Origin of the sequence: Streptosporangium sp. 'caverna', from assembly GCF_003203775.1 — a bacterium.
Taxonomy (GTDB): domain Bacteria; phylum Actinomycetota; class Actinomycetes; order Streptosporangiales; family Streptosporangiaceae; genus Streptosporangium; species Streptosporangium subroseum.
On the sequence record NZ_CP029711.1, the window covers coordinates 10,464,070 to 10,694,755 of the forward strand.

Genomic DNA, 230,686 nt, shown 5'->3' on the forward strand with positions numbered 1-230,686 from the left:
TACGCCACCGTCCTCGCGTTCCTGCTGTCGTTCCTGGACCGCGAGCACCGGCTCGGCCCGCGCCGCATGGCCCAGGCCCTGTCCGCGGGCACGCTCGGAGTCCTGCCGGTCGCCGCGACCACCGCCGCCGCCGGGATCATCGTCGCGGTGGTGACCCTGACCGGACTCGGCCTGAAGGGCTCGCGGATCATCATCGATCTCGCGGGCGGCGACCTGGCCATGACGGCGGTGGTCGCGGCCCTGGCGGTGTTGATCCTCGGGCTCGCCGTCCCGGTGACCGCCTCGTTCATCATCGCGGCGGTCATCATCGGGCCCGCTCTGCAGACCCTGGGGGTCTCGCCGGAAGCGGCCTACATGTTCATCTTCTACTACGCCGTCCTGTCCGAGGTCACGCCGCCGACGGCGCTCGCCGCGGTCGCCGCCTCGGCCATCACCGGTGGCAACACCATCAAAACGATGATGATGACCTGGAAGTACACCCTCCCGGCCTTCCTGGTCCCGTTCGCGTTCGTGCTGGCCCCCGGCGGCCAGGCACTGCTCTGGCAGGCTCCGCTGCCGGAGGTGCTCATGGCGCTGGCCGTCTCGGCCGTGGCCGTGGCCGCGCTGGCGGTGACCACCGGGGGCTGGATGGTCCGCCGAGCGGGCTGGCCGGAGCGAGTCCTGTCGGCGGGCGCCGCGATCGCTCTCCTCCATCTCGAACCCACTGCCGTCGCGATCGGCCTGGCCCTGCTGGCCGTCGCGCTCCTCATCCACCTGGTTCTGCGGCGGCCCGCCGACGGGCAGGTTTCCCATCGAGCGCAGAAAGGAAACTGATGCGATCTGTCACCCGTATCGGTGCCATCGTGGTCAGCCTGGTGCTGGGCCTCACCGCATGTGGCGGCGAACGTCAAAACCTGGCGGGAGGGGACCGGTACAAAAGCGGCCGGCTGTCCATCGCCACCGGCAACACCACCGGCGTCTACTACCAGCTCGGCGGCGGCTACGCCGATCTGCTCAGCAAGAACCTGCCGGATTACCAGGTCACGGCCGAGGCCACCGGCGCGTCGGTCGAGAACATCCAGCGGGTGGTCCGGGGCGACTCCGACATCGCCTTCACCCTCGCCGACGCGGCCAGCGACGCGGCGACGGGCAAGGGCGCCTTCTCCGGCCCCCAGCCCATCCGGGCCCTGGCCCGCATCTACACCAACTACACCCATGTGATCGCCCGCACGGACGCGAACATCCACTCGGTCGCGGACATGAAGGGCAAGAGGGTCTCCATCGGCTCGCCGAACTCCGGCACGGAGAACATCGCGCTCCGGCTCCTTGAGGCGGCCGGGCTCGACCCCGCGTCCGACATCGACAAGCAGTCGCTGTCGTTGCCGGAGACCGTTCAGGGTGTCAAGGACGGCACCATCGACGCCCTGTTCTGGTCGGGCGGCCTGCCCACGGGCGGCATCACCGACCTCACCACGACCCTGAAGGAGGAGGTCGTCTTCGTCCCGATCGATGACCTGCTGCCCAAGCTGCAGGCGAAGTACGGGCCGACCTACCAGGCTTCCACCCTCAAGAAGGAGCTGTACGGCACGGCCGTGGACGCGGGCACCATCATCGTGCCCAACCTGCTGATCGTCTCGGAGAAAATGCCGGCCGAACTGGCCGGCGAACTGACCAGGATTCTCTTCGAGCGCCAGGCAGACCTGGCCAAGGTGCACCCCGAGGCGAACAACATCTCCCGGGACAATGCGCCGAAGACCGAGCCGGTGATTCTCCATGACGGAGCCAGGAAGTACTTCGAAGGGCCCTGACAGGCCGACGCGCATCGGAGCGATGAATTGCGCGGCACGCTATCGGCGTGTTCTGTCGGGAGTTCTCCGCCGTCAATTCGGTTCGGCTCCCCTTTCGGCGCACGCATACGTATTTCTCTGGACCGCCACCGGGAAATGGTTGATGACGCCTCCATGGGTCTCGCCGATCTCCGAGTCATCGTGCCGATCGTGTACGCGATCGCGGTCGTCGTCTCATCAATGATCGACAGCGCTTTCGCCGGAGTCGTGATCGGCGGCGGTGCGCTGCCGGTCGCGGCGTTCTTCGTCTGGTTCCGTCCCCGCGGAGAGCGGGCGTAACGGCGAACAGCGCGTCCCAGGGGTCGCGCGGGACGATCGCCGGGCCGTACGGCCCGGCGATTTCGCCGTCCGGGATGCCGCGGCCACGTCCTCGGCCATGAAGAACGCCGCCCATCCCGGGCCCGCCTCCGGGCGCCGTACGCCGAGGAGCGCCCGGTAGACCCCCTCCGGCGGCTCGGCCGCCCACCACTCGTGGCCGCAGGCCCCCGGCTCGTCCACCGGCATGACGCCCGCCGCCCGGTGGCCCTCCCGGAACCCGGCGGGCGCACCCACGATCGGACCCCGATTTTCGGAGAACCGCACCCCCGTCGGACGATAACCGCAGGTCAGCACATATACTTAGTTTACGCCAACTAACTATCCAGCCAGATCCCCAGATCTGGAGGGCTGATGCAGACTTCCATGACCACTACTCCCGCCACACCTCCGTCCCGTCCGGGTGGACGCCTGCCCTACAAGTGGTCGGTGCTGTCCAATACGACGCTGGGCATGCTCATGGCCACGGTGAACGCCTCCATCGTGATCATCTCTCTGCCCGCCATCTTCAACAGCATCCATCTCAACCCGCTGGCCCCGGAGAACGTGAGCTACCTGCTGTGGATGCTCATGGGATACATGCTGGTCACCGCCGTGCTGGTGGTCACCCTGGGCCGGCTGGGCGACCTGTACGGCAGGGTGAGCATCTACAGTGCCGGCTTCGCCGTGTTCACGGGCGCCTCGGTGGCGCTCGCGCTGACCCCGTTCGACAGCCAGGCGGGTGCGCTGTGGCTGATCGGCTGGCGGCTGGTTCAGGGCGTCGGCGGTGCCATGCTGATGGCCAACTCCACGGCGATCATCACCGACGCGTTCCCGGCTCGCCAGCGCGGCACGGCACTGGGCGTCAACCAGGTCGCCGGGCTCGCCGGCACCTTCATCGGGCTGATGGCGGGCGGCCTGCTGTCCGCCTGGCACTGGGAGGCGATCTTCTGGTTCAGCGCGGTGATCGGCCTGGTGGGCACCTGGTGGGCCTACCGCAACCTGCACGAGACCGCGGCCCGACGGCCTGATCTGGGCATCGACTGGTGGGGCAACCTGACCTTCGGCGTCGGGCTGACCGCGCTGCTGGCCGCGATCACGTACGGCATCCAGCCCTACGACGGCCACGTCGAGGGCTGGTCCAACCCGATGGTCATCGCGGGGCTGGCCGGCGGCGCGGTCCTGCTGGTCGTGTTCTGCTTCGTGGAGACGCGCGTGCGGCACCCGATGTTCCACCTCGGCCTCTTCCGGATCCAGGCCTTCTGGGCCGGAAACGCGGCCGCGCTGCTCAACGCGATAGCCCGCGGCGGGCTGCAGTTCATGCTCATCATCTGGCTTCAGGGCATCTGGCTGCCGCTGCACGGCTACAACTTCGAGGACACCCCGCTGTGGGCGGGGATCTACCTGCTCCCGCTCACCCTCGGATTCCTCATCGCCGGGCCGGTCTCCGGCTACCTGTCCGACCGGTACGGCGCGAAGCTCCTGGCCACCGGCGGCCTGTTCGTCATGGCCGTGACCTTCCTCGGCATGCTGGAGATACCGGTCGTCTTCAGCTATCCGATCTTCGCGCTCCTGCTGCTGTTCAACGGCATCGGCTCGGGCCTGTTCACTGCGCCGAACACCACGGCGGTGATGAACTCGGTCCCCTCCGACCAGCGCGGCGTGGCCTCCGGCATCCGGGCCACCTTCCAGAACTCCGGCATGGTGCTGTCCATCGGCGTGTTCTTCTCCCTCCTGGTCGCCGGGCTGTCCCACTCGCTGCCGGGCGCCCTGAACAGCGGCCTGAGCGCCCAGGGCGTGCCGGCACACGCGGTGACCGCGGTCTCCTCCGTGCCTCCGGTCGGCCTGATGTTCGCCGCGTTCCTCGGCAGCAACCCGCTCTCCTCGCTGCTGGACTCGGCCGGCGTGCTGCACCAGCTGCCCCCCGCGACCGTGACGACGCTGACCAGCAGGACCTTCCTGCCGCACCTGTTGTCCGTGCCGTTCCACGACGGCCTGGTCGTCGTCTTCATCCTCGCCGCCGTCCTGGCCGCCGCGGGGGCGGTGGTCTCGCTGTTCCGCGGCGACCTGTACATCCACGAGGAGATGGCGGAGCGATGAGCGCACAGGTGTCCAACGACAGGCAGCTCGCCGGCCGGCTGAGCCTCGCCGTCGGCCGGCTGCACCGGCGCATCCGGCTCGCCAGCAACGACGTGCCGCCGTTGCAGCTGTCCACGCTGGTCTCGATCGAGAATTACGGGCCGCTGCGCCTGGGTGAGCTGGCCCAGCGCGAGGCCGTCACCGCGCCGACCATGAGCCGCGTCCTCGCGGTGCTCACCCGGCGGGGCCTGCTCGTCCGCACCATCGATGTCAGGGACGCGCGCTCCAGCCGGGTGGCGCTGTCACCCGCCGGGACTCGCATGCTCGCCGAGGTGCGCTCGCGGCGCACCGCCCTGCTGGACGTCCGGCTGGCCCGGCTCAGCCCGCAACAGCGCGACGCGCTGATCGCCGCGCTGCCCGCCCTGGAGGCCCTGGTCGACGAGACCTGAGGGCCGGTTCGCTCGCCTCCGACCATTGCCCGGCGCGGCGGGGATCATCGCGGATCCGTCCTCGGGAGGGGGTGGTCCCACCTTCCCGTACGCCCAAGGAGAACGATCCCGTCCCCGGGCCGCGCTGGTGGGCCGGCCATGATTCTGAAAGCCTGCCACAGTGCGAATTGCCCTACTTGGCCCTGTTAAAGCCTTTTTTGATGACATGACGCCGATCGATATCGGCGGTCCCCGGCTGCGCATGCTGCTGGCCAGACTCGCCCTTGAGGCGGGTCGTGCCGTGTCCGTTGACTCGCTCGTCGACGGCCTGTGGGGTGCGGAGCCGCCGTCGGAGGCGGCCAGCGCGCTGCAGGCGTTGGTGTCACGGCTGCGCAAGGCGCTGCGCGGGGCGGGGACGGTGGACCTCGTGGCGGGGGGCTACCGGCTGTCGGTGCGCGCCGAGGACGTGGACGTGCACCGGTTCGAGGATCTGGCCGGGCAGGGAAGGCGTGAGCTGGCGGCGGGCAGGCCCGAGGAGGCGGCGGCGCTGCTCGGTACGGCGCTCGGGCTGTGGCGGGGCGCGGCGATGGCGGATGTGCTGGAGGCTCCGTTCGCCCGCGTCTCCGCCGCGAGGTTGGACGACGTGCGGGCCGCGGCCGCCGAGGACCGCTTCGACGCGGAACTGCTGCTGGGCCGGCACGCCGAGGTACTGTCCGATCTTGGAGTGGCGGGCGCCGAACACCCACTGAGCGAGCGGCTGGCCGCGCTGCGGATGCGTGCGCTGTCGGCCGCGGGACGCCAGTCCGACGCGCTGGCGGTCTACGAGGAGATGCGGGGCAGGCTGAGCGAGGAGCTCGGCGTCGATCCCTCGGCCGAGCTGCAGGAGGTCCACCTCGCCCTGCTCCGCGGAGAGATGGACCGGCCCTCGGCGCGCCCCGAGCCCGCACCGAACCGGCTCCCGGCGCGACTGACCAGTTTTGTCGGGCGGGACGGCGAGCTGGAACGGCTCGCCGGGCTGATGGCCTCCTCCCGGCTGGTCACCATCGTCGGCCCCGGTGGCGCGGGCAAGACCAGGCTGTCCCTGGAGGCCGCGGCCCGGCATCGGGCGTACCAGCGCGGCCGGGTGTGGTTCGTGCCGCTGGCCGGAGTGGGCACACCGGATCAGCTGGCCGACGCGGTGCTCGGTGCGCTCGGCTCCCGGGACATCCGCCTCTCCGACGGAGGGCAGATGCAGAAGGCCACTCCGGTCGACCGGGTGGCCGGGGTGCTCGACGTCGGCGAGACGGTGCTGATGCTGGACAACTGCGAGCATCTCGTCGAGGCGGCCGCGGAGTTCGCGGATCGGCTGCTCGACCGGCTGCCGCATCTGAGGATCCTCGCCACCAGCAGGGAACCGCTGGCGATCACCGGGGAGGCGCTGTGCCACCTGGGCCCCCTCGACGTGCCCGCGGGATCACCGGATCTCGCCGAGGCGTCCGAGACGGCCGCGGTGCGGCTGTTCGTCGACCGGGCCGCCGGTGTCCGGCCGGGGTTCGCGCTCGACGACTCCACGGTGGACGCCGTGGTGGAGATCTGCCGGCGGCTGGACGGGATGCCGCTGGCGCTGGAGCTGGCCGCGGCCAGGCTGCGCTCGATGAGCGTGGACCAGATCGCGCGGCGACTCGACGACCGGTTCCGGTTGCTGACCTCGGGGAGCAGAACCGCGCTGCCGCGACAGCGCACGCTGCTCGCGGTGGTCGAGTGGAGCTGGGACCTGCTGGACGAGCCCGAGCGGGCGCTGGCTCGCAGGTTGTCGGTGTTCCCCGGCGGGGCGACCGTCGCCGCGCTGGAGGGGGTCTGCTCGGACGAGTCGCTGCCGGCCGAGGACGTGCTGTACGTGCTCAATTCCCTGGTCGAGAAGTCCCTCGTGGACACCTCCGGTGGTGACGAACCGCGGTATCGGATGCTGGAGACGGTGCGTGCCTACGCGGCCTCCCAGCTCGCCCGGTCCTCCGACGACGTCTCCGCGCGTTTCGCGGACCACTTCCTCGCGCTGGCCGAGGAGCACGAACCGCTGCTGCGTACCAGGGAGCAACTGCGCGCGATCGCGCTCTTCGACGCCGAATACGACAACCTGGTCGCCGCGCTGCAGGCGGCCGTGGACGCCGGGGACGCGCTCACCGCGTCCCGGTTCGTCGGCGCGATGTTCTGGTACTGGGGGATCAGAGGGATGAGCACCCCGTTCGAGACGTTCATGACCGACGTGCTCCGGTTCGGCGACGCGCTGCCCGGCCACATGCGAGCCGCCTTCGGCGTGGTGCGGCTGATGGCGGGCAACCTGATCTCCGAAGACGTCCCGGTGCGTTCGCTGATCGAGGACTGCGACCCGGCCGGCGCGCTGGACTTCCATCCGACGCTGTCGCTGTGGATTCCGCTGCTGGCGTTCTCCACGGGCAATGCCGACCTCGGCGAACGCCACCTCCAGCGGTCGTTGAACGCGCCGGATCCCTGGGTGCGGGCCAGCGCACACCTGGTGCGGGACTTCGTCCTCACCGAACGCGGCGACCTGCGGTCCGGCGCCCACGCACGGCGGGAGGCCTTGCGCGGCTTCGAGGCGCTGGGCGACCGCTGGGGGATGGGGATGGCCCTGCTCCCCGTCGGCCGGGATCATTCCCTGCGGGGCGAGTACGGCCAGGCCATCGCCGCCTTCGAACGGGGGGTCGCGGTCAGTTTCGAGCTCGGCGCGGAGGACGACCTCTTCCACAGCAGGGCCAGGCTCGCGACGGAGCGGATGCGCAGCGGCGACCTGGACGGCGCCCTGCGGGACATCCACGCCGCGCGGCGCCAGGCCAGGGAGCGAGGCCATCGGCGTCTGGAGGACGCGATCCTGTTCAGCCTCGCCGACCTGCACCGCCGTTCGGGTGACCTGGAGCAGGCAGACCAGGCCCTCGACCGGCTGGAACCCCTCGTTCATCGGCTGCCCTTCCCCGAGGAGATGGCCAGGGACCTGATCGCGGGCACCAGGATGGAGAACCGGCTCGCGGAGGGAGCGGCCGCGCAGGCCCGCGAGCTGCTGCCCAGCGTCGTCAGCGGCTATTTCGCCCGGGGCGACGCCGGTGGTCTCACCTGGGCCGCGGAGCTGCTGGCCAGGCTGCTCGCGCTGGAGGCCGACCCGGGCGGCGCGGCCACCGCGCTGGGGATGAGCCAGGTGATCCGCGGCGCGTTCGACGACGGCTCCCCCGAGCTGCGCGACCTGGTCGCCGAGCTCATCGAGCAGCTCGGCGAGGCCTCCTACCACGAGGCGTATCGCCGGGGCAGCGAGCTGCCGAGGCAGGACGCGCTGAACCGGCTGGCCGAGGAATCCGGCCAGCCGGTGGCGCCGTGAGCGGCGGGGCGGGGATCAGGCCGCGTTCCTGCGGTAGGCCCGCATGGCCAGCGGGAAGAACACCACGACCACTCCGGCCATCCAGACGAGGCTGCCGAACAGCGGCCCGGCGACCTCGCCGCCGTTCAGCAGGCCGCGCAGGGCGTCCGACATCAGGCTGACGGGGTTGACGTCCGACCAGGCCCGCAGCCAGCCCGGCATCGTCTGGGACGGGACGAACACGTTGCTGGCGAAGGTGAGCGGGATGACCAGGACCGTCATCAGGCCCTGCACCGACCCGGGCGTCTTCATCAGCATGCCGACGTACACGGAGATCCAGCTGAAGCTCATCCCGAACGCGATCAGCAGCGCGACCGCGGCCAGCGCGGCGGCCGGGTTGGTCTCCACCCGGTAGCCCATGACCGTCGCGAGCGTCAGCAGCACGGCGAGGCAGACGACGTAGCGGACGAGATCGGCGAGCACGGCGCCGACCAGCGGCGCGGACCGGGCGATCGGCATACTGCGGAACCGGTCGAAGACGCCCGTGCTCGCATCGGCGTTCAGGGAGACCCCGATGCCGATGCTGGCCTGGAAGACGGTCATCACCATGATCCCCGGCGTGATCGTCTGCAGGTAGCCGGCGACGTCGCCACCGGCGATGGCGCCACCGAAGAGGTAGACGAACATCAGCAGGAACACGATCGGCGTCAGGATGACGTCGATGAGCTGAGCGGGGGCTTTGCCGATCTTGATGATGCCCCGTCCGGCCAGGGCCAGCCCGTGCCGGACGGCCTTGGCCGGGCCGATGCGGAGCGGGGACGGCTGCGTGCCGGAGATGACGGCGGGGGCGATGGTGGTGGTGGTCATGCCACGTTCCTCTCAGCGATGGTGTTCTGCTTGGACTCTTCGGCGGGCTGTCCGGTCAGCGCCAGGAAGACCTCATCCAGACTGGGCAGGCGCAGGCCCAGCTCATCGACGGCGACACCGGCCCCGTCCAGCCTTCTGACCAGCGCGGACACCAGCATCGGGTCGGCGACCGGCACGGTGAGCAGGCCGGTGTTCAGATCACGGGCCGGGGCGGCGCCGGTCAGTTCGGCCAGGATCCGGCCCACCTCGTCCAGATCGGAGGATAGGGTCGGGCGCACCTGCAGCGTCTGTCCGCCGACCCGCCGCTTCAGCTCCCCCGGCTTGCCCTCCGCGACCACCCGGCCGTGGTCGAACACGGTGATCCGGTCGGCCAGCTGGTCGGCCTCCTCCAGGTACTGCGTGGTGAGCAGCACCGTGGTGCCGTCGGCGACCAGCCCCCGGACCACCTCCCAGACCTCGTTGCGGGCATGGGGGTCGAGCCCGGTGGTCGGCTCGTCCAGATACAGCACCTGCGGCCTGCCGACCAGGCTCGCCGCCAGGTCCAGCCTGCGGCGCATACCTCCCGAGAAGGTGCTGATCGGCCGGTCGGCGGCGTCGACGAGCTCGAACCGCTCCAGCAGCTCCACGGCCCGCGCCCTGGCGTTCCGCTTCGACATGTCGAGGAGGCGGCCCAGCAGCACCAGGTTCTCCCTGCCGGACAGGCTCTCGTCCACCGAGGCGTACTGTCCGGTGAGCCCGATCAGACCGCGGACCCGCACCGGGTCCTTCATCACGTCGTAGCCACCGACCGTGGCGCGGCCCCCGTCGGGGCGCATCAGCGTGGCCAGAATCCGTACGGTGGTGGTCTTGCCGGCCCCGTTCGGGCCGAGCACGCCGATCACCTTGCCGACCGGCACCTCCAGGTCGACTCCGTCCAGCGCGACCATGTTCCCGTACCGTTTGACCAAGCCCTCGGCCTGGATCGCATACGACATCGTTTTCTCCTCTTCGGAACCTCGCCGTTCTCGATGAACACGACGATGCCCGCCGCCGCTTACAGCGGGCAGACCGCGCGCTGATAGGAGGAGGGGGCGGCTGTCAGACCGGATCGGCGACGGCCGCCGCAGCGCGGAGCCGACCGCATGCGAGAGCCCTCTGACCAGCGCCGGCTTCCGACACGAGACACGTACGGGGGCCTGTCAGCGACGGCTGAATTTACGGCGCGGCGAAGTTGAGGTCCTCGATTGCGTTACAAGTCGATGCAATCAGGTAGAAGGCCAGAGCAACCCCACCCAAAGGATCCGCGCCGGTGGGAGCATCCAGAAGAGGTGGATCTTCGTGCAAGTCGTTCAGGAGCCCTCGTCCTTCGAGGTGAACTCGACCAGGGGCGACGACACGTTGATCATCCTTGCCTCGGGCGAGCTGGCCTACCAGCGCACCGAGGAGATGCGAACCGAGATCGACAAGGCCTGGCAGAACCCGCAACCCGCACTCATGATCATCGACGTGTCGAGCGTCGTCTTCTGCGACGCGACGGGGTTGTGCGAACTGACCCGGGCCCTCCAGCTGAGCCGGTCGGCGTCGGTGCGGCTGATCCTCACGGGCGCGCAGGGCAACCTTCGCCACCTGCTGACCATCACCGGGCTGGATCGGATATTCCAGACCTCACCCTCCACGACCGAGGCCCTGAAGAGCGCGTGAAGATCTGGCGATGCTCATTCCGCCCTCGGGATCGAGGGGCGCGGAGACGCTCTGTTCACCGTTCCTGTTCGGCGCCGCGGAGGCGGAACCTCACGGCTGCAGAGGCGGAACGTAGAGAGCGAGGATGGCCATGTCATCGGTCATGTGTGCCTGGCTGTACTCAAGCACGGCATCGCCGATCCGCTTGACGATGCCGTCCGCGCCGAGGTCCTCACATTCGGACAGCAGCGTGATCAGCCGCTCGTCGCCGAACAGGTCCCAGTTTCCCGGTGGATGCGCCTCGGTCACGCCGTCGCTGTACAGCACGAGCACGTCACCGGGGAACAGGCTGAAGTGGACGTCCTCCAGCCCCGTCTCCTCCGTGATGCCCAGCACGATGCCGAGCGTCTTCAGCGCCTCCACCGTGCCGTCCGCCCGCCGTAGCAGGGCGGGAGGATGCCCGGCCGTGGACAGCACTCCGGTGAATCCCCCTTCTTCCGGACGGAAGACGGCGCACGCCACCGTCACGAACCGCCCGTCCTTGCCACGCTGAGCTAGCAGGGCCCGGTTCAGCTGCTCCAGCACCATGCTGGGAGAGGTGTGACGAGGCGCGTCGGCCCGCACCGTGTATCGCGCCAGAGCGGTGATCTTCGCGGCCTCCACACCGTGGCCGCACACATCACCCAGGACCGCGCACCAGCGCGAACCGCTCGTCTGGAACAGGTCGTAGAAGTCGCCGGTCACCCTGGTCTCGCCGGTGGCCGGAATGTAGGACGCGGCGGCCTGCAGGCCGCGAACCGTCGGCAAAATCGGCGGCAGCAGGCTCTCCTGAAGGCTCCGGGCCAATTCGGTGGACACCTTGGCCGCGGCCTGCAACTCCGCCACCTGCCGCTCGGAGCGGGCCAGCGCGTCCCGGAGCCTGATCTCGCTCGACACCGCCCGCGCCAGGGTGGCCAGCATCTGCATCTCGTCGTCCGTCCACACCCGTGACACGGAATCCACCACGCACAGCCCGCCCAGGACCTCGCCGTTCGGGCCGTGGATGGGATATTCGGCCCAGGCGCCGATCCCCAGCTGCTCCACCGCCGCCAGTCCGCGCAGGCGAGGGTCCGCGGTGACGTCATCCACGATCAACGGCTGGTTCGTCGCGATCAAGATGTGAGAGGGGCTGTCCTCCACAGGGATCAGCCGCGCCCGGAGCGGCAGCTCGCCCATCCCGATGGCGCTCTTCCAGAACGACCGCCGATCGTCGACCAGGGTGACAAACGCTCGTTTTGTCCTGGTCATCGTCGCCGCCAGCAGGGCCAGCTCGTCAAAGGCCAGCTCGGGCTCGGAGTCGAGCAGGCCGGTGGCCAGCACGGCCGCCAGCCGCCTGGGGTCCAGCACGGCGGGCGGAACTTCGGAAACCATGCTCGAACCGCCTTCTCCCAGGCGCGTCACCCGGAAACGCGCTGCCGACACCGAACACCACAGGGATCAGCCCGGGACAAACCATTGCACGATCAAACTGTAGGTCACCGATTCCGATGAGGAGCCCCCTCCATCCAGCCACAGATCCCGCCGCCCCGGGACGGGAGGAGCGCCACGCGATCGGGCAGACACGCCCTCACCTGCGCCACCTGAAACAACCCAGAGCGTCGCGGCCGTTCCGGCGGCCAACCGGGGCGGCCCGGCTCAGAGGTGATCTAGATACCGATGCGGACCTGGAGCCGGATTGTTCTGATGGCGACACCTCGGCTGAAGCCGGCGGGTCGGGACCCGTGGCCGGGATCCAGGACCGGGATTCGGGGCCGAGACCTAGGTCCGGGGCCTGGGCTCTGGAATCGAGGCCGAGCTCTGGGTCTGGGTCTGGGTCTGGGTCTGGGTCTGGGATCCAGGGTCGGGGCCGGGGGCCGGGCCGTAGTGTTCATCCGGCAGATCCGTGCTCGATCGTCACAATTCGAGTGAATTTCGCATTCTCCAGCAAAGCACCTGCATTCTTCTATCACTCACGTATAACCTCGGCAAAGTTGACACATGAGGGAATCAGAGGAAGCCACGTGACGCGGTCGTGGGCGGAACTGCCGAGAGGCCGCGTCGTGCGTCTTCACGGCACCAATGCGGACACCATCGCACTGTCACTGGACCCCCTTCCCGATGACGCTCCTGCGGTTGTCACCTACTTCGCGGATGACGCACGATCCGTGGCGGAAATGGTGACCTCGGTATTGTGCGAGCTTGAAAAGGCTGCTATTAGCTTGTTTCCGGCGTGGCTGCCGGGTGCGGAAGGCATCGGCGGGCCCGGAGGCGCGGGCAGGAGTGCCGTACGCGCCCTCGCCCTGCGAACGGCGTCCGTGACCGGCCATTTCGGCCCCTTCCTCGCCGACCTGGCCGAGCGGTCCCTTCACGGCGTTGACCTGGCCGAGCCATCCCTTCGCAAGGCCAACCCGGCCGAGCCGTCCCTTGGACGCGCCGAACCTGCCGAGCCGTCTCGTGGCCGCACCGAGCCGGCGGGGTTGCCCTTTCGCGGCGCCGAGCCGTCCTCGCGTGGCGTTGATCTGGCCAGGTCGCCCCTCCACGGCGCCTCGCCGCCGTCGGCGAGGAGGACGCGCCGATCTGCCAGGTTCACTCCCGAGGTGCGCATCGTCGGCCTCGCCCGGGTGCTCGCCGCCAGTTTCGGTCGTTCTCACGCGTCGATCCTCGTGCACGTGCCGACGGGTCTCTCCGCGACCGCGGAGGAGGTCCTCGTCGCGGGGTGCGAGTGGCTCGCCCACCGAGGCGAGCTCGGAGTCTGGCTCACCGGCGCCCCGCTGGTCGCCGTCGACCGGGTCGAAACGATGACGGTCCGCCTTCCCCCGGCGGTGGTGAGCCTCGCCCGCGACCTTCCGGAGCCCGCCGTACGGAGGCCACCCGCCACTCGGGTCGCCCGCACCGTCACCTACCCCGCCGTCATCGGGATCCCTCATCCGGCGAGCATCGCCGAGCAGGCCCTGGAGACCGCTCTGGTCTCGCGGGACTGGGCGACCGGCCGGGCGTGGAACCAGACCTACCAGTCGAATCCGCTCACCAACCCCGTACGGCTGGACCTGCTGTGGCGCGATGAGCGATGCGTCGTCGAGGTCGACGGTCCCGAGCATGGCGCCCCCCTCAAATACGCGGCGGACCGGCAACGGGACGTCCGACTCCAGCTGGACGGCTACGCCGTACTGCGCTTCACCAATGTCCAGGTTATGACCGACACGGCAGCAGTGATCAACCAGATAAAGCAGTTCCTCCAGAAGCGCCGCCTTGAAGCCTTGGAAGGGTAATTCATGTCCGATAAAAAGTTGTCAGTCCCCGAGCTTTCCGCCCTTGTGGTGTTGATGGTGGAAGCCGACGAGGTTTCCAATCCCGAGCTCAAGGAACGCTACGGTCTGACGCTCACGGGAAACGAGCGCCTCCATCTGAACGACCTGAAGCTGGTCGACAGCCGGAAGGTAAAGCGCGGCGCGTACGCGCACGTACTGACCGACCTGGGATGGGCGCGTATGACCGAGGAACTTCACGCGGGAACGGTCCCGGTGCTCCCGGGCTCGGCAGGAGCAATGGCCCGCGCCCTGCTGATCGGCCTTCAAAGATTCATGAAGCGGACCGATCACCGGCTCGCCGACATCTTCCAGCCGAGCAACGACTCGGACGCCGGAGACTCATCCGTGCCGGCTACAGAGCCGGAGGTCGAGGTGTCCACGCCGGCCGCGGTGGCGGCTTCTCCCGCGCCGGCCGCAACTTCGACGCCGGACATCGAGGCGCGCGTCCGCGCCGCCTACACCGAGTTGGCCCGTGAGCCCGGCACCTGGGTGAGTCTCACGGAGATCCGCCCGCTCCTGGGTGACGCGACGAGGGCGGAGGTCGATGACGTGCTCACCCTGATGAACCGCATGCCGGGCGTGAACATCGTTCCCGAGTCGAATCAGAAGACCCTCACCCAGCAGGACCGTGACGCGGCGGTGACCATCGGCGACCAGGCCAAGCACTTTCTCTCGATCGAGGTGCGATGACGGGCCCCGAACGGAGCGCACTCGCCGCGCTCAAGTTCAGCTACACCCAAGTACCCGACGACGTGTGGCGTTCGCCGCAGTTTCACGTGGAGGGCCTGCACCGGCACACCGCACACGTTCTCCTCGGCGGCTTGGCCGAGGCCAGGGAGAGCCCCGACGTAAGTCCGGTCGGGGTGATCGTTCAGGGGCAGCGGGGCGCGGGGAAGACGCACCTGCTCGGCTGGGTACGCGAGAGAGTCCAGAGAGAGAGCGGATACTTCTTTCTGGTGAGCCTCCTGGACGCCAAGGGCTTCTGGGAAAGCATCGTGGTGTCCATGCTCGACAGCCTGTCTCGCGAGCGAGCCGACGGGAAGAGCCAGCTCTCGATCCTCCTGGAGCACCTGTCGTTGCTGGCCGACGTACCGCGGATGGTACGGCGTGCGGTGACCGGGAACTCGGCACTGTCGAAGACGGCTCTCGACACCTTCATCGACGCGCTGCGCCGGTTCAACAAACAGGTCGGCCGGGATAGCCAGGACACCGCCAGAGCCCTCGTGCTGCTCGCGTCCGATGATCTGAGAGCGCAGGACATCGGAGAGTCCTTCCTGTCCTCCACCCCGGAGGAGGAGCCGGGCGAGCGCGCACAGTGGGGCATACGACAGGTCCAGAAGACGCCTCAGGAGATCGTCAGGAACCTCTCACACCTGCTTGCCCTCACCGGACCGTCCATCATCGCGATCGACCAGATCGACACGCTCGTCGCGCAGTCCTCGATGTCCACCGGCGGTGACGCCGTTCTGGACACGCGCGAGACGATCATGATCGAGCAGGTCGCGGGTGGCCTGATGTCGCTGAGAGAGGTCACCCGCCGGACGCTGACGGTCATCTCCTGCCTTCCGCTGACCTGGGTTCTCATCGAGAAGTTCGCGACGGACACCGTCCGAGACCGGTTCAGGAAAGCCATCCAACTCGAGACGATTCCCGACGCCGAGACCGGGCGCACCCTGATCGAGAAACGGTTCGAGGTGCGTTTCCGTGAGATCGGTTTCGAGCCGCCCTATCCGACGTGGCCGGTGAGACCGTCCGCGTTCGAGCGCGCCCCCGACTTCACCCCGCGGCAGTTGCTGATCAAGATTGACGAGCACATCCAGTCGTGCCTGTTCAACGACAAGATCACAGAGCTGGAACATCTCGTCGGTGGCATCGGGCCGCGGCCCGGCATCACGACGACACCGGCGTCTTCACAGGATCTCGCCGCCCTCGACGCCCGGTTCGCCGAGCTGAGGAACACGGCGAAGGTGACGGCGGCCCTCTCCCCGGCCACCGAGGACACGGCGATGCCGGCGCTTCTGTTCGCGGGGCTGTCCGCCTGGATCACCGAGCAGGGCCCGGCGGGGCAGGCGTTCAACCAGGATCCTCCGCCGAGCTCGAAGCCTCCCCTGCACGCACGCCTGCGGCGCAGCCTGGACGAGACCACCGAGGACGAGGCGCACTGGGGCTTTCGCGCCATCGCCTCCGAGAACGCCATCGCCGCACTGAATCGTCTGCGTAAGGCCTCGGTGGCTGCGGGCCTGGACCTCAAGGTTCCGAAGAGGCGGTTGTTCCTCCTGCGGAACGCGAGCTGGGGCAAGGGACCTCGCACCCTTGAGGCCGTCGCGGCGTTCGAGCAGGCGGGCGGGCGAATCCTCCGTGTGGACCCCGAGGATCTCAGGATCCTCTCCGCGCTCCGGGATCTGCTCCACGAGAAGCCTCCGCACCTGCAGACGTGGCTGACCACGCGGAGACCGACCGGCGACGTCAAACTGCTCGGCGAGGCACTGGGCGACGTCTGGACCGTTCCCGACGAGCAGCGCGGTCACAGCGTTTCCGGCCGATACGACCAACCCACACTTGATGAGCAGTCCAGCCCCACCACTCCCGGCGGACAACCCGACCGGCCCGCTCCCGGCGAGAGGTCCGGCTACACCACTCCCGGCATGCGTCCCGACGCAGTCGTGCTTCCGGCACACGTCTCCCCCGGCGGACATCCCGTCCAGGCCACGCTCGCGGTACAGCCCCCTTCGACCGCGACGACCACGAGCTTCACCACGAGCCGCGTGCCGTACATCGCACTCGGCAAGGCGATCGACAACGACTCACCCGTCAGCGTCGAGCTGGAGTCGCTCAGGAAGCACACCGCGATCTTCGCCGGGTCCGGGTCGGGGAAGACCGTGCTCATCCGCAACCTGATCGAGAAGTGCGCGCTCCAGGGTGTCTCGGCCATCGTGCTCGATCCCAACAACGACCTGGCACGGCTGGGAGATCCCTGGCCGGAGGCGCCGGAGCACTGGGCTGCGGGTGACGCGGCTCGGGCCGCCGATTACCTGGCGAACACCGACGTCGTGGTCTGGACCCCGGGACGTAGTCTGGGACGCCCGCTCAGCTTCCAGCCCCTGCCCGACTTCGTGAGTGTCCTCGACGACGCCGACGAGTTCAACGAGGCGATCGAGGTCGCCGTCGCGTCCATCGTGCCGAAGGCCAAGCTCAATGCGAACACGCACAAGGCTCAGCTGGGGCAGGCGGTGCTGAGGGAGACGCTCAAGTACTACGCGCGACAGGGTGGTCCGACGAGTCTCGAAGGTCTCATCGACATGCTGTCGGAACTGCCCGACGGGGTGAGCGGCCTCGCCAACGCGGACAGGCTCGCCGCCGATCTGGGCCAGATCCTGTCCGCGGCCATGGTCAACGATCCGATGTTCGGCGGCACCGGCGTGCCGGTGGATCCGGGCCTCCTGCTGACCCCGCCGGAGGGTAAGAGAGCACGCGTCTCGGTGATCAACCTCGCCGCCCTGCAGTCGGACGTTCAGCGGCAGAGCTTCGTCAACCAGCTCCAGATGGCGCTGTTCGCCTGGATCAAGAAACACCCGGCGGGCGATCGGCCGCTGGGCGGGCTGTTCGTGATGGACGAGGCGCAGACGTTCGCGCCGGATGGCGCGATGACCGCCTGCACGAGAAGCACGCTGGCACTGGCGTCCCAGGCCCGCAAGTACGGGCTCGGTCTCGTGTTCGCGACCCAGGCTCCGAAAGGGCTGAACAACCGGATTCCGGGGAACGCCACGACCCAGTTCTTCGGCCTGTTGAACAGCCCGGCCCAGATCGAGGCCGCGAGGGAGATGGCCCGTGCCAAGGGCGGCGGCGTCGCCGATGTTTCCCGCCTGAGATCAGGCCAGTTCTACACGGCCGTCGAGGGCATGCCGTTCGTGAAGGTACAGGTCCCCATGTGCCTGAGCCATCACCCCAAGGATCCGCTCACCGGAGAGGAAGTCGTCAAAAGGGCGCGAAACTCCCTGTAAATCGACGCCGGCGTCTGATCCATGGTCTTCACCACGGATCAGACGCCGGTGCCGATCTCCGTGCTTGATCTGCTTCAGTGAGGACGGAGGCCCCGATCACTCGTCGAGGTAGCGGAGGATGGCCAGCACCCTTCTGCTGTAGCCGGGGGTGTGGAGGAGTCCGAGCTTGTCGAAGATGGCGTTGACGTGTTTTTCCACCGTGCTCAGTGACACGTGCAGGCGTTCGGCGATGGCGGCGTTGACGAAGCCCTGCGCCAGGTGCCTGAGCACCTCGGCCTCGCGTCCGGTGAGCCTGCTCAGCGGGTCCACGTGGGTGGTGCGCGCGAGCAGCTGGCGGACCACCTCCGGGTCGAAGACCGTCCCGCCCCCGCGGATCCGTTCCAGCGAGTCGAGAAACTCCGCCACCTCCGTCACCCGATCCTTGAGCAGGTAACCCACGCCCTCGGTGGCCCCGGCGAGCAGTTTGGCCGCGTACGGTTTCTCGACGTACTGCGACAGCACCAGCACGCCGACGCCGGGCCAGCGGTCGCGGATCTCCAGTGCCGCCCGCAGTCCCTCGTCGGTGTGCGTGGGCGGCATGCGTACGTCCACGACCGCGACGTCGGGCTGGTCCCGCGACACGGCGGCGAGCAGCGCGGAGGCGTCGCCGACCGCGGAGATCACCTGGTGGCCGGCGTCCTCGAGCAGCCGGGACAGCCCTTCGCGCAGCAGGACCGAGTCATCGGCGAGGATCACTCGCATGGCGCCGTCCTGGGCAGGGTCGCGGTGATCCTGGTCGGCCCGCCGGCCGGGCTGTCCACCTCGAAGCGGCCGTCGAGCGCCAGGATCCGGCGCTCCAGCCCGGCCAGTCCGCTGCCCGACGGGTCGGCTCCGCCGTGCCCGTCATCGGAGATCACGATGTTCATCGTATGGTCGTCCTGGGTCAGGACGACCAGGATGTCGCGCGCCTGGGCGTGCTTGGTGGCGTTGGTGATCGCCTCGCGCGCGACGAAGTAGAGAGCGGTCTCCACCTCCGACACCGGACGTTCGGCGAGGCCGTAGTGGACGGTGACCGGCACGCCCGCGCGTTCGGCCACCCCGTCCAGCGCGGCCCGCAGCCCGAGCTCGTCCAGCGCGGTCGGGTAGATCCGCCAGGCGACGCTGCGCAGTTCGTCGAGCAGCTGGCGCGACTCGGCGTAGGCCTGGCTCACCAGCGAGGCGGCCTTCGCGGGGTCGTCGCTGTGCTTGGCACGTCCCAGCAGCATCGACAGCGCCACGCCCCGCTGCTGCACGCCGTCGTGCAGGTCACGCTCGATCCGCCGCCGCTCGTCGTCGACCGCGCGCACGATGCCGGAACGGGTGGCGGTCAGCTCGGCGATGCGCCGCCGCATCACCTCCTGCCTTCCCGGGCCGAGGAAGTGGTCGGCCAGGCGCCGCTCGGCCGCGATGATCACGAGACACCAGAGCCCGACCAGCGCCACCACCACCAGCCCGCCGGTGAGACCGAGCGCCCAGCTGCTGGTCGTCAGCCAGACGCCGGGCAATACCAGCGGCACCTCGTCGGACTCACCCGTGAGCAGCGCCCACAGGCCGCCGAACAGGAAGAGGAAGCCGAGGAACAGCCCGGCGAGGACGACGTAACCGCCCACCACGCCGACCACGGCGCGCAGCGCGAGGTAGCCGTAGCCGCTCCGTGGCGGGGCCGCCGTGGTGGTGTCGTGGTCGAACCACGCCGCCAGCCGGGCACGCTCCAGCGCGACCAACCGGTCGGCGACCCGTACGACCCCGGGCCGCCGCACCGCCAGGGTGATCCCGGCCAGGAGCAGGAAAACGAGCTCGACGATCCCCGTCAGGAGGCCCGCCAGAATCCCGGCGAGCCCGCGAGCAACCCGGTTTCTGAACACAGATGCGGATTCTACGAGGCGTCCCCGCACCGCAGAACCACGCACGGACGCGGATCCTACGAGGCGTCCCTCCGTCGCAGAACCGCGCACAGCCGCAGGCCCTGCGAAACGTCCCCGCACCGCAGAACCGCGCACGGACGCGGACTCTACGAGGCGTCCCTGCGTCGCAGGACCGCGTGACCGGCGGCGAGCGCCACCGCCGTCCAGCCGAGCAGCCACAGCAGTCCCTCCACCCGTCCGTACGGCATGGGCCCCCCGGTCAGGTTGTCGGAGCTGTCCATGAACGCCAGCCCGGCGAACATCGGCATCCGCAGCGACAGGCTCACCAGCGGCCCGACGCCGGTCATGGCCAGCATCAACGGCAGTCCCATCAGCAGCAGGAACGCCGTCGTGAGCGTGCCCGCCGCGCTGCGCATCGCCGTCCCCACGCCGAGCGTCATCAGGGACACCAGTACGAGGAAAACTCCGACGCTCAGCATGTCGATCGTGGTCTCGGCGGGCGGCAGGGCGCCGTAGCCGCCGAACGGGGGGACGGACAGGAACAGGTAGACGGCGACCGCCGCGGCGCTGCCGGACAGCACTCCCGCCACCAGCATCACCGGGACCAGCACCAGCGCCTTGGCCGCGAGCACGTGACCGCGGACCGGCGTGGCCTGCAGCGTCATCCGGATGCCACCGGAGGCGTACTCACCGGTGACGGCCAGCATCGCCACGGTGACAAACGCGAACTGCGCGAAGGTGACGGCGGAGATCACCGACTCCCCCGCCGGTAGTGTCACTCCCCTCACCCCGTCGTTGAGCAGGCTGGTCGCCGTACCGCCTCCCAGGGTCAGTGCGCTGAGCCCCAGGAGCGCTGCCCCGCTCACCAGGCACCACCAGGTCGAACGGAGCGACCACAGCTTGGTCCACTCCGAGGCGACGGCGCCCCGCAGGCCGCCCGCCGTCGTCAGATCGATCATCGGTCACCCTCCTGCTGTCCGTGCGCCGTACTCGACGCTGCCGGCGGTCAGTTCCTGGTACGCCTGCTCCAGTGAGGCCTCGCGCGTGCTGAGCTCGTGCAGCCGGACGCCCGCGTCGAAGGCCAGGTCACCGATCCGCTCGATGGTGGCGCCACTGGCGACGAGGTCGTTCTCTCCGGTGCGTTCCACGCGCAGGCCCGCGGCCGTGAGCAGGGTGGCGAGGTCGCCGGCGTGCGGGCTGCGGACGAGGACCGCGCTGAGCGAGCTGCCCGCGATCACCTTCGCCAGCGGCGCGTCGACGATGAGACGGCCCTTGCCGATCACCACCAGGTGGTCGGCGGTGAGCTGCATCTCGCTCATCAGGTGGCTGGAGACGAAGATCGTACGGCCCTCGTCGGCCAGGGAGCGCATCAGGTGGCGGACCCAGCGCACGCCGTCCGGGTCGAGCCCGTTGACCGGCTCGTCGAACATCAGCACCTCGGGGTCGCCCAGCAGCGCGGCGGCGATGCCGAGCCGCTGGCTCATGCCCAGCGACAGTGCCCCCGCCCGCCGTCCGGCGGCCGCCTCCATCCCGACGCTCTCCAGCACCTCGCCCACCCGGCCCGGCGCGATGCCGTTGCTGCGGGCCAGGGCCAGCAGATGAGCCCGTACGCTGCGGCCCGGGTGAACCGCGCGGGCGTCCAGCAGCGCGCCGACCTTCCGCAGCGGATGCCGGTAGGCGGTGTAGGGGCGGCCGTCGACGAACGCGGTGCCCGCCGTGGGCCGGTCCAGGCCGAGGATCATCCGCATCGTGGTTGATTTGCCCGCCCCGTTGGGACCCAGGAACCCCGTTACGGTTCCCGGCCTGAGGTCCAGGGAGAGATCGTCGACGGCGAGCCTGTCACCGTAACGTTTGCTCAATCCTCGCAAGCTGATCATGGTTGTCCCCGTTTCTCGTCGAGGACGACGCTAGGTAATCGCCAGGTCGCAGGCCATGGGGGCGAACCGCCCAATGACATGGCGGGAAACCGTAATCGCGCCTGGCATCGCTCAGCGGACGAACGTCGCATCCAGGCGCTCTGCGGACCGCGGCAGGCGACCCACAACCCCGGCGAAATCATCGCCGACGGAGTCGAGAGCCTGCCGGATCCGATCTCGCAAGAGCGGGCGTGGCAGCCGCGCCGAAGTTTCCGGCATTCCTTGAGAACGCCGTCAATCGCGGACCGAACCTTTCCGCGTTGGGGATCAGGGTGTTCCCGTGAACAAGGACACCGGTATCCACTCGTTCCTCATTGATGTCCCGCAGGCGGAGATCGACGACCGCCCGGCCCGCATGCGTTCTTCGGTGGTCTCCGCCGAGCCGGCCGTTGGGAGGACGGGGCATGTCCGCTGGTGAGACGCTCGGCCGCCGCGCGCTCAACCGGGCCGCGCTGGCGCGGCAGTCGCTGCTGGAACGGGCGGACCGGCCCGCGCTCGACATGGTCCGGCACCTCGTCGGGCTGCAGGCTCAGGCCGCCAACCCGCCGTACATCGGGCTGTGGACCCGGCTGACCGGCTTCGCGCACGACGACCTGACCGGGCTGCTGTACGACCGGACGGCGGTGCGCTCCTCGGTGCTGCGCGGCACCCAGCACATCGTCACCGCCGCCGACTTCCCGTGGCTGCGTCCGCTGATGCAGCCCTCGCTGAACCGTGGACGTCAGGCCGCGTTCGGACGCTCCACCGAGGGCATGGACCTCCACGAACTGGCCGCCGTCGGGCGCGACCTGCTCCGGGGGCGTACGCTCACCCGGCCGCGGTTACGGGACCTGCTGGCCGAACGGTGGCCGGGCCGGGACGCCGAGGCGCTGGCCTGGTCGGTGCAGATGCTGGTCCCCGTGGTGCACTAGCCCCCCAGCGGGACCTGGGGCAGGGGCGGCGCGACCCCGTTCACGCTGGCCGAGGAGTGGCTCGGCGTCCCCATGGAGACCGGGCCGCGGGTGGACGAGCTGGTCCGCCGCTACCTCGCCGCCTTCGGCCCGGCGAGTGTCAGGGATCTGCAGATGTGGTCCGGCCTGCGCCGACTGGACGCCGACGTGGAACGGCTCCGGCCCGAGCTGCGTGTCTTCCGCGACGAGGCCGGGAACGAGCTGTTCGACCTGCCGGACGCCGTACTGCCCGATCCTGAGACTCCGGCTCCGCCACGTTTCCTGCCCGACTTCGACAACCTGATCATCGCGTACGCCGACCGGACCCGCATGATGACCCCCGAGTACCGCAGGCGGATCTGCGTGGGCGCGATGGTCGCGCCCACCGTGCTCGTGGACGGCTCCGTCCGGGGCACCTGGAGGATCGAGAAGAGCAAGGACACCGCGGTGCTCGCCATCGAGCTCTTCGAACCGGTCCAGGACCACACCGCGCTGGAGGAGGAGGGCCGGCGCCTGCTCGCCTTCGCCGCGGCGGGCGTCGCTCACGACGTACGGTTCACCGTTCCGCTCGCGCGGTGAACCGTGTGCACCCGGGACCGACTGTGATCACCACGCACGGGAAGGAGGCCACCGAATGATCGGGGCCTGCCCGCGGCGGAAAACCGTGATCCCGTGGCGTCCCCGGAGTGCGGAACGACGGAGACCCGTCACCCTGTGGCGTCCGGAGTGCGAGGCGGCCCTGTGGCGTCCGGAGTGCGAGGCGGCCCTGTGGCGTCCGGAGTGCGAGGCGGCGGAAGCCCGTGACCCTGTGGCGTCCGGAGTAAGGAACGACGGAGACCCGTCGCCCCATGGCGTCCGGCGTGCGATGCGGCCGTGGTCACGTAAGCCGGAAGGCATCGGCGAGGGTGTCGACGTTGGCCTCGAACAGGGTGCGCGGAGCGTGGCCCATACCGGTGAACTGGCCCGCGACCTCCAGGCTGACCGTGCCGTGCATGCGAGACCACGCCAGGACGGCTCCGGCCAGAGCGTGTCCGGCGTCGTCCGCGTCTCCGGCCGTGCCTTCAGTGTCCGCGTCTCCGGCAGCGCCTTCCGCGTCCGCATCTCCGTCTGACGGCTTTCTGCTCTCCGCGACCCATTCGGCGACCCAGGCGGCGATCTCCGGCTCGTTCTGCGCCCAGTCGCGCAGCTCGCGGACGAGGGGAAGCACCGCCGGTGTCGGCTCTCCATGGGTGAAGACCGCCAGAAACGGGCCCAGGACCGCGCGGGCCCGCTGCACGGTGTCGGCCGGGGCCGTGTAGTCCGGTAGCGGGGTGCCCGCGATCAGGAGATAGCGGTGGGGATGGGCGACGGCCCAGGCCCGATAGGCCCCGGCCAGAGACTGCAGGCGGGCGCGGGGCGACTGACCGGCCGCGCCGTCGGCGGCGGCGTGGATGTCCTGGGCGGCGTCATCGTAGGCGTCGCGGATCAACGCGTTCAGCAGGTCGTCCCGGCTGCCGAAATAGCGGTAGAGCGCGGGTCCGGAAAGGCCGAGCTCCTTGGCGATGCGGGTGAGCGCGACGGAGGAGATGCCACCCTCGGCCAGCTGACGCAGCGCGATTTCTTTGATCTCTCCGCGCGTCTGCTCCCGATATCGAGCGCGTGGCCCTCCCTCGCTCACAGCCACAGCCATCTCCTTCCTCCTGCGATCTCTCGCAACAATTCCTATGGGAGATAGTAATTGCGACTACATGTAACCCATTGGCCGTCCCGTCGCCGTCCGTACGCCACGGTCGGGGAAGTCCCGCTCACTCCGGGGCATGGTTCGCATGGTAGGGAGTGGTGACCCCGGTATAGGCCAAGTGCATGATCATGCCTTCGGCTGCGTGGGAGAAGTTGTGGCAGTGGTCCATCCACACACCGGGGTTGTCGGCGGTGAAGGCGACCTCGAAGGTCTCGCCGGGAGCCACGTTGAGGCTGTCGGTCCACCAGGGGCTTCCCGTGGCCGGCACGCCGTTGCGGGACAGGACGAGCACCCGATGGCCGTGCAGGTGCATCGGATGGTCCATGAGGCTGCGGTTGGCGATGCGCATCCGCACCCGGTCGCCCTCGGTCACCATGAGCGTCGGGATCGCCGGATACAGGCGGCCGTTGATGGTGTTGGCGTAGGTGAGGCCGCCGTTGAAGAAGCCGAATCCGTTGTCCAGCACGAGGTCGAACGTGCGGTCGAAGCGCCGCTCGTCCCGTAGCGCGACCCCCGACGGCGCGCCGTAGGCGATCGGGTCGAACAGCGTGCCCTGGCCTCGATCGGCCGGATCGGCGGTGCCGCTGGGGCTGAAGGCCAGCGCGGCGTTGTTGGGCGTCTCGGTGCCGTCGATGCGCAGGGTCACGGTGGCGGACGGCATGACAAACGCGACGTCGATCCGCCCGCCCGCGGGCAGAAGCAGGTCGGTGCCGCCGGCAAGCGAGGTCGGCCTGTCGATCGTGTTGCCGTCGATGGCGGTGACGGTGAACGGGGTGCCGTCGAGCATCAGCCGCTGCGGTTCCTCCGAGCTGTTGATCAGCCGCAACGACGCCGGCCTGCCTGCCGGTACGGCTTGGCGCTGCGGGGTGTCCGCGGTGCCGAAGGCCGCGATCCGCTCGCCACCGCCACCCTCTCCGTTGCCGTTGCCGTTGCCGTTGCCGTTGCTGGTGCTGGTGCTGGTGCCGCCCTCGCTGGTGCCGGTGCCGTTGTCACTACCGCTGCCGGTGCCGGTGCCGGGCCAGAGGTGCGCGAAAACGGTCTGCTCGAATGGAGGCGCCGGCGCGGTGCCGGTGCCATCGGCGGGATCCACGATCAGGGCGCCGAAGAGCCCGCGCTGGACCAGGTCCGCGGAGTTCAGATGGGTGTGATACCAGAAGGTGCCGGCCCGGTCGGGTACGAACCGGTAGACGTGCCGGCCGCCCGGCATGACCGCGTCCTGCGTGACACCGGGCACCCCGTCCTCCGCGTTCGGCACGTCGACGCCGTGCCAGTGCACCGTGACGCCCTCCGCGATGTCGGCGTTGACGAGCGTCACCTCAATCAACCGGCCCTGCCGCATGCGGATCTGCGGGCCGGGAGACTGGCCGTTGAAGGTCGCCGCGTCGACCTGCCGTCCCGAGGCGAGTCGCAGCGTGGTCCGCGCGGCGGTCAGAGTGACCCGTACGTCGGGTGTCGCGTCACGCGGCCCGGTGAGCTGGTCGACGCTGCGCGCCGGACCATGCGGGGAGTCACCCGGAACGGAACCGCTGGCAGCACTCGCCACACCGTCGTACGGGGAGTCGCCCGGAACCGAATTACCTACGGCACCCGCCGCACCGTGGTGCGAGGAGTTGCCCGGTACCGGACCGCCGCCCCAGTCCATCGGCCCGGTGTGACCCGCCTGACCGGTGTCGGCCGTCGCCGCGCCGGCCTGGTAGGCGGACCCGAGTGCCAGGGCCAGCACCGCGAGTACGGCGACCGCCGGCCAGGGCGCGCGGGACAACGACCTCGTGCCACCCGGCGCCGCCCCCCGTCGGCGGGCCAGCAGACGCGACCCGCCCGCCGCTCCACCGAGGAGCAGCAGCGACACCGCGAGCACGCCGAAGGTGTCATGCGGGCCGGGCGGGACGAACTGCCAGTATCCGGAGATCATCACACCCGCCATGGCGGTGTAACCGGCCATGACAGCCGCTCCGGACGACACCGCCGGGGACAGGCGTCTTGCCTCCACGACAGCCCAGACCAGTGGGAGGACCGCGATCGGCAGCCCCACGATGAACCGGGTACCGGCCAGCTGCCAGCCGCCGGTGAAGAGCAGACCGGCGACCGCGACGCGCGCGGTGAGCAGGGCCGCGGTGACGTACAGCGCCCGCCGCAGCCGCCGCGGGACCGGTGACGGGTCGCCACCGGAACGTCCGGGAAGCCTGCCCGCGTGCCTGCCGGCGATCCCGGAGGCGACCATCGCCGCCATCGTCAGCAGCATGTCGATGATGAAGAGTGGTTCGAACATGAGGGGCCTGTGGTCCTTCTCCTCGACGACGCCCGTGGCCGGTCCGTCCGCGGGCGTCGTACTTCAGCGGGTGGGTGTGCCGGTGCCGCGTTCGGCGACGCTCTTCAGCTCGTCGAGCCAGGTGCGGAGCGATCCTTCGAGCGCGGCGTGCATGCCGGCCGGATCGGCCAGGACCGGCTCGCCGTCCCAGGACTCCCGCGTACGCACCACCACGCCGGCCTCCGTCGCCTCGAAGGTCCACACGTGGATGCCGTCGATACCGTGCGCGGGGCCGCCCCACGCGATGCGCCCCATCGGCGACACCTCGGCGACGGTGGAGGTGATGGCCAGGCCGGCGGTCTCCCAGTCGAAGGCCGCGCCTGCCTTCAGCTCTCCCCGGAGGTGGGCGCGGGTGATGTCGGCGTTCCACTTCGGCCACGCGTCGATGTCGGTGTGCAGGTTCCACACCGTCTCCAGAGGTGCGTCGACGGTGATGTCGAGCTCGACGACGACCGGTGCGTTTCGGTTGATGTCCATGGTTGTCTCCTTGGGTGATCGGCCGGCCACTCGCCTGGGGGACGGGGACGGCGCGAGGGAAGAGCTGATTGGCCGATAACTCGTTCAGGGACGGGGACCGCACAGAGGGAAGTTCACTGGCCGGTCACCGTTCATGGGCTGGGGGCGGTAGGTGGCCGGCACGCACCCGAGGGAGCGGCCGATCACTGCGCAGGTCGTGGGGCAAGACCTCTCCGGTACCACCTGGGATCGACCAGCGCATAGCTATAGTTACATGCCATAACGAAAATAACAATACGTAATTTTCGCTGCGATGTGACGCAGAATCTTGGCTACCGGTCAACCGTTCGCGGCGGAGCGCCTGGTGTTCAGCTGGTCGAACCCGACCGCGACGAGGATGAGCACGCCGATGGCGATCTGGAGGTAGAAGGCGTTGATCGCCAGCAGGTTCCCTCCGTTGTTGAGGACGCCCATGATCAGCGCTCCGGTCGCGGCGCCGAGCGCACTGCCCTTCGCCCCGAAGAGGCTCGCGCCTCCGATCACGCAGGCGGCGATCGCGTTGAGTTCGAAGCCCGTACCGGCGGTGGGGATGCCCGCTCCCAGCCGGGACGTGAGGAGCACCCCGCCGAGACCCGCGAGCAGGCCCGAGATCGCATAAACCGAGATCATCACCAGGCGTACGGGCACGCCCGCGAGACGGGCCGACTCGGGGTTCGAGCCGACGGCGTAGATGTAGCGGCCGAAGACCGTCCGGGTGAGCACGAACCACATCACGGCCGTGACCAGTGCGGCGATGATGAGGAGATTGGGGATTCCGATGATCGTTCCGTTGGCGATGGTCTGAAACGACTCCGGCAACCCCTGCACGGTCTGGGCATCCGTACTGACCAGGACGATTCCTCGGGCGATCCCGAGCATGCCCAGGGTCGCGATGAACGGCGGCAATTTGGCCTGGGTCACCAGCAGGCCGTTCGCGATCCCGAGTGCGGTGCCGATGCCCACCCCGAGCAGGAGCGACGGCCAGATGGGCACGCCGGCGACGAGGAACTGCGCGGTGGAGGCCCCGGACAGGCCGAGCACCGATCCGACCGACAGATCGATACCCGCGGTCAGGATGACCAGGAGCTGACCGACCGCGATGATTCCGAAGATCGCGACCTGCCGGGCGAGGTTGGACAGGTTGTTGCCGGTGAGGAACTCGTCGCTGGCGAGGGTGAGGGCGCCGACCGCCACGAGCAGCACGACGAGCCCGCCGCTCTCCCGTCCCGCGATGTCTCCCAGCGTGATGACCCGCCGCGGGGCCTTGGCCTTCGCCTCGGTCCGCGTCTCCGGTTCTTCACCGACCGGCTGCCGACCGGTGATCCTCGTGGTGGCGATCGGTTCGCGCCAGATCAGCTTAGCCATCTCGGTTCACCTCTCCTGGGTCGTCCGGAGCCGGTGGCTCTTCCTGTCGAGGAGCCGGAATCTCCGCCCCTCTGCCACCACTGGCCAGGCGGAGCACGTCCTCCTCCGAGGCGGTTCCGGGAAGCTCGCCCGCGATCTCTCCGTCGCGCAGCACGAGGATGCGATCGGAGAGGCCCAGCAGTTCCGGGAGGTACGACGAGACCACGATGATCCCCAGCCCCTTCGCGGCCAGGTCTCCGATGACCGTGTAGAGCTCGCCCTTGGCCCCGACGTCGATGCCCTTCGTCGGCTCGTCGAAGATCAGAATTTTCGGCTTGGTCAGCAGCCAGCGGGCGAGCAGGACCTTCTGCTGGTTGCCGCCGGACAGCGTCGACACCGGCTGGTCGTAGGAACCGGCCCGCAGCCGCAGGCTGTCGAGCAGCCGGTCCGCCTCCTCGGACTGCTCACGGCCGGGCAGGAGACCACGCCGGGAGCCTCTGCGCAGGCTGGCGATGGTGACGTTCTCCCGGATCGACAGCTCCGGCAGCAGCCCCAGCACCTTGCGGTCCTCGGTGAGCAGCCCCACTCCGGCGTTCATCATCGCGCGCGGGCCGCGTGGTTTCACGGGCCTGCCCTCGATCTCCAGCTCACCTGCCGCGACCGGATCGGCACCGAAGATGGACAGCAGCAACTCGCTCCGTCCCGACCCCAGCAGACCTCCGATGCCGAGGATCTCCCCGGCTCCGACGTCGAAGTCGATGCTCGGGGAGCTCTCCGACCGGCGCAGTCCCCGGACCCGGAGCACGGGGGTTCCGGCATGCCGGTGGCTCTCCGGATAGAGCGAGCTGATCTCGCGTCCGACCATGGCGGTGATCAGGCGATCCTCGTCGTAGTCACTGATCGGCCCCGACTCGGACAGGCCCCCGTCCCGCAGAACGGTCACCCAGTCCCCGATCTCGAACATCTCCTCAAGCCGGTGGGTCACGTACAGCATCGCTATCCCGCGCTCGCGAAGCCGCAGGATGTGTTCGAGGAGCCGCGCCGATTCCGCCTCGGTGAGCGCCGTGGTCGGCTCGTCGAACACGATCGCCTTGACGGAGTCGGCGGTGAGCACCTTGGCGATCTCCACGAGCTGGCGCGTGGCCGCCGGGAGCCGCTCCACGATCGCGTCCGGGCTGAGGTCCGTCAGACCGACCTCGTCGAGGGCCTCCCTGGTACGGCCGCGCAGCCGGCCTCTGGCGATGATTCCGGTGCGCGCCGGAAGGCGGCCCATGAAGAGGTTCTCCGCGACCGACAGATGGGGAAGAAGGCTGAGCTCCTGGTAGACGGCCTGGACCCCGGCCGCCCGTACGGAGGCGGGGGTCGGCGCGGTGACCGGCTCGCCGTCGATCTCGTAGGCGCCGCTGTCGCGGCGCAGCGCGCCCGTCAGCACCCGGATCAGCGTTGACTTTCCCGCGCCGTTCTCCCCCGCCAGGCAGTGCACCTGGCCCGGGACCAGACGGAGTGAGACGTCGGTGAGCGCCTGGACGGGACCGAAGGCCTTCGAGACGTCGCGCAACTCGACGACGGGCTCCCTCGTCGTTCCGCCCTCACCTCGTCCCGCGTTCCTCGCCATTCCGCCTTCGCCTCATCCCGCGTTCCGTGTCCCGTACTCCGCGTCCACCGTCATTCCGCCTTCATCTCGTCCCGTGTTCACCGTCATTCCGTCTTCATCGTCGGCGGGTTGAGCAACTGCCTCACATCGGGCTCGTTGAGGTTCTTCTTGTCCGCCACGACCGCGCCGGGATCGATGTCACGCGGCGGGATGCGGCCGGACGCGGCCATTCCGGCCGCGAGGACACCCTGGTAACCGAAGAAGTAGGGGTTCTGCACCACCAGCGCGTCGATGGTGCCCGCGGCGAGCGCCGCGTTCTCCTGCGGGTCGGAGTCGAACGCCACGACGGGAACGGTGTCTGCCACGTTGTTGTCCTGGATCGCCCGGGCCGCGCCCACCCCCGAGGTGTTGTTGTCCGCGAACACCCCCGCCAGGTCCCTGTTGGCGGTCAGCGCGTCGTTGACCTGCGACGCCGCGGTGTTGATGTCGTTGTTGTTGTAGCGCTGCAGCGTCACCTTGACCTGCGGGCAGTTGTTCGCGAGGCCCTGCTTGAAGCCGGCGTCCCGGTCGACCAGTGACTGGATACCGGCCACGGAAGACTCGATCATGACACTGCCGCTCGTCTTGTTCTGCGCCTTGAGCAGCTCGCACATGCGCTTGCCGGCCTGCATTCCGGCCTTGACGTTGTCGGTGCCGATGAACCCCTCCGAGGGCGTGGTCACGCGGCTGTCCACGGTGATGACCTTGAGGCCGGCCTTGCGCGCCCGGTCGATCGCCGAGTTGAGGGCGCTGGAGGAGTTGGGCGCGATGACGATGCCGTCAACGCCCCGGGAGATGGAGTTCTCGACCAGTTGCACCTGCTGGTCGATGTTGGTCTCCGACGTGGGCCCGAAGGTGCTCACCTTCAGACCGAAGTCCCCGCCCGACTGCTTCGCCCCAGCGATCATCGTCTGCCAGAACGAGGAGTCACTCGCCTTGATGATCACATCGATCTTCTTGCCGCTCGCCGCCCCGCCCGAGCCTCCGCCCGTTGACTGACCGGCCGATCCTGTAGCGCGCCCTCCCATCACCCCGAGCACCAGCGCCACCAGCGCGATGGCCGCGACGAGCGAGAGCGAGAAGGCGATACGTGAGCGAGCCATGACGACCTCCCGGAGATTCCTCTTCAAGGATCTCGACAGGCGTCTCAGACGGTTGCCGCGATGAAAGCCACGGATCGCGGGCAAACGCCTGCGGCGGTGAGGTGACCCATACGGAAACCTTCACTCAACAAGGACTGATAAAAGTCGCTTATTTACAGCAAAGCCCGGAAAGTTTCGCAATGGAAACCAGCAGAGGAAAAGAACTCGTTACCTGCGGTGACCGTTCACACCACCATCCCCATGGGAGATTCCAGAAACCGTGTCACCCGCCCCGAGCCGTGATGCCCTCTCCCTAATGGAGCCCGTTCTCAAAAGAGACCCGAGCCGCTCTTCGCCCGTCCGAGCGGTGAGCCGCGATGTCCCCGTCGATGCGGAGTTCCTGCTCAGCGCAGCAGAACATTCACCGCCGAGCGGCCGATCTGGCGCAGCGCGGCGGGATCCATCCCCGTCTTGCCCAGGAACTCGCCTCCCTGCTGGACCGCCGGCGGCAGCCTGCCCGGGGCACGTGGCTCGGTGTCAGGCGTCCCGCGATCGGAACACCGCGAAGGCCACCACCAGCAGGACGGCGGTGAAGGCGGCCATCAGGCCGAGCCCCGTCCAGGGGGCCAGCCGTTCCGCGTGGTGGACGGTGGTGGTGACCTGGAGGCCGGCCGAGATCGGCCAGTAGGTGGTCACCCAGTCTGCGATGGCCGCGGGCATGAGCCTGGGCCCGATGATGGGAATGATGAAGTTGACGGCCACCACCACGGTCGTGGCGGCCATCGTGTCGCGCAGCAGGCAGCCGAGTGCCACGCCGATGAGACCCACCAGAGCCCAGATCAGCCCCATGCCGACAACCGCGCGCAGAACGCCGGGCTGTCCGAGTTCCGCGGCCGGAGCACCGGCGGCGCCGATCACGGCCTGGCCGAGGAGGAATGAGCCGAAGGCGGCGACCTCCCCCATCACCAGGGCGATGACGCCGAACGTCCAGACCTTGGCGGCCAGCAGCCGTCCTCGCCGCGGGACCACGGTCAGGCTCGTGCGGATCATCCCGGTGGCGTATTCGGAGGTCACCACCAGCACGCCGAGCGAACCCACGCTGATCTGGGCGAACAGGAACCCGCCGTACATGCTGATGTAGGTGGCGTCGAACGCCGCTCCCGCCGCCTGGTAGCTCTTGCTCGCGCCGTTGGCGGTGAGCGCGCCCGCGCCCACCATGACGGCGACGGTCGCCAGCAGGATGGGCACGTTGGACGGGATCGAGCGGAACTTGGTCCACTCCGAACGCACCGTGTCCGTGATGGCCGCCGTCATGCCACGCTCGCGTGGAACTCGACGCTGTCGCGGGTCAGATCCATGTAGGCCTGCTCCAATGAGCGTTGTGGGGTCAGCTCCGTCAGCACGACCCCGGCGGCCAGCGCGGCCTCGCCGATCCGCCTGGCCTCAAGCCCGGTGACGATGAAAGAACCGTCGGTCCCCTGCTGGATGGAGCCACCCGCCTCGATCAGGCGGGGGGCGAGCCGGTCTTGGTCGTCCGCCCGCACCAGCACGTTGGAACCCTGCCGGACGAACTCACCGATCCCGATGTCCGCGATCAGCTTCCCCTTGCCGATGACGATGAGGTGGTCGGCGGTCTGGGCCATCTCGCTCATCAGATGGCTGGAGACCAGGACGGTGCGATCCTCGCCGGCGAGGGAGCGCATCAGCTCGCGGATCCACTTGATGCCCTCGGGATCCAGGCCGTTGACCGGCTCGTCGAACAACAGCACCTTCGGATCGCCGAGGAGCGCCGCCGCGATCCCGAGCCGCTGGCCCATGCCCAGGGAGAAGGATCCGGCCCGTTTGCGCGCCACCGATTCCAGCCCGACCAGATCCAGCACCTCGTCCACCCGTTTACCCGGAATGCCATTGGTCTGGGCGAGGCAGAGCAGGTGGTTACGTGCCGTACGTCCGCCGTGCAGCGCGCGGGCATCCAGCAGGGCGCCCACCTCACGCATGGGCCTGGCCGTGCCGACGTAACCGTGGCCGTTGATCGTCACACTCCCGGCGTTCGGCTTGTCGAGACCGAGGATCATTCTCATGGTCGTCGACTTGCCCGCTCCGTTCGGGCCGAGAAAACCGGTGACCCGGCCGGGCTCGACGGTGAACGTCAGGTCGTCCACGGCTGTCCTGTCGCCGAAGCGCTTCGTCAGTCCGTCTATTCGGATCATGTTCACGTGCCTCTCGTGCGTATTTGCCGATCAAGAGGTCACACCTCGGTCGGCCCGTACGCGGGCACGGCGAGGGCGTCGAGCATGGGGCGGAACTCGAGCCTGGTCTCCTCGATCTCCGCGTCCGAATCGGAGCCTGCCATGATCCCGCACCCCGCGTACAGGGCGACGGTCCCCTTGCGCGGGTGGGCGGAGCGGAGGGCGACGACGAAGTGGCCGTGTGTGACGTTTCTGGATCGACGTGTAACCGGCCACGGTGTCCGGCCCCGAAGTTCTTCGCCCCCAAGGGCCCGGGATCAGGAGAGGGAGACGGCGACCAGGGCGATGGCGGATCCGGCGAAGACCGCCGTGTTGCGGATGTAGGTCTGGGCGCGCACCCAGTGGGGGAAGGCGTCCTCGGCGGCCTTGAGGAAGGGGGCGACTTCGATGCGGGCCAGCTCTGGGTCGCCCTTGCGGCGGAAAGCGGTCTCAACCGACTTGACCGCAGTGAAGTTGCTGTAGACGATTCCGGCGTTCATCACAAGGACCAGCGAGGAGAAGATCCAGGTCATCAGTGGGGCCAGACCGGCGTCGGCGAGGTTCAGAATGGCGGTGGCGGCCATGATCGTGGCGACAGCGGCCGGGGCGGCGGTCTCGTGGCCTCCGGCGTCGAAGCGGAGTTTGTTCTCCTCCAGCACCTCCGGGCGGACGTTCTGGCGGCGCAGTTCGGCCACGGCGGCGGCCTTTGCGGCGTGGCCGTAGCGGTGACGGACGAGCGGGATGCTGACGAAGGCGACGGCGACCAGCAGCTGCATGATGGCGGCGAGGGTGTTCACAGGGGGCTCCGTTACGACTTGCACTTAGTTCAACTGGCTGACGGGAAGAACGTTAACCATGACTTGAACACTGTGCAAGTCCCTTCTTGAACTTTGTGCAAGCCGCCCCGTACGGTAAGGACATGCCACGCGACACTCTCACCCGGGACCAGATCGTCCACACCGCCGTCGAACTCCTGGACGCCGAGGGCCTCGAAGGTCTGAACATGCGCACCCTGGGCAAGCGACTCGGCTCGGCCGCGACCGCCGTGTACTGGCACGTCACGAACAAGGACAACCTCGTCCTGCTCGCCGCCGACCACGTGTGGCGCGAACTCATCCTGCCCGATCCGAACCCCGCCGGCTGGCGCACCGCCGCCGCCACGATGGCGACCGACCTGTACCGGATGTTCACCCGGCATCCCTGGCTGGTGCAGGCATTCACCGCACACGTTCTCTACGGCGAGGGCAAGTCCCGCCACGACGACCGCAGCCTCGCCGTCTACGAGGCCGCCGGTTTCACCTGCGACCAGGCCGACCAGGCCGCCGCCGCTGTCTTCACCTACGTCCTGGGCAACGCGGCCGGCGCCGCCGCGACCGCCTCACTCACCCGCAAACTCACCGCTGGCGGCGCCACCGCCGAAAAGCACCTCCAGGACGCGATGTCCCAGGCCCAGGAGATCGCCATGCGCTACCCGCGCCTGCGCACTCGCCTGCAGACCCCGGCGGCGACCGACTACGCCGCAGCCCCCGACCAGACCTTCGAGTTCGGCCTCCAAGCCCTCCTCGACGGCCTGGAGCGGCAACTGTCCAGCGCCGATCATAACCACGGGGTACCGAAGCTCACGGACCCACGGTGAGCGTCTTGTGGGTGGTAAGTGGCACAGTGCTGGTATGTACGTGGGCATCCTGGGAGCGCTGAAGGTGACGGCCGACGGTGAGGCCGTCGAGGTCGGGGGCGCGCGGCTCCGGGTGCTGCTGATCCGGCTCGCACTGGGCGTGGGACGGGTCGTCACCGTCGAGGAGCTGTCGGACGCCCTGTGGCCGGAGGACAAGCCCGCCGACCGCGCGAACGCGATGCAGTCGCTGGTGTCCCGGCTGCGCCGGGCCCTGCCGGACGCGTCGGTGCTGAGCTCCGTTCCCGGGGGCTATCGGCTCGATCTGCCGCCGGACGCCGTCGACGCCCACCGGTTCGAACGGCTGGCGCGGGAGGGGCGGCGCGCGCTGACCGGCGGGGATCCGGCGAGTGCCTCGCGTCTGCTGGGCGAGGCACTCGGGCTGTGGCGGGGCCCGGCCCTGGCCGACGCCGCGGAGGTTCCCTTCGCGACCGCGTACGCCGCCGGGCTGGACGAGGCGCGACTGGCCGCGGCGGAGGATCGCGCCGAGGCGGAGCTGGCGTCCGGCCGCCCCGCCCACCTGGTGGCCGAGCTGTCGGTGCTCGCGGTCCTTCATCCGCTGCGAGAGCGGTTGCACGGGCTGCTGGTGAGGGCGCTGTACGCCGCGGGAGGGCAGGCCGAGGCGCTGGTCGCCTACGAGGACTTCCGGCGCAGGCTCGCGGACGAGCTGGGCGCCGATCCCGGACCGGAGCTGCGGAAGATCCACCTGGAGGTGCTCCGCGCCGATCGGGCGCCACAGGCCGTAGGGCCGCACGCCGCGCACCGGTCGCGGGGGAACCTGAGGGCGCCGCTGACCAGCTTCGTCGGACGGGACCGTGAGATCAGGCGGATCGGCGAGCAGCTGAAGGAGGGCCGCCTGGTCACACTGGTCGGGCCGGGGGGCGCGGGCAAGACCCGGCTCGCGACGACCGTCGGCGCCGACCTCCCCGGCGGAGCCTGGCTGGTGGAGCTGGCACCGGTGACCGACCCCGCCGACGTCCCGCAGGCCGTGCTCGGCACGCTGGGCCATCCGGGCATTCTCGAGATGCCCGGCGCACCGCGCGACACCATGAGCCGGATCGTCGAGGTGCTCTCGGCCGGTGACGCCACACTGGTGCTGGACAACTGCGAGCACCTGATAGACGCCGTCGCCCGCCTGGCCGACGAGTTGCTGGGGCGCTGCCCCCGGCTGCGGGTGCTGGCCACGAGCCGCGAGCCGCTCGGGATCCTCGGCGAGGCGCTGTGCCCGGTTCCCCCGCTCGAACTGCCGCAGCCCGGCGCCGCGCCGGAGCTGAGCCCGGCGGTGCGGCTCTTCATCGACCGGGCGGCAGCCGTACGGCCTGACTTCGTCCTCACCGACGAGGTGGTGGAGATCTGCCGGCGGCTGGACGGGTTGCCCCTGGCGATCGAGCTGGCCACCGCCAGGCTGCGATCCCTGACCATCGAGCAGGTCGCGGCGCGCCTCGACGACCGGTTCCGGCTGCTCACCGGCGGCAGCCGTACGGCGCTGCCCCGGCATCGGACGCTGCGCGCCGTGGTCGACTGGAGCTGGGATCTCCTCGACGACGCCGAACGCCGCCTCACGGAGCAGCTGGCGGTCTTCCCCGCGGGCGCCACGCCGGAGGCCGCCGAACGGCTGGGCGGAAGCATGGATCTGCTCGCCGCGCTGGTGGACAAGTCGCTGATCCAGCTCGTCGAGGGTCCGCGCTACCGCATGCTGGAGACGATCAGGGAGTTCGGGCTGGAACGCCTGGCGGAGAGTGGGCGGATCGCCGACGTCAGGGCCGCCCACGCCGCCTACTTCCTGGAGCTGGCCGAGACCGCCGAGCCGTACCTGCGGGGTTCCGAGCAGCTGATCTGGATGCGCAGGCTTGAGGCCGACGGGGACAACCTGCTCGCGGCGCTCCGCTTCGCCGCCGACACGGGCGATGCCGCGACGGCGGTACGGCTGGCCGCCGCGCTGACCCAGTTCTGGGGAATCCGGGGGAAGGAGGCGGAGGCCGCGGGATGGCAGCGGCTGGCCCTGGATGTTCCCGGGGAGTCACCGGAGCCGGCACGGACGATCGTGGCGGGCATGTGCCTGATAAACACCTTCACCGTCGGCGGCTACGAGAAGCTGGCGAACACCGTCGACGTGTTGCAGGGCCTCGCCCCCGACGAGGTTTCCGACGAAAGCCACCCCCTCGTCGTCCTGATCGACCCTTTCCTCACGCTCCTTACCGATGACACCACCCGGGGTACGGCCATCATCGAGCGGCGGCTGTCCCATCCGAATCCGTGGATCCGGGCGGCGCTCCGGATGCTGCGGGGCTTCCTCCGGGAGAACGACGGTGACATGGCGGGCATGCGCCGCGACGCGGCCGACGCGGCCGACGGCTTCCGCGAGGTCGGGGATCGCTGGGGACTCGCCCACGCGCTGACCTCGCTGTCGAACGGGCACGTGCTGTTCGGCGACTTCGACGGAGCCATCAGCGCCCTGGAGGAGGCGATCCGGCTCATCCAGGAGCTGAACCCCGACGACAACGCGGGCCACCAGCGAATCTGGCTCGCCACCGTACGGGTGAACAAGGGCGATGTGGACAGGGCCCGCGCGGAGATGCAGGAGATCGCGGAGTCGGACGCGCAGGGGTGGCCCGCACGGGAGGTGTCGTTCGCCCGGCTCGGTCTCGGGGACCTGGCCCGCCACGAGGGCGATCTGGACGAGGCGGCGAGGCAGTACGGCATGGCGACGACCGCCCTCGCGAACGCCCCCGTCATCGCCCCGCAGTTCCGCGCCCTGATCCTGTCCTCCGAGGCGAATCTGGCGGCGGACCTGGGCGATCTGGAGACGGCGGAGCGGCGGATCGACGAGGCGATCGGCCTGGCGCTGGAGGTGAAGGACATGCCGGTGCTGGCCCGGGTCGGGGTCACCGCGGCGATGCTGCGGGCGTGCCGCGGCGATGCGGCCCAGGCCGCGAAGACGCTCGGCGCCACCGAGCAGCTCCGGGGAGCGTCCGACCGATTCAACCCGGACATCGTACGGCTGGTCGAACGGCTACGCGGCGAGCTCGGCGACGCCTCGTACGAGGCGGCCTACACCGGCGGCCGGGATCTGGACCGGGCCGGCGCGCTCGCCTGCGTACGATCGACGCCCGCCCGGACAGGCGACCCGGCGGGCGATCGGGTGGAGGGCCGGGCACGTGACCGGGGCACGCGACCCGGCGAGTGATCAGGTGGGCGGCCACGTGAACGGGTGGATGGCGGGACACGTGACCGGGTGAGTGGTCAGAGGCGGATGCGGTAGGCGCGGACCGCGAGCGGTGCGAACACCGCGATGAACGCGGCCGACCACAGCAGCGTCCACCCCACCGGGCCCGCCACCGGACCGCCCAGCATCAGGCCGCGGGCCGCGTCCATCACGTGGGAGACCGGGTTGACGTTCACCCAGGCCTGCAGCCAGCCGGGCATGCTCTCCTTCGGCGCCACCATGCTGGTGCCGAAGGTCAGCGGGAACAGCACCAGGAACGCCACCCCCTGCACGCCGCCCGGTTGCCGCATGAGCATGCCGACGAACACGAACACCCAGCTCGTGCTGAACGCGAAGAGGATCGTGAGCAGGCAGGCGGCCAGTGCCGACAGCGGGTCGGTCTGGATCCGGAAGCCGATCGCGTAGCCGAAGCCGAGCAGGGAGACGATCGCCACGACATAGCGGATCAGGTCGCCGAGCACCGAGCCGACCAGGGGCGCGGACCTGGCGATCGGCAGGCTGCGGAACCTGTCGAACACGCCCTTGCCGATGTCGGTGTTGAGGTTGACCCCGGTGGCCATCCCCCCGAACAGCACCGTCTGCACCATGATCGCCGGAAGCAGGAGCTGCAGGTAGTCGTGGGTGGAGCCGGAGATCGCACCGCCGAGCAGGAAGACGTACACCACCACGAAGATGACCGGCTGCAGCGTCACGTCGAGGAGTTGCTCCGGGGTGCGGAGGGTCTTGATCAGGCTCCGCCTGGCAAGGGCGAGGCTGTGCCTGACGAACCCGAAGGGCCGCGGGCTCTCGGGCACGGTCGTCGTAGGACGGGTCACGGTGAGCGTCATGCCGAGGTCTCCTCAACGTTGTGACGGCCGGTGAGGGTGAAGAAGACCTCGTCCAGACTGGGCAGGCGGAGCGAGAGTTCCGTGACGCCGATCCCCTCGCGATCCAGCCGCCCGACCACCTTGGTGAACGCGGTGTCGTCGTCGACCGGGGCGGCGATCACGCCTCGAGCGGGAGACTCCGGTTCGCGTCCCGAGACCGCGGCGAGGATCGCGGTGGCGTCGGCGAGCCGGGCCGGGTCGGTGGGCCGTATCAGGATCGTCTGACCGCCCACGACCTGCTTGAGCTCGGCCGGGCTGCCGTGCGCGATCACTTTTCCGTGGTCGATGACCGAGATGTCGTCGGCGAGCGCGTCGGCCTCCTCCAGATACTGCGTGGTGAGCAGCACGGTGACGCCGTCGGCGACGAGCGAACGGATGATGTTCCACACGTCGTCCCGTTTGGCCGGGTCGAGTCCGGTCGTCGGCTCGTCGAGATAGATGACGTCGGGGCGGCCGACAAGACCGGCGGCCAGGTCGAGGCGGCGGCGCATGCCTCCGGAGTAGGTCTTGGCGGGCCTCGAACCGGCCTCTGCGAGTTCGAACTCCTTGAGCAGCTCCGCGGCGCGGGCTTTCGCGTCCGCCCGGCGCAGGTCGAGCAGCATCCCGATGAGAACGAGGTTCTCCATGCCGGTGAGGTCCTCGTCGACCGAGGCGTACTGCCCGGTGAGCCCGATCATGCGGCGAACCCTGCCGGCGTCCTTCACGACGTCCACGCCGCGCACCGCAGCACGTCCCGCGTCGGGACGGAGCAGTGTGGCGAGAATCCGGACCGCGGTCGTCTTGCCCGCGCCGTTCGGCCCGAGCACCCCGAGCACGGTGCCCTGTCTTGCTGCCAGGTCGATCCCCGCGAGCGCGGTGGTCTTCCCGAATCGTTTGACCAGTCCCTCGGCCTCAAAGGCAAGGTTCATGGCGTTTCCTCCTCATAAGCGATAACGCCACGCATCGTGGCCCGCTCCGCTGCCAGACCCCGCACAGATCGCTGTCGGCCGCCTGAGGCGCATGACAGAATCCAGCCCGGATCGCTACCGGCCGGACGGAGCCCGCGGTCGGCTCGAGTCGGGACGGTCGCGTAAAGCCCGCCGCAGGGACCGGTTCGGTCGGATCACTACCGTCCGGACGAAGCTCGCGGCCGGTTCGAGGCGGTATGACCGCATAAAGGCTGGTTCAGGGTGAAGCAGCCGGGTCCCGCGATGAGGTCCGCGCCTCCGGCGTCAGCCGGCCGTCTTCGGGTCTCCGATCGACAGCAGGACCGGTTCGGGGATCACGAGGTCGGCGTGCGGGCGGGTTCCGGCGATGAGGTCCGCGTTCGGCTGGTCGATCCTCATCACCCAGGACACGGCCGCGTCGTGGTCCTTGCCGAACTGCTCGTGACGGGAGACGAGGCGGCGCACGCGCTCGTCGGGACCGAGGTCGCAGTACCAGACCTCGTCGAGCTGAGGCCGTACACGTGCCCAGTCGCCCTGGTCGAGCAGCAGGTAGTTTCCCTCGGTGACGATGAGCCGGGTGTCCCGCGAGATCGGGATGCTCCCGGCGATCGGCTGCTCAAGGTCGCGTTCGAACGCGGGCGCGTAGATCACATCGTCCTCGTCCTCGCGCAGGCGACGGAGCAGGGCCGCGTAACCGGCGGCGTCGAAGGTGTCCGGGGCCCCCTTGCGGTCGCGCCGTCCGAGCCGGTCGAGTTCGGTGTCGGCGAGGTGGAAGCCGTCCATCGGCACGTGTGCCGCCCACTCCGGCGACCGGCCGTCCGGTGGGGTCTGCCGCAGCAGACGGACGAGGCTCTCGGCGAGCGTGGTCTTCCCCGCCCCCGGGCCGCCGGCGATGCCGAGCAGGGCCCGGTGCCCGTCTCGCACGAGGGAGCGGGCCCGAGTCGCCAGGTCCTGAAGGGTCATCATCGAAGCTTCTGGGCGATTCGGCGCAGCACGGACACCACATTACGGCGTCCGGCCGCGCCGAACGGCCGTCACTTCGCGAGGTCCCTGAACGGATCCTCGTAGGCGTCGAACGGCTTGGGCATCGAGGCCAGCGCCTTGTCGGCGTTCTCCTTGGTGACCATCCGGATCGGGGCCCTCACCTCGAACGGCAGCATCTTGCCCTTCGCGTCGGCCTGGCACGCCTCGACACCCATCAGGCCCATCACGTACGGATACTGGGCGACGGTGCCGTCCAGAGAGCCTTCCTTGACCGCCTTGAGCGCGTCCTTGGAGCCGTCGACGCTGATGACCTTCACCCGGCCCGTCTTGCCGGCGTTGGCGACGGCCCGTGCCACACCCAGTCCCATGTCGTCGTTGACGACGAAGAAGCCCACCAGGTTCGGGTGTGCTCGCATGGCATCGGCCGCGGCGGTGAGCGCCGTCTGCCGTTTCCACTTCGCGCCGACGGTCTGGACGACCTTGAGCCCGGTACCGATCCCCTGCCGGAATCCCTCGATCCTGGCGTCGCTGGTGACATCGCCGGCGTCACCGGCGATGACCGCGACGTCACCGCCGGAGGGCAGCAGCTCGGCCATCCGCTGGCCGGCCGTCCTGCCCGCCTCGGCGTTGTCGGTGCCGATGTAGGTGGCCAGTTTGATCTTTGCGGCCCCGGCCATCACGACGTCGACCGGGCTGTCGATGTTGACGATGGTCCTGCCCGACTCGGAGATCTTGGCAAGGTCCTGGATCAACTCGGTACCAGAGGCCGGATTGACCACAAAACAGGACGAGGTCCGCTCGGCCAGAGCCTTGGACTTGGCCGCCCGGCCCTTGGCGCCGGCGGACTCGGCCGCCTGGACCGTGACGGGCACCCCGGCCGTCCGAGCCTGGTCGTCGACGCCCTGTTTCATCAGCTGGAGGAACGGGTCCTCCAGCCCCCTGATCACGGCGGTGATGCTCGGATTGGCGTTGACCTTTGCAGACGTGGTGTCCGAGGTCCCCGAACGTGAGTCACCTGAACCGGCGGGTCCGCTGGACCTGTCTGCGCCGCAGCCTCCCAGCGCGAGCGTCCCCGCGGCCATGACCGCGGTGACCGCCGTCGCGCGACGGCCTTTGGTGTTCACGTGCATCAGGTGCCCCTTTCGGTGTCGGTGGGGCGACCGTATGGCTCCCGGCGGGGACCGACCACCTTTCTTTCGGCTGCTTACGTCGAAAGAATCTTGACCATGGTCGGGAGCGGGCAGCGGCCTCCGATCCGGACCGCGGCAGGCGGTGGCACCGGAAAAGGACATACGCTGACTGTCTGTCACCGGGACGGCCGGATATGTGGACTCGCGACCCGGAAAGTCGGCCAGGCGAGCTCACAACCGAGCGGTCGCGCGAGCTCACGGCCAGGCGGCATGCGAGCGGACTCACGGCTCGGCAGGTCGTGCGAGCGAACTCGTGGCCAGGCAGGGCATGCGAGCTCACGGCCGGGGCACTCGCACGGGCGAGCTCGGGGTCAGGGACGATGAGCTCGGCGTCGCGGGTCAGGTCGTGCCAGGTGCCCGGTGATGCGCGAGGGAAGGGGAAACCGTGAACATGAGGCCGCGATCCGCGCAGCAGGGGCACCCCGGCGAGCTCCGGCTCCCCGCCGCGTGTGCGGTGCTGGTCGCCATCGCGCTGTACGCGGCACTGCCCAGCCAGCTCATCGTCGGGCCGCGGTTCGTCGTGCCCGTGCTGGAGCTGGTGCTGCTCGTGTTTCTCGTGGCGGTCAATCCACGCCGCATGCTCCGGGAGAACCGGCTGCTGAGGCAGCTGTCCATAGCCCTCGTTCTCATCATCGCGGTGACCAACAGCGCCGCGCTGGTCCTCGTCATCATCGAGCTGGTCACCGGACATGCCAGCGAAGGCCGGCAGCTGCTGCTCGCCGCCGGCCAGGTGTGGCTGACCAACATCATCATCTTCGGGCTGGCCTTCTGGGAGCTCGACCGCGGCGGCCCCGTACAGCGCACCCAGGCTCGGGACAAGGGCCTGCCGATGGCCGACTTCCGCTTTCCCCAGGACGAGGACCACGACGCCATCGACGAGGTGGCCGCCCGCTCGTCGGCCAAGTCGGGCTGGACACCCGGGTTCATCGACTATTTCTACGTGTCGGTGACCAATTCCTCCGCGTTCAGTCCCACCGACACCATGCCGCTGTCCGCCCGGGCGAAGCTGCTCATGGCCACGGAGTCGATATCGGCCCTCGTGCTCTCGGTGGTCGTCATCTCGCGTGGGGTCAGCCTGCTGAAGTGACCCCGGTGGATCACGCGCATCGGTCCCGGCGGTCAGGGCGACGCGGAGGTCGGCGGGTGACGGCTGCCACAGCGGTAAAGAAAGCCGTCACCCGAGAGCCATGAGGACCCTTCCGTACGGCACGCGGCTCAGACGCGCGGTCCGGGGGCGCGGCGGAAGGTGAAGGGCTGGCTCTCGCGTCCCGGGATCACGAACCAGCACTCACCCGTGCCGTCGCTGTCGAGCAGCTGGACGAACGTGTCGACGACGGCCGGGACGTCGAGGATCGGGAACCCGATCTGCTCCAGCACCGCCTTGCTCTCCCCCAGGATCGCCGTGTCGGCGAACGAGGGACAGAGACCCTGCACCTTGACGCCGAGAGGTTCGAGATCCTGGCCGAGCGAGCGGACGAGCCCGACGACGGCGTGCTTGTTGGCGGCGTAGATGGGATCGCCGGGGATGCCGACGATCCCCGCCATGCTCGCCGTCGCCACGATGGTGCCGCCGCCACCCGCCAGCAACGCGGGGATCGCGGCGTGCGCGCCGAACACGACGCCGTCGAGGTTGACGCCCATCGCCAGGCGGTAGCGCTTGATGTCGAAGTCCTCGCGCAGCCCGCAGCCCGAGGCGATGCCGGCGTTGAGGAACGCGAGGTCGAGCCGGCCGTACCGCTCGACGGCGGTGGCCACCGCGGCCTCGCTGTCCTCGAGCCGGGTGACGTCGCAGTGCACGTACGTCGCGCCGAGCTCGTCGGCGAGGCTCTGGCCCGCGTCGTCGTCGATGTCCGCGAGGACGATCCGGGCCCCGCCCGCGGCCAGCCGCCGGGCCACCCCGGCGCCGATGCCGTTGCCTCCGCCGGTGATGAGCGCGACCTTGCCCTCAAGCCGGTCGCTGCGGACCGTGTTGAACCCCGCCGCCGTGTCCTTCGTCTGCGGGCTCCCCGTCGCCAGGCCGCTGAGCAGACCGCCGCTGTTCCCGGCGAACTCGTTACCCGTTCCCTCTGCGCTCACAGTGGCAGTCCTCCGGTGGCGGCGTTGGTCGAACCCGTGCTCCTGTAAGCGGCGATCGTACGCTCGGCGATGCGCATTTGGTGGATCTCATCGGCTCCGTCGGCGAAACGCGCCCAGCGGGCGTGCTGGAACATATTGGCCAGCGGGGTGTCGGTCGAGTACCCCAGCGCGCCGTGCACCTGGATCGCCCGGTCGATGATCCGGTTGAGGCTGTTGGCCACGAAGTGCTTGGACATCGAGACCTCGGTACGGAAGTCCTCGCCCTTGTCGATCTTCGAGGCGGCGTGCAGGACCATGAGCTTGCACTGGTAGAGCTCCATGGCCGAATCGGCGATGAGCCACTGGACGCCCTGCTTCTCGGCCAGCAGCGATCCGTGGCTGTAGCGGTTGAGGGCGCGGTCGACCATCATGTCGAGCGCCGTCTCGGCCTGCGAGATCCAGCGCATGCAGTGCGCCAGGCGGGCCGGGCCCAGCCGGTACTGGCCGAGCTGGTGACCGTTGCCGCGCCCGCCGAGGACCTGGCTGTCGTGCACCCGCAGGTCGGTGATGACGATCTCGCTGTGCCCCGTCGAGCCGTGCATCGTCTCGACCTCGCGGACGTCGTTCCACCCCTCCTGCGGGAGGTCGATGAGGAACGCGGTGTTGCCGCCACGCGAGCCCTCGGGCACGTCGAGCTCGGTCTTCGCGATGAGGATGGCGAAGCTCGCACGGCGGGCGTTGGAGATGAACCACTTGTGACCGTTGATGACCCACTCATCGCCGTCCTTGACGGCGTTCGTCCGGATGAGAGTGGGGTCCGAGCCGGCCACCTCGGGTTCGGTCATCGCGAAGCAGGACATCTTGACGCCCTTGAGCAGCGGCTTGAGGTATTTCTCCTTCTGCTCGTCCGTCGCCCAGTGCAGCAGCGTGTGCATGTTGCCCTCGTCGGGCGCGGAGCAGTTGAGGACCCACGGTCCCAGCCGGGTCTTGGCCGCCTCCGACTGCACCATGGCGAGCTCGACGTGGCCCAGGCCCATGCCGCCCCACTCCTTGGGCATGTGCGGCAGCCACAGCCCCTCGGCCTGCGCCTTCCCTCGCAGCTCGAAGATGACGCGGAGGTATTCGTCGCGCGAGGTGACGGTCCCCTCGTCGTCGAAGCCCTTGACGGCCGGGATGATGGTCTCCTGGACGAAGGCCCGCACGCGTCGGCGGATCTCCTCGTGCTCGGGTGCGAGGGTGAAGTCGATGGCCATGGGGTTCCCCTTGCTGACGGTCTACAGGGATCTACGGGTGGGTGTCCGCCTCCGCGAGCCGACCACGGCCGGCCTACGGGCAGGTGTCCACCCCGACTGGTTGACGGCGGGCGATCTACGGATGGGCGTACGCCCTGGCGGGCCGACGGCGGTTCGCGGGGGCCGACCGGCACGTGTCGATCTCGGCGAGTTAGCGACGGTTCGCGGGGGGCTACAGGTAGGTGTCGGCCTCGGCGAGTCGGCGGCGGTTCGCGAGGAGCTACAGGTAGGTGTCGGCCTTGGCGAACAGGGCCAGGGTGATCGCGTGCAGAACGTCGCCGACGCCCTTGTCCGCCTTGCCCGCGCAGGCCCGCGCATAGGTGCCCTCCAGGATGATCCCGCACTTGAAACAGGCAAAGACCGTGTACCAGTCGATCGCTGACATGTCGCGGGTGGACCGCTCGGCGTAGCGCGCGATCAGCTCGGCGGGCGTGGGAAAGCCCCGCACATCGTTGAGCGCGGCGGCGGGGCCGATGGGCGCGCCCTCGCCGGGCCACATGGCGACGGTCCATCCGAGATCGACGAGCGGATCGCCGATGGTGGACATCTCCCAGTCGACGATCGCGGCGAGACGCGGCCGGTCACGCTCGAACAGCACGTTGGCCAGGTGGTAGTCGCCGTGCATGATGCCCGGTGTCCACGTGACGGGCCGGTTGTCGTCAAGCCACCTGGCGACGCGGTCGAGCTCCGGGATCCGCGGCCCGCCGTAGCCCTTGAGCTCGCCGTACGTGCCGAGCTCGTGCATCCACCGGCCGACCTGGCGCTCGAGGAAGCCCTCGGGCCGGCCGAAGTCACCGAGCCCGGCCGCCTTGTGATCGACGGCGCCGAGTGCGGCGATGCCGTCGATGACGTCGAAGGCGACCGCCCGCAGCCAGGCCTCGTCCGTCGCGTACGCGTCCGGCAGACCCTGCGACGGGTTGAAGCCGTCGACCGGCTCCATCAGGTAGAAGACGACCCCGAGCACGTCCTCGTCCGGACAGGCGGCGATGAGTCCGGGGTGGGGGACGTCCGAGCCGGCCAGCGCGCTGAGGACGCGCGCTTCGCGGCGCAGCACCTCGTTGCTGGCCTTGCGCAGATGTCTCGGCGGCCGGCGCAGCACGTAGGAGCGGCCGCCGCGTTCGAGGCGCACGAGGATGTTCTGGGTGCCGCCCGCCAGCACCTCGACCCGCTCGAAGTCACCCGCCGGCAGGCCCTGCTCGTCCATCCACGGAGCCAGTCGCCCAAGGTCGACGAGCTCGCGATCGACACCGTCCTGCCCGGGGATCGTCACGTACAAGCCTTCTATCCTGTGCGGTGTAGCGGCCACCTCTGATGCGACTGCTTGATGATTTCAGTCACATGCATTATTACCCTATCGAGTGGCCCATCCACCAGTAAGCCAGGAGCGCGCATGCCCCCCAATCCCGGAGCCACGTCCAGGCAACTGGTGGCCGCGGCCGAGCGCCTGTTCGCCGAACGCGGGATCGACGGAGTGTCACTGAGGGAGATCAACACCGCCGCCGGCCAGCGCAACTCGACGGCGCTGCAGTACCACTTCGGGGATCGCACGGGGCTGCTGAACGCGGTGCTCGCCAAGCACCACCCCGAGATCGAGATGCGCCGCCACCAGTTGCTCGACGAGTACGAATCCCGGGGTGGCCTGCCGGAGACCGAGGCCCGCCGCACGCTGGCGGCGGCGCTCGTACGGCCGATGGCCGTGAAGCTGGCCGACCCCGACGGCGGCCGGGCCTACCTGCGGATCATGGAGCAGCTCGTCCACCGTACGGGCCTGCCCTCCCTCCAGAGCAGGCAGGCGGACCCCGGCCAGAGCATCAACAGGTGGCGCGAGCTTGTCGCCCCGATGCTCGAAGAGGTCGCCGTACGCGAGCTGCACCAGCGCTTCACGGCCATCCGGGTGACCTACGTCGAGCTGGCCCGCCGGGCCGCCGGGCCCGATGGCAAGGACGACAGGCTCTTCACCAGCCACCTGATCGACGTCGTGTCGGCGATCCTCGCCACGGAGGTGTCCGAGGAGACCGCCCGGCTGCTCGGGGAGCGCAAGAGCCGCTCCCGTCCCTCGGAGGGCGCTCCCCTCAGACGTGGTGGGGGTCCTTGAAGGCTCCCCCCACCGCGTACGTGACCAGCATGGTTAGCACCTCCTTGACCGACTCGCGCTCGCGCACGTCGCAGAGCACGATCGGCGCCACCCCGTCCAGCCCCAGCGCCTTCCGTACCTTGACCGGGTCGTGGCGCTTCGCCCCGTCGAAGCAGTTGACCGCGACCACGAACGGAAGCCCGCGCTGCTCGAAGTAGTCCACGGCCGGGAAGCAGTCCTGAAGGCGGCGGGTGTCGGCGACCACGACGGCGCCGAGCGCGCCGACGGCCAGCTCGTCCCACATGAACCAGAACCGGTCCTGGCCGGGGGTTCCGAACAGGTAGAGCCACAGTCCTTCGCGGATGGTGATGCGGCCGAAGTCCAGCGCGACGGTCGTCGTGATCTTGGACTCCACGCCCGAGGTGTCGTCCACCCCGATGCTTCGTTCGCTCAGCAGTTCCTCGGTGTGCAGCGGCCGGATCTCGCTGATGGTACCGACCATGGTCGTTTTGCCGACTCCGAAGCCGCCGGCGACAAGGATCTTTATGGCCATCGCCGGAGTGACCGCGGTCACTCCGGGCTCAGAGCCCCCGTATTCCATGCAGCACTTCCTTGTAGATGCGTTCGTCGATTGTCTGCGCCGCCGACTGCGGCCGGTCGATGGTCACAAGGCCCTCACGCCGCAGGTCGCCGAGAATCACGCGGGTGACGTTGAGCGGTAGCTTCAGGTGCGCCGCGACGTCCGCCACCGGGGTGGGCTTGCGGCACACCGACAGCACGGCGAGATGCTCCGGGACCAGGACCGCCGACTCGAAGGACATGTCGGCGGTCGTGACGATGGCCACCAGGTCGAAGGTCTCGCCCAGCGGGCGCGCGCGGCCACCGGTCAGCCCGAAAAGTCTGACCAGTGGCCCAGGATCCTCTCCCGTCACGACCTGGAACCGTTCCACGCCGGTGCCGGAGCCGCTCCCCTCGGTTGCACGGACAGGTGCTCGCCAACGCGCTTGACCATCAGTGCCATCTCGTAGGTGACCATGCCCAGCTCAGCGTCGCCGGCCGCGAGTACGGCCAGCCGGGCCCCCTGCCCCGCCGCGGTCACAAAAAGGAAGCCGTCCTCCATCTCGATGATGGTCTGCCGAACGGCGCCGAGGCCGAAGTGCCGTCCCGCGCCCAGGGCGAGGCTGTGACTGCCCGCCGAGATGGCCGAAAGGTGCTCGGCATCCTCCCTGGTCAGCTCGCGGGAACCGCCCATGGCCAGACCATCGGCGGACAGCACGATGGCGTGCCGGACACCGGGTACGCGCTGGGTCAGATCGTCCAGCAGCCAGCTCAGTTCAGATCTGGGGTCGGCCATCGGAGTGGCCCTCCTTTCCTGTCCATGTGTCCAGGCCCTGCTCGGCACGGCTACGGCCCTGCTGCCAGCCCTGTTGCATGGACGACATGCGGTCGAAGATCTCTTCAGGAGATCGGGTGGAAACATCACGCTGTTCCGGCGGGCACGGCTCGCGTAGCTGGGGAACGATGCTGGCCTGCCGTACCCGCATCGGAAGTCCGTCGAGGTCGTCGTCGGCGTCCGAGGCGGAGAAGGCCTGATGCTGGGGAGAGGACTTCGGCGGGATGTACTCGCTCTGCTGCTGGGCCGGGAACCGGCTTGGCAGGGAGTCCCCGCCGTGGGCCACGGGCTGTGCCCGCGGGACGGATGCCGGCCGGGACCACGGCTCCGGTGCCGCGCCCAGCGCTCGGACGGCCCGGCCGGAGCGAGCCGCGCCGGTCGCCTGACCGCTCAGGGTGGGCTGCTCGGCCCCGCTGATCCGGGTGCCGATGAGCGGGGACTCGGGTACGGCGAGCAGGTTGGACGGCAGGAGCACGATCGCCGTGACGCCGTCGTAGGGCGAGGGCCGTAGCACGACCTTGATCCCGTGCCGGGCCGCGAGCCGGGCCACCACGAACAGGCCCAGCCGGTCGGTGTCGGCCAGATCGAACTCCGGCGGCTCGGAGAGCTGGACGTTGATCTCGTCGATGACGGACTGGCTCAGGCCCAGGCCCCGATCCTCGACCTCCACCGCGAAGCCGTTGGCCGCCGTCATGCCCCGGACGTGCACCACGGTGTTCGGCGGGGAGAAGACGGTGGCGTTCTCCACCAGCTCGGCGATCAGGTGGATCACGTCGGTGGCCGCGCTGCCCACGAGCAGCGGGGCATGCGGCATGGCGAGCACCGTGACGCGGGTGTAGTCCTCCACCTCCAGCACGGAGCTGCGCACCAGGTCGAAGAGCGGCACCGGATCACGCCAGCGCCGGCCGGGGGCCGCGTCGGACAGGATGATCAGGTTCTCCGCGTGCCGCCGCATGCGGGTGGTCAGGTGGTCGAGCTTGAACAGGTCCTCCAGCATCTCCGGCTCCTCGGCCCGGCGTTCCATCGCGTCCAGCAGCGTGAGCTGGCGGTGGAGCAGGGCCTGGTTACGCCAGGCGAGGTTGAGGAAGACCTGGCCGACGCCCTTGCGGAGCGTGGCCTGGCCGACCGCGGCCTCCACGGCGGTGCGCCGTACGGTCGAGAGCGCGCGCATGACCCGGTCCACTTCGGCGGTCTCCGAGACCTCCAGTTCGGGGGTCTCGGCCACGGCGTCCACGTCGTCGCCCTTGCGAAGGCGCTCGACCAGCCGCGGCAGCCGCTCCTCGGCCAGTTCCACGGCCGCGGACTGGAGCCGCAGCAGCTCCCTGATCATGGAGCGTCCGAACCGGACGGAGACCAGGATCGACACGACCACGATGAGCAGGCCCAGCCCCAGAACCAGCACGATCTGCCAGAACGCCGCGGATTTGAGGTCGTCCCCCTTCGCCATGGCGCGGAGCAGGTCTCGCTGGCCGTCCCGGTCGAGGGTGCCGAGGACGCTCCCGGCGTCCTGCTTCCACAGGGTGGCGTCCACCGGAATCGCTCCGGTGACGTCCCAGGCGAAGATCCTGTCCTCGGCCGCCTGGAACCGCTGGTAAACCGTGCTCCCGACGAGTTCCCGGTAGTGCGCCAGCAGGTCGGGGCCGATGTCCCGCTCTGCGTTGGTCATGTAGATCCTGCGGCTGGTCATCGCCGCGACGAAGGCGGTGCGCTCGGCGCTGGTCATCTCGCCGCGCGCCAGCGCGGCGGTGAGCACCGCGTGCTCCCGGTACAGAAACTCGGCGGAGGTGGCGTAGGCGGTGAGTCCGTGCAGCACGCGGTAGAACGACACGTCGGTGAGCGCCGACGAGTTGCCGAACTGCCGATTGGAGGCACTGATGAGCGCGTTGTAGGTCTCGGTCACCTGGAGCGGGGAGGCCTTCCCGCTGTCGGCGGAGGCACGCAGCTCACCGAGCCCGTCCAGTGCCTTCAGCAGGAGTTGCACGTCGGCGGGGGTGCTGCCGGCCTGGGCCTGGAGGTTGATGGAACCGACCAGTTCGCGCAGGCGCGCCGCCGCGCGATCGGTGATGACCCGCTGGGCCTCCAGCGACTTGTCGGCCGCGGTCCGGCCGGCGACCTGCGCGGAGAGCTGGCGTTCCCGCTGGAATTCGATGATCAGCTGTCGGGCCGGATCTCCGACCTCCTGCCACCGGTCCTGGGTCTGGGCGATGCCCACGATAGGAGCGACGGTGGAATAGGCGACGAATCCCCATAGGCCGATCAGCGAGACCAGCGGGACCAGGAGAATTCGAAGAATCTTCGAGCGGATCGGCGGGGGGGAACTCATGCATCTTGTCCAATTCCGCGGGTTCCTGCGCATAGTCGACAGCCGCAGGCAGCGGTCATCCCCCGCGGTCGCACGCCGCGACGGGTGCGCGTGTGATTCGACACACTATGCCCATGGGATAGAACGAGCATCAAGCTACTAATGCGAAGATTAAGTATCAATGTTCGTAGTACTGAGCCGCACTACTACCCTGCAAATTTTCAAGAAGCGGGCGAGTGGCATCACGCGATGAGATAAGTGGATAGTCCAGACATTAAGGACAATTTTCCGCTGATTCATCGCCGTTCGCCGGCATGCGGCGGGTGTGAGGCCGCGAAGGACGGCGGATATTTCAAGATCAACCATCGGTTCACCCGCGCCACGCCGCGTTTCGCGTACGGCATGCGGGGAGCGCCGTCCTTCGGGGGTGTCACGGATGTCAGTGACGAGCCGCCTCCAGCGCCCGCCGCGCGTCGCGCTCGAAGGAGCCACGTGCGGTCAGCGTGATCAAACCTCCGAGCACCATGGGCACGATGAGGGCGTACATGGCCGAGACGAGCGAACCGGTCCTGTCGGAGGCGACGCCGACGATCAGCGGCCCGAACGCCGCACCCGCCGCCAAGCTCACCTGGAGTACGGCGAAGCCGAGACCTCGCGTGGACGCGATCAGGACGTCGGCGAGCGAGGCCATCAGGTTGGGGATGGCCATCGACATCAGCACGCTGGAAACCAGCATCACCAGACAGAACAGCGGGATGGAATCCACCGTGAGCGCAACGGCCAGGACGACCGAGCCGAGGGTGATGCCTCCGCCCCCGGCCAGGAGCCTGCCGCCCTTGCGGGTCTCATGCCAGATCCGGCCCACCCGCGATCCGATGAGGGTGCCGCCGATCACGCCGGCAATGGTGACCAGGCCGCTCAGGGAACCGGCCGCGCCGGTGCCGATGCCGAAGTTGCGCACCATCAACGAGGGCAGCCAGTAGAAGACACCGGCCAGGCCCAAAGTGAGCAGCACCAGGCCGATCATGACCATGATCAGGGTGCGGATCGCCAGGATCTCGCGGAGCTGGCGGCCGAACGACTGCTTGGGCTTGGGCGCGGCTGTGGTTGCTGTGGTTGCGGGTTCGGTGGTGGCATCCGCGATCATCCGGTCGAGTTGACCCCGGACGGGCTCGTGGAGCCGCCAGACGACGAGGGCGGTGAGCAGACCGGGCACGACCATGAACAGGAAGGCGGAACGCCAGCCGAACGCCTCCGCGAGGACGCCGCCGAGAATCGTGCCGATGCCACCCAGATAGGTGGTGACACGGGTCCAGCCGTAGGCCTGGGGCCGGCTGGCCGGGGGGTAGTAGTCGGCGAGCAGGCTGCCGGCGGCCGGGTTGTCGACGCTTTCGGCCGCGGAGAGGAAGACACGCATCACGTAGAAGAACGCGAAACCGGTGGCCAGGCCGGAACCGAGCGTGGCCAGTGCCCAGCAGACGACGACGACGGCGATGATCCGGGTGCGGTTGTGGCGGTCGGCGAAGTAGCCGGCGGGAAGCGAGAAGAGCGCGGCGGCAAGGGCCGAGGCGGTCGGGATGGAGCCCGCGACGGTGTCGCTGAAGCCCCACTCGGCCTGGACCTTCGGCAACACGCCGGACAGCAGGCCGAATTCGATGCGATCGACCAGCCCGACAAGTAAGAGCACGGCCAGCGGAGCCCACCCATAAGGTGCGCGGGACTTGATGTCAACCATCCCGCCGCGAGGTGCTCCAAGCTTCAGGCGTTCGGTAGTGGGCGTGTCGACCATTCCCCATCCCTCCTGTAGCCAGAATCTAGAATTTCCTTCTAGATCTTTGTCAGGAGGGTGACACAGATCACAGCGTCCGTAAATGGTGGAAATATCAGAGTTTGTACATCAGAAGGTCGGAGCGTCCCCGCCCCCTGTAGACGATCATGCGACATGGGTGCGTGCGGCGCCACCAGCGGATGAGATCGGCGAGTTGCCCCTGACAGGGATTCCGATGCCGGCAGGCGCCCGGCGAGAGGTGAAGCCTCTCGCCAGATCTGACGAAAATCTGCTGCGGCGACAGTAGACATCCGGCGATGGCCCAACTAGTGTTTGTGACGTCGGAAGGGAAACAAATCCTCGCCGACAGACGACGAAACTGGACAGGAAAGACTGTCAGGCGTGCCGGGGCCAAGCAGGTGAACGGGTCCCAGCCGATGACAGGCAAGACCGTCAAGCGTGCCGGGGCCGAGCAAAAGAACGGGTCCCAGCCGGTGATGAGCGTGACCGTCAGGCGTGCGGGGGCCGAGCAGGTGAACGGGTCCCAGCCGGTGACGGGCAAGGTTGTCAGGCGTGCCGGGGCCAAGAAAAAGAACGGGTCCCAGCCGGTGACAGGCAGGACCGTCAGGCGTGCCGAGGCCGAGCAGGCGAACGGGTCTCAGCCGGTGACGGGCAAGGTTGTCAGGCGTGCCGGGGCCGAGCAAGTGAACGGGTCCCAGCCGATGACAAGTACGACTGTCAGGCGTGCGGGGGCCAAGCAGGTGAACGGGTCCCAGCCGGTGACAGGCAGGACCGTCAGGCGTGCCGGGGCCGAGCAAGCGAACGGGTCCCAGCCGGTGACGTACCCTCGCGGATCGTTTAGGTGGATCGATCCGACAGGGCGCAGCAATCGATGGACAACCCAAGACTTAAGTAAGGAAGAAGGGAGAGTTGGGCGCCATTTGGATCGCCTGTCACGGTTGATGCCGACCGTGCGGGTGCCGCAGTCCCACAGGATGGAAGGTGGTCTCCGGTCACATACATGCGATCCTCGCACCCCCGCCATAGTGCGGCTGGTGCGGAAAACGAAAATCGGCGCGTGCGCCGGTAAGTGGTGTTGAACTCTTCGGGCCCCGGTGCATACAGGCACCGGGGCCCTGACGTGCGTTATGGAAGGTTCGATGGAAGTAGTCAACGCAGCATTGTCCGACAAGTTCGACGATGACGATTACCCTGCCTACACCATGGGCCGGGCCGCAGAGATCCTTGGCGTGACCGCCGCCTTCCTGCGCAGCCTGGGCACCGCCAACCTGATCGTGCCGCTGCGCTCGGCCGGCGGCCACCGCCGCTACTCGCGCTACCAGCTACGCCTGGCCGCCCGTGCCCGCCAGCTCGTCGACCAGGGAACCCCCCTCGAAGCGGCCTGCCGCATCATCGTTCTGGAAGATCAGCTCGACGAAGCCCTGCGCCTGAACGCCGAGCTCCAACAACGCCACCAAGCACCTCAAAAGCCAGCAAGCTCCTGATCATTCGGCGTCCGCGGTCCGTCCCATGGGCAGAAACCAGTGGTCCGTGCCCCGGTGAAAACCGGAGAGCCGTCCCGGCGAAAACCAGTGGTCCATCCTCGTGAAAACAGAGGAAGGCCGCAGGACGCCACCGGATATCAGGTCAGCCGTTGCCCGGCGGGGTGACCGCCGGTGCAGACTTCGGCGAAGGCTCCGCGGAGGTCGCCGGCGCGGGCGTCAGTGAAGGTTCCAGGGAGGTCGCCGGCGCGGGCAGAGGCGACGGGGGCACCGCGGTGACCGCCGCCGCGGGCGAGGACGGTGACGGCGACTCCGGCTCCGGCTCCGGCTCCGGCTCCGACGACGCCGGGGGCTCCGAGGCGCTCTCGGATTCCGAGGTGCTCTCGGATGATGTGCGGCTGGCCAGATCGGTGATCTGGCCGCTGGTGCTGGTGGCGGTGAGCGTCGCGGCGAACAGGATGAGCTGGTTCAGGAGCTTGAGGAAGACCAGCATCCCGACGGCACCGGCGACAACCTGGTAGGCGGGGTTGGCCGTGGTCATTTCGAGGTAGAACTGGCCGAGGGTCTTGAGGACCTCGAGCCCGGCGGTGATGAACAGCGCGGGCCCGAGCACCCGGCGTAGCGGCAGCCGCAGGCGTGGCGGTGCGCAGAGCAGGGCGATCGCCAGCAGGGTGTTCACTCCGAGACCGAGGACGAAGGCGACCGCGGAGAGCAGCCACTGCGACGGCGGGTCTTCGACGCCCACCGTGTGCAGCAGCAGCCAGTTCAGTAGCGTCTCGGCCGCGAAGGCCACCGCGAGCGAGGCGGACAGCAACAGCCCGAGCCCGGCCATCACCCCCAGGTCGATGATCTGCCGGACGACGAACCTGCCCGGATACTCCTCGATCCGCCAGATCGCCCTGATCGCCGAGCGCAGGGCGTCCATCCAGAACAGTCCGGTGAGCGGAAGACCGATGAAAGCGATCACTCCGGCCGTGCCCCTGGCATCCTGCAGTGCCTGCACGTCCAGCCGGGGGAGGTTCTCCGCGAGATAGCCCTGCACCGTGTGCAGCACTTCCGGGTCGTCCAGGACCTGCCCGATGATCGCAAAACCGAGGAGCCCGAGCGCGAACACCGCGAAGAACGAGTAATAGGTGAGCGCGGCCGACAGGCGCCCGGCATCCACCTCGTCGTAGCGCACAACGGCGCGCACCAGATGATCCAGCCAGCCATGGCGACGGCGAGCCTTCGCCCAGGCCGTCACGACCCGCCCGGTGAAACTCGTGACCATCATGCTCCGGGCTCTACCCGTAGCCCGCCGGACTACCGCCACAATGCCGGCCTCCGCGAAAGCCACGCTCAGTTCTCCGATCGGAAACGAGTCAGGTCGAAGACTAGCCGGTTGGAGACGAGGGGCCGGCCGCAGGTAGTCGGCACGTGGTGGCGCTGGTAGGCCTTCAGCGACTCTTCCTCTTCATGGAACAACTGGAAGTGTGGCCGCGCGGCGAGGGTCGCCGTCCCCTCCGAATGAGAGAGCCGGCAACCGCCTCAGAACCGGCAGCCGCCCTGGCGGCCCGCCCAAAGAGTCCGGAAAAAAGAAAGTGCTCGCCCTCCCGGAGGAGGGCGAGCACTTTCGTTTCGTAGCGGGGACAGGATTTGAACCTGCGACCTGCGGATTATGAGCCCGCCGAGCTACCGAGCTGCTCCACCCCGCGTCGATGAATGGAACACTATCGGATCTTTGAACCCAACGTGACATCGACGGATCGTGAACACCGTGAAACCCCTCGGAAAAGCATCGGCGACGGGACCTTCCAGCGGTCTGCCACGACGGTTTCCCACCGTCGCGGGCCTGGCCACGGGCGTGCGGCGCGAGCACCTCGGCGGCACACGACGCGAGCACGTGAACGAGCCGGAGACGATCCGTTCACGCGAGCACGTCGGCGGCACGCGACGCGAGCCGGAGGCGACCCGTTCAGGCGCCCCCCACCCTCAGCTCACGACGGTCTGCGGGCGAGAATCGAGTGGACGGCGAAGGAGGGTGCCCTGAACTCCGGATCCGCCATGATCTCGCGAACGTCCCGGAGCTCGCTTCGGGTCATCCCCGCCTCCAGGAAGCGGTCCTCCAGGTGAAGGCTGTTGCTGATCAGAAGGCCGAGCCCGGGAGAGCCGGGTCCCCACGTCTCGGTCCAGAGCACCGCGTCGACGTCCACCAGCCCCGCCTCGCCCATGGCCCGCGCGGCGGATCCGCCCCAGGTGGGATCGCTGCCCGCGGCCCCCAGAACCTGGGCCATGGCGGTGACGTACGAGCCGTACAACTCTCTCGCGCGCGGGTCGGAGATCGACGGCGCGACCCAGTGCGTGATGTCGATCTCGTCGATCTGGAGCCACCCACCCGGCCGCAGCGCGGCACGCAGGCGCTCCAGCACCTGCTGGCGCCCCGGCAGATGACTCAGCACCAACCGGGCGTGAACCAGGTCGAACGCGCCCTGCGGCAGCGGATCGTCGACGATGTCGTGCCGGATGACCGTGAGCCCGGGTCTGCGGGGGATGAGGCCGGGCTTGATGTCGGTGGCGAGCACGCGGCCGGTCGGCGCCACCCGCCCGGCCAGCCACAGGGCCACGCTGCCTCCCCCCGCCCCGACCTCCAAGCAGTTCCAGCCCGCGGTGACTCCGGTCTGCCCAAGGCGCTCCAACGTCAGTGGATCCAGGAGTTCGGCCAGATAGCGGTGCTGATCGACCGAATGGTCACCATTATTATCAAATACGTAATTAGACGTGGTCGCAGAATTCTGCCCGGTCATGATCTCCCTTCCAGTTCCGTGCCCGAATGCTAGGCGTTACCCATTGGAGATGTGCTGATTTTCGGCAATATCGACCGCTCCTTATATGATGAAATGAACCGATCGACTAAGGTTTGTCCAATAAAAAACTTCTATTCGGCAGGCAAACATGCTGTATTACGAAATTGCTGGTCCCGCAGAGGCACAGCCGATCATGCTCTCCGGTTCGCTGGGCACCACGCTGGGAATGTGGGACCCGCAGATGACCGCGCTGACCGAGCACTTCCGGGTCATCCGGTTCGACCACCGCGGGCACGGACGGTCGCCCGTGACCGGGGAGTGCTCGATCGCCGACCTGGGCGGTGACGTGCTGGAACTCCTGGACCGGCTGAAGCTGCCCGTGGTCTCCTTCGCCGGGCTCTCGCTCGGCGGCATGGTCGGCATGTGGCTGGCCGCGCACGCGCCCGAGCGGATCGACCGGCTCGCCCTGCTGTGCACCTCGGCCAAGCTGGGCACCCCCGACTCCTGGTCCGAACGGGCGAGCGCGGTCCGCGCGGGAGGCACCGCGTCGATCACCGAAGCGGCCGTCGGCCGGTGGTTCACCCCCGGATTCGGCGGGCGGGAGCCGTACGTCGCGATGCTCTCCGGCATCTCCGACGAGGGCTACGCCGCCTGCTGCGGGGCGATCGGGGCCATGGACCTCCGCCCCGACCTCCCCCGGATCAAGGCCCCCACGCTCGTGCTGGCCGGCGCCGACGACCCCGCCACACCCCCCGAGCACGCGGAGCGGATCGTCTCCGGCATCGCCGGCTCCCGGCTGGTCGTCCTGGCCGGTGCGGCCCACCTGGCCAACGTCGAACGGCCGGACGCGGTTTCACAGCATCTGATCAGGCACTTCATGGAGGAGTGATTCGCCGCGATCCGGTGAGATACCCCGATGACGCGACAGACGAGGGGGAGGTGGGCGAGCATGGGCACCGTTGCCGAGCAGTTCATCGGGGTGTTACGCCAGGCCGGGGTGGAGCGGATCTACGGGGTGGTGGGCGACAGCCTGAATCCGGTGGTGGACGCGATTCGCAGGATCGACGGCATCGAGTGGGTGCACGTGCGCAACGAGGAGGCGGGGGCGTTCGCCGCCGCGGCCGAGGCACAGGTCACCGGTCGCCTGGCGGTCTGCGCGGGCAGCTGCGGGCCGGGCAACACCCATCTGATCCAGGGACTCTACGACGCCCACCGCAGCGGTGCCCCGGTGCTCGCGCTGGCCTCGCACATCCCCAGCGCGCAGATCGGCACGGAATTCTTCCAGGAGACCCACCCCGAGCGCCTGTTCGTGGAGTGCAGTCACTTCTGCGAGATGATCGGTACGGCCGAGCAGATGCCCCGGGTGCTGCGCATCGCCGTACAGACCGCGATCAGCCGCGGCGGCGTCTCTGTCGTGGTGCTTCCCGGTGACGTGGCTCAGCAGACGGCCGTGCACGACACCGGCCACCACGACCTCCTCACCCGCCGGGGCACGCTCGTGCCCCCGGCCGTCCAGGTCGCCGAGCTGGCCGCGGCGCTGAACCGCGCGGAGAAGGTGATGCTGTTCTGCGGCGCCGGGGTGCGCCACGCGCGTGAGGAGGTCATGAGACTGGCCGCCCGCACGCTGGCCCCGGTCGGGCACGCGCTGCGCGGCAAGGAGTGGATCCAGTACGACAACCCGTACGACGTGGGGATGAGCGGGCTGCTCGGGTACGGCGCGTGCTACGAGGCCATGCACGAGGCCGACCTGGTGGTGCTCGTCGGCACCGACTTCCCCTACGACAACTTCCTGCCGGGCGGGAACACGGTCCAGATCGACCACGACCCCGCGCGGCTGGGCCGCAGGACCCCGCTGGCGCTGGCCGTACACGGCGATGCCGGCGAGACGATCCGCGCGGTGCTGCCCGGGGTCGCACAGAAGACGAACCGCCGCTATCTCGACAGGATGCTGGCCAAGCACCTGAAGACGCTGGAGACCGTCGTGGAGGCGTACACCCACGACATCGAGCACCACGTCCCGATCCACCCCGAATACGTCGCGGATCTTGTGGACGAGCTGGCCGCCGACGACGCGGTGTTCACCGTGGACACCGGCATGTGCAACGTCTGGGCCGCCCGCTATCTCAGCCCCAACGGACGCCGTCGCATCATCGGCTCCTTCCTGCACGGGAGCATGGCCAACGCGCTCCCGCACGCCATCGGCGCGCAGTTCGCCGCCCCCGGAAGGCAGGTCGTCTCGATCTCCGGCGACGGCGGGCTCGGCATGCTCCTCGGGGAGCTGCTGACCGTACGGCTGCACGACCTGCCGGTGAAGATCGTGGTGTTCGACAACTCCTCGCTCGGCATGGTGAAACTGGAGATGCTGGTCGACGGGATGCCCGACTTCGGCACCGACCACGCACCCGTCGACTATGCGGCGATCGCCGCCGCGATGGGCATCGGGGCCCTGCGCGTGGAGAGTCCCTCGGACGTCCGGGAGGCCCTGGCCACGGCCTTCGCGACGTCCGGCCCGTATCTCCTGGACGTGGTCACCGACCCGGACGTGCTCTCCATGCCGCCGCACATCACCCGGCGGCAGGTGAAGGGGTTCGCCCTGGCCGCGAGCAAGATCGTGCTGACGGGCGGGGTGGGGCGCATGATCGATATGGCGAGGGCCAACCTGCGGAACATCCCGCGTCCCTGAGCGGGCCGGATACGGCAAGCTGTTGGCGTGAGCAAACTCGAGCGCCGGATCGTGGAGGCGGCGGAGGCCGCTCTCGCCCAGAGAAAGTTCGTGACCGCGATCGACGTGCTGACGGGAGTCGGCTGGCTGTACGCCAGGCACGTGGACGTCTGGCGGCAGGGCAGGGCGTCCGCGCTGGAGGATCTCGCGGCCGTGGACGGCGCCAAGATGGTCGACGCGGTGGCGATGCTCCGGCGCTGGGCGCTGGCCAAGGGGCTCACCCCCAGCGAGACCCCGTACGTCTCGGGCAGCCGTGACCGCGGTGAGCTGCGATTCGTCGCCGAGGGGGACGACGGCGCCTTCCGCGTCCACTGGATCTCACCGGATCTGAGCGAGGCCCGGCGACGGCAGCTCACCGAGCGGCAGAGCAAGGCCCCCGACCTGGTGGTGGTCGAGCCGCCGAAGGACTGGGAGTGCGTGGGCTGCGGCGGCACCGGCCCTTACCTGATCATGGAGAACGCCGGGTCACACTGCCTGACCTGCGCGGACATGGACCATCTGGTTCTCCTGCCCGCGGGTGACGCGGCGCTCAGCCGCCGCGCGAAGAAGGAGAGCGGGCTGGCCGCCGTGGTGGTCCGGTTCAACGCTCGGCGCAAGCGTTACGAGCGGCTGGGCGTCCTGGTCGAGGAGGCCGCGCTGGAGCTGGCCGAGGAGCGGTGCCTGGCCGACGAGGAGGTACGGCTGCGCCGCCGGGAGCGCGATCGCGAACGGCGGGCCGGGGAGGACGTGGAGTTCCAGGCCGCGATGGCCGTGGAGATCACCCGGATGTTCCCCGGCTGCCCGCCCGAGCGGGCCGAGGGCATCGCCCGGCACGCCGGCCAGAGAAGCAGCGGCCGGGTGGGCCGGACCGCCGCCGCCAAGGTGTTCGACGCGAACGCGATCACGCTGGCCGTGGTCGCCTCGGTGCGGCACCTCGACACCGACTACGACCGGCTGCTGATGTCCGGGGTGCCCCGGGCCGAGGCCAGGGAACGGATCCGGGTGGCCATCGACCGGGTGCTCGACCGCTGGCGCACAAATGTCGGTGCCCCGGAGCACAATGTGCCGCATGGATAAGTGGCGTGAGGTCCGTCAGACGCTGCGCGAGTTCGCACTCGGTATGCCGGAGGCCTACGAGGACCACCCGTGGGGTGAGACCGTCATCAAGGTCAACAAGAAGATTTTCCTTTTCCTCGGCATCGAGGAGCCGACCGAGAAGTGGAGCCCGAGCGCCGGGGTGAAGCTGCCGGAGTCCAACGGCCACGCGCTTGCCGTCGAGGGCGTCAAACCCTCGGGATACGGGCTCGGCAAGGCGGGATGGGTGACGATCCCGCTGATGGGCGAGCTGCCGGAGACGGAAGTGCTGCTCGACTGGGTCGAGGAGAGCTACCGGGCGATCGCCCCCAAGAAGCTCATCGCCAAGCTTGACGCCACCGGCTAGCATTCCGCGCCCCGAACCGACCAATTCCGCTTTGCACACATATCTCGCCATTATCGGCGAGAGTTCGGAGAGATCCAGAACTGCGGGAAATAGTCCCAGATCGGCCTAATTCCCGCGTGGGCTCCACGATTAACCCAGGGTGATCGCTCGCAATGCCGGAGCTTCCCGCCGGTCATATCCAGACGCATTCGGCGGAATTGGACTTGTGGCGGCAGCCCGTAGGCCAGTGGCCAATTGGCGCCGTCGTCTCTTAACCGGTGCTTTCCCTGCCAAGTGGACTCCGCATCGGCGTGGCGTCCCAGAGTCAGCCATTGTGACTGTAAGTATCTGTATTGTCACGCTGAGTTGCCCGGATCACAGGTATGGACCGTGTTGCGGTCAGCGGGTTAGTCGCGGCAAGGGCCGCGTTCCGAAAGGAATGGTAACTATGTCCACGCCTAACTCCCGAATGGATTCCGCAGGCACGCGCACCCGGCCGAAGGACGGCCGGTCCTACAAGGGCCTGGCGACGCTGACCCTCGCCGGCTCCCTCTCCGTGACCCTTGCCGCCACTCTGTCCGCCTCCGCCGTCGCCTCCCCGTCGCTCGATGGGCAGGCGTCCGCACCGGTCAGCTCCCGCCTGCAGCCCACTCCCACCCCCACTCCCACCGTCACCGTCACCGCCAGATCCACCTCCACAGCCAACCTCACGGGGAACAGGCACAGGAGGATATGCAGGCCGAAGATCTTCTTCAGGTTCCACTACGCCCGGCCGAGAAACTTCTTCGTTCCTCGCACCCGCTTCATCGACGGTCCCGGCGGGGAGATGAACGTGTCGGTCAACCGGCAGCACCGCGTGTACGCCGAGATCGAGCTCGAGCACGAGTTCAATCCCGAGGTGGAGAGGAACGAGGAGAGCACCAGGGAGAGAGAGGTCACCTCGGACGACGTGGTCAACAGGGCGAACGTGGTCCGCGCGGCCAGGCGGCTGTTCCGGATCCGGGACATGGACAGCCCCCTGCTCGCCGAGGAGTACATCGTCGAGACCGGGCACCAGTACACCCAGCCGATCACCGCGGGAATGTACGGCAACATGTGGTACCGCGTCTTCGGCTACAGAATGGGCTTCACGGCGTGGCACAGGGTCACCACCTGCGACGCGTACAAGATTACCGCCGGAATAGCCAACGTTCCCGCGAGGGTCGAAGGCTGGAAGTACTGGGAGACCACGCACCCGATGTTCAGGGGACACCGGCTGTGGGACAAGTGACGAACCATTCGATGACGTGTTCCGCCGGTACGGCTCCGGAGAGATCCGGCCTCCCCGGGCGACGACGCACCTGAGGACGGAGACCCGTCCTCAGGTGACGGCGAGGCGCTGCCGATACTGCTCGTCGCGCCAGTGCTCCTTCTCCAGGACCTCGGCCAGGGTCGCGGCCGCGTCGTAGACGTCGGCGAACCGGATGTAGAGCGGCGCGAAGCCGAACCGGAGCACGTCGGGGGCGCGGAAGTCGCCGTGCACGCCGCGGTCGATCAGGGCGCGCATGATCGGGTAGCCCTCGGGGTGGCTGAACCCGACCTGGCTGCCGCGGCGCTCCGGGTCGCGAGGGGAGATCAGCGTGAGGCCGTACGGCGCGCAGAAGTCCTCGACCAGGTCGATGAAGAGCGAGGTCAGCGCCATGCTCTTGGCGCGCACCGCGGCCAGGTCCACCCGCTCCCAGATGTCCAGCGCCGCGTTGAGCGGGGCGTAGGACAGCACGTGCGGGGTGCTCACGGTGAAGCGCCGGATGCCGTCGGCGGGACGGAAGCCGGGCTCGAACGCGAACGGCGCCGCATGACCGTGCCAGCCGGTCAGCATGTGCTCCGCCTCGGCCTGGTGACGGGGGTGGACGTAGATGAACGCCGGGGCCCCCGGGCCGCCGTTGAGATATTTGTAGGTGCATCCGACGGCGAAGTCGGCCTCGGACATGTCCACCTGCATGGCCCCGGCGCTGTGGCACAGGTCCCAGATCATCAGCGCGCCCGACGCCTGGACCTGCGCGGTCACCGCGGCCGTGTCGTGGCGGGCCCCCGTCCGGTAGTCCACCTGCGACAGGAGCACGCACGCGACCTCGTCCGAGAGCGCGCCGGAGAGCGCCTCGCCGAGGTCCTCGCCGTCACGGAGGTCGCGAATCTCGTAGCCGCCCAGCGCCTTGGCCAGGCCCTCGACCATGTACCGGTCGGTCGGGAAGCTGGCCAGGTCGGAGATGATCACGCGGCGGTCCGGGCGGAGACCCAGTGCCGCGGAGACGGCCTTGACGATCGCGATCGAGGTGCTCTCGCCCACCACGACCTGGCCGGGACCCACGCCGATCAGCGGGGCGAGCCGGTCACCGGTGGTCAGGGGCAGGTCGTACCAGCCGGAGACGTTCCAGCCGCCGACCAGGCGTCCCGCCCACTCCTCCTCCACGGTCCGCGTCACCGCGGCCATGGTGGTCCTCGGCGGGGCGCCGAGGGAGTTGCCGACCAGATAGATCGTTCCGTCGGGCAGGACGAACTCGTCCCTGAAGTGCTTGATGGGATCGTCAACGTCGAGTGCGACGCACTCCGCGCGGCTGATGGCCACTGATCATCTCCGGGTTAGTTACTTACAACCCTTCTATCATCCGGTATCGCCAAATATCGAAGCATCGAGCCGTGCTGGAGCACGGACGCCTGGTCCCAGGCGGTGCTTCACCCGGCGGCCTCACCGGCCGGGGAATCAGGGGTCACCCCGAGTGAGCTCCGTGGCGAAGACGGTGCCGATCATGATCAGGGCGGTCAGCTCCAGCGGCGTGGGCGTGAACACGACGAGCAGGATCAGCGGGGCCGCCACCAGATACGAGGCGCTGTGGGCGGAGCGGGGACGGTGCGGCCGGATATGGACGAACCAGACGCTGATCAGGAAGAGGGCCACCGGAATCGCGACGGCCCATCTGACGGCCATCACGGGAAAGTCGCTCAACGGGCCGATCTTGAGATCGACGATCGCCGCGAAACCGGCGCCGAAGGCGGCGATCGAGGCGAAGACGAAGTAGTGACCGTAGCTCCAGATGAAGGCCTGACGGTTGTCGTAGAGGAGGCGAGGGGCGGGCCGGGCGTTGTAGAGCCACCACATCGAGCACACGACGGCGAGTCCGCTGACACCCACGAGGATCATCATCAAGAAGGGGGCGCCGGCCGTCACCCCCGAGCTGACCTCGATCATCGAGGTGAACACCGTCCCACCCAGCACGATCACGCTGAAGAGCATGTAGCGCTCGGCGATGTGGCGCGGGTGCCAGGGGGTGATCCTTTCCCGTTCTGCCCACCACGGAATGACCATTTCGACCAGGCAGAGCAGGACGAACGCCACCCCGGCCCACACACCCGGAACCGCGAGGCGGGCGATCCAGAGGATCTGGACCCCGGCGATGCCGGCGGCGAATCGCAGGGCCATGGGGCGCATGCCCGGGTTGGTGGCCGCCGCGCGCAACCACTGACCGGCCAGGGCGAGGCGCATGACCGCATAGCCGCCCACGGCGATGCCAAAATCCCCCTCGAAGGCCCGTGCCACCCCCGCGGCGAGGACCAGGGCTCCGAACATCTGCACGAAGGCGGAGATCCGGTAGATCGTGTCGTCGTTGTCGAAGGCGCTCGAGAACCATGTCCAGTTGACCCACGCCCACCAGATGGCGAAGAACGCCGCCGCGTACCCGGCCACGCCTTCCAGAACATGACCTCCGATGATCGCGTGGTGGAGGCCCTCGACCGCCTGCCCCATGGCGACCACGGAGACGAGGTCGAAGAAGAGTTCCAGCCGGGTGACCGTCCAGTGAGGCTCGTGTGGATCACGGCCGGACATCGCGCCGGGCTGCCGAGCCGAGTCAACGGGCTGATCGCTCATGGCATGCACCCCCCTGAACGCGTATCGGCACGCGGGGCTCGAATCCCCGGCGAGAGCCCTTGCTTAAAGGTCACCTTCCCGTAACCCGGGACATCCCTCGATGCAACTCCACACCCCGGCATGATTACCCCATGCAGCAGGCATGGAATGCATGGGGAAATATCATTATTGCGGCCGTTTTAGCTATTCCGTTCGCCTGCATTGGTATGTGTTTTCTCAGGCTCCATCGCATCCGGAACGGACATCCGTTCCCCACCCGTACCGCCGTCGCCGATGTGATCATGGTGACCGGAACCACCCCCTGGATATGGATGATCCTCACCCCGGGGAAGGGCGGAGCGAGCCTCAGCCTCACCCCGTTGAGGGACCTGTCAGTGATGCTACAAGGACCGGTCGGGACGGCATTCGTGCAGGTGGGAGGCAACCTGCTGGTCTTCGCCGCACTCGGCGCGATGCTGCCCGTCCGTTCGGCCCGGTTCGCTTCACTCACCCGGATCGCGGGCGTGGCGGCGGCCGCCTCGCTCATCGTCGAGCTCCTCCAATACGGCTTGCGCCTCGGCCGGGTGAGCTCCGTCGACGACGTGCTGGTCAATACGGCGGGCGCCGTACTGGCCGCGATCGTCACGCGCCGATGGTGGGCCTCTCGAATAGCGGCTGGGACCGTTCCACGTTAACGGACCGGGAAAACCCCCGAAGATCGCCACAAGGGCATGATTCTCCCAAAAGAAGCACGTTACCAACCTCCGTATCTGTGCGATCGTGGACAAGACGGGGCAAGTTCTCTGGAGACGCCAAACCCGGTTGGTGACAGAGGGTGATCGAACGTGCAGCAGTCCCCCGTACCTCCCGAACCTCCGATCTATCGGCGCATCGCCGACGGACTTCGCGAAGCGATCCTGTCCGGTGATCTCCAAGACGGGGATCGGCTTCCGGGCGAGAACGCCCTGATGGTGCAGTACGGCATAGCCCGCGCGACCGCCCGGCAGGCGCTGTCCGTACTGATCAACGAAGGACTGGCCGTGCCCAAACGCGGCTCGGGAGTGTACGTCAGGCAGTTCCGCCCCATCAGGCGGCACGGCTCGCGACGGCTCTCCCGCGAACAGTGGGAACGCGGCCAGGCGATCTGGGATTCGGACACCAGAGGCCGCCCCTACACCGTGGACGACGTGAACATCGACAGGGAGACCGCGGAGGAGTTCGTGGCCAGGGCGCTGAACAGCACCGAGGTGTGGGTGCGGCGGCGACGCTACTCGGTGGACGGGCGGCCGGTTCAGCTCGCCGTCTCCCATTTCCCCGCCGACCTGGTCGAGGGCACTCCGATCACGCAGGAGAACACCGGACCGGGAGGCGTCTACGCGCGCCTCGGCGACCTCGGTCACGCCCCGGCGCACTTCACCGAGGAGGTGCGCGCCCGCATGCCCCATCCCCACGAGACCGTACAACTCGATCTCCCCGCCGGCACTCCGGTCATCGCGATCGCCAGGATCGCCTACACCGCGGCCGGTGTTCCCGTCGAGGTCAACGAGATGGTCCTCGACTCCGCCTCTTATGTACTCCAGTACGACTTCGACTCATAGATCAAGGCCATCCGTCAACCGATAGGTTGACCTGTCCCTCGCGATCATTGATTTCTCTAGAGAACTGACGCACCGTCGAAGGTGGAACGTCACAGAGACGGGCCTGGGCGCGGGGAAGGTGCATGGATGTCCTTCGATCGACACCTCGCAGAGATCGCCCGGGAGTTTCGCCACTGGACGATCTGGCGGAGTGACGCGGGCAGGTGGTGGGCTACCCGCCACCACCCGCTGACCGACGCCCAGCGCGACCTCGGCTGTGCGATGACCATCGACGCGGACGACCCGGACGAACTACGGGAGCGGCTGCAGAGCCAGGAGCGGTTGCGCAACCAACAGGAACGTTCCGATGACGTGGATACCTGATGGACCGCCCGGTGCCGGAGTCTGCGGATCTCACGCGGCCCCGGCGCCGGGCCCCCAATCGCGGAAGCCTCCGACCCTATCGGGGGCGGGGGCTTCCGCCCGACTTCTCATTGACTCAGGGGGTCATCGGGACGTGGCATGTCGCCTCGGCCGATCCCGTCGCCTTCCCACCGGCTCAAAGGGGCCCCGGGATGTGACATGCCGTCCGGACCGGCCCCGTCGCCTTCCCACCGGCTCAGAGGGTCGCCGGGATGTGACATGTCGTCCGGACCGACCCCGCCGCCGTACGGCGGGCAGGCCTTATCTGCGGCGGGTGGCCGCGTACTCCTCTTCGGCCTCCTCGTCGTTCTTGCCCGCGGCCTGACCCTGGTTCGTGTCGGTGTCGTCGTAGACCTCGACGTGCCGGGTGTCCTGGTCGTCGCGGTTCTGGTCCCTCTCGTCGTCCTCGTCCACGATCACGCGGACGGCCTCGATGTCGGACGAGACGTCGGACGCGGCCTCCGGACCACCGGTCACGTGCACGACCTCGGATGAGGCATCCGGTTCGGCGTCGAACGAGGCGTCAGGATCGGCGCCGGACGTGATCTCCGGAACCTGGGCCTGCGCGGGAGCGGCGGGGACCGGGAGGGCAGCCGTCTGGACACGGAACACCGGGAGCACCGAGGCCTCGTCGACCAGCTCGCCGGCGGAGCTCTCGCGGTGGATCAGATCCCCCAGGACGGCGCCCATCTCGTGGAGGCGGCGCATGACCTCCTGGTGGGTGTCGGTGAGATAGGAGACCCTGCGGCCCGTGGTCTCGTCCAGGGCGGTGGCGCGCTGCTGGGCGGCGTTCAGGGTGGAGTGGGCCTCGGCGTTGGCGGAGGCCACGGTCGACTCCGCCTCGGACCTGGCGCTGTTCAGGGTGGCCTCGGCCTCGGAGTGAGCGCCCTCGACCATCCGCTCGGCCTCGTTCCTGGCCGACGTGACCATCCGGTCGGCCTCGGTGCGGGCGCTGCGCAGGGTCTCCTCGGCCTCGTTGCGCGCCGCGTTGAGGGTCTCCTCGGCATCCCCGCCCGCCTGGGAGAGCATCTGCTCGGAGGCCAGCGTGGCCTGGGAGAACATCTGCTCGGAGGCGGCGGTGGCCTCGGCGACCCGTCGCTCGGCCTCCTGCTGGGCGGCGTTCAGGATCCCCTCGGCCCGCTCCCGGGCGGAGGTGACCAGCCGCTCGGCCTCCATGGCGGCGTCGTCACGGAGCTTGGTGGCCTCAAGATCGGCGACCGACCTCTTGGAGGCGGCCTCCTCCTCGCCCAACTTCAGAATCTGGCTGAGCCGCTGTCCAAGCTCGTCATAGTCTTGCGGAGAATCGGAAAGCCTCCGTCGAGCCTCGGACAGCTCGACCCGGCTCTGCTCTGTCTGATCAATCGCGCGCGCGAGCCGCTCCTCAAGATCACGGATCTGGTTGCGGTTGCGGTTCATGTAGTCGTGAACCTGACGACGGCTGTAGCCGCGCATGACGACCTCGAACGAGTCCTCATGCATCAGGTCGGGAAAACTCTCGTGCTGGTTTGTCATGACACTGCCCGGTGAGGTCGTGTGGCGGGAAAGGAGACGTAACGACTTTCCTGCTTACTGCCCCGGTCCGCAACCTGAACGCATGACCGCGTGCGGAAATATCGGACAGGCCCGCCCCCCTTACCATCGGTTTCATGAACGCCACGCCGTACATCGCCTCCCTCGACGGTGATGCGATCCCACAGATCCACCCCGACGCCTACGTCGCCCCGGGCGCGACGATCGTCGGCCGGGTACGGCTGGGCCGTGCCGCCAATGTCTGGTACGGAGCGGTTCTCCGCGGCGACAACGAGTTCATCGAGGTCGCGGAGGAATGCAACATCCAGGACCTGTGCTGCCTGCACACCGACCCCGGACTGCCCACCGTGCTCGAAGCACGGGTGAGCCTGGGCCACAGGGCCGTGGTGCACGGCGCCCACGTGGAGTCCGGCGCGCTCGTCGGCATCGGTGCGATCGTGCTCAACGGCGCCAGGATCGGCGCGGGCTCGCTGGTCGCGGCAGGCGCCCTGGTGAGCCCCGGTAAGAAGATTCCGGCCGGGGTGCTCGTCGCGGGCGTCCCCGCGAAGATCGTCCGCGAGCTCACCGACGACGACCGCGACTCCTTCGCCCGGACCCCCGCCACCTACATGGCCAAGGCCGCGCGGCACCGAGCCGCCGTCGCCGTCCCCCCGGCCTGAGAACCGCGACCGCCGCCCGCCCGTCACGAGAGCCACCGCCGGCGCGGAGCCGCGACCGGCATGTCCGCTGTGCGCTGATTCGGTCCTTTAGGACACCGGTGGGATACCGATCGCTGACGATCCCGCGAGCCATCGGTAACATGACCGCCGTGTGGCAGTGGGACGGTTTTGACGCCATCGAGAGGGATGTGCGCACCATGGTCGCCGACCCCAGGTGGGCGGCGCTCCCGTCACTCGCGCGCGCCCAGGCCATCGCGCTGCGCACGCTGGCCGCCCCCGACGGCGGGCGCTGGCTGTTCGGCGCGCACGCCAGGTGGTACCGGCAGGACCCGGCCGACGGCCGCTGGCACCTGACCGCCCCACCCGTCGACCGGGGCTTCCGCGCCGCGGCACGGGTCGTCCAGGTCACCTCGATGATCCTGCCCCACCTGGTTCCCACCGGTCCCGACTTCACCACCGACCGGGGATCCGTCCAGGGGTTCATCGGCCCCGACGTGCCCTACGAGATCACCGAGCGGGTCCGCGACCTGGTCATCGCCCAGCGCGGCAGGCGCAGGGAGGATTTCCCGCTCACCGGGTCGTTCACCGAGATCTTCGCCAAGGAGGTGGCCAGCCCGGTCGCCGCCATCTGGGGCACCCTCATGTGGTGCGCCTACGCCCCCGCCTTCGACGGCAACGAGGTGCTGCTGTCGATGTTCGGTGAGTTCCTCGCCCGCCCGTTGCCCGGCGACGAGTGGGTCCGCTGGCTCCCCGCCGCCTCGCTGGACGACCTGGCCGCGCTGTACGGCGAGCGGGTCAGGGCGGGGCACCCCGAGGCCGCGTTCCGGCTGGTCGCGCTGATGGCCGACACCGCCGACGCGGTGCGGGACGACCCCAGGTTCCGCCGCCGGGCGGACGCCCTGCTGATCATGCTCGACCCGTTGCTCCGCCGGATCGCCCAGGACCACTCCGTCGCCCATCACGGCAACGACGCCGTACGGCAGGCATGGCTCTCCCGCCTCCCGCCTCACGTGACGCTGCCGGACTCCTCTCCGGGGGAGCACTTCCAGCACGCGATGTACGACCTGGTCCAGGCGCTGGCGTTCCTCGCCCCCAAGGGCGCCGACCCCCGGGCGGTGGCCGCCTCGCTGCTCGCCGCCGACCTGGCGGCGTTCGCGCCCAGGGCGGCCGACGGGCTCTATCCGTGGCTGGATCCGGAGCTGCGCCACATCCTCCACGTGGTGCTCGGCGACCCGTCGCACCCGCTGCGGGGGTGCTGGCCGCGCTCGGGAGAGCTGCCCTCCGCGCTCCACCCGCCCGACCGGGCCGCGGCCGCGGCCCTTCTGGGCGCCGCCTACGCCACCGGGCTCGCGTGGTGCCGCCTCACCGGGACCGCGGTGCCGGGCCGCGGGTTCGCCACGGCCTCCGCGCTCGTGCACCGCCTGACGCACGAACGGGACGACCCCATCCCAGGAGTGTCAGGAACCTACCCGCGTCCCTTCTGACAGGCACCAGCATGGTTAAACCACAAATAGAGTCATTTCATCCTTACCCTCCCTATAGCCTTCTGGCTCCCCAGGTATCGGACAATTGCCTGAATTGTGATCTCGCAATCGGGAAATGATCCTTCCGAGGGCACGGTGGCGGCGCAAGGAATGGTCCCGATGGGCCATGGGCACGAAAGACCGCCCGCCGTAACCTCGAAGTGGGTGTGGGCTGCGGAAGGAAGGACGACGCGGTGGGGCACGACGACCTGGACTCTAGGGTCCATGACCGTGTCGCGTTGGACGAGATCGCGCTCTATGCCGAGGTGCTTACCGCCGTCGCCATCAGCGAACGGCCGCTCACCTTGGTGGAGCTCGACAACGCGCTCGGATTGAGTGCTTCGGCGATCTGCTGAGGCCGTTGGGAAAACCGTTTCGACGATCTGGTCCCGGACTCCTCAGGGGAGTCCGGGACGTGGTCGGAAAAGATAGTCCGGTGACTAGTCACGACCTGACGAGGCGGGCGATCGCCGCCGACGCCTCCTTGACCTTCTCCTCAGCCTCCGGGCCGCCGGTGTTGATGGCATCGGCCACGCAGTGGCCGATATGGTCCTCCAGCAGACCGAGGGCCACCGCCTGGAGCGCGCGCGTGGCGGCCGACACCTGTGTCAGCACGTCGATGCAGTAGGCATCCTCTTCGACCATCCGCTGCAGGCCCCTGATCTGTCCCTCGATCCGACGCAGCCGGGTCAGATAGGCCTGCTTGTCTCCGCTGTACCCATGCATGTCCCAACGGTACCCGTGTCAGACACGGTGAGAAGTGACCGCGATCAGTTTCTCCCACTGCTCGGCCACCGAGGACGCCCCGTGGACGGCAGCGGCCTTCAGCGCCCCCGCCGCGAGCTCCCGGCGCCGGCGCTCGTCGTCGATGAGCTTGAGCAGCGCGGACGCGTAAGCCTCGATCTCACCGTCCCCCTCGGGGACCAGAATCCCGCTGTGACCGTCGGCCACGAACTCGCCCGGCCCTCGCGGGCTGTCGAACCCGATCACCGGCACCCCGCTGGCCATCGCCTCGATCACGGTCATCCCGAGCACCTCCGCCCTGGAGGTCGTCGCCACGATCGACGCCTTGGCGAACTCGCCGGTCAGGTCGGAGGTCGTTCCCATGAAGTAGACGTGGTTGTGCAGGTTCAGGTCCTGGACCAGGGCCCGCAGGCGCTTCTCCTCCGGGCCTCCGCCGTACAGGCGCAGCCGCCAGTCGGGGCGCCTGTCGGCGACGACGGCGAACGCGCGGATCAGCCGGTCGTGGGCCTTCACCGGCACCCAGCGTCCGCCCGCCGCGACGATGCGGTTGTCCATCCGCGAACGCGGCCAGGGCCCGGCGGGCAGCGCGTCCGGGATCTGCCTGACCCCGATGCTCCCCTTCAGCAGGAGCTCCCACTCCTGGCGGCTCGTCTCGGTGGCGGTGACGACCGCGTCCAGGCGCGGATAGAACTTCCTGATCGGCCCCGGCACCGGCGGGCGGCCCCACTCTCGCGCGATCCGCACCATGTCGCGCGGCGCGTGCCTGGCCACCTGGACGCTCAGTCCCGGCCGGGTGCTGATGAGCACGTCGGCCTTGAGCGTACGCAGCCGCCGCCACAGGGCGACTTCGGTGCTCATCTGACCTCGCGGGAGCAGGCGGCGCACGTTGGGATGCGCGTCGACCACCCAGGACAGCTCCACCCTGGGCTCCACGGGGAAGAAGGGTCTCTCCCTGTGGCGCCGTACGCTGAGGATCTCGACGTCATGGCGTTCCGCGAGCTCTCCCGCGAGGTTGACGACGGACCGGACGTCACCGCGCATTCCGTAGACCGAGGGGATGAGCAGGCAGATCTTCACCCGCCCACTTCGATTCTGAGCTCGTCGTCCGCGGTGTAGCAGGGGCGGATCGGCACCCCGTCGATCTGCGTGGCCGGGTAGTGCAGGCGGCGGCGCTTGCCGTCCACGTCGTCCAGCCGGGAGCCCAGGCGGAGCGGAGCGGCCAGGCCGTCCACCCGCAGGGAGGGTTCCCAGGTGCCGGGTTGCTCGGGTGCGGCGTCGAGCACGTCGCACAGGGAGAGCGCGGCGTGAAACCGGACCCCCTGGACCGTTGCAATCGCACTCAGTTCGGCGTCGGACCAGCTGTGGCGCAGCGCCAGCCGTGCCTCGTGCCGGGACTCGTCGTCGTCGAAACCGGTGAAGGCCAGCAGCCCGGTGACCTCGAAACGGCCCTCCCGGAACCACACGGAACGGACCTCGGCGGCCGGCAGGGCGTCGTCGACCTTCAGGGCCAGGAAACCGTTACGGGTCCGGTAGGCGCGGTAGGCCAGGGTGCGGCGGCTCAGCGCGTAGGCGTCGAGGTGGTCGAGGGAGAATCCGGGATCGACGCTGGGCAGGCGCGTGCGCGTGCCGTCATGTTTGAGGTAGGTGTCCCAGCGGCCGGGGCCGAGCTCCAGAGGCGCGAGCGAGACCGCGAGCGTGGCGTCGCGCGCCTCGGCGCCCGGAGCGCCCAGCACCACCCGGCGTTCGAGAGAGGTGGCTCGGTGACGCAGGATCAGCTCCATGCCGTCGGTGAGCGGTTCATCGATGGACAGCCGAAGGGACAGAACATCGGCCAGGGTCACTTCGGCATCGGTGACAACAGCGCGCACCGTCACGCCCCCTCCCCGTCGAATGAGCTACGCGACGTTGAGGCTACCGTGATTTTCCCGTTATGTGGAGAAAGGTTTTCGAACCAGATGTCCTTTTCCCGCAAACTTGACCGAATGTCAGATACGGCTGCGAAAAATACGGGCCGTATCCGACCGCCGTCGAACCGGAACTCAGGGCACTCCGAACCGCCGTCGAGCCCGGGGATCAGAACGCTCCGAACCGCCGTCGAGCCGGGGCTCAGAGCACTTCGAACCGCCATTGAGCCGGAACTCAGAACGCCCCGAACCGCCGTCAAGCCGGGGTTCGGAGCGTTCTGACCGTCATCGATCCGGGGCTCAGGAGGCTCCGACCGGCTGACCCTTGATGGACTTGATCAGAAGCTGGGAGACGTCCACGACCTCCAGCGTCTCCTTGGCCTCGCCCGAGCTCTTCTTCTCGTTGATCGAGTCACCCAGCATGACCAGGCAGAACGGGCACGCGGTGGAGATCGTGTCCGGGTCGGTGGTCAGCGCCTCGTCCACGCGCTCGGTGTTGATGCGCTTGCCGAGCCGCTCCTCCATCCACATCCGCGCGCCGCCCGCGCCGCAGCAGAAGCCGCGGTCCTTGTGGCGGTGCATCTCCTGGGTCTGCACGCCGGGGACCTTGGCCATGATGTCCCGCGGCTGGGAGTAGACCTTGTTGTGGCGGCCGAGGAAACACGGGTCGTGGTAGGTGATCTTCTCTTCGATCGGGATGACCGGGACGAGCTTGCCCTCGTCCACCAGCTTCGCCAGCAACTGGGTGTGGTGGACGACCTCGAAGGTGCCGCCGAGTTGCGGGTATTCGTTGGCGAGGGTGTTGAAGCAGTGCGGGCAGGTCGCGACGATCTTCTTGACCCCGGCCTCGTTCAGCGTCTCGATGTTCTGCTTGGCCAGCATGTCGAAGAGGAACTCCATGCCCAGACGGCGGGCCGGGTCACCGGTGCAGGCCTCCATCGGGCCGAGCACCGCGAACTTGACCCCCGCGATGTGCAGCAGCTCCGCGACCGCCTTGGTGGTCTTCTTGGCCCGGTCCTCCAGGGCGCCCGCGCAGCCGACCCAGAACAGGTATTCGGTGTCCTCGGGCATTTTCTCGTCGATGAGCTGGATCTCGATCGGATCGTCGCGGCTCGCGAGCTCCTCGATCCAGTCGGCCCGCTTCATCTCGGACATCCCCCACGGGTTGCCCTTGTTCTCGAGGTTCTTGACCATGACGCCGGCCTCGGACGGGAAGTTCGACTCCACCATCACCTGGTAGCGGCGCATGTCGAGGATGTGGTCGATGTGCTCGATGTCCACCGGGCACTGCTCGACGCAGGCGCCGCAGTTGGTGCAGGACCAGAGCACGTCCGGGTGGATGACCCCGTCCTCGCCGACCAGGGGCTTGTTCAGCAGGGAGAGCACGTCCTCGTGCAGGTCGGCGCGCTGCTCCTCGGTGGCCATCAGGTACGGCGCGATCTTGAAGGCGTGGTCGCGCTGCTCCAGGATGAGCATCTTCGGCGACAGCGGCTTGTCGGTGTTCCACGCCGGGCACTGGTCCTGGCAGCGACCGCACTCCGTACAGGTGTAGAAGTCGAGGAACCCCTTCCAGGTGGTGTCCTCGATCTTGCCTCGGCCGAGCCTGTCGCCGTCGAGGTCCTCGTCCTCGAAGTCGACGATCTTGCCGTCGATCCGCATCGGCTGCGCCGCGCCCATGCCGTCGGGACGGCGGGAGAACATCACGTTCAGCGGAGCGGTGAAGATGTGCAGGTGCTTGGAGTTCACCACGATGACGAGGAACACCAGCATGACGCCGATGTGCAGAAGCAGCCCGACGTGCTCGATCACCTCGTTGGCCGAGGCGCCCAGCGGCTTCAGCAGCGCGGCGACGCCCTCGGAGGCGAACGCCCCGGACGCGTAGGGAAGGTTGCCGGTGTTGATCGCCGCACCACGGAAGAGGAGCATCGTCCAGATCACGTTGAAGATCATGAAGAGGACGAGCCAGGCGCCGCCGAGATGCGATCCCGAGAAGCGGGACTTACGTCCCAGCCGCTTCGGCGAGTTCTTGATCCTGATGACCGCGAAGGCGACCAGGCCCAGGAAGGCCGCGACCGCGATGAAGTCCTGCAGGAAGCCCAGGACCGCCCATGTCCCGATGAGCGGGATGTGGAAGTCGGGAGTGCCGGTGACCGCGCCCTGGATCAGGGAGCCGTACGCCTCGAGGTAGACGGTCGCCAGGATGAGGAACGCCCACATCACGAAGGCGTGCGCGACGCCGGAGGCCGTCCACTTCAGCAGCTTCCTCTGCCCCAGGACCTCGACCAGCTGAGCCTTGATCTCCTCGCCGACGTTCTTCCTGGCGTACTCGATCCGCTCGGGTGCGGCCGGCCCGATGGTGGCGAGCCTGTAGAGGAACAGCACACGGCGTGCGGCAAGCGTGACCGCGACGGCTGTCATGATCAGCCCGATGATCGCTACCCAGAGCACAGATCCTCCCAAGACGGCGTTGGCTGCCAGCGTACGACCGCCGGTCATCCACGGTGACGACGGGTCATCAGCAATCCTACCCGTGAGTAACTTTCTCTCCGAGCCGAGATCGCGTTGTCCGTAGTCACCATACGGTCAAACCAGTACCCAGAACAATGCTCTGTATACCGCTGCATGCCGTCCAGGACCGCCCGAAGGCCACGGGCATCCGTGCGTGCGGTCGGAGGTACGGGCCGGGGCTCCGGTCTTCACGCCGGAGGGGAGATCACCGGGGCGGATCGAGATAGCGCTGGATCGTGGGCGCGAGCAGCTCGACCAGCTCCTCGATGTCGATCGAGGCGAGTGGTTCGAGCTCGACGACGTACCGCATCAGGACCACGCCGAACATCTGGGCGAAGGCCACCTGCATCCGGAGCGGCGGGATCTCGAGGATCTCCGCGACCCGGTTCAGCAACGCCTGCGTCATGAACTCGCGGATCATGACGACCATCCGTTCGTTGGTCATCGCGGTGCGGACCAGCGCCAGCACGGGCTGGCGGGCCTCGGCGTCGGCGGTCATCGTCAGGATGAACCGGACCAGCCGCTCACCGATCTCCTCACGCGGCCCCGCGAGAATCGTCGGGATGACGTTCTCGGGGCTGATCGGCAGCTCCATGGCCGCGACGAACATGCCCTCCTTGCTGGTGAAATAGTGGTGGACCAGCGCCGGGTCCACCCCCGCCTGGCGGGCGATGCCCCGGATGGTGGCCTTGTCGAACCCCTTCTCGGAGAAGGTCTCGCGTGCCGCCGCGAGGATCTGTCCCCGCGTGTCGGCCGTCCCCGGCCTGCGTCCCGGACGCCTCTTGACCACCGTCGCAGGCTCTTCCGGCGGAGGTTCGGTCATGTCGTGCTCGCTGATGTCCTACTCGCTTACGGCCGGTTGGCTCACGCGCCGCCGTTCGCCGGCGCGCCGCCAACTTACGGATGGTTCAGCTGACACGTTCCAACTTACGGATGATTCGGACCAACTTACGGGTGGTTCGACTGACACGTTCTTATTTACGGATGGTTCGATTACCTGCTTACGGATAGACGGTTCACCCGTTCGCCCGCGTGTTCACCGATCTCACGCGTCGGCCTTCACCCGTCGGCTCTCACGCGTCGGACGACCTCACACGTTGGTCGACGCGGCGAGGTGCAGGCGCGCGAAGGCGAGGGCCTCGGTGAGATCGTCGATCCGCTCCGTACGGCTGGCGGCCTTGCGCGTGTTGATCTCCAGCACGACCAGCCCGTCGTAGCCGTTGCCCGCCATCCGCTCCAGGATCGGGGCGCAGGGCTGGCCACCCCGGCCGGGAACGAGGTGCTCGTCCTTGTTCTGCACCCCGACGCCGTCGGCCAGGTGCAGGTGGGCGAGCCGGTCACCGAGCTTGGTGAACATCTCCAGGGCGTCGGACCCGGACACCGCCGTGTGGGAGAGATCCAGCGTGACGTGCGGGAAGTCGTAGTCGACCGGATTCCAGTCGGGTGAGTACGGTACGACCTCGTTGCCCCTGGCCTTCAGCGGGAACATGTTCTCCACCGCGAAGACCACGTCCGTCTCGTCGCGCATCCTGGCGAGGCCGACCTCGAAATCGCGTGCGTAGTCGCGCTGCCAGCGGAACGGCGGATGCACCACGACCGTCCTGGCCCCGACCCGCTCGGCGGCCTTCTGCGCCCGTTGAAGCTTGGCCCACGGGTCCTTGCCCCAGACTCGCTGGGTGACCAGCAGGCATGGCGCGTGGATGGCCAGGATCGGCAGTTGGTAGTGGTCGGACAGTCGCTCCAGAACATCGACGTCCTGGCTCACGGGATCGGCGCCCACCATGATCTCGACGCCGTCGTATCCCAGCCGCGCGGCCAGCTCGAAGGCGTCAGGGGTGCGTTCGGGGTACACCGACGCGGTGGACAGCGCGATCTTCGCCCCAGGTACTCGGATGGCACTCATACAGCTTCCTTGTCTCCGGCTCGGAGTACACGCTCGCGAACGCCGCCGTGCCCGTTGACCCGCTCGCCTCGCCCGCTCATACAACCTCCCCGCCAGACGGCGCGGAGCCCGCATTCGCGAACGCCGCCGTGCCTGATGGCTCGCTCGCTTCGCTCACTCACGTTTGCCAGCCTAAGCGCGTCCGGAGAAGAGTGGCGTGCAGCCTCACTGATGCATCGGAGATCACATCGTCAGGACGAGGGTCCTGTAACGGTTCAAGCGTCGCTACGGTAATGGCATGCCGCGGTTCATGAAGGGCGCCATCCCCAGCCCCAACATCTGGAACACCCCCCAGATCTATGAGGTGGAGAACCGCGCGGTGGACCCCGAGGGCCGGGTCGAGGCCGCGATGGCGGCCATCCGGCCGTGGATCGGGGCGACCGTCCTCGACATCGGTTGCGGCACCGGCTACCACCTGCCGTCCCTGTCGGCCACGGCCGCTCGCGTGATCGGCGTCGAGCCGCACGAAGACCTCGTCCGGCTGGCCGGGCAGCGCTGCCGTTCCCTGCCCAACGTCGAGATCCACGCGGCCACGGCTCAGGCGCTGCCGCTCGCCGACGCCTCGGTGGACGTGGCCTTCGCCCGCTGGGCCTACTTCTTCGGCCCCGGTTGCGAGCCGGGACTGGCCGAGCTCTCCCGGGTGGTACGGCGAGGCGGCGCGGCCTTCGTGATCGACCTGGACCCCACGCGCGGCGCCTTCGGCCGCTGGTTCAGCCAGTCCATCCCCGCCTACTCGGCCAGGTCCGTCGAAAGGTTCTGGAGCCGTCAGGGCTGGCACACCCAGCGCCTCGACCTGCGCATGTCCTTCGACCGCCGCGACGACCTGGAGGCGGTGCTCCGCATCGAGTTCACCCCCGCGATCGCCGAGCGGGCCATCGCCGAGACCCCCGGCCTGGAGATCGCCTACCCCAACGTCCTGCGCTGGAAGCTGTTCTGACCGCTCGCCCCACGATGGCGAAATCAGCGAAGGGCGCCGCGACGAGGGCCGTCGCCGGACACGGCGACGACGGAGCGGCAGACGGAGGAACAACCGGATCGTCGCAGGTGCTTGACCTTGACGTCGGTGTCAACGTTTATCGTGAGGCCAAGGGGAGGGCCGAATGCGGATTGGGGAGCTCGCGCGACGGGCCGGGGTCAGCACCCGGGCTCTGCGCTACTACGAGCAGCAGGGCATGATCGTGGCGCGGCGGACGGCCAACGGCTACCGGGAGTACGGCGAGGCCGACCTCAAGCTCGTCACCGAGATCCGCTCGCTGCTCAGCGTCGGGTTCACCCTGGAGGACGCCCGGCCGTTCGTGGCCTGCCTGCGGGCCGGGCACGAATCCGGAGGATCCTGCCCCGAGTCGGTGGCGGTCTACCAGCGCAAGCTGACCGAGATCGACGACGAGATCCGCACGCTGCTCAACCGGCGGGCAGAGGTGGCCGCACAGCTGACCACGGCCTGTCCCGGATGCGTACTGAGGAAAATAGGAGAATCATGATCACACTGACCGCCGAGAACTTCGCCGAGCAGGTGCTGGAGAGCGACAAGCCGGTCCTGGTCGACTTCTGGGCCGACTGGTGCGGACCCTGCAAGATGATCGCGCCCGTCCTCGAGGAGATCGAGGCCGAGTACGGCGACCGCCTCACGATCGCCAAGCTCAACGCCGACGAATACCCCGAGATCACGGCCAAGTACGGGGTCCTCGGCCTGCCGACGCTCAACCTCTACAAGGGGGGCGAGGTGGTCCAGCAGATCAAGGGCGCCAAGCCCAAGCGCCTGCTCCTCGCCGACCTCGAAGGCCACATCTAGGCAGGACCGCTCCGGGGTCGCCTCCGACCCCGGGCGACGGGGCCGTGCGGTCCGCCACCGAGCCCGCTCCGGCCCGGGCCGGGTGACATCTGTCCGGCGGGGTGACGCCTCCGTGACTTTTTTCACCGGGTGGGGCACGCCGTACCGGGCGAAAGTTGTCGGTCCCTGCCGGTACCGTTCGGCCATGGTGAAGAAGGTCGGCTATCGCTGTGCCGAGTGCGGATGGCAGACCGCCAAATGGGTGGGGCGCTGTGGCGAGTGCCAGGCCTGGGGCACGGTCGCCGAGGAGAGCGCCCGCGGAGGCGTGCACGTGGCCACCGCCGGGGCGGTGTCGGCTCCGGCCGTCCCGATCGGGCAGATCAAGGCCGAGGTGGCGCACGCGCGCAGCACCGGGGTGCCCGAGCTCGACCGGGCCCTCGGCGGCGGCCTGGTGCCCGGCGCGGTCGTCCTGCTGGCCGGTGAGCCCGGCATCGGCAAGTCCACGCTCCTGCTGGAGGCCGCGGCCAAGATCGCCCGGCAGCAGACCGTCCTCTACATCACGGGCGAGGAGTCCGCCGCCCAGGTGCGGGTCAGGGCCGACCGGATCGGCGCGATCCAGGACCGTCTCTACCTCGCGGCCGAGACCGACCTGGGCGCGCTGGTGACCCACGTCGAGCAGGTCCAGCCCGACCTGCTCATCGTCGACTCGGTGCAGACCATCGGCTCCGCTCTCGCGACCGGCGTCCCCGGTGGGGTCACGCAGGTCAGGGAGGTCGCCGGCAACCTGGTGCGGCTGGCCAAGGAGCGCGGCATGTCCACGGTGCTGGTCGGCCACGTCACCAAGGAGGGCTCGATCGCCGGTCCCCGCACGCTGGAGCACCTGGTCGACGTCGTGCTCCACTTCGAGGGCGACCGGCACTCCCGGCTCCGCATGGTCCGCGCGATCAAAAACCGGTACGGCCCGGTCGACGAGGTCGGCTGCTTCGACCTGCACGAGGGGGGCATCGAGGGCATCGCCGACGCCAGTGGCCTGTTCGTCTCCCACCGCGCCGAGCCCGTCCCCGGCACGTGCGTCACGGTCACCCTGGAGGGCACCCGGCCGCTGCCGGCCGAGGTTCAGGCCCTGGTCGCCAGGACCGAGGCCCAGCAGCCCCGCCGCTCCTCCTCCGGGCTCGACACCTATCGGGTGACGATGGTGCTGGCCGTGCTGGAGCGGCGGCTCAACGCCAAGCTCGGCGGCTGCGACGTGTTCACCGCGACCGTGGGCGGCATCAAGCTCAGCGACCCCGCGATCGACCTGTCGGTGATGCTCGCGGTGGCCAGCGCGGCCGGAGACAAGGCGCTGCCGTCCGGGCTCGTCGTGCTGGGCGAGGTGGGCCTGGCCGGGGAGCTGCGCCCGGTGCGCGACGTACGCCGCCGCCTGTCGGAGGCGGCACGGCTGGGCTTCACCCGCGCGCTGGTCCCCACGGGCTCCCTCGACACGGGCAAGAGGCGCAACGGCGAAAACTCCCTGGTCCCGGTCGCCGGGCGCGGGGCGAGCTTCGCACCCGGCTTCGACGTCGTCGAAGCGCAGAATGTCTGGGACGCACTCACACACGTCACATAGATCACACACGTTCGGCGACCGGCTGCCCCGGTGGCGACCTCGGCGCGGTGATGACCGGCAGATCCGGTCAGAATGCGCGGTCACCGTATTTGTGCGTGATCCTCCGACGATTCCGGCCCTCACGGAACCTTCGCCGGTAAGCTGAGCGTGATACGCGGACCACGGGGGTCATGTGGCAGCAACCTATAGAGGTCTCGACGAACGCCGCAGAGGCATTCTGGCCGCGGTCGCCCCAGGCACCGCCTTACGCGACGGCCTGGAGCGCATCCTCCGCGGTCACACAGGCGGTCTGATCGTGCTGGGCTATGACGGCACGGTCGAGGAGATCTGCAGCGGCGGGTTCGAGCTGGACGTCGAGTTCTCCGCGACGCGACTGCGTGAGCTGGCCAAGATGGACGGCGCCATCGTCCTCAACTCGGATGATCTCAAAATCGTGCGCGCGGCCGTGCACCTGATGCCCGACCCGTCGATTCCCACCGACGAGTCCGGCACCCGGCACCGCACCGCGCAGCGCGTGGCGGTGCAGACGGCCTTCCCCGTCATCTCCCTCAGCAAGTCCATGCGGATCATCGCTCTTTACCTGGACGGCATCCGCTACGTCCTGGAGGAGTCCGCGGTGATCCTTTCCAAGGCCAACCAGGCCCTGGCCACGCTTGAGCGCTACAAGATGCGCCTGGACGAGGTCTCCGGCACGCTGTCGGCGCTGGAGATCGAGGATCTGGTGACGGTCCGCGACATCGCGGTGGTCGCCCAGCGACTGGAGATGGTCAGGCGCATCTCCGACGAGATCGCCGGCTACGTCGTCGAGCTCGGCACCGACGGCCGGCTGCTCTCCCTGCAGCTGAACGAGCTGGTGGCCGGCACCGAAAGCGACCGCGAGCTCATCGTGCGCGACTACCTGCCCGCGACGGGCCGCCGACCGCGCAAGTTCGCCGAGGCCCTGCACGACCTCGACCAGCTGTCCTCCGACGATCTGCTCAATCTCTCCGCCGTGGCCCAGATTCTCGGCCACTCGGGCAACGACGTGCTGGAAGGCCCGGTGAGCCCCAGGGGCTACCGCCTGCTGGCCAAGGTTCCCCGCCTTCCCGGCACGGTGGTCGATCGCCTGGTCGACCAGTTCGCCAGTTTGCAGAAACTCCTGGCCGCCAGCATCGGTGACCTCCAGGAGGTGGGCGGGGTCGGCGAGGCCAGGGCCCGTCACATCCGGGAGGGCCTGTCGAGGCTGGCCGAGTCGTCCATCCTGGAGCGCTACGTCTAGGCGGTTTTATCTGGATCGGCGAGAGGGCCGGTTCATCTGGCTCAGCGAGCGAGCCCGTTCATTTGGCTCAGCGAGCGGACGGGAGATCGAGCGGGCCGGAGGAAGGCCTTTACGCGTGGAGCCGGACAAGAGGAGACCGGCGACCATGAGAGCCGGGTGACGTCTCGGCGGCGGTGCCGAACTTCGTCGTAGGTGGTCGCCGCCGCGGTGTGACGGGGGAAACGCACACCACCTTCGTTGACGTCGCCGTAGGCGAACCCTGCCCCGGGCCGACGGGGAGACGCACGTCGCATTCGTTGACGTCGTCATAGACGGACCCTGCCGCAGGCCGCCGGAGAGACACAGGTCACATTTGTTAACGTCGTCATAGGTGGACCCCGTCGCGGGGCGACAGGGAGACGCACGTCACATTCGCTCCTGTCACATCTCGCCGAGCCAATACGTCAGAGAGGTGTAACCACCGACAACGGCAAGGAGTGCACCATGGATGCACGGTTGAACGCCTTCGGCAACCCGGTCGCGGGCAAGTTCCTGAAGCACATCGTCTCGGCGGGCAAGGTGGTCTCGGACTCGACGCTGCCGACCGCGACGCAGGAGCTGGTGAAGATCCGCGCCAGTCAGATCAACGGCTGCGGCTTCTGCACCGACATGCACACCAAGGACGCCACGCACGCCGGGGAGACCTCGACGCGCCTCAACCTGGTCGCGGTCTGGCGGGAGGCCACGGTCTTCACCGAGGCCGAGCGCGCCGCCCTGGAGCTGACGGAGCAGGGCACCCGCATCGCCGACGCGGCCGGTGGTGTCACGGACGAGGTCTGGGCGAATGCCGCCAAGCACTATGACGAGGACCAGCTCGCCGCCCTGGTGTCGCTCATCGCCCTCATCAATGCCTTCAACCGCCTGAACGTCATCACCCAGCAGCCCGCCGGCGACTACCAGCCCGGCCAGTTCGGATAACAAGAAGCACCTGGCCGGGGCCGTCTGCGCCGTCTCGCGCCGGCATCAGCACACGCCCTGGGCGCCGCTCACCGGTGCCCGGGGTGTTGTTCTGGCACACCCGGCGTTCGGCGTTCGGCGTTCGGCGTTCGGCGTTCGGCAAGGATCTAGCGGAGGTGGAAGACGGTCTTGGGGCTCCTGAGACCGGGAGCGCGGGCCACGGCCACGTAGGTGCCGGGACGGGCAACAACCTGATCGGCCTTGCAGTCGGTGCCGGACCGGCGACGATCCCATTCGATCTCCCGGACGTACGGGATGCCGCGCTCAAGCTTGCGGACGTTGTCGATCTCTCCGCCGACACAGTCGGCGGAGGACCAGACGCGGTCGTTGCCGGAGGTGATGCGAACCTCCATCCCCCGGGGCCCGACATCGACCGTGCACATCTCGTCGCCGATGTTCACCAACGTGAGAATGAACCGGGGCTGGCTGCCCGACGCGTAGACCTCTCCCTGGTCCGCCATGTTCAGCACGAGGTCGGGAGAGTCGCAGACGTCCCCCGGCCGCTTCTGCCGGGAAATCTCCTGGGCCTTTTCGGACTTCGACGTCGGGCTCGGCGTAGGGCTCGGAGAGGGACTGATCGTCACGGTGGACAGGATCGCCGGCAACGGATCCGGCGTGGCCGATCGAGCACCCGAGGCACTCTCCTCCGACGCGTTCTCGGGACCGCTCGTCGAGGAGCAGGCCCACGCCACGACCGCGACCACCACGAGCACCCCGACGAGCGCGGCCATCCGGCGCCGCCAGTAGACGTCAACGCCTATATCGTTGCGGAACGTGTCCGGATCCATACACACAGTATGGAGAGTCCTTTCGCTCCGTGGGGAACGACCCGCCGCCACCCTCATCCGTTTCAGCGGTCGAAGACAGACGAAAACGGCCCAAGCGGGCCTGCTCCGGCCCCGCCGAAGGCAGATGAAGACGGGCGGGCAGGCTCGAGCCGGCATTGCCGAAGAACGGATGAGGACGGAGCGAACAGATCCACTCCGGGCCCGCCGAAGGCCGATGAAGGCGGGGCGAGCAGACCCGATCCGGCACTATCGTCGGAAGGTGCCCGAGTCGAACCGCCTGCTGGAACCCATTCTTGACTGGTATGCCGAGAATGCTCGCGACCTCCCCTGGCGCACACCCGACGCCTCGCCATGGTCGATCCTGGTCAGCGAGATCATGTTGCAGCAGACGCCGGTGGTCAGGGTGCTGCCCATCTGGATCGAGTGGATGGAGCGCTGGCCGACGCCGGCCGCCCTCGCCAAGGAGGCTCCCGGCGAGGCCGTACGGCACTGGGGCCACCTCGGCTACCCCCGCCGCGCCCTCAACCTGCACGCGTGCGCCCGGGCGATCACCGACCATCACGGCGGCGAGGTCCCCTCCGAGCACGCCGCCCTGCTGGCCCTCCCCGGCATCGGCGAGTACACCGCGGCCGCGGTGGCCAGTTTCGCCTTCAAGGGCCGCCACGCCGTTCTCGACACCAACGTGCGGCGAGTCCTGGCGCGGGCCGTGAGCGGCGAGGAATACCCGCCGAAGGCCACCACGCCCCCCGAGCGCAGACTCGCCGCGTCACTGCTCCCCGACGCCGACCGCGCCCCCGTGTGGGCGGTCGCCGTCATGGAACTGGGCGCCCTGGTCTGTACGGCCCGCGCCGCCCGTTGCGCGGACTGCCCGATCAACGACCTGTGCGCCTGGCGCCTGGCGGGCAAGCCCGCCTACGACGGCCCCGCCCGCAAAGGTCAGACCTACGCCGGCACCGATCGCCAGTGCCGGGGCCGCCTCCTCGCCGTCCTTCGGCAGTCCCACGGCCCCGTCCCCAAAGACGCTCTCGACGTGGTCTGGGACGACGCCCCGCAGCGTGAGCGCGCCCTCGACGGTCTGATCACGGACGGTCTGGCCGAGGTCCTCGACGACGGCACCTACCGCCTTCCCGGCTGACCGGCCCGAGGGGTGGGTGTAGTCGTCTTCCCCGTCGGCTTATCCGAGCGGCCCGCCCGGCAGGCACCACCGTCTTCCCGGCCGACCGGCCCGACCGGTGGGTGTAGTCGTCTTCCCTGCTGACTTATCCGAGCGGCCCGACCGGCAGGCACCGCCGTCTTCCCGGCCGACCGGCCCGACCGGTGGGTGTAGTCGTCTTCCCCGTCGACTTATCCGACCGGCCCGAGCCGCCCGGCCGGCAGGCACCGCCGTCTTCCCTGTTGATTTATGCGACCGGGAAGACGGCTTGAGGCCGTTCGCCCGGCTGATCGACGCGACCTGCCGGAGGAACGGTCAGGCGGCGAGGCGCAGGCCGAGTGAGGTGAGGTTGGTGCGGGCCCAGTCGAGCTCTTCGGCGATCATGGTGACCAGCGCGCCGGGCCCCTTGGCCCGCAGGGGCACGGTCAGGTCGTGGGCCTCGACCTCGATGTGGGCGGTGCCGTTCACCGCGCCGGAGAGCATCGCGGTGAGGGTGTCCTCCATGACCGAGCGGGTGCTCGGGAGCTCCCTGCACGAGGCTGCCATGTGGTTGTGAACGTGGCCGAGCTTGACCACCGGGGCTCCGACGGCCGCCATGCCGCGCAGGGCGGCTCCGGCCTCCTCAGCGCCTCCTGCGAGGTAGCAGGCGTCCAGGCAGACCCCGAGGTGCTCGGAGTCGATGCCGCCGACGCGGTCCAGCGCCTGCTTGGTGGTCTCCAGCACGCAACCGGGCCACGGCTCGAAGCCGACCCTGATCGTCTTGCCGGTGACGCTGTAGAGACCGCGCAGCTCTCGGGCGAGGCGCTCCAGGCGGCGCGAGGCGATCGCGTGCAGGTCGGCCGGCCAGTCGCGGCGCCAGCCGATGGGGATGGTGGAGATGCTTCCGAAACGGACGTCCTCCGGCAGCAGGAAGGCCAGGATCCTGGCCAGCGCCATCGTGTAGCGGTAACGCTCGGGCTTCGCCCAGTCGGGGCCGGGAGCATCCTGGTTGCGGCCGCCGGTGCCGTTGAGGCTGACGACCTCCAGGCCGCGCTCCTCAAGGGAGCGGCGCAGGCGCACCAGCTCGATCCGGTCGGCCGTGAGGTGGTCGGCCACGCTCGGGGAGAGCCAGAGTCCGACGCCCATCCGCTCCACGCCCAGGCGCTTGCGCACCGGTACGGCGTATCGCGTCAGGTGCGCGATCAGGTTCTCCAGATCCTCGGCGGGGTGGACGCCCGCGTTGTAGGACAGGTGAACGAGCGTCCCGTCCTCGTGCCGCATACGCATCCAGTGCCTCCAAGGCCGTACTCCGTGTAAGCGGCCCCGATCACCCCGCGCCGGCAGTGCCGACGCCGCGGGCCAGAGGCCTCCCTGCCGGGAATTCGACCCGGCTCGTTGAAGCATCCCGGGCGGGCACCGATCTCCGCGTCACTCCGGGAGACGATCCTTCGGTACGTCGCTGGGCGGACTCCGTCGCCGATCTCCCCGCGATGAGCACATTTGTGGCTCACGTGGGCAAAACTTGGCCGAACTCGCTCTACAGAGTGTAGTACTACCCGTGGTGGCGAGATACCTCCTTTAGTAACAAATAAGCAGACCCCGCCGTAGATCTCCCTACGACGGGGTCTGCCTTTGCCTGTTAGGGCAGGTCGGTCCTAGTTCTGGATCGGCTCCGCAATGGCGGCTGCCGAGTCAGGAACCTGGGCGACCGGCGCGGACTCACCGACGAAGGTGAACTTCGCGTTCTCGCCCTCGCCCTCGACCGCGATCTTCACGACCTGGCCGGGACGGAGCTCGCCGTACAGGATCTTCTCCGACAGGTTGTCCTCCAGCTCGCGCTGGATCGTGCGGCGCAGAGGACGGGCGCCCATCACCGGGTCGTATCCACGATCGGCCAGCAGCTGCTTGGCCTCCGGCGTGAGCTCCATCGACATGTCGCGGTCCTTCAGCCTCAGGTCCACCATGGCGAGCATCAGATCGACGATCTTGATGATCTCCTTCGGCGTCAGCTGGTGGAAGACCACGATGTCGTCGACACGGTTGAGGAACTCGGGCCGGAAGTGCTGCTTGAGCTCCTCCTGGACCTTGGACTTCATCCGGTCGTAGTTGGACTCGGCGTCGTTGTTCTTGGCGAAGCCGACCCCCTGACCCTTGGAGATGTCACGGGTGCCGAGGTTCGTCGTCATGATGATGACGGTGTTCTTGAAGTCCACCACCCGACCCTGGGCGTCGGTCAGACGACCGTCCTCCAGGATCTGCAACAGCGAGTTGAAGATGTCGGGGTGTGCCTTCTCGATCTCGTCGAACAGCACCACCGAGAACGGCTTGCGCCGCACCTTCTCGGTCAGCTGACCGCCCTCTTCGTATCCGACGTAACCCGGAGGGGAGCCGAACAGACGGGAGACGGTGTGCTTCTCCATGAACTCCGACATGTCCAGCATGATCAGCGCATCTTCGTCGCCGAACAGGAACTCGGCCAGCGCCTTGGACAGCTCGGTCTTACCGACACCCGAGGGGCCGGCGAAGATGAACGAGCCACCCGGACGACGCGGGTCCTTCAACCCGGCGCGGGTGCGGCGGATCGAACGGGACAGACCCTTGATGGCGTCGTCCTGACCGATGATCCGCTTGTGCAGCTCGTCTTCCATGCGGAGCAGTCGCTGGGACTCCTCCTCGGTGAGCTTGAAGACCGGGATGCCGGTGGCCGTGGCGAGGACCTCGGCGATGAGCTCCTCGGTGACCTCGGCGACGACGTCCATGTCGCCGGCCTTCCACTCCTTCTCCCGGCGCTCGCGCTTGAGCTGGAGCTGCTTCTCCTGATCGCGCAGCGCCGCGGCCTTCTCGAAGTCCTGCGCGTCGATCGCGGACTCCTTGTCGCGCCGCACGTTCGCGATCTTCTCGTCGTACTCGCGCAGGTCCGGCGGCGCGGTCATCCTGCGGATCCGCATCCGCGAGCCGGCCTCGTCGATCAGGTCGATCGCCTTGTCCGGCAGGAACCGGTCGCTGATGTAGCGGTCGGCCAGCTGCGCGGCGGCCACAAGGGCGCCGTCGGTGATCGAGACCCGGTGGTGCGCCTCGTACCGGTCGCGCAGTCCCTTGAGGATCTCGATGGTGTGGCTCAGGCTGGGCTCGGCCACCTGGATGGGCTGGAAGCGCCGCTCCAGCGCGGCGTCCTTCTCCAGGTGCTTGCGGTATTCGTCCAGCGTGGTGGCACCGATGGTCTGCAGCTCACCACGGGCCAGCATCGGCTTCAGAATGCTGGCCGCGTCGATCGCGCCCTCGGCGGCACCCGCGCCGACGAGCGTGTGCAGCTCGTCGATGAACAGGATGATGTCGCCGCGGGTGCGGATCTCCTTGAGGACCTTCTTCAGCCGCTCCTCGAAGTCACCGCGGTAACGCGACCCGGCCACCAGGGCGCCCAGGTCCAGGGTGTAGAGCTGCTTGTCCTTGAGCGTCTCGGGCACCTCGCCCTTGACGATCTTCTGGGACAGCCCTTCGACCACGGCGGTCTTGCCGACGCCGGGCTCGCCCACCAGAACGGGGTTGTTCTTGGTCCTGCGGGACAGGACCTGCATGACCCGCTCGATCTCCTTCTCTCGGCCGATCACCGGATCCAGCTTGCCCTCCCGGGCGGCCTGGGTCAGGTTGCGGCCGAACTGGTCCAGCACAAGGGAGGTCGACGGTGCGGCCTCGGTCGGACCGCCCGCGGCGGCCGGCTCCTTGCCCTGGTAACCATGGAGCAACTGGATGACCTGCTGGCGGACCCGGTTGAGGTCGGCGCCAAGCTTCACCAGCACCTGCGCGGCCACCCCTTCGCCCTCACGGATGAGGCCAAGGAGGATGTGCTCGGTACCGATGTAGTTATGACCCAGCTGCAAGGCCTCGCGGAGCGACAGCTCAAGGACTTTCTTGGCACGCGGGGTGAACGGAATGTGCCCCGACGGCGCAGACTGACCTTGGCCGATGATCTCCTCGACCTGCTGACGCACACCCTCAAGACTGATGCCGAGGCTCTCCAGAGCCTTGGCGGCAACGCCTTCACCTTCATGGATCAAGCCAAGAAGGATGTGCTCCGTACCGATGTAGTTGTGGTTGAGCATCCGGGCTTCTTCTTGAGCCAGGACGACAACCCGTCGTGCGCGGTCGGTGAACCTCTCGAACATCTCGTCGCTCCTCACAGAGCGGTCAGGCAGGTCCGGGATATCCGAGCCCTGTCATCCCGCATGGTAGCCCCGACCCGGCGACCGCTCTATGCAGAAGACGTTCCCCGAGAGCAGGGCGTTCACCCTCCATCCAACTACTTACGGGGGGTGGGATGTTCCCGCTACGCCGCAAGCGAACGACGTTTATCAACCACTCAAACACATCATGCGGTCATGGCCGCCACCGGACCCCACCGTGACCGCCATAACCGCATGATTCACTTGATCTAGTGAGTGATCTAGTGAGCCGCTTCGTACTGCTCGACGATCTTGGAGGCGATTCGACCGCGCTCGCTGACATTAAGGCCGTGCGACTTCGCCCACGCCCTGATGTCGGCGCTCTTCTCTCGCGTGAGAGCCCGGGCGCCACCTGCACGGCGACGACGAGTGGCCAGGGCGCCGGAACGGCGGGCGCTCTGCACGAAAGCCGACAGAGAGTCGCGGAGCTTCTTCGCGTTTACCTCACTCAGGTCAATCTCGTAGCTGGCGCCGTCAATCGCGAAGGCGACAGTCTCATTGGCCTCGCCCCCATCGAGGTCGTCGATGAGAATCTCCTGGATCTGCTTGGCCATCTACGCAATCCTTTCGCGGAGTATTGTTTCATTCGCTAGCTAAACATATACCCGCAATCGGAGAGCGGCAATTCCGGAAGCCCGGCGATTCTTACCGGCATCCGAGACTCCGAGTGGATCAACTGTTCTGCGACTCAGCCTGATCGCTCTGTTTTGCCGACCGACGGCCGGCCCCTTCACTGCGAAGAAGCTTGAAGGCTCCGTAGACGAAGGCTCCACCGACGACCGCTGGGGGTATCAACGCGGACAATACGTCGTACATTCGTCCTCGATCCGGACCGGGATGGCATTCTGGGGACCATGGAAATTTGGCGGCGACTCCCGGGCTGCACAGGTAGCTCGCCCGATCAGTTGGATCCGCCCACACATGACCATAGCGCCACGGGCAAGCGGCGCGTGTCTCGGGGGCGACCGCGTCAGCCACTCTCCACCTTAATGCTTCTCTCCAGCCGCCTTACCGGTTGCACCGTGTAAAGCCGCGAGGGAAAATCCGGGCGGGTGATCAAGTGATCATCATCATGTCCGGAAAACCAATGTCGTCCGGGGTTCCCGGCCGCCGGACTCCTCCATCTTGCCACGAAGTCCCTGCTGAGGAGGCTTGTCGGAGAGGGCGAACAACCTCGCCGCGAAGCCTGGGATCGTCGTTGCCAGGTTCTTCACAGGAATACCCACGGTCACCAGAACATCTCGGAAGAGAACCACTCGCTTCATCACCGTGGCGCACCACAGTTCGATGTCACCGTGCGGAACAAGACGGATCTTCATCGCTTTCTTACCAAGCGTACGGCCGTCTTCGACTGGGGGACATAGTCGTAAACCGTATAACCACCAAACGCGCTCAGGCCCGTAGACAACCCCGGCAACACCACGAGGCCCGAGCTCCGATCCGCAAGAAGACCTTCGCCCGCCGACCGGAACACGGGGCAGAAGACGAAAGAGAGAAACCAGTGGAGTGCCACGAAGATGGCATCGCCGAGGATGCGAGCGGCCGGTCGATCCCACCATTGGGCGAGTGGTACCTGAACTCCCTCCGGCAACCGGTCTCCCATCGAGCCTAGAGAAGAGAGGGTTTACCCGGTAGGGGAATCACTTCCCTGTTATGGTCCCCTGTTTGAAACGGTCGGGGCCCGGCCTTCGCCCACCCCGATGGAGGGAAGCGAGAAGCCGCTCCCTTCCGAGAGCGGAGTCACCGAGACCGCATAGGACTCCGTAGGCGGCCGCGAGGTCGATCTGCGATGATTTTTCGCCGTCCGGGGCGCGTGCGCCATAAGACTCCTCTCGCCGCGGCGAATGAGTTTGCGCTTCCATCACACGTGGCGATCCTCGTTATCGAACTCTGTTTTCTCATCCACCCATGAAATCGGGGCCGACGGTTGAACCGCCGACCCCGTTATTTTCAGAGCTACCAGAACTACCTGGCCTTGACGACCACCGTCGTGGCGACCTTGTCCAGCAGGGACTGCTGGTAGGGCTTGTCCACGAACTGCCAGACGAAGGCCAGGATCCAGTACACGTAGATGGCGAAGCCGAGGAGCCACCCCACGCCGGGGATCCAGGTCAGCAGCACCGGGCCGAATATGGCCACGGCCCGCTTGGCGGCCACGTCGACGGCGAGCCCCCCGGGCCCCAGGGAACCTCCCGCCAGGGGAACGACCTTGATGCGCATCGCCAGTTTGCCCAGGGTCTGACCGCCCCTGCGAAGCATCAGGAACTCGTAGCCGATGAACAGCGCGCCCACGATCAACGACGACAGCAGGCCCGCCAGGAGGGCCCCGCCCGGCTCCGTGACAACACCCGTCTCCATATTGAAGCCGGCCTTCGTCACGAAGATCGCGCCGATGACGGCACCGAGCCCGAGGCTGATCAGAAGGTAGAGCAGCGCGTCGATGATGCGGGCCACCAGACGCTCCCACCACTCCGCGAGCGGAGCGGGGACACCGGGGGGCATCGCACCCTGGGGCCCGTAGCCCGGCCGGCCGTAGCCGGGAGCCTGCTGCCAACCCTGCTGGCCGTAGGGTGGCTGCTGGCCGTAGGGGCCGGTTCCGGGCTGCCCGTAGCCGGGCTGCTGACCATAAGGCTGCTGACCGTATCCAGGCTGGGGGGGCTGCTGCCCGTAGCCGGGTTGCTGGCCGTAACCGGGCTGACCGCCGTAGGCAGGCTGGCCCGGGGAAGGCTGGCCGTAGGCGGGCGGCTGACCGTAGGGGCCCGTTCCGGGCTGCTGCCCGTAGCCAGGCTGCTGACCGTAACCGGGCTGCTGGCCGTAGCCGGGCTGACCGCCATAGGCGGGCTGGCCCTGAGAAGGCGGGCCGTAGGGACCGGTTCCTGGCTGCTGGCCGTAGTCCGGCTGGGAGGGCTGCCCGCCATAACCGGGCTGCTCCTGGGAGGGCTGGCCGTAGGCACCGGTTCCAGGCTGGCCATAACCGGGCTGTCCCTGGGAGGGCTGGCCGTAGGCGGGCGGCTGACCATAGGCGCCGGTAACGGGTGGCTGCCCATAGGCGCCGGTAACGGGTGGCTGCCCATAACCGGGCTGCTGGCCGTAGCCGGGCTGGGAGGGCTGCCCGCCATGGCCGGGCTGCTCCTGAGAAGGCTGCTGGCCGTACGGTGACTGTTCTTGGGAGGGTTGCTGACCATACGCGGGCTGCTGGCCGTAGGCGCCGGTTCCGGGCTGCCGGCCGTAGGAGCCGGGCTGGCCGTAGGTCTGCGGAGACGTCGGCGGGGCGGTCGGCTGCCCGTAGCCCTGTGGGGTCTGTCCTGGTCCGGTGTCCGGCGGCGAGGCCTCCAACCTGTATCCGACAACCGTCATGTCGGGATCGAATTCGCCGGAGGCTCGATCCTCGTTGTGCCGTCCGTATTCCGGCTGCCCCGACGGTGTGCGATCGCGCTCGGGATCATCCTCTGGATACGGCGGCTGTCCGGTGCTCACCGCGTCACCTCACTTAAGACTGCGCATGTGGCATGGGTCAGACTCATACGCTTGCTGGTGCACAAGGTATCGATACAGGTATCAACAGTCATCTCTCCACTTCGTCAGCATCGAGAGCGCGGAAGCCGGGCTCTCGCGTCAGATGCAGAAGCATCCGGGTGTTTCCCAAGGTGTTCGGCTTGACGTGCTCAAGATCGAGAAACTCGGCGACGCCTTCGTCGTAGGAGGCGAGAAGCTCCGCGTAGACCTCCGGCGCGACGGGCGTGCCCTGGATCTCCTGAAATCCGTGCCGGCCGAAGAAGTCAACCTCGAAGGTCAGGCAGAAAACCCGGCGCAGACCGAGCTCGCCCGCCGTGCGAATGAGAACGGAGACGATCCTGTGGCCGATGCCCAGCCCCCGGCAGGCGGGATCGACGGCGACGGTGCGGATCTCGGCGAGATCCTCCCAGAGCACGTGAAGCGCCCCGCAGCCGATGACCGCTCCGGTCCCGTCGGTGGCGACCCAGAACTCCTGGACGTCCTCGTAGAGGGTGACCGTGGCCTTCCTCAGAAGCCGCTGACCGGCTCCCCCGTAGGTGTCGACGAGTCGCCGGATGGCGCGCACGTCCGGTGTGCGGGCGCGCCGTACGACGATCTCGGCCGTCTCCAGCTCGGATCCCCGCAGGCCCCGCGACTCCCGCTCCGCGTCCACGCTCCCGCTCTCGGATCCGGCTCGCCGCTCCCCGGCTTCGGCACCCTGTACGGCCGCCACGGGGAAATGCTCCGTAACCTGCTCCATGACCGATCAGCGTACGTCCTCGGTGCTCTCCAATTACGGCCCACCCTTAACTCGCGCCCCATGGCCATCAGATGACTCCAGGTAGTCCATCTATCACGCTGAGCATGGATTGACGGCGATACGTCAGGGCTCGTCTTTTTTGCGGTCCCGGACCTGCGAAGACTTTCGCCAAGTGCGCACCAAGGGGACATCAAGGCAGCGTAATGCCCATGTTGATCATCGAGACGTGTGATCTTTCCGTGACATTTCAGTTGTGAAACCTCTACCGAGTTTGCAGTTCTGGTTGAGCAGGAACCTCCAAGTGCACTAATGTCCGTGCTCGTTGTCAGTGATGTAAAAAAGCCTGACCCGCCGAATCCCCGAAACGCGGGGAGCCGGGGACCCACTCTCGACCATGTCCCCCCGGGGTGAATCCGAAGTGCCTTCAACGCACCAGGTAGGGCTGCCTCCGGCCCGAACCCGTCAGCTAACCCGGTAGGCGACCGAGGAGAGGAGCCTGTTGGTGAAGCGCACGCGCAAGCGTGGAGGAAAGAACACGGGCAGTCATGCCCGCAGCCGAGAAAACGCCCCGCGTGGACTCACTCGCCGTATCATGATCATCGGGATGGCGTTCGCCTCCCTGACCCTCGGCACTCCTCTGATCGCGGCCACCGCCGAACCAAAGCCCAACCTCCAGGAGTTGGCCAAGCAGGTCGAGAAGCTGCACAACGAGATCGGCACGCTCAGCGAGCAGTACAACGGCGAGCGGGTCAAGCTGAAGCAGGCGCAGCGCGCCGCCGAGAGCGCCAAGAAGACCCTCGCCGTCAGCGAGTCCGAGCTGGAGTCGCGGCGCAGCAAGGCCAGCCTCCTCGCGCAGAGCAACTACATGACGGGCGGGCTGGGATCCGAGCTCGCCTTCACCCAGTCGGGCGACCCCGACACCTTCCTCGACCAGGCCACCACCAACTACGCCCTCCAGCAGCAGCAGAGCGAGGAGGTCGCCCAGGTCAGCCGGGCGATCGAGGCCGCCGAGCGGGCACAGGCCGGCGCCAAGGCCAGGACCACCGAGGTCAAGGACCTGCTCACGGACATCACCGGTAAGCGGACCAAGATCGAGCGGCTGGTCAAGCGGGTCGAGAGCAACCTGTTCAGCGAGGTGCGCCAGCGGGCCGCCAGCAGCCAGGGCAGCCGGGTGAAGATCAGCGTGCCCGTCGTGGGCAGCGGCAAGGCCGCCGAGGCCGCCCGCTGGGCGCTCAGCCAGCAGCTCAAGCCATACGTGTGGGGAGCCGAGGGCCCCAACTCCTTCGACTGTTCCGGGCTGGTCATGTGGGCCTATCAGAAGGTCGGCATCAGCCTGCCCCACTACACCGGCGACCAGTGGACCGCGGGCACTCACATCTCCAGGGACGAGCTGCGCCCGGGCGATCTGGTCTTCTTCTACAACGACCTGCACCATGTCGGGATCTACATCGGCGCGGGCATGATGGTCCACGCCCCCCAGACCGGTGACGTCATCCACATCTCCACGATCGACAACCGGCCCTTCGCGGGCGGCGTCCGGATCGCGGACTGAAGCAGACCGTCGCGGGCCCTTCGGGGCCCGCGACGAGTGACGCCCCGAAAGAGCCCGGGGCGGAGGCCGAGCGGACCCGGAGAGGGCCGGACGAGCCTGAACGGGCGAGGAGCCTGCCGGAGCCGGTCAGGACGGGACACGGCAGGCTGAGACGATCGGCTGCGGCCTAGATCAACTGACGGCGAGCGGCCCAGGCCACCGCTTCGATCGCCGTGGCCACACCGATACGGTCGCAGATTCCGCGGAGCCTGCGCCGGACCGTCCGGCCGCTGATGTCGAGGCGACGCCCCACCCTGTCGACGGTGACGCCCTTGGCGAGCTCTGACAACAGAACGAGATCGTCATCGCTGAGACCGATATCGCCCATGCCCAGGGGGCTGTCGCCATGGCGTGAATCCACTTCTGGATAAGCCATCTAGAATCACTCCCCCCTCATAGGTAACCAGGCGTGAACGCGCCAGAAATCAATACCGTCCGCCAGGAACGGTAAACGCCTTGTTCAAAGGTCGTCAAGTTCCGCTCTCCAGAGAGGTTGGCCGCTATTGACATAGTACTCGTTACATGAAGTACTCATGATATGTCGGCGCCTTTGTGGTCAAGTCACGACCGAGTCAAGGCAGGCGCCCCCGAGCGGTCGCTGACTGCGGCAATCGAAGTCCTTGCAGAACAAGGTTTCGCTGACGCCACGGCCGATGAGATCGCCTTCGGAGCGGGCCATACGGCCGACGCCGTTTTCTCGTCTTTTCTCGGAAAAAACGATCATTTCCCGACGCTCTTCGCCCTGACATGCCTCGACAAGGATGCGGCTCATCACCTTGACAACACCAGGGGGATCGCCCTGCGATGGGAAAGAGGAAGGGACGCTCTCCGCGGCATTCGGCCCGCAGCCAGTCGGCGCGGCCGATCCTCGCATGGAGTCCTATGTCATATAGAGCCCACCCAAAATGGACTTTCTACGCTGCGTCCTGGCTCGATCGGAATTGCTCGATCGATTGACCGTCCGTCGACGGACTTCCCGTACGGCGGTCGCCCGCCCGGTTTCCGCGTACCGCACCTCATAAGATCCGGAGACCGTCCGTGAGCACTGTGACCGTCCTTGACCTGCTGGGGTTCGACCCTTTCGCGCCTGACTTCCTCCGCGCGCCGTACCGGCGTTACCGCGAGCTCCGCGAGCAGGGCCCGCTGTTCCGAACTCCGGCGGGGATGTGGCTGGCGACGGGATACGCGCCGTGTGCCGCGCTGCTGCGCGACCCGCGCTTCGGCCACGGAGAGGGACCGCCGGGGCGTAACCGGGGCGCGCGATCCTTCCTCACCATGGATCCGCCCGACCACACCCGTCTGCGCGCCCTGGTGAGCAGGGCCTTCACCGCGCGGATGATCGAACGGCTCCGGCCGAGGATCTCGGTGATCGCCGAGGAGTTGGTCGGGGGGATGTCCGGTGAGGTCGATCTGATCTCCGCGCTGGCCTATCCGCTGCCGGTCCGGGTGATCAGCGAGATGCTGGGGGTGCCGCCGGAGGATCAGGCACGTTTCCAGGGCTGGAGCGAGTCGCTGGCGCGCGGGCTCGACCCGGACTTCCTGCTGCCCGAGAAGATGCTCGCGGAGCGCGACGCGGCCCGGGAGGAGTTTCACGCCTACTTCGCGGAGTTGCTGGTCAGGCGGCGGGCCGAGCCCGGCGGGGATCTGCTGAGCGCCCTCGTCACGGCGGATGAGCTGACCACCGAGGAACTGCTGAGCACGTGCGTGCTCCTGCTGGTGGCCGGGCACGAGACCACGGTCAACCTGATCGGCAACGGCGCCCTGGCGCTGCTCCGCCACGGCGCCCTGCACCGCTTCGACGAGGGCGGCGAAGGACACGAGAGGCACGAGAGACACGAAAGAAACACAGCGAAGGCGGTGGAGGAACTCCTCCGTTACGACCCGCCCGTCCAGCTCACGCTCAGGTTCGCGCTGGAGGACGTGGAGCTGTGCGGGACGCCGATCCGCGAGGGAGAGGCGGTGATGGCGCTACTCGGCGCGGCCAACCGGGACCCCGAGGTGTTCGCCGACCCCGACAGGCTCGACCTGGACCGCGGGCCCGTCCGTCACCTGGCCTTCGGCCTGGGGGCCCACTTCTGCCTGGGAGCGCCGCTGGCCCGGCTGGAGGGGTCTGTCGCGCTGTCCGCCCTCGCGACGGCGGCACCGGATCTGGCCCTGGTCGATGCGACGCCGCCGTACAAGGAGAACCTCACGCTGCGTGGCCTGGCGGCGCTGCCCGTCAGGCTCGGCCCGCCGGCCTGACCGACGGGAGGCGGCGCCGCCCCTCAGGCCGGATCCGTCGGCCCGCGAGAGGCGGCGCTATCCGTCGAACTCAACCCGTCGGCCCGCGCGGGAGGCAGCGCCGCCCGCCGGCCTCAACCCGTCGACTTGACCGGCGGGAATCGGTCCGCGCATGAGACAGCGCTGCCCATCGGGCTCAGCTCGTCGGCTTGACCAGCGGGAACAGGATGGTCTCGCGGATGTTCTTGCCGGTGAAGGCCATGACAAGGCGGTCCACGCCGAGCCCCATACCGCCCGTGGGCGGCATCGCATATTCCAGGGCGGTGAGGAAGTCCTCGTCAAGCTGCATGGCCTCGGGGTCGCCGCCCGCGGCGAGCAGGGACTGCTCGGTGAGGCGGCGGCGCTGCTCGACCGGGTCGACCAGCTCCGAGAAGGCGGTGCCGAGCTCGGTGCCGAAGCCGATCAGGTCCCACTTCTCGGTGAGGAGCGGGTTGTCACGGTGCTGACGGGCCAGCGGGGAGGTCTCCAGCGGGTAGTCCATGACAAACGTGGGCTGGATGAGCGTGTGCTCGACGAGCGCCTCGAAGATTTCCTGGACGAGCTTGCCCTGCCCCCACTTGGCGTCCCAGTGGATCTCGTGCTTGTCCGCGTACTGCCGGACCCGCTCCAGCGGCGTCTCGGTCGTGACCTCCTCGCCCAGCGCGTCCGAGACCGCCCCGTAGAGGGTGATCCGCGGCCACTCCTCCAGGCCCAGGTCGATCTCCTGGTCCTGGTAGGTCACCACGGATTGGCCGAGCGCCGCCACGACCGCGCTCTGGATCATCCGCTGGGTCAGGTCCGCCATGTCGTTGTAGTCGAGGTACGTCCCGTAGGCCTCGAGCATCGTGAACTCGGGGTTGTGGGTGGAGTCCGCGCCCTCGTTGCGGAAGTTGCGGCTGACCTCGAAGACCTTCTCGATGCCGCCCACCACGAGCCGCTTGAGGTAGAGCTCGATCGCGATGCGGAGGTAGAGCTCCATGTTGTAGGCGTTGATGTGGGTCTTGAACGGCCGGGCCGTGGCACCGCCGTGGATCGGCTGGAGCATCGGCGTCTCGACCTCGAGGTAGCCCTCGCCGTGCCAGAAGTCGCGCATCGCCCGCACGACGGCGCTACGGGTGTAGGCCATCTTCCGGGCCTCGTCGTTGACGATGAGGTCGACGTAGCGCTGGCGGACCCGCGCCTCGGGGTCGGTGAGCCCGGCGTGCTTCTCCGGCAGGGGTCGCAGGCACTTGGAGGTGATCACCCAGCGATCGGCGAGGATGGACAGCTCGCCCCGGCGGGAGGTGATGACCTCGCCCTCGATGCCCACATGGTCGCCGAGGTCGACGTCGCGCTTCCAGGCGGCCAGGGACTCCTCGCCCACCCTGTCCAGGGAGATCATGACCTGGAGGTCGCCGGAGCCGTCGCGGATCGTGGCGAAGCAGAGCTTGCCCCCGGTCCTGGACAGCATCACGCGCCCCGTGACGCCCACTTTGTCGCCGGTCGCGGTGTCAACGGCGAGATCGGCGTATTTCTGGCGGATCTCGCTGTTGGTCGCGGTGCGCGGGAAATTCACCGGGTAGGGGTCGACGCCCTCTGAGCGGAGGCGGTCGAGCTTCTCCCGGCGCACGCGCATCTGCTCGGGCAGATCCTCGGCTGGGTTCGTCACTTCATCGGTCACAGTTCCAAAGGGTACCGATGTGGCGAACCACCGGAGGCCACCCCTGTCGCGGAAGGGAAGAGCGCCTCACGCCGTGTTGCGGTGGTAGATCAGCCGAAGGCCGATGAGCGTGAGCCAGGGCTCGTGCATGTCGATCGAGCGCGCCTCGCTGACCACGAGCGGGGCCGCGCTGCCGGTGGCCACCACGGTGACGTCGTCGGGGTCGTCGGCCAGCTCGGCCACCATCCGCTCGACGATCCCGTCCACCTGGCCGGCGAAACCGTAGATGATGCCCGACTGGAGCGCCTCGACCGTGTTCTTGCCGATCACGGACCGGGGACGGATCAGCTCCACCTTGTGCAGCTGCGCCCCCGCCGCCGCCAGCGCGTCCACCGAGATCTCGATGCCGGGGGCGGTCACCGCACCGACGTACTCGCCCTTGGCCGAGACCGCGTCGAAGGAGGTCGCGGTCCCGAAGTCGACGATGATGCACGGCCCGCCGTACAGCTGGATGGCCGCCAGCGCGTTGACGATCCGGTCGCTGCCGACCTCTTTCGGGTTGTCCATCCGCACCGGCACACCGGTGCGGACGCCGGGCTCGACGATCACCGCGGTCACGTCGCCGTAGTAGCGGCGGCACATCTCGCGCATCTCGTTGAGCACCGACGGCACCGTGGAACAGAGCGCGATGCCGTCGACATCGGCACCCTTGAGCAGCGGCGACTGTCCCAGCAGCCCCTGGAGCACGACGGCGATCTCGTCGGCCGTGCGCCGGGCGTCCGTGGCGATCCGCCAGTGCTCGATCACGTCCTCGCCCTCGAAAAGGCCGAGAACGGTATGGGTGTTGCCGACATCAATGGCAAGCAGCATCAATTCCCCCGAAGGTCCAAGGCGATGTCCAGAGCCGGAGCCGAATGCGTGAGCGCGCCCACGGCAAGGTAGTCAACACCTGTTTCGGCCACGTCACGAGCAGACTCCAGGGTCAACCCTCCGCTGGACTCCAGGCGCGCCCTGCCATCCACCAGGCGTACGGCCTCCGCCAGCTGATCAACGGTGAAATTGTCCAACAGGATCTCCTCCGCTCCCTCGGCCAGCACCGGCTCGATCTGGTCGATCCGGTCGACCTCGACCTCGATCGGCAGGCCCGGGTAGGAGTTCCGGACCGCCCGGAACGCCTCGGCCACCCCGCCGGAGGCCACCACGTGATTGTCCTTGATCAGCGCGGCATCCGAAAGGGACATCCGATGGTTGACGCCACCGCCCGCGCGGACGGCGTACTTCTCCAGCGCGCGCAGGCCCGGCAGGGTTTTACGGCTGTCCCGGATGTGGGCTCCGGTCCCCTCGACCGCCCGGACCCACCTGCCGGTCAGCGAGGCGATCCCGGACAGGTGTGTGAGCAGGTTGAGTGCGGTCCGCTCGGCGGTCAGCACGTCCCGGGTGGCGCCGGTGACGGTCATCAGCACATCTCCCCGGCTCACCCGCTCGCCGTCCTTGACGTGCCGTTCGGTACGGCTCACGCCGAGCCGCGCGAACACCGCCTCCGCGACCGCGAGACCCGCGATCACTCCGTCCGCCCGGGCCACCACGTCGGCGGTCGCGATCTGACCGGCGGGGATCGTGGCGATGCTCGTCACGTCGCCGGCCTCCCCCAGGTCCTCCCGCAACGCGATGTCGATCAGTGCGCTCACCTCGGCGGGCTCCAGCCCGGCCGCCACGAGGTCGTCGATCGTGTGCGCGGGCATGGCGACGTTCGCGTGTGGACGGTAGTTCATGGTCAGTCCCTCTCCTGTAAGGGTCACGTCGAGGTGGCCCTGCCACTGGGCATCGTCTCGGTCGGGGAAGTCCTCGCGCCAGTGCGACCCGCGAGTCTCCTGGCGACTGCGGGCGGCGGCCACCAGGACCGACGCGACCGTCAGCAGGTTCGTGGTCTCCCAGGACTCCGTGCACGGCTCGACCGCCACCGGGGTCCACCGGACGCTCAGCAGTGCCTTGGCGACCGCGCTCAGGGACTCCTGGCTGCGCAGCACGCTCGCCCCCCGGCTCATGTGCCCCTGAATCCTGGCCCGGGCCCTGGGGTCGATCAGGCTGGCGGGACGGTCATCGGTCAGCGGTTCACCCCCCGCGGGCCGTACGGCGCTCTCCGCCTCGTCCGGCGCGACGCCCGCGACCTCGTCCGGTACGGGGTGCGCCACGCCCGCGGCCTCGCCCTGCGCGGGGTGTACGGCCTCCGTGATCCTGCCGGATCCGGCCCGCCGCTCCGCGTGGATGTCGGCGGCGATCCGCTCGGCGAAGACCAGGCCTTCGAGCAGGGAGTTGGAGGCCAGCCGGTTGGCGCCGTGCACGCCGGTGCAGGCCACCTCGCCGCAGGCGTACAGGCCGGGCACGCTGGTACGGCCGTGCAGGTCGGCGCGGACGCCGCCGCTGGCGTAGTGGGCGGCGGGGGCGACCGGGATGGGCTGGGTGACCGGGTCGATGCCGTGCTCCAGGCAGACGGAGTAGATCGTCGGGAAGCGGGTGCGCCACTTCTCCTCGCCGAAGTGGCGGGCGTCGAGATACATGTGGTCGGCGCCGGTCTCCCTCATCCGCCGCATGATCGCCTTGGCCACGACGTCGCGGGGCGCGAGGTCGGCGAGCTCGTGGACGTCCTTCATGAACCGGATGCCCTCGGCGTCGGCCAGCACCGCTCCCTCGCCCCGCACCGCCTCGGAGATCAGCGGCTGCTGGCCGGTGGAGTCCTCGCCGAGCCAGAGCACGGTCGGGTGGAACTGGACGAACTCCACGTCCCTCACGACGGCGCCCGCGCGCAGTGCGAGCGCCACGCCGTCACCGGTGGAGACGAGGGGGTTGGTGGTGGCGGCGTAGACCTGGCCCATGCCACCGGTGGCCAGCACCACGGCCCCTGCCCTGACCGCGCCCACACCGTCGCGTTCGCCCTCGCCCATGACGTGCAGGGTCACTCCGGCGGCCCGGCCGGCGGCGTCCTTGAACAGGTCGAGCACAAGCGCGTGCTCGATCACCTCGATCTCCGACTCCTGGATCGCCTGGACGAGCGCCCTCTGCACCTCCGCGCCGGTGGCGTCGCCGCCGGCGTGCACGATGCGGTTGCGCCGATGGCCGCCCTCCCTGGTGAGCTGGAGCTCTCCGGCGGCGTCGGTGTCGAACCGGGCCCCCGCCGAGATCAGCCGGCGCACCGCGCCCGGCCCCTCGGTCACCAGGACCCGGACGGCCTCCTCGTCACAGAGGCCCACCCCCGCGATGAGCGTGTCGGACAGGTGCTCGGCGGGGGTGTCCCGCGGGTCGAGCACGGCGGCGATCCCGCCCTGCGCCCAGCGGGTGGATCCCGACGACAGCACGTCCTTGGTGACGACCAGGACCTTCGCTCCGGGATCGAGACCGGCGTACCGCAGCGCCAGGGTGAGCCCCGCTATGCCGGAGCCCACTACGACCACGTCCGCCTCGACCGTCCAGCCCGGAGCGGGAGCGGTCAACCTCTGGGGAATAGCCGGAATGCTCATTGCCGCCTCCTCGCGAGGGGTCATCAAGAGGCCGTTCATTTCGTCACTCTGACGATAACGGGAGAGCCGAGGAGGCTGTTCCCCGGGGTGTGCCATCGGGGCGCGGCAGCCGGGTCGTACCCGGTCGCCTCGAATGCCCCGACGCGGAAGCCACCGGAGCGCGAGGCGGGTCGTATCCGTTCGCCTCGAATGCCTCAGCGAGGAAGCCACCGGAGCGTGGCGACCGGATCGCGAGCCGGGTCGCACCCGGTCGCCTCGAATGCCTCAGCGAGGAAGCCACGGGGGGCGCGGCGACCGGATCAGGGAGCGATGGCCGCCAGGGGCGTCCTGGAGGCTAGGAGAACGATGACAGCCAGGGGCGTCCGGCAGGCTCGGAGAGCGTTTGGACCGCCCCTGGCGGCCGGGGGCGCGGGTTTGCCAGGGGACCGGTCCGACCGAGGGCTCAACGGCCCCGGGGATGGTCGGCGCTCACCCGGCGGGGGCTTACCGGATCGAGTCCGCCTGACCGGCAGGACGTTCTCGGTTCGCCCCCGTCAGAGGCCGGAGGGTCCGGGGGACGTCAAAGGGTGACGATCACGTTGTCGATCAACCGGGTGGATCCCACCTTCGCGGCCACGGCGAGAATCGCCTCACCCGCGTGGTCCTCGCCGACCTCGGCGAAGGTCGCCGGGTCCACCAGCACCAGGTAGTCGAGGTCGAGTGACGGCTCACTCTCGAGCACGGCGTGCGCGGTCCGGCGAATCTCTCCCGGCGTCCGCTGCTCCGCACCCGCGAACAGGGCCCGGGACAGGGCCGGCGCCGCCCGCCGGTCGTTCGGGGACAGGTAGCGGTTACGGCTGGACAGCGCCAGGCCGTCCGCCTCCCGGATCGTGGGCGCACCGACGATGGAGATCGGCAGGTCGAGATCGACCGCCATCCGGCGGATCATCGCGAGCTGCTGGGCGTCCTTCTGCCCGAACACCGCCACATCCGGCTGGACCAGGTTGAACAGCTTGAGCACCACGGTCAGCACACCGTCGAGGTGCCCCGGCCTGAACGCCCCCTCGACGATCGCGCCCATCCCTCCCGCGGAGACGCCCACCTGCCTGTCCGGCAGGTACATGGTCTCGGCGGCGGGAGCGAAAACCAGGCTCACACCCTCGGCCGCGCAGATCTCCAGGTCGGCGTCGAACGTCCGGGGATATCGGGAGAAATCCTCGGTCGGGCCGAACTGGAGCGGGTTCACAAAAATGCTCACGGCGACGTGATCGGCCTTCTCGCGGGCCAGCCGCAGGAGCGAACGGTGGCCCTCGTGCAACGCGCCCATGGTCGGCACCAGCGCCAGCGTGGCCTTCCCCGAGGAGATCTTCTCGCCGATCCCCAGTGCCTCGCGCGCCTTCACCAGCTCGGCGCGGTCGCCCGCCACGATCACGTCCATACGTTTCCTCCCAGCGCGTCCAGAAGGCGCTCGGCGGCTTCGGGCTTGAGCAGCCCGGCCGCCAGCGCCCGGTCCGCCGTGAGCCTAGCGAGGGCGACATAGGCGTCGGCAGCCTCGGGTGCCGCCAGGATCAGCGCGTCCACGTGCTTGCGGACGGTCGCGGCGTCACCGCGTACCACCGGGCCCGTCAGCCCGGCGATGCCGAGCCGCAACACGTTCTCCAGGGCCGCGCCGAGCAGCGGGCCGAGCATCCGGCCCGGCTGGTCCACGCCGACCTTCCGCAACAGCTCCGAGGACTCCGCGACGAGCGTCACCATGTGGTTCGCCGCCGCCGCGAGTGCCGCGTGGTAGAGCGGCCTGTTCTCGTCCTCGATCCAGACGGGCTCGCCATCCATCTCGATGACCAGGGCCTCGGCCACCGGGCGGAGCGGGTCGGGCGCGGTGACCCCGTAGGAGATGCCGGTGAGGCGGCGCAGGTCGTCGTCCCTGCCGGTGAAGGTCATCACCGGGTGGAGCGCCAGGGGCAGCGCACCGGCCTTGATCGCCGGGTTCAGCACCGCCAGGCCGTACGCTCCGCTGGTGTGGGCCACCAGCTTGCCCCGTAGGTCGGCGCCCGTGCCGGCCAGGCCCGCGACCAGGTCGGGCAGCGCGTCGTCGGGAACCGTCAACAGGACGAGGTCCGACTGGGCCACCACGTCCTCGGGGCGGCTGGTGACAACCCCGAGCCGCTCGGCGGCCCGATCTCTGGAGGCGTCGGAGACTCCGCTCGCGGCGACGACCCGATGCCCCGCTCTCGCGAGGGCGACACCGAGCGCCGAACCGACCCTGCCCGCTCCAATCACGCCGACGGCTAGCCGTGCCGGGCGGTCGACTGCGTCCATGGCGTCCCGTCCTTTGACCACGTGGAGGCTCCATGCCCAATTGACCAGCGTAACGGGCCGGACCATCCCAACTGTGGCAAGGCGCGTGTTCGGACACGTCGGAGGCGGAATGACGACGGCGCGCGCGGGCCGCCGAACGGTGTCCGCCCTGCTGTGGCCCGGTGAAGCGGCGGATCGGAGACCGGCCGCCCGTAGGCGGTCGGCGAGTCCCCGGCGTGCCGGTCGACGGCGACCGGGTTCTGATACATGACGGACAAGGCGTTGGCCACATGCAGGAAAAGTTGAGCGCGAACGCCGGCCGGCCGGGTTCTTCGCTGAGGCGCCCGGCCCCGGTTCGAGCGGGCATTCACCGCCGCGACATCGGCGACGACCGCGTTGATCGGTGACAGAATGGAGTCGTGCCCCGCCCAGAGCGTCATCAAGTGTTGATCTCTTCCCCTCACCGAAGCGGGTAGCGTCTGTGGACATGTGGCTCACCTGGCGTGCCGCGATGGAACAGGCTCTCTACGGCGAGAACGGTTTCTACCTTCGAGAGTGTCCCTCCGGACATTTCAGGACCTCCGTCGGCGCCTCTCCCGCATTCGCCAGGGCCATGCTGCGCGAGCTCGTCGCGGTGGACGGCGCGCTCGGCCACCCTCCGGTGGTCGATCTCGTGGACATCGGCGCCGGTGAGGGCGGGCTGGCGGCCGGCGTGCTCGCCGTCGCGCCCCCCGAGCTCCGTTCCCGGCTGCGGGTCATCGGAGTGGACCTGGCCTCCCGGCCCGCCCGGCTACCGGAGGAGATCGGGTGGGCGGCGGCCGTTCCCGACGCGATCTGCGGGCTGGTGATCGCCAACGAGTGGCTGGACAACATTCCCGTGGACATCGTCGAGCAGACGGCGGACGGACCCCGGCTGGTCATGGTCAACGTCTCAGACGGTGAGGAAAGGCTGGGCGAGAGGCCTCATGAGGCCGACCTGGCCTGGTTGGCCCGCTGGTGGCCGATGCGGGCCACAGGCGAGCGGGCGGAGATCGGCAGGCCCCGCGACGAGGCCTGGGCTTCGGTGATCGTACGGCTGACAGGCGGCCGGGCGATCGCGATCGACTACGCGCACCCCGTGGACGACCGCCCGCCGTACGGCACCCTGGCCGGATACCGCGACGGATCGATGGTCGCGCCCGTGCCGGACGGATCGTGCGACGTCACCGCGCACGTGGCCCTCGACTCCTGCGCCTTCGCCGGGGAGTGTGCCGGAGCCGTCACGACGACCCTGACCACCCAGCGGGAGGCGCTGCGCGCCCTGGGCATCACCGGGACGCGCCCATCCCTCGACCAAGCCCGCAGTGATCCGCGCGGATATCTCCTGGCCCTCACGAGGGCGTCCGAGGAGGCGGAGCTGATCGCCACCGAGGGGCTCGGCGGGTTCGGCTGGCTTGCTCAGACCCGGACCTGAGCTCGGCTCGCTCAGACGGACCCGAGCCGCCAACCCCGGACCTGAGACCGGCTCACTCAGACGGACCCGAGCCGTCAACCCCGGACCTGAGACCGGCTCACTCGGACCCGGACCCGGACCCGACCTGAGACCGGTCTGCCCGGACCCGGACTCCGACCCGGACCCGGCCTGAGACCGGCTCACTCAGGCCAGAAGCCGAGCCCGAACCCGGACCTGGGCTCGGCTCGCCCGGACACCGGCCCGGGCTCGAACTCAGGCCTGCGTTCAGACCCGGACCTGGATGGATTCCAGGCCCCGGATGACGTAGCCGGATCCCCAGACGGGCTCGGCGGCCAACTCCAGCTTCGGTGCCCGGCGCAGCAGCGCGCCGAACGACTCGATCAGCTCGATCCTGGCCAGCGGCGCGCCCAGGCAGAAGTGAATGCCGGCGCCGAAGGAGATGTGCGGGTTGTCCACCCGGCCCACATCCAGGCGATCGGGGTCGGCGAACACCTCGGGGTCGCGGTTGGCGGAGCCGAACAGCAGCGCCACCTCCGTGCCGCGCGGGATGTCGAACCCGCCGACCGAGATGTCCTCCAGCACCCAGCGCTCGAACATCTGCAGCGGGGTGTCCCAGCGCATCATCTCCTCGACCGCGGTGGGCAGCAGGCCGTGGTCGGCGCGGAGCCGGTCCAGCTCGGCCGGGTTGCGAAACAGCGACCACCAGCCGTTGCCGGTGACGTTGACGGTGGCCTCGTGCCCGGCGTTGAGCAGCAGCACGCAGGTGCCGACCAGCTCCTCCTCGGTGAGCTTGTCGCCCTCCTCCGCCACCAGGGCGAGGGCGCTGATCAGGTCGTCACCGGGGTTCGCCCTGCGGCTGCGGGACAGCCCGATGAGATAGTCGGAGAACTCCTCGGCCGCGCGCACGGCGGTGTGCTGGGCCTCGACCGAGGGGTTGAGCTCGTACATCCCGCAGATGTCGGCCGACCAGGGCCGCAGCAGGTGCCGGTCGGCCTCGGGCACGCCGAGCATCTCCGCGATCACGGTCACCGGGAGCGGCTCGGCGACCTCGGAGATGAGGTCTCCGCCGCCACGCTCGACGAACGCGTCGACGAGCTCACCGGCGATCCTGGCGACCTTGGGACGGAGCGCCTCGACCATGCGCGGGGTGAACGCCTTGGACACCAGCCGCCTGAGCCGGGTGTGCACAGGCGGCTCGACGTCGAGCATCCCGGCCCTGATGACCCGCCAGAACGGGTCCTGGAACTCGGGGTCGCCCGGTTTGCCGAACTCCTGGTGCGTGGCCACGTGCAGGTAGGAACGGCCGAGCCGGCGGTCGCGCAGCAGCGCGTTGACGTCGGCGTGCCGGGCGATCAGCCACTGGCCGGTCGGTTCGAAGAAACTGACCGGCCGCTCCCGCCTCAGCTCGTCGTAGACGTCATAGGGATGGGCGACGAATTCCGGATTCCAAGGATCAAAGCGCACGTAAGCATCGTAATCCTGACCTAAGGGTCGGTCCGCTCGTCCGCCTGCCCCTTGCCCTCGGGGGAACCGATCCGCTCACCCACCTGGTCCTTACCCCCGGGGAACCGACCGGCCCTCCCGCCCGGCCTTACCTTCAGGGGAACAGACCGGCCCTCCCGCCTGGCTCTCGGCCTCGGAGGAACCGATCCGCTCACCCGCTTGGCCCTTGTCCCCGGAGGAACCGGTCCGTCCGCCCATTTACCCCTTGCCCTCGTGGGAGCCGGCCTGTCCGCCCACCTGATCCTTGCCCTGAGAGGAACCTGTCGGCTCTCCCGCCTGGCCCTCGGCGGCTTGCTTCTCCACCTGACCTGGGCCGGCCGCTCCGCCCTTCTGGTCGTCCGTCCCGCCCTCGGCCGCGTAGCGCTGGTGCAGCGCCACCGGCTCCTCCCGGCCCGCCTTGCTGCGCATCCGGATGTTCAACAGCTCCACCAGGAGCGAGAACGCCATCGCGAAGTAGATGTAGCCCTTGGAGATGTGCTGCTCGAAGCCCTCGGCGATGAGCACGACGCCGATCAGCACCAGGAAGGACAGGGCGAGCATCTTGATGCTCGGATGCCGGTCCACGAAGCGGCTGATCGGCCCGGAGGCGACGAGCATCACGATGACCGAGACGATGACGGCCGCGATCATGACGCCGAGCTCGTCGACCATGCCGACCGCGGTGATCACGGAGTCGAGCGAGAAGACGATGTCGAGGACCATGATCTGCAGGATCACGGCGGTGAAGGAGGCCGCCACCTTGCCTCCGGCGTGGCCGGACTTGCCCTCCAGGCTGTCGTGCACCTCGAAGACGCTCTTGCCCAGCAGGAACAGCCCGCCGAGTATCAAAATCAGATCGCGCCCGGATATCCCCTGCCCGAAGACCTCGAAGAACGGCGATGTGAGTTTCACCACCCACGACAGCGCGAACAGCAGGGCCAGTCGGCTGACCAGGGCGGCCATGAGGCCGAGCTTGCGGGCTTTGTCACGCTGCTCGGGAGGGAGCTTTCCTGCGAGGATCGAAATGAAGATGATGTTGTCGATGCCCAGGACGATCTCGAGCGCGACAAGGGTGAAGAACCCTATCCATATCTCCGGGTTGGTCACCCAGTCCATTGATTCCTCCTTGGTCGGCCGGCGGCCGGGACGCTTTGCCGACTGACTGCCTCGACGACTGGGGGACGCTCTGAGTTCCTTCCCGGGAATAAACACTGATCACATTCGACACATGTGGGCACCGTCGGGCGGTCCCGGGAAGCGCCGGGACACACCCGGACAGGTCATCAGGAAGACCGCCGGGCATGACACGGAACGCGCTCGGACAGGCCGTGGGAGGACCGCCGGACACGACGCGGAACGCACTCGGACAGGCCGCAGGAAGATCACCGGACCTGACCCGGCACGCGCTCGGACAGGCCGTGGGAGGACCGCCGGGCACGACGCGGAACGCATTCGGACGAGCCATCGGGGAGACGACCGGGCCTCACGCGGAATCGCCAGTGGAACGTATTCGGACAGGCCATCGAGGGGGCGGCCGAACGCGATGCGGACCGACGCCGGCCACATTCAGTACTTGCAGGGCACGGTCAGGCGTCGGTTATAGTTCCCAGGTAGGTCATGAGTGCCAGTGACAAGCCCCGGCTCGCTGGCCGGCAACCCTCGCGTCCGCGGCGGGGTGCCCCGGGTGAGGACCTGGCCCGGCACGTCGCGTGTCGGGCAAGCGCGGGCTCCATGCACCAACGCCATGGGTTGGGGTCCGATGACCTCGAAGGAGACCTGGCGTGTCCACACTGACGATTTTCACCCCCGCCTCCACGCCCGTGACCGCCCCGGCGCCCCAGGTGCCCTCGGAGCGGCGGATTCCCGCGGTGCTCGGCTCCGACCTGGAGGTCCCGGTCAGGGGCGGCAGGCTGGTCCCCTACGCCAACCTCGACTACGCCGCCAGCGCGCCCTGTCTGGAGCCGGTGAGCGCCGCCGTCACCGCCGCGCTCCCGGCATACTCCAGCGTCCATCGCGGCGCCGGGTACGCGTCCCAGCTCACGACGGCCCGCTACGAGCAGGCCCGGCACACCGTCCGCGCCTTCGCCGGCGCCCGTCCCGACGACTCGGTGATCTTCACTCGCAACACCACCGACGCGACCAACCTGCTGGCCCGCAGCCTGCCCGAGGGGACCACCGCCGTGGTCTTCGACACCGAGCACCACGCCTCGCTCCTGCCCTGGGGCACCGCCGTACGGCTCGGGATTCCCGCTTTTCCCGGCGAGGCCGTCCGCGCCGCCGACGAGGCCCTCGCGGAGATCGACGGTCCGAAGCTGCTGGTCGTCACCGCCGCCTCCAACGTCACCGGCGAGCTCTGGCCGATCGCCGCCCTGGCCCACATCGCCCACCGCCACGGCGCCCGCATCCTCGTCGACGCCGCCCAGCTCGTCCCGCACCGCCGCCTCAACCTGACGGCGCTCGACCTGGACTACGTGGTCTTCTCCGGTCACAAGCTCTACGCCCCGTTCGGCACGGGCGCCCTGATCGGCCGCTCGGACTGGCTGGCGGAGGCGGAGCCGTACCTCAAGGGCGGCGGCGCGGTGAAGGCCGTGAACGACGACGAGACCGAGTGGCACGAGGACCCCGAGGCCCGCCACGAGGCCGGCACCCCGAACGTCCTGGGCGCCGTCGCGCTGGCCGCCGCCTGCGACGCCCTGACCGCCACCGGCTGGACCGTACTGCTCCGCGAGGAGGAGCGCCTCCTGAACCGCCTGCGCGCCGGCATCACCGCGGTCCGGGGCGTGCACGAGCTCTCCCTGTGGGGCCCCGACCACCCCCGCGTCGGCATCGTCTCCTTCGTGGTCGAGGGCTTCACCGCCCGCGAGGTCGCCGAGGCCCTGTCCGGCGACTACGGCATCGGCGTACGCGACGGCAAGTTCTGCGCCCACCCGTTCGTCCGCCACCTCCTCGGTACCGCGGACGGCGGCTGCGACGACGTCACCGCCTCCGCCGTCCGCGCCTCCATCGGCATCGGCACCACCGAAGAACACGTCGATCGTCTGATCACCGCTCTGCAGGATCTTGTGTCGCGCGGATGACGTGGCAGCATGGGTCTTATGACTGAGCCCCATGCCGAAGGCGCGCCCCGGACGGTAAGCGTGGGCATCGGGGCCGGAGCGGAGGCCGTGCCGGAAACGCACGGCAAGGAGCTCGCGACCGAGGACATGGTCCTCAACATCGGGCCGCAGCATCCGTCCACGCACGGGGTGCTGCGGCTGCGGCTCACGCTGGACGGCGAGCGGATCAGCTCGGCCGAGCCGGTCGTGGGCTACATGCACCGCGGCGCGGAGAAGCTGTTCGAGGTGCGCGACTACCGGCAGATCATCGTGCTGGCCAACCGGCACGACTGGCTGTCGGCCTTCTCGAACGAGCTGGGCGTCGTGCTCGCGGTGGAGCGGATGCTCGGCATGGAGGTGCCGGTCAGGGCGGTCTGGACGCGCACCCTGATGGCCGAGCTCAACCGGGTGCTGAGCCATCTGATGTTCCTGGGGTCCTACCCGCTGGAGCTCGGCGCGATCACCCCGGTCTTCTACGCGTTCCGGGAACGTGAGACCCTCCAGGCCGTGATGGAGGAGATCTCCGGCGGTCGCATGCACTACATGTTCAACCGGGTCGGCGGCCTCAAGGAGGAGCTGCCCCTGGGCTGGGCGAACCGGGTCTCCCGGGCCGTCGCCGACGTACGGCGGCGGCTGCCCGACATCGAGAACCTGATCGTCGGAAACGAGATCTTCGTCGCTCGCACGCGCGGAGTGGGCGTCCTGGACCGCGAGACGATCATGCAGTACGGCGTGAGCGGCCCGATCGCCCGCGCCTCGGGCGTGGACATCGACCTGCGCAGGGACGAGCCCTACCTGGCCTACGGCGAGCTGCCGGTGAAGGTCATCACCCGGTCCGCCGGAGACTGCCACGCCCGGTTCGAGGTGCTGCTGGAGCAGGTGAAGGTCTCCCTGGATCTGGCCGACGCCTGCGTGGAGCGACTCCTCGAACTCCCGCAGGGGCCGATCAACCAGCGCCTGCCCAAGGTGCTCAAGGTGCCCGAGGGCCACACCTACGCCTGGACCGAGAATCCGCTGGGCATCAACGGCTACTACCTGGTCTCCCGCGGAGAGAAGACTCCGTGGCGGATGAAGCTCCGCTCGGCCTCCTACAACAACGTCCAGGTGCTGCGGGAGATGCTCCCCGGTCACCTGATCTCCGACATGGTCGCCATCCTCGGCTCGATGTTCTTCGTCGTCGGCGACATCGACAAATGAGGCACGGTAGGACTGCATGAGCGAACGTGGTGGGGACACGAGTCCCCGCGTGACGGCCGGACGGCAGCGGGACAAATACGTCGACTGGCTCCGAGCGATCAGTCTGCTCGTCGTGGTGCTCTGGCACTGGGCGTTCACGATCCTGCAGTGGGGTCCGGAGGGCCCCTCGCCGACAAGCCCGCTGGGCTTCACCTCGGGGCTGTGGATCCTCACCTGGCTGCTCCAGGTGCTGCCGCTCTTCTTCTACGTCGGCGGGCACGTCCACCTCCTGTCCTGGGAACGCGCCCGCGAGCGCGGGGTGGGCATCGGGACCTTCGTCTGGCGGCGCATCCGCAGCCTCGCGATCCCGGCGCTGGCGCTGGCCGTCACCTGGATCGTGCTGGGCGCGATCGTGACGTGGGCGTTCGGGATCGGCTGGATGGACCGGGTCGTCCTGCTCATCATCAGCCCGCTGTGGTTCATCGCCGTCTACCTCGTGCTGATCGCCCTGCTCCCCATCGCGCTGTGGCTGCACCGCCGCTTCGACGTGCTGATTCTCATCTGGCTCGCGGGGGCGGCGCTGGTGGTCGACGTGCTGCGGCTGCGCTACGGCTACGAGGCCGTGGGCTGGCTCAACATGATCATTGTCTGGGGCCTGGCCCACCAGGCGGGGTTCTTCTACGACAGGGTGGTGGCCCTGGCCCGCCAGTTCGACGTCGCCATCCTGTGGACCGGGCTGTTCGGCCTCTTCGGGCTGGTCTACTCGGGCATCTACCCGGGCTCGATGGTGGGCGTGCCCGGCGACAAGCTGTCCAACATGGCGCCGCCGACCTTTGTCATCGTGGCGCTGCTGGTCTTCCAGATCGGCCTGGTGGAGGTGCTGAGGCCGTCCATGGAGCGCCTGCTGGAGCGCCCGAGGTGGCAGCGCGTCAACGAGACGGTCAACAGGTTCGCGCTGCCGCTGTTCCTGTTCCATACGACCGGCATGGCGATCTGGGTGGCGCTGACCTGGTGGCTGCTCGGCGGGGCGCCGCCCAGCCAGGGAGCGCCCGACCTGTCCTGGTGGCTGGAGAGGCCCCTGGCCGTCATCGGCCCGCTGCTCTGCACGTTCCCGGTCATCATGCTGTTCGGCCGCAGACGACGGGCCGCGAAGCCTTAGGAGCCTCCCCGGAGCGGACGGTGGAGGTGCCGGAGGCGTCTCCAGGCTGAACGGCGAGGCACCGGGAGCCGTTCTCCGGGCTGGGAGGACACGAGGCTCCGGGGGCGTCTCCGGGCCGGAGGCGAGGCTGCGGGAGCGTTCTTCGGGCCGGACCGCGCCGGGAGCGTTCTTCGGCGGCCGGTTCTAGCGGTCTTCCTCGTTGGAGTCCTTGGGCACCTTGCAGCAGTGTTCCAGATAGAGGGCCGCGCAGACCAGCAGCACGCAGACGACGAACGAGCCGCCGGTGATGAGGAAGTCGCGCCGGGGCACGCCCTGGTCCAGCAGGTCGGCGGTGTAGAGGGTGAATCCGGCGAAGATCCCGGCGAAGATCGCCCCGCCGTACGCGGAGGCCTTGGCGAGGCCCACGAGGCGGGCCACGGCCAGCGGCTCGACGGGCTTGGTGTCGGGCTTGCGCTCGATCCTGGCCTTTGTCATCCATCCGCTGTAGAACTCGCCGATCGCCAGCAGGAGCACCGTCGGGATCGAGGTCCACGGCACGGTCGGCAGGTCCGAGTAGAGCGGCTTCAGGAGTGCCCACGTAAGGATCGCGAACACGATGAAGAGCCCGACGAGCACGCCGGGACGGGTTGGCTTCACACGGGCCTCTTCAGCGTCAGATCGGTGCGCGGCCGTACGTAGTCCTGATCCAGGTCGGCCAGCAGGTCGGCCACCCTGCGCCCGGAGAGGACCGCCTCCGGGTCGGCCCGCACCCATGGCACCAGCACGAACGCCCGTTCGTCCGCCCTGGGGTGCGGCAGCGTCAGATCGGGGTCGTTCATGACGACGTCTCCAACGGTGATCAGGTCGAGGTCCAGGGTGCGCGCTCCCCAGCGCTCCCTGCGGACCCGGCCGAAGGAGTTTTCCACATCCTGAACACGCTCAAGGAGCGCCCAGGGTTCCAGCGCGGTCTCGGCGATCACTATGGCGTTGAGATAGAGGCCCTGTTCCGGTCCGCCGAAAGGGTCGGTCTCGTAGACCGGCGACACCGCGACGAACGTGAGCTCCGGGCCCTCGAAGAGCGCGTCGAGCGCGCCCTGCAGCGTGGCGAGCCGGTCACCCAGATTGCTGCCGAACCCCAGCACGACCCTCATGCCCGGCTCCGGGTGATCGTCACGATCACGTCGTCGAACGGCAGCGGGATCGGCGCGGCGGGCTTGTGCACGCTGATCTCCGCCGACGACACGAGCTCGCGGGACAGACAGACGTCCGCCAGGCGCTGAGCCAGGGTCTCGATCAGATCGACGGGCTCTCCCTCCACGACCTTCACCAGATCCTGGGCGAGCTCGCCGTAGTGGACGGTCTTGGTGAGGTCGTCCCCGGCCGCCGCGGGTGCTGTATCCAGAAAAAGAGTGACATCGACGATGAATTCCTGGCCGAGCTCCCGCTCCGCGGCGAGCACGCCGTGCCGCCCTCGGGCCCGCAGCCCCTTCACACTGATCCGATCATGGATTCGATCCTGGATCGGGTCGCTGACCCAGTCCTGCATCGGATTGCTGATCAGATCCTGCATCGAGTCCTGGATCGGATCGCCCTCCTCGGCGGCCCGCTCGCTGCTCTCGCTCACGCGGATTCCTCTTCCTCTTCGTCGTCACCCTGCAGCACAGGTGAGCCGTGATGCAACCAGAGCCGCCACCCCGCCGACGATCTGACGAAGGTGTTGCTCGCCACCACCTTGCCCGCCGCGAAGCTGGAATCACCTTCGTCGCCCGCGGTGAGAATGTTCTCCTCGCAGGTGAGGATCGCGATGTCGCCCAGGACCATGACGCGGACGTCGGTCAGCACGAACTGAATGTAGGGCGTGTTGGCCATGATGAGAGCCCATGAGCGCAGCACCTCCTGCCGGCCGTTCACGATCGGCCATCCGGGATGCACGCAGCTCACCTGCTCGCCGTCGATGTCCTCGGCCCAGATCTCTGTCATCCGGTCGAGGTCGGCGTTCTCGATAGCGGTGTAGAACGCCTGGTTGACCGTCTCGACGGCGGTGGTGTCGACGCTCATGATCTCGCTCCCTGAACTGCGGCCACCACGCGGACGGCGTCCGCGTTCGGGCGTACGTCATGCACCCGCACGCACCATGCCCCCGCCTGCGCGGCGAGGGTGGTCACGGCGAGTGTGGCGTCGTCACTCTGGCTGAAAGGGCGCGGGGCGCCATCCGGGTCGGCGAGCAGGCGCCCCAGGAAGCGTTTCCGCGAGGCACCGATGATCAGCGGGTAGCCCAGCTCTCCGAGCTGCTCGATGCCCGCGATCAGTTTCCAGTTGTGTTCGGCGTTCTTGGAGAAACCCAGCCCCGGATCGAGCACGATCTGGTTCTCGGCGACCCCCTCCGCCAGCACGGAGGCCACCCGCTTGGCGAGCTCCTCACGCACCTCGGTCACGACGTCGCCGTATACGGCCCGGCTGTCCATGGCATGGCTGTGTCCTCGCCAGTGCATCACCACGTACGGCACCCCCGACGCGGCCACGATCCTCGGCATCGCCGGGTCGGCCAGCCCGCCGCTGACGTCGTTGACCAGCTTCGCCCCGGCCTCCACGGCCGCCTGGGCGACCTCGGCCCGCATGGTGTCGACGCTGACCGTGACGCCCTCGCGGCTCAGCTCCCTGATGACCGGCTCGACCCTGGCCAGCTCCTCCTCCAGCGACACCCGCGCGGCCCCGGGCCTGGTGGACTCCCCGCCCACGTCGACGATGTCGGCACCCTGCTCGACCAGCTCCAGGCCGTGCCGTACGGCTATCGCCGGGTCGAACCACTGGCCGCCGTCGGAGAAAGAGTCGGGGGTGACGTTGACCACGCCCATCACAAGGCACCGGCCCACATCGGGCATCCCCGGCACACTCCACGTAGTCATGCCGATAAGCCTAGGCGCTCCACATCCGTCGGCCGTCTCGTGGGTCCGGCTTGCGCCATAACGAATCAGCCCCTCCGGTCCCTCCAGCCCCTCCGTCACGGGGCAGGCAGCCATCGATCGGTGCGACGTTCGGGGCATCTGCCCGCCATCTGTTTCCTCCACTCGGGGGGTTGGAGCTCATTCGGGGGTGTGGAGCTCACCGGACCGCATGGCCGTACCCGCTGCGGTCAGCGGATCGGAGAGCGTTCGGGATCAGGCGTTCGGGGAGCACCTGGCCTTGGCGAGTGTGGCGATATTAGCCCGGCCGAGGTCTGGCCGGAGTGCTTTCCCAGGGGGCCGCGGCCCATAACACAGAAACCTTGCCCAGACCGCCCGCAAGCGGTCTGGACAAGGCAAGGTTTCTGTGGACAACAGGCTCAGCGGATGATGAGGGCCATCGCCTCGGCGCGGGTCCTGTCGCTGTCACGGAACAGGCCGCGCACCGCCGAGGTGGTGGTCTTGGCCCCGGGCTTGCGAACACCGCGCATGGTCATGCAGAGATGCTCACACTCGATCACGACGATGACCCCGCGGGGCTCCAGCACGCTCATGAGCGCGTCGGCGATCTGGGAGGTCATCCGCTCCTGCACCTGAGGGCGCCGAGCGTATACGTCGACAAGCCGGGCGAGCTTGGACAGACCGGTGATCTGCCCCTTCTCGTTCGGGATGTAGCCGACGTGGGCGACGCCGTGGAACGGGACCAGGTGGTGCTCGCAGGTCGAGTAGACCTCGATGTCGCGCACGAGCACCATCTCGTCGTGGCCGGCGTCAAAGATCGTGGTCAGGACGTCTTCCGGGGTCTGCCTCAACCCGGCGAACTGCTCCGCGTAAGCACGGGCGACGCGCGCCGGGGTGTTCTGCAGACCGTCTCGGTCCGGATCTTCACCGATCGCGATCAGGATCTCGCGAACGGCTTTCTCGATCCGGGCCGAGTCGACCTCAAGCGGCTTGCCACTCACGCTCAGTTCCCGTCCCTGGGGACGGAGTCCTGGTGACCGGCACCGGCGGGAAGCACACCGTTTCCGGCGGGCTCACCCGCGGGGAGCGAGCCGTTGCCCGACTGCTCCTTCGGGGTGAGGATCGGCGGGCGGTCCGAGGGGAGCCGCTTGCCGTAGCCGGAGTAGGAGGGGCGCTTCTCCCTGATGACGACCGGGGCGAAGATCTGCATGACCTGCTGGCGGGAGAGCGTCTCCTTCTCCATGAGCTCGAGAACCAGGTTGTCGAGCACGTCACGGTATTCGACGAGGATCTCCCAGGCCTGGTCGTGGCCGGCCTCGATGAGGCGGCGCACCTCCTCGTCGATCGTGGAGGCGACCTTCTCCGAGTAGTCGCGCTCGTGACCCATCTCACGGCCGAGGAAGACCTCGGCGTTGCCGCTGCCGAACTTGCGGGCGCCGAGCTGCTCGCTCATGCCGTATTCGGTGACCATGCGGCGGGCGATGGAGGTGGCCTTCTCGATGTCGTTGGAGGCGCCGGTGGTGGGCTCGTGGAACACGAGCTCCTCCGCCGTACGGCCACCCAGCAGCATCGCGAGCTGGTCCAGCATCTCCGAGCGGGTCGCGAGGAACTTGTCCTCCATCGGAAGCGTCATCGTGTAACCGAGGGCGCGACCGCGGGACAGGATCGTGATCTTGTGGACCGGGTCGGAGTTGGGCAGCGCGTGCGCGACCAGGGCGTGACCGCCCTCGTGGTACGCGATGATCTTCTTTTCCTGGTCCGACATGACGCGGGACTTGCGCTCGGGACCGGCCATCACGCGGTCGATGGACTCCTCGAGGAGCTCCATCGTGATCAGCTTCTGGTCGTTCCGCGCGGTGAGCAGAGCGGCCTCGTTGATCACGTTGGCCAGGTCGGCACCGGTGAAACCGGGCGTCCGGCGGGCGATGATGTCGAGTTCGACACCCTCGGCGAACGGCTTACCGCGGCCGTGCACCTTGAGGATGCCCTTACGGCCCTCCAGGTCGGGACGGTCGACGGTGACCTGGCGGTCGAAACGACCGGGACGCAGCAGTGCCGGGTCCAGGATGTCGGGCCGGTTGGTCGCGGCGATCAGGATCACGCCGCCCTTGACGTCGAAGCCGTCCATCTCGACGAGGAGCTGGTTCAGCGTCTGCTCGCGCTCGTCGTGACCGCCGCCGAGACCGGCGCCGCGGTGACGGCCCACCGCGTCGATCTCGTCGATGAAGATGATCGCCGGAGCGTTCGTCTTGGCCTGTTCGAACAGGTCGCGGACTCGCGAGGCGCCGACACCGACGAACATCTCGACGAAGTCGGAACCGGAGATGGAGTAGAACGGCACGCCGGCCTCACCGGCGACGGCCCTGGCGAGCAGGGTCTTGCCGGTTCCGGGCGGGCCGTACAGCAGGACGCCCTTGGGAATCTTGGCGCCGATCGCCTGGAACTTGGCCGGGGCCTGGAGGAAGTCCTTGATCTCCTCCAGTTCCTCGATGGCCTCGTCCGCACCGGCGACGTCGGCGAACGTGGTCTTCGGGGTGTCCTTGGTGATGAGTTTGGCCTTCGACTTGCCGAAGCTCATCACGCGGGAACCGCCGCCCTGCATCTGGTTCATGATGAACAAGAAGATCAGCACGATGATGACGATCGGCAGGAAGCTCACCAGAAGGCCGACGAGGAAGTTCTCCTTCGGCACGTCGACGGTGTAGCCACCGGTGAGTTTGCCGCTCTTTGAAGCGGCCTCTAGCTGGTCTGCGAGCTGGACGCCCTGGCCGGTCACCCACGAGGAGTAGTAGCGCTTCTTGTTGGTCAGAGTGACCTCGATGCGCTGGTCCTTGTCGATGATCTTGGCGTTGGCAACCTGACCTGTGTCGATCCAGCTGATGACCTTGGAGGTATCGGCCTTCTCGAAGTTACTGTCGCCACTCCACAGAGTGGTGACAAGCAGGAGCAGCACAACGATGCCCAGGATCCACAGCAGTGGCCCACGTGTAAATCGCTTGAGATCCATCCGATGCGGAACCCCGGCGGGCCCGTCCCTTCCTGACCATGGCCTGGCAACCCCGGGCGACCCCGGGGTTCGCGGTATCCCTAACCGCTCCAACTGACTACCCAGAGATGACGAAAAGCCATCCCTTCGGTGTCCGAAGGTACACCGGTGCGCCGTGCAGGGTAACTGCTCGAACAGCACCGGCTTTGCCCTACCAACGTACGTCAGGTAGGCCAGTGTTCCCCGCCGCTATGGGCAATGTCGCGTTCGCGAAAGGCGCGCTTCGCGCAGGGCGTACTTTTCAGCCCGCTCCATATACGTGCGGGGCGAGAGTTCCAATGAAGGGAAGATTGCGATATCGCTCTGCGTAGTCAAGCCCGTAACCGATCACGAACTCGTTGGGAATGTCAAAACCGACATACTTCACATCGATCGGCACCTTGATCGCGTCCGGCTTGCGCAGCGCGGTGCAAATCTCCACGGAGGCGGGATTGCGCGACTTAAGGTTGTGCACCAACCACGACAAAGTCAGACCGGAATCGATGATGTCTTCCACGACCAGCACGTGGCGGCCGGCGATGTCGGTGTCAAGGTCCTTCAGCACGCGCACGACACCCGAGGTCTTGGTGCCCGCGCCGTAGGACGACACGGCCATCCAGTCCATCTCGACCGGCACGTGCAGTGCCCTCGCCAGATCCGCCATGACCATGACCGCGCCCTTGAGCACGCCCACGAGCAGTAAATCCTTGCCCGCGTAGTCCTCGTCGATCCGGCTCGCGAGCTCCTTTATCTTGATCTGGAGCTCTTCCTCGGGGATGAGGACCCGCGAGAGGTCCTTGCCCATGTCGGCTGCGTCCACCTGGGATTTCCTTACGAGACGGGGCTGGATGTTCGTCACTGCCTGGCGAATATCAGGGTGCCACACCGGCGGACCGCTCCAACCCCCCCGGGGACCTCCACCCTCCGCTGCCCCCTCCACGAGGTCACCAGGCGGTCGACCTGAAAGATGTGCGAGGCAGCGAGCGTTCCCGGCGGCGCTCCCGCCTCGATCGCCGCCCGCCGCAACACCCGCCGCCGCACGGCGGGGGGAAGGTTCTCCAGCTCCGCCACCGTCACCACGACCGCCTCGATATCGCTAAGAGCGCAATCCCGGACGATCGCCCGGAGATAGGCGGCGTCGGCCCAGGCGTCGAGGGCGTCCGCGTCGTCCCGGCACAGGGTCGCGGTCCTGGCGAGCGCCTCGGCGATCCCGGGGCCGAGCTCGTCCTCCAGGACCGGCAGCAGCCGTTCGCGGACCCGGACGCGGGTGTAGCGGATGTCGAGGTTGTGTGGGTCGTCCCACGGGACCAGACCGAGCGCCGCGCACGCCGCTGCGGTCGTCTCGCGGCCGAGCTCCAGCAGCGGCCGCCGGTAGATTCCCGCCCGCGCGGGCATCCCCGCCAGCGAGCGCGTGCCGCTCCCCCTGGCCAGCCGGAGCAGCACGGTCTCCGCCTGGTCGTCCCTGGTATGTCCGAGGAGCACGGCCACCGCCCCGAGCCGCGCGGACGCCTCGGACAGCGCCGCGTATCTGGCCTCCCTGGCCGCCGCCTCGGGCCCTCCCGAGGTGCCGACAGAAACGGGCAACGCCTCCGCGAGGTCGAGCGCCAGAGTGGGCGCGAGCCGTACGACATCGTCGGCCCGCTCGCGGGATCCGGCCTGAAGGCCGTGATCCACGGTCAGCAGCCCCGCCCGGAGACTCATCCGGGGCGCCGTGAAACCCAGTGCGGCGGCCAGCGCCAGGGAGTCGGCGCCGCCGCTGCACGCGACCAGCACCAGGTCACCCGATTCCAGGTCACCCAGTGCGTGTCGTACGGCACGGCGGACGTCGGCGACTGCGGGATGCGGACCCATCCCGCCATTGTCCGGCCTCGGACCGGCCGACGGCGCCTTCACCGTCGGCGGCCGAGCCGGTCCGTGGCGTCGCCGGCCTCCGGAAAAGAGGATCAGCCGGTGGTGCCGCTGGCCTCCGGAAGAGCCGGTGCGCCGATCACTCTGGCGATCCAGCGCTCGGGATACTTGATCTCCTCCTGGTCCGGAAGGGTCTCCGGGGAGGTCCAGACCTTGTTGAAGCCGTCCATTCCCGCGCGGTCGACGACCGTGCGGACGAAGGCGGAGCCCTCGGCATACTGCTTCATCTTGAGATCGACGCCGAGCAGCTTGCGGATCATGCGGTCGAGGCGGGAGCCGCCCTCGCGCCGGTGGTGGAACTTGGCGCGAATGTCGGCGACCGAGGGGACCACCGACGGTCCGACCGCGTCCATGACGTAGTCGCCGTGGCCCTCGACGAGGGTCATCACCGCGGTGAGCCGGTCGAGGATCACCTTCTGCTCGGGCGTCTGGATGGCGTCGATCAGGTTGCCGTCGCCGCCCTTGACGACCTCGGCGACCGCGTCGGCGGCCGAGCGGAGCCGGCCGAGGAGCGTGGGCAGGTCGATGTCGGAGGCGAGAAGGAACTCGGTCATCTGGGAGCGGACATACTCCCTCAGCCAGGGAACCCCGGTGAACTGCACCCGGTGGGTCTCCTCGTGGAGGCAGACCCAGAGGCGGAAGTCCTGGGGGTTGACGTTGAGCTCGTGCTCGGCGTTCACGATGTTGGGCGCGACCAGGGTGAGGCGGCCGGCGGCCTCCTTACCCGACGGGTCGGGCGGGAGGAAGAGCTCATACTGCCCGAGGACGCGGGAGGCCAGGAAGGCCAGCACCGCGCCGACCTCGACTCCGGTGACGCGCGACCCCACGGCGCTCACGATCGCCGGCGTCTGGTCCCTGCGCTCCGCCATCCGCGTGGTCAGCGGCTCCAGCACCACCCGGAAACCGTCGACGTTGGCCTTGATCCAGCCTGGTCTGTCGACGATGGTCGCGGGCTGCGGCGCGGTCTCGGTATCGATTCGGGTGAACTCACGGACGTGCCCTTCGGCCACACGGGAGAGGCGTCGCAAATCCGCGACCGCCTGCCGGGCCTCCTCTCGGCTCACTTGCGGTCCGGGGCGCACCAGGCGCGTTCCGGTCGCTACGGCAAGATCCCAGTCGATCACCTGCATACCGTCCACCGTACGTGGTCTCCTTCCGAGTCGCGCGCATCGGACCGGCAATCAACCGGCGGCGACGGTCGCGGCAAGCTTGTCGAGAGCCGCCTCCGCCTTGCCCCAGCCGGGTGGGACGTCGTCCGCCATGAACGCGAAGGTCACCAGGCGGCCTTCCCGCGTGGTGGTCACGCCCGCCAGAGTGTTGACTCCGTCCAGGGTTCCCGTCTTGGCGCGGATCAGACCGTAGACGGAGTGACTTTTGCCGAACCGGTGCCCGATGGTGCCGCTGAACCCGGCGACGGGCATGCCGCTGATGATCGGGTGGAGGCTGGGGTTGCGCGGGGAGGCCGCCGTCGCGACCAGGCGGGCCAGCCCCGCCGGGGTGATGCGGTTCTTGGGGGACAGCCCGCAGCCGTCGAAGATCTGCACGCCCTCGTCCGCACCGATCCGGGTCAGCACCTGGTGAACGGCCGCCACGGCGCCCTCGAAGGAGGCGGGCTTGCCCTCCTTGAGAGCGACCTGCCTGGCCAGGGCCTCGCTGAGGTCGTTGTCGCTGAGCGTCAGGGCGCGCTCGACCAGGGCGTAGACCGGCGGGGAGTCGACCCGGGCGATCTCCTGGGCGCCCGCCGGGGCCTTGGACCGCCTGGCGGACTGGGAGACCGTGATGCCGTACTTCGACAGCAGCGACACGAACGCCCCGTGCGCCACCCGGGAGGGGTCGGAGACCCGCTGGTGGCTGCCCGGAGAGACCCTGCCCTCGTCGACCATGAGCGCCGTGACGGGGGCGACACTGCCCTCGGGCACGTAGTTGGGCTTCCAGGTCGAGGCGGTGCGCGGTCCGGTGTAGAGGGAGTCGTCGTAGGCCACCGTCACCTTGGTGACCCCCGCGGCCTTGAGCGCCTTGGCCGTGAGATTGGCGAGGGAGGACAGCGAGGTCGGCCTGGGGTAGTAGAGAGGATCCCCTGACGACCTGGGACCCGCCAGGGTGGGGTCTCCGCCGCCGACCAGGATGATCGAGTTGGGCGTGGAGCCGCGCACCACGCGGGTGCTGAGCCTGGCGTCGGGTCCCAGGGAGGCCAGCGAGGCGACCGCGGTGACGAGCTTGGTGGTGGAGGCGGGGGTGATTCCCACGCGGGCGCCGCTGTCGAACAGCGTGGCGCCCGTCTCGGCGTCGAGGACCACGGCTCCGACGCGGTCGCCCAGTGCGGGGTCCCCCAGCGCCTCGGTCAACCGTCCGGCCAAAGTACCCTTGGCAGGGAGAGGTCCGTTCCCCCGTGCGGCCAGCACCGGACCTGCGGTGATGATCGGAATGGGAGACGGCTTAGCCGAAGCGACCGGTTTGGACTTCTGCGGTATCAGCTCATTGCTGGTGAGCAGGTAGAACCCGGCCGTGACGGCGACCAGTTGCAGCAGGACGAGAGTGACCAGGGCCACCCACCGCTCACGCCACATTTGCCGCCAACCTCTCATCATCGTTATCCAAACAGGTGTTATTAACGCCTACGAGACATTAACGCCCAACCGGGTGCACCCGGGGGCTTGAGCGGAGGAACCGCGGTGGAGTTCGACGTTCTCGTTGAGATTCCCAAAGGGCAACGGAACAAGTACGAGGTGGACCACGAGTCAGGACGGATCCGGCTCGATCGGATGCTCTTCACCTCCACGCAGTACCCCGCCGACTACGGCTTCATCGAGAACACCCTCGGCGAGGACGGCGACCCCCTCGACGCCCTGGTACTACTCCAGGAGCCGACCTTCCCCGGCTGTCTCATCAAGTGCCGCACGGTCGGCATGTTCCGCATGACCGACGAGAAGGGCGGAGACGACAAGGTCCTCTGCGTTCCCGCCACCGACCCCCGGCATGAGCACATCCGCGACATCCATCACGTCCCGGAGTTCGACCGCCTGGAGATCCAGCACTTCTTCGAGGTCTACAAGGATCTGGAGCCCGGCAAGTCCGTCGAGGGCGCCAACTGGGTCGGCCGGGTCGAGGCCGAGGAGGAGATCGTGCGCTCCATCAAGCGCGCCCAGGACCAGGAGTACAACAAGCACTAGCCGTCAGGCGGGGCGGGTCGCACCGACGAGATCGCTGCGCCATATCGGTGCGACCCGAACCACGTCACCCGTCTGCGGGGCGTGCACCATCAGCCCCTTGCCGACGTAGATCCCCACGTGATGGATGTCGCCGGGATTCTGCGTGATCCGGCCGAAGAAGAGCAGGTCACCCCGGCTGAGCTGGTTGGTCGGCACGTGCGGGCCCGCGGTCCACTGGGTGCCGGTCCAGTGGTCCAGCGTGATCCCGACCTGCTCCCACGCCCGCATGGTCAGGCCGGAACAGTCGAAGGTGTCAGGGCCGGCGGCCGCCCACACGTACGGCTTGTTGAGCTGGCCGAGCGCCCAGTCGGCGGCGATGTCCCCCCTGGACGACGCCGTGCCCAGCGCCGGCACCCTTGCGGACGCCCCCATCCGCGCCGTCTCACGCACCACCGCCGCGGCCTGGCGCCTCTCCTGCGCGGCGCGCTCTCTGGCGAGCCTGGCCCTCTCGAGCTCCGCCGCCCGCTCCCTGGCGAGCCGGTCGGCGGTGCTGCGCGCCTCGTCCGCCTGCCGCGCCAGCAGCGCCTGCTCCTCCTTGATCCGGTGGGTCGCCGCGAGCTGTCTGGCCACGGCCTCCTCGGCCGCCTTCTTCGCCGCCGCCGCCCGCTCCTCGGCCTCCCGCTGGTCGGCGTAGGCCTCTTCGGCCTGGCCCTGGAGGATGGCGAAGACCTCCTGCGAGTCGCGTAGCTGCTTGAGCATCTCGGCATGGCCGCCGCCCATGTGGGCCAGGATGCTGGCCCGATGCAGGTAGTTCTGGTCCATGGAGCCACCGAGGTCGGCCATCATGGCCATCATCGGCTGGGCGAGATCCATCCCGCCGTAGCTCTGGGCGGTGATCGCGGCCACCGCCTCGCGGGACTCCTCCACCTGTGCCCCGGCGTCGGTGGCCCGCTTGCTCGCCTGCTCGAAGAGCTTCTGCGCGTTGACGGTCTTGACCCGCTCGCCGTTGTAGGCCTCGATGAGCTTCTCAGCCTCGGCGACCAGTCCTTCGAGGTTCGCCTGCGCCTCGGCGAGCATGACCGTGGTCGTGCTCAGCCGCTTGCTCCGCTCACGGGCCTCGGACCTGGCTTCGGCGACCTCGTCGGCCGATGGGCCGGGCCTTCCGCGCAGCACGATGTCGGCCGGAACACCCGCACCGGCGATCAGGCAGCAGGACAGGCCCAGGCCGGCGACCGCCGCGACGCGACGACGCCTTCTGGCAAGCGCGCGACGACGCCCTTTGACAGTGAAATGCATGCGTTTACCCCCCGAATTCCCGTATTGCCGCATACCGCTATGCAGCGCCGCATATCAATACGTATTGATGCGGTCCGCAGGGGGTTAATGCGGGCAACCGGTCTACTCAGAATTCCCCTCAGTCACTCTCCGCACACATGTAGCACACGTAACGTAATTTTGGAGATAGGCAACGCGAGGCTTTCCGTCAGACCGTCGGCTTCGGGCCGGAGGCCGAGGACGGCTGATCGGTTGACGCGGTCGTCGGCCGGCCCGGCGAGGCGGGCGGGTCGGAGCGGGTGGGAGGCTGCGGGTTCGGGTTCGGGTTCGCCGGGGCGGGGTCGGGAGCGGTTGGCTTCGGCTTCTCGTGCGAACGCGGGAGGTGCGAGCGCGGGTTCGGGTTCGGATTCGCCGGGGCCGGGTTCCTCGGGGTTTCGCTCCTCGGGTCCTTCGGGGTTTCGTTTCTCGGGGACGGGTTCTTCGGGATCGGGTTCTTCGGGGTTTCGGTCCGCGGGCTCGGGTTCTTCGGAGCCGGATTCCTCGGGGTCTCGTTCCTTGGGGTCTCGTTCCTCGGACTCCTGGGGCCCGGATTCGACGGAACCGGCCGGGGAGCGGTCGAGACCGGTTTTGAACCCCTGCGATGCGGATGCGAGCCCCAGGAGCGCGGGTTCGACGGCCCGGAGTGCGGGTTCGACGGCTTGGGAGTGCTCACGCAGCGGCGGGAGGGCTTGTGTCCCTGGTGGTCACGTGGCTGGTGGTGCCTGTCCGGCGAGCCTGTCCGGGAGGGCCCCGGCGACGTCGGCCAGACCGGACCGTCCGGGCCATCGGGCCTGGGTGGCTCCACGGGTGTCACCGCCGGTGCGTCCGGCCTGCCGCCCGGTCTGACCGGTCCGCCGTCCGGCTTGCCGGTGGGCCGGGGGGAGTTCACGGACGGCCGGTCGGCCGGGCCGGAACCTGCGGGGGTACTCCGGTCGATCTCGAAGACGGGTCTGGTGACGGGCATCGGCCCCCTCGCCCCGACGGAGCCGACCGGATAGGCGGAAACCCTCTCGTCGATCGGCTCCAGCGTCATGGGGGTCTCGTTGGGCTCGGGATCCCACGGCAGACGGATGCCCGGTGGTTCCACCGCGGCCGGCGGCGTGCCCGAGGCGATGCCGACGATCACCTCGTCAGGCCTGCCCGCAAGGTAGGGGAAGATCAACGCGATGGCGGCGACCGCAGCGACCGCAGCCGCCGCACCGGCCATCGCATAAGGCCGGCGATACTTCCGGCGAATCCCGTCGGCGGGAAACCCGGCAGCGTCAAGGAGGCCGACCCTGCGGGCGACGTAGCGACGGTAGGGGACGAGCTCGGGATCGGCGAAGCAGCTCATCACCCGCACGCGCAACGTCCTCGACAGCGCGACCACGGGCAGCAGCTCGAAGACCTTGCCGGCGGAGACCTGCCTGACCCGGTGCGGCGCGCAGATGTCACAGCGGTTCACGTGGCGGATCACCCGCTCGCGCGTCTCCGAGGTGAGCTCGCCGGAGAAGCCGGTCGACATCTGGGCCCGGCTCACGCAGTCGTACGGCCCCTTGCGGACGAGGACCTCGGCGGTGACCACGTCACGCAGCCGCTCCCGAGCCAGTTCGTACAGCGCGCCGGCGGTCTTCACCGTGACTCTCAGTACGGCGGCGAGGTCGGTGATGGTCAGGCCGTGCCGGCAGGTCAGCTCGAGGACCTCCCGGTCCTTGGGCGAAAGGCTCTGGGTGGCGTTCCAGGCCATGACGCGCAGATCGGCGTCATCGGCGCCGGCGAGCACCGGGCCCGCGAGCACCGGATCGATGCCCATGGTGAGGTTGCGCCGTACGCACTCCCCCCGAGCGAGTGCGTACAGCCACACCTCCAGCCGATCGGGATCGGCAAGCTCTCGAATATGGGCCTCGGCCGCGATCAGAGTGTCGCGGAGCGCCACCTGGGCGGCGTCGGGAGTGCCCACCATTGACCAGCAGTATCTGTAGATGCTCTCGGCGTACGTGTCGTAAAGCGCGGCGAGGGCACCCGGATCGCGTGCACGCAAGGCTTCGACCAGGACACTGTCATTCATGTGACAGAAGGTAAATGATTAGTAACTAAAAGTTCCAGCCATTTCCATATAGTGACATCAATTATCTTCGTCGCGTCAGAATGATCAGCAAAAAATGCCGTACGGCTTGCACTCAAAAATATGGATAAACAGTTATTTGCCCGAATCAATGGTGCGCGGCGGCTTCCCGTCGAGATCGCCGGGGAGCGGAGTGCCGGGCCGGACGGAGGCGGTGTCCGCGACCGGCCGTCCGGGCGGCAGGTTGCCGCTCGGGACCGGCGTGGGGGCGAGCGTCACCGATGCCGACGGTGAGGGAATCGACATCACCGTGACGCTGGGCATCTGTGAAGCCCCGTCACCCGGCGTGACCATGATGCGACCGCAGCCCGGCGACAGCAGCACGATCAGCGAGACCGGCAGGACCCTCGACAACCTCGACGGCGATCGAGAACCGCCGGTCCTTCCGGGACGAGACGCACCGGCTCCGCCCCGCCGTACGGCATGCGCCACGGTCACGGCCGGCTGTCACCGGTGAGTGTCGTCCTGCCCCTGTCCTTGACGAACGGCGCCGTGGTCGGCTTGACGATGTGCATGGGAGCGACACCGCCCTTGGCCAGTTCCTCGTAGGGACGGCTGCTCGATCCCCAGGTGCGCGCGGTCACCTCGGCTGTGGCGATCTTGCTGGTGTCCGGGACGCTCTTGATCTGCAGGATGAAGCGGCGCTTCTCCCCCGGCCGGACGTCCTCCACGAACGTGCTTCCCCCGCCGAGAAGCTTGCCCGCCTTGTCCCGTAGGAGTGCGGTGACCGCCAGGCTCTCGGCCGGCCGCCGGTAGGGCGTGCCGACGTATCCGGTGATCAGGTAGCTGCCGTCCTTGTTGTCGGTCAGCACGTCGGAGACCGGGAAGTGCAGGAAGGACGAGACGATCCGGCCGGCCTGATGCCACTGCGCCGGGCGATACTGGATGCTCACGGTGGTGGGCTTCTCGGCGGCGACCACCTGGCCGCTGAAGGAGAGCGAGTCGGCCGGCGGCACGGCGTCCAGCGGCTGCTCCAGCCGGACGACCTCCTTGCCCGCGGCGTCCTTCGCGACCACCGTGGCCACCGTGTGCTCGCCGAAGTGCCAGGGGTTACGGTTGGCGAGCACTCCGGCCCAGTTCACCACATACCCCTCGTCGCCCTTGACGATGGACGAGGCCTGTTCCTTGACCGCGAGCGGTTTGAGCGCGGCGACGGCCTGCTTGTCGTCATCGGAGCATCCGGCGAGGGCAAGGGCGGTGAGGACCGCGAGGGCACTGACGATTCGGGTACTGTACGTCACCTAGCCGTCATAACCCGTAATCACCCCGCGACCTCGCGGACACGCTCAGTCCGGGCGAACTTTTTAGCGCTGACGGACCACCCTGGCCTCATCCCATACCGGTTCGGGTGCTTCGTATACCTTTCCATCGGAACCGAAGACCAGGTAACGATCGAAGTCATCGGCGAACCAGCGATCGTGGGTGACCGCGACCACGGTCCCGTCGAAAGCGTTCAGCCCCTCCTGCAGCGCTTCGGCGCTGGCCAGGTCGAGGTTGTCGGTCGGCTCGTCCAGCAGCAGCAACGTGGTCCCCGACAGCTCCAGCAGCAGGATCTGCAGCCGCGCCTGCTGCCCGCCGGACAGCGTCTCGAAGCGCTGCTCGGCGATGGTCCCGGCCAGCTCGTATCGGGACAGCACCTTCATCGCCTCGTTCTTCAGCCGGGCGTGCTCGCTCATGACGATCTCGACGGGCGTCCGGCCGAGGAGCTCGGGATGGGCATGGGTCTGCGCGAAGTGGCCGGGCACGACCCGGGAGCCGAGCCTGGCCACGCCGGTGTGCCTGACCTCGCCCCCGGCGATGAGGCGGAGGAAGTGTGACTTGCCCGAGCCGTTGGAGCCCAGCACCGCGACCCGCTCGCCGTACCAGATCTCCAGGTCGAACGGCTTCATCAGGCCGGTGAGCTCCAGCCCCTCGCAGATCACCGCCCGCTTGGCGGTCCGGCCGCCCTTGAGCCTCATGCTGATGAACTGGTCCTTCGGCGCCGCCTCGGGCGGTCCCGCCTCCTCGAACCTGCGCAGCCGCGTCTGGGCCGAATGGTAGGCGGCGGCCATGGTGTCCATGTATTTGGCCTTCTGCTTGAGCATGAGCACCAGCCGCTTGATCTTCGCGTGCTCCTCGTCCCAGCGTTTCTTGAGCTCGTCGAGGCGTTCGTTGCGGTCCTTGCGAGCCTGGGCGTAGGTGCGGAACCCTCCACCGTGGACCCAGATGTTTCCGGACTCGACGGTGACGATCCGGTCGGCCGCGTTGGCCAGGAGCTGCCGGTCGTGGCTGACCAGCACCACCGTCTTGGGCGTCTCGCGGAGCGCCTGCTCCAGCCAGAGCTTGCCCGGCACGTCCAGATAGTTGTCCGGCTCGTCCAGCAGCAGCGTCTGGTCGGGGCCCCGCAGCAGCGCCTCCAGCACCAGCCGCTTCTGCTCACCGCCCGACAGGGTGTTGACCTCGCGGTATTTGCAGTCGTCGTACGGGATGCCGAGCGCGGCCATCGTGCAGGTGTCCCAGAGCACCTCGATGTCGTAGCCGCCCGCGTCGCTGTAGTCCGTGATGGCCTGCGCGTAGCGCATCTGGGCCTTCTCGTCCTCGCGCTCCATCATCACGAGCTCGGCGGCGTCGAGCCGCTCGGCCGCCTGCCGTACGCGCTGCGGGGCGACGCTCACCAGCAGGTCGTGCACGGTCCGCTCGTCACGGATGCTTCCGATGAACTGCCGCATGATCCCCAGGCCGCCGGAGCTGGCGACGCTGCCCTCGACCGGCTGCAGGTCGCCCGCGATCAGCCGCATCAGCGTCGTCTTGCCCGCCCCGTTCGGCCCGACGAGCGCCGCCTTGACCCCATCACCGATCCGGAAGGACACGTCGTCCAGCAACGGCCGCCCATCCGGCAATACATACGTCAGATGACCAACCTCAACGTGCGCCACCGCGATTCCCCTCCAAAGGTCCTCGCGCAGCGTACCCGCCGGTCTCACATCCGGGCACCCTGATTTCCCCCGCGACGGCGGTCACGGAACCGTCCCGCCGAACGCGCGGGACCGTACGCGCCTGGCTTGACGCGGCCCGGTCCGCGGGTCATTCCACCGCTGGGCCCACGGAGGCCCGCACCGCGTTTGGGTATTTCATGTAAAACCAGTAGGGAGTATTGCAATACGATCCCGTCGCGCCTAGCGTCGTGACCATGAGGAGCCAGGGAAGCCAGACGGGCCAGGGCGCGCACCTGATCCGGCGGGTGCACATCGATCTCTGCCGCGTCGCCAGCGCCCAGTGTCTCCGCCGCCCTTCTTAACGGCATCCCTTCTCGGCGACTCCCAGCGACTCCGTCAGCCCGTCTCCCCGCCGCGCGACCAGGACGGCGCGCGAGCATGCGAACCACTGACAGCGAAGGACCATCACATGTCCTCCGACCCATCCCCTCGCCGAACCATCCGGCGATCCGCCCTCGTCGCCGTCGCGCTGCTCACCGGATTGACCTCGCTGTCCGCGTGCGCCGGCGACGACAGGACCGTGGCGGCCCTCGCGGCCGACGCGCCGCTGCCGACCCGGGTGCCCGAGGGCACCAAGCTCATCGTCGGCGATCCGGCCACCAAGGTCGCGCTCACCCTCTCCGGTGAGATCGACAGGTTCTCCTTCGAGATCGAGTGGGCCAACATCAGCGGCGGCCCGCAGACCAGCGAGGCATTCCGCGCCGACGCGCTCGACGTCGGCGCGGTGGCCGAGATCCCGGCGATCCACGCGACCTGGACCGGGCTGCCCGTGAAGATCGTCGCGTCCAAGTTCCGCAAGGACCCGATCAACCATCCCACCTACGAGCTGGGAATCGCCCCCGGCGCGGGCGTGAAGACCCTCGCCGACCTGCGCGGCAAGAAGATCGCCTACAGTCCGGGCCAGGCCCAGGGCGCGCTCATGCTGCGGGTGCTGAGGAAGGCCGGGCTGACCAAGAACGACGTGACCCTGGTCGAGCTGCCCAGCACCGGCGATGTCTACGTCAACGCGCTCGCCGGCAAGCAGGTCGACGTCGCCCCGCTCGGTGGGGTCAACAACAAGCGCTACCCCGTCAAGTACGGCCGGGACGGTGCCACCACCATCCCGCACGGCATCCGCGACGACCCCGGTCATCTCTACGTACGGACCTCCACCCTGCAGGACTCGGCGAAGGCGGCGGCCATCGCCGAATACGTCCAGGCCTGGGCGCGCGCCGCCAGGTGGGTGTACGAGCATCCCCAGGAGTGGATCGCGGGCTACTACGTCAAGGACCAGGGCCTGACCCCCGAGGACGGCCGGTATCTCGTCGACCAGGCCGGTGAGCCGGACATCCCCGCCGACTGGTCGGAGGCCATCGCCCGGCACCAGGAGACCATCGAGTTGCTGGCGGCGGAGACCGGCAACCCGGTGCTGAAGGCGGGAGACCTCTACGACCTGCGCTACGAGTCCCTCGGCGCGAACGCCGTGAAGACCGCGAAGGGAGGTGCCTGACAATGGTCGCCACCGTCGGCACCCGGACCGCCGGCACCGCGTCGGCGCCCGCGCGCTCGCCCCTGCGAGCCCGGCGCAGGCTGGGCCCTGGCCGGTCGATCCGCTTCGGCCCCGCGATCGGGCCGCTCCTGCTGCTCACCGTGTGGACGGCCGGCTCGGCGACGGGCCTGCTGGACGAACGGGTCCTGTCGGCGCCGTGGACCGTGGTGTCCACTACCGGCGAGCTGATCGGGAACGGCCGGCTCCAGGCCAACCTCCTGACCTCGGTGCAGCGGGTCGCGCTCGGCCTCGGGTTCGGGGTGGTGCTCGGCACCGCCCTGGCACTCGTCTCCGGGCTCAGCCGCTGGGGCGAGGCCGTCATCGACGGGCCCGTCCAGATCAAGCGGGCGATCCCGGCGCTGGCCCTGATGCCGCTGCTGATCCTCTGGCTCGGCATCGGCGAGGTCATGAAGGTCTCCACGATCACCCTCGGCGTCCTCGTCCCCATCTACATCCACACGCACAACGGGCTGCGCGGCATCGACAGCAGATACGTCGAACTGGCGGAGACGGTCGGGCTCAGCCGGCGTGCGTTCATCCGCCGGGTCGTGCTGCCGGGCGCGCTGCCCGGGTTCCTGCTCGGGATGCGGTTCGCGGTCACGACGGGGTGGCTCTTCCTCGTGGTCGTCGAGCAGATCAACTCCACCAGCGGCATCGGCTACATGATGGATCTGGCGCGCACCTACGGTCAGACCGACATCATCATCGTCGGTCTCGTCCTGTACGGCCTGCTCGGCCTGCTCTCCGACGGCGCGGTCCGCCTCATCGAGAGGAGGGCGCTTTCGTGGCGACGCACCCTGGCGGACTGACCGCCGTCGCGCCGGCCGTACGGATCGCCGAGCTGACGCGTTCCTACGACGACCGGACCATCCTGGACAGCCTGGATCTCGAGATCCGCGCGGGCGAGTTCGTCGCGCTGCTCGGGCAGAGCGGATCGGGGAAGAGCACGCTGCTGCGCGCGCTGGCCGGTCTCGACGAAGACGTGGCGGGCACCGGACTCATCGACGTGCCCGGTGCGGTCTCCGTCGTCTTCCAGGACTCGCGGCTGCTTCCCTGGCTGCGGGTTCACGACAACGTCGTCCTCGGGCTCACCGGGCCCGGCGCGGCGGAACACGGCCGCGAAAGTCTCGCTGAGGTGGGCCTCGCCGGACGCGAGCGGGCGTGGCCGAACCAGCTGTCCGGCGGCGAGCAGCAGCGCGTCGCACTGGCCAGATCCCTGGTTCGAGAACCCGAACTCCTCCTCGCCGACGAGCCCTTCGGAGCTCTCGACGCCCTCACCCGCATCCGGATGCACGCGCTGCTCCGCAGCCTGTGCGACCGGCACCGGCCGGCGGTGCTGCTGGTCACCCACGACGTCGACGAGGCGATCGTGCTCGCCGACCGCGTGCTCGTGCTCGACGGCGGGCGGATCGCGGCCGAACAGCTCATCGACGTCGACACCCCCAGAAACTCCGCGGACCCCAGGTTCGCCGAGATCCGCGCACACCTGCTCGGCGCGCTCGGCGTGACCGGAGAGCCCCGGGAACGGAGCCAGGCTTGAGCGTCACCCCGCGACTACTGAACCTGAACCTCTTCATCTACCCCGGCGGCCACCACGAAGCGGCCTGGCGCTATCACGAATCGGCGCCCGACCGCCTCCTCGACCTCACCTACTACCAGGAGCTCGCACGGCGGGCGGAGGCGGCGAAGTTCGACGCGATCTTCCTGGCCGACGGGCCGTCACTGCCGGACAACATCCGTTACGCGAGTCGGTTCCGGCTCGAACCGTTCACCTGGCTGTCCGGTCTGGCAGCCGCGACCGAGCGGATCGGCCTGATCGCCACCGCCTCCACGACGTATCTGGAGCCGTACAACCTGGCGCGGCTGTTCGCCTCGCTGGACCATCTGAGCCGGGGGCGCGCGGGCTGGAACATCGTGACCACCGGCGCGCCGCAGGCGGCCCAGAACTTCGGGCTCGACGAGCACCCGCCGCACGCCGAACGCTATTCGCGGGCCCGCGAGTACCTGGACGTGGTGACGAAACTCTGGGACAGCTGGGAGGACGACGCGCTGCTGGCCGACCAGGGCGGCGGCGTCTTCGCCGACACCGGACGGATCCACCCCATCGACCACGCCGGGGTGCGGCTGCGCGTCCGTGGCCCGCTCAACATCCCGCGCAGCCCGCAGGGGCGGCCCGTGTACGTCCAGGCCGGATCGTCACAGGACGGCCGCTCCTTCGCGGCCCGGTACGCCGAAGCGGTCTTCACCGCCCATCAGACCGTCGACAACGCCCGCGAGTTCTACTCCGACATCAAGGCACGGGTCAAGGCGGAGGGACGCGATCCCGACCAGCTCAAGGTGCTGCCCGGGATCAGCCCGTTCATCGGCTCCACCGAGGCGGAGGCACGCCGCCTGCACGATGAGTTCAACGAGCTCACCCAGCCCGAGTACTCGCTGCGGCAGCTCCGCCAGATGCTCGGCGTCGACCTCTCCGGCCACGATCTTGACGCGCCGTTCCCCCGGGAGCTGGTGCCCGCCGACAGCGAGCGGGAGGTCAACAGCCGCTTCCAGGTCGTCCTCGACATCGTCGATCGCGAACGGCCGACGATCCGCGGGCTCCTGCACCGGCTCGCCGGCGCCCGCGGTCACTGGGTGACCGCGGGCACCCCGGAGCAGATCGCCGATCGGATCGAGCAATGGTTCGTCGGCGGCGCCGCGGACGGGTTCAACGTCATGCCGCCCTACCTGACCGGCGGGTTCGACGCGTTCGCCGAGCACGTGGTGCCCATCTTGCAGGCGCGCGGCCTGTTCCGTACGGAGTACGCCGGGACGACCCTCCGCGACCACTTCGGCCTGCCCCGGCCTGCCAGCCAGTACAGCTCCCAGGTGTCCGCATGATCCGCGTGGTGTCGCCGAAGTCGGGGACGTCCGGCCGCGCCCGGCGATGGTGATGATCTCCGGAACATGACTGACGCCGTTCCCGGGCCGAGGTCCCGCGCGGTGGTGCCGGGGGTGGGGAACCGTTTGCGCGGGCGGCGACGTCCAAGGTGTAGTTGGTTGGATTCACGGTCCGCCCCGCCGGGGGAAGCGGTGAGGCGGACCTCATCCCTCGTCCCGGTCTACTCCGGCTTGACGGGCTTCTTGTCGGTCCAGGAAGCCTCGGTGGTGGACGACCAGGAAATGGCGGTGCCGGGCTTCGCCCAGGCGTACGTCTCGATCCCGTGGACGGCCACGATCTGGTCGGTCAGCAGGACCCCGGTCTCCGGGTCGACGAGGAGCTGGTGCTCGAACGTACCAGTGATCCATTTCTCGGTCCGCGCGACGCCCTGCCCCTTACGGCCCAGCGGGTCGGTGACCTCACCCAGCGACCGCACACCGTCCAGCCCGGCGAGCACCTGGTAGGCCGCGGCCCGTACGGCGGGCTTCACCGGCATATCACGCAGCAGCCCCGAGGCCACCTGGTAGAGCCAGGAATCCGCGTCCTGCGGGTCGTTCGACTCGGTGCCGTGACCGGCGTAGCCCTTCAGCAGACGCCTCTTCAGGGCGGCCGCGGTCGTGGGCAGCGATTGGAGCTCGGCCACCGACACGTTCCGCCCGGCCAGGTCGAAGACCTTGTCGCCCACGTTGATCGAATTGCCGAACGGCTTGCCCGCCTTTGCCTCGATCGTCAGACCGACCTTGGTCGGGCCCTTGGCACCCGGCTTCAGCAGGTCGACCGTCCACTTCGTCGGCGAGCCGTCCTTCTTCCAGGCGTCCTCCGCGCCGGGGGCGGGCTTGGTGCCCAGGTTCTGGTCGACGAACCAGCTCTCACTCTTCGGCGAACGGGCCACCCAGAGCTGATTGCGGCTCGTTCTGTGCACCGTGTAACGCACCGAAGTGCCCACCTGGTCGGCGCTGCCGCTCACCCCCTCGACATACCAGTACGCCCCGCTCTCCTCCCGGGCCTTCAGCGACGACTCGGCCGCGACGAGAAGGACCTGCTTGGCCGAGAGCCGGAGGACCGGCTGCGTGCTCTGCGTGCTCTTCGTGGTGGAAGGGACGGCCACCGCCGTCGGTGACGGCGTCGTGCCACCGGTCGTGGTGACCGCGACGGCGACGGCTGTGACCGCCGCCGCCGCACCGGCCAGACCAAGACCCCACACCGGCTTGGCGATCTTCCGGCGCCGTACCGGCCTGGCCTGCGCCATCGCATGAGAAAGCTCGGCGGCCCGGGTGCTCTCGCTCACCGGGGTGTCGAGGTGGGCCGGGCGCGCCGCTCGCAGTTGATCCATCGGGTTCATGACCACTCCTCGCTGAGGTTGCGCACTCGGGACTGGGACGGGGCCGTCGGCGTCGCCTTCATTGCCTGGACAAGCCGCTTGCGGGCGCGGTGCAGCCGCACGCGGAAGGCCGTCGGGGAACATCCGACGACCCGGGCCGCGTCGCGCGGGGTGAGCCCCTGCCAGGCCACGAGGATCAGAAGCTCACGCTCGTCCTGGGTCAGGGAGGTCATCGCCTTGAGAACGGCCAACCGCTCGGCCACCTGCTCGGCATGGTCCTCTTCCGTCCAGGCGCGCAGCTCGCCGGCGAGCGACTCGCGTCTGATCTCGGCGCGGATGTTGTCGCGCAGCACGTTGCGGGCGACGCCGAGCAGCCACGGCAGCGCGGGGTCCGGCACGTCGTCGAACCGTCGCCAGGCGATCGCGAACGTCTCGCTCACCACCTCGTCCGCGACCTGCCGGCCCGCTTGGCTGACCACGTAGGCCCACACTCGCTGCCGGCACTCGTCATACATGGTGGTGAACCGCTGAGAGTCGTCCGTCACCGCCCGCCCCCTTCGTCCCGGGTGTTTTGTTCTGACACGAGGAAGTGGTCCGAGACCCTCAAGTGTTACAAACGACTACAAAACGGCGGCCATCTTCGAAGTGGGCCCCGGCGCGGACGAGGGGACCGGTTGAGCGCCCCGAGCCGTCCGACCTCGCCGGGCGAGCTAAGCGCCAGGATGAGCCTCACCTGTGGTCTCGGCGCCCTGGGCAGGGATGTCTTCGTACGCCCCGACCTTGTAGTTGATCGAGGACAGGCATCGGGTGAGCTCGTCGATCTGAGTGGTGACACGCTCTCGGTGCTCGCGCAGGAGCGTGAGCCGCTCCTCTTCTTGTCGGTGCCGGCTGACACGATCCACCTCATGTCAGAATCGGATACCGCATCAATCTCGTCCTACTGGGATGCCGCCGCCGCTTCCTTCGACGACGAAGTCGACCACGGCCTTCGCGATCCCCAGGCCAGGAGCGCATGGGCAGAGCGGCTGCGCTCGTGGATGCCACGGCCGCCGGCGGACGTTCTGGATCTGGGCTGCGGCACCGGCTCCCTGTCACTCCTGCTCGCCGAGCAGGGACACCGTCCGGTCGGAGTGGATCTGTCCCCGCTGATGGTTGAGCAGGCCCGCCGCAAACTCACCGCGGCGGGCTTCGACATCGCTTTGATGACGGGCGACGCGAGCGATCCGCCGGCGGCGGCCGGGCATTCCTTTGACGTGATCCTCGTCCGGCATCTGCTGTGGACCCTGCCGGATCCCGAAGGCGCCCTTCGCCGCTGGACAGGCCTTCTGCGTCCAGGTGGGCGACTGGTTCTCGTCGAAGGACGCTGGCAGACCCCCGCAGACGACCAGCCCTATGCCGCCGAGTCCGAACCCCTGCCCTGGCTCGGTGGGGTGACCGCCGAACGTCTCCTCCAGGCTCTGCGGCCGTTCACCACGGACCTGCGCGCCGAGCCGCTCACCGACCCGGACCTGTGGGGCCGCCCGATCCACGACGAGAGATACGCCGTCATCGCTCACCCGTAGTCAGGCCAGGTCCCGCGGACCCTTAGGTCAGGCGCGCCGACCGACTCGCATGGTCCGCTGGTCCGCTGGTCCGCTGGTCCGCGCCGATCGACGCAGCATGGGCGACCGATCACCACGTCCGGGGAAATGGCTCCGGCCGGCAGAGGTGTCAGCTGGACCGCTGAGCGTTTCTGCCGGCCGGAGCCGTTCTCGGGTCATGACGCGGCCACGCGTCGGAGACGTGGCCGCGTCATCGGTGTGTCAGATGGTTGGGAGGTGTGGTCGGTGGGGCGGTTTAGAAGGAGTGGCGGTAGTAGTTGCCCCAGTCGAAGTCGCGGCTGTTGCCTTCGCCGATGTGGGTGCGGAAGCCGTCGAAGCCGCCGCGGGCGCTGATGTTGAACTTCCACTCGCCGTGGCCGCCGGTGGCAAACCGGCGGGTGTGCCAGCCGCTGTTGTCGTGGTAGCTGAAGTCGACGTAGGTGTTCTGGCGGTCGCGGTCGTGGTCCCAGGCTTCGATGTCGAAGTAGTAGCGGCCGTTGGAGTAGTACCAGTAGCCCTTGTAGTTGGAGCGCTCGCCGCGGGATTCGCCGCGGCCGAAGTCGGAGTAGCCGGAGAACCAGTGCTTGGTGTACTGGGCCTGGGAAGCCGAGGCGGTGCTCGCCGTGGAGGCGGTGGAGGCGGTGGCGGCCTGGGCGGGGGCGGCGGCGATGCCGGCCGCGAGAGCGCCGGCCAGGGCGGTGCCGACAAGAACACTGCGAAGCTTACGCATGAGGGATTCCTTTGAGTGAGGGTGCTCGGAGGAGAACCTGTGGTGCCTTGCCCGGTGCGCTTTTTCAGTGCTGCGCGTTCCGGACAGCACTGACATTAGGCAGGCACAACGTCCCGTTCTGCGTACAAACACACACATAGGGCCGAGCGTGCACTACGACACACAAACGGGCCTTGTCGCGTTCGGACCGTTCGGGTTGTCCCGCCCCGGTGCGCCGGCCGGCAGGCCACTCCGACTCGCGCACTCGACGTCAACCCTCACCTCGCCGTGGCGCGAAGAGCCCCGAAGAATCTTGAGAGCGGTGCCGCGCAAACCACATCTCCGTCTGCCCTGGATCTCCACGGATGAGCCGAGAGGGGCTCTTGAGCCCCAGCCCGATCCAACGCTTGATCAGCGGTCGAACCAAGCTCTCGCGGAGGGGAGAAACAGGAGAACGACCACGATGACCGGCAGGACCACGTTGAGATTCAGCACGCTGCGCATGCTGAGATCGGAATCCAGGGCAAGCGCGGAGACGAAGCCGAGCGCCAGAAGGGTTTCGAGCACGAGCACGACGGTTCGGTCTCGCCTTGCGCGATAGATCCACCTACTTGCCAACCAACCGGCCAGGACCGCGATGACCATGCAGAGGCCGACGAGCAACAGCACAAGCCAGGAGCTCACCTCGTCAGCCGAGCTCACGAGGACAAACGCAAGCAGTGCGCCGCCTGCCAGTGCTTGCACCGCCTGGAGCGACACAATGAACTCGGCGATCCTCATCAAGCGCGGCATGTGTTGGATCTTGCCTGTCTCAACCGCTCCTGACAACGCCCGTGGACCCGCCGGTTCCCGATGAGTTGCGGGAGCCCCTTCAGCAGGTGTGCCGTCGCCGCCGAGCTCCCGGGACCTCGCATCACAGTCGCAAAACCGGATGAACTAAATTCGACGATCGATACGGTCAGATGATTTGGCCCATTACAAACTGACCGAAAATAAGAGCGAACGGAGAGGCGACCGTTGTTCTCCGACCGGCTGTTGCCGGCCGCTGCTGCACCTGGTCTACCGACGGCATGCCGCTCTCCCCGCAAGCGCCGCCCGTCCGCTCACCGCCGGACGGCGGCTGCTGGGAATGCTGGTGGACCTCGTCGCGGTCTTCCTGCTCGGCGGAGTCCTCGCCACCGCCCTCGACCTGGCCGTCCGATACAGCCTCGGTGTCCGGGTGGCAGAGCAGCAGTGGGGCGCTCTGGCGAACTCCGCGCTGAACCCCTGGCTGGCCGGTTCAGAGCGGCCCAGCGACCGAGACGATCGACTTCCCGGCCTCCCGCACGATACGGAACTCCGGACCGAAACCACGCCTGGTTCCCCATGACCCGGCCTCTCCCTTAGGCCAGATCTCCACGGCACGAGGGGGGAGGGCCAGAGCGTTCTTCACCCGGTTGCGTACCACCACGGCGCCCAGCAGGCGGCCTCGAGACCGTTTACTGGGCGTCCCGCAGCTTTGGCACTGCCACCTTCGCGGCCCGCTTGCTGAGGCCGGGATCGAACGTCGCAAAAAAACCGTCGCTCACCAGCAGCGTGACGGTGTTCTTGACTCTGATGAGCACAATGTCCATCGCGTGGACCGGACTGATTTTCGCCTCGGGGACCGTCTCGCTGTATCTGATCCCGTACACCCAGTCCCCGAACTTGCCGATGGAGAGCTTGGTGATCCTCCCCCCAACGCCATTGGCACTCGTGTTGCCCCTGATGCAGTCACGAACCATGACCTTGCCCACCGTCTGCCAACGGGTCATCTGGGCGGGGGTGCCGCTTATGGCGAACTGCTTGACCCCCGACGGCTTACCCTCCTCGTCGATGAAGACCGCCGCCTTACTTCCGAGGAGGGGTTTCAGCGTTTTGATAGCCTTCACGCACTTTTTTGTGTGGGCCGTTTTAGAGTCCAACGTCTCGCGGTTGCGTTTCGGGTTGGGGGCGTACTCATCGCCCAGGTCCTCGGGAGTGATGAGGGCGGCGCGCAGTTGGGCCGAGGTCAGAGGCTTGACGGGGGCTGCGGCCATGGCGGGAGCGGTGGAGGCCAGCAGAAGAGCGGCGGCGAGGCCGCCTAAGATCGCGGGGGGCATAGAACGGCATTCTAGAGTTCCACGACCGAAACGATCAATGAGCGCCGACATGGCCGCGACTCGACTCGGACATGCAGACCCGGCCATCACCCTGCGCGTGCACGTCCACGTGATCCACTCGGCGGCGGCCGCCGCCGACATCTTCGCTCACGCCCTGAACCCGATCGAAGATGCCTGACACGTTCTACCCCTCATCTCCGATCTATTGGTACACCGGAGACGAGAGGACCACATGGGTTCAGCACTGTGGGCGGAAACGGTTAAGGCAGTACCCAACCTTGTCGTTGCCCTGCTGACGCTCTCCTTGGGGTGGTTCGTCAGCAATCGCATCACCGCCCGCTGGGACGAGCGTAAGAAGCGCCGAGAGCTGGATCTCCTGGCTCTCGGCGCCTTCTATGAGATCTACGGACAGTTCTTCGCCATATGGAAGCTGTGGAGCGGCGCTCGCAAGGGGCTCCCCGAAGATGACGAGTTCCGGCGTGAAGTGCTTGAGCGTTCTGCTGAGGCAGAGGGCCGGCTGGAGTCCCTCCTTGTCAGGGTCGCCTCTGAACGGAACCTCTCTGATCGTGACTGCACCCTCTTGGGCTGCTTCCGTCAGGGTTTCCAGAGCCTTCGTGAGTCGATCCGGAACAATGAGGACCTTCGATCACGGCTCCGCACGGCAGGCAACCAAGCGAGGCTGCCGGTCCAGTGGACCGGCTCTGAAGCTCCGCCCTACACGGCGTTCAAAGCTCTGGCCGCGTTCGCTGCCAATCTTCTCTCCAAAGACAGCAGTCCAGCCACCAAGGCTGAGACCGCTTCTTCGATCCTCATGAAGATCACCAGTAATCGACTGGAGGCAACATGGGTCGACGAGGCATTCACGCTCCTCGACCTCAAGAGCCCAAGCTGGCCGATCAAGTGAGTTCTGTTAGCAAGGGGTCAGCAAAAGGCCCCCACCGGTGTCCGGTGGGGGCCTCTGACCTGGAGCCGCCTTGGGGAATCGAACCCCAGACCCCTTCATTACGAGTGAAGTGCTCTGGCCGACTGAGCTAAGGCGGCGTGCCACGCAGGTTTCACATGGCCTTCGGCAGTCTACAGGTTCCGGGGCGCTCTCCGCGCCTTGGAATCAGCCGATCTTGGGACAGCTGGTTCCGTCCTTGGGGACCGCCAGGTCGATCAGATACTCGTCCACCAGCCTGTCCACGCACGAGGAACCGCTCAGGTAAGCGGTGTGGCCGTCGCCGTCGAAACCGACCAGGACACCCGAGGAAAGTTCGGAGGCAAGAGCCTTGGACCATTCGTACGGCGTGGCCGGATCACGTTTGGTGCCGACGACCATGATGGGCGGGGCCCCCGGCGCGTCGATCTTCTCCTTGGCTCCTGCCTTGACCGGCCAGTACGCGCAGGGCAGCGAGCCCCACATGACGTACGAGCCGAACAGCGGGGCGTCCTTGACCGCCTTGCGAGCCGCCGCGGCGAAGGCCTCCGGATCACGGGGATAGGTGGAATCGACACAGTTGATGGCCATGTTGGCCTCGGTCTGGTTGGTGTATCCGCCGTCCTCCTGGCGGTCGACCAACAGATCGGCCATGCGCAGGAGTGTGGTCCCGTCGCCCTTCAGCGCCTGGCCGAGCGCCTGGCGAAGGATCGGCCAGGCCTGCCGGTCGTAGAGCGGGGTGAGCAGGCCGAGGGCGGTCCAGCCCTCGCCGACCGGACGACCGTCGTTCATCGCATTGGCCAGGGGGGTCGTGTCCGTATGGCGGAGCAGTTTGGTGATCTCCGCGCGGGCGGAGGCGACCGAGCCCTTGAAGGGGCAGTCATCGGCCGTGAAACAGTTTTCGAGGAACGCGTCGAGCGCGACCTCGAAACCACGCGCCTGGGCGGCGTTCAGTTCCAGCGGGGGAAGCGAGGGGTCCACCGCGCCGTCCAGGACCAGAGCGCGGACGTGATCGGGGAAGAGGTCGGCGTAGACGGCGCCCAGCTGCGTGCCGTACGACTTGCCGAGATAGGTGAGACGGGGGTCCCCGAGAGCGGCGCGCAGCAGGTCCATGTCCCGGGCCGCGTCGGCCGTGCCGATGTGGGCGAGGAGGTCCCCCGAACGGGCCTGGCACCCGGAGGCGAATCGCCGCGAGCTCTCCTCCAGCACGGCGACCTCGTCGGGCGAGTCGGGCGTGCCGTCGAGGCCGACGTAGCTGTCCAGATCGTTCGTTGACAGGCACCGGACGGGTGAGGAGTCGCCGACCCCGCGCGGGTCGAATCCGATCACGTCGAAACGTGCCCGTACGGCCTTGCTCAGCGCCGAGGTCGCACCGCGGGCGTACTGGATCCCGGAAGAACCCGGCCCGCCGGGGTTGATGAGGATCGAACCGATCCTGTCGCCCGAGGCCGGGAGCCGGATCACGCTGATCCCGATCTTCTCGCCGGCGGGCTTCTCGTGATCGAGCGGGACCGCGAGCTTCGCGCACTCGAAACCGTCACCGCAGTCCGACCAGTCGAGGGCCGCCTCTTTGCCGGTGGTTCCGGTGCAGGCGCTCGCGAGCAGAACCACCGCCGCGAATGCGGCAGCCATACGAAATCTCACGCTTTGTCCGCTCCGTAAGTCAGGTCGCACAACCATCCGGCACGGAGGCTCGGGCGCGCAGAGTGAGTGACCAATCGCATATCGGTGACATCCTACGCTTACGCCCTCGCACATTTCCGGCGAGATCATCGCAGAGGCGGGAATCCGTACGTCGCCGGGGCCATGACCGAGGATCTACCGCCGGGCGCGTCCGCCGGACAGGCGCATCGGGCGGACGCATGACCACTGGCAACGGCTACTGCTCGGGGCCGCTCTCGGCGACCGCCACCGCGTCGCCGTACATCGTGTCGTGCTGCTTGCGAGGGGAGCAGACCGAGGCGGAAGGGCACGCGCAGCGGCGCCCGCCGTCGTCCAGCCGGACCACGACGGAGTCGGAGGGGACGTTGCGTCCCACCACGGTTCCCGCGCCCTCGGGGGTGTCCACCTTCAGCCCGACGCGGGGCATCCTGTTGTGCGCGTCGATGTAGAGAGGGTGCTCGTACTTCAGGCAGCACATCAGCCGCCCGCACGCCCCCGCGATGCGCAGCGGGTTGACCGGCAGATCCTGGTCCTTGGCCATGCGCACGGAGACGGGCTCGAAGTCCTTGAGGAAGGTCGCGCAGCACAGGTCCCGGCCACACGGTCCGATGCCGCCCTGGAGGCGCGCCTCGTCGCGGGGGCCGATCTGGCGCAGCTCCACCCGGGCGCGCAGGTTGCGGGCCAGGTCGCGGACGAGGGCACGGAAGTCCACGCGGTGAGGAGCGGAGAAGTAGACCGTGTAGACGTTGTCGTCGTCCATGTAGTCGACGCCGACGACCTTCATGGGCAGCGTGTGCCGCTTGATCAGGCGTTTGGAGACGCTACGGGCCTCCGCGCGCAGCCGCTTGTTGCCCTCGTCGCGGGTCAGGTGCTCCTCGTCCGCGATGCCGGCGCACACGGGCAGCCCGCCGACCTCCTCGCTCGTCCACTGCGGCGCCCACACGCACTCGGCCACCTCCGGCCCCGCCTCGGTCGGCACGAGCACCTTGTCGCCGACCTTGGGACTGTGCTCACCGGGATCGAGGTAGTACAGCCTGCCGTAGCGGGTGAAGCTCACCGCCATGATCATGCTCATGTGGCTCCAAAGCTGGGGGACGGCCTGCGGATCACCCTACGCTTCCTACCCACGGATGCGCGGTGACCCACAACCGCGAGCACGAGCCGTACGTTGAGGTGCCCGCGATCACGGTTGCGAGCCGTACCCCTTGCTCATCTCCTCATTCGTAATCCATCACCGCCGGGTGCACCGGGTACGAGCACTGCTTCCTGTCCTCCGCCCACGGGAGTGTGCGCTCGATCCTCGACAGAAGGGTCAGGCGTTCGAAGAGACAGTCCCTGTCGATGGCGTTGGACACCCCGGGCAGCTTGCCCGCGGCCTGGGCCACGGCCAAGGAGTCGGCATCCGGCCTGATCCGGACGATGAAGGAATTCGGCATGTCTTTGATGGTTAGCACCTGGAGGAGCTTGGGGCTGTCCTTGAACTCACTCCGAAACGCCTCCCAGTTCGTCTGCTGGTCCCGGAAGGCGACCTCCTCCACCTCGGGCCGGGCTTCGATCATTCGACGGATCTCCTCCCTCTGTGTCTCGGTCGCCGCGCCCTCGCAGTTCGGCCACAGCCCGTCCCCCTTGCACAGGAAGACCCTGACCTCGGGGGTGTCGGACGGCTCGTTGCCTCCCATGGACATGGCGACGATGGTCTCCTGCGACCCCGAGAAGGGGTCGCCGAGCCGTACGGTCCCGAGGATCGTCCCCGCGATGAGAAGGACCGCCGCGGCGATCGCGATCGGGGCCGTCCGCCCGGCACGGCGAGCCCGTGGCGCGGGCAGGGGCCGGTCGTCGTCGGGTACGGCCTCCGCACGGGCCGCCATGGCGTCTCGGAGCCGGTCCTCGATGATGCTCATACGGTGTCTCCCAGCTCGCGGTGGAGCCTGGCCAGGGCTCGGGCTGTCGTGGACCTGACGGTGCTCTCTCCCACGCGCATGATCTCGGCGGTCTCCGCGTCGGACAGATCGAGGTAGTAGCGGAGCACCAAGGCCTCCCGCTGGCGTCGCGGCAACCGGCCCAGCGCGAGCAGCACCTCTCGCCGCGACTCGCCGATCAGCGCGGCGGTCTCCGCCGAGTCGACCGGCTCCGTGACCGGCTCGACCCGGCGCAGCGCCACCGCCCGGCGGCGCAGTATCGACCGGGAGCCGTTGAGCACGCAGGTCCTGACGTAGGCGAGGGTCGTGACCCCCGGCCGCCACTTCCCGTGCAGCCGGGCGAACACGTCCTGCACGACGTCTTCGGCCGTCTCCCTGTCACCGACGAGCAGCACGGCGAGCCGGACAAGGTTGAGCCGCTGGTCGCGGTAGAACGCGACCAGCCCGGCGTCGGGGGAAACGGCCGGCGGAGCGGACACCCGGGGTGCCCGCTCCGCCAGCCGCAAGATTTCACCGTCCATGCCCTAAGAACGCGCACCTCCGCCCATCCGCTGCTTCAGCATCCCCATACGCACCTCTGGTCGACCACGTTGGAGACGCCGGGCAGTGCCTTGGCGGCCGCGATGATCGCATCCCAGCCGGCACCCTGTTCCGGCAGGATCCGGAACGACTCGGGCATGTCCTCGACCCGGATCGAGGAGAGCATGACCTTGTTGTTCTTGTTCTGGTCTCTGAAGTTCTTGTATGCCTCCGCCGCGTTCTCGAATTGGAGCCACTCCACATCCGGCCGGCTCCACAGCGCCTCGGCGATCTTCGCCCTGTCGATTTTCTTGTTCTTCGAGTCTTTGCACTGCGGAAAGGAGTCGTTCTCCTTGCACAGGAAGACCGAGATCTCCAGTTGGGTCTGAGGCACGGGTGACGCCTGAGGTGACGCCTGGACGGCGGTGGTCGTCCGGGGGTCCAGCTGGCCCGCCCACACGAACCCGACCCCGACCGCGGCCATCGTGACGGCGGCGGCGACCAGCAGCATCGGGATCCGGAGCCTGCGGCGGACCGGAAGGGTCAGGGGACGGACGTCGACGGCGGTCGCGGCGGCGGCGGACAGGGACTCACGCAGGCGGTTCTCGGTGGCGGTCATGATTCCTCTCCAAGCACTCGGGCGAGGGCGGCCAGCCCGCGCGCGATGGTGGACCGGGCCGTGCTGGCGCCGACCCCCATGGTTTCGGCGATCTCCAGGTCGGACAGATCGAGGTAGTAGCGCAGCGTCAGCGCCTCCCGCTGCCTCCTCGGCAACCCGCGCAGGGCGAGGAGCACCTCGCGGCGCTCCTCGCCGAGCAGCACCGCATGCTCGGCGGACCAGATGGACGGCTCGTACGGCACGGCCCGCCGGAACGCCACCGCCCGGCGGCGCAACACGGAACGAGATCCGTTGAGCACCGCCGAGCGGATGTAGGTCAGCGTGCGCTCGGGATCCCGCAGACGGCGCCGGCCCGCGTGGGTGCGGGCGAAAGCCTCCTGAACGACGTCCTCGGCCGTGGCCTGGTCACCCACCATGAGCAGAGCCAGCCGTACCAGCCCGAGGTGATGTTCGGCGAACAGCGTCGCAACGTCGACGCGGTCCCTGGTCAGGGGCTCTCCGTGGGAGAGCAGTTCGACTTCCACATCACAGAGACGCCGAGCGGAGCCGTTTGCTGCTTCACTCACCGCGCGAGTTCCACCCGGGCACGACTCCGCCCATCAACGATCTCCGCGCCCCAGCCTGCCTTCGGGCACGGCTCCGCCCATCAAACGATCCCCGCATCCCAGCTCACATGCTCCACCCGAGTACGGCTCCGTCTCATCGACGACTCCGCGTCCAATGCACGCTCGGACACGGCTCCGCCCATCAAGCGTTCTCGCACCCCGGCTCGCATGCTCCACCCGGGCACGGCTCCACGCCGCCGAACGATCCCGCGACCTGGCGCACACGGCTCCGCCCACCATGCGGACCGCTCCAACACGGGAGTTCGCCGTGCACGCCCCGGCGTCAGCGTCCGAGTTCGGCGAAGGACTTCTCCCAGCGGTCCGCGATCATGGAGATGTCATAGCCCCTGGCCGTCTGGAGGGCGTTCGCGGCCATCAGGCGGCGGCCCTCCTCGTCCTCGATCATCTGGAGCAGCCCGTCGGCCAGGGCGTCCACGTCGTCCGCGGGGACCAGCAGCCCGTCGTACCCCGGGGTGATGATCTCCCGTGGCCCCCGGGGACAGTCGAAGCTGACCACCGGCACCCCGCACGCGAACGCCTCGATGATGGTCATGCCGAAGCCCTCGAACCGGGAGCTGACCGCGTGGATCGAGGCCTTGGCGAGCTCGCCCTCGATGTCACTGGTCGGGCCCATGAACGTGACGTTGTTGTGCAGCCGCAGCTTGACGGACAGTTTGATCAGCTTGTCGCTGACCCGGCCCTCGCCGTAGATCCGCAGCTTCCAGTCCGGGCGCTCCTTGACCACCTGGACGAACGCCTTCAGCAGCCGGTCATATCCCTTGACCGGCACCAGCCGCCCCGCGGCCAGCACGACCCGGTTCTCCTGCCTGGAGCGGGGACGCGGCCCGCCGGGCAGCCCGTTGCCGATGGTGAACACGCGCGTCGGCGCCTGGCCGAGCATCGTCCGATAGTCCTGCGCGTCGGCCTCGGTGAGGGTGACCACCGCGTCCAGCTTCGGGTACCACTCCTTGATCTCCTCGAAGATCCCGGGCAGGTGGGCCTCGAAGTGCAGATGCTCCTGGGCGATCGTGACGACCCGCTTGCGCGCGAACCTCGCGGCCATGATGTTCAGCCCGGCCCGGGTGGTGACCAGGACGTCCGTACGGAGCCGCCGCAGCTCGCGCCTGAGCACGTCGTCGCTCCAGGCGCTGAAGGAGGCATAGGCGCGCTCCTCCGGGTGGATCAGCGCGCTCTCCTGCCGGCTCAGCCGCTCCGCCCTCTTCGTGTACGGCCAGCGGACCCTGGCGCCCTCCCGCAGGTCCACCAGCGAGCGCAGCCGGACCTTGGGGCTCAGCCGCAGGAAGGGCAGGTCGGCGTGCTGGAAGACGCTGATGATCTCGACGTCGTGCCGCTCGGACATCTCGGTGGCGAGGTCGAAGGTGGCCCGGATCGTTCCGCCCATGCCGTAGGCGTTGAGGATCAGGAAGGAAATCTTCACGAGCTTTCCTCCTCGATACTGAGGGCGACGGCGAGGCTGTCGGTCTCGGTGTAGTAGGGCCGCACCCTCACCCGTCCCTCCCGCTGGGCGGGAAAGCGGATCCTGTTCTTCTTGTCGGTGACGTCGTCAAGGCGGGCTGCCAGCGGCATCCGCACATCGGCGACCTCCGCGTACAGATCCCAGAAGACTCGCCGCCTCACCTGCGCCTCGGCCAGCGGCGCGATCTGGACGCTCCCGGTGAACCGCCGTCCGAGGAAGCTCGCCGGCCCGCTCACCGGCTCCGGCCCCTTCCTGGCCACGGCCACGAGCCTGGCCGGTCCATGGACCGGCTCGCCGTACGCGATCACGCCCTCGATCTCGATCACGCCGTCGTCCGCGACCACCCCGGTCACCTCGATGTACGGCTCGACCTCGCGGACCGTCAGGGCGAGCGTTCCAGCCGGTGTCCGAAACGCCCTGATCTCCCGGCTGCGAGGGGTCTGGGCATAGGCCTGCAGTCCATCCAGCGAGAAGCCCGGGTCGTCGGTGGCAACGGGCTCTCCCCCGAGCGACGCCGTCCAGACGCCGGCGGACAGCATGCCGAGGTCCACCGTCCCGCGTTCCTGCCCGGTCTCCGCGTGCCGCAGGATGATCTCTCCGTCATCCGGCTCCGGCCACTCGACCCTCAGCGTGTCGTCGTTGTCCACGCGACTGGTGACGGCCCGTCTGACCTCAGACGCCGCCACTCCGTGCCGCGCTCCAATGCTCACCAAAAGTCCCCCGGTCTTCCCTGCTCATCCCCACGGAGCAGGACACTGTCAAGTCGATTTATAACGAATGAATCGATTTTTGCTCGGAATTCTAACGATCCACACCGACAGTTTGAGGGGAATTAGCCTGAAATGGTTCCACTCAACTTGAAATCAGTTGATAAGAGTCACTCGATCCCAGATGCGGCTCCGGTTCGCCACCCGAACCTCGCGCGATCGGCCCGCGATCGCCGCCAGGAGCGCGCTCGACGCGAACATGCCGGTGAGCCCCTTGATCACCCCGGAGACCCAGGGGGAGGTACGGCTGCATCGGGCGAAATTGTCCGGCCCGCATCACCGGAAAGGCGAAAGCCACCTGGGATCGCTTAGAGCGAAACTACAAACTTGCCGATAAAGGCAACCCTGTACTTCAAATTTCAACTGATTGGCTCGGAGCCCGACATAACGCTGACGAACTCGGCCTCAATGGCGCGGAAGGCGCCTCTCCGATTCTTCGGAGCCAGGCGTTCGCGACTGGGTCAGAGCCAGGGCTGCCGCAGTGAGATGGTCATCGACTCCACGGCCATCTGCGGGTTGACGTTGGCGGACAGCCGCCGGCGACAGCGCATGATCGCGTCGATCCTGCGCAGGGTGTCCTCCGGGGTGGAGGAGCGGGCCAGGTCATCCAGGTCGGACCGGCGATCCTCGTTCGCCAGCTCCACGTGCGCGCCGAACTGCATGGCCAGCACGTCGCGGTAGAACGCCACCAGGTCGAGCAGGGCCGAGTCGATGACATCGCGCTTGGTCCGGGTGGCCCGGGACTTCTGCCGATCCTCGAGATCCTTGAGTGCTCCGGCTCCGCCCCGGATCAGGCCCTTGTTGAGCCCCTTGCCCGAGGATCCCTCCCCGTAGATCTGGCGCAGCTCGGTGATCTCCGACTCGTTCAGCACCGCGGTGACCGCGGCGGCCTCCTCTTCGGCGGTCTTCACCAGTCGCTCGGCGGCCATGACGCACGCCCCCACACCGGTGAGCGACTTGGGGATGGCGAGCACCGAGTCTCGGCGCTTGCGCACCTCCTCGTCCAGGGCCAGCCTGCGAGCCCTGCCGATGTGCCCCTGGGCGGCCCTGGCGGCGAACTCCGCCATCGCCGGCGGCACGTTCTCGCGCGTGGCCAGCACGTGGGCGACGGCGGCGGTGGGCGGTGTGACAAGCGTGACCAACCGGCAGCGGGACCTGATAGTGATCATCATGTCGTCCGGGGAGGGCGAGCAGAGCAGCCAGACCGTCTTCGGCGGCGGCTCCTCGATCGCCTTGAGCAGCGCGTTGGAGGCGCCCTCGGTGGCTCGGTCGGCGTCTTCGAACAGCACGATGCGCCAGCGGCCGAGCGTCGGCGCCCCGGCGGCACGGAGGATGAGCTGGCGGGTGTCCTTGATCCCGTATGAGAGCCCCTGCGGCCGGACGATCTCCAGGTCCGGATGGGAGCCGATCGCCACCTGGTGACACATGTCACAGTGGCCGCATCCCTGGTCGGGGCAGAACAGCGCGGCGGCGAACGCCCGCGCGGCCTCCTCACGACCCGATCCGGGCGGCCCGGTGAACAGCCACGCGTGGGTCATCCCCGCCCCGCGCCCGCCGGTCAGCTGGTCGGCTCCCGCCGCCGCCGCCCGGCGGAGCGTTACGACAGCCCGCTCCTGCCCCACAAGGTCATCGAAGACTCCCACGCGCCTAACCTACCGCCGACCTCAGTCGCGGATCGCGGGCATCGTCCCGGTGATGTCCTCGGACTCCTGCGGCACCGGGTCGGGCAGGAGCTCGCGGACCCGGTCGTGGATGAGCAGGGAGATCTGGTCCTGGGGCAGCGTTCCGTCGATGACCACGTAGCGATCCGGCTCGGCGGCGGCCAGCGAGCGGAACTCGCGGCGCACCCGCTCGTGGAACTCCAGCGGCTCGGCCTCGATCCGGTCGGCGGCCCCGCCCAGCCGGGCCAGGCCGACGGAGGGCGGCGTGTCGATGAGCACGGTGAGGTCCGGGACGAGCCCGCCGGTGGCCCACGTGTTGATCCTCACCACGTCCGCCCGGTCCAGGGCCCGCCCGGCGCCCTGGTAGGCCAGCGAGGAGTCCACGTAGCGGTCGGAGATCACCATCGAGCCCCGGTAGAGAGCCGGCCGGATGACCTTCTCCACGTGCTCGGCCCTGTCTGCCGCGTACAGCAGCGCCTCGGACCTCGCCGACAGCCCCTGGTGCACCGCGTCCAGCAGGATCGCGCGCAGCCGCATGCCCACCTTGGTCGAGCCGGGCTCCCTGGTCTGCACGACGTCGAAGCCCTGGTCGCGCAGCCAGATCGCGAGCAGCCGGGACTGGGTGGTCTTCCCCGACCCCTCACCGCCCTCGAACGCGATGAACATCCCGCGCGCCTGCTCGGTCTCCTCGGGCGTGAACCGCTCCCCGCGCACCGCCGAGATCAGGTCGGAGACGATCGGGACGCCCTTGCGGTCGTCCATCTGTAGCAGCGCGACGATCCCGACGATCGACGCGAGCAGCCCGCCGATCACCAGCACCAGGTTGGAGCCGTCGAACTGGTAGACCGCCTCCCTGCCGACCATGATCACGCGTCTGCCGAACAGGCCCGCGAGCGTCGGGGCGACCGCGACCACCAGCAGCAGGGTGACCCGGGCGAGCGACTGCAGGAAGGAGAACGTACGGCCCCGCAGGCTGTCGTCCACCTCCAGCCCGATCATGGTGTAGCCGATGATCCAGGCGATCCCCGCGCACGCCCCGAGCAGCACGGTCAGCAGGACGACGATCACCAGGTTGTGGACGAGCGCGATCGCGACGAGGATCAGCCCGGCCACGATGATCGACAGCCCGAACAGCCGACGGCGGGACAGCTCCTTCAGGAGCTTGATCCCGAAGAACATGCCGGACGCCATGCCGACGAAGACCGCGCCGAAGACCACGCCGTAGGCCGCGTCGCCGCCGCCCAGCGCGTCCACATAGATCTTGGCCACGCCGACCACCGCGCCGCCGGCGGCGAAGGCGCCGAGCATGCCGATGATCAGGCCCCGGATCAGCCGGTTGCCTCCGACGAACCGCCAGCCCTCGACGATCTGCCGCAGCACCGACGGGGTGGGGGCCGCGGCGTCCCTGTGGTTCTTCGGGATGTCCTTGAGGGAGAAGATGATGACGGCCGAGACGAGGTACGCCAGCGCGTTGATGAACAGGGCGAGGTAGGTGTCACGCCCGGCGAGGAACGGGACCAGGTTGGCCAGGGCGTCGTCGGCGACCGACAGCACCGCGAACAGCAGCGCGGCGATCGGGGCGGTGCCGTACGTGACCAGGAGGTTGAGCTGGTTGGCCTCCTCCAGCCGCTCCTTGGGCACCAGGTTCGGCACCGTGGCGTCCTTGGCCGGGACCCAGAAGAGGTTGACGCACTCGACCAGGAATGTGGCGATGATCACCCACTGGTAGCTGCCGATCAACGGGATCGACAGCACCAGCGCGAAGCGCAGAAGGTCGCAGAAGAACATCGTCAGCCGCCGGTCGAACCGGTCGGCGAACACGCCCGCGAGCGGGCCGAGCACGATGGCCGGGAGCATCTTCGCGACGAAGACACCGCCGATGGCCAGGCTCTGGAACTTGTAGCCCTCTCCGGCGGTGAGGTTGCCCGCCAGGGCGGTCAGTGCCAGGAGGTTCAGCCAGTCTCCGAGGCTGCACACCGACATGGCCGTCCACAGCTTGCGGAACGGCGCATTGGCCAGCACGTGGGGGGGCTTGCGGCGCGCGGTGTTCCGGCCGAGGGTGGTCATAGTGTCAGCGTATCCAGATGCTCGCTGGGCTGGGGAAAACACTGGCCAGGCGGATATACCCGGCTGTCGTCGCATGAGGGTAGTACGTCCGGCCCGTACCTCGCAGGTCACGCCTGCGAAAATCAATCTTCGGTATTCAACGTTTCGGTAATTTCTAGTTTCGGAGCTCCAAAAGGGTGATTTCGGGCGGAGCCCCCACCCGGACGGGCGGTCCCCAGAAGCCCGCGCCCCGGGTGACGTACACCTGGGTGCCGTCCACCTCGCCGAGGCCGGAGACCACCGGCTGCTGCAGCGGGATGACCAGGTTGAAGGGGACCATCTGCCCCCCGTGGGTGTGGCCGGACAGCTGGAGGTCCACCCCGTACCGGGCCGCCTCCGAGGCCTGGACCGGCTGGTGGGCGAGCAGGACCGTGGAGCGTGAACGGTCTCGGCCGCCCAGCGCCCGCTCGAAGTCGGGGCCGTCGCCCGAGGCGGCGCCGTTGACGTCGTTGACCCCGGCGAGATCGAGCACGGCTCCCGCGTGCGCGATCTCGACGCGCTCGTTGCCGAGCGGGCGGACCCCGAGCCCGCGGAGCTCCTCGATCCACTCCTGGGGGCCGTTGGCGGTGTAGTACTCGTGGTTGCCGGTGACGAAATAGGCGCCGTAGCGGGACTCGAGGCTCTTCAACGGCCTGGCCAGCGGGCCGAGCTCGGCCACCGTGCCGTCGACCAGATCCCCGACGACGGCGACCACGTCGGCCCGCAGCGAGTTGATCATGCGGACGATCCGCTCGGTGTGCCCCACGCCCGTGAGCGGGCCGAGGTGGATGTCACTGACCACGGCGAACCGCAGGCCGCTGAGGCGCGGATCCAGTCTGGGCAGGGCGACCTTGACCGACTCGATCACCGGATCGCCCAGGGCGGTCCTGATCCCCGTCCCGACCGTGGTCAGCGCTCCCACCCCGGCGACGGCGGCGGCCGTACGGGCGATGAAAAGCCTGCGGTCCATCAGGCCCGGCCCGGCCTTCGAGCCGCCGTCCGGCCGCACCTCGCGGGCGGCGGGCACGGGCTGCTCGACGGGCGCGGGTTGACCGGCCGACACGGACCGACCGGTCACCCGCTGATCGGCCGGCACCGACCGGCCGACGGACACGGGCCGCCCGGCTGCCTGCTGATCGGCCGATACGGGCTGACCGGCGGGCACGGACCTATCGGCGAGGGTCGCGGCCCGGGTGGTGCGACGGGCCGCGACCGACGGTGGGATCCGGCGGTCGGCCCGGCGCTCGAACGCTCCCAGAGCCAGTACGGCCGCCGCCCGGGGAATCTCCAGGACCAGCAGGAACACGAACAGGTAGAACATCACCGCGATCCAGAAGAACCCCGGCCAGGCCAGGAAGTGCCCCCACCCGCTGCGGGAGCCGACGAGGGTCAACGGGGCCAGCACCCCGAGACCGGCCAGGATCCACGTCAGCACCCGGCGAACCCGCCCGGGCGGCGTGGTCGAACGGATCAGCCGACGCCACAGGTAGTAGTGGACCAGCGTGACCACCCCGAGGATCAGCGTCACGAAGCCCACCACGTACCCACCCCTCGCGTCCGCCGGCCGTACCCGGCGCGTTGCGAAGAACGTGCGGGACGACGGATGCGTTCCCTCAAGGTCTCGGGATCTCAGGGCTTTTGACCCCGCGGTCTCCGGACCGCAGGGTCCCAAGGCTCAGCGCCTTTTGACCCTGCGGTCTCGGGACCTTGAGGTCTCCGCGTGGGCTCGGCGGCTCAGCCGTTCCGGCTCAGCCCGTCCGGCCTTCCGCTCAGGCCTTGGCCTTCGCGCGGGTGGGGCGCTTGGGCGCCGGGCCGCGGGCGCGGCGGTCGGCGAGGAGCTCGGCGGCGCGCTCGGTGGTGACCTTCTCGACCTCGTCGTCCTTGCGCAGGGAGGCGTTGGTCTCACCATCGGTCACGTACGGGCCGAAACGACCCTCCTTGACCACGATCGGCTTCTTGGAGACGGGGTCCTCACCGAGCTCGCGCAGCGGGGGCGCGGCGGCGGCGCGGCCCCTGCCCCGGGCCTTGGGCTGCGCGAACAGCTCCTTGGCCTGCTCCAGGGTGACCGTGAACATCTCGTCCTCGGACGTCAGCGAGCGCGAGTCGGTGCCCTTCTTGATGTAGGGACCGAACTTGCCGTTCTGCGCCGTCACCTCCTGCCCGTCGATCTCCCCCAGCGTCCGGGGCAGCGAGAGCAGGAGCAGCGCGTCGTCGAGCGTGATGGTGTCCAGGGTCATCGTCTTGAGCAGCGATCCGGTGCGCGGCTTGACGACGTCGGCCTTCTTCGTCTTCTTCTTGCCCTCGGCCGGCGGCGCCTCCTCCGGGAGGATCTCGGTCACGTAGGGACCGTAGCGGCCGTCCTTGGCCACGATCACGTGGCCGGTGATCGGGTCCTTGCCCAGCTCCCGATCGCCCGACGAGCGGGTGAACAGCTCCTCGGCCCTCTCGGCCGTGAGCTCGTCGGGGGCCAGGTCCTCGGGCACGTTCACCCGGGAACCGTCACGGTCCAGGTAGGGACCGTAGCGGCCCACCCGGATCATGATGTCGGTGTCCCTGATCGAGAAGGAGCTGATCTCCTTGGCATCGATCTCGTCGATGTCGGTGACCATTTCCTTCAGGCCCTCGTCACCGTTCACGCCGAAGTAGAACCGGTGCAGCTCGGGCACCCGCTCCGCCCGGTCGTTGGCGATGTCGTCGAGGACCTTCTCCATGTCGGCGGTGAAGTCGTAGTCGACGAGGTGGCCGAAGTGCTGCTCCAGCAGGTTGACCACCGCGAACGCCAGGAAGGACGGCACCAGGGCCGTGCCCTTCTTGAACACGTAACCGCGGTCCAGGATCGTTCCGATGATCGACGCGTACGTCGACGGGCGGCCGATCTCCCGGTCCTCCAGCTCCTTGATCAGCGAGGCCTCGGTGTACCGGGACGGCGGCTTGGTCGCGTGCGACAGCACGTTGAGCCCGGCCGCGGTGAGGCGGTCGTCCTCGGCCAGGTTGGGCAGGCGCTTCTCGGAGTCGTCGCGGTCGGTGGACGGGTCGTCCGCGCCCTCGACGTAGGCCTTGAGGAAGCCGTGGAAGGTGATGGTCCGCCCGGAGGCGCTGAACTCGACCAGCTCTCCCGAGCTGGACGTGCCCCCCACCTTGACGGTGACCGACTCGCCGACCGCGTCCTTCATCTGGGAGGCCACGGTCCGCTGCCAGATCAGCTCGTACAGGCGGAACATGTCGCCGCTCAGCCCGGTCTCGCCCGGCGTCCGGAACTCCTCGCCCGAGGGACGGATCGCCTCGTGCGCCTCCTGGGCGTTCTTCACCTTGCTGGCGTAGGTGCGCGGCTTGTCGGGCACGTACGCCGCGCCGTACAGCTTGATGGCCTGGCTGCGGGCGGCGGCGACGGCGGTCTCCGACAGCGTGATGCTGTCGGTTCGCATGTAGGTGATGAAGCCGTTCTCATACAGACGCTGGGCGACCTGCATGGTGGACTTCGCGGAGAAGCCGAGCTTCCGGCTGGCCTCCTGCTGCAGCGTGGTCGTCCTGAACGGCGCGTACGGCTTGCGGGTGTACGGCTTGCGCTCGACGGAGTTGACCTTGTACGAGGTGCTGCCCAGCCGTCCGGCCAGTGCCTGCGCGGCCTGCTCGTCCAGGTGGAGCACGCCGGTGCCCTTGAGCGTGCCGTTGCTCGCGAAGTCACGGCCCTGGGCGACGCGCTTGCCGTCCACGCCGGTCAGCGTGGCGGTGAACTCGTGCGGGACCTCGTCGCGGCCGGTGTCGAACAGCGCCTGCAGGTCCCAGTAACTCGCGCTGGTGAACGCCAGGCGCTCGCGCTCGCGCTCCACGACCAGCCGGGTCGCCACGGACTGCACGCGACCGGCGGACAGGCGGGGCTTGACCTTCTTCCACAGGACCGGGCTGACCTCGTAGCCGTAGAGGCGGTCGAGGATGCGCCTGGTCTCCTGGGCGTCGACCAGCCGCAGGTTCAGGTCGCGCGGATTGGCCACGGCTTCCTGGATCGCCCGCGGGGTGATCTCGTGGAACACCATGCGGTGGACCGGCACCTTGGGGTTGAGCACCTCGCGGAGGTGCCAGGCGATCGCCTCACCCTCCCGGTCCTCGTCAGTGGCGAGATAGAGCTCGTCGGCGTCCTTGAGCAGCTGCTTGAGCTTGCTCACCTGCGCCTTTTTGTCATGATTGACAACGTAGAGAGGCTCGAACTCATGATCCACATTGACGCCCAGTCGCGCCCAGGACTCGCCCTTGTACTTCTCCGGGATGTCGTCGGCCTTCTCGGGGAGATCGCGAATATGTCCGATACTGGACTCCACGATGTAGCCATGGCCGAGGTACCCGGCGATGGTCTTCGCCTTGGAAGGCGACTCGACGATCACCAGGCGGGTTCCGCCGGCGTTGCCGTTCTTGGCTGGCACGCTGCTTCCTACCTCGCTGTTCGCATTCGTTCCCCGTTTTCCTTCACTCGGGTTACCCGATCTGGGTCGGGGGCACTCCCAAGGAAAGCCGCAAGGACGCAGAATAAAGCCCTATGAGTATCGACGTCCCCCAGCTCACCCTCGGAGACTAATCGCTGTGCTCGACTACTCCTACTTGGTTCTCCACCTTCCGCGAGGCACCTCCCGGGACGCAGCCCGACGGATACTGACCGAACATGCAGAATACGGTGATTGGGAACTCGACCGTCTGCGACTGTATCCCGACGGCCGCCGGGACGTTCGACTGCGTCGCAAGATCATACGTGTGACCAGGACGATGTGACCCCGGACATGGCTTTGCCCGCCCCGGGCCGCGCCCCCGGAACGGGCAAAGCTTCTGTGCTCAACCGGGCGAGGGGATGTCGCACCTCGAGGGTACGGCTATCCTCCCCCGCCACCGGCAAAGCGTCTGTGTGTCTTCCTCAATAGACTTGAGGAGACATGTCCAATGAGTTACTAATGCCTTACTTCCGGCCGAGGCGGATGCGGCGGGTGGTCGCGAAGAGCGTCGCGGAGGCGGCGGCCATGGCGCCGAGCACGAGGGCGAGCAGCGAGCCGGAGTTCATCCCGGTCATGCCGACGGGCTGAGCGGCGCTCATCAGGCCGACGTCACCGAGCGGCACGACGCCGTCGAGCGGGGTGGAGGGGGCCAGCTTGGTCACGGAGTCCACCGCCGAAGAGCCCTGCGACTCCGGAGCCTGAGCGCTTCCGGAGGTGGCGGGCAGACCCGCCACGTCCTGCGCCGCTCCCATGATGGGCAGCTCCGGCAGCTTGGCCGCATCCTGCACCCCACCGACGACGGGCAGCGAGGACAGGGCGGAACCGGACTTGCGGGCGACGCCGCTTGTGTCCTTGGCCTCGGAGGCGGGGGTCAACGGGGACGCGGACATGAGGCCGCTGGTCCGCTGCTTGCCGACCCTGTGTCCGTAGTCGCCGCCGTGGCCGCCCTGGCCGCCGCCGTTCCAACCGCCGTTCCAGCCATCCTGGCCGCCGCCGTTACCACCGGGGTGCCCGGACGGGCCGCCGACGTGGGCGCCGCCGAGGCAGCCCGCGGCGGCGTCACCCAGGACGGCCACGGCGTTGCCGCAGACGTTGATGGGCGCGGTGATCGGCGCGATGATCTGGTTGCCGCCCAGGATCGAGTTGTCGCCGTTCGTACGGTTGCCACCGGCCCCGCCGCCCCCGCCGAAGCTCTTGACGGACGCGCCGCCCTTACAGCCGGCGAAGGCCTTGCCCAGGACGGCCACGGCGTTGCCGCAGACGTTGATGGGCGCGGTGATCGGCGCGATGATCTGGTTGCCGCCCAGGATGCTGCCCCGCCCGGAGGTCACGTTGCCACCGGCCCCACCGCCGCCACCACCCCAGCCGTTCTCGACGGACGAACCGCCGAGGCAGCCCGCCTGACCGCTGCCGATGACGTTGCCACAGGCGTTGATGGGAGCGGTGATCGGCGCGACGATCTGGTTGCCGCCCGCGATGCTGCCCTGCCCGGAGGTGCGGTTGCCCCCCGCGCCGGAACCCGGGATGTCCCAGCCGGGCTCCTGCCAGCCGGGGCCCGAACCGTGCCCGCCGGAACGCGGGCCCTGCCAACCGGAGCCTGCGCCGTGCCCGCCGGGACGTGAGCCGCGCTCGGAGTAGCCGGACTTACCCGGCCCCTTCGGCTTACCCGGCTTACCCGGCTTACCCGGCCAGCCCGGCTTACCCGGTCCGTCCGGCCAGCCCGGCCTGTCACGGCCGGTGACCTTGGCACCGCCCTCACAACCGGCGAAGGCGTCGCCCAGGACGGCCACGGAGTTGCCACAGACGTTGATGGGAGCGGTGATCGGCGCGATGATCTGGTTGCCGCCCAGGATGCTGCCCCGCCCGGAGGTCACGTTGCCACCGGCCCCACCGCCGCCACCGCCGTTCCCGACGGAGGCACCGCCCTCGCAGCCCGCCTTGGCCTTGCCGAGGACCGCCACGGCGTTGCCGCAGGCGTTGATGGGCGCGGTGATCGGCGCGACGATCTGGTTACCGCCCAGGATCGAGTGGTCACCGCTCGTACGGTTACCGCCGGCCCCACCACCGCCGCCGCCGTTCCCGACGGAGGCACCGCCCTCGCAGCCCGCCTCGGCGCGCCCGAACACCGACACCGCGTTGCCGCAGACGTTGATCGGCGCGGTGATCGGCGCGACGATCTGGTTGCCGCCCAGGATCGAGTGGTCACCGCTCGTACGGTTGCCACCGGCCCCGCCACCATCGCCGCCGCCGTTCCCGACGGAGGCTCCGCCCTCGGAGGAGGCCTTCGCACCTCCGAGCACGCCGACGGCGTTGCCGCTGATGTCGATCGGCAGCTTGATCGGTGCCTTGACCTGGTTGCCACCGCCGATCGAGTGGTCGCCGATGGTGTCGGCGAAGGCCGTACCGCTGCCCATGGCCATGACACCCAGCGCGAGCAGTGCCGCGGGGGCTGTGCCCTTAACCCACGTACGCATGATTGAAGCTCCTAGCGTTTTTTTGGGGGGACCTGACATCCCGTGACGGCATGTGAAGCCGTACGAGGTCCTGACGAGCTCGCACAGCGGAAGCTCCGGGACCGTCACGGTGAATGGGGATTGCCTGCTTGTCGTCCTGCTTGTCACTCGCCGACGGGGCGGCTCCCCTGGGGTCGGGGATTGAGGCACGCTCCGTGAGCTTCGGGGTCATCCCGAAAGGGCGAGACCGGTCTGCGAGACCGCGATCAGTCAGGAGAGAAGGAAGGATCGTCCGCCGCTGTGCGGACGACAGGGGGGAGCACGCACGCCAGAGGGGCGCGCTGTGGCATCAGTCGCGGGTCGTAGACAAACCTCGCGACATCCCCCAGACCCGGTCCTGAGAGGCCGGATCCGCCACTGGTCTGGGGCACGAATCCCTTCGAGCCAGAACCGTGGTCAACGGTGGCGGGGGCCGGAGATCCCGGCTTCGACTGGCTGGTGAGCCCGTCCACGCCTCGCCCCGCCATTGCTTCGGCGGTGTCGGTCGCCGAAAGGATGCCACTGCCCGTGGGGAAATCATCGGCCTGGAGGGCCGATCCGGAAGCGGTTGTGTCGAGGGTGCCGGAGCGCGCTGCCCCTGCCTCCGCGGTGGTGTTCGCGGCTGCCGGAGCGGCGCCGAGGAGCCCGAAGACGATCGCGAGCAGCCATCCGGCGGCCAGAAGACCGCCGATCGCGAAGACTCGCCCGACGATCTGCCGAGTGCCGGCCGCGAACCGCGCCATCCGGTCACCCCGGGCGAAGATCGTCTCATCGACGGGAACGGTCACGGGCACGCGCCGGGCAGCGGGCGAGGACGCCCTCCACTGCCCCTGCGGCGTGCGTGCCACGTGACCTCCCAAAGCTCCTGATCGGGCCCGCTTGAGCACGAGCCATGCCTCAACGGAGAGTTACGTTAGCACTACGACGAGTCAGCACAATGAGTTTCCAGAGAACGTCAGCTTCCGTCCAGGAACCGGTCAAGGACCCGCACTCCAAAGCGCAGCGAATCCACCGGCACCCGCTCATCTACCCCATGGAACATGCCCGAGAAGTCCAAGCCCGCCGGCAGCCTCAGCGGCGAGAACCCAAACCCGCGCATACCCAGCCTGCTGAACGCCTTCAGGTCCGTGCCCCCCGACAGGGTGTACGGCACGGCCAGCGCACCCGGGTCCTCGGCGAGCAGCGCGTCGGTCATCGACCGCACCAGTGCCCCGTCGAACCCGGTCTCGATGGCGATGTCGTGATAAACGAACTCCCTGCTCACGTTGGGACCGAGCAGCTCGTCGATGGTCGTGAAGAACTCCTCCTCGTATCCCGGCAGGAAGCGGCCGTCCACGTGCGCGGTCGCGCTCTGCGGGATCACGTTGGCCTTGTATCCGCCGTCCAGCATGGTGGGGTTGGCGGTGTTGCGCAGCGTGGCGCCGATCATCCGGGCCAGCGGGCCGAGCTTGGCCACGGTCGCCTCGGCGTCGTCCAGGTCGAGCTCCAGCTCCAGCGCCCCGGAGATCTCCGTGAGGAAGGTCGTGACCGTCTGCGTGAGCCGCATCGGCCATTCGTAACGCCCGATGCGGCCGACCGCCTCCGCCAGTTCGGTGATGGCGTTCTCGCTGTTGAGCATCGACCCGTGCCCGGCCCGGCCCTTGGCCGTCAGACGCATCCAGGCGATGCCCTTCTCGGCCGCCTGGATGAGATAGAGCCTGCGCGCGTCGTCGAGGGAGACGCTGAACCCGCCGACCTCACTGATCGCCTCGGTGCACCCCTCGAACAGGTCCGAGTGCTTGTCCGCCAGCCACTGCGCGCCGTACGTGCCTCCGGCCTCCTCGTCGGCGGTGAACGCCAGCACGACGTCCCGCGGCGGGCGACGGCCCTCGCTGAGCCGCTGCCGGACGACCGCGAGCATCATCGCGTCCATGTTCTTCATGTCGACCGCGCCGCGTCCCCAGACGCAGCCGTCGGCGATCTCCCCGCTGAGCGGGTGGTGGGTCCAGTCGTCGGGGTTGAAGGGAACGACGTCCAGATGTCCGTGAAGGAGAAGCGCGTCGCGGGAGGAGTCCTCCCCCGCGATGCGGGCGATCACGTTGGCCCTGCCCCTGTCCGACTCCAGGATCTGCGGCTCCAGTCCGACCTCGGCCAGCTTCTCCGCCACATACTCGGCGGCGGCCCGCTCACCGGGGCCGGCGTTGTCGCCCGCGTTGGTCGAATCGATCCGGATCAGGTCGCGGCACAGCTCGACGACCTCGTCCTCACCATTGAGTACGGTCATGTCGACTCCTTCGTTCAGTGCGGCTTATGCCCTCCATCCTGCCGCCGGGAAGCCCTTTCCCACAGCCCTCCGGGAGCTGATCGCTTACCGATATGACGCGGGCTCAAGAGTTTGCTAACCTAAGGTCCGCCGACGAGGGATGACGGTCTCTCGTGCAGGCACCACGTCCGGGTGGCGGAATAGGCAGACGCGCTAGCTTGAGGTGCTAGTGCCCTTTACGGGGCATGGGGGTTCAAGTCCCCCCTCGGACACACCGATATAAATAAGGTCCTGGTCACTCACAAAGTGGCCAGGATTTTTCTTTTCCGGCTGATGGACAAGGCTCGTTCGGTGAGCCGTTCCCAGGCGGCCCCACGCCCCGGTCGGCCTCCTGAAAATCAGGAGCGGTTCGATCAGGGCCGGGGTCTGTCGCGAAAGTCCCGGGTGGCGCCACAGCGGCGCGGGCGCCTTTCGGGGTATGCCCTATTGCGGTCGCATCAGGTCAAGGTCCTCGCCCCACGCGTCCAGCACCGCGCCGTGCCCGGCGCGTCGGGCCGCTGCCTCGACCTGGGCGAAGAGTCGCCGTTGCAGGGACACGTCGCCCGTTCCCGAGATGCGGTTCGCGGCCTCCAGCAGCATCCCGGTGTCCCAGCCGGGCAACGGGCATCGGGCGAGTTCCCATTCCAGATACTTGTTGTAGGGACGTGGGCGACGGTCGAGAGCGAAGAGCAGCTCCAGCAGAAACCGGACGCTGTCGGCGGCGTCGAGGCGGGCGGCGAGCGAATGTCCGTCACGGTCGTTCTTGACGGAGCGGTAGAGGGAGTTGGCATAGGCGTCGAGCCATTCACCGGAGTCCCGGAATGCCTCATCGGCGTCGAGCCGCGCCTTGGCGGCCAGGATCCGGGCGATGCCTCCGTCGAGCCGGTCGAGCACGATCCGGGCGCGGGCGAGGGCATAGCGCTCGAAGCCAGGCATTCCAGCCGCGCGAAACTCGGCGAGGTAGACGATGACGAGGTCGAGCTCAGGAGTGCGGTGGCCGGCGAACCGGGTGAGATCCGTTGTCGCGCCGTCGGCGAGGACGACGTACAGGTCGTGGTCGGAGTGCTCGGTGGTCATGTCGTCGTGGGCGCGGGAGCCCTTGAGAACGAGGCCGGCGACGGCGGGGTCGGCGGCGGCGAGCTCGACGAACTCGCGGTAGGTGAGGGGTCGCCGGGTGGGCATCGTGTGATCTCCGGTGGGTGGTGGCGGATATGCCTGTCGGGGCGGCCCCACCAGCCGGGGTCGCCCGCACCGTCTGCGGCGGCACGTGGCCGCCGCCCGGAGGATCAACGCACGCGTGGACTTTGTCGCCGGGCTGTCCGAAAGACACCGAAATCGGGGCGACCTCAGGCGGAGCCGGTTTCGCAGGACGGTGGGAGGCCCCGCTGGGACGGCGCGCGACCCGGAGGCGGGGCGCGCGCCGTCGCGTATCGAGGGGAGACCTCAGGAGACGGTGAGCGTGCCGTTCGCGTTCCGGGCGCACGTGACGATCGTGCGGGGCGTGGCGATGAGGGCGCCGGTCAGGCACTGGCCGAGGACGGTGTGGCCCGCGGCGTTGGGGTGCCACGCCTCCTGGCAGGTCTGGAAGTAGGTGACGCAGGTGTTCGCCACCCGCTGGACCCCGATCTTGTCCCAGCCGGACAGGCTGGTGACGTACGTGCCGGTCGGCCCGTCCTGCACCCGGACCGGCGTGGCGAGCGCGCCCGTCGGACTGCCGGGGTTCTCGCAGAGCCGGGCCCCGTCGAAGGCCTTCTGGACGTCCAGCACGCGCAGGTCGGCCGCCGGACGCTCGGCCGCCAATGTGGCGTAGGCGTTCTTGACCAGGGAGCCGAGGTTCTGGGAGAACACGTGCCCGGGGGCGAGGCTCGCGCGGTGGATCGGGCAGCCGGCGGCGTACCGCTCGGCGCCGAGGGCGCGGAACTTGTCGCGGGTGTCGGTGCGGTTGTCCTCGTCCCGGTACTGCGGGGCGACGTCGAGCGGCAGTGGGTTGGTGTAGGTCTGCAGGACGACACGGTGGACACCGTCGGCGTCGATCTGGGCGAGGGTGTCGAGGATCTGGCGCAGGGCCGCGGTGGTCTCGGTGGTGGCGGCGGCGACCTCGGCGTCGGAGGCCAGATCCGAGACGGTGCAGGGCTCCTGCGGCACGTCGCCGCCCAGGTAGGCCCAGAACTCCCACCAGCCCGTCCAGGCGTCGGCGATGAAGCGGTTGGCGCACACCGTGGCCACGTCGCCGAAGGTGAACTGGCTGTTGTTGGAACCGAGGCCGACGAGGACGACGTCGATGTCGTGGGTCTGGGCGACGGCGCGTAGCTGGTCGAGCTGCGAGGCGACGGCGCGGCCCTTGGCGCGGGCGCCGGAGGGGTTGGCGATGTCGGCGGGCTGGCCGCCGGAGCACGCGAGGTTGAAGCGGTCCTGGATGCCGGGGAACGACGCCTTGAACAACGAGGCGTTCGCCGACCGGTGGCAGAAGTAGGCGTTGCCGTTGGCCGCCGACCAGCCGGGGAAGGCCTGTGCCGTCCCGGAGATGTCGACGACGGGCTGGTAGTCCCCCGCGCCCTCCCCGCTGACGAAGCTGTCGCCGAGCGCGACGGCGGCGGTGGGCAGGGCCGCCTGCACCGCTCCGCCCTGGATGACCTGGATGCCGACCGCGCCCATCAGGAGCGCGGCCATCGCGGCCGCACGCCGGAGAATCCTCACAACCGCCTCATTTCCTACTAAATCAGTATGAAATAACGGATATCTAGATCCCAACATGCCGCGCCGATGGCGTCAAGATCTCCACGAGGCCCGGCCGCTTCACCTAAGAGATCGCGTATCGCCCTGATCGTCAAGCATGCGTTTGCTCGTATGAATCGAGTGCCTGGCGACGGGTGGGTGGCGCGTGCGAACCGCGGCCACTCCGCGTTCGGTCCCGGGCGAACGCTCCGGCGGCCTGCCGCCTCTCGGTGCCGCGTCGCCGGAGTTTCGACCAACGGCACCGGACTTTCGCCCGCAGGCGACAAAAGTTCAACGGATTCGACCGTAACATCTGGACAATCCGTACGTAACATTTTAAGATCGCGCCAGAACATGCCGCAAAGTTGGCGAAAGTTCAGGAGGTGCAGCGATTTGCGACTGCAACGCCGCGCTTTTCGCCTCCTGCGCAACGAAGCTCGCCGTCCGAGGCCGAGATCGGCGGCCGGCTCGAATCGCCGCGCGTGCGCGCGGCCGTCGAGCCGGAGCCGGAGCGGCTGGGAGCGAGCCACCTCACCCGTACGGCGACCCGGACAGGCGCACGGGCCGTACCGATCACCGGGTTTCCACGGCCCCGGCTCACCCCGCATTCGTACCGCCGCACCTGATCACGCAGTTCCACCGACCACGACCCCGCGCTGTGGTCGGCGATCGGCCGGTCCCCACCCCCATCACCCCCCCCTCGAACAGCCTGGAGGTCGTCATGCGACTGCTGATCCGTCCCACCGCGATCTGCTGACGGCCGGCGCGGCGCCAGGTGGTGCCGCGCCGCCGACACAAGTGGGATAGCCGGGTCGGCGAGGGTGGACGCCGACCGCTCCGCCGACCCGGCCCCGCTCGTCACCCGCCGTCGGAGACCGGTGGGCGCTGACGGCACCGGCGCTCACCGGTTACCGGCTTCCTTCCGGCCGGTGAGTGGAGCGACCCCGCATCCCATCGCCATGGTCACCCGTGACGACCGGCGACGGTCACCTTCGTGATGCCCTCCAACGCGTCCGCCCGCGGCCGCTTGACGGGCTGCCCCGACCCCGCGGCGCTCGAAGGCGAGGTGCCTCACAACCCCTGACAGAGAACTGTTGACTGTTCTACCCGCGGCAGTCACAGTTTGTCCGAACGACGTCGCTGACGGATTCCCTCATCTATCCGCGTCGTTGGCGTGATCGGCGCACGCCTGTATGGACTCGTACTACAGGAAGCGAGCAGCACCGATCATGTTACGAAAACTAGTCTCAGGCGTCGCCGTACTGGCGGTCGCCTTCAGCCTGGCCCCTCCAGCACAGGCCGCACCGAACACCGCGTCTAAGACCGCGTCGAAGACCGCGGCGCTCGCGGCGCCCGGCTACACCCAGGTGACGCTGGCCAAGGGCGCGGCGGAGACCGGCGAGCCGATGGGCCTGACCGTCCTGCCCAACCGGGGCGTGCTGCACACCTCGCGTGACGGCGTGATCCGCTACACCGACGCGCTGGGCAACACCAAGGTGGCGCTCACCATCCCGGTGTACACGCACGACGAGGAGGGCCTGCAGAGCATCAAGGCCGACCCGAACTTCGCGTCGAACCGGTGGGTGTACGTCTACTACGCGCCGCCGCTGTCCACTCCGGGCGGTGACGCCCCGGCCTCGGGCACGGCTGCCCAGTTCGCCCCGTTCAACGGGGTGAACCGGCTGGCCCGGTACACGGTCAACGCGGACAACACCCTCAACGCGGCCTCCGCGGTCACCGTCCTCGACGTCCCCACCAGCCGCGGCATGTGCTGTCACGTCGGCGGCGACATCGACTTCGACGCGGCCGGCAACCTCTACCTCTCCACCGGCGACGACACGAACCCGTTCGACTCCAGCGGCTACACGCCGATCGACGAGCGGACCGACCGCAACCCGGCCTTCGACGCGCAGCGCACCGCCGGCAACAGCAACGACCTGCGGGGCAAGGTACTGCGGATCAAGCCGAGCGCGGCCGGCGGCTACACCGTCCCGGCGGGCAACATGTTCGCGCCCGGCACCGCGAACACCCGGCCCGAGATCTACGCGATGGGCTTCCGCAACCCGTTCCGGATGAACGTGGACAAGGCCACCGGCACGGTCTACCTGGGTGACTACGGGCCGGACTCGGGCACCGCCAGCGCCACCCGTGGCCCGGCGGCGTCGGTCTCGTTCGAGCGCATCACCCAGCCCGGCAACTACGGCTGGCCGTACTGCTCGCAGTTCAACGTGCCCTACGTCGACTTCACCTTCCCGTCCGGACCCTCGGGCGCCGCGTTCAACTGCGCCGGCGGGCCGGTGAACAACTCGCGCAACAACACCGGCATCACCCAGCTCCCGGCCTCGCGCGCGGCCTGGCTGCCGTACGGAGTCGGCCAGGACCGGTCGGAGCTGTGCTGCGGAAGCTGGTCGCCGATGGGCGCCCCGGTCTACAACTACGACGCCGGGCTCGTCTCGGACGTGAAGTTCCCGGCGTCGATGAACGGCAAGGTGTTCATCAGCGAGTTCGGCCGACGGTGGATCAAGACGGTCACCGTGGCGTCCGGCGGCGGGGTGGGCGCGATCGAGCCCTTCCCGACCTGGACCGGCACCCAGGTGATGGACACGGAGTTCGGACCGGACGGCGCGCTGTACGTGCTCGACTACGGCACCGGCTGGTTCGGCGGCGACGCCAACTCGGCCGTGTACAGGATCGAGTACAACTCGGGCACCGGCCAGGCCCCGATCGCGGCGATCAACGCCACCCCGAAGACGGGCAACGCGCCGCTCGCCGTGCAGTTCAGCTCGGCCGGGACCACCGACCCGGACGGCGACCCGATCACGTACGCGTGGGACTTCACGACGAACGGCAGCACCGACTCGACCGCGGCCAACCCGTCGTTCACCTACGCGGCCAACGGCACGTACACGGCGACGTTGACGGTGAGCGACAACACCGGTCGCAGCGCCACGGCGAGCATCACCATCAGCGTCGGGCAACCGACGGTCACCCTCAGCCTGCCGCTCAACGGGCGGGTGTTCAACTTCGGCGACGCGGTCCCGTTCCAGATCAGCGTCACCGATCCGAACTCCCCGACCATCGACTGCAGCCGGGTGAAGATCAACTACATCCTCGGCCACGACAGCCACGGCCACCAGATGACCAGCGCGACCGGCTGCTCGGGCACCATCCAGACCCCCGTGGACGGTGAGCACGACGCCAACGCGAACATCTTCGGAGTCTTCGACGCGGAGTACACCCCGGTCGGCTCGACCACGGCCGTCCACGCGCCGCAGGCCGTCCTGCAGCCGCGGACCCGCCAGGCCGAGCACTTCAGCGCCCAGCAGGGCGTGCAGGTCGTGGCCAAGCCGTCGGCCAACGGCGGCAACGCGATCGGGTACGTCGAGAACGGGGACTGGATCTCGTTCACGCCGTACAACCTGACCGGGGTCACGTCGTTCACGGCCAGGGTCGCGTCGGCCGGCGCCGGTGGCACGCTCACCCTGCGGGCCGGTTCGGCGACCGGAACGGTGATCGGCACGGCCACGGTCGCGCCGACCGGCGGCTGGGAGACCTGGGCCAACGTCACCGGCACCGTGACGCCGCCGTCGGGGACGACGAACCTGTTCCTGGTCTTCACCGGTGGCGCGGGCTCGCTGTTCGACATCGACTCCTTCACGTTCGCCAGCGGCGGCACACCGCCGACGTCGACGAACCTCGCGCTGAACAAGCCGGCGACGGCGTCCAGCGTGGAGGCGGCCGCCTACCCGGCCTCGGCCGCGGTGGACGGGTCGGCGACGACCCGGTGGGCCAGCGCGTTCTCCGACCCCCAGTGGATCCAGGTCGACCTGGGCGCCACGTACACGATCAACCGGGTGCGCCTGGTGTGGGAGGCGGCCTACGGGTCGGCATACCAGATCCAGACCTCGCCCAACGGCACGACCTGGACCACCGCCCGGTCGGTGACCGGCGGCAACGGCGGCGAGGACGACAACACCGGCCTGAGCAACTCCGCCCGGTACGTGCGCATCTACGGCACCACCCGGGCCACGGCGTGGGGCTACTCCCTGTTCGGTTTCGAGGTCTACGGAAGCTGATCACCACGGCGGACCCGGTCCGCCCTGTTAAGTAGCACCGCCGCGGGGCGTCCGAACGACGGACGTCCCGCGGCGTCGCTCCTCGCCTTCAGGGCGACGGCTCGACCCAGTCGATGAGGTCTTCGCCTTCGTTCAGAGCGACAGTTCGATCCAGTCGCCGTGATCGGCGCCGCGCAGGAGGCCGGAGAGTCCGGCGTCGTCGAAGGCCCGGTCGATCTCGGCGCGGCCCTCGGTGAAATGGGCCCATCCGTCGTAGTGCGCGGGAATCACGATGGGCGCACCCAGCACGGCCGCGACCGCACCGGCGCGCTCGCTGGTGAGCGTGAGATGCCTGCCGCCCTGCCTCACGGGCACGGCGGCCGCCCCGACGAAGAGCACGGCCACGTCGATGGGGCCCGCACGCCGGGCGATCTCGGCGACCGTGCCGACCGACGCGTTGTCCCCGCTGACATAAACGGTGGGCAGTCCCTGGCCCGACAGGACGAACCCGGTGACCTCGCAGGTCACGTGACCGTCTTCGTCCCGGTCACCGTCCTCAGGGCCGTGTACGGCGGGCACGGCCAGGACCTCCAGGGACCCGCCCCCGTCCGCCCGGGGGAGCTCATGGGTGGTCCAGGAGGCGAGCCCGACGGCGGGTGGGCCCAGCCGCCGCGCGGTCACCGGTCCGGTCAGCAGCACCGGCGCGGCCAGCGCGAACGCTCGACCGCTTTCGTCGAGGTTGTCGGGGTGGAGGTCATGGCTGACCAGCACCGCGTCGACGGCGCCGACCTCCGCCTCGGAAGCCGCGGGACCTGCGAGTTTGGTCAGGGGCGCCTTGGGGCCCGGGCCGTCGAAGGTGGGGTCGGCGACGATCCTCAGGCCGCCGATGTCGATCACCGTCGTCGGTCCTCCGAGCACGGTGATCGCGCACTTCTGTCGCGCGGGCTCGATGCGATGTGTCATTAAAACTCCCTCTGGATAGACCAGTCTCCTAATGACGTTTGTCATCCAAGGTCTACGCCCTCACCGCCGCCAAGTCGATCAACTTGACGAGGCGCGGAGGGTCGTCATCGTGTGGTCGTACGGAAGATCGGCCAGCAGATCTCGGTCAGCAGCTCGCCGTGCGGGTCGTCCTCTGGTGCGAGGTAGTTCTCACGGACCGGTCCGTCGACGCTGAGCAGCCGTTCGGCGACGTAGCTGCCGAGCGCCCCGTACGTGCGGTCGACGTCGGCGTGCGTGCCGCGATGAACGGTCACGGCGAGCTCGGCCTCCGGGATCTCCACGATCGTTACGCGGCCCGTCGCGCCGGACGTGGCCGAGCTCGGGATGAACACGGTCGCCTCGCCGATCTCGTCGCCGAACAGTTCGGGCGCGTACAGGCCGCCCGCCGGTCCCGACGGCGTGTGCCGGCCGGCGTTCAGCGCGGATCGGATTTCGCGCAGCGCCCCTTGGTACCAGTCCCCGAAGTCGGGAGTCGCCACCGTCACGGTGATCGCCCAGGCCCGCGTCGCCGGCACCGAACGGAACTCGACCCCGATGGGGCGGCCGGTGGGTTCGAGCAGCTCACGCAGTGACCCCACGGCTTCGCGGGTCTCCTGCAGGTGTGTCTCCATGCGCCGCAGGTGAGCACCGATGATCTGGTTACGCCGGTCGACGTCGTCGGTGGCCAGCACCGCTCTGATGTCGGGCACCGACATGCCCAGCGTGCGGAAGCGCCGGATGATCTGCGCGGTCCGCAACTGGCCCGTGTCGTAGTGCCGGTAGCCGTTGAAGGCGTCGATATGAGCCGGCTCCAGCAGCCCCAGCTCGTGGTAGTGCCGCAACGCCTTCTTACTCAGCTGGGACATCACCGAGAACTCGCCAATGGTCAGCTGCGCCGGCATCTCCTTCTCCCTCGATCGCCGGCCGAACGGGCCGGGACTGCGGTATCCGGCCTCGTCCGTGATCTTCCAGTCGCGCGGCGACGCCCACTCGGAAAGTCCGCCGGATGTCATCCGACGATACGCAGGGCGGCGACCAGCTCCCCACGCAGGGTGAAGTCGAAGGTGAGGTCCACCAGGCCGCCGGGGAAGTTCCCCTCGACGCGCACCATCACCCGGTGGTGCTCCTCGCTCACCGACTGGTCGCCGGTGACCGTGGTCGTATAGGTCCACTCGCTGAGCCCGTGCTCACGCCATTGGAAGATCTCCTCTCGGCCGGTGTAGGTCCTGCCCTCGTCCTCGACGGTGCCGTCGGCGGTGAAGCAGTCGGCGGCCATGCGCGAGTCATGCGTGTCGGACGCGTGCAGATAGCGGGTGATGACTTCGGGAACGGTGTCCGTGGTGGTCATGGTGATCTCCTCGACGGGGCCGGGATGCGGGGCGGTCGTCTCGCTGAGGTGGGCGGCGTCATGCCGCGTCGCTCGAAGCCGAGGTTTGACCTTCCCCTAGCGGCAAGGTCAAGCCTTCCGATGACGGGCGTGCACGAGATGTGCCAACCGGAACCGTCGCGAAGGGAGCGGGAAAGTCATGATCAAGGACCTGATGGGCAAGAAGGCGCTTGTCACCGGAGGCACGAAGGGCATCGGCGAGGCGATCGTCGAGCGACTGGCCGCCGCCGGGGCGCGAGTCGTCACCACGGCCCGGTCGATGCCGTACGGCGGCATCCCGGATCATGTGGAACGGTTCGTCGCCGCGGACCTGAGCACCCGGGCCGGGACAGACTCCGTCGCGGAGGCGACGCTGGAGACCCTGGGCGGCATCGACATCGTCGTGCACAATGCCGGCGGAACGGATGCGACGGCCGGCGTCGCGACGTCGTTCGACGAGGAGGACTGGCAGCGGGCGCTGGCGCTGAACCTGCTCGCGCCGGTGCGGCTGGATCGTCGGCTGGTGCCCGTCATGAGCGGGCAGGGCTCGGGATCGGTGGTCCATGTCACGTCGATCGCGCGGACCCTGCCCCGGAGCGCACCGATGCCGTACGCCGCGGCGAAGGCGGCGCTGAACAACTACAGCAAGGGCCTGGCCGCCGAGACGGCTCCGGCCGGTGTTCGCGTCAACCGGGTGCTGCCGGGTTTCATCGAGACCACGGGCGCCGAGCATCTGCTGGACGACACCGCCGCGGCCATGGGAACCGACCGGGACGGAGCCCGGCAGGCGATCATGGCTGCGCTCGGCGGTATTCCGATGGGCCGTACCGGGCGGCCGGCGGAGGTCGCGGAGCTGATCGCCTTCCTGGTCTCCGACCGCGCGAGCTGGATCACCGGTGCCGAGTACGTCATCGACGGCGGCACCGTACCCACGGTCTGAGGCCGGCCTGTTGCGACCCCCGATGTATGAGGCCGGCGGTCCGTGGCGCGGAACGGATCGTCGGCGAACCACGGAAGGGAGACCCGGCACGCGCATCGGGACGTCCTCACGACGGGCCGGCTCCGCGGCCTCCTGCGTGACCGTACGGCCGCGACCTCGTCGCCGCGCTGAAGCAGCACAGCGATAGGCAGCACCGGATAGATCGATCATTCGGGGTAAATGAGGTGAGATCATCGGGAGTATTCGGTAGTTTCGCCCCGTCGGCCCCCAACGGATTGGATCAATCGTGGCGACGAAGCTCAACCAGATCCTCGCTGTGGAGAAGGGCGTCAAGTCCGACACCCAGCGCAAGGTGACCGACGCCTATCACGTGATCCAGAAGCTCCCCTTGCTGTCGGGTCTCTCCCGCACGTACCAGCCCATCGACGACGAGGGCGAGAGCCTGCCCCCGGAGTCCACCCGGGTACAGGTCAAGGCCGACGACGTTCTCCGCGACGTCGGCAAGACGCTGACCCGCCTGTTCGACGTGACCGCGACGAAGGACTGGACGAACACCGTCGCCCGCGCCGACGTCGTCGTGGACGGACGCACGCTCCTCGAGGGCGTGCCGGTCACCTACCTGCTCTTCCTGGAGAAGCAGCTCACCGACATCCACACGCTGATCTCGAAGCTGCCCACCCTGGACCCGTCGGAGACGTGGACGCTGGACGCCTCCACCGACTCCTACCGGACCGAGCCGGTCAAGACGACCCGCACCAAGAAGGTCCTGCGCAACCACGTCAAGGCCGAGGCGACGGAGAAGCACCCCGCCCAGGTCGACGTGTACACCGAGGACATCGTCGTCGGCTACTGGACCAAGGTCGCGTTCTCCGGCGCGATGCCCGCCGCCCAGGTCCGCGCGCTGATCGAGCGGGTCACGAAGCTGCAGGACGCCGTGAAGTTCGCCCGCGAGGAGGCGAACGTCACCGACGTCACGGACCGCAAGGTCGGCGACGCCATTTTCGGCTACCTCTTCGGGTAGTCCCAAGACCCCCTCGCCTCGTGCGAGGGTGCGCTAGGAGCGCAGGCTGAAACTGAAGCTGAAACTGAAGAACGGCCCAAGCGGAGGTTCGAATCCTCCCCCCGGCACGACAAGGTGAGGAGCGGACCGTGAGGCAGGGAACAGGAGTGACTGTGCCTCGCCTGGTCTGCGCCTACTCGCCCTGCAACAGCGACACGCCGCTCGCCGGGGTAGCCCAAATGGTAGAGGCAGCCGATCAATCTCAGGCTCTCGCTCCAGACTCAGTATTTACCGTCGAGTGCCAGATCAACCGAGAGTGGACGGAGATTGCTGAGATGCCGGTTCGAATCCGGCTCGGGGCTCCACCTGCCCCGATGGCTTAATGGTAGAGCGCACATCGTCAGGACTGATCCACCTCTTAAACGCGGCTGGCACCGCGATATGGCGGTACTTCCAGACCCCGGGGCTAGGGTAAGCCCCGGGGTCGCTCCTTTTCCCTGCTCTCGAACCACCGGCTCCCGGCCTCGAAACGTGCTCCGCGGTGGAGTCCGATCGATGAGGATCCGGACAAGCCGGACGGCTGCCCGGGATTTCCCGAGCAGCCGTCAAGGCGGATCAGTGATCTCTAGGCGCGCCGGTGAAGTGTCACCACGCGGACGGCGCCGGCGGTGCGACGACCGGCGGGCGGTCGTCGCAGGTGATGGTGTTCGGCAGCTCCCACGGGGCGAGCCAGGGGCCGGTGGTGCCGCCACCGTCGTTGCCGCCGAGGTCCGTCAGCGAGAACTCCGAACCGGTGGGCGGGAAGTTGAACGACCCGCAGTTGTTGACGCCGACCGCGCCGACGTTGCGAGCGTCCACGTTCTCGAAGGAGGCGGACCCCTTAACGCGGGCGCTGACCACCGAGGTGCCCGTGCCGTCGACCTTGGTGTCCTTGAAGTGGACGTTCGTGATCGAGTACAGGTCCTTCACCGGGAAGTCGCTGACCAGCATGATCGCGTTGTAGGTGCTGTCGAGGAAGTTGTTCCCGACCACCTGGATGTCCGCGTCGATGTTCTTCTCGAGCGCGTAGAGCCAGATGGCTCCCAGGCCGATGTTCCAGTTCAGCTCGTAGGTGCCGGCCCGGGCCGTGGTGTTGTTCTTGATCCACAGGTGCCCGGTGAACGCCTCGGCGCCGAAGCGGGACCCGACGTGGATGGCGCTGCCCTCTCGGATCGGGTCGGCGATGAGGTTGTTCGAGACGGTGTTGTCCGTACCGCCGTAGATGGCGATGCCGTTCGCGAGCGTCGGCGTCTGCACGGTGTTGTGGTCGAACGTGTTGCCGGTGTTGGTGGTCTTCTCGGCCCACATGGCGAGGCCGTCGTCACCCGTGTTGCGGATGAAGTTGTTCGACACGACCGAGTTCGTGACGCCGGTGTGGAAGTTGATGGCGTCGGCGATCTGGTCGACGATGACGTTGTTGGTGATCCGCAGGTTCGTCATCGGTCCGTCGAACCACATGCCCACCTTGGTGTGGCGGATGTAGAGGCCGTCGATGGTCGAGTCGCTCATCGCCCCGCCGATGCCGTTCACCTGGTCGGTGTCGATGCGCTCGCGGACGTCACCCTCGATCGCGAAACCGGACAGGTGGACGTCCTTGCTTCCGCCGGCCGACGCGTCCTTGCCATAGAAGCCGACGCCGGTGTGCACCGAGCCGTCGGGGGCCGGGGTGCTGAGGGCGACCTCGCGGCCCTTGATGATCGTGTACCAGCTGCCGGCGCCCTCGATCGTCACGTTGTCGACGATGATGTGGCGGTTCACCTGGTAGGTGCCCGGCGGGATGTAGACCTTGAGGTGGCTGCGCTTCGCGAAGGCGATCGCCTTGTCGAGCGCGTCGGCGGAGTCGCGCCGGCCGGACGGGTCGGCGCCGAACGCCAGCACGTTCGCCGCGAGGAGCCTGACGTGCGGCGCGCCGACGAGCTCGGAGTCGAGCAGGTCGATGACGGTCGAGGCGGCGTTGCTCCCGGCGGGAACGGTGAGCCGCACCTTGTCACCCGCGCGGTACGTCTTGCCGAGCAGGAGGCGCTGCTCGTCGTAGAAGTGCATCGGGCGGAACGGCTTCGTGATCGTCGGAGCCGGCGTCGTGGCGCTGGGCACGCAGGCGCACTCGGTGATCCACCAGTCGGGGTGCAGCAGATCGGCGTTCGGGTTGTTCGAGAACTGGTACTGGTTGTACAGCCACGCGTACTGCGACGTGAGGGTCATCACCTTCTTGGCCCCGCCGTTCACCGTGACGTTGAGCGGCGCGGTGATGCCGCCGCCATTGGGCGCGTCCGGGATGCTGTAGCGCACGGTGATCGCGTTGGCCGCGCTCGGCAGCGTGAACTCGACGTACTGTCCCGACGTCAGCTTGACCGCCTTACGGCCGGACGCCTCCGCCGGCAGCGTGTAGGCGGTACGGTCCGGGCCGATGGTCGTGCCGTTCGTCGCGGCGTTCTCCGCCTCCTGCTCGGCGAAGTCGACGTCGGCGCCCCGGCCCGCGACGAGCGACGGGGCGAGGGCGGCGCGCGTCACGACGGGGGCCGCCGAGGGGCCGTTCGGACCTCTGTCGGCAAGGGCCGGGCCGGTGAGGGCGACGCTGAGACCGACGGTGGCCGCGGTCACCGCTGCGACCGCCACCGTGCTCCTTCGAGGTGGCCTGCTGGACCACCTCGCTACAGCTCCTGTGATGCGTGACATCGAATGCTCGTTTCTCTGGGGGGTGAACACCTGAGGATGTTCGAGGCGGAGCGGAGGGTATGAGGGTGACGGACGTTATGGGGGTGAGGTGACATTAAAACCCCGATGCCTCGTTCCACAAGGTTCCTGCGAAATAGTTTCGTAACCTTGCTCTGTAGCTTCTGTCGTCTTTTAGGTTTTTGCGCGGCCTTCCGCGAGTCGTTGCGAAGTCTCACGGCGCACGACCGGCAACAACACGAAGTGAGCGGGGGACACCGGCCCGGCCGCACACCGCCGGGCGCGCCTCGGCCCCACGTCGGCGGGCACGCCTCCGGCGATCCGGGGGCTCGCCGGAGCAGGCGTCAGCGGGCGGCCCACCGCGGCCGTCATCATCCCGGTCCCGCACCGGCCACCGGTCGTCCGGGAGATCCCGCGCTCCACGCCGGGATCATCACGGCTGGACCATCCCCGCGGCGGTCGCACCCGCCCGGAGCCACCTCAGGGAAGCCTGCCGGTGTCGAAAGCGGAGGTCGCCTCGGTCAGAACCTCTCGTCTCGCCATGCAACTCGGGCAGAGGCCTTCATTTCGCCACGTAGACGGTGTTGGTCGACTCGCGGCCCTGGAGCGGGTTGTGGAAGCCGACGACGTGAGCCTCCGACGTCGCGAAGACCTCGGCGAGCACGGCTTGGAAGTCCTCGTCCGGAGGATCGTTCGACCAGAGGGCGAAGACGCCGTCCTGATGGAGGTGGGCGGCGAGCCGGCGCAGGCCCGCGGCGTTGTAGAAGGCGGCGTGGCTGGGATGCAGCACGTGGCGGGGTGAGTGGTCGACGTCCAGCAAAATGGCGTGGAAGCGTCGGCCCGGAGCCTCGGGGTCGAATCCCGAGGGGGTGTCGACCATCGCGAAGAAGTCGCCGTGGACCAGGCGGCATCGAGGATCCGACGTCAGGCGGGCACCGACGGGGAGCAGCTTCCGCTCATGCCACTCGATCACTTCTCCGAGCGTCTCCACCACCGCGAGCGAGCGCACCTCCGGATTTTCCAGCACGGCCTGGGCGGTGTAACCGAGCCCGAGCCCGCCCACGACGACGTCGAGATCCGTGCCCGGCAGCTCCGCCAGCCCGAGCCGTGCGAGCGCGATCTCCGCCACCGTGAACAGGCTTGACATGAGAAAGTCGTCGTCGAGCTTGATCTCGTAGACGTCGATGCCGAGGGTGGGCTCCCGCCGGCGCCGCAGGCTGATCTCGCCGATCGGCGTCCGGCGCCAGTCGAGCTCCTCGAAACGCGCACTCATCGCATCCGCCCATTCCCCTTGCCGTCGATCCGCCCTGTGCGACTTGATCACGGTGCCCAGTCAGCGTACTCGCGGCGACGGCTTGGTCGCGCAGCGCTCTCGGAGGGACACTCCGTTCTCCCGTCAACGGACAGACCAGCAGATGGCTTGAAATTCCCCTCTTAGTGGACGTGAGCGGCAAAGCCCTGTCATGCCAGGTCCAAGGCCCCTTCCAGGGGCATCGATAGAGGAGGAGGCTGATGGGGGAGGTGTTCGTGATGGAATCAAAGCAGTGGGATGTGCGGATCTTCATCGGCGAGGACGACAACGACGACGTCACCACCGCCAAGGCCGTGCTGATGACGTCCAGCGGTGAGAGATATGAGAGCGTCGCGTACGCCCGGCGCAACCCGGACGACCCGCCCGTTCCATCGATCGGCGACGAGCTGGCGGCGGGGCGTGCCCTGTACGAACTGGCGGGCAAGCTGATGAGGGATGGAGCCGAGGACGTCGCCGAGCTGGCGGAGCATGGGTCCGGGGCATGGTGAGCCGTCGCGGTGAATTTGTCGATCTGTCCTGAGGTGAAGCCGGGACATGCGTCCCAGGCATGGTGAGCCTTTGCGCGCGATACGCGCCGGGACACAGATACCCAGGGCGTGGCGAGTCGCCGCCCGCCTCAGGGCCCTCATCGGATTCGACGAGGGCCCTTGCCGTAGGTGAGGCCCTGGAGATCCGGCCTTCGCCTCACCTGACGGTCTCCGCGAGATTCCTGAAACGGGCTTCCTGCGATTCGCCCCGCCGGAGTGGTCGGCGCTCAGGCTCTTTCAAGGTGTGCCGAGGCCGGGACGGGGGCGGAATCCCGGGATTCTCCGCGGCGGCGCCGGATCAGGGTGTCGAGAGCCCATGGCCCCGGGCCCAGTATGGCGATGATCAGGAACGACCAGCAGAACAGCGCCGCCAGCTCACCGCCGTTGCGCAGCGGCAGGAGATCCTGCGGCAGATGAACCATGAAATACGCGTACGCCATCGAGCCGGACGAAAGGATCGCACCGGCGCGGGTGAAGAGCCCGAGGAGTACGAGCGCGCCGCAGACCATCTGGATGAGGGCGGCCCACCAGCCGGGCCAGACCCCGAACTCGATGGCCTGGCCCGTACCGCGATTGCCGCCGAAAACGCCGAACATGGACGCCATGCCGTGGCACAGGAAAAGGAGGCTCGTCACGATGCGGAAGAGTGAGAGCACCGGCCCGTTGAATCGTTCGAGTTTCATGGGGTCACCTCTGGTTTTTTGTGGCAGCCCTTACTCGCCGTACCGCACGATGGTGCGGGCCGTACGGAGGCATGAGTCAAGGTCGCCGGGTTTGCGGTGAATGGGCACCGATGGAGATAGGCGGAGATAAGCCATGCCGAAGTCATCCACTCCCAAGTGCGGGAGCGAATCAGTTATCGCCAGGGCCGGCGCCCGGTCGGCCGAGACCGATCGGACCAGCCAGGCCATGCGCCGATTTCGTACCGGTGTGGATCACAAATGTGTCCCCGCGCGCCTCCATGCAATCCCCTGTCAGGGTCAAATGTCATGCTAAAGCGCTTGATGCGGGATGTCCGGTGCCAATGATTGCCACTAACCTGAATGGATCAAGTTCGGGATGAAATGTGCAGCTACATGGGCTAAAGCGCCATTGATAAAGCATGTTCTACTTAGCGATTTAATGTACGTTTCAATGAAGTGCCTGTTTGGCACGTTCCAGAGGTCGGTGCCCTCCGGAGTCGGCCGGATGCGAGACCGTACTCCGGCGGGCCCGGATCAGCTCTGTTTCCGCACCTCGATGAGCATGGCCTGCTCGGGGTCGAGGGTCGGCATCGGCACGCCGGTTGTGGTCAGGATGGAGCCGGGCAGGGTCACCCAGCCGGTGAGCGCCTCAGCGATCCAGGCGGGATCCCGGGTCTGACGCGTGGCGGGAACCCCCACGTCGGTCCGGATCCGCACCTGATAGTCGTACGTCGTCGCCAGGCCCGGAATCGGTACGCGGCCGGACTGACCTTCCGCCGAGGTGGCCGTGCGCGCCCAGCAGAACAGGCCGGAGGCGGAGTCGGCCGAGACCACGCCGTGCAGGAGGGTCGCGTCGTTGTCCAGGTCGGCCCGGACCACACGGCCGCTGTGCAGCAGTCCCCGGAACTCCCGGTACAGCTCCGCCCAGGAGGTCAGCCGGTCGAGCTCCTCGGGCGAGCACCGCACCAGGTCCTGTTCGATGCCGGCGTGCCCGAACAGCGCGGTGATGAGACGGAACGAGTCGGCGGTGACTCGCCGCGTGGTGTGACTCCGTTCGGGGCCGACGTGCGATCCGATGAGCTCGGGAGGTATCAGCTGGGCCGTCCAGCGCTGGATCGCCTGGCGCTCGACGGGGTCGTTGCAGTCGGAGGCCCACACCCGGTCGGTCCGGTCGAGGATGCCCAGATCGACGCGTCCCCCACCGCTCGCGCAGGATTCGATCTCCAGTCCGGGATGACGTGCCCTGAGGGTGTCGATGAGGCGGTACAGCGCGAGTGTCTGGGCATGGACGCCGGGCCGGTCCAGCCCGCCGGGCTCACGGCTGACGGCCTCGTGCAGGTCCCGGTTGTGATCCCATTTGAGATAGTCGATCGAGTATCGGGAGACGAGCTCGTCGAGCGACTCCAGCAGGTAGGCCCAGGCCTGCTCGTTGGCGAGGTTCACCACGTACTGGCTTCTCGATGAGGGACCGAGCCCGGACGAGGGGCCGAGGATCCACTCCGGGTGCTCGCGTGCCAGCTCGGAGTCCAGGTTGACCATCTCCGGCTCGAACCACAGCCCGAACTGCATGCCGAGCCGATGGACGTGGTCGGCCAGGGGAGAGAGGCCGTCCGGCCAGACCGTCTCGTCCACGGTCCAGTCGCCGAGCCCGGCCGTGTCGTCGCGGCGTCCGCGGAACCAGCCGTCGTCCAGCACGACCCGCTCCACACCCACCTTCGCGGCGAGGTTGGCCAGCTCCAGCAGGCGGGTAAGGTCGTGGTCGAAGTACACCGCCTCCCAGGTGTTGAGGACCAGCGGCCGCGGTGCCGACGGGTGCGTCGGCCGGGCACGCAGCAGGGTGTGGAAGCGGTCGGCGAGACCGTCCAGCCCCTCGTCGGACCAGGCGAAGTAGCAGGTCGGCGTCTGGTAGGACGCGCCGGGAGCGAGCCGGATCTCGCCCGGTTTCAGCAGCTCGCCACCGCCCAGCACCGAGGCGTGCACGCCCGCGCCCTCGGGCGGCTGCTCGACGAGGTAGCGCTGGTTCCCGCTCCAGCCCACGTGCAGGCCCCAGACCTCGCCCGAACGGAATCCGAACCCCGGGACCCCGACGGTGAGCAGGTACGGGGAGTCCGGTCCCGGCTTGCCGCGGCGGACCTCCCGGACGTGGCTTCCGAAGCCGAGCCGGCTCCGCTGCGGCGCCCGTTCGCGGCACCACTTCCCGGTGAAGTCCAGCACCTCTGCGGCGCGCCTCGGGAGCGGCAGGAGCGTCGACACGCCGGCCACGTCGTACGGCGCCGCACCGGTGTCGCCCGGTTCCGCGCGCGAGGTCATGGTCGTCTCAACCGCGAGGACGCCCGAGGCGTCGAGCCGGTAGGTGAGCGTGATGTCCAGCCCCGAGACGTCGTCCTCAAGGTGGATCACGAGCTCTGCGCCGCCACCCGGCCGATCGTGCCGCTCGGCGCGCGCCAGGCGTGGCCGGGGCGTCGTCGCGGTGCCGTCCCGATGGCCCTGGTGCGCCGGAGTGCCCGACCAGCCCTCGGCCTCCGTCGGCCAGACCGAGAACATCCGGGGTATGTCGATGGCGTTGTTCAGCGCGGCGGGCTCGCCGGTCAGGGCCAGCGCGGCAAGGCCCGCCTCGGACAGCTCACCGAGATCCCTGCCCCAGTGCAGCACCGTGGGCACCCGCCTGCTCAGGTCCACGACGAGGCTCGTGCCCGCCGCGCGTATATAGGTGACCTGTCCGTCGCACCTGAGCATTGTCGGTCCTCTCCTGTATTCCTTGTTACCGGACCGTGCGATGTGGCCGCGACGGGAATGGCCCGCCGAAACCACTGCGCGCCGGTCGCGAATGTTCCTCATCGGCCCCACCCAACATGGCACCATGAGATGAATGCGAAGGGAAACGGTCATGCATGACGCGCTCCTCGTAGTCGGCACCCGCAAGGGTCTGTTCCTGGCTCGATCCTCCGGCGGCGGCCCGTTCGAGGTCGAGCCGATCCGCTTCTCCACCGTCGGGGTGCACGCGGTCGCGGTCGACACCCGCGGCCCGGTGCCCCGGATCCTCGCCGGGATCGAGTACGGCCACTTCGGCCCGTCCGTGATGTGGTCGGACGACCTCGGCAAGACCTGGCAGGAGGCCGGCGAGGCGCCGATCGCCTTCCCCGAGCACACCGGGGCGGCACTCGCCCGCGTCTGGCAGCTCCAGCCCTCCCCGTCCGAGCCGGGCGTGGTCTGGGCCGGGGTGGAGCCCGGGGCGCTGTTCCGCTCCGAAGACGGCGGTGCCACGTTCGCCCTGGTGGAGGGTCTGTGGAACCACCCGCACCGGGCTCAGTGGCAACCCGGCGGCGGCGGTCTCTGCCTGCACACCGTTCTTCCCCATCCGAGCGACCCGAAGACCATGACGATCGCGGTCTCCACCGGCGGCGTCTATCGCAGCATCGACGGCGGCGTCTCCTGGGAGGCCGCCAACCAGGGAATCCGCGCGCCGTTCTTCCCCGAGGGCGCGCAGTATCCGGAGTTCGGGCAGTGCGTGCACAAGGTGGACGCGCATCCCTCCAGGCCGGACCGGCTCTTCCTCCAGCACCACTTCGGCGTCTACCGCAGTGACGACTCCGGCGGTTCCTGGGCCTCCATCGGAGACTCCCTCCCCTCCGACTTCGGGTTCCCGCTGACCGTGCACGCCGACCGGCCCGACACGCTGTATGTCTTCCCGCTTCGGGCCGACGAGGATCGCACGCCCGTCGACCACCGCTGCCGGGTCTTCCGCAGCGACAACGCGGGCGCGTCGTGGCAGGCCCTGAGCGCGGGGCTGCCGGAGGGCCCGGTTCACACCGCCGTGCTGCGCGACGCGATGCACGCCTCGGCCGCGGGGGTCTTCTTCGGCACCCGTGACGGTGAGGTGTACGGCTCCCGCGACGACGGGGAGAGCTGGTTCACGGTCGCCCAGCACCTGCCGGACGTGCTGACCGTACGCGCCGCCGTGCTCTGAACCGTCACCGCCCGGCCCTGACCTATCGGCGGGCCGTCAGCGTCCGGTCAGTCGTTCGTCAACGCCGTCGCCGAGGCTGCGGGCATGACTTCTTCTCCGCCCCGCAAGTGGGGCACGATGGTGATCGCCTGCCTCGCCATGTTGCTGCTCGCCATCGACCTCACGGTGCTGCACCAGGCCGCGCCCAAGCTGGTCGAGGACATGCGCCCGTCGGCCACGCAGTTCCTGTGGATCGTCGACGTGTACGGATTCGCACTGGCCGGGCTCCTGATCACGATGGGCAACCTCGGTGACCGGATCGGCAGGAAGCGCCTCCTGCTCATCGGCATGGCCGCCTTCGCGGCCGCCTCCGCCCTGACGGCCTACGCTCCGTCTCCGGAGTTGCTCATCGCGGCTCGGGTGCTACTCGGCGTCGCGGGCGCCACCATCATGCCGTCCACGTTGTCGATGATCCGGAACGTCTTCACCGATCCGCGGGAGCGTGCCACCGCGGTCGGCATCTGGAGCAGCGTCTCCGCGCTGGGTTTCGCTCTCGGACCCGTCATCGGCGGGGCGCTGCTCAACGACTTCTGGTGGGGCTCCGTCTTCCTCGTCAACCTGCCGATCGCCGTACTGATCATCATCGTCGGCCTCATCGTGCTGCCCGAGTCGCGCAACCCCCGGCCTGGACGGCTCGACCTGGTGAGCGTTCCGCTCTCGATCGTCGGGATCATCGCCGCCATCTACGCGCTGAAGACCGGAGCCCACGACGGCATCGCCCAGATCGACGTCTGGGCGGCGGCGGCGATCGCCCTCGTCGCGCTCACCGTCTTCATCAGGCGGCAGACCCGGCTGGCGGAGCCCCTCATCGACGTCAGGCTCTTCCGTCACCGCGCCTTCTCCGGCGCGGTCGGGGCGAACCTCATCTGTATCTTCTCGACGCTCGCGGCGTCGCTCGCCTTCGCCCAGTACTTCCAGCTCGTTCTGGGCTGGTCACCGCTCGTCTCGGGCCTCGCGGGCCTGCCCGGCGGTGTGAGCGCGGCGCTCGGCGGGGGCCTGGCGGGTCCGCTGGTCGGTGCCGTCGGCCGGTCGCGGGTCGTCAGCCTGGGCCTTGGGCTGTGCGCCGCGGGTTTCCTGCTGTACAGCCGGATCGAGATGGACACGAGCTATGCGTTCATGGTGCTCGCCATGGTCGTCGCCGGCGTGGGCATGGGATTCACCTTCGCCGTCACCAACGACACCATCCTCGCGTCGGTACCCAAGGAGCGCGCGGGTGCGGCATCCGCGATCGCGGAGACCGCCCAGGAGATGGGTGGCGCGCTGGGCATCGCCGTACTCGGAAGCGTGCTGAACGGCACCTATCGCAACAACCTCGAACTCCCGGCGGGGGTGCCCGCCGAGGCGGCGAACCAGATCAGGGAGTCGCTCGGCGGAGCGCTGGAGATCGCCGCCACCCTGCCGCAAAAGGTGGGGGAGGCCGTTGCCGAGAGCGCGAGGCAGACGTTCGTCGACAGCATGCAGCTGTCCTTGATGACCGGTGCGATCCTGCTCGCCCTTCTCGCGGGGGCCGTGCTGTTCGCCCTGCGGGGTGTTCCCAAGGTGATCCCCGAGGTGATCCTCGACGACGAGGGCCATGTCCAGCACGAGCCCGCCCCGGTGCGATAGCCCGAGTCCGGTCACCGAGAGGCTTCCGCGGGGGCGCCTCTCGGTGATTGCGTTCCCGTCGTTCCCGTCCCCCGCGAGTCCGCCGAACTCATTCGAGGGCCGTCGCCACCGGCGGGAAAGGCCGGACGCGATTTTCCCGGGTCGAGCATCGGATCGAACGGCCAAACACATGAAAGGAGTTCATATCGAGTCGTTATGAGAGCTTGCGGCAATCAGATCCATGAAAACCGTTTCACGATCAACCCCACTCCAACACCAGGCAGGGCAACGGAAAGCCCAACGCGAGGCGAACAGCGGCCTTGCTCAAGGGAAATGATAGATCAACAAGAAACGCCGGTGAGCACCCGAAACCACCAGATGAGATCAAATCTCTAGAGAAGGCCTGGTACGGTCCACATGCGACGCAGCAGCAGGTCACGACGTCAGAGATTTCGGACGGGCTATATTTGCATTTAAACCTTATTTATAATCTAATAACCATAAGTGCCAATTACTCTGCCTCTTTACCTTCCCAATAGATCACGGTCAGTCTAATATTTGGACCTATGTCATGGCGTGCATCAGATTTCCCAGATGGGCAGGCTGGATCCACTAGCCGTGGCGATGCTTCCGCAAGGCAAGGCTCCGAACATGTATCCGAGTGGTACCCCGAACGCCTCCTCGCAGCATTCGATTGGCGGAAGGTCATTCTGTTCGGCGCGATTTTAGCGATCATCGCTGGAGCGGCGTTCTGGCTTGCCATGAGAATCCCCGCCGGGCCGTCCCTGGCCGCGAATCCGATCAAGCCCCCCGCGACGGACTGGGGCAGACCAGTCCCATCGTCGACGCCGACCCCCTCCGCCTCGAAGCCGGCGAAGAGCAGCACGCCGAAACCCTCCCCCAGCCCCAAGACCTCCCGCACGGAGAAACCGGAGGCCAGGGTCGCGGTCCCACCGCCACCCGTCGAGGCACCGGTCCAGTCCAGCGAGGCCCCGGCCCGATCCAGCTCACCGCAGCTCACCGCCAAAGAGGCGTACGGCATTCACGGCCGTTACCAGCGGGGGCTGTCGGCGGCTCAGGCCAGGAAGGACCAGGAGGCCATGGGGAAACTGGAACACGGGCTCGCGCTGGAGATGACGCGGGCGGGTTTCAAGACCGCCAAGATGGAGGGGACCTCGCTGGCGTCAGGGATATGGCCCAACCCGAAGGTCTGGATTCCCCGCCATGTCGAGGGCAGCGCCGACTGGTTCGTGGCGATCTCGTACGAACCGGGGGTCGCCCGGGTCATCGACGTGATGAGCTCCGCCCCGGGCGGGTGGCGGCTGGTGGCCTCCGCCGCCGACGCGCGAGCCACCCCCGGACGGTTCCCCAAGATCGCGACCGACTCCGAGGGTTACGCCACGAGCCTGTCCGAGAACGTCTCCGGGCTGGCCGCGACACCGCAGCAGGTCGCGCGCGCCCATCTGGCGAGCCTGGAGAGAGCCGAGGCCGACCCGCGGTTCGCCGACGGGCCGTGGACCAGCGAGGCCGTGCTGTTCTGGCAGCAGGAGCGCGCCCAACTGGAGGAGGCCAACTGGAGGCTCACCCTGGACTACCGCCTTGAGGGACCGATACGTGCGATGAGGACCAGTGACGGGGGCGCACTGGTCTGGTACGGAGCCCGCTCCACCGAGGTGCGTAAGGCTCAGCAAGAGGGTGCCCAGGTCACCCTGAAGGGTTCAGCCGCCGTCCGGACCGCGAACAAGTCTTTCGCCCACTCGGTGAGCGCCACATACGGACGCATGTACGTCACCTACATCCCCCCCGCCGGCTCCACTGATCCCGCCCGAGTGCTGGGTGAGTGGAGCGATGTCCTGGAGAGCCACGGCGACTGACATCCATCGGAAAGAAAAGGAACCTTCATGACACCCTCTCGTAAGCCCTCGCGCGCGACGGTGATCACTGCGAGTGTCGCGATCGGCGTCTTCGGCGCCGGTGCCGGGTTGGGAACCGTCATCGCCATTCGTGCCAGTCCCATCGAAGGTCAGGTAATACGCCTGGCCGCGGGCACCTATCACCTGGACGACCGTGCGGGGGCATGGACGTCTCAGGCCGCGGCCGGCGGAGATCAGCCCGTCCCGCTCTCCGGCTCGGACGCGGGCAGCACGATCACCGGCGATTCCGCCGCCAGAGCCGCCGCTTCCGGCGAGCAGCGGGTCTGCCTGACCGCCACCGTCGACGGGCGCGCGGTCGGAGCCGGAGCGAGCGGCTGTGCCGCCCTTCCCGTTCTGGCCGTCGCCGCCGCCGCCGTGGACGCCGTGCAGCGGCCGGGAAATCCCAAGAGCACCCCGTCCCAGCCGCCACCGCCCAAGCCGTCCTCCGCGCCGAAGCCCTCGACGCCGAAAACCACCGCTCCCAAGGCGCCGGCGCAACCGCCCCCCGCCGCGAACCCCGTTCCCAAGGCGCCGGTGCAACCTCCCGCGGCCGCCCCCAAGGCCCCGCCGGTTCAGGCTCCCGCTCCCGCTCCGACAAAGAAGATCACCGGAAACATCTCCGAGAACGGCAGCGTGGTCAAGAAGGCCCCCGAGCCGGCGGCGGTGGTCACGCTTGACCCTCTGCCGACGCCCCCCGAGAGCAAGCCTTTGGACACCGCGAGCCCCCAGCCCACGGGCACCCTGAAGCCGGTCCTGCCGTCCAGCTCCCTCAGCCCGACCACACCCTCAGGAAGGAACCGGTCCACGACGCCCCGGCGCTCCGGCAAGCCGACCCCGACGCCGCGTTGGGGTGCGAAGAAGCCCACGACTCCCCCGGGAGTCGTCAAGCCCCCCGCTCCGGGAACCTCGAGGACGGCGAAGCCGACCCGGCCACCCGGCCACTTGAGGCCCGTCCTTCCTTCGACGCTCCCCCAGCCCTCGGACGCGTCCTCCCGGCGGATCCAGCCGAGCCTTCCCGTGCCCGGACCGTCCCGGGGCGTGACGCTCCCGACCACCGGTCCCGACAATGACCCGAACGCGTCCCAGGCTCCCGACGGGACCGCACCCGCTCCCCAGCCCCCTTCCAACGGCACCGCCCCCGAGGGTGACGCCCAGCTGCCCGTCTTCCGGGACCCGGATCTTCTCCGGCAGGCGCGGGAGGCGCTGGGACTGGACAAGGGCATGCGCTACACCGACGAGAACGGCGTATGGGACCTCAACATCGCCCCGCCCGGCACTCCCCCGTGCCGGAACTACTCCCTGGAGGAGCTCCAGGCTCTGAGCGCGTCTTCGAACGCGTCCCCCAGCGGGTTGAGCGCGCCCCAGGCCGAGCCGGGCACGGCCGACAGCCCGACGGTTCCCCGTGACTCGTGCCTGTGGCCCGCCTTCATCCGCTGGCTCTACGCGGAGCCGGCGCCCGGGCAGGTCAGCAACTGGACCAAGGTCACCGGACTGCTCAAGCGGAACCTGGAACTCGTGCTGACGAACCCCGTCCCCGCCCCCGTGCCCTCCATCCAGACCAGCCGGTCCGGCCAGGTAGACCAGCCCAATACCGTCCAGCCCGACCAGCAGGGCCAGGTAGACCAGCCCAACGCCATCCAGCCCGACCAGCCAGGCCAGGTAGACCAGCCCAACGCCGTCCAGCCCGACCAGCAGGGCCAGGTCGACCGGCCCGACTCCAACCGGTACGGCCGGTCCGACCAACCTCGCCGATCCGGTCAGCCTGGCCGGCTCGATTCCGTCCGGCCCGGCCCCGGCCAGATCGAGCCGGACCCGGACGAGTACACCGGCCCATGAGCGCACCCACCGGAGCCGGGCGTTTCACGCCCGGCTCCGGCCAGGGGGCCATCTGGGTGAGTGAGCACGGCGCGCATCTGATGGACTACGCCGCCTACCATCTCGAATCCGGCCGGGCACCGGCGGCGGTCATGTCCGCGCTGACGGTCTGCCAGGTGGAAGCCGCTCCCGAGGGCGTCACGGCCCGGGGGCGGCTGCTCGCCGTACTGCGACGTGACTGCCGCGCCGTGCCGACGTATCGGGAACAGTACGTGCCGGGCTCGGGGCCCGGCATGCCCGAGGCGCTGCTGATCGAGCGCGTCTGGACGATCGTCGACCCGCTGGGCACGGAGACGCTCAGGTTGATGTACCGCCACGGGCTGGTCGTGGAGGATCTCTCCCACGTGCTGGCGATGCCCGTGGAAGAGGTCAACAGGCTCGCCACCCGTACCCAGGACCTGATCGAGACCCTCGTGAGCGGGCTGGACTCCCTCGCCCACGGGCGTCGCACCTGCCCGGAGCTCGCTCCGCTGGTGGAAGCCCTGTTCCCCGACGAGCAGGGCGCCACCGGAGCGGACGGCGCCGCGCGGAGTGCGCAGCCCGTCGCCGACTCCGGCGACGCACGCGCGGCCCTGCTCTCTCACATGATCACGTGTTCCGCGTGCACACGGCCGATCAACATCCGCTACACGGTTCCGCAGATGATCTCCCATCCGCCGGTGTCGCCCCTCGCTCCCGAGGTCCGGCAGCTGTTCCTGGACTCCCTGCGCAGGGCCACTGCCTCGCCTGCGGCCTCGCCCGCCCCACCACTGCCCGCCCCGACGCCCCCGTCCGGGGCGTTACGCAAGCCCAGGCCCCGCATGACGCCCTACCCCCCGGCGGCGCCGGGGCTGTCCGCGAAACCGGCGGGGGGCAAGCCCGCTGTGCCCCCTTCGACCCCTTCGACCCTGCCCAACCTGCCGCCCCTCCCCGCACCCCCCCGGACCCGTCCGATCCGTCCGCCGTCCGCGCCGCCCGTTCCCGGGCACGACACCCCTCTCTACGACGCCCTGCTCACGCAGGCATGGGCACGTGAGGTCCTCGCCCAGAGCGAGGAGGTCACCACCATGATTCCTCGGCAGGCCGCCGCCCCCGGGCCTGCCGTCCTCCCCGAGCAGAGCACCGTCCCGGGACCCGTCGTCCTCCCCGGGCAGGCCGCCGTCGAGATGCGTGACGACACGCACGTGTCCGCGCTGCGGTTTCACGCCGAATTCGACGACCAACCGGAAAGGGACGGAGCCGGGCCCGGAGAACGGCTGGTGGAAGCGCTGGCCTGGGCCGGGGCCCGGGTCAAGAGCACGACCATCAAGATCGTAATCATCGTCGTCGCGGGTGCCGCGGGCACCCTGACGGGGATGAACCTCCTCGGTCCCGCCATCGAGACCGAAGAGCCGGCGAGCTCCCTGCAGGCCTCCACCACCCAGGAGACCCAGGAGATCCAGGACCCGTGGACCGCCGACGCCCCCGCGGACCCGGACGGAATCGCCACGCGCCTGCGGATCCCGGCCGTGGTGACGCTGGACGAGTTCGGTCAGGGCAGCATCGTCCTCACCCTGTCCGGAGATCCCCTGACCTGGCGGATATCGGCTCCCGGCCTCGCCGTGACCCCCTCCAGCGGCACGCTGAAACAAGGACGCACGGAGGTGGTCACCCTGCGTGCCCACCGGATACGCCAATGGTGTGGCACCCCGGCCTCCGTCACCACCCCGCTGACCGTCCACGGACCCGACGACTCGATCACCACGACGGTGCGCTGGCGGACCTGCTGACGGCCCTGCTGACGACGCTGCCCCACCCACCCCCTGCCTCCCGTGAAAGCTCTCTGCGAAAGGACCTTCGCCATGACGGAGACGTCCCCCAAGATCCAGACTTCTCCTCCCTCCCCGGCACCCTCTCCCTCTCCCTCTCCTCCCGAGCAGTTTCACGAGACGGTTCCGCTCACCGCCGAACATCTGCTCACCAACCGCCGGCCCGAACCGGCCGGCGGGTGGCGCCGCATCGTCTGGCTGCTCTCCGGCCGGAAGATCATTCCTGCGGAGTCCCTGGCGGAGCAGGAGCGCCGCACGTTGATAGCCCAGGCTCAGACTCCCGTCGCGAGCGGTCATCACCGGATCGCGGTCATGAGTCTCAAGGGCGGGGTCGGCAAGACCACGACGACCGTCGCGCTCGGCAACACCCTGGCCTCCCTGCGGGGGGACCGAGTGATCGCGATCGACGCCAACCCCGACCGGGGAACCCTCGGCCTCAAGGTCAAGTCGGAGACGGCCGCGACCATCCGCACCATGCTCGCCGAGGCCCCGCACATCCTCCGCTACGCCGACGCGCGCGCCTTCACCTCCCAGTCACCCGCGCGACTGGAGGTCCTCGCCTCCGACACCGACCCCGCCGTGAGCGAGGCGTTCAACGCCGACGACTACCGTACGGTCGCCGGTCTCATCGAGCGTTACTACTCGATCTGCATCACCGACTGCGGAACCGGCCTGCTCCACGGCGCCATGGGCGCGACGCTGGAGCTGGCCGACCAGATCGTGCTGGTCAGCCTGGTCGCGGTGGACGGGGCGAGCTCGGCCGCCGCGACGCTGGACTGGCTCACCGCCCACGGGTACGCGGACCTGGTCAAAACCGCCATCGTCGTGCTGAACGCCGTGGAGCCCAAGTCCGACGTGGACGTGGAGCTGCTGGAACGCCACTTCATCTCCCGCTGCCGGGCCGTGATCCGCATCCCCTACGACCCCCACCTCAAAGAGGGCGCGGAGGTGGACCTGGTCCGTCTCCGGCCCACCACCCGGGGCGCGTACCTGCGCCTGGCGGCGGCCGTCGGCCAGACGTTCGGCCAGCGTCCCGATCGGGGCCACTAGTGCCGCCAACCCCCGAAGATCCCGAACTCGACTGGGATCTGGGTCCTCCGCCGCGTCCACGGCGGATGCTCATCGTGGTCGTCTCGATCGTGGGAGCGATCCTCCTGGCGGTCGGAGCGTGGCAGCTCATAAAACCGGAAGCCGCCCCCGTAACGATCTCGGCCCGTGAGACCGTCGGCGACAGCGTCCTGCTCTCCCCACCTTCCGCTTACGAGGGGGCGGGAGGTTATCCCGTCGGCTTTCCCCACACCGAGCTGGGAGCGGCCTCGGCGGCGGCGGCCGCGCTGGAGGCGGCGTGGACCCTGGATCTCGAACAGGCCGAGCAGGCCGCGGTCCTGTACGCCCCGCCGGAGCAGCATGACGCCGCCCGCGACGGTGCGCACGAGGCCGTCGCCGGATGGCGGGAGATCCTCGGCCTCCCCAAGGACGGAGCGCTTCCCGAAGGGGCGGCGATGCAGACGAGGACGATCGGCATCCAGTGGAAGGCCCGCGCCAAGGATCAGATCCAGGTTTCCGTCCTGGTCCAGGTGACTGCGACCAAGGGCGTCCAGGACACCGACCCGACCTACTCCAGCCCGTACGCCATGAGCCTGCTCATGACCTGGAACCCCGACATGCGAGGCGCGAGCCGCGGGGACTGGGTCAACGTCCCCGACCCCCTCTCCGCCACCGTGCCGCAGGTCGCCCTCCCGGGCACCCCCGAGTTCACCGCCGCAGGCTGGAAGCCTCTCTCCGGCCCGGCGCCCACCCCATAGATACGGATCCAGGAAGAGCCATCAATGCCCCCACGCAGCTCGCCCCGGCGGGTCACCCTGGTCTCAGGACTTCTACTGGCCACGGTCTCTGCGACGACCGGCGCGATCATCGCCCAGCCATGGGCCGCCATGGCCGATCCCGGCATGGCCGCCGTCCCGCCGATGTCACAGGAGGTCGATCCCCCGTCCGTGGAGCCCGAGCCGGCAGAAGCGGACGGGGGCGGGTCTGTTCCCCCCGCCCCCGCGGCCCGGGATCGCGCACGCGAGGACTCCTCGCCACCGGTCCGCAGGGCTCCCTCCGAGAAGGTCGTCACGCCTCCCCGGGAGCCTCCACCCGAGACGCTCGTCCAGCCGGAGGAGGTCGCGGCACCGCCCAGGAACGCCCGATCCGTGGCCGCGCCACCCAGGAACGCCCGATCCGTGGCGGCACCGCCGCAAAATGCCAGATCCGTGGCCGCGCCGCCCAGGAACGCCAGGTCCATGGCGGCGCCGAACGTGTCACGGGCCAACACGCCCACGAGGGTCAAGCCCACCTCGGAACCCTCCCGGGACACCGAGGCCCCGCCCAAGGACACGGAGCCCACCGCGGCACCGGACAAGGACACCCCACCCACGACGGCTCCCAGCGCCCCCGAGTCGCCCCCGCCCAGCGCGCCTCCGACGTCCGAGCCGCCGAACCGGCCGGACCCGACCTCGCCTCCCCCGAGCACCACGCAGAAGCCCGTGCCAAGCCCGACCGCCACGGCCAGGCCCACGACCTCGCGGCCGACCGTTCCTAAGCCCTCGAAACCCCCGGCGACCAGGACCGCCCCGGTACCCGTACCCCGGCCCACCGCCACGCTTCAGCGGCCGACCGTCCCCAAACCGCCCCTGCCGGCGCAGGTGCCGCAGTCCGCGTCCAGCCCGACCGCCACCCTCGATCCCACCGTCTTCGACGAGCAGGCCGACGCCGCCCAGGTTCCCGTGACGTACACGTCCTCGGCTCCGGCGCTCCAGACCGTCATTCCCATGCCGCCGCTGAAAGGATCCTCCACGGATTTCTGCCAGATCGAGAACGCCGTCGACTGCTGGAGCCTCGCCCCCTGGCGCAGCCGTACCCTCGGGGCGCCTGAGAGCTTCGTCTCCACGCAGGCGGCCACCCCGGGGCAAACTCCTCGATGGGCCTTCGCGCCGCCCGTCACCGGCGTAGCCTCGACACCAAGCACGTCCGCTCCCTCGGCCCTCACCCCGGACAGGAGCGGCTGCTGGAGCTTCAGTCCCTCCACGCGCTGCGCCAGATCGTCGGAAGAACAACAATGATCAGCAGATTCCACGCGCGGGTGGCCGTGCTCAGCATGGTGACGGCTCTGGCCGTGAGCACCCTCAGCGCCGCTCAAGGTGAGGTGGCCGCCGATACGACGGCCGCCTGCTCTCCCGTGACCGGCGACGTCAGTGCCGCCCAAGCCCTCGCGTGGGGCGCACCGACCTGGTGCGCGGAGTTCGACGACGCCGTCGATCCGGCCGACTGGGTCTTCTACGACTCCCCCGGGCATGCCGGCAACGGCCGCCGTTCCCCCGAACAGCTCTATCTGGGAAACGGGGCGCTCTACCTGTACGGCCGTCCCGACGGAACCACCGCCGGGCTGGCCACCAAGCACAGCCAGACCTACGGGCGCTGGGAGACCCGCGTCCGCCTGTATCCGGGCGCGGGGTCGTACCATCCCGTCGTCCTGCTGTGGCCGAAGGAGGGCGGCGGCGCCGTACGGAGTTCCACGAGTGAGGAAGTGGACTTCCTGGAGGTCATCAACGACCCGGACAGGCAACGACCCAACTTCTTCCTGCACACCCCTCAGGGCCAGGAGCAGGCCAATGCCAATGTGGACATGACCACCTGGCACACCTACGCCGTGGAGAACACCCAGAACGGGGTCGTCGGCTACCTCGACGGGCAGGAGTGGTTCCGTTCCCCCAACGCCACCCACAGCCCGATGTCGGTCTGCCTGCAACTCGACTGGTTCCCCGGCCAGGGCAGCGCGGGTGAGGCGTGGATGGAGGTGGACTGGCTCCGCATCTACCCGCTGCAGGCCGCCGACACCGGCTGAGCCGTCCCGATCACCGAAGAGGGTGCGGGACCTCGCGAGGTCCCGCACCCTCTTCGCGTTCCCGAACTCACGCGGAGAACCGCGCCGGGCGGAAGGCGTCCGCCATCGGGCTCCACCGGCACGCGGCTCAGTTTCCGGCCGGCAGGCGCGTCTCCAGGACCTGGCCGGGCCACTCGCCGACCCGGAAAGTCTCGGTCCTGGTGAAGCCCTGGCTCTCGTAGTACTTCACCAGCCGGCCGTCGTCACCGGCGTAGCAGTCGACCCGGACCAGCGCGATCCCCTGCTCGGCCGCCTCGGCCGAGGCACGCTCCAGCAGGGCCGCTCCGACACCGCGACCGCGAAACCGCTGGTCGATGACCAGACCCCGGATGTAGATCTCGGGTCCGGGGGCCGGGGAGACGTAGTCCAGCGCGGGTCCGAGGACCATGCATCCGGCGGGTTCGCCGTCGATCTCGGCGATGCGCATCTCATCCGTCATCGCCCAGGAGGTGACCCGCTCGACGCGGGCGGGATCAGTGGAGAACGGCCGGCTGCCCCACTGGCCGGTGCGGCCTTCGGTGGTCAGCCACGCCACCGCGCTGTCGAACATCCCCAGAACCGCCGGGACATCATCAAGATTGCCGTCTCGGATCATCACCGGCGGATCGTAACAGCCGCGATCGCCCATCGACCACGCTCATCCCTCACTCCGCGATGTAGCAGGTCATAGCGGTTTATTTAGGATTCTTACCTGACTCTTATAGAGAATTAGTACAATCGGTAACGGGGCCGGTTCCGGCTCCTTCGCCACGGGTGCACGCCCTGGCCCGTCCCCCAGGAGTCACGTGAGCAGCGGGTTGATCGACGCGCCCCCGAAACCCCCGGGCCACGAACCGCCACGTTCTCGCCGTAAGTGGCTGTGGTGGCTGGTGGCCCTCGTGACCGTCGTCGTGCTCGCCCTGGCGGGCACGGTGGCCGGCGTCTACGTCAAACTGGCCGGAAACGTCAAGCACATCGACGTCACGGCGGCGGACCTCGGGCGCCGCCCGGCCAAGGTCGCGGGCAAGGCGATGAACGTCCTGGTCGTCGGTTCCGACCAGCGCGGTGGCAAGAACGCCAAGTACGGCAAGGTCCCCGGCGAGCGGACCGACACGATCATGCTGGCGCACATCTCGCCGAAGCGGGACAACGCGATGATCATCAGCTTCCCCCGGGACTCGATGGTCCAGCTCCCCGCCTGCCGGGCGCAGCAGGGACTCCTCGGCCAGCAGGCCCACGTGGGCATGATCAACGAGTCGTTCAACTCCGGCGGCATCACCTGCACCTGGAAGACCATCGAGGCGCTCACCGGCATCCACATCGACCACTTCGTGAAGGTCGACTTCACCGGATTCAAGGGAATGGTCGACGCGGTCGGCGGTGTGGACGTCTGCATACCCGAGGCGATAAACGACAAGAAGGCCCTGCTCCACCTGGCCGCCGGCAAGCAGACCCTCATGGGCGAACAGGCTCTGGGCTACGTCCGGGCTCGCTACAGCCTGGGCGACGGCTCCGACATCGGCCGCATCCAGCGGCAGCAGATGTTCATCGCCTCCATGGTCAAGAAGGTCATGAGCGGCGAGACGCTCACCGATCCCGCCAAGCTCTTCGGCTTTCTCGACGCGGCCACGAAGTCGGTCACCACCGACCCCGAACTCACCCCGGGCGTCATGAAGGACCTCGCCTCAAGCGCCCAGGGACTGGCCGCCGGGCAGATCCACTTCATCACCACCCCCTGGCGATACTCGGTCATCCACCCCGGCCGGGTGGAGTGGGTCCAGCCGCAGAGCAAGCAGCTGTTCCGCATCGTCGCGACGGATCGGGCGATCACCGGTTCGGGGGTCAAGGGCGGGGAGGCCAAGGTGCCCCGGTCGAAGATCCAGGTCGAGGTGCGCAACGGGACCAACCGGTCGGGCCTGGCCACACTGGCGGCCGTCCAGCTCGAGGAGCGGGGCTACCACATCGCCAAGATCGGTGACGCGAAGCGCAAGCCGTACCCGACGACCACGATCGCGTACTCGCCGAACGGCGCGTCCAGCGCACCCACCCTCACTCGCGATCTGCTCGCCTCCAAGGGCCTTCTCGCCTCCCAGGCGACCACGTCGAGGCTCGTCCTGACGATCGGCGACGACTGGAAGGGCCTCAAGGCGCTTCCCCAGAACGACACCGACAGCCTGAAGGGCTTCGACGCCACCCACGACTCGTGCGCCGGCGCCTGAGCCATCTCCGCCGGGCCCCCGTCACGGGGGCTCGGCGCCCCGCCAGGCCTCGTCACGTCATACGCCCCCGCCCGCCGAGCCCTGCGCGTCCCCGTCCGACCTCCGTCGGGAGCTGAGCGCCACCGGATCCGCCGCGCCCGGCGTGCCGGCCGGGCTTCTCCAGATCGTACGGCCGGCAGCGCGGGGCCCGTCGAACCGGAACATCGCGGCCCAGCTTTTCCTCAGCCACCGGGACGGTCGGCCACCACCTCTACATGGCCTACCCCAAGCTCGGTGTCGCCTCCCGCGGCAAGCCGGGAACCGTTGCACTTTAAGGCTAAACGGACTAAAGGGTCACGATGACTTGACCCGCCTTTACTCGCCGATGGAGCCCCGTCACCTATAAATGTCCGAATAGCGTCTTTCGGGGGTAATCGTGGCTGCATCGCGACTTCCGCATTCGATTCGGGCCCGTGTGACGCTCACCGCCCTCATGATATTCGCGCTCGTGCTGGGAACGGGCGCGGTCGCGACGTCACTGGGTGTGCGAGCCAAGCTGAAGACCGACATCACCAACTCCGTGGCCGAGGCGGCCAGAAAGGCGGCTCTGAGCACCGACAAGCAGCACGCGCCGGGCGGCGTCATTCTCCCGGCGAACTACGTCAGCCGTATCCAGGTCGTCGCGAACGACGGCCGGGTCCTCGCCACCAGCCCGGCGCTGAGGGGAAAACCTGCGATCTCCCGGGCACATCCCGTCGGCGGAGACCTCCGGGTGGACGAAATGTCCTGCATGGCCTTCTCGCAGAAAGACAAGACCTGCTTCCTCACCGTGGGGCTCTGGCACAGTAAATCCTCCTACGGCGATGTCATGGTCTACGCGCAGGCCGCCGCGCCCCCACTGCTCAACGGCTATGCCCTGGAGATCTCGCTGGCCGCCCTGTTCACCGTGCTCCTCGGGCTGCTCGGCTGGGGCACCTGGCGGATAGTCGGCCGGACCCTCGAACCGGTCCAGCAGATCAGCGCCGAGATGGCCGAGATCACCGCCTCCGATCTCAGCCGCCGGATGTCCGTACCGGACACGGGGGACGAGGTGGCGCAGCTCGCCCGGACCGTCAACGGGACGCTGGGGAGGCTGGAATGGGCCATGGAGAACCAGCGGCGCTTCGCCTCCGACGCCTCGCACGAGCTGCGCACCCCGCTGGCCGGGCTGCGCACCAAGCTCGAACTGGCGCTCGCCGACCCCGACATGGAGGACGCCACGCAGGCGATGCAGTCGGCGCTGGGCGACGCCGAGCGGCTCCAGGCCGTCATGGACGATCTGCTCCTGCTCGCCCGCCTCGATGCCGGGGTGCAGAACGCCCCTCAGCCCGTCCATCTCTCCGAGCTGGTCGTCGCGGAGGCCGGACGGCCGTGCAAACACGAGGTCGTCCTGGATCTCGACCCCGGCGTGGTGGTCGCGGGCAACCGGCTCCAGCTCTGCCGCCTGCTGACCAACCTGCTCACCAACGCCGACCGGCATACGACGAGCACGGTGTGGATCGAAGTCAAGCGGGAGGGGGACGAGGCCGTACTGGAGGTCCGCGACAACGGGCTCGGCATCCCGCCGGCCGAGCGCGAGCGGGTCTTCCAGCGCTTCACCCGCCTGGACTCGGCGCGCAGCCGCGACGCAGGAGGGAGCGGGCTGGGCCTGCCCATCGCCAGGGACATCGCGTCCGCGCACCACGGCAAGCTGTACGCCGCAGACAGCACAAACGGCTGCGGCGCCCGGTTGATCCTCCGGCTGCCCCTGGCCACCGCGGCCGTCTCGGTCTAGGGAGACGCCTCCGGGTCGTTCGCCGCTCCCGGCTCGTGCAGGGGGTCGTTCAACCCGCGCCGGGCAGGGAAGGTGGCTCGAATCCATCATGTGCAAGAATCGGGTCATGCACAGGGTCGTCATGTTAGCTCTGGACGGAGTCATCCCCTTCGAGCTGGGCATCCCCCCGCGAATCTTCGGCGGCGCCAAGGACGCGGAGGGCAAGCCGCTCTACGAGGTGATCACCTGCACCGTCGACGGCGGTCCGGTCCGCACCGACGCCGACTTCTCGATCTCGGTGGAGCACGGTGCGGAGGTGCTGAGCACCGCGGACACCGTGGTGATCCCGGCCACCCACATGCTCGGCACGATCTCCACGGACGGCAGGCTCCCCGAACCGCTGTCCAGGGCGATCGCCCTCATCAGGCCGGGCACCCGCCTGGTCTCGATCTGCACCGCCGCCTACGTGCTCGCGGCGGCGGGATTGCTCGACGGCCGCCCGGCGACCACCCACTGGAGCAGCGCCGAGCACTTCCAGAAGATGTTTCCCCTGGTCAAGGTCAATCCCGACGTATTGTTCGTGGACGACGGGGAGGTGCTCACCTCGGCCGGGGTCGCCGCCGGAGTCGATCTCTGCCTGCACATCATCCGCCGCGACCACGGCACCGCGGTGGCCAACCGCGTGGCCCGGCGCTGCGTCGTCCCGCCCTGGCGTGACGGTGGTCAGGCCCAGTTCATCGAACGCCCCATCCCGGAGCAGTCCATTGCCACCACCGCCGCGACCAGAGCCTGGGCACTGGGGCAGCTGCAACGGCCGCTCCCTCTCACCGAACTGGCCGCCCACGCCCGGATGAGCCGTCGCACCTTCACGCGGCGCTTCCGTGACGAGACGGGTGTCAGCCCGGGTCAGTGGCTCATCCTGCAGCGCGTGGAGCTGGCCCGCCGCCTGCTGGAGGCCAGTGACCTGCCGGTGGACGGCGTCGCCCTGCAAGCCGGGTTCGGCACGGCGGCCTCGCTCCGCCAGCACCTGCAGGCGGCCATCGGCGTCTCGCCGATGGCCTACCGCCGTACGTTCCGCCCGCTGGAGATCTCACTCCGGCAGGAGGTGGAGGCCTGAGCCTCGGTTACTTGACGTTGAACCGGCCGCTGGACCACTCCTGCTGCAGCTGGTCCGCCGCCTTCTTCGGGGTGAGCTTGCCGCGTGCGACGTCGAGGAGGACGTCGCCCTCCACTTCGTCCAGGAAGGCCTGGTTGGAGGTACGGGCGGAGCCTCCGGCACCGATGACCTCCTGGACGTCGGCGTAACCATCCCTGGCCGCGTCGGTGGAGAAGACCTCCTGGTCCATCCGGAAGTCCTTGAGCGACGGGACCAGCGTCATGTCCTTGGACCACTTCGCGACGCCGTCACCCAGGGTCAGAAACTTGATCAGCTCGGCCGCCTCGGCAGCGTGCTTGGAGGCCTTGGGGATGCCCAGGCCTTCCTCCGCCAGGCTGCGCACGGCGGGCTTGCCGTCGGGCATAAGGACGGGAAAGGCTCCGGCGCCGACGTCGGTGAGGGCGAGCTTGTTGTCCTTGCGGTAGGAGTCGGACAGCAGCGAGCTCTGCCCGGAGTCGCCCACCAGGAACAGCGCCTTGCCCGAGCCGAACAGCTTGGCCGGGCCATCGCCCTTGAGGCTCAGCGCGGACTTGGCCAGCACGCCCCGGTCGAAGATCGACTTGTAGCCGGTCAGCGCCGAGACCATCTCGGGGCTGTTCCACTTCTTCTTACCGGCGAACAGGTCATCGGACAGTTCCGGGCTGGTCTGCCCCGCGATGGTGAACAACAGATCCTCCTGCTGCTGCGGTTCACCGGAGAAGACGATCGGCTGGAGATTCGGGAGCTTCTTCGCCTTCGTGACGATGGACTCGAGGTCGGCGACCGTCTCGGGGAAGGACACCCCGAGCTCGGAGAGGAGCGCGGCGTTGTAGTACATGACCGTGCCACCGCTGGAGCCCATCGGGACGGAGTAGAGCTTCCCGTCCTTGGCGGCCTTCTCAGCCTGGCCGACCGCGGTCTCGCCGAGCTTCTCCTGCCAGTCTTCGGAGAAGTTGTCCCACGTGGCGACCGGGAGAAGCCGGTCCTTGACCGCGTCGGTCATCGTCGGGATCTGGACGCCGACGACGTCGAGCACCTCATGGTCCGCGCCGAGCGCCTTCGGGAGCCGCTCCGCGTAGTCGGTGGCCTTGAACTCGCGCAGCTCGACCTTGATGCCGGGAGTCACCTGTTCGAACTCGGCGATCGCTCCCTTGAGCGTCGCCTCCGTCGGGAACGAGGTCCAGTACTTCAGAGTGACGGGTTTGCCGGAGTTCTGACGGGCCTGCTCGGCCGGCTTCTGCCCGCCGGCACCCCCGTCGGCAGCACACGCGGCGGTCAGTCCCAAGCTGAGAACCGCGGTCATCAGGGTGAACGCACGAGCTGTACCACGCATGCAATACCTCCAGCAGAACGAAAACACAGGTAACGACACCGGCCCGGCATCGGGGGCAACCCATCGTCGCGGGGTCGCCGAGCCTACGCACCGAAAGCCGCCCTTGTCGGAATCGATCTTCCCCTGCCCCCTTGAACCGACCTAACACCTTTGCGGCTGTTGTGGTTTTTGTGGCTACCGCGTATAAGCGTTTCTGCCGTTGTGCACCGGCCTCGGCCCTACGGCCGATCGGCTCCGGCTGGAGGGGCGAACTCGCCCGCGCGACCATGGGGAACATCGCCAACGATCTTACGAGCCCCGAGTGGGCAGACGAACCCGCCGTCGAACCGCGGAGTCCCCGCTGTCGCGTGTGCCGGCGACGGGTCCGGTCACCTTGTGCGTGCTGCCGTCGCGTGTGCCGGCGGCGGATCTGGCCATTGCGCGTGCTGACGCGGGGTCCCGGCTGTCATGTGCCGACAGCGGGATGCCCCGGGATGGAGGTCAGCCCTTGACGATCTCGTGGCGCAGGTGCTCGCGGCTGAGGTCGAGGAGCATCCGCACGTGCGCGTCGGCGAGGCGGTAGTAAATCATCCGGCCGGCTCGGCGGCTGGCCACGATGCCCGCGGTCCGCAACAGCCTGAGCGCGTGGGACACGGCGGTGTCGCTGACCTCCACCGTCTCGGTGAGATCACAGACGCAGAGCTCGCCGGCTTCGAGCAGCGCGTACAGGAGCTGGGCACGGGTGGGGTCACCCAGCAGCCGGAACAGGTCGGCGAGCCGGGTGGCCTCTCCCGCGGTGACGAGCCGCTCCCGCGTCGCCGCCACTCTGGCCTCGTCGGGCTCCATGGTGCTGCAGGCGTCCAGACCGGTGACGACGTCCATGGGCAAACTCCTGAACAGGTGTTCAAACGATAATCACTATCGTATCAAGTCGTCCGTCCTGGCCGGGAATCTTGCAAGCCGTGTCTTGCGGCGTACTTTCCGCTGGAATTTACGATTGGGCCGGTGCGGCGCTCAGCGGCTCGGCGATGTCCTCCAGACCCCTGCGTTCGGCCTTGACCCCGAGGAACATCTCCACCAACCCGGCCGCGATCATGAGGGACGCCCCGATGGAGAAGGCCAGGGCGGTGTCACCCGGCTTGCCGCTCTCGACCAGGTTGGAGAAGACCAGCGGACCGGCGACGCCACCGACGAAGGTGCCGATCGCGTAGAAGAACGCGATGGCCATGGCCCGGGTCTCCATCGGAAAGATCTCACTGACGGTCAGATAGGCCGCGCTCGCACCGGCCGAGGCGAAGAAGAGCACGACACACCAGCACGCGGTCAGCGTGACCGCGGTCAGCACACCCTGGTTGAACAGCCAGGCCGTACCGAGCAGCAGCACCCCGGACCCGATGTAGGTGCCGGAGATCATGGGAATCCGGCCGATGCTGTCGAACAGCGGCCCGAGCAGGAGTGGACCGAGGAAGTTGCCGACCGCGATGACGGCGAAGAAGTAACCGGTATTAGTGTCGATCTTGAAAAAGGTCGACAGGATCTGGGCGTATCCGAAGGTGATGGCGTTGTAGAGGAACGCCTGCCCGACGAAGAGCGAGAAGCCAAGAATGGTGCGCTTGGGATAGCGAGCCACCATGGTGTGCGCGATCTGGCCGAACCCGATCGATTTACGCTGGTGGATGGTCATGCTCTGCGAGGGCTCCTCCAGCTGGACGCCCTTCTCGCGTTCGACGCGTTCCTCGACCTCGTCGACCAGTTTCTCGGCCTCCTCGTCCCGGCCGTGGATGAACAGCCAGCGCGGGCTCTCCGGCACATGCCGCCGGACCAGCAGGATGGCCAGTCCGAGCACCACCCCCAGGCCGAACGCGATACGCCAGCCGATGTTCACCGCGAAGTTGTTGAGCAGCGGCACCGTCAGCAGCGCGCCGCCGGCGGCGCCGAGCCAGTAGCTGCCGTTGATGATGATGTCGATCCGGCCCCGGTGACGGCTCGGAATGAGCTCGTCGATGGCCGAGTTGATCGCGGCGTACTCGCCGCCGATGCCGAACCCGGTCAGGAACCGGAAGAGGAAGAACCACCACGCGGAGAACGACAGCGCGGTCATCGCGGTGGCGATCAGATAGACGACCATCGTGATGAGAAACAGCTTCTTGCGGCCGAACTTGTCCGTCAGCCAGCCGAAGAACAACGCCCCGAGACAGGCCCCGGCCACGTAGAGGGCCCCCGCCGTACCGGCCACCTGGGTCTGGGTGATCTCCAGACCGCTTCCCTCCTTGGCCAGCTGGGCCGAGAGGTTTCCGATGATGGTCACTTCGAGACCGTCGAGGATCCAGACGGTGCCGAGACCGATAATGATCATCCAGTGCCATCGTGACCATGGCAGCCGGTCCAACCGCGCGGGGACCTTTGTGGTCACCGTCCCCGTCTGAACGTCGCTCATGGCCGTACCGGCTACCCGCCGAGGATCTCCTCATTCCCGGCGAACCCGTTCTTCTAGGTCAGAACGTCTCCCAGGTCAGACGTGCCGCTTCTCTACATCAGACCCGGCAGTCCTCCCGCATCGGACCGGACAGCCGCCGCACCGCCCCCGGCCCCCGGACAGTCGTCGCGCCACCCCCGGCCCCCGAGCAGCCGTCGTACCACCCCCGGCCCCTGGGCAGTCATCGCACCGTCCCCGCCCACCGGGCAGCCGTCGTACCACCCTCGGTCCTTTCCAGGCAGCCGTCGCTGTGCCATCGGTTCTCTCCGGGCAGTCGTCACACCACCCTTGCTCCTCACCCGGGACGCGCTCTTCTCGGTCCAGCGGGCACGGGCCACATCCGGCGTTCTGACGCGCGCCCTCCCCGTCAAGGCAGGCCGTATCTTCTCTTGATCATCTTGGCTTCCTCTTCGGTCACCTGACGCGGCGTGCGGGTCAGTGTCCGGCGCAGATCGGACAGGATCTTGTCCCCCGAGCCGCGGACCCGCGTGCGCTGGTGGGCGAGCTCCGCGTCAAAGCGTTTGGCGGCCGGCCCCGTCCACACCTTGCCGGAGTGAAAGTCCTGGTACGGCGCCTCGATGCCCTTCTCGATCTCCTGAACCAACGGCTCGACCGTCCGCAGGGCATCTCCCAGCGCCTCGTAGAGCGGATTGGGCACCATCTCGGCCATGGCCAGATCAGCCCTTCGGGGAGGGGGACGGGGTCTTCCCGTGCGGAGCCGTCGTGGACGGGCTCGGCGACGGAGCGCTGGCATCAGTGATCAGCTTCGGCGCGATCAGTTTCATCAACGCCAGCACGTCCGCGGCATTGTCACGCCCCGCGACACCTACGTTAAGTTGAATTGCAACTTCCGCCTTACCGCGAACAAGCATGGCATATGCAGCATTATTCTTGCTATTCGTGTCTTTAAAGTAAAAGCCGATAGCCCCGGGGACGATTTCCGGCAGCGGCAAGGCCCCATCTTCGAGCTGTTCCTCAATCTCTCCCGGATATCCTCCAGGAGTGAGACCGATCTGCAGCACCTTCAGCCGCTCGCCATCTCGCCGGTAAGCTGCGCAGCTTCCATCACCGAGACCTCCGGCAACCGTGAGGTCGAAGTAGCCGCGAACCAGCGGGTCACGCACCCCTGTCATCAACTCCACCGCCTTCAGCGGAATGTGTTCACAGATATATGGGGAAGCAGCCGCCATCGGCAACGGGCTTCGGTCGATTTTCACCTCGCCGTTTTGGCAGGCGGTCGAGAATGTCAAAACGCACGCCAGCGCTGTCATCAGTATGAACGGCGTTCTCATCATGATCCATATTGGGAGAAACCATTGGAGAAGCCCTGGTCCAGGCGGTCCTCAACATCTCTCCAGGGTCGTCCTGATGGCCCCTCGTAGAGCCATCGCCTGTAGGCCTCGAGCCGCTGATCCTTGTCGGCGCCATTGGTGACCGTTTTGTCGATCATTTCGTCCATAGTCATGAGTGTCCGACCATCCTCTTTAAGGAAGTTGTTAGGGTTCTCGCGGGGGTCGTCTCCCTTTTCCAGACCTTCCAGCGAGGCCCAGGGATGGGTCTTGGCAGCGGGCTCGGCAGCGCCGAACGCTCCTCGCTTGAGCATGGCCTGCGCCGTGAGATCACGCATGAGGGCCTGGGTCTGGTCAACGACGGTGTTAGCGTCAACGCGGGCTTTGGTCTCCGCATCCCCTTTGGCACTATCTTCGATCATGCCCGTCCATGCCCCCACGGCACCGATCGTGAATGGCCCGATTCCCATCTGCGGGATGGCAAGCCCGGTGTTCACCACCGCCATGAGTACCTTCATGTTCCGCTGCTGCGCCTCATCCAGCTCCTTGCCTTCTTCGATCTTGGCAAGACCTGCCGCGTCTGTGATCATGCCGAAGCCCGCCCCGGCCTGCTTTGCATTGGTCAGGAGCGCACCATCGCCGCGTCCGGCAGTCATCTCCGCTGCACCATGATCGAGAAGCCAACCAGTGAACGCCGTCTGAGCGGCCAAAACGGGGGTGAACGCCTTGGAATCCGCGAAAGCCTCTTTCATCACTCGGCGCAACTCTTCCAGGTTGAACTGCGCTCCCCAAGGGTCCTGTCCAGACGCGCTGGGATTGTCAGCACCCCGGACTCCGGGCGCAACGATGTCACCAACCTTCTGAGCGACGTAGTTGATATCACTGACATAGCCGGCGAGGATGTGGCCGGTGGTGGCGGGCTTCACGAATGCGGAGGGATTGCCCGCCTCAATCCGTTCGGCTTCCAGATGTACGAACTCCGAGGCCAGCTTGGCCGACAGATAGCCGCGTGAAGGAGCCTGCGGTGAGCCTTTGTGATCACGGAAGGTGAGCATCGCGGCCTCCAGCGCCTTGCCCAATGCCTCACCACCGTCGCGCATGCCTCGCTCGGTCAGATAGTGCTTCAGCGCGGTGGGGTCGCCCGCGAAGAAGTCCTGGGCTGCTGCGGGGTCAAGGCTGAGCGCCTCCATGAGAGCCACCGTGACGCCTGGGTCGGTGCCGACGGGGAACTTGGACGCTTCACGGTCCCAAGCGTCGACCTTTTTGGCGACCGCCAGCAGGAAGGCGGTGTTCACGGCTCCGCTTGAGGCTCCATATTCGGGACCGGCATATTTAGAAGTGGCGTATTTGAGCGCCAGTGAGATCGCGTAGCCCTCCTGCCATCCGATGGCGAGGTCGGAGGTGAGTTCGTCGCGCCAGGCGTTGCTCAGTTTCGGGCTGGCCGTGCCCAGTGTCTTGCCGAGGGCGATCTGTAGTCGCTCCACCTTCTTGTCGCCCTCGTGCCCTACGGTCTTCCCCATCAGCTTGCGGAACCTCGCCGCACCCATCGCGTTCATCAGCGCGGCGGCGAACGTCGCATCTCCCGTCCGCTTCTCCAGCTCCGCCAGGGCCTTCGCGTCGACCTCGCCGTTCTCGGCGGCCTCGGTCACCTTGACGATCGCGGCGTACACGTTGGGATCGTGGGCGGCCTTGCCGTACAGCGCCTCGTCGAAGGCGCTCAGCTCGCCGGGGAGGCCTGCGGCGGACCCCCACTCCGTGCGCTCGGTGCGGATCGTCTCGCTGCGGCGCCTCAGGTCGGGACGGCTGGTCTCGATCCAGCTCTGCACCTCGCGCAAGGAGCTCAGTCCCGAGGTGTCCAGGTCGAGCCTCTGCAAGGTGCTGCGGATCTGGGGTTCGTTCCGGCCGAGTGCGTCCTCTGCCCGGCCCAACCCTCGCTCGAAGTCGTCCATCAGGGTGGGATCGATCCCCGAATACTCGCCGTTCACCCCCGGCGGGGCTGGGGACGGTTGAGGCCCGGCCAAAGGTTTGGGGAGGGAAGGTTCGGTCGTGGGCGATGCACCGGGTCCCGGAGCGGTGGACGACGGCTGAGGAGCAGGCGAAGGGGTGGGCGACGCCTGCGAGCCGCCGAGCCCCTGAGTGACGGAAGAAGGCTGAGAGGTCGGCGGAGGCGCGGCCGGGGAAGGGTCAGCCGTGGGCGACGCCACCGAGCTGCCGGGCCCCTGAGCGGCGGGGGACGGCTGAGAGATCGGCGAAGGCGTGGGTAACGGATGGGCCATGGGGGCGGCGGACTCCAGCGCGGTCGGCGGAACACGACAACTCCGGCGGCAAGATTATTTTCAATCTACTCTTTTGTAAATGTCCCCGTCAGATCGGATATGCCAGGCAGTTGCATCACCACTACCGTGACATTCCCGATAGGAGGCATCCGACCCGGGTCTAACGCTTATGACGCGCGGGCGGCGGACGAAACCCCCAGAGGCGAAGGACCGAAATCCGGCGATTCACCCGATCGCAACACTAACGTCCAGAACTTCGGGAAACTCGTCGATGGCAGGGCGTTTCCGCTGATCTCAAGAGATACGGCATGCAGCACATTTACCCGGGTCTCACCACCCGTACCAGCGTAGACCAGGTTTCCGCGAAACGGATCCGGTTCTCTTCCGGAAATCCGACCGGCTCCTCGGTTGCGCCCTTTGCCGTCAGATCGAGAATCGGGCTTCTTTCGCCAATGGCGCGTTATGCCCGCAGAAGATGCTCGGAGACTTACCGAAACCACACGCCGAAATCACCTGATGGAAGGAGAGCGTCCCGCCCCACGCTCTCCATGGCCGATGACGGTCCTCTTTCACCTCGCCGAAGCCGCTTCCCGGCCTGACGGCACACCGCCGTGACCTCCCAGGGCTCCGGCATAGTAGAAGAACATGCCGGAGTGTCCGTTTCGCTCCGACGCTCGACAGGGCCTCGACGTAGGTCGTCACGGGTCTCAGCCGCAAGCTGTCGAATCGGACAAGTCTCTACTTTGCCGGGCCCCACGTGACCTCCTCCCGGCGTGGCGGTCCAGGCGGGCACACCGCCACACACGATCGCTCCATGAGACCCCTTGTCCCTATATCGCGCTATCTCTCCCCTTCGGATGTATATGACCATTTCCCTCCCGATACGGCACCGTTCCCAGTACGGCCCAGCGCCGAGCCGACCAGGACGATCGTCTGACTGTTCGTTTTCGGTACATTGCGCGAGCATGGAAAGACTTGACGCTATCTAGGGAGATCCATGAAAGCCCGGATCACGGGCGTCGCGACCTATCTGCCGGAACAGACCCTGTCCAGCGCAGAAGTGGAACGGCGGATCGAGGGATACGTGCCCTACGGAGGTGTCATCGAGCGACTGACCGGCATCCGCCTGCGCCACGTGGCCCGCGACGACCAGCAGGCGTCCGACCTGGCGGTCGAGGCCGCCCGCCGGCTCGATCACGGCGGCGTCGACCTGCTCGTGTTCGCGTCGGCCTCGCAGGACATGGTCGAGCCCGCGACCGCGCACATCGTGGCGGCCAAGCTCGGGCTCTCATGTCCGGTGTTCGACGTCAAGAACGCCTGCAACAGCATGCTCAACGGCATCCAGGTGGCCGAGGCTCTCATCCTGAGCGGCGCGCACCGCAAGGTGCTGGTCTGCTCGGGTGAGATCCCGTCGCGGGCGATCCGATGGCAGGTCAGGGATCGGGCGCAGTTCGTGGACTCCTTCGCCGGATACACGCTCTCCGACACCGGAGCCGCGGTGCTGCTCACCACGGACGTGGGGCGGGGCATTTTCTACCGCGAATTCGCGGCCGACTCCACCGCGTGGGCGATCGGCACCCTGCCGGGAGGCGGCTCCGCCCATCCCCGTGATCCCGAATACTCCTACTTCCGCGGCGACGGGCGAAGACTGAAGGACGCCTTCGAGCTGATCGGCCCGGACATCTTTCTCAACGCGCTCAAACGTACCGGCCTGAGCTGGGACGATTTCGCCCTCGTGGCGGTGCACCAGGTGGCACTGCCGTACCTGCACTTCCTGGTGAAGACGCTGGACATCCCCCGGGAGAAGCTTGTGGTCAGCCTGCCCGAGCACGGCAACTGCGCCTCGACCACGCTGCCGCTCCAACTCGAACTGGGCGGCTGGGAGCCGGGTGACCGGGTGGCGCTGCTCGGTCTGGGCGGCGGAATCAGCACCGGCGTGATGCTGGCGGAGATGTGATGGACCTCTGGGTGATCGTTCCGGCCTACAACGAGGCGGGGAGCATCGAGGCGACGATCAAGGCGCTGGCCGAGCAGGACGACCAGAGCTTCACGCTCGTCGTCGTGGACAACGCGAGCACCGACGACACCGCCGAGATCGTCCGGCGGCACGGCGTCCAGCTGATCACTGAGACCAGGAAGGGCACCGGTGCCGCCTCCGACACCGGCATGCGCCACGCCATCGCACACGGCGCGACCCACCTGGCCAGGACCGACGCCGACTGCCTGCCCCGCCCCGACTGGGTGCGCAACATCCGGCGGGCGTTCGGCGACGGGCTGGAGATGGTCGGCGGACGGCTCCGGCCCCGCACCGACGAGTTCCCGCTGAAGTTCTGGGAGCGGCACTTCATCCCGCTGGTGGTGGACCTGGCCGCGGCGTTCGGCCGCTTCCGTCCCGGCAACCGGTCATCGGAGTATCTCGGGCCGTACGTGATGATGCCCGGCGCGACCCTGGCCATCACCTCCTCGCTGTACGAACGAGCGGGAGGTTTCCCCAGGACCGCGATCGAGGAGGTCCACGAGGATCGCGCCCTGGTCAACCGGGTCCGCACGCTCACCTCCGCGTACGGCTCGCGCCGCGACGTGGTGGTCTTCGGCTCGGTCCGGCGGCTGCGGGCGTACGGCCTGGCGGGCACCCTGGCCTGGTACGCCGACCATCACTACCGCCCGGAAGTGATCGACGTCCGGTGAACCACGAGACCCGCCTCCACCTGGCCGCCCACCCCTTCGTCTATCCGCTCATGCGGCTGCTGGCCCGCCTCGGCCCGGTCGTCCGGGTGCCGGGGCTGGGAGTGGTGGTGAACGACGCCGCCACCGCGCGTGCCGTACTGATGGACGATCGGTTCCGCAAGGACGGCCCCGGATCGCCCGGCGACCTGTGGACGCCGATACTCGGCCCCTCCGTGCTGCTCAACATGGAGGGTGAGGGGCACCTGGCGCTGCGCAGGAAGCTGATGCCGCTGTTCACCACCGCGTACGTCTCCGCCCTGGTCGCCGACGTGCTGCGGCAGCCGCTGGAGGATCTCTCGGCGCGGCTGAAGCGGGGTGAGACGGTCGACCTGGTGGACGCCATGCGAGCGATGGCCGGGGCGGTGATCTGCCGGGTGATCGGGCTGGGCGAGGTCTCCGAGGCGCGGGCCCGGGAGCTGTTCGAGGAGGGGGAACGGGTCGTCTCGATGGTCTCGCTGCGCTCCCGGCGGCTGTCGGACCGGCAGGCGGTGATCGCCAGACGGACGCTGGACGGAATCGGGGACATCGCGCAGGCCGCCTACGAGGCCGGGGACGAGTCCACGCTCATGGGCCGGATGCGGGCGCAGGGACTGTCGGCGGCCGAGGCCAGAGGCGCGGCCGGGGCGTTCTTCCTGACGGGCACTGAGACGGTCGCCACCTTCGTGCCCCGGTTGATCGCTCTCCTGCACGACCACCGGACAGAGGTCGACGACCTGGACCAGGTGATCGAGGAGGCCATGCGGATCACCACGCCGACGCCGGTGATGCTGCGTTCGGTGGGCTCGGCCGCGCACGTCGGCGCGGTCATGGCGCGGCCGGGTGACCGGGTGCTGATCGTGACCCACAACTGTGCCCGGTCGTACGGGCCGTTCGACCCCTCTCTGAAACACCCGCCCGAGCTCCGCCGCCTCTGGTTCGGCGCCGGCCCGCACTTCTGCATCGGCTACCCGCTGGCCCTGGCGGAGATCCGGGCGGTGGCCTCGGTCGTGCTCTCCCACCGGGTGCGTGTCGTACGGCGCCGCGCGGCCAGAGGAGTCCTCATCCCCACCTACGCACACCTCTGGATCAAAGCGGCATGAACGACACCGTCATCTGGATTGAAGCGGCATGAACGACATCATCACCGGCATCATGACCGCCGCCGAACGAGAGCCGGAACGGATCGCCGTCATCGACGGCCGCGGCCGCGAGGTCACCTACGGCGAACTGGCCCGACGGGTGAACGCGGTCCGCGACGCGATGACCGAACGGCCCGGACCGGAGGCTCCGGCCGACGTGGAGAGCGAGCCTCTGCCGGAGTCGCCGCCCCGCCCGACTACAGACCAGGCCCGGGAGACCGCGACCCCACAACCCCGCCCGACCACGGACCAGGCCCGGGAGACCGCGACCCCACAGCCCTACCCGACCACGGACCAGGCGCAGGAAGCCACGGCCGATGCGGAGAGCGGACCACGGCCGAGGGAGGCCAGGGCCGGTGCGGAGAGTGGATTACGGCCGGGGAAAGCTACGGCCGATACGGAGAGCGGACTACAGCCGGAGAGCGGGCTACGGCCGGGGGACGGCGTGCTGTTCGCGGTGCGGCCCGGGGTGGACGCGGTGGTGCTGGCGCTGGGGGCCGTGGCGGCGGGCGGGACGCTCGTGCTCGCCGATCCCGGGCTGGCCCCCGACGTACTCGCGGCCCGCCTGGCCGTCACCCGCCCGAAGTGGGTCGTCACCGAATCGCTGCTCTACACCCTGAGCGGCCCGCTCAGAGGCTTGGCCCGCCGCCGAGGCCTGCTTCTGCCGAACCTCCGCGATCCTCTTCCCGGGTGGCCCGTCCGCCACCTCTACACGGGTCCGTGGCTGCCGGGCGTCCCCCGGAGAGCCCTGCGTCTCTCCCTGATCCTTGGATCGCCTGGCCCTTCCGCGCCGGCCACGTCAAGCACGCCGGGCAGAACGGGCACCCCGAGTACACAGACGCCGGGCACCCCGAGCGGGCAGAACGGGCACGGGCCGGGCGACTCGCCCACCGCGGACCAGCCGGCGGCTGTGATCTTCACCTCGGGAACCACCGCGCGCCCGCGTGGCGTGGTGCACACGCGGGGATCGCTGGCGGCCGGGCTGGAGCTGTTCCAGAGCGCCTTCCCGCTGGGGCCCGGCGACATCGTTCACACCGACCAGTTGATGCTCGGGCTGCCCGCGCTGCTGGCCGGGGCGACCTGGTCGCTGCCCGGGGGCGGGGACCTCGCCGCCGAACTGGCCGAGAGGAAGGCCACCCACACCTTCGCCGTCCCCGTGCACCTGGACAGGCTTCTGCGCGAGACCCCCAGGCTCCCCGGCACCCTGCGCTACCTGCTGCTCGGCGCCGCCCCCGCACCGCCCGGCGTGCTCCGCCGCGCGATCGAGGCCGGGCCCGAGGTGCTGTCGATCTACGCGATGACCGAGGCGCTGCCGATCGCGATCGCCTCGGCGCGAAAGAAGCTGGCCCAGACCGAGGGGGACCTGCTCGGGGCGCCCCTTCCCGGGGTCGGCGTCCGGATCGCGGACGACGGCGAGTTGTTCGTCTCCGGCCCCCACCTCGCCCAGCGCTATCTCGGCGAGGAGCCGCTGAAGGAGATCGCCACCGGTGACCTGGTCCGTCTTGAGGAGGGTCGGCTGGTCCTGCTCGGCCGGAAGAAGGACATGATCCTCCGTGACGGGGTCAACATCTATCCGGGCCTCTACGAACCCGCCCTCGCCGCGCTGCCGGGGGTGGCCGAGGCCGCGATCGTCGGACTTCCCGACCCCGAGACCGGGGACGAGGAGGTCGTGCTGGCCGTCATCCCCACCGGGGACTATGACGAGGCTCTCCTGCGGGAGGCCATTCCCGAGATCGTGGACGCCGCGGCCGTCCCCGACCGCATCGAGTCTCTCGACGCCTTTCCCCGTTCGGGACGCTCTGGCAAGCTCGACCGCGCCGCCCTCCGCGAGCTGGTCGCCCGCCGTGTCTGAGCTGCGGGACCGACCGCCGCACGGTTCGGCGGCCGAGCCGGGTCGGCGCACGCGCGAAGGAGGCGGAGCGTGCTGAGGGTGGGGGTGACGGGAGCCTCGGGTTTCGTGGGCGGGGCGGTCTGCCGCGCGGCCGTGAACGAGGGCTGGGAGGTGTCGGCCTTCGGCAGGCGGCCGTCGGTGGAACCCGGACAGGTCGGCGGTGCGCCGTACACGCCGTGGGATCTTCTGGGAGCCAGGCCCGAGCTGCCGGAGCTGGACGTGGTGATCCACTGTGCCGGAGGCGTCACGGACTGGGGACCGCGAAGGGAGATCTGGGCGGCCAACGTGGACGGCACCCGCGCCGTCGCCGCGGTCTTCCCCGGTGCCCGGTTCGTTCATGTCAGTACGGCCAGCGTCTACGACCCGTTCCGGCCGACCGTGATGGCGACGGAGGGCATGGCCCCGGTCAGCCGGTACGCCAACGCCTACGGCGCCTCGAAGGCGACGGCGGAGAAGAGCCTGGAGAAGGCGGTCATCCTGCGGCCGCACGCCGTCTACGGCAGGGGAGACACCACCCTGCTCCCGCGGATCCTCGGGGCGGTCAGGGGAGGCAGGCTTCTCGCGGTGGGCGACGGGCGCCAGCGGATCAGCCTCACCTCGGTGGACAACCTGGTCCGGGCCTGCCTGCTCGCCGCCGCAGGTCCCGTCGAGTGCGGCGTCTTCAACGTGACCGACGCCGAGCCCGTCATCCTCGACGACGCCCTGCGCGCGATCCTCAAGGAACGCGGGATCGACGCCGAGCCGTCCTACCTGCCCCTCAACCTGGTCGCTCCCCTGGCCGCCGCCGCCGAGATCACGTTCCGGCTGCTCGGACGGCCGCACCCGCCCCGGCTGACCCGCTACGCGGCGGGACATCTGGCCGTCGAGCGGACCCTCGACATCACCGCCGCCCGCGATCGGCTCCGTTACAGGCCGACGGCGACGTCGTTCGCCGGCGCCGCCGACTGGTGATCGCCGGGTCCGTCCACGGGATCGGCGGTGCCGGGCGGTGCCGGGCCGTGGCACCCGGGTTCCGGCGGGGTCGTGAGACCGCCCCAGGCGGGAACCGGAGGCGTGAGACTCCCGGACGGGAGCCGGAGACGTGAGACCGTCCCCGTACAGGAATTGGAATCCTGCGACCGTCCCCGGACGGGATTCAGGCCGACCGCAAAAAGCCCGCGATACGCGACCAAGTGCCCTTTCAATCGGGATTTAGCGATACGCCGACGAGTGCCCTTTTGGTCGAGATTTACGGATTGGCGATATCGGCCATGACGGCGATTAGCTCACCGAATCTTGACCGGCGGTTCCCAGCGCGTCGTACGGTCACATACCCCTTACATGCGAAAACCGTTATTAACCTGTGACGCATCGGGTTGATGGACGGGAGATGTTGGAAAGATGGCAGGTAACGGGGGCCGTAGCGGTATCGGATCAAGCCTGGCGCTTACGTTGGGCTCGGCCGTTCTATGGGGCCTGGCCCATATCTGGGTGGGCCGCCGCGTGACGGGCGCCTGCCTGATGGGCATCTATCTGACCCTGGCCGCGGGGGTCACGACCGCCCTGCTCACCGCCGGGCCCCCGCTGCTCTCCCTGATCGTGCAGCCGGCCTGGCTCTGGTCCTTCGCGCTCGCCGCGATGCTGTTCGCCACCGCCACCGTGGCCGTGGTCATCCGGTCCTACCAGCTTGTCCGGCCCGAGTCGCTGTCCGGCACGGCCCGCTATCTCTCGGCCCTGGCGGTCGGCCTGCTGTGCGCGGTGGTGGTCGCCCCGATGGCCTACGCGACCCGACTGGCCTACATCTCCAGGAGCGTGGTGAATTCGGTGTTCGCCACGAGCACCACCCCGATCCCGGTGGATCCGTGGAAGGGCCGCGAGCGGATCAACATCCTGCTGATCGGCGCGGACGCGGCGCCCAACCGGCCCGGTATACGCACCGACAGCATGACCGTGGCCAGCATCAACACCACCACCGGCGAGACCGTGCTGTTCGGCATGCCCAGGAACCTGGAGAACGTCCCGATGCCTCCCGGCCCGGCCCGCGACCGCTTCCCCTTCGGCTTCGAGGGTGAGCCGCCCTACAGCGAGGGCATGCTCAACGAGGTCTTCCAGTACGCCGAGGACTATCCCGAAATGGCGCCGAAGCTGGCAAAAGGGCACCGCGGCCCGGCGCTGCTGAAGAGGACGATCAGCGGCATCACCGGACTCGACATCGCCAACTACGCGATGGTCGACATGAGGGGCTTCATCGAGATCGTCGACGCGATGGGCGGGGTGAAGGTCACCGTCAAGGACCCCATCGTGTACGGCAAGCAGAACGAGGGTCTGATCACCAGTGGCACGCGCAGGCTGTCGGGCGAGGAGGCTCTCTGGTACGGCAGGGCTCGCACCTACAGCGATGACTACGTCCGGATGGGCCGGCAGAAGTGCCTGCTCAACGCCGTCGTCAAGCAGGCCGATCCGGTGACGGTGCTCGGCAGTTTCGAGAAGCTGGCCCACGCCACGATGAACGCCGTATCCACCGACATTCCGCGGGAACTCCTGCCCAAGCTGATCGACCTGTCCTCCAAGGTGAAGAACTCCCAGATCAAGAGCTTCCAGTTCGTCCCCCCTCTGATCAACACCGGCTCACCCGACTACGACCTGATCAAGCGCAAGGTCGCCGACATTCTGGCCGAGCCGCCCGCCCCTCCCCTCGTGGCAGCCGGCAGAGGCGATGCCGCCGACGGCGGGCGTAAGGGCAGCCAGCGCCATGGGAGGCAGAGCGACGGAACGGCCTCGGTGCAGAGAGCCGTCACCCTCGACACCGCCTGCCGCTGACGCCGTTCCCCGGTTCTCGCGCGTCCCCCCGCACCGCTACGCACCCGGCGAGCCCCGCCCGAAATCGACGACCGCGTGGCGCACGGCTTTTGCGGTCCTGACCGGCAACGGCTGAATTAAGGTGGCGTTGCCCACATCGCATGATCAACCTGCGACACGAGGCGATTCTCCTCCCTCCCGCCTGAGAAGCCGAGGTCAAGGAGAGATCCATGTCCCGCAGACATGCCGCCACCACGGGATGCGCCCTAGCGGTCGCCGCGCTCACTCTGGCTGCCGCCCTGGCTGCCGCCGAACCTCAGACAGCGGTCCCCCATTCCGCTCCTCCCACCCAGCAGCCACCGCCGCCGGGCGTGCTTGAGGCACTCCAGCGCGATCTCGGTCTCACCAGGGAACAGGCTCTGGCCCGCCTGCGCAACGAAGCGCGCCTGACACTGGTCGAGGCGGAGCTCCGCGACCAGCTCGGTGACCGCTTCGGTGGCTCCTGGTTCATGGGAACCATCTCGCAGACCCTCGTGGTGGCCACCACCAGCGCCGCCGACATCCCCCGGATCACCGCCGCGGGCGCCCGGCCGAGGATCGTCACCCGGTCGCTGTCACAACTCACCCTGATCAAGCAGAAACTCGAGAAGGTTCTGGCCACGCACCCGCACGGGGGTGGCGTGCGCTACGTCGACGTTAAGATCAACAAGGTCGTCATCCTCTCCGCGACACCCACGGAGACCAGGAAGGTCGTCAGGACCGTCGACGTGGACATGACCGCGGTGACGGTGGTGTTCTCCAAGGAGCGGCCGTGGCCCGCCGACGACGTACGGAACCGCCCTCCCTACTCCGTCAGCGCTACGGCTTACTGCTCGTCCGGCTCCGTGGCGACCTCCGGAGCCCAGAACGATTCCACCGTCGCCGGGCACTGCGGTAATCCGGGCACCGGCTCCGGCGGGGCCGCCCAGGGCCCCGCCGTGTCACCGGACACCGAGTCCTAGGGCTTCCCTCGCCTGGCGCGCAGCCGTACGGCCAGACCCAGTCCGGACAGCAGGATCCCCAGCATTACCGGCGCGACCGGGAGACCCGTGAACGGCAGCGCGGACGCGGACGGCCGAGGGCCCGAGCGCGCGTCCCGCACGGAGTCACATCTCCGGCCGCACGAGGAGCCACACGACCGGTCGTCCGAGGACTCGCACCCGCCCTCACACGCGGAGTCGCCTCTCCGGTCGCACGAGGAGCCACACGACCGATCGTCCGAGGAGCCGAGTCCTCGGTCACATGACGGCTTGCACAACCGCAGGCACGACGGGTTCAACGACGGGGAGGAAGGCGAAGCGGACTTCGGGGTCCGCGCCGGTGCCGAGGCGATTCCGATGGGGCCCGGGTCGCAGTTCGGATCGGCCGAGCCGGCGGAACAGTTGGATCCCGGCGCCACGCCCAGCACCCTGCTCCGTAGCGTCCTGTCTCCCCTCGGAGGGTCGTTCACCGTGACGCTGTAGGTGATCGTCACCTCGGCCCCTGCCGGGAGATCGCCCTTCCAGTCCAGCATCGGCCCGGCGGAGGCGGTGGAAGCGGCGGGGCGCGAGGGGTTCACCGCGCCGTCCGTGGAAGCGATGGAGCGCGAGGGGTTCACCGCGCCGTCCATGGAAGCGGTGGGGCGCGAGGGGTCCACGGCGTCGTCCGTCGGCCCGGTGAAGGTGACAGAGCCCGAGGAGGCCCTGGCGTCGTTGTTGTAGACGGCGTCGTCGAGCACGCCGGAGAGGTCGTTCGTCACGTGGGCATCGGTGTACGAGGCCTCCTGGGCGTTGGTGACGGTGATCGTGTAGTTCACGACCTCCCCGGACCGGGGCGTCCGCGGGGAGAGAGTCTCGCTGATCGTCACGTTCTCCACGACGACGCGGTGAGCGCATCCTCGATCGGCAGCCGGGGCCGGAGCGGAGAGCCTGCCGGCCCGGGGCGTCGGGCCCGGGCAGTTCGTGCCGCCTCCGGGAGCCCGAATCGTGTTGTCCAGCAGATGGTCGCCGGTACCGGGGTCCCTGACGGTCGCGCTGTAGGTGATGGTGACCGTCTCACCCGCCGCGACGTCGCCGGTCCAGCTCAGCCTGGGCTCGTCGTAGGAGACGGTGCCGGTCGTGGCCTGGGCGTCACCGTTGTAGACGGCGTCGTCGAGCACCTGGGACAGCTCGTCGGTGAGGGTGGCGCCGAGGTAGGCGGCGGTGCCGACGTTCTGGACGGTGACCGTGTGGACGACCACGTCGCCGGGCCTGGCGGTCTCCCGATCGGCTGCGGCGAGGATGTTCAGCAGCGGAAGTCCCGCCTTGCGGGTGTTGCCGCAGGCGGAGTCGGTGAAACCGGCGACGCAGTTGGAGCCCTCCGGCCCGGCCAGCTTGCCGGACAGCTGCCGGTCTCCGGCCGGCCGGTCGTCCACCCGCGTGCTGTAGGTGATCGTCACCGTCTGATCCACCGCCACGTCGCCGGTCCAGGTCACCTTCGGCTTGGCGTAGGAGACCGTACCGCTCGACGCCCGCCCGTCACCGTTGAAGGCCGCGTCGTCCAGTACTCCGGACAGGTCGTCGGTGATCGTCGCCCTCGGATAGGGCGCGGTTCCGACGTTGGTGACCGTGATCGTGTAGTCCACCGTCCCGTCGGGCTTGGGCCCGTCGGGGGCGAACGACTTCTTGATCCTCAGCTCCGCGATGCCGATGCGCTGCCCGCACTCCGGAGCGGTCGACTCCGGACTGCAGTTCGAGGCGAAGGGCGGGCCCGCGACGTGGCCGTCCAGGATGCCGTCGCCGACGGCGTCGATCATGACGCTGTAGGTGATCGTCACCGTCTCGCCCCTGGCCACGTCGCCGCTCCAGGTCATGACGGGCTCGCTGTAGACGACGGTTCCGCTCGACGCCCGCTGGTCGCCGTTGAAGGCCGCGTCGTCCAGCACCCCGGACAGGTCGTCGAGGATCCCGACCCCGGGGTAGTCGACCTGCCCGTCATTGGTGACCGTGATCGTGTAGGTCAGCTTGCCCCCTTTCCTCGCGGGGACGGCGGAGGCGGTCTTGGTCAGCCTCAGGCGGGGCGTCACGGCCCCACGGCGCGGGCCGTTCTCCCTCTTCCCGGCCTGAACCTGCTTGCTCACCGACGGTGAGACGACGGGCTTGTCCGGAGCGGCGGGTGAAGGGGCCGGGGTGGCGGAGAGGCCCGGCGTCACCGGCACCGGTTCCGGAGCGGGAGTCAAAGATGGGGTCGCCGCCCGATCCGAGTCGGAGGCGCCGGAGCGCGAACCGGCCGAAGCCGGCAACCGGGCCGCCGGCACCGAATCGGATGTGCCAGATCGCGAATCGGCCCGGGCCGGAGACCGAGTCACCGCCGAAGCCGAATCGGAGGCGCCGGAACGGGAACCAGCCCGAGACGGAGGCTGAGCCACCGGCGCCGAATCGGACGTGCCGGAACGGGAATCGGCCCGAGACGGAGACCGAGTCACCGCCGAAGCCGAATCGGACGTGCCGGAACGGGAACCGGTCCGAGACGAGCGCTTGGATCCCGCCTCGGCGCACTCGTCCGCCGAGGCCGGCAGCGCGGTTCCGCTCTGGCAGGACACCTCCGTGACCTCTGCGATCTTCGCCCGCAACGTGGCAGGTGCGGCGGAGGTGGCGGATACGGCGAGCACGACCGAAGGCATCACGACCACCGAGAGCGCGACCCCACACGTGGCAAGTCTGCCGACCCGCCGTCCCAGAACGTGATGCGACCAAGCACCGTTAAGCCCCACCAAAACCCCCTACCGACCCAGTTCCCAGGCTTTGACCTCTTTCGGGGGGCTCAAGATCAACTGACGCCGGTTGGATACCCAGACCGCCGAAATCTCACCGGCGACCTCGATAAACATCTGTCATGCCAATCCCAAAGATCGTCACCGATTCCGCACGAGAGAACACGAAGAGGTAACAGTGGACCTTCGCGACACACCATGACTTGACAGGCATCCCAGCCCTTGCCTTAATACACCTAACCGACTTATTAAGTAGGAATTAGGAGTAATCATGAACGCTCGCAGGGTTCGCGGGGCGGTGGCCGTGCTGGCCGCACTGGCGATCACAACCTTGGCGACCGCCTGCGGGGGCACGGAGACCACGGGGACGGCGGCCTCGGCCGGCGGGGACAAGCTCGCGGAGGTCCGGCTCGGTTACTTCCCCAACGTCACCCACGCCACGGCGCTGGTCGGCATCGAGAAGGGCCTGTTCGCGAAGCACCTGGGCAGCACCAAGCTCACCACCAGCTCCTTCAACGCCGGCCCGGCCGCGATCGAGGCGGTCTTCGCGGGCGCGATCGACGCCACCTACATCGGCCCCAACCCGACCATCAACGCCTGGGCCAAGTCCAAGGGCAAGGCAATCAAGATCATCGCTGGTTCGGCCTCCGGCGGCGTCTACCTCGTGGTCAAGCCCGAGATCAACGGTGTCGAGGACCTCAAGGGCAAGAAGATCGCCACGCCGCAGCTCGGCAACACCCAGGACGTGGCCCTGCGCTACTGGCTGCAGGAGAAGGGCCTGAAGACCGACACCAAGGGCGGCGGCGACGTCAACATCATCCCGCAGGAGAACTCCCAGACCCTGCAGACCTTCGCCACCGGCGACATCGACGGCGCCTGGGTGCCCGAGCCGTTCGCCAGCCGCATGGTCCAGGAGAGCAAGGGCAAGATCCTCGTCGACGAGACCGACCTCTGGCCGAACAAGCAGTTCGTGATCACCCAGCTGATCGTCCGCCAGGAGTTCGCCGCCGAGCACCCGGAGACGGTCAAGCAGCTCCTCGAGGGGCACGTCGAGGCCAACGCCGCGATCAACGCCGACCCCGCCGACGCCGCCAAGACCGTGAACGCGGCGCTGGAGAAGCTGAGCGGCAAGCCGCTCGACCAGGGGGTCCTGGACAGCGTCTTCAAGAACATCACCTTCACCAACGACCCGATCGCCTCCTCCCTCGTCGGCAGCGCCGACCACGCGATCAAGATCGGGCTGCTGGAGCCGGTGGACCTGAACGGCATCTACGACCTGAAGCCCCTGAACGAGGTCCTCGCGGCCCAGGGCCAGCCCGCGGTCGTCGACAAGTGATCTGACGGATCCGAAGAAGCAAGCAGGAGGACACGTGACAGCTCCGCTCAGGGAGCGGGCGGACAGCCGGATCGAGGGCGAGGAGCCCACGGTCCGGCTGGACGGCGTTTCCAAGATCTATGGCCAGGGCAAGAACAGCCTGCTGGCCCTCGACAACGTCTCCCTCTCCGTCCAGCCGGGCGAGTTCGTCTGCCTGCTCGGCGCCTCCGGCTGCGGCAAGAGCACGCTGCTCTCACTGGTCGCCGGGCTCGACGCGCCCACGGCCGGCCAGATCGACACCGAGGGCCACAAGATCGCCATGATGTTCCAGGAACCGGCGCTGTTCCCCTGGCTCACCGTCTCCGCCAACGTCGAGATGGCGCTGCGGGTGCAGGGCGTGGCCAAGCGCGAGCGTCAGGCCAGGGCCGCGGAGTTCCTGGAGATCGTCCACCTGGACGGGTTCGGCGCCAAGCGCCCGCACGAGCTGTCCGGCGGCATGCGCCAGCGGGTCTCCCTGGCCCGAGCGCTCGCCCAGGACGCGAACGTGCTGCTGATGGACGAGCCGTTCGGCGCGCTGGACGCGATGACCCGCGACCTGCTCCACGACGAGCTGGAGCGGATCTGGCGCGAGCGCAACCTCAGCGTGCTGTTCGTCACCCACAACGTCCGCGAGGCCGTACGGCTCGGCGACCGGGTGGTCCTGCTCAGCAGCCGCCCCGGCCGGGTCGTCGAGCACTTCCCGGTCGAGCTTGACCGGCCTCGCCGCACCGACTCCACCGCGGTGGCGGAGCTCGCCACGACGATCACCAACCGGCTGCGACAGGAGGTCCTCCGCCATGGCCGTTGACCAGGCACCCCCCACCGACACCCATGCCCAGCACCTCGCCGGGCTCGACGCGCTCGAGCTCGGCGGAGGCGAGCGTCACCGGGTCACCTCCCAGATCTGGGGCCGGCTGTGGCCGATAGCCCTGGCGGTCGGCCTGGTCCTGCTGATCTGGCAGGCCGTGGTGTGGTCCGGCCGCTGGCCGGAGTACGTCCTCGCGGGGCCCGTCGAAACCTTCGGGGTGCTCCGCGAGCGCCTGACCACCGCCGAGTACTGGGAGGCCATCGCCGTCACGATGCGCCGCGCGGTGACCGGCTTCGCGATCTCGGTGCTGATCGGACTGGTCGTCGGCGCCCTGGTGTCGCGGATCAAGGTGCTCAGGGCGGCCTTCGGCTCGCTGATCACCGGCCTGCAGACCATGCCGTCGATCGCCTGGTTCCCGCTGGCCATCCTGCTGTTCGGCCTGACCGAGAGCGCGATCACGTTCGTGGTGATCCTGGGTGCGACGCCGTCCATCGCCAACGGACTGATCGCCGGGGTCGACTACACCCCGCCGATCCTGCTGCGCGCGGGACACGTGCTCGGGTTCCGCCGCCTCCAGCTCTACCGTCACGTGATCCTGCCGGCGTCGCTGCCTTCGTTCCTGGCCGGGCTCAAGCAGGGCTGGGCCTTCGCCTGGCGCTCGCTGATGGCCGGCGAGATCGTTGTCATCATCGCCCACCAGTCCTCGCTGGGCGAGCGGCTGTTCTTCGACCGCGAGCTCGCCGACTCCGCGGGCCTGCTCTCCACCATGATCGTGATCCTGGTCATCGGCATCGGGGTGGACCTGCTGTTCGAGACGGCCGACAACTCCCTGCGCCGCCGCTGGGGCCTCCAGCAGGTGCGTAACTAGCCGGCATCGCGTAACCGACGGATATGCGGATCTCCGCCAGAACCCAGTACGCGCTGCGAGCCGCCACCGAGCTGGCCGCGGCGCCTCCCGGCCCCGTGCCCGCCGAGAAGATCGCCGTGTCGCAGAACATCCCCCGGAGGTTCCTGGACAACATCCTGCTGCAGTTGCGGCGGGCAGGGCTCATCCACAGCCAGCGCGGCCCCGACGGGGGCTACTGGCTGGCCCGGCCCGCCGAGGAGATCACCCTGGCTGACGTGATCATGGTGGTCGAAGGCAGTCCGGAACACTCCGCGCACGGCGGCTACCCGGGAGTCGCCGGGCCCCTGGCCGACGTGTGGAGCGCGTTGCGCGCCCACGAGGAGACCCTGCTCACCGAGATCACCCTCGCCCACATCGCCAAGGACTCGCTTCCCTGACGGCCGCCCCGGGCCGTACCGCACGCCAAGATTCGCTTCCCTGACGGCCGCCCCGGGCCGTACCACTCGCCTCCCTGGCGACGGCCCGGACCGTACCGCACGCCAAGGACTCGCCTTCCCGAGGACGGCCCCGGGCCGTATCGCGCCCCGAGACGACGAGCAGATGCTCGCCGAGTCAGATGTATACCTGCGACGCCTCGCCGCCCCCGCCTGCTCCGCGATTTCTCCTGGTTATCCACCAACCTCCCTGGTCACACATGTCGCGGATTCTCACTGAGCGTGGCATGATTATCACTACCAGGAGTCGGAACGGTTTTCATAACCAGATTGGATCGTTGTTGTGAGGGTGGCGTTCGTCGGTAAGGGCGGAAGCGGCAAGACGACTCTGTCGGCACTGTTCGCGAGATACACAGCGAGCCACGGCGGACCGGTCGTCGCGGTCGACGCCGACATCAACCAACATCTGGGAATGGCCCTGGGCATGGCCGACGGCGCGCTGCCCCGGCCGATGGGCTCACACCTGACCGAGATCAAGGAGTACCTGCGAGGCGACAACCCGCGCATCTCCTCGGCCTCCGCGATGGTCAAAACCACCCCGCCCGGGCGCGGTTCGCGACTACTGCGCCTGGACGAGCCCGGCGACCCGATCCACACCGGATTCGCCACCGTCACCCCGGAGGGGCCGCGGCTGATGGTCACCGGCCCGTTCAGCGAGGACGACCTGGGAGTGGCCTGCTACCACTCCAAGGTGGGCGCGGTGGAGCTGTATCTCAACCACCTCGTCGACGGCGCGGGAGAGTACGTCGTGGTGGACATGACCGCCGGAGCCGACTCCTTCGCCTCCGGGCTGTTCACCCGCTTCGATCTGACCTTCCTGGTCGCCGAGCCGACCCGTCAGGGGGTGAGCGTGTATCGCCAGTACCGCGACTACGCCGCCGACTACGACGTGCCGATCGCGGTGGTCGGCAACAAGGTGCACGGCCCCGACGACGTGGCGTTCCTGCGCGAGCACGTCGGCGACGACCTGCTGGTCTGCCTTGAGCACTCGGCGGCGATCCGCGCGATGGAGCAGGGCCGCCCGTTCACCCTGCAGGATCTCGAACCCGCCAACTCCGCGGCGCTGGGAAGGCTCCTGACGCACCTTGACGCCCAGGAGAAGGACTGGTCCCGCTTCGGCCGCCAGGCCGTACGGTTTCACCTCCGCAACGCGGAGGCCTGGGCGAACAGGGCCACCGGCGAGGACCTCGCCGCCCAGATCGACCCGGACTTCGTCTTCGGGCCCACACGAGTGTCGCTCTCGCGCTAGATGGAGCGATCACCGCGCCCGACCTAGTGTCTGAATGATCCCCTTCTGAGAGGAGAACGCAGCATGTCGCTGACCGTTTCGAACGATCTTCTCGACCAGGCGAAAGCCGGTGAGGTCGACGATGAGGCGTTTGTCGCCTGCGTCCGTGACTCCCTGCCCTACGCATGGTCGGTGATCAGCGAGCTGGTCAAGCAACGCGACCACACCGGCGCCGAGTTCGCCGACAACACCGTTCCGCCGCCGGACGAGACCGCCCGGGGACAGCTCCTGCGCTGTCTCGCGAGCGACTCCATGCGCGGTGCCCTGGAGCGCCACTTCCAGGTGAAGCTGGCCTTCCAGAACTGCCACCGGGTCGCGGTCTTCGACCCGGCCGCCACCAGGGCCCACGCGGAGTTCGTCACCGCCAGGTCCCAGATCCTCAACCAGTCGCCCGAGCTCGTCGACTGCTGAGGCTCATGCCTCAAGGATCCTGGCCAGGGGCCCGGCGAGCGGCTTCAGGTCGCGCTCCTCGGGAGCACGACAGTCCGGGCCCGGAAACATGACCCGGGGGGCATGACCACGAGCCTGGGGAGCGGCCCGGTGACACACCTTCCGGGAACGCAACCGGGGTCCGGGGAAATGCCCTAGAGGGCACGACCTCGGGTTCGGGGCAGCACCTCGGCCCCGAGCCGCCTGATGTTCTCGAGGGTGCGGGCATGATCGCCCGCACCCTCGACCATGAGGATCAGGTGCCGCAGGCCGGTGACCTCCGCGGTTCGGTTGATCTTCTCGACGCAGTGATCGGGTGAGCCGACCGGATGCGTGTCGCAGAGAAAATCCACATAACCCGAAATATCGCGATCTGACCGCGCCCGGCCGTCCACCGGCACGTAACCCGCGAGCCCCGGCCCCAGCCACCGCGGCATGGTCTCCTTCAGCTCCCGTACGGCCTGCGCCGTCGAGTCGCCCACGTGCCCCACGACCGCGGCCACGTGCCCGGGATCCTCGCGCCCGTAGGCCCGGATCATGTCCGCCTTGTCCGCGTCACCGATGTGCATCCCCAGCAACATCGGCAGCCCCCGCTCCGCGGCGAGCTGCACGGTCCGCGACGAGGTGCACGCCACCACGGGCCTGAGCCTGGCGGCCGGGACCATGGGCACCTCCCTGAACCGGAAGAACTCCCCGTCCGCCGAGACCGTCTCGCGGTTCAGGGCCGCGCACAGCAGGTCCAGCGACTCGGGGAAGCCTCGCTCGAACCTGGCCAGCCCCGTCCCGAACACCTCCAGGTCCACCCACGGCCCGCCCCGCCCCACCCCGAGCACGAACCGTCCACCCGAGACCTGGTCGAGGATCGCCGCCTGTTCGGCCAGCGCCACCGGGTGCTGCGTGGACAGGACGCTCACCGCCGTCCCGACCCGGATCCTGCCGGTCCGGCCCAGCGCCACGCCCGCCAGCGTCACCGCCGACGGGCACACGCCGTACGACATGAAGTGGTGCTCGGCGATCCACGCGTCGTCGAACCCCGCCTCCTCGGCGGCCACGACCGCCTCCACCGTGTCCCGCAGCACCTCGCCCGGCTCCCGGCCCGGAAACCCCGCCACGACCAGAAAGACACCGATACGCATGGTGCCATCCTCCTCAGGAGCACGGCCCGGGGTCTGCGGGTGCGGGAAATTCGACGGGACTCCGCCGATGACTCCCCCGTTCGGCGCTCGATCCAACCGGCCGGCCCGGCCCACTCGAAGAGCCCGAACCACCCGAAGAGGCCGGGATGACCCTCGTCAACCGTTCGATCCAACCGACCGGTCCGGCCCGCCCGAAGAGCCCGAACCACCCGAAGAGGCCGGGATGACGCTTGTCAGCCGTTCGATCCAACCGACCGGTCCGGCTCACTCGAAGAGCCCGAACCACCCGAAGAGGCCGGGATGACCCTCGTCAACCGTTCGATCCAACCCGCCGGCCCGGCCCGCCCGAAGAACTCGAACCCTCCGGGGTGACCCTCGCCGGTCGTTCGACCCGGCTCGCTCGAAGGGCGCGGATTATCCGAAGAGCCCGAGCTGGCCCTCTCCGGCCAGCGGGTTGCGGTGCCTCTTGAGGTGGCGCCACCGGGGCAGGTCGTCGAGGTAGGACCAGGACAGGCGGTGGTGTTCCGTCGGCCCGAGAGAGGCCAGAGCCTCCTGGTGGACCGGAGAGGGATAGCCCGCGTTGTCGGCGAAGCCGTACTCCTCGAAACCGAGCGAGGCCATGTAGGCGTCACGGCGGACCTTGGCGATCACGGAGGCCGCGGCCACGGAGACGCAGGACAGATCGCCCTTGATCTCACATCGGACCGGCCACGGCGGCCCCAGGTAGTCGTGCTTGCCGTCGAGGATGACCACGTCGGGCCTCACCGGCAGCGCGGCCAGCGCCCTTGTGGCCGCGCGGCGCAGGGCCTCGGTCATGCCGAGCGCGTCGATCTCCTCGTGCGTCGCCTCGCCGTACCCGATCCCGGCGGCCCAGGCGGTGATCTCGGGGACCATGGCGTCGCGCCGGGCGGGGCTGAGCATCTTGGAGTCGGTCAGGCCCGCGGGCGGCTCCGACATGTCGGTGACCACCGCGCAGACCGCCACCGGACCCGCCCAGGCTCCTCGCCCGACCTCGTCCACCCCGGCCACCAGCTTGGATCCGCCGGCGTTCAGCAACCGTTCGAGCGCATAGGAGGGAGGCACGTTCCGACGTTACCGGGAGGCGAGCCCGACCGCTTCGAGGACGGCCGCCGGCAAGCGCACGGCGACGTCGCCGGGAAGCGAGCTCGACCGCTTCGAGGACGGCCGCGGGAAAGCCCGCGGCGACCACCTGGAGGCGGGTTCGACCGCTGCCGGGAAGCGTACGGCGACGTCATCGGGAGGCGAGCTCGACCGCTTCGAGGACGGCCGCGGGAAAGCCCGCGGCGACCACCTGGAGGCGGGTTCAACCGCTGCGGGAAGCGTACGGCGACGTCATCGGGAAGCGAGCTCGATCGCCTCGAGGTCGGCGGCGAGGAGACGTGCTGCGACGTGCACGGCCCGGAGGGTGACGGAGACCGCGGGACGGTGGACGCTGGAGGCGCGGGCGACGGCGTGGACGTCGCGGCCGACCGGGGGACCAGGAAACTCGCGGACGACGATGCCGCGGACCCCGGCGGCCAGCGCCAGGGCGGGAACGGCCGCGATACCGATGCCCTTGGCGACCAGGCCGAGGATCGTGCCCAGCCCCTCGAACTCCCAGGGCACCGGCTGGGCACCTCCGACATCGGCCATCAGGCGGTCCACGGCCAGCCGCGAGGGCTCGCCGTCCGGGGTGGCCATCCACGGCTCGTCCCGCAGTTCGCGCAGGTCCACGGGCACGTCCAGCGAGGCCAGCCGGTGCTTGCGCGGCACCACGAGCACCATCGGGTCGTGTAACAGGGGGAAGACCCTCATCGTGTCCGATTCGCGCACCCGGCCGTACCAGTCGTCCACCAGCGCGATGTCCACCTCTCCCGACTGCACCTCACGCATTCCGCGCCCCGAACGCCCCTGTCCCATCCGCAGGGTCAGCGCGCTGTGGCGGCGCAGCGTCCTGGCCAGCGCGGGCGCGAAGGCCACCGCGGCGGTCGGGAAGGCGGTCACCGTGACCCGGCCCGCCGGCGTCGCCGCCTGGGCCGACAGATCGGACTCGGCGGTCTCCACCATGGAGAGGATCCGCTCGGCGTGCTCGACCAGGCGGCGTCCCGCGTCGGTCAGCTCGGCGCTCCGGGCGGTCCGGTCGATCAGCACCGCCCCGGCCTCGCGTTCCAGCGCGGCCAGCTGCTGGGAGACCGCCGAGGGACTATAGCCCAGAGAAAGCGCGGTCGCCGCGATACTGCCCCGACGGGCAAATTCGCAGATCACCGCAAGACGTCGCAAATCAAGCATCAGACTTCCTTACGCCCACCCACAACAACCAAAGCTTGTTCTGATGCTTTTATCCCATCAGGCTTGGGAACGTTCCGCAACGACCGGAAGGACCGCGATGAACGTGACCCTGTCCGCCACCCTGGCGGCGAACGAGGAGATCGAGCGAAGACGGCGCGCCGGCGAGCGCGTTCTGCACCTGGCCTTCGGGGAGGCGGGACTGCCCGTCCACCCGGCCCTGCGCGAACGGCTGATCGCGGCGTCCGAGCACAACGGATACGGGCCGGTCGCCGGCGCGAGCGCGCTGCGCGAGGCGGCCGCCGGATACTGGCACCGGCGAGGACTTCCCACCGACCCCGAGCTGGTGGTCTGCGGCCCCGGGAGCAAAGCCCTGCTGTACGGCCTGCTGCTCGCGATCGGCGGCGACATCGTGCTGCCGATGCCGAGCTGGGTCAGCTACGCCGCCCAGGCCGACCTGGTCGGGGCACGTCCCCTGTTCGTTCCGGCACCCCCCGGCGAGGGAGGGGTGCCGGATCCCGAGCACGTCGTGTCCACGGTCCTGCGCGCGCGGTCCCGGGGACGTGAGGTCCGCTCGTTGCTGGTCACGCTGCCCGACAACCCCAGCGGGACGCTGGCCTCCGCGAACACCGTCAGGCGGATCGTCGAGGTGGCCCGCGAGCTCGATCTGACGATCATCTCCGACGAGATCTACCGCGACCTGGTCCACGACCCCGGCGCCACCGCCTTTCTCAGCCCGGCGGACCTGGCCCCCGAGCGCACCGTGATCACCAGTGGGCTCAGCAAGAGCCTCGCCATCGGCGGCTGGCGGATCGGCGTGTCAAGGCTTCCATCCATCGGGCTGCGCGACCGGCTGCTCGCGGTGGCCAGCGAGATCTGGTCCAGCCCGGCCGCCCCCGTTCAGCAGGCGGCGGCCTACGCCTTCACCGAACCGGCCGAGCTCGTCCGTCGGGTCGACGAGAGCCGCCGGCTGCACGGCACGGTGGCGCGAGCCGTACACGAGAGGTTCGTCCTGGCGGGTGCGCGGGTGGACGCGCCGCAGGGCGGCTTCTATCTCTACCCCCACTTCGCCGGGCTGGACTTCGCGACCTCCGCCGACCTGGCCGCCCATCTGCTCGACGAGCACGGTGTCGGGGTGCTCGCCGGCCACGTCTTCGGCGACGATCCCAGGGCCCTGCGGGCGCGCGTGGCGACCAGCCTCCTGTACGGCGAGACGACCGAGCAGCGGCTGGCCGCGCTGAGCGCTCCCGACCCGCTCCGGCTCCCCTGGATCTCGGCCTCGCTGGACCATCTGAGCGAAGCCCTGACCGGTCTCTACGCCATGCGGCGATCGCCTCTGCGGCACGGACGCGTGAGGCTCGCCCCGGCCCCCGTGACGGGGTGATCGCCGGGCACGTCGGCCGGTAAAAATCTGTCCGGGCGCCGGGAGGCAGCCGAGGGAGTATTCACATTGATGACCTGGGGTTTTACACTTCAGTAGCTGGTGGGGAAGATGCTTTTCCTGATGCTCACCAAGATGTCTCGTGTCGTTTGGCACCAGGCATATGAGTCAGCCCCCATCATGTGCTCATGCCCGCTTTTGTCACCCTGTCCGGGCGCTCCGTGCGCCTGGAACCGCTCAGCCTCGCGGCGGTCGACGACCTCGTCGCCGCGGCGTGTGAAGACCGTTCCACTTACGCCTTCACGCGCGTTCCCCAAGGCCGGGACGAGATGGTCTCCTACGTGGAGGCCGCTCTGGCTGAGCAGGCGAAGGGCCGCACGATGCCCTTCGCCATCCGGTGGCTCCACACCGACCGCATCGTCGGTGCCACCCGCCTCATGAACCTGGAGTACTGGCAGGGCCCCATGCCCTGGCCACCGGGCGAGCATGGGGCTGTGGGCGACGTCCCGTCCGTGGCGGACATCGGTTACACCTGGCTGGCCGCTTCGGCCCAAGGCACAGGTGTCAACCGGGAGAGCAAATACCTGATGCTCTCCCTCGCCTTCGAGACGTGGCAGGTCCACCGGATAACCCTGAAGGCCGACGTACGTAACGTACGGTCCCGGGCCGCCATCGAAGCCCTCGGCGCACAACTTGACGGTGTGCGGCGAGCGGAGGCCCGAGGCTCCGACGACACGGTCCGAGATACCGCGTACTACTCGATCCTCAGTTCCGAATGGCCGCTCGTCCGAGAACGGATCCACGCGCGACTGGGCCTGGCCGAAGCCGCGTAGCGAGACAGGGGCGCCGCGAGGTCGCGGCGCCGTGACGCCGTGATCCCGTGACCGCCGCGACCCCTTGGGGGCGCCCGCCTTTCCTTTACGCCTCGGTCCTGGCAGCACGCGCGGCCGAACCGAAACGGGCCGTCGCCGCGCGGCGACGGCGGCGTGGAAGCGGTATGGCGACAGCGTGGAAGCGGCACGGCGACAAACCTGTCACTTCGATGACGTCGACATAACAACGAACCCATCACTTCGATGACTTATGGAACAAAGGCCCGCCCGGATTCCGGGCGGGCCTGATGTTCGTCTGACGTTTTTCGTACATGAACTATTCATCTTCCGGCTGGTTCACCGAAACTACTCGTCGCCGTCGACCTCGTAGATGTAGTACCACTTGCCGCAGGACTTCTTCTTGGCGTTGTGGTTGTCCCAGTAGCAGACCCTGACCTGGACGTTGTCGACGTCGTGGGCCGAGAAGTGAAGCGACTGGTAACCGTTGGAACCGCACTTTCTGGCCCAGCGGATGTTCTCGTCGCCGTCCTCGTTCTCGAACTTGACCTGGGCGTAGCCACAGAGCCGGCTGGGAGAGGACTGGTCGTAGAGCTTGCCCTGGACGTGGATCCTGTCGGAGCCGTCGCTCCAGACGTGGCCCCTGGCCTTCGCCCGGGAGCCGTTGAAGTACTTGGAGTAGTAGGAGCCCCAGTATTCGTCATAGTCGCTGGAGGCGGCCGAACCCGCGGTGAGCGTGGCGGCCGAAACGGCCGAGGCGGAGGAGGTGGCCGAGGCGGAAGAGGTGAGGGCCGGAACACCGACCGCGATGACGGC

Annotated in this window: 196 protein-coding genes, 3 tRNA genes, 2 pseudogenes and 2 riboswitches (2 of these 203 running past the window's edge); of the genes and pseudogenes, 86 read left to right on the top strand and 115 right to left on the bottom strand. The window is 68.6% G+C overall.

What is annotated here, in order from left to right:
* The 6 genes from DKM19_RS45225 to DKM19_RS45245 form a co-directional block, all read left to right on the top strand.
* Nucleotides 1-813, top strand: the end of a protein-coding gene (locus DKM19_RS45225) for a TRAP transporter fused permease subunit (RefSeq protein WP_204358521.1). The gene continues 1,272 nt to the left of window position 1, outside the view; only the last 813 of its 2,085 coding nucleotides appear in the window; its start codon lies beyond the left edge, outside the window; it ends in the stop codon at nucleotides 811-813.
* Nucleotides 813-1,787: a TAXI family TRAP transporter solute-binding subunit gene (locus DKM19_RS45230; protein ID WP_110704791.1), complete on the top strand. Its 975-nt coding sequence runs from the start codon at nucleotides 813-815 to the stop codon at nucleotides 1,785-1,787. The genes DKM19_RS45225 and DKM19_RS45230 overlap by 1 nt, the downstream gene beginning before the upstream one ends.
* A gap of 153 nt (nucleotides 1,788-1,940) precedes the next feature.
* On the top strand, nucleotides 1,941-2,105 hold the full coding sequence (locus tag DKM19_RS50315) for a hypothetical protein (protein WP_162642254.1): 165 nt from the start codon (nucleotides 1,941-1,943) through the stop codon (nucleotides 2,103-2,105).
* Between the two features lie 402 nt (nucleotides 2,106-2,507).
* Nucleotides 2,508-4,220 (top strand): MFS transporter, encoded by a 1,713-nt coding sequence (locus DKM19_RS45235; protein WP_110706439.1) that lies wholly within the window; start codon nucleotides 2,508-2,510, stop codon nucleotides 4,218-4,220.
* Nucleotides 4,217-4,648 (top strand): MarR family winged helix-turn-helix transcriptional regulator, encoded by a 432-nt coding sequence (locus DKM19_RS45240; protein WP_110704792.1) that lies wholly within the window; start codon nucleotides 4,217-4,219, stop codon nucleotides 4,646-4,648. The genes DKM19_RS45235 and DKM19_RS45240 overlap by 4 nt, the downstream gene beginning before the upstream one ends.
* A 205-nt stretch (nucleotides 4,649-4,853) precedes the next feature.
* Complete coding sequence (locus tag DKM19_RS45245; RefSeq protein WP_239513942.1) at nucleotides 4,854-7,991, top strand: BTAD domain-containing putative transcriptional regulator; 3,138 nt, start codon at nucleotides 4,854-4,856, stop codon at nucleotides 7,989-7,991.
* A 15-nt stretch (nucleotides 7,992-8,006) separates the two neighbouring features.
* On the opposite strand, the gene DKM19_RS45250 is transcribed toward DKM19_RS45245, so the two are convergent.
* Together DKM19_RS45250 and DKM19_RS45255 are read right to left on the bottom strand one after the other, a co-directional pair.
* On the bottom strand, nucleotides 8,007-8,837 hold the full coding sequence (locus tag DKM19_RS45250) for an ABC transporter permease (RefSeq protein ID WP_110704794.1): 831 nt from the start codon (nucleotides 8,835-8,837) through the stop codon (nucleotides 8,007-8,009).
* Complete coding sequence (locus DKM19_RS45255; protein WP_110704795.1) at nucleotides 8,834-9,811, bottom strand: ATP-binding cassette domain-containing protein; 978 nt, start codon at nucleotides 9,809-9,811, stop codon at nucleotides 8,834-8,836. The genes DKM19_RS45250 and DKM19_RS45255 overlap by 4 nt, the downstream gene beginning before the upstream one ends.
* A 343-nt stretch (nucleotides 9,812-10,154) precedes the next feature.
* Between DKM19_RS45255 and DKM19_RS50320 the strand changes: the two genes are divergently transcribed.
* Nucleotides 10,155-10,517, top strand: a complete 363-nt coding sequence (locus DKM19_RS50320; RefSeq protein ID WP_162642256.1) for an STAS domain-containing protein — start codon at nucleotides 10,155-10,157, stop codon at nucleotides 10,515-10,517.
* A gap of 90 nt (nucleotides 10,518-10,607) precedes the next feature.
* Here DKM19_RS50320 and DKM19_RS45265 read toward each other — a convergent pair whose 3' ends face one another.
* A complete protein-coding gene (locus DKM19_RS45265) occupies nucleotides 10,608-11,906 on the bottom strand; it encodes a PP2C family protein-serine/threonine phosphatase (protein ID WP_110704797.1) in 1,299 nt (432 codons plus the stop codon).
* Between the two features lie 827 nt (nucleotides 11,907-12,733).
* On the opposite strand from DKM19_RS45265, the gene DKM19_RS51390 reads away from it, so the two are divergent.
* From DKM19_RS51390 to DKM19_RS45280, 3 genes are read left to right on the top strand one after another with little or no spacing between them, the layout of a single operon-like run.
* Nucleotides 12,734-13,783: an endonuclease domain-containing protein gene (locus DKM19_RS51390; RefSeq protein WP_204358522.1), complete on the top strand. Its 1,050-nt coding sequence runs from the start codon at nucleotides 12,734-12,736 to the stop codon at nucleotides 13,781-13,783.
* 3 nt (nucleotides 13,784-13,786) lie between these two features.
* On the top strand, nucleotides 13,787-14,512 hold the full coding sequence (locus tag DKM19_RS45275; protein ID WP_162642257.1) for a hypothetical protein: 726 nt from the start codon (nucleotides 13,787-13,789) through the stop codon (nucleotides 14,510-14,512).
* Nucleotides 14,509-17,823 (top strand): ATP-binding protein, encoded by a 3,315-nt coding sequence (locus DKM19_RS45280; protein ID WP_110704799.1) that lies wholly within the window; start codon nucleotides 14,509-14,511, stop codon nucleotides 17,821-17,823. The genes DKM19_RS45275 and DKM19_RS45280 overlap by 4 nt, the downstream gene beginning before the upstream one ends.
* A gap of 96 nt (nucleotides 17,824-17,919) precedes the next feature.
* On the opposite strand, the gene DKM19_RS45285 is transcribed toward DKM19_RS45280, so the two are convergent.
* From DKM19_RS45285 to DKM19_RS45300, 4 genes are all read right to left on the bottom strand, one after another.
* Nucleotides 17,920-18,564 carry a response regulator transcription factor gene (locus tag DKM19_RS45285; protein ID WP_110704800.1) on the bottom strand — a complete coding sequence of 215 codons (645 nt, stop codon included), beginning with the start codon at nucleotides 18,562-18,564 and terminating at the stop codon, nucleotides 17,920-17,922.
* The gene (locus DKM19_RS45290; RefSeq protein ID WP_204358523.1) at nucleotides 18,555-19,706 is read right to left on the bottom strand and encodes a sensor histidine kinase; all 1,152 of its coding nucleotides are present in this window, start codon (nucleotides 19,704-19,706) and stop codon (nucleotides 18,555-18,557) included. The genes DKM19_RS45285 and DKM19_RS45290 overlap by 10 nt, the downstream gene beginning before the upstream one ends.
* A gap of 146 nt (nucleotides 19,707-19,852) precedes the next feature.
* Nucleotides 19,853-20,665 carry an ABC transporter gene (locus DKM19_RS45295; RefSeq protein ID WP_110704802.1) on the bottom strand — a complete coding sequence of 271 codons (813 nt, stop codon included), beginning with the start codon at nucleotides 20,663-20,665 and terminating at the stop codon, nucleotides 19,853-19,855.
* Nucleotides 20,666-20,668: 3 nt separating this feature from the next.
* Nucleotides 20,669-21,583 (bottom strand): ATP-binding cassette domain-containing protein, encoded by a 915-nt coding sequence (locus DKM19_RS45300; RefSeq protein WP_110704803.1) that lies wholly within the window; start codon nucleotides 21,581-21,583, stop codon nucleotides 20,669-20,671.
* A gap of 319 nt (nucleotides 21,584-21,902) precedes the next feature.
* On the opposite strand from DKM19_RS45300, the gene DKM19_RS50325 reads away from it, so the two are divergent.
* Nucleotides 21,903-22,040, top strand: coding sequence for a hypothetical protein (locus DKM19_RS50325; RefSeq protein ID WP_162642258.1), 138 nt, complete (start codon nucleotides 21,903-21,905; stop codon nucleotides 22,038-22,040).
* A gap of 82 nt (nucleotides 22,041-22,122) precedes the next feature.
* Nucleotides 22,123-23,130: pseudogene (locus tag DKM19_RS45305) on the top strand (winged helix DNA-binding domain-containing protein).
* 298 nt (nucleotides 23,131-23,428) lie between these two features.
* On the opposite strand, the gene DKM19_RS45310 reads toward DKM19_RS45305, so the two are convergent.
* The 10 genes and pseudogenes from DKM19_RS45310 to DKM19_RS45355 form a co-directional block, all read right to left on the bottom strand.
* Nucleotides 23,429-24,214: a TetR/AcrR family transcriptional regulator gene (locus DKM19_RS45310; protein ID WP_204358524.1), complete on the bottom strand. Its 786-nt coding sequence runs from the start codon at nucleotides 24,212-24,214 to the stop codon at nucleotides 23,429-23,431.
* A gap of 121 nt (nucleotides 24,215-24,335) precedes the next feature.
* A complete protein-coding gene (locus DKM19_RS45315; RefSeq protein WP_110704805.1) occupies nucleotides 24,336-26,540 on the bottom strand; it encodes a multicopper oxidase family protein in 2,205 nt (734 codons plus the stop codon).
* 63 nt (nucleotides 26,541-26,603) lie between these two features.
* The gene (locus DKM19_RS45320) at nucleotides 26,604-27,056 is read right to left on the bottom strand and encodes an SRPBCC family protein (protein WP_110704806.1); all 453 of its coding nucleotides are present in this window, start codon (nucleotides 27,054-27,056) and stop codon (nucleotides 26,604-26,606) included.
* A 318-nt stretch (nucleotides 27,057-27,374) separates the two neighbouring features.
* Complete coding sequence (locus tag DKM19_RS45325) at nucleotides 27,375-28,439, bottom strand: ABC transporter permease (RefSeq protein WP_110704807.1); 1,065 nt, start codon at nucleotides 28,437-28,439, stop codon at nucleotides 27,375-27,377.
* Complete coding sequence (locus DKM19_RS45330) at nucleotides 28,432-30,033, bottom strand: sugar ABC transporter ATP-binding protein (protein ID WP_239513943.1); 1,602 nt, start codon at nucleotides 30,031-30,033, stop codon at nucleotides 28,432-28,434. The genes DKM19_RS45325 and DKM19_RS45330 overlap by 8 nt, the downstream gene beginning before the upstream one ends.
* An 83-nt stretch (nucleotides 30,034-30,116) precedes the next feature.
* Nucleotides 30,117-31,154, bottom strand: coding sequence for an ABC transporter substrate-binding protein (locus DKM19_RS45335; protein WP_110704808.1), 1,038 nt, complete (start codon nucleotides 31,152-31,154; stop codon nucleotides 30,117-30,119).
* Nucleotides 31,155-31,670: 516 nt separating this feature from the next.
* Nucleotides 31,671-32,447 (bottom strand): ABC transporter permease subunit, encoded by a 777-nt coding sequence (locus DKM19_RS45340; RefSeq protein ID WP_110704809.1) that lies wholly within the window; start codon nucleotides 32,445-32,447, stop codon nucleotides 31,671-31,673.
* A complete protein-coding gene (locus DKM19_RS45345; RefSeq protein ID WP_110706441.1) occupies nucleotides 32,444-33,343 on the bottom strand; it encodes an ABC transporter ATP-binding protein in 900 nt (299 codons plus the stop codon). Before DKM19_RS45345 ends, DKM19_RS45340 begins: the two co-directional genes overlap by 4 nt.
* 38 nt (nucleotides 33,344-33,381) lie before the next feature.
* Nucleotides 33,382-33,552: pseudogene (locus DKM19_RS53190) on the bottom strand (chorismate-binding protein); the annotation flags it as partial.
* Nucleotides 33,553-33,639: 87 nt separating this feature from the next.
* A complete protein-coding gene (locus DKM19_RS45355; RefSeq protein ID WP_110704811.1) occupies nucleotides 33,640-34,158 on the bottom strand; it encodes a hypothetical protein in 519 nt (172 codons plus the stop codon).
* A 122-nt stretch (nucleotides 34,159-34,280) separates the two neighbouring features.
* Here DKM19_RS45355 and DKM19_RS45360 point away from each other — a divergent pair, with 122 nt between their 5' ends.
* Together DKM19_RS45360 and DKM19_RS45365 are read left to right on the top strand one after the other, a co-directional pair.
* Nucleotides 34,281-34,997, top strand: a complete 717-nt coding sequence (locus DKM19_RS45360) for a TetR/AcrR family transcriptional regulator (RefSeq protein ID WP_110704812.1) — start codon at nucleotides 34,281-34,283, stop codon at nucleotides 34,995-34,997.
* Nucleotides 34,998-35,031: 34 nt separating this feature from the next.
* Nucleotides 35,032-38,220, top strand: coding sequence for a BTAD domain-containing putative transcriptional regulator (locus DKM19_RS45365; RefSeq protein ID WP_110704813.1), 3,189 nt, complete (start codon nucleotides 35,032-35,034; stop codon nucleotides 38,218-38,220).
* Nucleotides 38,221-38,276: 56 nt separating this feature from the next.
* Here DKM19_RS45365 and DKM19_RS45370 read toward each other — a convergent pair whose 3' ends face one another.
* The 4 genes from DKM19_RS45370 to DKM19_RS45385 form a co-directional block, all read right to left on the bottom strand.
* Nucleotides 38,277-39,086: an ABC transporter permease gene (locus DKM19_RS45370; protein ID WP_110704814.1), complete on the bottom strand. Its 810-nt coding sequence runs from the start codon at nucleotides 39,084-39,086 to the stop codon at nucleotides 38,277-38,279.
* Nucleotides 39,083-40,033 (bottom strand): ATP-binding cassette domain-containing protein, encoded by a 951-nt coding sequence (locus DKM19_RS45375; RefSeq protein ID WP_110704815.1) that lies wholly within the window; start codon nucleotides 40,031-40,033, stop codon nucleotides 39,083-39,085. The genes DKM19_RS45370 and DKM19_RS45375 overlap by 4 nt, the downstream gene beginning before the upstream one ends.
* Before the next feature lie 303 nt (nucleotides 40,034-40,336).
* Nucleotides 40,337-41,017, bottom strand: a complete 681-nt coding sequence (locus DKM19_RS45380) for a nucleoside/nucleotide kinase family protein (protein WP_204358525.1) — start codon at nucleotides 41,015-41,017, stop codon at nucleotides 40,337-40,339.
* Nucleotides 41,018-41,085: 68 nt separating this feature from the next.
* Entirely contained in the window at nucleotides 41,086-42,165 is a 1,080-nt protein-coding gene (locus DKM19_RS45385; protein WP_204358526.1) for a substrate-binding domain-containing protein, read from the bottom strand.
* Nucleotides 42,166-42,616: 451 nt separating this feature from the next.
* Here DKM19_RS45385 and DKM19_RS45390 point away from each other — a divergent pair, with 451 nt between their 5' ends.
* Complete coding sequence (locus DKM19_RS45390; RefSeq protein WP_110704816.1) at nucleotides 42,617-43,312, top strand: hypothetical protein; 696 nt, start codon at nucleotides 42,617-42,619, stop codon at nucleotides 43,310-43,312.
* A 128-nt stretch (nucleotides 43,313-43,440) separates the two neighbouring features.
* Here DKM19_RS45390 and DKM19_RS45395 read toward each other — a convergent pair whose 3' ends face one another.
* The 3 genes from DKM19_RS45395 to DKM19_RS45405 form a co-directional block, all read right to left on the bottom strand.
* A complete protein-coding gene (locus tag DKM19_RS45395; protein WP_239513944.1) occupies nucleotides 43,441-44,301 on the bottom strand; it encodes an SDR family oxidoreductase in 861 nt (286 codons plus the stop codon).
* The gene (locus tag DKM19_RS45400) at nucleotides 44,298-45,533 is read right to left on the bottom strand and encodes an acyl-CoA dehydrogenase family protein (protein WP_089210097.1); all 1,236 of its coding nucleotides are present in this window, start codon (nucleotides 45,531-45,533) and stop codon (nucleotides 44,298-44,300) included. The genes DKM19_RS45395 and DKM19_RS45400 overlap by 4 nt, the downstream gene beginning before the upstream one ends.
* Nucleotides 45,534-45,792: 259 nt before the next feature.
* The gene (locus tag DKM19_RS45405; RefSeq protein WP_239514541.1) at nucleotides 45,793-46,842 is read right to left on the bottom strand and encodes a phosphotransferase family protein; all 1,050 of its coding nucleotides are present in this window, start codon (nucleotides 46,840-46,842) and stop codon (nucleotides 45,793-45,795) included.
* A gap of 120 nt (nucleotides 46,843-46,962) precedes the next feature.
* Between DKM19_RS45405 and DKM19_RS45410 the strand changes: the two genes are divergently transcribed.
* Entirely contained in the window at nucleotides 46,963-47,667 is a 705-nt protein-coding gene (locus tag DKM19_RS45410; RefSeq protein WP_110704817.1) for a TetR/AcrR family transcriptional regulator, read from the top strand.
* Here DKM19_RS45410 and DKM19_RS45415 read toward each other — a convergent pair.
* The 5 genes from DKM19_RS45415 to DKM19_RS45435 form a co-directional block, all read right to left on the bottom strand.
* Nucleotides 47,645-48,247 (bottom strand): ATP/GTP-binding protein, encoded by a 603-nt coding sequence (locus DKM19_RS45415; protein WP_110704818.1) that lies wholly within the window; start codon nucleotides 48,245-48,247, stop codon nucleotides 47,645-47,647. The genes DKM19_RS45410 and DKM19_RS45415 overlap by 23 nt on opposite strands.
* Nucleotides 48,228-48,578 (bottom strand): DUF742 domain-containing protein, encoded by a 351-nt coding sequence (locus tag DKM19_RS45420; RefSeq protein ID WP_110706446.1) that lies wholly within the window; start codon nucleotides 48,576-48,578, stop codon nucleotides 48,228-48,230. The genes DKM19_RS45415 and DKM19_RS45420 overlap by 20 nt, the downstream gene beginning before the upstream one ends.
* Nucleotides 48,575-49,000, bottom strand: coding sequence for a roadblock/LC7 domain-containing protein (locus DKM19_RS45425; protein WP_089210093.1), 426 nt, complete (start codon nucleotides 48,998-49,000; stop codon nucleotides 48,575-48,577). The genes DKM19_RS45420 and DKM19_RS45425 overlap by 4 nt, the downstream gene beginning before the upstream one ends.
* Nucleotides 48,981-51,362 carry an ATP-binding protein gene (locus DKM19_RS45430; protein WP_162642259.1) on the bottom strand — a complete coding sequence of 794 codons (2,382 nt, stop codon included), beginning with the start codon at nucleotides 51,360-51,362 and terminating at the stop codon, nucleotides 48,981-48,983. Before DKM19_RS45430 ends, DKM19_RS45425 begins: the two co-directional genes overlap by 20 nt.
* 418 nt (nucleotides 51,363-51,780) lie before the next feature.
* The gene (locus tag DKM19_RS45435) at nucleotides 51,781-53,028 is read right to left on the bottom strand and encodes an MFS transporter (protein ID WP_239513945.1); all 1,248 of its coding nucleotides are present in this window, start codon (nucleotides 53,026-53,028) and stop codon (nucleotides 51,781-51,783) included.
* Nucleotides 53,029-54,269: 1,241 nt separating this feature from the next.
* Between DKM19_RS45435 and DKM19_RS45440 the strand changes: the two genes are divergently transcribed.
* Complete coding sequence (locus DKM19_RS45440; protein ID WP_089210090.1) at nucleotides 54,270-54,614, top strand: MerR family transcriptional regulator; 345 nt, start codon at nucleotides 54,270-54,272, stop codon at nucleotides 54,612-54,614.
* Nucleotides 54,615-54,756: 142 nt separating this feature from the next.
* Here the strand turns inward: DKM19_RS45440 and DKM19_RS45445 are convergent, their stop codons facing one another.
* The 3 genes from DKM19_RS45445 to DKM19_RS45455 all read right to left on the bottom strand — a co-directional run bounded on the left by DKM19_RS45445 (nucleotide 54,757) and on the right by DKM19_RS45455 (nucleotide 57,286).
* Nucleotides 54,757-55,884, bottom strand: a complete 1,128-nt coding sequence (locus tag DKM19_RS45445; RefSeq protein WP_110704821.1) for a YihY/virulence factor BrkB family protein — start codon at nucleotides 55,882-55,884, stop codon at nucleotides 54,757-54,759.
* Nucleotides 55,885-56,231: 347 nt separating this feature from the next.
* Nucleotides 56,232-56,305 (bottom strand) — tRNA-Met (locus DKM19_RS45450).
* Between the two features lie 282 nt (nucleotides 56,306-56,587).
* Nucleotides 56,588-57,286, bottom strand: coding sequence for a class I SAM-dependent methyltransferase (locus DKM19_RS45455; protein ID WP_239513946.1), 699 nt, complete (start codon nucleotides 57,284-57,286; stop codon nucleotides 56,588-56,590).
* Between the two features lie 256 nt (nucleotides 57,287-57,542).
* Here DKM19_RS45455 and pcaD point away from each other — a divergent pair, with 256 nt between their 5' ends.
* From pcaD to DKM19_RS52855, 5 genes are all read left to right on the top strand, one after another.
* Nucleotides 57,543-58,283 carry a 3-oxoadipate enol-lactonase gene (gene pcaD / locus DKM19_RS45460; RefSeq protein ID WP_110704823.1) on the top strand — a complete coding sequence of 247 codons (741 nt, stop codon included), beginning with the start codon at nucleotides 57,543-57,545 and terminating at the stop codon, nucleotides 58,281-58,283.
* A gap of 60 nt (nucleotides 58,284-58,343) precedes the next feature.
* The gene (locus tag DKM19_RS45465) at nucleotides 58,344-60,077 is read left to right on the top strand and encodes a pyruvate dehydrogenase (RefSeq protein ID WP_110704824.1); all 1,734 of its coding nucleotides are present in this window, start codon (nucleotides 58,344-58,346) and stop codon (nucleotides 60,075-60,077) included.
* Nucleotides 60,078-60,104: 27 nt separating this feature from the next.
* The gene (locus DKM19_RS45470) at nucleotides 60,105-61,172 is read left to right on the top strand and encodes a DUF2293 domain-containing protein (protein ID WP_239513947.1); all 1,068 of its coding nucleotides are present in this window, start codon (nucleotides 60,105-60,107) and stop codon (nucleotides 61,170-61,172) included.
* A complete protein-coding gene (locus tag DKM19_RS45475; protein ID WP_204358527.1) occupies nucleotides 61,165-61,536 on the top strand; it encodes an MmcQ/YjbR family DNA-binding protein in 372 nt (123 codons plus the stop codon). Before DKM19_RS45470 ends, DKM19_RS45475 begins: the two co-directional genes overlap by 8 nt.
* Before the next feature lie 427 nt (nucleotides 61,537-61,963).
* On the top strand, nucleotides 61,964-62,785 hold the full coding sequence (locus tag DKM19_RS52855; protein WP_162642261.1) for a hypothetical protein: 822 nt from the start codon (nucleotides 61,964-61,966) through the stop codon (nucleotides 62,783-62,785).
* A 90-nt stretch (nucleotides 62,786-62,875) separates the two neighbouring features.
* On the opposite strand, the gene kynU is transcribed toward DKM19_RS52855, so the two are convergent.
* Nucleotides 62,876-64,120, bottom strand: coding sequence for a kynureninase (gene kynU / locus DKM19_RS45485; RefSeq protein ID WP_110704827.1), 1,245 nt, complete (start codon nucleotides 64,118-64,120; stop codon nucleotides 62,876-62,878).
* Between the two features lie 135 nt (nucleotides 64,121-64,255).
* Nucleotides 64,256-65,419 carry a low temperature requirement protein A gene (locus DKM19_RS45490; RefSeq protein WP_110704828.1) on the bottom strand — a complete coding sequence of 388 codons (1,164 nt, stop codon included), beginning with the start codon at nucleotides 65,417-65,419 and terminating at the stop codon, nucleotides 64,256-64,258.
* Between the two features lie 131 nt (nucleotides 65,420-65,550).
* Between DKM19_RS45490 and DKM19_RS45495 the strand changes: the two genes are divergently transcribed.
* From DKM19_RS45495 to DKM19_RS45505, 3 genes are all read left to right on the top strand, one after another.
* Entirely contained in the window at nucleotides 65,551-66,093 is a 543-nt protein-coding gene (locus DKM19_RS45495; protein ID WP_110704829.1) for a VanZ family protein, read from the top strand.
* A gap of 150 nt (nucleotides 66,094-66,243) precedes the next feature.
* Complete coding sequence (locus DKM19_RS45500; RefSeq protein ID WP_110704830.1) at nucleotides 66,244-66,996, top strand: GntR family transcriptional regulator; 753 nt, start codon at nucleotides 66,244-66,246, stop codon at nucleotides 66,994-66,996.
* Nucleotides 66,997-67,122: 126 nt separating this feature from the next.
* Nucleotides 67,123-67,359, top strand: a complete 237-nt coding sequence (locus DKM19_RS45505; RefSeq protein WP_110704831.1) for a hypothetical protein — start codon at nucleotides 67,123-67,125, stop codon at nucleotides 67,357-67,359.
* Nucleotides 67,360-67,659: 300 nt separating this feature from the next.
* Here the strand turns inward: DKM19_RS45505 and DKM19_RS45510 are convergent, their stop codons facing one another.
* A complete protein-coding gene (locus DKM19_RS45510; RefSeq protein WP_110704832.1) occupies nucleotides 67,660-68,910 on the bottom strand; it encodes a hypothetical protein in 1,251 nt (416 codons plus the stop codon).
* 134 nt (nucleotides 68,911-69,044) lie between these two features.
* On the opposite strand from DKM19_RS45510, the gene DKM19_RS45515 reads away from it, so the two are divergent.
* The 3 genes from DKM19_RS45515 to DKM19_RS51395 all read left to right on the top strand — a co-directional run bounded on the left by DKM19_RS45515 (nucleotide 69,045) and on the right by DKM19_RS51395 (nucleotide 71,466).
* Nucleotides 69,045-69,587: a gamma carbonic anhydrase family protein gene (locus DKM19_RS45515; RefSeq protein ID WP_110704833.1), complete on the top strand. Its 543-nt coding sequence runs from the start codon at nucleotides 69,045-69,047 to the stop codon at nucleotides 69,585-69,587.
* A gap of 140 nt (nucleotides 69,588-69,727) precedes the next feature.
* On the top strand, nucleotides 69,728-71,071 hold the full coding sequence (locus DKM19_RS45520; RefSeq protein ID WP_110706448.1) for a hypothetical protein: 1,344 nt from the start codon (nucleotides 69,728-69,730) through the stop codon (nucleotides 71,069-71,071).
* 233 nt (nucleotides 71,072-71,304) lie between these two features.
* Nucleotides 71,305-71,466 carry a hypothetical protein gene (locus tag DKM19_RS51395; protein WP_204358528.1) on the top strand — a complete coding sequence of 54 codons (162 nt, stop codon included), beginning with the start codon at nucleotides 71,305-71,307 and terminating at the stop codon, nucleotides 71,464-71,466.
* Nucleotides 71,467-71,554: 88 nt separating this feature from the next.
* On the opposite strand, the gene DKM19_RS45530 is transcribed toward DKM19_RS51395, so the two are convergent.
* The 6 genes from DKM19_RS45530 to DKM19_RS45555 form a co-directional block, all read right to left on the bottom strand.
* A complete protein-coding gene (locus tag DKM19_RS45530; protein ID WP_089210077.1) occupies nucleotides 71,555-71,836 on the bottom strand; it encodes a metal-sensitive transcriptional regulator in 282 nt (93 codons plus the stop codon).
* 18 nt (nucleotides 71,837-71,854) lie between these two features.
* Entirely contained in the window at nucleotides 71,855-72,931 is a 1,077-nt protein-coding gene (locus DKM19_RS45535) for a glycosyltransferase (RefSeq protein ID WP_110704835.1), read from the bottom strand.
* A complete protein-coding gene (locus DKM19_RS45540) occupies nucleotides 72,928-73,728 on the bottom strand; it encodes a hypothetical protein (RefSeq protein WP_239513949.1) in 801 nt (266 codons plus the stop codon). The genes DKM19_RS45535 and DKM19_RS45540 overlap by 4 nt, the downstream gene beginning before the upstream one ends.
* 330 nt (nucleotides 73,729-74,058) lie before the next feature.
* Complete coding sequence (locus tag DKM19_RS45545) at nucleotides 74,059-76,206, bottom strand: heterodisulfide reductase-related iron-sulfur binding cluster (RefSeq protein WP_110704836.1); 2,148 nt, start codon at nucleotides 76,204-76,206, stop codon at nucleotides 74,059-74,061.
* 265 nt (nucleotides 76,207-76,471) lie between these two features.
* A complete protein-coding gene (locus tag DKM19_RS45550) occupies nucleotides 76,472-77,089 on the bottom strand; it encodes a TetR family transcriptional regulator (RefSeq protein ID WP_110704837.1) in 618 nt (205 codons plus the stop codon).
* 267 nt (nucleotides 77,090-77,356) lie between these two features.
* Nucleotides 77,357-78,169 (bottom strand): sugar phosphate isomerase/epimerase, encoded by an 813-nt coding sequence (locus tag DKM19_RS45555; protein ID WP_089210073.1) that lies wholly within the window; start codon nucleotides 78,167-78,169, stop codon nucleotides 77,357-77,359.
* A gap of 277 nt (nucleotides 78,170-78,446) precedes the next feature.
* Here DKM19_RS45555 and DKM19_RS45560 point away from each other — a divergent pair, with 277 nt between their 5' ends.
* The 6 genes from DKM19_RS45560 to DKM19_RS45585 all read left to right on the top strand — a co-directional run bounded on the left by DKM19_RS45560 (nucleotide 78,447) and on the right by DKM19_RS45585 (nucleotide 83,800).
* On the top strand, nucleotides 78,447-79,145 hold the full coding sequence (locus DKM19_RS45560; protein WP_110704838.1) for a class I SAM-dependent methyltransferase: 699 nt from the start codon (nucleotides 78,447-78,449) through the stop codon (nucleotides 79,143-79,145).
* 163 nt (nucleotides 79,146-79,308) lie between these two features.
* Complete coding sequence (locus DKM19_RS45565) at nucleotides 79,309-79,689, top strand: MerR family transcriptional regulator (RefSeq protein ID WP_110704839.1); 381 nt, start codon at nucleotides 79,309-79,311, stop codon at nucleotides 79,687-79,689.
* On the top strand, nucleotides 79,686-80,000 hold the full coding sequence (gene trxA / locus DKM19_RS45570) for a thioredoxin (RefSeq protein ID WP_110704840.1): 315 nt from the start codon (nucleotides 79,686-79,688) through the stop codon (nucleotides 79,998-80,000). The genes DKM19_RS45565 and trxA overlap by 4 nt, the downstream gene beginning before the upstream one ends.
* 184 nt (nucleotides 80,001-80,184) lie before the next feature.
* Complete coding sequence (gene radA / locus DKM19_RS45575; RefSeq protein WP_110704841.1) at nucleotides 80,185-81,585, top strand: DNA repair protein RadA; 1,401 nt, start codon at nucleotides 80,185-80,187, stop codon at nucleotides 81,583-81,585.
* A gap of 172 nt (nucleotides 81,586-81,757) precedes the next feature.
* Nucleotides 81,758-82,843 (top strand): DNA integrity scanning diadenylate cyclase DisA, encoded by a 1,086-nt coding sequence (gene disA / locus DKM19_RS45580; RefSeq protein ID WP_110704842.1) that lies wholly within the window; start codon nucleotides 81,758-81,760, stop codon nucleotides 82,841-82,843.
* A 483-nt stretch (nucleotides 82,844-83,326) separates the two neighbouring features.
* Complete coding sequence (locus DKM19_RS45585; protein ID WP_110704843.1) at nucleotides 83,327-83,800, top strand: carboxymuconolactone decarboxylase family protein; 474 nt, start codon at nucleotides 83,327-83,329, stop codon at nucleotides 83,798-83,800.
* Nucleotides 83,801-83,946: 146 nt separating this feature from the next.
* Here the strand turns inward: DKM19_RS45585 and DKM19_RS45590 are convergent, their stop codons facing one another.
* On the bottom strand, nucleotides 83,947-84,627 hold the full coding sequence (locus tag DKM19_RS45590; RefSeq protein WP_110704844.1) for a hypothetical protein: 681 nt from the start codon (nucleotides 84,625-84,627) through the stop codon (nucleotides 83,947-83,949).
* A 259-nt stretch (nucleotides 84,628-84,886) separates the two neighbouring features.
* On the opposite strand from DKM19_RS45590, the gene DKM19_RS45595 reads away from it, so the two are divergent.
* Complete coding sequence (locus DKM19_RS45595) at nucleotides 84,887-85,762, top strand: A/G-specific adenine glycosylase (protein ID WP_204358529.1); 876 nt, start codon at nucleotides 84,887-84,889, stop codon at nucleotides 85,760-85,762.
* Between the two features lie 333 nt (nucleotides 85,763-86,095).
* Here the strand turns inward: DKM19_RS45595 and DKM19_RS45600 are convergent, their stop codons facing one another.
* The 6 genes from DKM19_RS45600 to DKM19_RS45630 all read right to left on the bottom strand — a co-directional run bounded on the left by DKM19_RS45600 (nucleotide 86,096) and on the right by DKM19_RS45630 (nucleotide 94,105).
* Nucleotides 86,096-87,046, bottom strand: coding sequence for a TIM barrel protein (locus DKM19_RS45600; protein WP_110704845.1), 951 nt, complete (start codon nucleotides 87,044-87,046; stop codon nucleotides 86,096-86,098).
* Nucleotides 87,047-87,414: 368 nt separating this feature from the next.
* Nucleotides 87,415-89,922 carry an ATP-dependent Clp protease ATP-binding subunit gene (locus tag DKM19_RS45605; RefSeq protein ID WP_089212590.1) on the bottom strand — a complete coding sequence of 836 codons (2,508 nt, stop codon included), beginning with the start codon at nucleotides 89,920-89,922 and terminating at the stop codon, nucleotides 87,415-87,417.
* 278 nt (nucleotides 89,923-90,200) lie between these two features.
* Nucleotides 90,201-90,533: an Lsr2 family protein gene (locus DKM19_RS45610; protein ID WP_089212589.1), complete on the bottom strand. Its 333-nt coding sequence runs from the start codon at nucleotides 90,531-90,533 to the stop codon at nucleotides 90,201-90,203.
* Between the two features lie 516 nt (nucleotides 90,534-91,049).
* A complete protein-coding gene (locus tag DKM19_RS45615; RefSeq protein WP_110704846.1) occupies nucleotides 91,050-91,298 on the bottom strand; it encodes a hypothetical protein in 249 nt (82 codons plus the stop codon).
* Between the two features lie 646 nt (nucleotides 91,299-91,944).
* Complete coding sequence (locus DKM19_RS52860; RefSeq protein ID WP_162642262.1) at nucleotides 91,945-93,336, bottom strand: RDD family protein; 1,392 nt, start codon at nucleotides 93,334-93,336, stop codon at nucleotides 91,945-91,947.
* A 208-nt stretch (nucleotides 93,337-93,544) separates the two neighbouring features.
* Nucleotides 93,545-94,105 (bottom strand): amino-acid N-acetyltransferase, encoded by a 561-nt coding sequence (locus DKM19_RS45630; RefSeq protein ID WP_110706451.1) that lies wholly within the window; start codon nucleotides 94,103-94,105, stop codon nucleotides 93,545-93,547.
* A gap of 468 nt (nucleotides 94,106-94,573) precedes the next feature.
* A riboswitch (cyclic di-AMP (ydaO/yuaA leader) is annotated at nucleotides 94,574-94,731 on the top strand.
* Nucleotides 94,732-94,838: 107 nt separating this feature from the next.
* Here DKM19_RS45630 and DKM19_RS45635 point away from each other — a divergent pair.
* Complete coding sequence (locus DKM19_RS45635; protein WP_239513950.1) at nucleotides 94,839-95,786, top strand: NlpC/P60 family protein; 948 nt, start codon at nucleotides 94,839-94,841, stop codon at nucleotides 95,784-95,786.
* Nucleotides 95,787-95,952: 166 nt separating this feature from the next.
* Here the strand turns inward: DKM19_RS45635 and DKM19_RS45640 are convergent, their stop codons facing one another.
* Together DKM19_RS45640 and DKM19_RS52360 are read right to left on the bottom strand one after the other, a co-directional pair.
* Nucleotides 95,953-96,201 carry a helix-turn-helix transcriptional regulator gene (locus DKM19_RS45640; RefSeq protein ID WP_369987446.1) on the bottom strand — a complete coding sequence of 83 codons (249 nt, stop codon included), beginning with the start codon at nucleotides 96,199-96,201 and terminating at the stop codon, nucleotides 95,953-95,955.
* A 180-nt stretch (nucleotides 96,202-96,381) separates the two neighbouring features.
* Nucleotides 96,382-96,597, bottom strand: coding sequence for a hypothetical protein (locus tag DKM19_RS52360; protein WP_239513951.1), 216 nt, complete (start codon nucleotides 96,595-96,597; stop codon nucleotides 96,382-96,384).
* Between the two features lie 266 nt (nucleotides 96,598-96,863).
* Here DKM19_RS52360 and DKM19_RS45650 point away from each other — a divergent pair, with 266 nt between their 5' ends.
* A complete protein-coding gene (locus tag DKM19_RS45650) occupies nucleotides 96,864-98,066 on the top strand; it encodes a cytochrome P450 (protein WP_239513952.1) in 1,203 nt (400 codons plus the stop codon).
* A gap of 175 nt (nucleotides 98,067-98,241) precedes the next feature.
* Here the strand turns inward: DKM19_RS45650 and lysX are convergent, their stop codons facing one another.
* From lysX to DKM19_RS45675, 5 genes are all read right to left on the bottom strand, one after another.
* Entirely contained in the window at nucleotides 98,242-99,744 is a 1,503-nt protein-coding gene (gene lysX / locus DKM19_RS45655) for a bifunctional lysylphosphatidylglycerol synthetase/lysine--tRNA ligase LysX (RefSeq protein WP_110704851.1), read from the bottom strand.
* A gap of 66 nt (nucleotides 99,745-99,810) precedes the next feature.
* The gene (locus DKM19_RS45660) at nucleotides 99,811-100,593 is read right to left on the bottom strand and encodes a type III pantothenate kinase (protein WP_110704852.1); all 783 of its coding nucleotides are present in this window, start codon (nucleotides 100,591-100,593) and stop codon (nucleotides 99,811-99,813) included.
* Nucleotides 100,593-103,238, bottom strand: a complete 2,646-nt coding sequence (locus DKM19_RS45665) for an L-aspartate oxidase (protein WP_110704853.1) — start codon at nucleotides 103,236-103,238, stop codon at nucleotides 100,593-100,595. The genes DKM19_RS45660 and DKM19_RS45665 overlap by 1 nt, the downstream gene beginning before the upstream one ends.
* Before the next feature lie 559 nt (nucleotides 103,239-103,797).
* Nucleotides 103,798-104,655: a pantoate--beta-alanine ligase gene (gene panC, locus DKM19_RS45670; RefSeq protein ID WP_110704854.1), complete on the bottom strand. Its 858-nt coding sequence runs from the start codon at nucleotides 104,653-104,655 to the stop codon at nucleotides 103,798-103,800.
* Nucleotides 104,646-105,536, bottom strand: coding sequence for a Rossmann-like and DUF2520 domain-containing protein (locus DKM19_RS45675; protein ID WP_110706454.1), 891 nt, complete (start codon nucleotides 105,534-105,536; stop codon nucleotides 104,646-104,648). The genes panC and DKM19_RS45675 overlap by 10 nt, the downstream gene beginning before the upstream one ends.
* A gap of 466 nt (nucleotides 105,537-106,002) precedes the next feature.
* Here DKM19_RS45675 and DKM19_RS45680 point away from each other — a divergent pair, with 466 nt between their 5' ends.
* Nucleotides 106,003-106,968, top strand: a complete 966-nt coding sequence (locus DKM19_RS45680; RefSeq protein WP_110706455.1) for an SAM-dependent methyltransferase — start codon at nucleotides 106,003-106,005, stop codon at nucleotides 106,966-106,968.
* A 264-nt stretch (nucleotides 106,969-107,232) separates the two neighbouring features.
* Here DKM19_RS45680 and DKM19_RS45685 read toward each other — a convergent pair whose 3' ends face one another.
* Together DKM19_RS45685 and DKM19_RS45690 are read right to left on the bottom strand one after the other, a co-directional pair.
* Entirely contained in the window at nucleotides 107,233-108,432 is a 1,200-nt protein-coding gene (locus DKM19_RS45685; RefSeq protein ID WP_110704855.1) for a cytochrome P450, read from the bottom strand.
* A gap of 237 nt (nucleotides 108,433-108,669) precedes the next feature.
* Nucleotides 108,670-109,566 (bottom strand): TerC family protein, encoded by an 897-nt coding sequence (locus DKM19_RS45690; protein WP_110704856.1) that lies wholly within the window; start codon nucleotides 109,564-109,566, stop codon nucleotides 108,670-108,672.
* 497 nt (nucleotides 109,567-110,063) lie between these two features.
* A riboswitch (SAM riboswitch) is annotated at nucleotides 110,064-110,179 on the top strand.
* A 52-nt stretch (nucleotides 110,180-110,231) separates the two neighbouring features.
* Here DKM19_RS45690 and DKM19_RS45695 point away from each other — a divergent pair.
* Genes DKM19_RS45695 through DKM19_RS45705 form a run of 3 tightly spaced genes read left to right on the top strand, consistent with a single transcriptional unit; the run spans nucleotide 110,232 to nucleotide 113,880 of the window.
* The gene (locus tag DKM19_RS45695; RefSeq protein WP_110704857.1) at nucleotides 110,232-111,527 is read left to right on the top strand and encodes an aminotransferase class V-fold PLP-dependent enzyme; all 1,296 of its coding nucleotides are present in this window, start codon (nucleotides 110,232-110,234) and stop codon (nucleotides 111,525-111,527) included.
* An 18-nt stretch (nucleotides 111,528-111,545) separates the two neighbouring features.
* Complete coding sequence (locus tag DKM19_RS45700) at nucleotides 111,546-112,742, top strand: NADH-quinone oxidoreductase subunit D (RefSeq protein WP_110704858.1); 1,197 nt, start codon at nucleotides 111,546-111,548, stop codon at nucleotides 112,740-112,742.
* Between the two features lie 16 nt (nucleotides 112,743-112,758).
* Nucleotides 112,759-113,880: an acyltransferase gene (locus DKM19_RS45705; RefSeq protein ID WP_110704859.1), complete on the top strand. Its 1,122-nt coding sequence runs from the start codon at nucleotides 112,759-112,761 to the stop codon at nucleotides 113,878-113,880.
* A gap of 183 nt (nucleotides 113,881-114,063) precedes the next feature.
* Here the strand turns inward: DKM19_RS45705 and DKM19_RS45710 are convergent, their stop codons facing one another.
* The 11 genes from DKM19_RS45710 to dacB form a co-directional block, all read right to left on the bottom strand.
* On the bottom strand, nucleotides 114,064-114,516 hold the full coding sequence (locus DKM19_RS45710; protein ID WP_110704860.1) for a DUF3180 domain-containing protein: 453 nt from the start codon (nucleotides 114,514-114,516) through the stop codon (nucleotides 114,064-114,066).
* Nucleotides 114,513-115,010, bottom strand: coding sequence for a 2-amino-4-hydroxy-6-hydroxymethyldihydropteridine diphosphokinase (gene folK / locus DKM19_RS45715; RefSeq protein ID WP_110704861.1), 498 nt, complete (start codon nucleotides 115,008-115,010; stop codon nucleotides 114,513-114,515). Before folK ends, DKM19_RS45710 begins: the two co-directional genes overlap by 4 nt.
* A complete protein-coding gene (folB, locus tag DKM19_RS45720) occupies nucleotides 115,007-115,405 on the bottom strand; it encodes a dihydroneopterin aldolase (RefSeq protein ID WP_110706456.1) in 399 nt (132 codons plus the stop codon). Before folB ends, folK begins: the two co-directional genes overlap by 4 nt.
* A gap of 74 nt (nucleotides 115,406-115,479) precedes the next feature.
* Nucleotides 115,480-115,917 (bottom strand): nuclear transport factor 2 family protein, encoded by a 438-nt coding sequence (locus DKM19_RS45725; RefSeq protein WP_089212573.1) that lies wholly within the window; start codon nucleotides 115,915-115,917, stop codon nucleotides 115,480-115,482.
* Entirely contained in the window at nucleotides 115,914-116,765 is an 852-nt protein-coding gene (gene folP / locus DKM19_RS45730; protein WP_110704862.1) for a dihydropteroate synthase, read from the bottom strand. The genes DKM19_RS45725 and folP overlap by 4 nt, the downstream gene beginning before the upstream one ends.
* 416 nt (nucleotides 116,766-117,181) lie before the next feature.
* A complete protein-coding gene (gene folE / locus DKM19_RS45735; RefSeq protein ID WP_110704863.1) occupies nucleotides 117,182-117,763 on the bottom strand; it encodes a GTP cyclohydrolase I FolE in 582 nt (193 codons plus the stop codon).
* 2 nt (nucleotides 117,764-117,765) lie between these two features.
* Nucleotides 117,766-119,769 carry an ATP-dependent zinc metalloprotease FtsH gene (gene ftsH, locus DKM19_RS45740; RefSeq protein ID WP_110704864.1) on the bottom strand — a complete coding sequence of 668 codons (2,004 nt, stop codon included), beginning with the start codon at nucleotides 119,767-119,769 and terminating at the stop codon, nucleotides 117,766-117,768.
* Between the two features lie 280 nt (nucleotides 119,770-120,049).
* Nucleotides 120,050-120,607: a hypoxanthine phosphoribosyltransferase gene (gene hpt, locus DKM19_RS45745; RefSeq protein ID WP_218825710.1), complete on the bottom strand. Its 558-nt coding sequence runs from the start codon at nucleotides 120,605-120,607 to the stop codon at nucleotides 120,050-120,052.
* A 35-nt stretch (nucleotides 120,608-120,642) separates the two neighbouring features.
* A complete protein-coding gene (gene tilS, locus DKM19_RS45750; RefSeq protein ID WP_110704865.1) occupies nucleotides 120,643-121,638 on the bottom strand; it encodes a tRNA lysidine(34) synthetase TilS in 996 nt (331 codons plus the stop codon).
* Between the two features lie 92 nt (nucleotides 121,639-121,730).
* On the bottom strand, nucleotides 121,731-122,825 hold the full coding sequence (locus DKM19_RS45755; protein ID WP_204359261.1) for a zinc-dependent metalloprotease: 1,095 nt from the start codon (nucleotides 122,823-122,825) through the stop codon (nucleotides 121,731-121,733).
* Between the two features lie 51 nt (nucleotides 122,826-122,876).
* Nucleotides 122,877-124,262 carry a D-alanyl-D-alanine carboxypeptidase/D-alanyl-D-alanine-endopeptidase gene (gene dacB / locus DKM19_RS45760; protein WP_110704866.1) on the bottom strand — a complete coding sequence of 462 codons (1,386 nt, stop codon included), beginning with the start codon at nucleotides 124,260-124,262 and terminating at the stop codon, nucleotides 122,877-122,879.
* Nucleotides 124,263-124,367: 105 nt separating this feature from the next.
* On the opposite strand from dacB, the gene DKM19_RS45765 reads away from it, so the two are divergent.
* Entirely contained in the window at nucleotides 124,368-124,865 is a 498-nt protein-coding gene (locus DKM19_RS45765) for an inorganic diphosphatase (protein ID WP_089212566.1), read from the top strand.
* 3 nt (nucleotides 124,866-124,868) lie between these two features.
* Here the strand turns inward: DKM19_RS45765 and DKM19_RS45770 are convergent, their stop codons facing one another.
* Nucleotides 124,869-126,140, bottom strand: a complete 1,272-nt coding sequence (locus DKM19_RS45770; protein WP_110704867.1) for a C40 family peptidase — start codon at nucleotides 126,138-126,140, stop codon at nucleotides 124,869-124,871.
* Nucleotides 126,141-126,327: 187 nt separating this feature from the next.
* Entirely contained in the window at nucleotides 126,328-128,205 is a 1,878-nt protein-coding gene (locus DKM19_RS52865; protein WP_110704868.1) for an RNA polymerase sigma factor, read from the bottom strand.
* A gap of 190 nt (nucleotides 128,206-128,395) precedes the next feature.
* Here DKM19_RS52865 and DKM19_RS45780 point away from each other — a divergent pair, with 190 nt between their 5' ends.
* A complete protein-coding gene (locus DKM19_RS45780) occupies nucleotides 128,396-128,719 on the top strand; it encodes a hypothetical protein (RefSeq protein ID WP_110704869.1) in 324 nt (107 codons plus the stop codon).
* Here DKM19_RS45780 and DKM19_RS45785 read toward each other — a convergent pair.
* Complete coding sequence (locus DKM19_RS45785) at nucleotides 128,697-129,503, bottom strand: FxLYD domain-containing protein (protein WP_110704870.1); 807 nt, start codon at nucleotides 129,501-129,503, stop codon at nucleotides 128,697-128,699. The genes DKM19_RS45780 and DKM19_RS45785 overlap by 23 nt on opposite strands.
* A gap of 63 nt (nucleotides 129,504-129,566) precedes the next feature.
* Nucleotides 129,567-131,177 carry an ABC-F family ATP-binding cassette domain-containing protein gene (locus DKM19_RS45790; protein ID WP_110704871.1) on the bottom strand — a complete coding sequence of 537 codons (1,611 nt, stop codon included), beginning with the start codon at nucleotides 131,175-131,177 and terminating at the stop codon, nucleotides 129,567-129,569.
* Between the two features lie 254 nt (nucleotides 131,178-131,431).
* Between DKM19_RS45790 and DKM19_RS53195 the strand changes: the two genes are divergently transcribed.
* The 5 genes from DKM19_RS53195 (at nucleotide 131,432) to DKM19_RS45810 (ending at nucleotide 135,642) form a co-directional block, all read left to right on the top strand.
* Complete coding sequence (locus tag DKM19_RS53195) at nucleotides 131,432-131,539, top strand: putative leader peptide (protein WP_369987457.1); 108 nt, start codon at nucleotides 131,432-131,434, stop codon at nucleotides 131,537-131,539.
* A 107-nt stretch (nucleotides 131,540-131,646) separates the two neighbouring features.
* Nucleotides 131,647-132,726 (top strand): ABC transporter substrate-binding protein, encoded by a 1,080-nt coding sequence (locus DKM19_RS45795; protein ID WP_110704872.1) that lies wholly within the window; start codon nucleotides 131,647-131,649, stop codon nucleotides 132,724-132,726.
* 2 nt (nucleotides 132,727-132,728) lie between these two features.
* Complete coding sequence (locus tag DKM19_RS45800; RefSeq protein WP_110704873.1) at nucleotides 132,729-133,574, top strand: ABC transporter permease; 846 nt, start codon at nucleotides 132,729-132,731, stop codon at nucleotides 133,572-133,574.
* Nucleotides 133,550-134,305, top strand: a complete 756-nt coding sequence (locus tag DKM19_RS45805; RefSeq protein ID WP_110704874.1) for an ABC transporter ATP-binding protein — start codon at nucleotides 133,550-133,552, stop codon at nucleotides 134,303-134,305. The genes DKM19_RS45800 and DKM19_RS45805 overlap by 25 nt, the downstream gene beginning before the upstream one ends.
* A complete protein-coding gene (locus tag DKM19_RS45810; RefSeq protein WP_110704875.1) occupies nucleotides 134,302-135,642 on the top strand; it encodes an LLM class flavin-dependent oxidoreductase in 1,341 nt (446 codons plus the stop codon). The genes DKM19_RS45805 and DKM19_RS45810 overlap by 4 nt, the downstream gene beginning before the upstream one ends.
* A gap of 221 nt (nucleotides 135,643-135,863) precedes the next feature.
* On the opposite strand, the gene DKM19_RS45815 is transcribed toward DKM19_RS45810, so the two are convergent.
* The 3 genes from DKM19_RS45815 to DKM19_RS50340 form a co-directional block, all read right to left on the bottom strand.
* Complete coding sequence (locus DKM19_RS45815) at nucleotides 135,864-137,024, bottom strand: CU044_5270 family protein (protein WP_110704876.1); 1,161 nt, start codon at nucleotides 137,022-137,024, stop codon at nucleotides 135,864-135,866.
* On the bottom strand, nucleotides 137,021-137,548 hold the full coding sequence (locus DKM19_RS45820; RefSeq protein WP_239513953.1) for an RNA polymerase sigma factor: 528 nt from the start codon (nucleotides 137,546-137,548) through the stop codon (nucleotides 137,021-137,023). The genes DKM19_RS45815 and DKM19_RS45820 overlap by 4 nt, the downstream gene beginning before the upstream one ends.
* A gap of 165 nt (nucleotides 137,549-137,713) precedes the next feature.
* Nucleotides 137,714-137,905 (bottom strand): hypothetical protein, encoded by a 192-nt coding sequence (locus DKM19_RS50340; RefSeq protein ID WP_162642264.1) that lies wholly within the window; start codon nucleotides 137,903-137,905, stop codon nucleotides 137,714-137,716.
* A gap of 3 nt (nucleotides 137,906-137,908) precedes the next feature.
* Between DKM19_RS50340 and DKM19_RS45825 the strand changes: the two genes are divergently transcribed.
* The gene (locus DKM19_RS45825) at nucleotides 137,909-138,565 is read left to right on the top strand and encodes a class I SAM-dependent methyltransferase (RefSeq protein WP_110706459.1); all 657 of its coding nucleotides are present in this window, start codon (nucleotides 137,909-137,911) and stop codon (nucleotides 138,563-138,565) included.
* A gap of 274 nt (nucleotides 138,566-138,839) precedes the next feature.
* On the opposite strand, the gene DKM19_RS45830 is transcribed toward DKM19_RS45825, so the two are convergent.
* Complete coding sequence (locus tag DKM19_RS45830; RefSeq protein WP_110704877.1) at nucleotides 138,840-139,313, bottom strand: hypothetical protein; 474 nt, start codon at nucleotides 139,311-139,313, stop codon at nucleotides 138,840-138,842.
* 390 nt (nucleotides 139,314-139,703) lie between these two features.
* Entirely contained in the window at nucleotides 139,704-140,084 is a 381-nt protein-coding gene (locus DKM19_RS45835) for a hypothetical protein (RefSeq protein ID WP_110704878.1), read from the bottom strand.
* A 343-nt stretch (nucleotides 140,085-140,427) separates the two neighbouring features.
* Between DKM19_RS45835 and DKM19_RS45840 the strand changes: the two genes are divergently transcribed.
* Nucleotides 140,428-140,661, top strand: a complete 234-nt coding sequence (locus tag DKM19_RS45840; protein WP_162642266.1) for a hypothetical protein — start codon at nucleotides 140,428-140,430, stop codon at nucleotides 140,659-140,661.
* A gap of 109 nt (nucleotides 140,662-140,770) precedes the next feature.
* On the opposite strand, the gene DKM19_RS45845 is transcribed toward DKM19_RS45840, so the two are convergent.
* Nucleotides 140,771-141,412: a hypothetical protein gene (locus tag DKM19_RS45845; protein WP_110704880.1), complete on the bottom strand. Its 642-nt coding sequence runs from the start codon at nucleotides 141,410-141,412 to the stop codon at nucleotides 140,771-140,773.
* Between the two features lie 49 nt (nucleotides 141,413-141,461).
* Between DKM19_RS45845 and DKM19_RS52685 the strand changes: the two genes are divergently transcribed.
* Nucleotides 141,462-141,590: a hypothetical protein gene (locus DKM19_RS52685; RefSeq protein ID WP_255415484.1), complete on the top strand. Its 129-nt coding sequence runs from the start codon at nucleotides 141,462-141,464 to the stop codon at nucleotides 141,588-141,590.
* 54 nt (nucleotides 141,591-141,644) lie between these two features.
* A complete protein-coding gene (locus DKM19_RS45850) occupies nucleotides 141,645-142,316 on the top strand; it encodes a hypothetical protein (protein WP_110704881.1) in 672 nt (223 codons plus the stop codon).
* Between the two features lie 60 nt (nucleotides 142,317-142,376).
* Here the strand turns inward: DKM19_RS45850 and DKM19_RS45855 are convergent.
* From DKM19_RS45855 to topA, 13 genes are all read right to left on the bottom strand, one after another.
* Nucleotides 142,377-142,453 (bottom strand) — tRNA-Thr (locus tag DKM19_RS45855).
* Between the two features lie 67 nt (nucleotides 142,454-142,520).
* Nucleotides 142,521-143,963 carry an alpha/beta hydrolase gene (locus DKM19_RS45860; protein WP_239513954.1) on the bottom strand — a complete coding sequence of 481 codons (1,443 nt, stop codon included), beginning with the start codon at nucleotides 143,961-143,963 and terminating at the stop codon, nucleotides 142,521-142,523.
* A 247-nt stretch (nucleotides 143,964-144,210) separates the two neighbouring features.
* Entirely contained in the window at nucleotides 144,211-145,068 is an 858-nt protein-coding gene (locus DKM19_RS45865) for a stage 0 sporulation family protein (protein ID WP_369987464.1), read from the bottom strand.
* A gap of 142 nt (nucleotides 145,069-145,210) precedes the next feature.
* Complete coding sequence (locus DKM19_RS45870; RefSeq protein WP_110704883.1) at nucleotides 145,211-145,894, bottom strand: permease-like cell division protein FtsX; 684 nt, start codon at nucleotides 145,892-145,894, stop codon at nucleotides 145,211-145,213.
* A complete protein-coding gene (locus DKM19_RS45875) occupies nucleotides 145,891-146,433 on the bottom strand; it encodes a sigma-70 family RNA polymerase sigma factor (RefSeq protein WP_110704884.1) in 543 nt (180 codons plus the stop codon). Before DKM19_RS45875 ends, DKM19_RS45870 begins: the two co-directional genes overlap by 4 nt.
* 35 nt (nucleotides 146,434-146,468) lie before the next feature.
* Nucleotides 146,469-147,050: a permease-like cell division protein FtsX gene (locus tag DKM19_RS45880; RefSeq protein WP_110704885.1), complete on the bottom strand. Its 582-nt coding sequence runs from the start codon at nucleotides 147,048-147,050 to the stop codon at nucleotides 146,469-146,471.
* Complete coding sequence (locus tag DKM19_RS45885; RefSeq protein ID WP_369990777.1) at nucleotides 147,047-147,562, bottom strand: sigma-70 family RNA polymerase sigma factor; 516 nt, start codon at nucleotides 147,560-147,562, stop codon at nucleotides 147,047-147,049. Before DKM19_RS45885 ends, DKM19_RS45880 begins: the two co-directional genes overlap by 4 nt.
* A 376-nt stretch (nucleotides 147,563-147,938) precedes the next feature.
* Nucleotides 147,939-149,093 (bottom strand): glycosyltransferase family 4 protein, encoded by a 1,155-nt coding sequence (locus DKM19_RS45890; protein WP_110704887.1) that lies wholly within the window; start codon nucleotides 149,091-149,093, stop codon nucleotides 147,939-147,941.
* Nucleotides 149,090-149,842, bottom strand: coding sequence for a hypothetical protein (locus tag DKM19_RS45895; RefSeq protein ID WP_162642267.1), 753 nt, complete (start codon nucleotides 149,840-149,842; stop codon nucleotides 149,090-149,092). The genes DKM19_RS45890 and DKM19_RS45895 overlap by 4 nt, the downstream gene beginning before the upstream one ends.
* A 518-nt stretch (nucleotides 149,843-150,360) precedes the next feature.
* Nucleotides 150,361-151,542, bottom strand: coding sequence for a DNA polymerase III subunit delta' (locus DKM19_RS45900; protein WP_110704889.1), 1,182 nt, complete (start codon nucleotides 151,540-151,542; stop codon nucleotides 150,361-150,363).
* A 21-nt stretch (nucleotides 151,543-151,563) separates the two neighbouring features.
* A complete protein-coding gene (tmk, locus tag DKM19_RS45905) occupies nucleotides 151,564-153,627 on the bottom strand; it encodes a dTMP kinase (RefSeq protein ID WP_110704890.1) in 2,064 nt (687 codons plus the stop codon).
* Nucleotides 153,628-153,781: 154 nt separating this feature from the next.
* Nucleotides 153,782-155,185: a metallophosphoesterase gene (locus DKM19_RS45910; protein WP_110704891.1), complete on the bottom strand. Its 1,404-nt coding sequence runs from the start codon at nucleotides 155,183-155,185 to the stop codon at nucleotides 153,782-153,784.
* 229 nt (nucleotides 155,186-155,414) lie between these two features.
* Nucleotides 155,415-158,063, bottom strand: a complete 2,649-nt coding sequence (gene topA, locus DKM19_RS45915; RefSeq protein ID WP_110704892.1) for a type I DNA topoisomerase — start codon at nucleotides 158,061-158,063, stop codon at nucleotides 155,415-155,417.
* 157 nt (nucleotides 158,064-158,220) lie between these two features.
* Here topA and DKM19_RS52370 point away from each other — a divergent pair, with 157 nt between their 5' ends.
* Nucleotides 158,221-158,406 carry a DUF5703 family protein gene (locus DKM19_RS52370; protein WP_084195129.1) on the top strand — a complete coding sequence of 62 codons (186 nt, stop codon included), beginning with the start codon at nucleotides 158,221-158,223 and terminating at the stop codon, nucleotides 158,404-158,406.
* A 181-nt stretch (nucleotides 158,407-158,587) separates the two neighbouring features.
* On the opposite strand, the gene DKM19_RS52690 is transcribed toward DKM19_RS52370, so the two are convergent.
* The 3 genes from DKM19_RS52690 to DKM19_RS45935 form a co-directional block, all read right to left on the bottom strand.
* Nucleotides 158,588-160,597 carry a chaplin family protein gene (locus tag DKM19_RS52690; RefSeq protein ID WP_162642272.1) on the bottom strand — a complete coding sequence of 670 codons (2,010 nt, stop codon included), beginning with the start codon at nucleotides 160,595-160,597 and terminating at the stop codon, nucleotides 158,588-158,590.
* A 245-nt stretch (nucleotides 160,598-160,842) separates the two neighbouring features.
* The gene (locus DKM19_RS45930) at nucleotides 160,843-161,463 is read right to left on the bottom strand and encodes a hypothetical protein (protein WP_110704894.1); all 621 of its coding nucleotides are present in this window, start codon (nucleotides 161,461-161,463) and stop codon (nucleotides 160,843-160,845) included.
* A gap of 107 nt (nucleotides 161,464-161,570) precedes the next feature.
* Nucleotides 161,571-162,878, bottom strand: a complete 1,308-nt coding sequence (locus DKM19_RS45935; RefSeq protein WP_110704895.1) for a M20/M25/M40 family metallo-hydrolase — start codon at nucleotides 162,876-162,878, stop codon at nucleotides 161,571-161,573.
* Between the two features lie 165 nt (nucleotides 162,879-163,043).
* On the opposite strand from DKM19_RS45935, the gene DKM19_RS45940 reads away from it, so the two are divergent.
* Nucleotides 163,044-163,129: transfer RNA gene (locus tag DKM19_RS45940), tRNA-Leu, on the top strand.
* A 211-nt stretch (nucleotides 163,130-163,340) separates the two neighbouring features.
* Here the strand turns inward: DKM19_RS45940 and DKM19_RS45945 are convergent.
* Entirely contained in the window at nucleotides 163,341-164,078 is a 738-nt protein-coding gene (locus tag DKM19_RS45945; RefSeq protein ID WP_110704896.1) for a hypothetical protein, read from the bottom strand.
* Nucleotides 164,079-164,339: 261 nt separating this feature from the next.
* Complete coding sequence (locus DKM19_RS45950) at nucleotides 164,340-165,593, bottom strand: hypothetical protein (RefSeq protein ID WP_110704897.1); 1,254 nt, start codon at nucleotides 165,591-165,593, stop codon at nucleotides 164,340-164,342.
* Nucleotides 165,594-166,840: 1,247 nt separating this feature from the next.
* Here DKM19_RS45950 and DKM19_RS45955 point away from each other — a divergent pair.
* On the top strand, nucleotides 166,841-169,687 hold the full coding sequence (locus tag DKM19_RS45955; RefSeq protein ID WP_110704898.1) for a carbohydrate-binding protein: 2,847 nt from the start codon (nucleotides 166,841-166,843) through the stop codon (nucleotides 169,685-169,687).
* A gap of 132 nt (nucleotides 169,688-169,819) precedes the next feature.
* On the opposite strand, the gene DKM19_RS45960 is transcribed toward DKM19_RS45955, so the two are convergent.
* The 3 genes from DKM19_RS45960 to DKM19_RS45970 all read right to left on the bottom strand — a co-directional run bounded on the left by DKM19_RS45960 (nucleotide 169,820) and on the right by DKM19_RS45970 (nucleotide 171,995).
* Entirely contained in the window at nucleotides 169,820-170,629 is an 810-nt protein-coding gene (locus DKM19_RS45960; RefSeq protein ID WP_204358531.1) for an MBL fold metallo-hydrolase, read from the bottom strand.
* Nucleotides 170,630-170,733: 104 nt separating this feature from the next.
* Nucleotides 170,734-171,549 (bottom strand): MerR family transcriptional regulator, encoded by an 816-nt coding sequence (locus DKM19_RS45965; protein ID WP_110706462.1) that lies wholly within the window; start codon nucleotides 171,547-171,549, stop codon nucleotides 170,734-170,736.
* Nucleotides 171,550-171,656: 107 nt separating this feature from the next.
* A complete protein-coding gene (locus tag DKM19_RS45970) occupies nucleotides 171,657-171,995 on the bottom strand; it encodes a nuclear transport factor 2 family protein (RefSeq protein ID WP_110704899.1) in 339 nt (112 codons plus the stop codon).
* 178 nt (nucleotides 171,996-172,173) lie between these two features.
* Here DKM19_RS45970 and DKM19_RS45975 point away from each other — a divergent pair, with 178 nt between their 5' ends.
* Nucleotides 172,174-172,953: an SDR family oxidoreductase gene (locus DKM19_RS45975; protein ID WP_110704900.1), complete on the top strand. Its 780-nt coding sequence runs from the start codon at nucleotides 172,174-172,176 to the stop codon at nucleotides 172,951-172,953.
* Between the two features lie 286 nt (nucleotides 172,954-173,239).
* Nucleotides 173,240-173,974, top strand: coding sequence for a hypothetical protein (locus DKM19_RS45980; RefSeq protein WP_110704901.1), 735 nt, complete (start codon nucleotides 173,240-173,242; stop codon nucleotides 173,972-173,974).
* A gap of 624 nt (nucleotides 173,975-174,598) precedes the next feature.
* On the opposite strand, the gene DKM19_RS45985 is transcribed toward DKM19_RS45980, so the two are convergent.
* Together DKM19_RS45985 and DKM19_RS45990 are read right to left on the bottom strand one after the other, a co-directional pair.
* The gene (locus DKM19_RS45985; RefSeq protein WP_204358532.1) at nucleotides 174,599-176,608 is read right to left on the bottom strand and encodes a glycosyl hydrolase family 28-related protein; all 2,010 of its coding nucleotides are present in this window, start codon (nucleotides 176,606-176,608) and stop codon (nucleotides 174,599-174,601) included.
* A gap of 619 nt (nucleotides 176,609-177,227) precedes the next feature.
* Nucleotides 177,228-177,938, bottom strand: a complete 711-nt coding sequence (locus DKM19_RS45990) for a spermidine synthase (protein WP_110704903.1) — start codon at nucleotides 177,936-177,938, stop codon at nucleotides 177,228-177,230.
* A gap of 257 nt (nucleotides 177,939-178,195) precedes the next feature.
* On the opposite strand from DKM19_RS45990, the gene DKM19_RS45995 reads away from it, so the two are divergent.
* Nucleotides 178,196-178,465, top strand: coding sequence for a dsRBD fold-containing protein (locus tag DKM19_RS45995; RefSeq protein ID WP_110706463.1), 270 nt, complete (start codon nucleotides 178,196-178,198; stop codon nucleotides 178,463-178,465).
* A 266-nt stretch (nucleotides 178,466-178,731) separates the two neighbouring features.
* Here DKM19_RS45995 and DKM19_RS46000 read toward each other — a convergent pair whose 3' ends face one another.
* Nucleotides 178,732-179,187, bottom strand: coding sequence for a DoxX family protein (locus tag DKM19_RS46000; protein ID WP_110704904.1), 456 nt, complete (start codon nucleotides 179,185-179,187; stop codon nucleotides 178,732-178,734).
* A 534-nt stretch (nucleotides 179,188-179,721) separates the two neighbouring features.
* Nucleotides 179,722-181,923 (bottom strand): alpha-galactosidase, encoded by a 2,202-nt coding sequence (locus DKM19_RS46010; protein WP_110704906.1) that lies wholly within the window; start codon nucleotides 181,921-181,923, stop codon nucleotides 179,722-179,724.
* 151 nt (nucleotides 181,924-182,074) lie between these two features.
* On the opposite strand from DKM19_RS46010, the gene DKM19_RS46015 reads away from it, so the two are divergent.
* From DKM19_RS46015 to DKM19_RS46055, 9 genes are all read left to right on the top strand, one after another.
* On the top strand, nucleotides 182,075-183,154 hold the full coding sequence (locus DKM19_RS46015; RefSeq protein ID WP_110704907.1) for an exo-alpha-sialidase: 1,080 nt from the start codon (nucleotides 182,075-182,077) through the stop codon (nucleotides 183,152-183,154).
* 84 nt (nucleotides 183,155-183,238) lie between these two features.
* Nucleotides 183,239-184,798: a DHA2 family efflux MFS transporter permease subunit gene (locus DKM19_RS46020; RefSeq protein WP_110704908.1), complete on the top strand. Its 1,560-nt coding sequence runs from the start codon at nucleotides 183,239-183,241 to the stop codon at nucleotides 184,796-184,798.
* 740 nt (nucleotides 184,799-185,538) lie between these two features.
* The gene (locus DKM19_RS46025; protein WP_110704909.1) at nucleotides 185,539-186,651 is read left to right on the top strand and encodes a hypothetical protein; all 1,113 of its coding nucleotides are present in this window, start codon (nucleotides 185,539-185,541) and stop codon (nucleotides 186,649-186,651) included.
* Nucleotides 186,652-186,678: 27 nt separating this feature from the next.
* Complete coding sequence (locus DKM19_RS46030) at nucleotides 186,679-188,526, top strand: hypothetical protein (protein ID WP_162642274.1); 1,848 nt, start codon at nucleotides 186,679-186,681, stop codon at nucleotides 188,524-188,526.
* Nucleotides 188,523-190,313: a hypothetical protein gene (locus tag DKM19_RS46035; RefSeq protein WP_110704911.1), complete on the top strand. Its 1,791-nt coding sequence runs from the start codon at nucleotides 188,523-188,525 to the stop codon at nucleotides 190,311-190,313. The genes DKM19_RS46030 and DKM19_RS46035 overlap by 4 nt, the downstream gene beginning before the upstream one ends.
* Before the next feature lie 72 nt (nucleotides 190,314-190,385).
* Nucleotides 190,386-191,402: a MinD/ParA family protein gene (locus DKM19_RS46040; protein ID WP_110704912.1), complete on the top strand. Its 1,017-nt coding sequence runs from the start codon at nucleotides 190,386-190,388 to the stop codon at nucleotides 191,400-191,402.
* A complete protein-coding gene (locus tag DKM19_RS46045; protein WP_162642275.1) occupies nucleotides 191,402-192,157 on the top strand; it encodes a hypothetical protein in 756 nt (251 codons plus the stop codon). The genes DKM19_RS46040 and DKM19_RS46045 overlap by 1 nt, the downstream gene beginning before the upstream one ends.
* A gap of 24 nt (nucleotides 192,158-192,181) precedes the next feature.
* Nucleotides 192,182-193,456, top strand: coding sequence for a hypothetical protein (locus DKM19_RS50345; protein WP_162642277.1), 1,275 nt, complete (start codon nucleotides 192,182-192,184; stop codon nucleotides 193,454-193,456).
* Nucleotides 193,453-194,238, top strand: a complete 786-nt coding sequence (locus tag DKM19_RS46055) for a glycoside hydrolase family 16 protein (RefSeq protein WP_162642278.1) — start codon at nucleotides 193,453-193,455, stop codon at nucleotides 194,236-194,238. Before DKM19_RS50345 ends, DKM19_RS46055 begins: the two co-directional genes overlap by 4 nt.
* Before the next feature lie 127 nt (nucleotides 194,239-194,365).
* Here the strand turns inward: DKM19_RS46055 and DKM19_RS46060 are convergent, their stop codons facing one another.
* On the bottom strand, nucleotides 194,366-194,872 hold the full coding sequence (locus tag DKM19_RS46060) for a GNAT family N-acetyltransferase (protein ID WP_369990780.1): 507 nt from the start codon (nucleotides 194,870-194,872) through the stop codon (nucleotides 194,366-194,368).
* Between the two features lie 190 nt (nucleotides 194,873-195,062).
* On the opposite strand from DKM19_RS46060, the gene DKM19_RS46065 reads away from it, so the two are divergent.
* From DKM19_RS46065 to DKM19_RS46075, 3 genes are all read left to right on the top strand, one after another.
* On the top strand, nucleotides 195,063-196,475 hold the full coding sequence (locus DKM19_RS46065) for an LCP family protein (RefSeq protein WP_110704917.1): 1,413 nt from the start codon (nucleotides 195,063-195,065) through the stop codon (nucleotides 196,473-196,475).
* Between the two features lie 454 nt (nucleotides 196,476-196,929).
* Entirely contained in the window at nucleotides 196,930-198,267 is a 1,338-nt protein-coding gene (locus tag DKM19_RS46070) for a HAMP domain-containing sensor histidine kinase (protein WP_110704918.1), read from the top strand.
* 106 nt (nucleotides 198,268-198,373) lie between these two features.
* The gene (locus DKM19_RS46075) at nucleotides 198,374-199,363 is read left to right on the top strand and encodes a GlxA family transcriptional regulator (protein ID WP_110706464.1); all 990 of its coding nucleotides are present in this window, start codon (nucleotides 198,374-198,376) and stop codon (nucleotides 199,361-199,363) included.
* A gap of 7 nt (nucleotides 199,364-199,370) precedes the next feature.
* Here DKM19_RS46075 and DKM19_RS46080 read toward each other — a convergent pair whose 3' ends face one another.
* From DKM19_RS46080 to DKM19_RS46100, 6 genes are all read right to left on the bottom strand, one after another.
* Nucleotides 199,371-200,714, bottom strand: coding sequence for an ABC transporter substrate-binding protein (locus tag DKM19_RS46080; RefSeq protein WP_110704919.1), 1,344 nt, complete (start codon nucleotides 200,712-200,714; stop codon nucleotides 199,371-199,373).
* A 480-nt stretch (nucleotides 200,715-201,194) separates the two neighbouring features.
* On the bottom strand, nucleotides 201,195-201,575 hold the full coding sequence (locus DKM19_RS46085; protein WP_089209044.1) for a metalloregulator ArsR/SmtB family transcription factor: 381 nt from the start codon (nucleotides 201,573-201,575) through the stop codon (nucleotides 201,195-201,197).
* 109 nt (nucleotides 201,576-201,684) lie between these two features.
* Nucleotides 201,685-203,049: an MFS transporter gene (locus DKM19_RS46090; protein WP_239513957.1), complete on the bottom strand. Its 1,365-nt coding sequence runs from the start codon at nucleotides 203,047-203,049 to the stop codon at nucleotides 201,685-201,687.
* A gap of 487 nt (nucleotides 203,050-203,536) precedes the next feature.
* On the bottom strand, nucleotides 203,537-203,839 hold the full coding sequence (locus DKM19_RS46095) for a hypothetical protein (RefSeq protein ID WP_110704921.1): 303 nt from the start codon (nucleotides 203,837-203,839) through the stop codon (nucleotides 203,537-203,539).
* A gap of 7 nt (nucleotides 203,840-203,846) precedes the next feature.
* Nucleotides 203,847-204,461 (bottom strand): hypothetical protein, encoded by a 615-nt coding sequence (locus DKM19_RS50350; RefSeq protein ID WP_162642279.1) that lies wholly within the window; start codon nucleotides 204,459-204,461, stop codon nucleotides 203,847-203,849.
* Complete coding sequence (locus tag DKM19_RS46100) at nucleotides 204,461-206,407, bottom strand: hypothetical protein (RefSeq protein ID WP_110704922.1); 1,947 nt, start codon at nucleotides 206,405-206,407, stop codon at nucleotides 204,461-204,463. Before DKM19_RS46100 ends, DKM19_RS50350 begins: the two co-directional genes overlap by 1 nt.
* Before the next feature lie 1,324 nt (nucleotides 206,408-207,731).
* Between DKM19_RS46100 and DKM19_RS46105 the strand changes: the two genes are divergently transcribed.
* From DKM19_RS46105 to DKM19_RS46135, 7 genes are all read left to right on the top strand, one after another.
* A complete protein-coding gene (locus DKM19_RS46105) occupies nucleotides 207,732-208,691 on the top strand; it encodes a 3-oxoacyl-ACP synthase III family protein (protein WP_110704923.1) in 960 nt (319 codons plus the stop codon).
* Entirely contained in the window at nucleotides 208,691-209,422 is a 732-nt protein-coding gene (locus DKM19_RS46110) for a glycosyltransferase family 2 protein (RefSeq protein WP_110704924.1), read from the top strand. Before DKM19_RS46105 ends, DKM19_RS46110 begins: the two co-directional genes overlap by 1 nt.
* Nucleotides 209,419-210,540, top strand: a complete 1,122-nt coding sequence (locus tag DKM19_RS46115; protein WP_110704925.1) for a cytochrome P450 — start codon at nucleotides 209,419-209,421, stop codon at nucleotides 210,538-210,540. The genes DKM19_RS46110 and DKM19_RS46115 overlap by 4 nt, the downstream gene beginning before the upstream one ends.
* Before the next feature lie 28 nt (nucleotides 210,541-210,568).
* Nucleotides 210,569-212,431 (top strand): class I adenylate-forming enzyme family protein, encoded by a 1,863-nt coding sequence (locus DKM19_RS46120; RefSeq protein WP_110704926.1) that lies wholly within the window; start codon nucleotides 210,569-210,571, stop codon nucleotides 212,429-212,431.
* Between the two features lie 69 nt (nucleotides 212,432-212,500).
* On the top strand, nucleotides 212,501-213,421 hold the full coding sequence (locus DKM19_RS46125) for an NAD(P)-dependent oxidoreductase (RefSeq protein WP_110704927.1): 921 nt from the start codon (nucleotides 212,501-212,503) through the stop codon (nucleotides 213,419-213,421).
* A gap of 429 nt (nucleotides 213,422-213,850) precedes the next feature.
* Nucleotides 213,851-215,269, top strand: a complete 1,419-nt coding sequence (locus DKM19_RS46130; RefSeq protein WP_110704928.1) for an LCP family protein — start codon at nucleotides 213,851-213,853, stop codon at nucleotides 215,267-215,269.
* Nucleotides 215,270-215,478: 209 nt separating this feature from the next.
* A complete protein-coding gene (locus DKM19_RS46135) occupies nucleotides 215,479-216,249 on the top strand; it encodes a S1 family peptidase (protein WP_110704929.1) in 771 nt (256 codons plus the stop codon).
* Here DKM19_RS46135 and DKM19_RS46140 read toward each other — a convergent pair.
* Complete coding sequence (locus DKM19_RS46140; protein ID WP_162642281.1) at nucleotides 216,246-218,483, bottom strand: DUF11 domain-containing protein; 2,238 nt, start codon at nucleotides 218,481-218,483, stop codon at nucleotides 216,246-216,248. The genes DKM19_RS46135 and DKM19_RS46140 overlap by 4 nt on opposite strands.
* A gap of 298 nt (nucleotides 218,484-218,781) precedes the next feature.
* Here DKM19_RS46140 and DKM19_RS50355 point away from each other — a divergent pair, with 298 nt between their 5' ends.
* From DKM19_RS50355 to DKM19_RS46170, 7 genes are all read left to right on the top strand, one after another.
* Nucleotides 218,782-218,991, top strand: a complete 210-nt coding sequence (locus DKM19_RS50355; protein WP_162642283.1) for a hypothetical protein — start codon at nucleotides 218,782-218,784, stop codon at nucleotides 218,989-218,991.
* A 297-nt stretch (nucleotides 218,992-219,288) separates the two neighbouring features.
* Entirely contained in the window at nucleotides 219,289-220,353 is a 1,065-nt protein-coding gene (locus tag DKM19_RS46145; RefSeq protein WP_110704931.1) for an ABC transporter substrate-binding protein, read from the top strand.
* Nucleotides 220,354-220,387: 34 nt separating this feature from the next.
* Nucleotides 220,388-221,179, top strand: coding sequence for an ABC transporter ATP-binding protein (locus DKM19_RS46150; protein WP_110704932.1), 792 nt, complete (start codon nucleotides 220,388-220,390; stop codon nucleotides 221,177-221,179).
* A complete protein-coding gene (locus DKM19_RS46155) occupies nucleotides 221,169-222,047 on the top strand; it encodes an ABC transporter permease (protein ID WP_110704933.1) in 879 nt (292 codons plus the stop codon). The genes DKM19_RS46150 and DKM19_RS46155 overlap by 11 nt, the downstream gene beginning before the upstream one ends.
* 23 nt (nucleotides 222,048-222,070) lie before the next feature.
* The gene (locus DKM19_RS46160) at nucleotides 222,071-222,463 is read left to right on the top strand and encodes an Rrf2 family transcriptional regulator (protein WP_110704934.1); all 393 of its coding nucleotides are present in this window, start codon (nucleotides 222,071-222,073) and stop codon (nucleotides 222,461-222,463) included.
* 340 nt (nucleotides 222,464-222,803) lie between these two features.
* Nucleotides 222,804-223,769, top strand: a complete 966-nt coding sequence (locus DKM19_RS46165; protein ID WP_110704935.1) for an ATP-binding protein — start codon at nucleotides 222,804-222,806, stop codon at nucleotides 223,767-223,769.
* Between the two features lie 63 nt (nucleotides 223,770-223,832).
* On the top strand, nucleotides 223,833-224,219 hold the full coding sequence (locus DKM19_RS46170) for an SCO5389 family protein (RefSeq protein ID WP_089209060.1): 387 nt from the start codon (nucleotides 223,833-223,835) through the stop codon (nucleotides 224,217-224,219).
* Nucleotides 224,220-224,392: 173 nt separating this feature from the next.
* On the opposite strand, the gene DKM19_RS46175 is transcribed toward DKM19_RS46170, so the two are convergent.
* The 3 genes from DKM19_RS46175 to DKM19_RS46185 all read right to left on the bottom strand — a co-directional run bounded on the left by DKM19_RS46175 (nucleotide 224,393) and on the right by DKM19_RS46185 (nucleotide 227,662).
* Nucleotides 224,393-225,373: an LLM class flavin-dependent oxidoreductase gene (locus DKM19_RS46175; RefSeq protein ID WP_110704936.1), complete on the bottom strand. Its 981-nt coding sequence runs from the start codon at nucleotides 225,371-225,373 to the stop codon at nucleotides 224,393-224,395.
* 414 nt (nucleotides 225,374-225,787) lie between these two features.
* On the bottom strand, nucleotides 225,788-226,456 hold the full coding sequence (locus DKM19_RS46180) for a ribonuclease HII (RefSeq protein ID WP_110704937.1): 669 nt from the start codon (nucleotides 226,454-226,456) through the stop codon (nucleotides 225,788-225,790).
* Nucleotides 226,457-226,726: 270 nt separating this feature from the next.
* On the bottom strand, nucleotides 226,727-227,662 hold the full coding sequence (locus DKM19_RS46185; protein ID WP_110704938.1) for a LysR family transcriptional regulator: 936 nt from the start codon (nucleotides 227,660-227,662) through the stop codon (nucleotides 226,727-226,729).
* Nucleotides 227,663-227,759: 97 nt separating this feature from the next.
* On the opposite strand from DKM19_RS46185, the gene DKM19_RS46190 reads away from it, so the two are divergent.
* Both DKM19_RS46190 and DKM19_RS46195 read left to right on the top strand, forming a co-directional pair.
* Nucleotides 227,760-229,043 carry a pyridoxal phosphate-dependent aminotransferase gene (locus DKM19_RS46190; RefSeq protein WP_110704939.1) on the top strand — a complete coding sequence of 428 codons (1,284 nt, stop codon included), beginning with the start codon at nucleotides 227,760-227,762 and terminating at the stop codon, nucleotides 229,041-229,043.
* Between the two features lie 185 nt (nucleotides 229,044-229,228).
* Entirely contained in the window at nucleotides 229,229-229,873 is a 645-nt protein-coding gene (locus DKM19_RS46195; protein ID WP_110706465.1) for a GNAT family N-acetyltransferase, read from the top strand.
* A gap of 345 nt (nucleotides 229,874-230,218) precedes the next feature.
* On the opposite strand, the gene DKM19_RS50360 is transcribed toward DKM19_RS46195, so the two are convergent.
* Nucleotides 230,219-230,686: the 3' portion of a hypothetical protein gene (locus DKM19_RS50360; RefSeq protein ID WP_162642285.1), read on the bottom strand. Its footprint extends 45 nt past the window's final position; only the last 468 of its 513 coding nucleotides appear in the window; its start codon lies beyond the right edge, outside the window; its stop codon occupies nucleotides 230,219-230,221.

Bases quoted from the DNA above. Each gene is read 5' to 3' on its own strand.
- DKM19_RS46035 (WP_110704911.1), top strand. From the start codon at position 188,523: ATGAGCGCACCCACCGGAGCCGGGCGTTTCACGCCCGGCTCCGGCCAG.
- DKM19_RS46060 (WP_369990780.1), bottom strand. From the start codon at position 194,872: ATGATCCGAGACGGCAATCTTGATGATGTCCCGGCGGTTCTGGGGATG.
- DKM19_RS52855 (WP_162642261.1), top strand. From the start codon at position 61,964: ATGTCCACGCCTAACTCCCGAATGGATTCCGCAGGCACGCGCACCCGG.
- DKM19_RS45415 (WP_110704818.1), bottom strand. From the start codon at position 48,247: ATGGAATACGGGGGCTCTGAGCCCGGAGTGACCGCGGTCACTCCGGCG.
- DKM19_RS46130 (WP_110704928.1), top strand. From the start codon at position 213,851: ATGGCAGGTAACGGGGGCCGTAGCGGTATCGGATCAAGCCTGGCGCTT.
- DKM19_RS45815 (WP_110704876.1), bottom strand. From the start codon at position 137,024: ATGAACCCGATGGATCAACTGCGAGCGGCGCGCCCGGCCCACCTCGAC.
- DKM19_RS45300 (WP_110704803.1), bottom strand. From the start codon at position 21,583: ATGATCAGCTTGCGAGGATTGAGCAAACGTTACGGTGACAGGCTCGCC.
- DKM19_RS45865 (WP_369987464.1), bottom strand. From the start codon at position 145,068: ATGAGCATGATCATGGCGGTGAGCTTCACCCGCTACGGCAGGCTGTAC.
- DKM19_RS45795 (WP_110704872.1), top strand. From the start codon at position 131,647: ATGTCCTCCGACCCATCCCCTCGCCGAACCATCCGGCGATCCGCCCTC.
- DKM19_RS52860 (WP_162642262.1), bottom strand. From the start codon at position 93,336: ATGACGGTTGTCGGATACAGGTTGGAGGCCTCGCCGCCGGACACCGGA.
- DKM19_RS45365 (WP_110704813.1), top strand. From the start codon at position 35,032: ATGTACGTGGGCATCCTGGGAGCGCTGAAGGTGACGGCCGACGGTGAG.
- tmk (WP_110704890.1), bottom strand. From the start codon at position 153,627: ATGACCACCCTCGGCCGGAACACCGCGCGCCGCAAGCCCCCCCACGTG.
- DKM19_RS45610 (WP_089212589.1), bottom strand. From the start codon at position 90,533: ATGGCCAAGCAGATCCAGGAGATTCTCATCGACGACCTCGATGGGGGC.
- DKM19_RS45280 (WP_110704799.1), top strand. From the start codon at position 14,509: ATGACGGGCCCCGAACGGAGCGCACTCGCCGCGCTCAAGTTCAGCTAC.
- DKM19_RS46010 (WP_110704906.1), bottom strand. From the start codon at position 181,923: ATGCTCAGGTGCGACGGACAGGTCACCTATATACGCGCGGCGGGCACG.
- DKM19_RS45640 (WP_369987446.1), bottom strand. From the start codon at position 96,201: ATGGCTTATCCAGAAGTGGATTCACGCCATGGCGACAGCCCCCTGGGC.
- DKM19_RS45380 (WP_204358525.1), bottom strand. From the start codon at position 41,017: ATGATGACCCTTCAGGACCTGGCGACTCGGGCCCGCTCCCTCGTGCGA.
- DKM19_RS45975 (WP_110704900.1), top strand. From the start codon at position 172,174: ATGATCAAGGACCTGATGGGCAAGAAGGCGCTTGTCACCGGAGGCACG.
- DKM19_RS45590 (WP_110704844.1), bottom strand. From the start codon at position 84,627: ATGGATCCGGACACGTTCCGCAACGATATAGGCGTTGACGTCTACTGG.
- DKM19_RS45870 (WP_110704883.1), bottom strand. From the start codon at position 145,894: ATGAGCATCATCGAGGACCGGCTCCGAGACGCCATGGCGGCCCGTGCG.
- DKM19_RS45265 (WP_110704797.1), bottom strand. From the start codon at position 11,906: ATGGTTTCCGAAGTTCCGCCCGCCGTGCTGGACCCCAGGCGGCTGGCG.
- DKM19_RS45520 (WP_110706448.1), top strand. From the start codon at position 69,728: ATGACCGCCGTGTGGCAGTGGGACGGTTTTGACGCCATCGAGAGGGAT.
- DKM19_RS45945 (WP_110704896.1), bottom strand. From the start codon at position 164,078: ATGCCCACCCGGCGACCCCTCACCTACCGCGAGTTCGTCGAGCTCGCC.
- DKM19_RS45955 (WP_110704898.1), top strand. From the start codon at position 166,841: ATGTTACGAAAACTAGTCTCAGGCGTCGCCGTACTGGCGGTCGCCTTC.
- DKM19_RS45315 (WP_110704805.1), bottom strand. From the start codon at position 26,540: ATGTTCGAACCACTCTTCATCATCGACATGCTGCTGACGATGGCGGCG.
- DKM19_RS45245 (WP_239513942.1), top strand. From the start codon at position 4,854: ATGACGCCGATCGATATCGGCGGTCCCCGGCTGCGCATGCTGCTGGCC.
- DKM19_RS45850 (WP_110704881.1), top strand. From the start codon at position 141,645: ATGGGTTCAGCACTGTGGGCGGAAACGGTTAAGGCAGTACCCAACCTT.
- DKM19_RS45825 (WP_110706459.1), top strand. From the start codon at position 137,909: ATGTCAGAATCGGATACCGCATCAATCTCGTCCTACTGGGATGCCGCC.
- DKM19_RS45400 (WP_089210097.1), bottom strand. From the start codon at position 45,533: ATGGCCATCGACTTCACCCTCGCACCCGAGCACGAGGAGATCCGCCGA.
- DKM19_RS46135 (WP_110704929.1), top strand. From the start codon at position 215,479: ATGTCCCGCAGACATGCCGCCACCACGGGATGCGCCCTAGCGGTCGCC.
- DKM19_RS45385 (WP_204358526.1), bottom strand. From the start codon at position 42,165: ATGCACGTGAACACCAAAGGCCGTCGCGCGACGGCGGTCACCGCGGTC.
- DKM19_RS52865 (WP_110704868.1), bottom strand. From the start codon at position 128,205: ATGAATGACAGTGTCCTGGTCGAAGCCTTGCGTGCACGCGATCCGGGT.
- DKM19_RS45440 (WP_089210090.1), top strand. From the start codon at position 54,270: ATGGAAGTAGTCAACGCAGCATTGTCCGACAAGTTCGACGATGACGAT.
- DKM19_RS45375 (WP_110704815.1), bottom strand. From the start codon at position 40,033: ATGAACCTTGCCTTTGAGGCCGAGGGACTGGTCAAACGATTCGGGAAG.
- DKM19_RS45660 (WP_110704852.1), bottom strand. From the start codon at position 100,593: ATGCTGCTTGCCATTGATGTCGGCAACACCCATACCGTTCTCGGCCTT.
- DKM19_RS46175 (WP_110704936.1), bottom strand. From the start codon at position 225,373: ATGCGTATCGGTGTCTTTCTGGTCGTGGCGGGGTTTCCGGGCCGGGAG.
- DKM19_RS45410 (WP_110704817.1), top strand. From the start codon at position 46,963: ATGCCCCCCAATCCCGGAGCCACGTCCAGGCAACTGGTGGCCGCGGCC.
- DKM19_RS45800 (WP_110704873.1), top strand. From the start codon at position 132,729: ATGGTCGCCACCGTCGGCACCCGGACCGCCGGCACCGCGTCGGCGCCC.
- pcaD (WP_110704823.1), top strand. From the start codon at position 57,543: ATGCTGTATTACGAAATTGCTGGTCCCGCAGAGGCACAGCCGATCATG.
- DKM19_RS45240 (WP_110704792.1), top strand. From the start codon at position 4,217: ATGAGCGCACAGGTGTCCAACGACAGGCAGCTCGCCGGCCGGCTGAGC.
- DKM19_RS45235 (WP_110706439.1), top strand. From the start codon at position 2,508: ATGACCACTACTCCCGCCACACCTCCGTCCCGTCCGGGTGGACGCCTG.
- DKM19_RS45705 (WP_110704859.1), top strand. From the start codon at position 112,759: ATGAGCGAACGTGGTGGGGACACGAGTCCCCGCGTGACGGCCGGACGG.
- DKM19_RS45490 (WP_110704828.1), bottom strand. From the start codon at position 65,419: ATGAGCGATCAGCCCGTTGACTCGGCTCGGCAGCCCGGCGCGATGTCC.
- DKM19_RS45560 (WP_110704838.1), top strand. From the start codon at position 78,447: ATGCCGCGGTTCATGAAGGGCGCCATCCCCAGCCCCAACATCTGGAAC.
- DKM19_RS46100 (WP_110704922.1), bottom strand. From the start codon at position 206,407: ATGGACGACTTCGAGCGAGGGTTGGGCCGGGCAGAGGACGCACTCGGC.
- DKM19_RS45960 (WP_204358531.1), bottom strand. From the start codon at position 170,629: ATGACACATCGCATCGAGCCCGCGCGACAGAAGTGCGCGATCACCGTG.
- DKM19_RS45550 (WP_110704837.1), bottom strand. From the start codon at position 77,089: ATGACCGAACCTCCGCCGGAAGAGCCTGCGACGGTGGTCAAGAGGCGT.
- DKM19_RS45340 (WP_110704809.1), bottom strand. From the start codon at position 32,447: ATGACGGCGGCCATCACGGACACGGTGCGTTCGGAGTGGACCAAGTTC.
- DKM19_RS45935 (WP_110704895.1), bottom strand. From the start codon at position 162,878: ATGACCGTACTCAATGGTGAGGACGAGGTCGTCGAGCTGTGCCGCGAC.
- DKM19_RS45605 (WP_089212590.1), bottom strand. From the start codon at position 89,922: ATGTTCGAGAGGTTCACCGACCGCGCACGACGGGTTGTCGTCCTGGCT.
- DKM19_RS50315 (WP_162642254.1), top strand. From the start codon at position 1,941: ATGGGTCTCGCCGATCTCCGAGTCATCGTGCCGATCGTGTACGCGATC.
- DKM19_RS45600 (WP_110704845.1), bottom strand. From the start codon at position 87,046: ATGCGTATGCGGCACGAGGACGGGACGCTCGTTCACCTGTCCTACAAC.
- DKM19_RS50350 (WP_162642279.1), bottom strand. From the start codon at position 204,461: ATGAGAACGCCGTTCATACTGATGACAGCGCTGGCGTGCGTTTTGACA.
- DKM19_RS46080 (WP_110704919.1), bottom strand. From the start codon at position 200,714: ATGCGTGGTACAGCTCGTGCGTTCACCCTGATGACCGCGGTTCTCAGC.
- DKM19_RS50345 (WP_162642277.1), top strand. From the start codon at position 192,182: ATGCCCCCACGCAGCTCGCCCCGGCGGGTCACCCTGGTCTCAGGACTT.
- panC (WP_110704854.1), bottom strand. From the start codon at position 104,655: ATGGACGTGATCGTGGCGGGCGACCGCGCCGAGCTGGTGAAGGCGCGC.
- DKM19_RS46185 (WP_110704938.1), bottom strand. From the start codon at position 227,662: ATGCTTGATTTGCGACGTCTTGCGGTGATCTGCGAATTTGCCCGTCGG.
- DKM19_RS46030 (WP_162642274.1), top strand. From the start codon at position 186,679: ATGACACCCTCTCGTAAGCCCTCGCGCGCGACGGTGATCACTGCGAGT.
- DKM19_RS46055 (WP_162642278.1), top strand. From the start codon at position 193,453: ATGATCAGCAGATTCCACGCGCGGGTGGCCGTGCTCAGCATGGTGACG.
- DKM19_RS45725 (WP_089212573.1), bottom strand. From the start codon at position 115,917: ATGAGCGTCGACACCACCGCCGTCGAGACGGTCAACCAGGCGTTCTAC.
- DKM19_RS46195 (WP_110706465.1), top strand. From the start codon at position 229,229: ATGCCCGCTTTTGTCACCCTGTCCGGGCGCTCCGTGCGCCTGGAACCG.
- DKM19_RS45295 (WP_110704802.1), bottom strand. From the start codon at position 20,665: ATGATCGATCTGACGACGGCGGGCGGCCTGCGGGGCGCCGTCGCCTCG.
- DKM19_RS45565 (WP_110704839.1), top strand. From the start codon at position 79,309: ATGCGGATTGGGGAGCTCGCGCGACGGGCCGGGGTCAGCACCCGGGCT.
- DKM19_RS45585 (WP_110704843.1), top strand. From the start codon at position 83,327: ATGGATGCACGGTTGAACGCCTTCGGCAACCCGGTCGCGGGCAAGTTC.
- DKM19_RS45285 (WP_110704800.1), bottom strand. From the start codon at position 18,564: ATGCGAGTGATCCTCGCCGATGACTCGGTCCTGCTGCGCGAAGGGCTG.
- DKM19_RS45690 (WP_110704856.1), bottom strand. From the start codon at position 109,566: ATGGACTGGGTGACCAACCCGGAGATATGGATAGGGTTCTTCACCCTT.
- DKM19_RS45830 (WP_110704877.1), bottom strand. From the start codon at position 139,313: ATGCGTAAGCTTCGCAGTGTTCTTGTCGGCACCGCCCTGGCCGGCGCT.
- DKM19_RS46020 (WP_110704908.1), top strand. From the start codon at position 183,239: ATGACTTCTTCTCCGCCCCGCAAGTGGGGCACGATGGTGATCGCCTGC.
- DKM19_RS45700 (WP_110704858.1), top strand. From the start codon at position 111,546: ATGACTGAGCCCCATGCCGAAGGCGCGCCCCGGACGGTAAGCGTGGGC.
- DKM19_RS45325 (WP_110704807.1), bottom strand. From the start codon at position 28,439: ATGGCTAAGCTGATCTGGCGCGAACCGATCGCCACCACGAGGATCACC.
- DKM19_RS52690 (WP_162642272.1), bottom strand. From the start codon at position 160,597: ATGCGTACGTGGGTTAAGGGCACAGCCCCCGCGGCACTGCTCGCGCTG.
- DKM19_RS45965 (WP_110706462.1), bottom strand. From the start codon at position 171,549: ATGCCGGCGCAGCTGACCATTGGCGAGTTCTCGGTGATGTCCCAGCTG.
- DKM19_RS45875 (WP_110704884.1), bottom strand. From the start codon at position 146,433: ATGGACGGTGAAATCTTGCGGCTGGCGGAGCGGGCACCCCGGGTGTCC.
- dacB (WP_110704866.1), bottom strand. From the start codon at position 124,262: ATGTGGCGTGAGCGGTGGGTGGCCCTGGTCACTCTCGTCCTGCTGCAA.
- DKM19_RS46015 (WP_110704907.1), top strand. From the start codon at position 182,075: ATGCATGACGCGCTCCTCGTAGTCGGCACCCGCAAGGGTCTGTTCCTG.
- DKM19_RS46170 (WP_089209060.1), top strand. From the start codon at position 223,833: ATGTCGCTGACCGTTTCGAACGATCTTCTCGACCAGGCGAAAGCCGGT.
- DKM19_RS45330 (WP_239513943.1), bottom strand. From the start codon at position 30,033: ATGGCGAGGAACGCGGGACGAGGTGAGGGCGGAACGACGAGGGAGCCC.
- DKM19_RS45970 (WP_110704899.1), bottom strand. From the start codon at position 171,995: ATGACCACCACGGACACCGTTCCCGAAGTCATCACCCGCTATCTGCAC.
- trxA (WP_110704840.1), top strand. From the start codon at position 79,686: ATGATCACACTGACCGCCGAGAACTTCGCCGAGCAGGTGCTGGAGAGC.
- folP (WP_110704862.1), bottom strand. From the start codon at position 116,765: ATGACTACGTGGAGTGTGCCGGGGATGCCCGATGTGGGCCGGTGCCTT.
- DKM19_RS46025 (WP_110704909.1), top strand. From the start codon at position 185,539: ATGAGAATCCCCGCCGGGCCGTCCCTGGCCGCGAATCCGATCAAGCCC.
- DKM19_RS45360 (WP_110704812.1), top strand. From the start codon at position 34,281: ATGCCACGCGACACTCTCACCCGGGACCAGATCGTCCACACCGCCGTC.
- DKM19_RS53195 (WP_369987457.1), top strand. From the start codon at position 131,432: ATGAGGAGCCAGGGAAGCCAGACGGGCCAGGGCGCGCACCTGATCCGG.
- DKM19_RS46110 (WP_110704924.1), top strand. From the start codon at position 208,691: ATGGACCTCTGGGTGATCGTTCCGGCCTACAACGAGGCGGGGAGCATC.
- DKM19_RS46105 (WP_110704923.1), top strand. From the start codon at position 207,732: ATGAAAGCCCGGATCACGGGCGTCGCGACCTATCTGCCGGAACAGACC.
- DKM19_RS45335 (WP_110704808.1), bottom strand. From the start codon at position 31,154: ATGGCTCGCTCACGTATCGCCTTCTCGCTCTCGCTCGTCGCGGCCATC.
- DKM19_RS45530 (WP_089210077.1), bottom strand. From the start codon at position 71,836: ATGCATGGGTACAGCGGAGACAAGCAGGCCTATCTGACCCGGCTGCGT.
- DKM19_RS45635 (WP_239513950.1), top strand. From the start codon at position 94,839: ATGGCGTTCGCCTCCCTGACCCTCGGCACTCCTCTGATCGCGGCCACC.
- DKM19_RS45475 (WP_204358527.1), top strand. From the start codon at position 61,165: ATGGATAAGTGGCGTGAGGTCCGTCAGACGCTGCGCGAGTTCGCACTC.
- DKM19_RS45680 (WP_110706455.1), top strand. From the start codon at position 106,003: ATGTGGCTCACCTGGCGTGCCGCGATGGAACAGGCTCTCTACGGCGAG.
- radA (WP_110704841.1), top strand. From the start codon at position 80,185: ATGGTGAAGAAGGTCGGCTATCGCTGTGCCGAGTGCGGATGGCAGACC.
- DKM19_RS45510 (WP_110704832.1), bottom strand. From the start codon at position 68,910: ATGACAAACCAGCACGAGAGTTTTCCCGACCTGATGCATGAGGACTCG.
- DKM19_RS45835 (WP_110704878.1), bottom strand. From the start codon at position 140,084: ATGCCGCGCTTGATGAGGATCGCCGAGTTCATTGTGTCGCTCCAGGCG.
- DKM19_RS45995 (WP_110706463.1), top strand. From the start codon at position 178,196: ATGGAATCAAAGCAGTGGGATGTGCGGATCTTCATCGGCGAGGACGAC.
- DKM19_RS46040 (WP_110704912.1), top strand. From the start codon at position 190,386: ATGACGGAGACGTCCCCCAAGATCCAGACTTCTCCTCCCTCCCCGGCA.
- DKM19_RS45615 (WP_110704846.1), bottom strand. From the start codon at position 91,298: ATGAAGATCCGTCTTGTTCCGCACGGTGACATCGAACTGTGGTGCGCC.
- DKM19_RS45880 (WP_110704885.1), bottom strand. From the start codon at position 147,050: ATGACCGCCACCGAGAACCGCCTGCGTGAGTCCCTGTCCGCCGCCGCC.
- DKM19_RS46120 (WP_110704926.1), top strand. From the start codon at position 210,569: ATGAACGACATCATCACCGGCATCATGACCGCCGCCGAACGAGAGCCG.
- DKM19_RS46155 (WP_110704933.1), top strand. From the start codon at position 221,169: ATGGCCGTTGACCAGGCACCCCCCACCGACACCCATGCCCAGCACCTC.
- ftsH (WP_110704864.1), bottom strand. From the start codon at position 119,769: ATGGATCTCAAGCGATTTACACGTGGGCCACTGCTGTGGATCCTGGGC.
- DKM19_RS45275 (WP_162642257.1), top strand. From the start codon at position 13,787: ATGTCCGATAAAAAGTTGTCAGTCCCCGAGCTTTCCGCCCTTGTGGTG.
- DKM19_RS45555 (WP_089210073.1), bottom strand. From the start codon at position 78,169: ATGAGTGCCATCCGAGTACCTGGGGCGAAGATCGCGCTGTCCACCGCG.
- folB (WP_110706456.1), bottom strand. From the start codon at position 115,405: ATGCAGGACTGGGTCAGCGACCCGATCCAGGATCGAATCCATGATCGG.
- DKM19_RS45425 (WP_089210093.1), bottom strand. From the start codon at position 49,000: ATGGCCGACCCCAGATCTGAACTGAGCTGGCTGCTGGACGATCTGACC.
- DKM19_RS45430 (WP_162642259.1), bottom strand. From the start codon at position 51,362: ATGAGTTCCCCCCCGCCGATCCGCTCGAAGATTCTTCGAATTCTCCTG.
- DKM19_RS45515 (WP_110704833.1), top strand. From the start codon at position 69,045: ATGAACGCCACGCCGTACATCGCCTCCCTCGACGGTGATGCGATCCCA.
- DKM19_RS45770 (WP_110704867.1), bottom strand. From the start codon at position 126,140: ATGCATTTCACTGTCAAAGGGCGTCGTCGCGCGCTTGCCAGAAGGCGT.
- DKM19_RS46090 (WP_239513957.1), bottom strand. From the start codon at position 203,049: ATGATCATTATCGGTCTCGGCACCGTCTGGATCCTCGACGGTCTCGAA.
- DKM19_RS46095 (WP_110704921.1), bottom strand. From the start codon at position 203,839: ATGGCCGAGATGGTGCCCAATCCGCTCTACGAGGCGCTGGGAGATGCC.
- DKM19_RS45860 (WP_239513954.1), bottom strand. From the start codon at position 143,963: ATGGCTGCCGCATTCGCGGCGGTGGTTCTGCTCGCGAGCGCCTGCACC.
- DKM19_RS46160 (WP_110704934.1), top strand. From the start codon at position 222,071: ATGCGGATCTCCGCCAGAACCCAGTACGCGCTGCGAGCCGCCACCGAG.
- folK (WP_110704861.1), bottom strand. From the start codon at position 115,010: ATGAGGGTCGTGCTGGGGTTCGGCAGCAATCTGGGTGACCGGCTCGCC.
- DKM19_RS52685 (WP_255415484.1), top strand. From the start codon at position 141,462: ATGGCCGCGACTCGACTCGGACATGCAGACCCGGCCATCACCCTGCGC.
- DKM19_RS45495 (WP_110704829.1), top strand. From the start codon at position 65,551: ATGCAGCAGGCATGGAATGCATGGGGAAATATCATTATTGCGGCCGTT.
- DKM19_RS46085 (WP_089209044.1), bottom strand. From the start codon at position 201,575: ATGGACGTCGTCACCGGTCTGGACGCCTGCAGCACCATGGAGCCCGAC.
- DKM19_RS45990 (WP_110704903.1), bottom strand. From the start codon at position 177,938: ATGAGTGCGCGTTTCGAGGAGCTCGACTGGCGCCGGACGCCGATCGGC.
- DKM19_RS46145 (WP_110704931.1), top strand. From the start codon at position 219,289: ATGAACGCTCGCAGGGTTCGCGGGGCGGTGGCCGTGCTGGCCGCACTG.
- DKM19_RS45505 (WP_110704831.1), top strand. From the start codon at position 67,123: ATGTCCTTCGATCGACACCTCGCAGAGATCGCCCGGGAGTTTCGCCAC.
- DKM19_RS45390 (WP_110704816.1), top strand. From the start codon at position 42,617: ATGAGGCCGCGATCCGCGCAGCAGGGGCACCCCGGCGAGCTCCGGCTC.
- DKM19_RS45845 (WP_110704880.1), bottom strand. From the start codon at position 141,412: ATGCCCCCCGCGATCTTAGGCGGCCTCGCCGCCGCTCTTCTGCTGGCC.
- DKM19_RS45345 (WP_110706441.1), bottom strand. From the start codon at position 33,343: ATGATCCGAATAGACGGACTGACGAAGCGCTTCGGCGACAGGACAGCC.
- DKM19_RS45675 (WP_110706454.1), bottom strand. From the start codon at position 105,536: ATGGACGCAGTCGACCGCCCGGCACGGCTAGCCGTCGGCGTGATTGGA.
- tilS (WP_110704865.1), bottom strand. From the start codon at position 121,638: ATGGGTCCGCATCCCGCAGTCGCCGACGTCCGCCGTGCCGTACGACAC.
- DKM19_RS46075 (WP_110706464.1), top strand. From the start codon at position 198,374: ATGCACAGGGTCGTCATGTTAGCTCTGGACGGAGTCATCCCCTTCGAG.
- DKM19_RS45370 (WP_110704814.1), bottom strand. From the start codon at position 39,086: ATGACGCTCACCGTGACCCGTCCTACGACGACCGTGCCCGAGAGCCCG.
- DKM19_RS45320 (WP_110704806.1), bottom strand. From the start codon at position 27,056: ATGGACATCAACCGAAACGCACCGGTCGTCGTCGAGCTCGACATCACC.
- DKM19_RS52360 (WP_239513951.1), bottom strand. From the start codon at position 96,597: ATGAGCCGCATCCTTGTCGAGGCATGTCAGGGCGAAGAGCGTCGGGAA.
- DKM19_RS45250 (WP_110704794.1), bottom strand. From the start codon at position 8,837: ATGACCACCACCACCATCGCCCCCGCCGTCATCTCCGGCACGCAGCCG.
- DKM19_RS45255 (WP_110704795.1), bottom strand. From the start codon at position 9,811: ATGTCGTATGCGATCCAGGCCGAGGGCTTGGTCAAACGGTACGGGAAC.
- DKM19_RS45445 (WP_110704821.1), bottom strand. From the start codon at position 55,884: ATGATGGTCACGAGTTTCACCGGGCGGGTCGTGACGGCCTGGGCGAAG.
- DKM19_RS46190 (WP_110704939.1), top strand. From the start codon at position 227,760: ATGAACGTGACCCTGTCCGCCACCCTGGCGGCGAACGAGGAGATCGAG.
- DKM19_RS45665 (WP_110704853.1), bottom strand. From the start codon at position 103,238: ATGAGCATTCCGGCTATTCCCCAGAGGTTGACCGCTCCCGCTCCGGGC.
- DKM19_RS45230 (WP_110704791.1), top strand. From the start codon at position 813: ATGCGATCTGTCACCCGTATCGGTGCCATCGTGGTCAGCCTGGTGCTG.
- DKM19_RS45755 (WP_204359261.1), bottom strand. From the start codon at position 122,825: ATGCAGGTGATCGACTGGGATCTTGCCGTAGCGACCGGAACGCGCCTG.
- DKM19_RS45465 (WP_110704824.1), top strand. From the start codon at position 58,344: ATGGGCACCGTTGCCGAGCAGTTCATCGGGGTGTTACGCCAGGCCGGG.
- DKM19_RS46000 (WP_110704904.1), bottom strand. From the start codon at position 179,187: ATGAAACTCGAACGATTCAACGGGCCGGTGCTCTCACTCTTCCGCATC.